The organism is Streptomyces sp. NPDC048436 (assembly GCF_043200355.1).
Taxonomy (GTDB): Bacteria; Actinomycetota; Actinomycetes; order Streptomycetales; family Streptomycetaceae; genus Streptomyces.
Genome location: NZ_JBICXP010000008.1, coordinates 85902 through 314192 on the forward strand (window position 1 = coordinate 85902; position 228291 = coordinate 314192).

213 protein-coding genes and 6 pseudogenes (2 of these 219 running past the window's edge) are annotated in these 228291 nt (G+C 68.6%); 107 read left to right on the top strand and 112 right to left on the bottom strand.

The window, feature by feature from the left end:
• The 18 genes from ACGFX9_RS26395 to ACGFX9_RS26480 form a co-directional block, all read left to right on the top strand.
• Window positions 1-141, top strand: partial view of an NAD-dependent epimerase/dehydratase family protein gene (locus ACGFX9_RS26395; protein ID WP_393476797.1) — the final stretch only. Its footprint begins 858 nt before the window's first position; only the last 141 of its 999 coding nucleotides appear in the window; its start codon lies beyond the left edge, outside the window; it ends in the stop codon at window positions 139-141.
• 27 nt (window positions 142-168) lie between these two features.
• Window positions 169-1290 (top strand): adenosylhomocysteinase, encoded by a 1122-nt coding sequence (locus ACGFX9_RS26400; protein WP_393476800.1) that lies wholly within the window; start codon window positions 169-171, stop codon window positions 1288-1290.
• A gap of 145 nt (window positions 1291-1435) precedes the next feature.
• The gene (locus tag ACGFX9_RS26405; RefSeq protein ID WP_393476803.1) at window positions 1436-1846 is read left to right on the top strand and encodes an NUDIX domain-containing protein; all 411 of its coding nucleotides are present in this window, start codon (window positions 1436-1438) and stop codon (window positions 1844-1846) included.
• A gap of 35 nt (window positions 1847-1881) precedes the next feature.
• Complete coding sequence (locus ACGFX9_RS26410; RefSeq protein WP_393476806.1) at window positions 1882-2685, top strand: 3-deoxy-manno-octulosonate cytidylyltransferase; 804 nt, start codon at window positions 1882-1884, stop codon at window positions 2683-2685.
• 682 nt (window positions 2686-3367) lie between these two features.
• The gene (locus ACGFX9_RS26415) at window positions 3368-3976 is read left to right on the top strand and encodes a hypothetical protein (RefSeq protein WP_393476808.1); all 609 of its coding nucleotides are present in this window, start codon (window positions 3368-3370) and stop codon (window positions 3974-3976) included.
• Between the two features lie 1227 nt (window positions 3977-5203).
• Window positions 5204-5578: a hypothetical protein gene (locus ACGFX9_RS26420; protein WP_393476811.1), complete on the top strand. Its 375-nt coding sequence runs from the start codon at window positions 5204-5206 to the stop codon at window positions 5576-5578.
• A gap of 413 nt (window positions 5579-5991) precedes the next feature.
• Window positions 5992-6435, top strand: a complete 444-nt coding sequence (locus tag ACGFX9_RS26425; protein WP_393476814.1) for an ATP/GTP-binding protein — start codon at window positions 5992-5994, stop codon at window positions 6433-6435.
• A gap of 31 nt (window positions 6436-6466) precedes the next feature.
• Entirely contained in the window at window positions 6467-7144 is a 678-nt protein-coding gene (locus ACGFX9_RS26430; protein ID WP_393476816.1) for an SAF domain-containing protein, read from the top strand.
• Between the two features lie 4 nt (window positions 7145-7148).
• On the top strand, window positions 7149-8072 hold the full coding sequence (locus ACGFX9_RS26435; protein WP_393476819.1) for a hypothetical protein: 924 nt from the start codon (window positions 7149-7151) through the stop codon (window positions 8070-8072).
• On the top strand, window positions 8065-9603 hold the full coding sequence (locus tag ACGFX9_RS26440; RefSeq protein WP_393476822.1) for a CpaF family protein: 1539 nt from the start codon (window positions 8065-8067) through the stop codon (window positions 9601-9603). The genes ACGFX9_RS26435 and ACGFX9_RS26440 overlap by 8 nt, the downstream gene beginning before the upstream one ends.
• Window positions 9600-10571, top strand: a complete 972-nt coding sequence (locus ACGFX9_RS26445) for a type II secretion system F family protein (RefSeq protein WP_393476825.1) — start codon at window positions 9600-9602, stop codon at window positions 10569-10571. Before ACGFX9_RS26440 ends, ACGFX9_RS26445 begins: the two co-directional genes overlap by 4 nt.
• Window positions 10568-11479, top strand: coding sequence for a hypothetical protein (locus ACGFX9_RS26450; RefSeq protein WP_393476828.1), 912 nt, complete (start codon window positions 10568-10570; stop codon window positions 11477-11479). Before ACGFX9_RS26445 ends, ACGFX9_RS26450 begins: the two co-directional genes overlap by 4 nt.
• A gap of 50 nt (window positions 11480-11529) precedes the next feature.
• Window positions 11530-11745 (top strand): hypothetical protein, encoded by a 216-nt coding sequence (locus ACGFX9_RS26455; RefSeq protein ID WP_393476830.1) that lies wholly within the window; start codon window positions 11530-11532, stop codon window positions 11743-11745.
• An 8-nt stretch (window positions 11746-11753) separates the two neighbouring features.
• Complete coding sequence (locus ACGFX9_RS26460) at window positions 11754-12155, top strand: TadE/TadG family type IV pilus assembly protein (RefSeq protein ID WP_393476833.1); 402 nt, start codon at window positions 11754-11756, stop codon at window positions 12153-12155.
• A 110-nt stretch (window positions 12156-12265) separates the two neighbouring features.
• Window positions 12266-12667, top strand: a complete 402-nt coding sequence (locus tag ACGFX9_RS26465) for a hypothetical protein (protein WP_393476835.1) — start codon at window positions 12266-12268, stop codon at window positions 12665-12667.
• A gap of 65 nt (window positions 12668-12732) precedes the next feature.
• Window positions 12733-13122, top strand: coding sequence for a hypothetical protein (locus ACGFX9_RS26470; RefSeq protein ID WP_393476838.1), 390 nt, complete (start codon window positions 12733-12735; stop codon window positions 13120-13122).
• A 34-nt stretch (window positions 13123-13156) separates the two neighbouring features.
• Window positions 13157-16588, top strand: coding sequence for a LysM peptidoglycan-binding domain-containing protein (locus ACGFX9_RS26475; RefSeq protein ID WP_393476841.1), 3432 nt, complete (start codon window positions 13157-13159; stop codon window positions 16586-16588).
• A 666-nt stretch (window positions 16589-17254) separates the two neighbouring features.
• Window positions 17255-17878 carry a hypothetical protein gene (locus ACGFX9_RS26480; protein WP_393476844.1) on the top strand — a complete coding sequence of 208 codons (624 nt, stop codon included), beginning with the start codon at window positions 17255-17257 and terminating at the stop codon, window positions 17876-17878.
• 205 nt (window positions 17879-18083) lie between these two features.
• Here ACGFX9_RS26480 and ACGFX9_RS26485 read toward each other — a convergent pair whose 3' ends face one another.
• The 4 genes and pseudogenes from ACGFX9_RS26485 to ACGFX9_RS26500 form a co-directional block, all read right to left on the bottom strand.
• Entirely contained in the window at window positions 18084-19109 is a 1026-nt protein-coding gene (locus ACGFX9_RS26485) for a hypothetical protein (protein ID WP_393476847.1), read from the bottom strand.
• Window positions 19102-19677, bottom strand: a complete 576-nt coding sequence (locus tag ACGFX9_RS26490; protein ID WP_393476850.1) for a hypothetical protein — start codon at window positions 19675-19677, stop codon at window positions 19102-19104. Before ACGFX9_RS26490 ends, ACGFX9_RS26485 begins: the two co-directional genes overlap by 8 nt.
• 1307 nt (window positions 19678-20984) lie before the next feature.
• Window positions 20985-21754: pseudogene (locus tag ACGFX9_RS26495) on the bottom strand (transposase family protein).
• A 311-nt stretch (window positions 21755-22065) separates the two neighbouring features.
• On the bottom strand, window positions 22066-22383 hold the full coding sequence (locus ACGFX9_RS26500) for a transposase (RefSeq protein ID WP_393476853.1): 318 nt from the start codon (window positions 22381-22383) through the stop codon (window positions 22066-22068).
• A 120-nt stretch (window positions 22384-22503) separates the two neighbouring features.
• On the opposite strand from ACGFX9_RS26500, the gene ACGFX9_RS26505 reads away from it, so the two are divergent.
• The 5 genes from ACGFX9_RS26505 (at window position 22504) to ACGFX9_RS26525 (ending at window position 30165) form a co-directional block, all read left to right on the top strand.
• A complete protein-coding gene (locus ACGFX9_RS26505) occupies window positions 22504-23937 on the top strand; it encodes a threonine/serine exporter family protein (protein WP_393476856.1) in 1434 nt (477 codons plus the stop codon).
• A gap of 282 nt (window positions 23938-24219) precedes the next feature.
• Window positions 24220-26532: an FdhF/YdeP family oxidoreductase gene (locus ACGFX9_RS26510; RefSeq protein ID WP_393476860.1), complete on the top strand. Its 2313-nt coding sequence runs from the start codon at window positions 24220-24222 to the stop codon at window positions 26530-26532.
• Window positions 26533-27579: 1047 nt separating this feature from the next.
• Window positions 27580-28188 (top strand): thioredoxin domain-containing protein, encoded by a 609-nt coding sequence (locus ACGFX9_RS26515; protein WP_393476863.1) that lies wholly within the window; start codon window positions 27580-27582, stop codon window positions 28186-28188.
• Between the two features lie 52 nt (window positions 28189-28240).
• Window positions 28241-28873, top strand: coding sequence for a DUF1345 domain-containing protein (locus ACGFX9_RS26520; RefSeq protein WP_393476865.1), 633 nt, complete (start codon window positions 28241-28243; stop codon window positions 28871-28873).
• 65 nt (window positions 28874-28938) lie between these two features.
• Complete coding sequence (locus ACGFX9_RS26525; RefSeq protein WP_393476867.1) at window positions 28939-30165, top strand: PucR family transcriptional regulator; 1227 nt, start codon at window positions 28939-28941, stop codon at window positions 30163-30165.
• A 99-nt stretch (window positions 30166-30264) separates the two neighbouring features.
• On the opposite strand, the gene ACGFX9_RS26530 is transcribed toward ACGFX9_RS26525, so the two are convergent.
• The 8 genes from ACGFX9_RS26530 to ACGFX9_RS26565 all read right to left on the bottom strand — a co-directional run bounded on the left by ACGFX9_RS26530 (window position 30265) and on the right by ACGFX9_RS26565 (window position 39117).
• Window positions 30265-30729: a GreA/GreB family elongation factor gene (locus ACGFX9_RS26530; protein ID WP_393476869.1), complete on the bottom strand. Its 465-nt coding sequence runs from the start codon at window positions 30727-30729 to the stop codon at window positions 30265-30267.
• 75 nt (window positions 30730-30804) lie between these two features.
• On the bottom strand, window positions 30805-31329 hold the full coding sequence (locus ACGFX9_RS26535; protein WP_393476871.1) for an FABP family protein: 525 nt from the start codon (window positions 31327-31329) through the stop codon (window positions 30805-30807).
• Window positions 31330-31371: 42 nt separating this feature from the next.
• Entirely contained in the window at window positions 31372-31674 is a 303-nt protein-coding gene (locus ACGFX9_RS26540; RefSeq protein WP_393476873.1) for a hypothetical protein, read from the bottom strand.
• A gap of 100 nt (window positions 31675-31774) precedes the next feature.
• Window positions 31775-34318, bottom strand: coding sequence for an ATP-dependent Clp protease ATP-binding subunit (locus tag ACGFX9_RS26545; protein ID WP_393476876.1), 2544 nt, complete (start codon window positions 34316-34318; stop codon window positions 31775-31777).
• Between the two features lie 321 nt (window positions 34319-34639).
• A complete protein-coding gene (locus ACGFX9_RS26550) occupies window positions 34640-35578 on the bottom strand; it encodes a Dyp-type peroxidase (protein ID WP_393476878.1) in 939 nt (312 codons plus the stop codon).
• A gap of 563 nt (window positions 35579-36141) precedes the next feature.
• Complete coding sequence (locus ACGFX9_RS26555; RefSeq protein WP_393476881.1) at window positions 36142-37011, bottom strand: 3-hydroxyacyl-CoA dehydrogenase family protein; 870 nt, start codon at window positions 37009-37011, stop codon at window positions 36142-36144.
• Window positions 37012-37217: 206 nt separating this feature from the next.
• Window positions 37218-38135: a hypothetical protein gene (locus ACGFX9_RS26560; protein ID WP_393476883.1), complete on the bottom strand. Its 918-nt coding sequence runs from the start codon at window positions 38133-38135 to the stop codon at window positions 37218-37220.
• Window positions 38136-38211: 76 nt separating this feature from the next.
• Window positions 38212-39117, bottom strand: a complete 906-nt coding sequence (locus tag ACGFX9_RS26565) for a 3-hydroxyacyl-CoA dehydrogenase NAD-binding domain-containing protein (protein ID WP_393476885.1) — start codon at window positions 39115-39117, stop codon at window positions 38212-38214.
• A 189-nt stretch (window positions 39118-39306) separates the two neighbouring features.
• On the opposite strand from ACGFX9_RS26565, the gene ACGFX9_RS26570 reads away from it, so the two are divergent.
• Window positions 39307-40230 (top strand): LysR family transcriptional regulator, encoded by a 924-nt coding sequence (locus tag ACGFX9_RS26570; protein WP_393477537.1) that lies wholly within the window; start codon window positions 39307-39309, stop codon window positions 40228-40230.
• 678 nt (window positions 40231-40908) lie between these two features.
• Here the strand turns inward: ACGFX9_RS26570 and ACGFX9_RS26575 are convergent.
• Together ACGFX9_RS26575 and ACGFX9_RS26580 are read right to left on the bottom strand one after the other, a co-directional pair.
• Entirely contained in the window at window positions 40909-42027 is a 1119-nt protein-coding gene (locus ACGFX9_RS26575; protein WP_393476888.1) for a fatty acid desaturase family protein, read from the bottom strand.
• A gap of 7 nt (window positions 42028-42034) precedes the next feature.
• Entirely contained in the window at window positions 42035-43090 is a 1056-nt protein-coding gene (locus tag ACGFX9_RS26580; RefSeq protein WP_393476891.1) for a ferredoxin reductase, read from the bottom strand.
• A gap of 87 nt (window positions 43091-43177) precedes the next feature.
• Here ACGFX9_RS26580 and ACGFX9_RS26585 point away from each other — a divergent pair, with 87 nt between their 5' ends.
• From ACGFX9_RS26585 to ACGFX9_RS26600, 4 genes are all read left to right on the top strand, one after another.
• The gene (locus ACGFX9_RS26585; protein ID WP_393476894.1) at window positions 43178-44317 is read left to right on the top strand and encodes a PucR family transcriptional regulator; all 1140 of its coding nucleotides are present in this window, start codon (window positions 43178-43180) and stop codon (window positions 44315-44317) included.
• Between the two features lie 137 nt (window positions 44318-44454).
• Window positions 44455-44703: a transposase gene (locus tag ACGFX9_RS26590; protein WP_393477542.1), complete on the top strand. Its 249-nt coding sequence runs from the start codon at window positions 44455-44457 to the stop codon at window positions 44701-44703.
• A complete protein-coding gene (locus ACGFX9_RS26595) occupies window positions 44700-44822 on the top strand; it encodes a hypothetical protein (protein WP_393476897.1) in 123 nt (40 codons plus the stop codon). The genes ACGFX9_RS26590 and ACGFX9_RS26595 overlap by 4 nt, the downstream gene beginning before the upstream one ends.
• Before the next feature lie 27 nt (window positions 44823-44849).
• On the top strand, window positions 44850-45008 hold the full coding sequence (locus ACGFX9_RS26600) for a hypothetical protein (protein WP_393477546.1): 159 nt from the start codon (window positions 44850-44852) through the stop codon (window positions 45006-45008).
• Here ACGFX9_RS26600 and ACGFX9_RS26605 read toward each other — a convergent pair.
• Window positions 44962-45348, bottom strand: coding sequence for a hypothetical protein (locus ACGFX9_RS26605; RefSeq protein ID WP_393476900.1), 387 nt, complete (start codon window positions 45346-45348; stop codon window positions 44962-44964). The two genes, ACGFX9_RS26600 and ACGFX9_RS26605, sit on opposite strands and share 47 nt — an antisense overlap.
• 253 nt (window positions 45349-45601) lie before the next feature.
• Here ACGFX9_RS26605 and ACGFX9_RS26610 point away from each other — a divergent pair, with 253 nt between their 5' ends.
• Both ACGFX9_RS26610 and ACGFX9_RS26615 read left to right on the top strand, forming a co-directional pair.
• On the top strand, window positions 45602-47533 hold the full coding sequence (locus tag ACGFX9_RS26610) for a pre-toxin TG domain-containing protein (protein WP_393476903.1): 1932 nt from the start codon (window positions 45602-45604) through the stop codon (window positions 47531-47533).
• Window positions 47534-47549: 16 nt separating this feature from the next.
• Window positions 47550-47855 (top strand): hypothetical protein, encoded by a 306-nt coding sequence (locus ACGFX9_RS26615; RefSeq protein WP_393476906.1) that lies wholly within the window; start codon window positions 47550-47552, stop codon window positions 47853-47855.
• Between the two features lie 226 nt (window positions 47856-48081).
• Here the strand turns inward: ACGFX9_RS26615 and ACGFX9_RS26620 are convergent, their stop codons facing one another.
• Complete coding sequence (locus ACGFX9_RS26620; RefSeq protein ID WP_393476909.1) at window positions 48082-48249, bottom strand: hypothetical protein; 168 nt, start codon at window positions 48247-48249, stop codon at window positions 48082-48084.
• Window positions 48250-49215: 966 nt separating this feature from the next.
• Here ACGFX9_RS26620 and ACGFX9_RS26625 point away from each other — a divergent pair.
• The 5 genes from ACGFX9_RS26625 to ACGFX9_RS26645 all read left to right on the top strand — a co-directional run bounded on the left by ACGFX9_RS26625 (window position 49216) and on the right by ACGFX9_RS26645 (window position 53676).
• Window positions 49216-50307: a lipase family protein gene (locus tag ACGFX9_RS26625; protein WP_393476912.1), complete on the top strand. Its 1092-nt coding sequence runs from the start codon at window positions 49216-49218 to the stop codon at window positions 50305-50307.
• A 22-nt stretch (window positions 50308-50329) separates the two neighbouring features.
• Window positions 50330-50893, top strand: a complete 564-nt coding sequence (locus tag ACGFX9_RS26630) for an EF-hand domain-containing protein (protein WP_393476915.1) — start codon at window positions 50330-50332, stop codon at window positions 50891-50893.
• 438 nt (window positions 50894-51331) lie between these two features.
• Complete coding sequence (locus ACGFX9_RS26635; RefSeq protein WP_393476918.1) at window positions 51332-51529, top strand: PmrA; 198 nt, start codon at window positions 51332-51334, stop codon at window positions 51527-51529.
• Between the two features lie 250 nt (window positions 51530-51779).
• Window positions 51780-52688 carry a zinc-binding dehydrogenase gene (locus ACGFX9_RS26640; protein WP_393476921.1) on the top strand — a complete coding sequence of 303 codons (909 nt, stop codon included), beginning with the start codon at window positions 51780-51782 and terminating at the stop codon, window positions 52686-52688.
• 70 nt (window positions 52689-52758) lie between these two features.
• The gene (locus tag ACGFX9_RS26645) at window positions 52759-53676 is read left to right on the top strand and encodes a cupin domain-containing protein (RefSeq protein ID WP_393476924.1); all 918 of its coding nucleotides are present in this window, start codon (window positions 52759-52761) and stop codon (window positions 53674-53676) included.
• Between the two features lie 70 nt (window positions 53677-53746).
• On the opposite strand, the gene ACGFX9_RS26650 is transcribed toward ACGFX9_RS26645, so the two are convergent.
• Entirely contained in the window at window positions 53747-53953 is a 207-nt protein-coding gene (locus ACGFX9_RS26650) for a hypothetical protein (RefSeq protein WP_393476927.1), read from the bottom strand.
• A gap of 362 nt (window positions 53954-54315) precedes the next feature.
• Here ACGFX9_RS26650 and ACGFX9_RS26655 point away from each other — a divergent pair, with 362 nt between their 5' ends.
• From ACGFX9_RS26655 to ACGFX9_RS26665, 3 genes and pseudogenes are all read left to right on the top strand, one after another.
• Complete coding sequence (locus tag ACGFX9_RS26655; RefSeq protein ID WP_393476930.1) at window positions 54316-55023, top strand: GNAT family N-acetyltransferase; 708 nt, start codon at window positions 54316-54318, stop codon at window positions 55021-55023.
• A 294-nt stretch (window positions 55024-55317) separates the two neighbouring features.
• Entirely contained in the window at window positions 55318-55596 is a 279-nt protein-coding gene (locus ACGFX9_RS26660; protein ID WP_393476933.1) for a hypothetical protein, read from the top strand.
• Window positions 55597-55734: 138 nt separating this feature from the next.
• Window positions 55735-55941, top strand: a pseudogene (locus ACGFX9_RS26665) (transposase); the annotation flags it as partial.
• 293 nt (window positions 55942-56234) lie between these two features.
• Here ACGFX9_RS26665 and ACGFX9_RS26670 read toward each other — a convergent pair.
• Together ACGFX9_RS26670 and ACGFX9_RS26675 are read right to left on the bottom strand one after the other, a co-directional pair.
• Window positions 56235-56942: a phosphotransferase gene (locus ACGFX9_RS26670; RefSeq protein ID WP_393476936.1), complete on the bottom strand. Its 708-nt coding sequence runs from the start codon at window positions 56940-56942 to the stop codon at window positions 56235-56237.
• 9 nt (window positions 56943-56951) lie between these two features.
• A complete protein-coding gene (locus ACGFX9_RS26675; RefSeq protein ID WP_393476939.1) occupies window positions 56952-58439 on the bottom strand; it encodes an NF041680 family putative transposase in 1488 nt (495 codons plus the stop codon).
• Between the two features lie 269 nt (window positions 58440-58708).
• Here ACGFX9_RS26675 and ACGFX9_RS26680 point away from each other — a divergent pair, with 269 nt between their 5' ends.
• The gene (locus ACGFX9_RS26680) at window positions 58709-59092 is read left to right on the top strand and encodes a hypothetical protein (protein WP_393476942.1); all 384 of its coding nucleotides are present in this window, start codon (window positions 58709-58711) and stop codon (window positions 59090-59092) included.
• A 739-nt stretch (window positions 59093-59831) separates the two neighbouring features.
• On the opposite strand, the gene ACGFX9_RS26685 is transcribed toward ACGFX9_RS26680, so the two are convergent.
• Together ACGFX9_RS26685 and ACGFX9_RS26690 are read right to left on the bottom strand one after the other, a co-directional pair.
• On the bottom strand, window positions 59832-60467 hold the full coding sequence (locus ACGFX9_RS26685; RefSeq protein ID WP_393476945.1) for an NADPH-dependent F420 reductase: 636 nt from the start codon (window positions 60465-60467) through the stop codon (window positions 59832-59834).
• 38 nt (window positions 60468-60505) lie between these two features.
• Window positions 60506-61240 (bottom strand): SDR family NAD(P)-dependent oxidoreductase, encoded by a 735-nt coding sequence (locus ACGFX9_RS26690; protein ID WP_393476948.1) that lies wholly within the window; start codon window positions 61238-61240, stop codon window positions 60506-60508.
• Between the two features lie 144 nt (window positions 61241-61384).
• On the opposite strand from ACGFX9_RS26690, the gene ACGFX9_RS26695 reads away from it, so the two are divergent.
• The 4 genes from ACGFX9_RS26695 to ACGFX9_RS26710 all read left to right on the top strand — a co-directional run bounded on the left by ACGFX9_RS26695 (window position 61385) and on the right by ACGFX9_RS26710 (window position 65150).
• Window positions 61385-61996 (top strand): TetR/AcrR family transcriptional regulator, encoded by a 612-nt coding sequence (locus tag ACGFX9_RS26695; RefSeq protein ID WP_393476951.1) that lies wholly within the window; start codon window positions 61385-61387, stop codon window positions 61994-61996.
• An 859-nt stretch (window positions 61997-62855) separates the two neighbouring features.
• Complete coding sequence (locus ACGFX9_RS26700) at window positions 62856-63428, top strand: SMI1/KNR4 family protein (RefSeq protein ID WP_393476954.1); 573 nt, start codon at window positions 62856-62858, stop codon at window positions 63426-63428.
• Window positions 63429-63798: 370 nt separating this feature from the next.
• Complete coding sequence (locus ACGFX9_RS26705) at window positions 63799-64179, top strand: hypothetical protein (RefSeq protein WP_393476957.1); 381 nt, start codon at window positions 63799-63801, stop codon at window positions 64177-64179.
• A 740-nt stretch (window positions 64180-64919) separates the two neighbouring features.
• A complete protein-coding gene (locus ACGFX9_RS26710; RefSeq protein ID WP_393477549.1) occupies window positions 64920-65150 on the top strand; it encodes a transposase in 231 nt (76 codons plus the stop codon).
• Window positions 65151-65430: 280 nt separating this feature from the next.
• On the opposite strand, the gene ACGFX9_RS26715 is transcribed toward ACGFX9_RS26710, so the two are convergent.
• The gene (locus ACGFX9_RS26715; RefSeq protein ID WP_393476959.1) at window positions 65431-66360 is read right to left on the bottom strand and encodes a hypothetical protein; all 930 of its coding nucleotides are present in this window, start codon (window positions 66358-66360) and stop codon (window positions 65431-65433) included.
• A gap of 10 nt (window positions 66361-66370) precedes the next feature.
• Window positions 66371-66766, bottom strand: a complete 396-nt coding sequence (locus tag ACGFX9_RS26720) for a hypothetical protein (protein ID WP_393476962.1) — start codon at window positions 66764-66766, stop codon at window positions 66371-66373.
• Between the two features lie 81 nt (window positions 66767-66847).
• Here ACGFX9_RS26720 and ACGFX9_RS26725 point away from each other — a divergent pair, with 81 nt between their 5' ends.
• The 3 genes from ACGFX9_RS26725 (at window position 66848) to ACGFX9_RS26735 (ending at window position 71277) form a co-directional block, all read left to right on the top strand.
• Window positions 66848-69103, top strand: a complete 2256-nt coding sequence (locus tag ACGFX9_RS26725) for a hypothetical protein (protein WP_393476965.1) — start codon at window positions 66848-66850, stop codon at window positions 69101-69103.
• Window positions 69104-69131: 28 nt separating this feature from the next.
• A complete protein-coding gene (locus ACGFX9_RS26730) occupies window positions 69132-70625 on the top strand; it encodes a CHAT domain-containing protein (RefSeq protein WP_393476968.1) in 1494 nt (497 codons plus the stop codon).
• 331 nt (window positions 70626-70956) lie between these two features.
• Window positions 70957-71277, top strand: a complete 321-nt coding sequence (locus tag ACGFX9_RS26735; protein WP_393476971.1) for a hypothetical protein — start codon at window positions 70957-70959, stop codon at window positions 71275-71277.
• A 125-nt stretch (window positions 71278-71402) separates the two neighbouring features.
• On the opposite strand, the gene ACGFX9_RS26740 is transcribed toward ACGFX9_RS26735, so the two are convergent.
• The 4 genes and pseudogenes from ACGFX9_RS26740 to ACGFX9_RS26755 form a co-directional block, all read right to left on the bottom strand.
• Window positions 71403-72128 carry a nucleotidyltransferase domain-containing protein gene (locus ACGFX9_RS26740; RefSeq protein WP_393476974.1) on the bottom strand — a complete coding sequence of 242 codons (726 nt, stop codon included), beginning with the start codon at window positions 72126-72128 and terminating at the stop codon, window positions 71403-71405.
• Between the two features lie 127 nt (window positions 72129-72255).
• Window positions 72256-73167 (bottom strand): annotated as a pseudogene (locus ACGFX9_RS26745) (transposase); the annotation flags it as partial.
• Entirely contained in the window at window positions 73152-73463 is a 312-nt protein-coding gene (locus ACGFX9_RS26750) for a hypothetical protein (RefSeq protein ID WP_393476977.1), read from the bottom strand. The pseudogene ACGFX9_RS26745 and the gene ACGFX9_RS26750, both read right to left, overlap by 16 nt.
• Before the next feature lie 755 nt (window positions 73464-74218).
• Window positions 74219-74584 (bottom strand): MerR family transcriptional regulator, encoded by a 366-nt coding sequence (locus tag ACGFX9_RS26755; protein ID WP_393476980.1) that lies wholly within the window; start codon window positions 74582-74584, stop codon window positions 74219-74221.
• A gap of 117 nt (window positions 74585-74701) precedes the next feature.
• Between ACGFX9_RS26755 and ACGFX9_RS26760 the strand changes: the two genes are divergently transcribed.
• A complete protein-coding gene (locus ACGFX9_RS26760; RefSeq protein WP_393476983.1) occupies window positions 74702-75616 on the top strand; it encodes an NADP-dependent oxidoreductase in 915 nt (304 codons plus the stop codon).
• Window positions 75617-76269: 653 nt separating this feature from the next.
• Complete coding sequence (locus ACGFX9_RS26765; RefSeq protein WP_393477553.1) at window positions 76270-76935, top strand: nitroreductase; 666 nt, start codon at window positions 76270-76272, stop codon at window positions 76933-76935.
• Window positions 76936-77131: 196 nt separating this feature from the next.
• On the opposite strand, the gene ACGFX9_RS26770 is transcribed toward ACGFX9_RS26765, so the two are convergent.
• Both ACGFX9_RS26770 and ACGFX9_RS26775 read right to left on the bottom strand, forming a co-directional pair.
• Complete coding sequence (locus tag ACGFX9_RS26770) at window positions 77132-77545, bottom strand: hypothetical protein (RefSeq protein WP_393476986.1); 414 nt, start codon at window positions 77543-77545, stop codon at window positions 77132-77134.
• Window positions 77546-78444: 899 nt separating this feature from the next.
• On the bottom strand, window positions 78445-79329 hold the full coding sequence (locus tag ACGFX9_RS26775; RefSeq protein ID WP_393476989.1) for a LysR family transcriptional regulator: 885 nt from the start codon (window positions 79327-79329) through the stop codon (window positions 78445-78447).
• A 278-nt stretch (window positions 79330-79607) separates the two neighbouring features.
• Between ACGFX9_RS26775 and ACGFX9_RS26780 the strand changes: the two genes are divergently transcribed.
• The 3 genes from ACGFX9_RS26780 to ACGFX9_RS26790 all read left to right on the top strand — a co-directional run bounded on the left by ACGFX9_RS26780 (window position 79608) and on the right by ACGFX9_RS26790 (window position 83053).
• The gene (locus tag ACGFX9_RS26780; RefSeq protein ID WP_393477556.1) at window positions 79608-80711 is read left to right on the top strand and encodes a M20 family metallopeptidase; all 1104 of its coding nucleotides are present in this window, start codon (window positions 79608-79610) and stop codon (window positions 80709-80711) included.
• Window positions 80708-81313: a hypothetical protein gene (locus tag ACGFX9_RS26785; protein ID WP_393476991.1), complete on the top strand. Its 606-nt coding sequence runs from the start codon at window positions 80708-80710 to the stop codon at window positions 81311-81313. Before ACGFX9_RS26780 ends, ACGFX9_RS26785 begins: the two co-directional genes overlap by 4 nt.
• 690 nt (window positions 81314-82003) lie before the next feature.
• A complete protein-coding gene (locus ACGFX9_RS26790; protein WP_393476994.1) occupies window positions 82004-83053 on the top strand; it encodes a zinc-binding dehydrogenase in 1050 nt (349 codons plus the stop codon).
• A 525-nt stretch (window positions 83054-83578) separates the two neighbouring features.
• On the opposite strand, the gene map is transcribed toward ACGFX9_RS26790, so the two are convergent.
• The 8 genes from map to ACGFX9_RS26830 form a co-directional block, all read right to left on the bottom strand.
• A complete protein-coding gene (gene map, locus ACGFX9_RS26795) occupies window positions 83579-84352 on the bottom strand; it encodes a type I methionyl aminopeptidase (RefSeq protein WP_393476997.1) in 774 nt (257 codons plus the stop codon).
• Between the two features lie 644 nt (window positions 84353-84996).
• On the bottom strand, window positions 84997-86121 hold the full coding sequence (locus tag ACGFX9_RS26800; protein ID WP_393476999.1) for a hypothetical protein: 1125 nt from the start codon (window positions 86119-86121) through the stop codon (window positions 84997-84999).
• A 203-nt stretch (window positions 86122-86324) separates the two neighbouring features.
• A complete protein-coding gene (locus ACGFX9_RS26805; protein WP_393477002.1) occupies window positions 86325-87437 on the bottom strand; it encodes a hypothetical protein in 1113 nt (370 codons plus the stop codon).
• A 339-nt stretch (window positions 87438-87776) separates the two neighbouring features.
• Window positions 87777-89168, bottom strand: a complete 1392-nt coding sequence (locus ACGFX9_RS26810; protein ID WP_393477004.1) for a glycoside hydrolase family 43 protein — start codon at window positions 89166-89168, stop codon at window positions 87777-87779.
• A gap of 1141 nt (window positions 89169-90309) precedes the next feature.
• Window positions 90310-90933: an SH3 domain-containing protein gene (locus ACGFX9_RS26815; RefSeq protein WP_393477007.1), complete on the bottom strand. Its 624-nt coding sequence runs from the start codon at window positions 90931-90933 to the stop codon at window positions 90310-90312.
• A gap of 452 nt (window positions 90934-91385) precedes the next feature.
• The gene (locus ACGFX9_RS26820; RefSeq protein WP_393477010.1) at window positions 91386-91970 is read right to left on the bottom strand and encodes a restriction endonuclease; all 585 of its coding nucleotides are present in this window, start codon (window positions 91968-91970) and stop codon (window positions 91386-91388) included.
• Window positions 91971-92077: 107 nt separating this feature from the next.
• A complete protein-coding gene (locus tag ACGFX9_RS26825; RefSeq protein WP_393477013.1) occupies window positions 92078-92368 on the bottom strand; it encodes a hypothetical protein in 291 nt (96 codons plus the stop codon).
• 237 nt (window positions 92369-92605) lie between these two features.
• Complete coding sequence (locus tag ACGFX9_RS26830) at window positions 92606-93091, bottom strand: DUF6000 family protein (RefSeq protein ID WP_393477016.1); 486 nt, start codon at window positions 93089-93091, stop codon at window positions 92606-92608.
• 438 nt (window positions 93092-93529) lie between these two features.
• On the opposite strand from ACGFX9_RS26830, the gene ACGFX9_RS26835 reads away from it, so the two are divergent.
• Complete coding sequence (locus tag ACGFX9_RS26835) at window positions 93530-93979, top strand: hypothetical protein (protein ID WP_393477019.1); 450 nt, start codon at window positions 93530-93532, stop codon at window positions 93977-93979.
• Here ACGFX9_RS26835 and ACGFX9_RS26840 read toward each other — a convergent pair.
• The gene (locus tag ACGFX9_RS26840; RefSeq protein WP_393477022.1) at window positions 93961-94452 is read right to left on the bottom strand and encodes a YrhB domain-containing protein; all 492 of its coding nucleotides are present in this window, start codon (window positions 94450-94452) and stop codon (window positions 93961-93963) included. The genes ACGFX9_RS26835 and ACGFX9_RS26840 overlap by 19 nt on opposite strands.
• 305 nt (window positions 94453-94757) lie before the next feature.
• On the bottom strand, window positions 94758-95129 hold the full coding sequence (locus ACGFX9_RS26845; RefSeq protein WP_393477024.1) for a winged helix-turn-helix transcriptional regulator: 372 nt from the start codon (window positions 95127-95129) through the stop codon (window positions 94758-94760).
• Between the two features lie 92 nt (window positions 95130-95221).
• Between ACGFX9_RS26845 and ACGFX9_RS26850 the strand changes: the two genes are divergently transcribed.
• Entirely contained in the window at window positions 95222-96061 is an 840-nt protein-coding gene (locus ACGFX9_RS26850; protein WP_393477027.1) for an SDR family oxidoreductase, read from the top strand.
• 331 nt (window positions 96062-96392) lie between these two features.
• Here ACGFX9_RS26850 and ACGFX9_RS26855 read toward each other — a convergent pair whose 3' ends face one another.
• From ACGFX9_RS26855 to ACGFX9_RS26865, 3 genes are all read right to left on the bottom strand, one after another.
• The gene (locus ACGFX9_RS26855) at window positions 96393-98504 is read right to left on the bottom strand and encodes a SpoIIE family protein phosphatase (protein ID WP_393477030.1); all 2112 of its coding nucleotides are present in this window, start codon (window positions 98502-98504) and stop codon (window positions 96393-96395) included.
• A gap of 861 nt (window positions 98505-99365) precedes the next feature.
• Entirely contained in the window at window positions 99366-99743 is a 378-nt protein-coding gene (locus ACGFX9_RS26860; protein ID WP_393477032.1) for a toxin Doc, read from the bottom strand.
• Between the two features lie 2 nt (window positions 99744-99745).
• Window positions 99746-99988 (bottom strand): hypothetical protein, encoded by a 243-nt coding sequence (locus ACGFX9_RS26865; RefSeq protein ID WP_393477559.1) that lies wholly within the window; start codon window positions 99986-99988, stop codon window positions 99746-99748.
• A gap of 85 nt (window positions 99989-100073) precedes the next feature.
• On the opposite strand from ACGFX9_RS26865, the gene ACGFX9_RS26870 reads away from it, so the two are divergent.
• Window positions 100074-100640 carry a TIGR03086 family metal-binding protein gene (locus tag ACGFX9_RS26870; RefSeq protein WP_393477035.1) on the top strand — a complete coding sequence of 189 codons (567 nt, stop codon included), beginning with the start codon at window positions 100074-100076 and terminating at the stop codon, window positions 100638-100640.
• A gap of 339 nt (window positions 100641-100979) precedes the next feature.
• On the opposite strand, the gene ACGFX9_RS26875 is transcribed toward ACGFX9_RS26870, so the two are convergent.
• The 3 genes from ACGFX9_RS26875 to ACGFX9_RS26885 all read right to left on the bottom strand — a co-directional run bounded on the left by ACGFX9_RS26875 (window position 100980) and on the right by ACGFX9_RS26885 (window position 103104).
• The gene (locus tag ACGFX9_RS26875; RefSeq protein WP_393477038.1) at window positions 100980-101138 is read right to left on the bottom strand and encodes a hypothetical protein; all 159 of its coding nucleotides are present in this window, start codon (window positions 101136-101138) and stop codon (window positions 100980-100982) included.
• A gap of 439 nt (window positions 101139-101577) precedes the next feature.
• Window positions 101578-102024: an RDD family protein gene (locus tag ACGFX9_RS26880; protein WP_393477040.1), complete on the bottom strand. Its 447-nt coding sequence runs from the start codon at window positions 102022-102024 to the stop codon at window positions 101578-101580.
• A 330-nt stretch (window positions 102025-102354) separates the two neighbouring features.
• The gene (locus ACGFX9_RS26885) at window positions 102355-103104 is read right to left on the bottom strand and encodes a hypothetical protein (RefSeq protein WP_393477043.1); all 750 of its coding nucleotides are present in this window, start codon (window positions 103102-103104) and stop codon (window positions 102355-102357) included.
• Between the two features lie 352 nt (window positions 103105-103456).
• Between ACGFX9_RS26885 and ACGFX9_RS26890 the strand changes: the two genes are divergently transcribed.
• Window positions 103457-104611: a N(5)-(carboxyethyl)ornithine synthase gene (locus tag ACGFX9_RS26890; RefSeq protein WP_393477046.1), complete on the top strand. Its 1155-nt coding sequence runs from the start codon at window positions 103457-103459 to the stop codon at window positions 104609-104611.
• Between the two features lie 103 nt (window positions 104612-104714).
• Here the strand turns inward: ACGFX9_RS26890 and ACGFX9_RS26895 are convergent, their stop codons facing one another.
• On the bottom strand, window positions 104715-105596 hold the full coding sequence (locus ACGFX9_RS26895; RefSeq protein ID WP_393477048.1) for an SDR family NAD(P)-dependent oxidoreductase: 882 nt from the start codon (window positions 105594-105596) through the stop codon (window positions 104715-104717).
• A 212-nt stretch (window positions 105597-105808) separates the two neighbouring features.
• Between ACGFX9_RS26895 and ACGFX9_RS26900 the strand changes: the two genes are divergently transcribed.
• On the top strand, window positions 105809-106675 hold the full coding sequence (locus tag ACGFX9_RS26900; protein WP_393477051.1) for a helix-turn-helix transcriptional regulator: 867 nt from the start codon (window positions 105809-105811) through the stop codon (window positions 106673-106675).
• A gap of 427 nt (window positions 106676-107102) precedes the next feature.
• Here ACGFX9_RS26900 and ACGFX9_RS26905 read toward each other — a convergent pair whose 3' ends face one another.
• A complete protein-coding gene (locus ACGFX9_RS26905; RefSeq protein ID WP_393477054.1) occupies window positions 107103-107732 on the bottom strand; it encodes a TetR/AcrR family transcriptional regulator in 630 nt (209 codons plus the stop codon).
• Between the two features lie 549 nt (window positions 107733-108281).
• Between ACGFX9_RS26905 and ACGFX9_RS26910 the strand changes: the two genes are divergently transcribed.
• Together ACGFX9_RS26910 and ACGFX9_RS26915 are read left to right on the top strand one after the other, a co-directional pair.
• Complete coding sequence (locus tag ACGFX9_RS26910; RefSeq protein WP_393477057.1) at window positions 108282-108953, top strand: hypothetical protein; 672 nt, start codon at window positions 108282-108284, stop codon at window positions 108951-108953.
• 176 nt (window positions 108954-109129) lie between these two features.
• Entirely contained in the window at window positions 109130-109273 is a 144-nt protein-coding gene (locus ACGFX9_RS26915) for a hypothetical protein (protein ID WP_393477059.1), read from the top strand.
• Here the strand turns inward: ACGFX9_RS26915 and ACGFX9_RS26920 are convergent.
• From ACGFX9_RS26920 to ACGFX9_RS26930, 3 genes are all read right to left on the bottom strand, one after another.
• Entirely contained in the window at window positions 109261-109920 is a 660-nt protein-coding gene (locus ACGFX9_RS26920; RefSeq protein WP_393477062.1) for a DUF4232 domain-containing protein, read from the bottom strand. The two genes, ACGFX9_RS26915 and ACGFX9_RS26920, sit on opposite strands and share 13 nt — an antisense overlap.
• Window positions 109921-110620: 700 nt before the next feature.
• The gene (locus tag ACGFX9_RS26925; protein ID WP_393477065.1) at window positions 110621-111505 is read right to left on the bottom strand and encodes an aldo/keto reductase; all 885 of its coding nucleotides are present in this window, start codon (window positions 111503-111505) and stop codon (window positions 110621-110623) included.
• Between the two features lie 12 nt (window positions 111506-111517).
• Window positions 111518-112459 carry an NAD-dependent epimerase/dehydratase family protein gene (locus ACGFX9_RS26930; RefSeq protein ID WP_393477067.1) on the bottom strand — a complete coding sequence of 314 codons (942 nt, stop codon included), beginning with the start codon at window positions 112457-112459 and terminating at the stop codon, window positions 111518-111520.
• A gap of 70 nt (window positions 112460-112529) precedes the next feature.
• Here ACGFX9_RS26930 and ACGFX9_RS26935 point away from each other — a divergent pair, with 70 nt between their 5' ends.
• Complete coding sequence (locus tag ACGFX9_RS26935) at window positions 112530-113438, top strand: LysR family transcriptional regulator (protein ID WP_393477070.1); 909 nt, start codon at window positions 112530-112532, stop codon at window positions 113436-113438.
• Between the two features lie 342 nt (window positions 113439-113780).
• Here ACGFX9_RS26935 and ACGFX9_RS26940 read toward each other — a convergent pair whose 3' ends face one another.
• Window positions 113781-114395 carry a class I SAM-dependent methyltransferase gene (locus ACGFX9_RS26940; RefSeq protein ID WP_393477073.1) on the bottom strand — a complete coding sequence of 205 codons (615 nt, stop codon included), beginning with the start codon at window positions 114393-114395 and terminating at the stop codon, window positions 113781-113783.
• A gap of 57 nt (window positions 114396-114452) precedes the next feature.
• Here ACGFX9_RS26940 and ACGFX9_RS26945 point away from each other — a divergent pair, with 57 nt between their 5' ends.
• The 3 genes from ACGFX9_RS26945 to ACGFX9_RS26955 all read left to right on the top strand — a co-directional run bounded on the left by ACGFX9_RS26945 (window position 114453) and on the right by ACGFX9_RS26955 (window position 116571).
• Window positions 114453-114683, top strand: coding sequence for a GyrI-like domain-containing protein (locus tag ACGFX9_RS26945; RefSeq protein WP_393477076.1), 231 nt, complete (start codon window positions 114453-114455; stop codon window positions 114681-114683).
• A 539-nt stretch (window positions 114684-115222) separates the two neighbouring features.
• A complete protein-coding gene (locus ACGFX9_RS26950; RefSeq protein WP_393477079.1) occupies window positions 115223-115879 on the top strand; it encodes a GNAT family N-acetyltransferase in 657 nt (218 codons plus the stop codon).
• Window positions 115880-116004: 125 nt separating this feature from the next.
• Complete coding sequence (locus tag ACGFX9_RS26955; RefSeq protein ID WP_393477083.1) at window positions 116005-116571, top strand: cupin domain-containing protein; 567 nt, start codon at window positions 116005-116007, stop codon at window positions 116569-116571.
• 283 nt (window positions 116572-116854) lie between these two features.
• Here ACGFX9_RS26955 and ACGFX9_RS26960 read toward each other — a convergent pair whose 3' ends face one another.
• From ACGFX9_RS26960 to ACGFX9_RS26995, 8 genes are all read right to left on the bottom strand, one after another.
• Complete coding sequence (locus ACGFX9_RS26960; RefSeq protein WP_393477086.1) at window positions 116855-117298, bottom strand: SRPBCC domain-containing protein; 444 nt, start codon at window positions 117296-117298, stop codon at window positions 116855-116857.
• 14 nt (window positions 117299-117312) lie between these two features.
• Entirely contained in the window at window positions 117313-117669 is a 357-nt protein-coding gene (locus ACGFX9_RS26965; protein ID WP_393477088.1) for an ArsR/SmtB family transcription factor, read from the bottom strand.
• Between the two features lie 2 nt (window positions 117670-117671).
• Window positions 117672-118133 (bottom strand): SRPBCC domain-containing protein, encoded by a 462-nt coding sequence (locus ACGFX9_RS26970; protein WP_393477092.1) that lies wholly within the window; start codon window positions 118131-118133, stop codon window positions 117672-117674.
• 343 nt (window positions 118134-118476) lie between these two features.
• The gene (locus tag ACGFX9_RS26975; protein WP_393477094.1) at window positions 118477-119163 is read right to left on the bottom strand and encodes a hypothetical protein; all 687 of its coding nucleotides are present in this window, start codon (window positions 119161-119163) and stop codon (window positions 118477-118479) included.
• A gap of 257 nt (window positions 119164-119420) precedes the next feature.
• Complete coding sequence (locus ACGFX9_RS26980; protein ID WP_393477097.1) at window positions 119421-119963, bottom strand: DUF1707 domain-containing protein; 543 nt, start codon at window positions 119961-119963, stop codon at window positions 119421-119423.
• A gap of 100 nt (window positions 119964-120063) precedes the next feature.
• On the bottom strand, window positions 120064-120186 hold the full coding sequence (locus ACGFX9_RS26985) for a hypothetical protein (RefSeq protein WP_393477100.1): 123 nt from the start codon (window positions 120184-120186) through the stop codon (window positions 120064-120066).
• A gap of 203 nt (window positions 120187-120389) precedes the next feature.
• Window positions 120390-121088 (bottom strand): hypothetical protein, encoded by a 699-nt coding sequence (locus ACGFX9_RS26990; RefSeq protein ID WP_393477103.1) that lies wholly within the window; start codon window positions 121086-121088, stop codon window positions 120390-120392.
• A gap of 249 nt (window positions 121089-121337) precedes the next feature.
• Entirely contained in the window at window positions 121338-122303 is a 966-nt protein-coding gene (locus tag ACGFX9_RS26995; protein ID WP_393477562.1) for a LysR family transcriptional regulator, read from the bottom strand.
• A 104-nt stretch (window positions 122304-122407) separates the two neighbouring features.
• On the opposite strand from ACGFX9_RS26995, the gene ACGFX9_RS27000 reads away from it, so the two are divergent.
• Together ACGFX9_RS27000 and ACGFX9_RS27005 are read left to right on the top strand one after the other, a co-directional pair.
• Window positions 122408-123301, top strand: coding sequence for an NAD(P)H-binding protein (locus ACGFX9_RS27000; RefSeq protein ID WP_393477106.1), 894 nt, complete (start codon window positions 122408-122410; stop codon window positions 123299-123301).
• A gap of 81 nt (window positions 123302-123382) precedes the next feature.
• Entirely contained in the window at window positions 123383-123748 is a 366-nt protein-coding gene (locus ACGFX9_RS27005; protein WP_393477109.1) for a darcynin family protein, read from the top strand.
• Between the two features lie 152 nt (window positions 123749-123900).
• Here the strand turns inward: ACGFX9_RS27005 and ACGFX9_RS27010 are convergent.
• The 17 genes and pseudogenes from ACGFX9_RS27010 to ACGFX9_RS27090 all read right to left on the bottom strand — a co-directional run.
• Window positions 123901-124104: pseudogene (locus ACGFX9_RS27010) on the bottom strand (hemin transporter); the annotation flags it as partial.
• Window positions 124105-124209: 105 nt separating this feature from the next.
• Window positions 124210-125484, bottom strand: a complete 1275-nt coding sequence (locus ACGFX9_RS27015) for an MFS transporter (protein ID WP_393477112.1) — start codon at window positions 125482-125484, stop codon at window positions 124210-124212.
• Window positions 125485-125659: 175 nt separating this feature from the next.
• Window positions 125660-126976, bottom strand: a complete 1317-nt coding sequence (locus ACGFX9_RS27020; RefSeq protein WP_393477115.1) for a lipase family protein — start codon at window positions 126974-126976, stop codon at window positions 125660-125662.
• Window positions 126977-127165: 189 nt separating this feature from the next.
• Complete coding sequence (locus tag ACGFX9_RS27025; RefSeq protein ID WP_393477118.1) at window positions 127166-128020, bottom strand: class I SAM-dependent methyltransferase; 855 nt, start codon at window positions 128018-128020, stop codon at window positions 127166-127168.
• Window positions 128017-129105, bottom strand: coding sequence for a hypothetical protein (locus ACGFX9_RS27030; protein ID WP_393477121.1), 1089 nt, complete (start codon window positions 129103-129105; stop codon window positions 128017-128019). Before ACGFX9_RS27030 ends, ACGFX9_RS27025 begins: the two co-directional genes overlap by 4 nt.
• 28 nt (window positions 129106-129133) lie before the next feature.
• Entirely contained in the window at window positions 129134-130687 is a 1554-nt protein-coding gene (locus ACGFX9_RS27035) for a fused MFS/spermidine synthase (RefSeq protein WP_393477124.1), read from the bottom strand.
• A gap of 83 nt (window positions 130688-130770) precedes the next feature.
• The gene (locus tag ACGFX9_RS27040; RefSeq protein WP_393477127.1) at window positions 130771-130974 is read right to left on the bottom strand and encodes a ferredoxin; all 204 of its coding nucleotides are present in this window, start codon (window positions 130972-130974) and stop codon (window positions 130771-130773) included.
• Window positions 130975-130999: 25 nt separating this feature from the next.
• Complete coding sequence (locus tag ACGFX9_RS27045; RefSeq protein WP_393477129.1) at window positions 131000-132067, bottom strand: methyltransferase; 1068 nt, start codon at window positions 132065-132067, stop codon at window positions 131000-131002.
• A gap of 73 nt (window positions 132068-132140) precedes the next feature.
• Window positions 132141-133163 (bottom strand): methyltransferase, encoded by a 1023-nt coding sequence (locus ACGFX9_RS27050; protein ID WP_393477565.1) that lies wholly within the window; start codon window positions 133161-133163, stop codon window positions 132141-132143.
• 89 nt (window positions 133164-133252) lie between these two features.
• Window positions 133253-133447, bottom strand: coding sequence for an MbtH family protein (locus ACGFX9_RS27055; RefSeq protein WP_393477132.1), 195 nt, complete (start codon window positions 133445-133447; stop codon window positions 133253-133255).
• Window positions 133448-133492: 45 nt separating this feature from the next.
• On the bottom strand, window positions 133493-135823 hold the full coding sequence (locus ACGFX9_RS27060; protein WP_393477135.1) for a M20/M25/M40 family metallo-hydrolase: 2331 nt from the start codon (window positions 135821-135823) through the stop codon (window positions 133493-133495).
• Window positions 135820-136944, bottom strand: coding sequence for a hypothetical protein (locus ACGFX9_RS27065; RefSeq protein WP_393477138.1), 1125 nt, complete (start codon window positions 136942-136944; stop codon window positions 135820-135822). The genes ACGFX9_RS27060 and ACGFX9_RS27065 overlap by 4 nt, the downstream gene beginning before the upstream one ends.
• Entirely contained in the window at window positions 136941-141347 is a 4407-nt protein-coding gene (locus tag ACGFX9_RS27070; protein ID WP_393477141.1) for an amino acid adenylation domain-containing protein, read from the bottom strand. Before ACGFX9_RS27070 ends, ACGFX9_RS27065 begins: the two co-directional genes overlap by 4 nt.
• Window positions 141344-144667, bottom strand: a complete 3324-nt coding sequence (locus ACGFX9_RS27075) for an amino acid adenylation domain-containing protein (RefSeq protein ID WP_393477143.1) — start codon at window positions 144665-144667, stop codon at window positions 141344-141346. The genes ACGFX9_RS27070 and ACGFX9_RS27075 overlap by 4 nt, the downstream gene beginning before the upstream one ends.
• Window positions 144664-147984 (bottom strand): amino acid adenylation domain-containing protein, encoded by a 3321-nt coding sequence (locus ACGFX9_RS27080; protein ID WP_393477146.1) that lies wholly within the window; start codon window positions 147982-147984, stop codon window positions 144664-144666. The genes ACGFX9_RS27075 and ACGFX9_RS27080 overlap by 4 nt, the downstream gene beginning before the upstream one ends.
• A 362-nt stretch (window positions 147985-148346) precedes the next feature.
• The gene (locus tag ACGFX9_RS27085) at window positions 148347-149261 is read right to left on the bottom strand and encodes an SDR family oxidoreductase (protein ID WP_393477568.1); all 915 of its coding nucleotides are present in this window, start codon (window positions 149259-149261) and stop codon (window positions 148347-148349) included.
• A 102-nt stretch (window positions 149262-149363) separates the two neighbouring features.
• The gene (locus ACGFX9_RS27090; RefSeq protein ID WP_393477149.1) at window positions 149364-149948 is read right to left on the bottom strand and encodes a TetR/AcrR family transcriptional regulator; all 585 of its coding nucleotides are present in this window, start codon (window positions 149946-149948) and stop codon (window positions 149364-149366) included.
• A gap of 386 nt (window positions 149949-150334) precedes the next feature.
• On the opposite strand from ACGFX9_RS27090, the gene ACGFX9_RS27095 reads away from it, so the two are divergent.
• From ACGFX9_RS27095 to ACGFX9_RS27140, 10 genes are all read left to right on the top strand, one after another.
• Entirely contained in the window at window positions 150335-151423 is a 1089-nt protein-coding gene (locus tag ACGFX9_RS27095) for a prephenate dehydrogenase/arogenate dehydrogenase family protein (protein WP_393477151.1), read from the top strand.
• Window positions 151424-152118: 695 nt separating this feature from the next.
• Window positions 152119-153264 carry a cytochrome P450 gene (locus ACGFX9_RS27100; RefSeq protein WP_393477154.1) on the top strand — a complete coding sequence of 382 codons (1146 nt, stop codon included), beginning with the start codon at window positions 152119-152121 and terminating at the stop codon, window positions 153262-153264.
• 153 nt (window positions 153265-153417) lie between these two features.
• Complete coding sequence (locus ACGFX9_RS27105; protein WP_393477157.1) at window positions 153418-154863, top strand: MFS transporter; 1446 nt, start codon at window positions 153418-153420, stop codon at window positions 154861-154863.
• The gene (locus ACGFX9_RS27110; protein ID WP_393477159.1) at window positions 154860-155357 is read left to right on the top strand and encodes a pyridoxamine 5'-phosphate oxidase; all 498 of its coding nucleotides are present in this window, start codon (window positions 154860-154862) and stop codon (window positions 155355-155357) included. Before ACGFX9_RS27105 ends, ACGFX9_RS27110 begins: the two co-directional genes overlap by 4 nt.
• Window positions 155354-155842, top strand: a complete 489-nt coding sequence (locus tag ACGFX9_RS27115) for a hypothetical protein (protein ID WP_393477161.1) — start codon at window positions 155354-155356, stop codon at window positions 155840-155842. Before ACGFX9_RS27110 ends, ACGFX9_RS27115 begins: the two co-directional genes overlap by 4 nt.
• Window positions 155843-156135: 293 nt before the next feature.
• Complete coding sequence (locus ACGFX9_RS27120; protein ID WP_393477164.1) at window positions 156136-156498, top strand: winged helix-turn-helix domain-containing protein; 363 nt, start codon at window positions 156136-156138, stop codon at window positions 156496-156498.
• Between the two features lie 227 nt (window positions 156499-156725).
• Window positions 156726-158141: a cytochrome P450 gene (locus ACGFX9_RS27125; protein ID WP_393477167.1), complete on the top strand. Its 1416-nt coding sequence runs from the start codon at window positions 156726-156728 to the stop codon at window positions 158139-158141.
• A 48-nt stretch (window positions 158142-158189) separates the two neighbouring features.
• Complete coding sequence (locus ACGFX9_RS27130) at window positions 158190-159704, top strand: FAD-dependent monooxygenase (protein ID WP_393477170.1); 1515 nt, start codon at window positions 158190-158192, stop codon at window positions 159702-159704.
• A gap of 51 nt (window positions 159705-159755) precedes the next feature.
• Window positions 159756-161279, top strand: a complete 1524-nt coding sequence (locus tag ACGFX9_RS27135) for an FAD-binding oxidoreductase (protein ID WP_393477173.1) — start codon at window positions 159756-159758, stop codon at window positions 161277-161279.
• A 48-nt stretch (window positions 161280-161327) separates the two neighbouring features.
• Window positions 161328-162164 carry an SAM-dependent methyltransferase gene (locus ACGFX9_RS27140; protein ID WP_393477176.1) on the top strand — a complete coding sequence of 279 codons (837 nt, stop codon included), beginning with the start codon at window positions 161328-161330 and terminating at the stop codon, window positions 162162-162164.
• A gap of 200 nt (window positions 162165-162364) precedes the next feature.
• Here the strand turns inward: ACGFX9_RS27140 and rph are convergent, their stop codons facing one another.
• Together rph and ACGFX9_RS27150 are read right to left on the bottom strand one after the other, a co-directional pair.
• The gene (gene rph, locus ACGFX9_RS27145; protein WP_393477179.1) at window positions 162365-164962 is read right to left on the bottom strand and encodes a rifamycin-inactivating phosphotransferase; all 2598 of its coding nucleotides are present in this window, start codon (window positions 164960-164962) and stop codon (window positions 162365-162367) included.
• A 234-nt stretch (window positions 164963-165196) separates the two neighbouring features.
• On the bottom strand, window positions 165197-165814 hold the full coding sequence (locus ACGFX9_RS27150) for a hypothetical protein (protein WP_393477182.1): 618 nt from the start codon (window positions 165812-165814) through the stop codon (window positions 165197-165199).
• 327 nt (window positions 165815-166141) lie between these two features.
• Here ACGFX9_RS27150 and ACGFX9_RS27155 point away from each other — a divergent pair.
• From ACGFX9_RS27155 to ACGFX9_RS27170, 4 genes and pseudogenes are all read left to right on the top strand, one after another.
• A pseudogene (locus tag ACGFX9_RS27155) lies at window positions 166142-167149 on the top strand (bile acid:sodium symporter family protein); the annotation flags it as partial.
• A gap of 435 nt (window positions 167150-167584) precedes the next feature.
• On the top strand, window positions 167585-168754 hold the full coding sequence (locus ACGFX9_RS27160; protein ID WP_393477185.1) for an alanine--tRNA ligase-related protein: 1170 nt from the start codon (window positions 167585-167587) through the stop codon (window positions 168752-168754).
• 96 nt (window positions 168755-168850) lie between these two features.
• On the top strand, window positions 168851-169660 hold the full coding sequence (locus tag ACGFX9_RS27165) for a methyltransferase domain-containing protein (protein ID WP_393477188.1): 810 nt from the start codon (window positions 168851-168853) through the stop codon (window positions 169658-169660).
• Between the two features lie 1249 nt (window positions 169661-170909).
• The gene (locus ACGFX9_RS27170; RefSeq protein ID WP_393477191.1) at window positions 170910-171377 is read left to right on the top strand and encodes a hypothetical protein; all 468 of its coding nucleotides are present in this window, start codon (window positions 170910-170912) and stop codon (window positions 171375-171377) included.
• 5 nt (window positions 171378-171382) lie between these two features.
• Here the strand turns inward: ACGFX9_RS27170 and ACGFX9_RS27175 are convergent, their stop codons facing one another.
• Window positions 171383-171946: a dihydrofolate reductase family protein gene (locus ACGFX9_RS27175; protein ID WP_393477194.1), complete on the bottom strand. Its 564-nt coding sequence runs from the start codon at window positions 171944-171946 to the stop codon at window positions 171383-171385.
• A 94-nt stretch (window positions 171947-172040) separates the two neighbouring features.
• Window positions 172041-173000: an alpha/beta hydrolase family protein gene (locus ACGFX9_RS27180; RefSeq protein ID WP_393477197.1), complete on the bottom strand. Its 960-nt coding sequence runs from the start codon at window positions 172998-173000 to the stop codon at window positions 172041-172043.
• A 134-nt stretch (window positions 173001-173134) separates the two neighbouring features.
• Here ACGFX9_RS27180 and ACGFX9_RS27185 point away from each other — a divergent pair, with 134 nt between their 5' ends.
• From ACGFX9_RS27185 to ACGFX9_RS27195, 3 genes are all read left to right on the top strand, one after another.
• Window positions 173135-173515 carry a MerR family transcriptional regulator gene (locus tag ACGFX9_RS27185; protein ID WP_393477200.1) on the top strand — a complete coding sequence of 127 codons (381 nt, stop codon included), beginning with the start codon at window positions 173135-173137 and terminating at the stop codon, window positions 173513-173515.
• Window positions 173516-173716: 201 nt separating this feature from the next.
• Window positions 173717-174388: a HEAT repeat domain-containing protein gene (locus ACGFX9_RS27190; protein ID WP_393477203.1), complete on the top strand. Its 672-nt coding sequence runs from the start codon at window positions 173717-173719 to the stop codon at window positions 174386-174388.
• Between the two features lie 3 nt (window positions 174389-174391).
• Window positions 174392-175396 carry a MerR family transcriptional regulator gene (locus tag ACGFX9_RS27195; protein ID WP_393477206.1) on the top strand — a complete coding sequence of 335 codons (1005 nt, stop codon included), beginning with the start codon at window positions 174392-174394 and terminating at the stop codon, window positions 175394-175396.
• Between the two features lie 102 nt (window positions 175397-175498).
• Here ACGFX9_RS27195 and ACGFX9_RS27200 read toward each other — a convergent pair whose 3' ends face one another.
• Window positions 175499-176026: a hypothetical protein gene (locus ACGFX9_RS27200; RefSeq protein ID WP_393477209.1), complete on the bottom strand. Its 528-nt coding sequence runs from the start codon at window positions 176024-176026 to the stop codon at window positions 175499-175501.
• A 227-nt stretch (window positions 176027-176253) separates the two neighbouring features.
• On the bottom strand, window positions 176254-177366 hold the full coding sequence (locus ACGFX9_RS27205) for an ABC transporter substrate-binding protein (protein ID WP_393477211.1): 1113 nt from the start codon (window positions 177364-177366) through the stop codon (window positions 176254-176256).
• A gap of 415 nt (window positions 177367-177781) precedes the next feature.
• Between ACGFX9_RS27205 and ACGFX9_RS27210 the strand changes: the two genes are divergently transcribed.
• A complete protein-coding gene (locus ACGFX9_RS27210; RefSeq protein ID WP_393477214.1) occupies window positions 177782-178444 on the top strand; it encodes a hypothetical protein in 663 nt (220 codons plus the stop codon).
• A 45-nt stretch (window positions 178445-178489) separates the two neighbouring features.
• Here the strand turns inward: ACGFX9_RS27210 and ACGFX9_RS27215 are convergent, their stop codons facing one another.
• Window positions 178490-179290 carry a hypothetical protein gene (locus ACGFX9_RS27215; protein ID WP_393477216.1) on the bottom strand — a complete coding sequence of 267 codons (801 nt, stop codon included), beginning with the start codon at window positions 179288-179290 and terminating at the stop codon, window positions 178490-178492.
• 486 nt (window positions 179291-179776) lie between these two features.
• Between ACGFX9_RS27215 and ACGFX9_RS27220 the strand changes: the two genes are divergently transcribed.
• Window positions 179777-181042, top strand: a complete 1266-nt coding sequence (locus ACGFX9_RS27220; RefSeq protein WP_393477218.1) for a cytochrome P450 — start codon at window positions 179777-179779, stop codon at window positions 181040-181042.
• Window positions 181043-181296: 254 nt separating this feature from the next.
• On the opposite strand, the gene ACGFX9_RS27225 is transcribed toward ACGFX9_RS27220, so the two are convergent.
• Window positions 181297-182865, bottom strand: coding sequence for a carbohydrate-binding protein (locus ACGFX9_RS27225; RefSeq protein WP_393477572.1), 1569 nt, complete (start codon window positions 182863-182865; stop codon window positions 181297-181299).
• Between the two features lie 437 nt (window positions 182866-183302).
• Between ACGFX9_RS27225 and ACGFX9_RS27230 the strand changes: the two genes are divergently transcribed.
• Window positions 183303-184361, top strand: coding sequence for a VWA domain-containing protein (locus ACGFX9_RS27230; RefSeq protein WP_393477221.1), 1059 nt, complete (start codon window positions 183303-183305; stop codon window positions 184359-184361).
• Window positions 184362-184473: 112 nt separating this feature from the next.
• On the opposite strand, the gene ACGFX9_RS27235 is transcribed toward ACGFX9_RS27230, so the two are convergent.
• The 3 genes from ACGFX9_RS27235 to ACGFX9_RS27245 form a co-directional block, all read right to left on the bottom strand.
• Window positions 184474-184647 (bottom strand): hypothetical protein, encoded by a 174-nt coding sequence (locus tag ACGFX9_RS27235; RefSeq protein WP_393477223.1) that lies wholly within the window; start codon window positions 184645-184647, stop codon window positions 184474-184476.
• A 33-nt stretch (window positions 184648-184680) separates the two neighbouring features.
• On the bottom strand, window positions 184681-184914 hold the full coding sequence (locus ACGFX9_RS27240) for a hypothetical protein (RefSeq protein ID WP_393477226.1): 234 nt from the start codon (window positions 184912-184914) through the stop codon (window positions 184681-184683).
• A 103-nt stretch (window positions 184915-185017) separates the two neighbouring features.
• Window positions 185018-185368, bottom strand: a complete 351-nt coding sequence (locus ACGFX9_RS27245) for a helix-turn-helix transcriptional regulator (protein ID WP_393477230.1) — start codon at window positions 185366-185368, stop codon at window positions 185018-185020.
• A gap of 127 nt (window positions 185369-185495) precedes the next feature.
• Here ACGFX9_RS27245 and ACGFX9_RS27250 point away from each other — a divergent pair, with 127 nt between their 5' ends.
• Entirely contained in the window at window positions 185496-185948 is a 453-nt protein-coding gene (locus ACGFX9_RS27250) for an STAS domain-containing protein (RefSeq protein ID WP_393477234.1), read from the top strand.
• Between the two features lie 41 nt (window positions 185949-185989).
• Here the strand turns inward: ACGFX9_RS27250 and ACGFX9_RS27255 are convergent, their stop codons facing one another.
• Together ACGFX9_RS27255 and ACGFX9_RS27260 are read right to left on the bottom strand one after the other, a co-directional pair.
• On the bottom strand, window positions 185990-186847 hold the full coding sequence (locus ACGFX9_RS27255) for an alpha/beta fold hydrolase (protein ID WP_393477237.1): 858 nt from the start codon (window positions 186845-186847) through the stop codon (window positions 185990-185992).
• The gene (locus tag ACGFX9_RS27260; RefSeq protein ID WP_393477242.1) at window positions 186844-187467 is read right to left on the bottom strand and encodes a TetR/AcrR family transcriptional regulator; all 624 of its coding nucleotides are present in this window, start codon (window positions 187465-187467) and stop codon (window positions 186844-186846) included. The genes ACGFX9_RS27255 and ACGFX9_RS27260 overlap by 4 nt, the downstream gene beginning before the upstream one ends.
• Window positions 187468-187617: 150 nt before the next feature.
• On the opposite strand from ACGFX9_RS27260, the gene ACGFX9_RS27265 reads away from it, so the two are divergent.
• Window positions 187618-188244 (top strand): maleylpyruvate isomerase family mycothiol-dependent enzyme, encoded by a 627-nt coding sequence (locus ACGFX9_RS27265; protein WP_393477246.1) that lies wholly within the window; start codon window positions 187618-187620, stop codon window positions 188242-188244.
• Between the two features lie 26 nt (window positions 188245-188270).
• Here ACGFX9_RS27265 and ACGFX9_RS27270 read toward each other — a convergent pair whose 3' ends face one another.
• Window positions 188271-189917, bottom strand: a complete 1647-nt coding sequence (locus ACGFX9_RS27270) for an AbgT family transporter (protein WP_393477250.1) — start codon at window positions 189915-189917, stop codon at window positions 188271-188273.
• Entirely contained in the window at window positions 189914-191206 is a 1293-nt protein-coding gene (locus ACGFX9_RS27275) for an amidohydrolase family protein (protein WP_393477254.1), read from the bottom strand. The genes ACGFX9_RS27270 and ACGFX9_RS27275 overlap by 4 nt, the downstream gene beginning before the upstream one ends.
• A 92-nt stretch (window positions 191207-191298) precedes the next feature.
• Here ACGFX9_RS27275 and ACGFX9_RS27280 point away from each other — a divergent pair, with 92 nt between their 5' ends.
• Together ACGFX9_RS27280 and fusA are read left to right on the top strand one after the other, a co-directional pair.
• The gene (locus tag ACGFX9_RS27280; RefSeq protein WP_393477258.1) at window positions 191299-192321 is read left to right on the top strand and encodes an Lrp/AsnC family transcriptional regulator; all 1023 of its coding nucleotides are present in this window, start codon (window positions 191299-191301) and stop codon (window positions 192319-192321) included.
• Window positions 192322-192760: 439 nt separating this feature from the next.
• Window positions 192761-194872: an elongation factor G gene (gene fusA, locus ACGFX9_RS27285; RefSeq protein WP_393477263.1), complete on the top strand. Its 2112-nt coding sequence runs from the start codon at window positions 192761-192763 to the stop codon at window positions 194870-194872.
• A gap of 151 nt (window positions 194873-195023) precedes the next feature.
• Here the strand turns inward: fusA and ACGFX9_RS27290 are convergent, their stop codons facing one another.
• The 3 genes from ACGFX9_RS27290 to ACGFX9_RS27300 all read right to left on the bottom strand — a co-directional run bounded on the left by ACGFX9_RS27290 (window position 195024) and on the right by ACGFX9_RS27300 (window position 197101).
• Complete coding sequence (locus tag ACGFX9_RS27290) at window positions 195024-195896, bottom strand: haloalkane dehalogenase (RefSeq protein WP_393477269.1); 873 nt, start codon at window positions 195894-195896, stop codon at window positions 195024-195026.
• 84 nt (window positions 195897-195980) lie between these two features.
• A complete protein-coding gene (locus ACGFX9_RS27295; RefSeq protein ID WP_393477274.1) occupies window positions 195981-196412 on the bottom strand; it encodes a pyridoxamine 5'-phosphate oxidase family protein in 432 nt (143 codons plus the stop codon).
• Window positions 196409-197101, bottom strand: a complete 693-nt coding sequence (locus tag ACGFX9_RS27300; RefSeq protein WP_393477277.1) for an NAD(P)-dependent oxidoreductase — start codon at window positions 197099-197101, stop codon at window positions 196409-196411. The genes ACGFX9_RS27295 and ACGFX9_RS27300 overlap by 4 nt, the downstream gene beginning before the upstream one ends.
• Window positions 197102-197177: 76 nt before the next feature.
• Here ACGFX9_RS27300 and ACGFX9_RS27305 point away from each other — a divergent pair, with 76 nt between their 5' ends.
• The 5 genes from ACGFX9_RS27305 to ACGFX9_RS27325 all read left to right on the top strand — a co-directional run bounded on the left by ACGFX9_RS27305 (window position 197178) and on the right by ACGFX9_RS27325 (window position 201326).
• On the top strand, window positions 197178-197798 hold the full coding sequence (locus ACGFX9_RS27305) for a TetR family transcriptional regulator (RefSeq protein WP_393477279.1): 621 nt from the start codon (window positions 197178-197180) through the stop codon (window positions 197796-197798).
• A gap of 139 nt (window positions 197799-197937) precedes the next feature.
• Entirely contained in the window at window positions 197938-199500 is a 1563-nt protein-coding gene (gene proP / locus ACGFX9_RS27310; RefSeq protein WP_393477283.1) for a glycine betaine/L-proline transporter ProP, read from the top strand.
• A 223-nt stretch (window positions 199501-199723) separates the two neighbouring features.
• Window positions 199724-199915, top strand: a complete 192-nt coding sequence (locus ACGFX9_RS27315; protein WP_393477285.1) for a hypothetical protein — start codon at window positions 199724-199726, stop codon at window positions 199913-199915.
• Between the two features lie 125 nt (window positions 199916-200040).
• Window positions 200041-200589 (top strand): carboxymuconolactone decarboxylase family protein, encoded by a 549-nt coding sequence (locus ACGFX9_RS27320; RefSeq protein WP_393477288.1) that lies wholly within the window; start codon window positions 200041-200043, stop codon window positions 200587-200589.
• Between the two features lie 65 nt (window positions 200590-200654).
• The gene (locus ACGFX9_RS27325) at window positions 200655-201326 is read left to right on the top strand and encodes a hypothetical protein (RefSeq protein ID WP_393477293.1); all 672 of its coding nucleotides are present in this window, start codon (window positions 200655-200657) and stop codon (window positions 201324-201326) included.
• A 22-nt stretch (window positions 201327-201348) separates the two neighbouring features.
• Here the strand turns inward: ACGFX9_RS27325 and ACGFX9_RS27330 are convergent, their stop codons facing one another.
• Complete coding sequence (locus ACGFX9_RS27330) at window positions 201349-203184, bottom strand: flavin-containing monooxygenase (RefSeq protein ID WP_393477298.1); 1836 nt, start codon at window positions 203182-203184, stop codon at window positions 201349-201351.
• 194 nt (window positions 203185-203378) lie between these two features.
• On the opposite strand from ACGFX9_RS27330, the gene ACGFX9_RS27335 reads away from it, so the two are divergent.
• Window positions 203379-204437: an SDR family NAD(P)-dependent oxidoreductase gene (locus ACGFX9_RS27335; protein WP_393477302.1), complete on the top strand. Its 1059-nt coding sequence runs from the start codon at window positions 203379-203381 to the stop codon at window positions 204435-204437.
• A 145-nt stretch (window positions 204438-204582) separates the two neighbouring features.
• A complete protein-coding gene (locus ACGFX9_RS27340) occupies window positions 204583-205620 on the top strand; it encodes an SMP-30/gluconolactonase/LRE family protein (protein ID WP_393477304.1) in 1038 nt (345 codons plus the stop codon).
• A 23-nt stretch (window positions 205621-205643) separates the two neighbouring features.
• On the opposite strand, the gene ACGFX9_RS27345 is transcribed toward ACGFX9_RS27340, so the two are convergent.
• The 4 genes and pseudogenes from ACGFX9_RS27345 to ACGFX9_RS27360 all read right to left on the bottom strand — a co-directional run bounded on the left by ACGFX9_RS27345 (window position 205644) and on the right by ACGFX9_RS27360 (window position 207911).
• Window positions 205644-206270, bottom strand: coding sequence for a TetR/AcrR family transcriptional regulator (locus ACGFX9_RS27345; RefSeq protein ID WP_393477576.1), 627 nt, complete (start codon window positions 206268-206270; stop codon window positions 205644-205646).
• A gap of 111 nt (window positions 206271-206381) precedes the next feature.
• On the bottom strand, window positions 206382-206921 hold the full coding sequence (locus tag ACGFX9_RS27350; protein ID WP_393477307.1) for a GNAT family N-acetyltransferase: 540 nt from the start codon (window positions 206919-206921) through the stop codon (window positions 206382-206384).
• A gap of 41 nt (window positions 206922-206962) precedes the next feature.
• Window positions 206963-207229 (bottom strand): annotated as a pseudogene (locus ACGFX9_RS27355) (sulfite exporter TauE/SafE family protein); the annotation flags it as partial.
• Between the two features lie 34 nt (window positions 207230-207263).
• Window positions 207264-207911: a TetR/AcrR family transcriptional regulator gene (locus tag ACGFX9_RS27360; protein ID WP_393477311.1), complete on the bottom strand. Its 648-nt coding sequence runs from the start codon at window positions 207909-207911 to the stop codon at window positions 207264-207266.
• A gap of 125 nt (window positions 207912-208036) precedes the next feature.
• Here ACGFX9_RS27360 and ACGFX9_RS27365 point away from each other — a divergent pair, with 125 nt between their 5' ends.
• Window positions 208037-209356 carry a cytochrome P450 gene (locus ACGFX9_RS27365; RefSeq protein WP_393477314.1) on the top strand — a complete coding sequence of 440 codons (1320 nt, stop codon included), beginning with the start codon at window positions 208037-208039 and terminating at the stop codon, window positions 209354-209356.
• Window positions 209357-209395: 39 nt separating this feature from the next.
• Here the strand turns inward: ACGFX9_RS27365 and ACGFX9_RS27370 are convergent, their stop codons facing one another.
• Window positions 209396-210568, bottom strand: coding sequence for an epoxide hydrolase family protein (locus ACGFX9_RS27370; RefSeq protein WP_393477317.1), 1173 nt, complete (start codon window positions 210566-210568; stop codon window positions 209396-209398).
• A 309-nt stretch (window positions 210569-210877) separates the two neighbouring features.
• Here ACGFX9_RS27370 and ACGFX9_RS27375 point away from each other — a divergent pair, with 309 nt between their 5' ends.
• On the top strand, window positions 210878-211465 hold the full coding sequence (locus tag ACGFX9_RS27375; RefSeq protein WP_393477320.1) for a CGNR zinc finger domain-containing protein: 588 nt from the start codon (window positions 210878-210880) through the stop codon (window positions 211463-211465).
• Between the two features lie 208 nt (window positions 211466-211673).
• Here the strand turns inward: ACGFX9_RS27375 and ACGFX9_RS27380 are convergent, their stop codons facing one another.
• Complete coding sequence (locus tag ACGFX9_RS27380; protein ID WP_393477323.1) at window positions 211674-212051, bottom strand: hypothetical protein; 378 nt, start codon at window positions 212049-212051, stop codon at window positions 211674-211676.
• A 46-nt stretch (window positions 212052-212097) separates the two neighbouring features.
• Between ACGFX9_RS27380 and ACGFX9_RS27385 the strand changes: the two genes are divergently transcribed.
• Window positions 212098-212955: an alpha/beta fold hydrolase gene (locus ACGFX9_RS27385; RefSeq protein ID WP_393477326.1), complete on the top strand. Its 858-nt coding sequence runs from the start codon at window positions 212098-212100 to the stop codon at window positions 212953-212955.
• A gap of 160 nt (window positions 212956-213115) precedes the next feature.
• On the opposite strand, the gene ACGFX9_RS27390 is transcribed toward ACGFX9_RS27385, so the two are convergent.
• Together ACGFX9_RS27390 and ACGFX9_RS27395 are read right to left on the bottom strand one after the other, a co-directional pair.
• Window positions 213116-214075, bottom strand: a complete 960-nt coding sequence (locus ACGFX9_RS27390; RefSeq protein WP_393477329.1) for a TIGR03557 family F420-dependent LLM class oxidoreductase — start codon at window positions 214073-214075, stop codon at window positions 213116-213118.
• Between the two features lie 26 nt (window positions 214076-214101).
• The gene (locus ACGFX9_RS27395) at window positions 214102-215286 is read right to left on the bottom strand and encodes an alcohol dehydrogenase catalytic domain-containing protein (RefSeq protein WP_393477332.1); all 1185 of its coding nucleotides are present in this window, start codon (window positions 215284-215286) and stop codon (window positions 214102-214104) included.
• A gap of 311 nt (window positions 215287-215597) precedes the next feature.
• Here ACGFX9_RS27395 and ligD (ACGFX9_RS27400) point away from each other — a divergent pair, with 311 nt between their 5' ends.
• Window positions 215598-216518 carry a non-homologous end-joining DNA ligase gene (ligD, locus tag ACGFX9_RS27400; protein WP_393477336.1) on the top strand — a complete coding sequence of 307 codons (921 nt, stop codon included), beginning with the start codon at window positions 215598-215600 and terminating at the stop codon, window positions 216516-216518.
• 94 nt (window positions 216519-216612) lie between these two features.
• On the opposite strand, the gene ligD (ACGFX9_RS27405) is transcribed toward ligD (ACGFX9_RS27400), so the two are convergent.
• The 3 genes from ligD (ACGFX9_RS27405) to ACGFX9_RS27415 form a co-directional block, all read right to left on the bottom strand.
• Complete coding sequence (gene ligD, locus ACGFX9_RS27405) at window positions 216613-217623, bottom strand: non-homologous end-joining DNA ligase (protein ID WP_393477339.1); 1011 nt, start codon at window positions 217621-217623, stop codon at window positions 216613-216615.
• Window positions 217620-218297, bottom strand: coding sequence for a DNA polymerase ligase N-terminal domain-containing protein (locus tag ACGFX9_RS27410; RefSeq protein ID WP_393477342.1), 678 nt, complete (start codon window positions 218295-218297; stop codon window positions 217620-217622). The genes ligD (ACGFX9_RS27405) and ACGFX9_RS27410 overlap by 4 nt, the downstream gene beginning before the upstream one ends.
• 124 nt (window positions 218298-218421) lie before the next feature.
• Window positions 218422-219075: a type III effector protein gene (locus ACGFX9_RS27415; protein WP_393477346.1), complete on the bottom strand. Its 654-nt coding sequence runs from the start codon at window positions 219073-219075 to the stop codon at window positions 218422-218424.
• A gap of 130 nt (window positions 219076-219205) precedes the next feature.
• Between ACGFX9_RS27415 and ACGFX9_RS27420 the strand changes: the two genes are divergently transcribed.
• Window positions 219206-219637 (top strand): Hsp20/alpha crystallin family protein, encoded by a 432-nt coding sequence (locus tag ACGFX9_RS27420; RefSeq protein ID WP_393477349.1) that lies wholly within the window; start codon window positions 219206-219208, stop codon window positions 219635-219637.
• Window positions 219638-219731: 94 nt separating this feature from the next.
• Window positions 219732-220166 (top strand): DUF2267 domain-containing protein, encoded by a 435-nt coding sequence (locus ACGFX9_RS27425; protein ID WP_393477353.1) that lies wholly within the window; start codon window positions 219732-219734, stop codon window positions 220164-220166.
• Between the two features lie 9 nt (window positions 220167-220175).
• Here the strand turns inward: ACGFX9_RS27425 and ACGFX9_RS27430 are convergent, their stop codons facing one another.
• Window positions 220176-220436: a hypothetical protein gene (locus ACGFX9_RS27430; protein ID WP_393477356.1), complete on the bottom strand. Its 261-nt coding sequence runs from the start codon at window positions 220434-220436 to the stop codon at window positions 220176-220178.
• A gap of 143 nt (window positions 220437-220579) precedes the next feature.
• On the opposite strand from ACGFX9_RS27430, the gene ACGFX9_RS27435 reads away from it, so the two are divergent.
• Both ACGFX9_RS27435 and ACGFX9_RS27440 read left to right on the top strand, forming a co-directional pair.
• A complete protein-coding gene (locus ACGFX9_RS27435) occupies window positions 220580-221035 on the top strand; it encodes an SRPBCC family protein (protein WP_393477361.1) in 456 nt (151 codons plus the stop codon).
• Window positions 221036-221133: 98 nt separating this feature from the next.
• Window positions 221134-222711: a phytoene desaturase family protein gene (locus ACGFX9_RS27440; protein WP_393477364.1), complete on the top strand. Its 1578-nt coding sequence runs from the start codon at window positions 221134-221136 to the stop codon at window positions 222709-222711.
• Window positions 222712-222733: 22 nt separating this feature from the next.
• On the opposite strand, the gene ACGFX9_RS27445 is transcribed toward ACGFX9_RS27440, so the two are convergent.
• Entirely contained in the window at window positions 222734-223483 is a 750-nt protein-coding gene (locus tag ACGFX9_RS27445) for an SDR family oxidoreductase (protein WP_393477369.1), read from the bottom strand.
• A gap of 391 nt (window positions 223484-223874) precedes the next feature.
• On the opposite strand from ACGFX9_RS27445, the gene ACGFX9_RS27450 reads away from it, so the two are divergent.
• Entirely contained in the window at window positions 223875-224102 is a 228-nt protein-coding gene (locus ACGFX9_RS27450; RefSeq protein ID WP_393477371.1) for a DUF5133 domain-containing protein, read from the top strand.
• 142 nt (window positions 224103-224244) lie between these two features.
• Here the strand turns inward: ACGFX9_RS27450 and ACGFX9_RS27455 are convergent, their stop codons facing one another.
• Both ACGFX9_RS27455 and ACGFX9_RS27460 read right to left on the bottom strand, forming a co-directional pair.
• Complete coding sequence (locus ACGFX9_RS27455; RefSeq protein ID WP_393477374.1) at window positions 224245-224658, bottom strand: SsgA family sporulation/cell division regulator; 414 nt, start codon at window positions 224656-224658, stop codon at window positions 224245-224247.
• 126 nt (window positions 224659-224784) lie between these two features.
• Window positions 224785-225387 (bottom strand): TetR/AcrR family transcriptional regulator, encoded by a 603-nt coding sequence (locus tag ACGFX9_RS27460; protein ID WP_393477377.1) that lies wholly within the window; start codon window positions 225385-225387, stop codon window positions 224785-224787.
• An 84-nt stretch (window positions 225388-225471) separates the two neighbouring features.
• Between ACGFX9_RS27460 and ACGFX9_RS27465 the strand changes: the two genes are divergently transcribed.
• Together ACGFX9_RS27465 and ACGFX9_RS27470 are read left to right on the top strand one after the other, a co-directional pair.
• Complete coding sequence (locus ACGFX9_RS27465; protein WP_393477383.1) at window positions 225472-226158, top strand: SDR family oxidoreductase; 687 nt, start codon at window positions 225472-225474, stop codon at window positions 226156-226158.
• A 324-nt stretch (window positions 226159-226482) separates the two neighbouring features.
• On the top strand, window positions 226483-226650 hold the full coding sequence (locus ACGFX9_RS27470) for a hydrophobic protein (protein WP_393477389.1): 168 nt from the start codon (window positions 226483-226485) through the stop codon (window positions 226648-226650).
• A gap of 76 nt (window positions 226651-226726) precedes the next feature.
• On the opposite strand, the gene ACGFX9_RS27475 is transcribed toward ACGFX9_RS27470, so the two are convergent.
• Window positions 226727-227053: a plasmid stabilization protein gene (locus ACGFX9_RS27475; RefSeq protein WP_393477394.1), complete on the bottom strand. Its 327-nt coding sequence runs from the start codon at window positions 227051-227053 to the stop codon at window positions 226727-226729.
• Window positions 227054-227154: 101 nt separating this feature from the next.
• Window positions 227155-228075, bottom strand: a complete 921-nt coding sequence (locus ACGFX9_RS27480) for a DMT family transporter (RefSeq protein ID WP_393477399.1) — start codon at window positions 228073-228075, stop codon at window positions 227155-227157.
• 74 nt (window positions 228076-228149) lie between these two features.
• Here ACGFX9_RS27480 and ACGFX9_RS27485 point away from each other — a divergent pair, with 74 nt between their 5' ends.
• Window positions 228150-228291: the 5' end (the start) of a LysR family transcriptional regulator gene (locus ACGFX9_RS27485; protein ID WP_393477405.1), read on the top strand. The gene runs 770 nt beyond the window's last position; 142 of the gene's 912 nt are visible here — the first part of the coding sequence; its start codon is at window positions 228150-228152; the stop codon falls past the right edge of the window.

Below are 228291 nucleotides of genomic sequence, written 5' to 3' on the forward strand. Positions count from 1 at the left end.
GACGTCATCACCACCCGGGCCGACCTCGGCCGCGCCCACGAGGCCCTCGGGTGGCAGCCTCGCGTCGGCCTCCACAGCGGGATGCGCGCCCATATGGAGGTCCTGGCCTCTCAGCACCCGTCACTCAGCCGGGCGGCATAACCGCCCGAACCCCGTCAGGAGTAGACGATGGAGAGCCCTGAACGAGCACGCCTGGACGCGTTCTTCCAGAGCATCGCGCAGCAGTTTCCCGCCGGCAGCCCGGCCACCACTTTGGTCATCACTCACCTGCTCTCCGAGCGGCCGGCGTTCCTTCACGCCATGGCCAAGGTGTCCACCGTCGGCGCCGTGCTGCCGAAGCCCCGGTCTATCCATCAGCCCACGCTGGATGAGGTCCGCAGCGCCTTTACCGTCCACGACCTGACCCGGGCGCTGTTCTCCGATGCCAGCCGGGCGCTGCACTACCTCGAGGACGCCGTCGGCGGGAAGGACGTCATCCTGCTCGACATCGGCGGCTATTTCGCGAAGAGCCTCGACACGCTCGTAGGAAAGTTCTCGGGCCGGGTTCTCGGCGTCGTAGAGGACACCGAGAACGGCCACCAGCGGTACGCCGCACTGGGAAACCTGCCGTGCCCGGTCATCTCCGTAGCGCGCTCTCCGCTCAAGGACTGCGAGGACCACCTCGTGGGCCGCTCGATCGTCTTCTCCACCGAAGCTCTCGTCCGCGGACGCGGAGACATCCTGACCAGCCGCAACGCCTGTGTCATCGGATTCGGAAAAGTCGGACGCTCCATCGCGCAGACGCTGCGCGCGCTGGACCTTCGCGTCACGGTGTACGACAAAGACCCGGTCAGGCAGGTGCAGGCGCACTCGCTGGGCTTTCGTACCTGCGGGTCCGCCGCGGACGCGGTGCGCGAGGCGGAACTCGTCCTGTGCGCGACCGGCAACCTCGCCCTCCAGCAGGGCGACTTCGCTGCCCTGCGCAACGGCGCGTATCTCGGATCGGTCACATCCTCTGAGGACGAACTCGAACTCGAAGGCCTCCACAGCCTCTATCAACGCTCCGCCATAAACCCGCAGTTGACCCGGTATGAAATCACCGGACATTACTTCTTCGTGCTCGCCGACGGCGGCGCGGTCAACTTTCTGCACGGCGCCGCCGTCGGCTCGTACATCCACCTCGTGCAGGGCGAAATCCTCGCCGCCACAGCAGCACTCAGCCACGGCCGATTCGAGCCGGGCATGCACGAAATGGCGGCATCCGACCGTCACACCATCGCCAGAACCTGGCTCGACCACTTCGAAGGGTGATTCCCGTGCCCCCTCCGCGCAGCACATCCGTGCGTCACCGAGACGTACCTCGCCCGCTACCCGCACGAGCGCGACGGACTGGCGCCGCTCTTCGCCGCACTCGCCGGAGGCGACGACCCCACCAGCCGCAAGACGTTCGCCGCCCATGCGACCTGCAGCGCCATCCTCTTCGACCGCGACAGGAGGGTCCTCCACATCCACCACAAGGTACCTGGGAAAGCTCTCGCTCCTGGGGGGCCACAACGAAACGGTGATGCCGACCTTCCCCACTGCGGCACTGCGTGAACTCCACGAGGAAACGGGCGTCCCGCCGCGGCGCCGTCGCGCGCTTCCCGAATTCACAGACGTCCGCCTCGACATCGACGTACACGGCATCGACGCCAACCCATCCAAGAGCGAGCCAGAACACCAGCACGTCGATTTCCGCTGGATCTACAGCCTCCGTTCGGACCACGCACTGACATTGCAGACCAAGAAAGTGGGCGACTACGAATGGCGCCTATTTCCCCACGCCGCCTCGCCCACAGTCCGTGCCAAACACGCCCTTCTCCCCTGACCTCCATCACCCAAGCCGCCAGCAAGGAGACTTCCGTGGCCGCCAACTCAGCCTCATCACCAAAACCACCGGGGCGCCGGCACATAGCCGTCATCCCCTGCCGGTGGGGAGCCTCACGCTTCCCGGGCAAGCCCCTGGCCCGCTTGGGCGACAAGCCGCTGCTCTGGCACGTTCACCAGCGCTGCCTGGAAGCCAAACGCCTGGACAACGTCGTAGTGGCGACGGACGACGAGCGCATCGAGGCCGCGTGCCACGAGCTGGGCATCGACTGCGTACGGACCGGCGAGCACCCCACCGGGACCGACCGCGTCGCCGAGTGCGCGGAACGGCTACACGCGGACGCATACATCAACGTCCAGGGCGACGAACCCTTCATCGAACCGTCCGCCATCGACGCCCTATCCGGGGCACTCGCCACGTTGGACAGCAAGACCTGGGCGGTCAACGCGTACGCGGAGCTGCATGACACCGCAGCCGTCCTCGACCACAACGTCGTCAAGGTCGTCGTCGGCTCCGACCGCCAAGCACTGATGTTCTCCCGTCAACCCATCCCCTACCCCCGCAGCAGCAGGCCGTCCTTCTTGCGACAGCTCGGTCTGTATGGCTTCACGCGTGCGGCCCTCGAAAGCTTCCGACGGCTTCCGCAGGGCCTTCTAGAACGGGCCGAGGGTATCGAAATGCTGCGGCTCATCGAGCACGGTCACCGAGTTCAGATGCTGCCCGTGTCCGACAACGGCATCGCCGTCGACACCCGGGAGGACCTCGCTCGCGCCGCCGCGATGCTCTCCGACCGCACAGCCTTACACTCGCAACTCGCGCCTCCCATAGCCCTCGGCTGACCTCGGCCGTATCAGCACGGCCCTGCCGCCTGACGGGCCATCATTCCCTGCGCCCGCAACCTCCGACACGGGGACGAAGCGGCGCCACCCTGTATTCACGCGGCTACCACTGCGGGGACTATCCCCATCGACTCCGGCTGGCTCCCGCCCTCGGCGTCAGTCTGTCGTCCGGGCCAACACCCATGAGGAGTTGCGCCGCGGCCCAGAGGGGACCGCCACCCGCGATCCAACGTGTTCCGTGCGGTGGCCTGCCGGCACGGCCCTCAGATGACCATCCCCGGCAACAGGCCGCCCACCTGGTGGGTGCGTCTGGCGCTGATCTACTTCAAGTGGCTCTACCTCAACAAGCCGCCAACGCAGCTCTGGACGCGTCGGCCGGTCGCTCCGCCGTCATCGGCTGCCCACACTCCACCGGCTGAGAACGGCGAGCGGGATGATGCACTCTTCGATCGTCGGCAACATCCTTGGGTACTAGCAGGCACCATAGACGGCGCAGTGCGGTGCTACGGGAGATGGGCACGGCCAGCAGCGGCAAGGCGGGCGGGCGCCGGGCCGCATAACTCCCCCACCTGGAGTATTCGGCTGGCCAGCCGCACCGTGCGGTCTGATGACGCTCCAGTACCCAACTGTTCGAGGGTGTGCTTCCGTCCGGATCGTCAGACCAGAGCGTCATCATTGGTCCATGACCGTCCCCAGCCTTGCCCAACGACTTGCCAGCCACGTTCAGTATCTCCTCGGTGGCGGTCCGTTTCCCCAGCCCGGCGGATGGACGCACATGGGTGCTGTCATCTGCGACGTCAGCTTCCAGCCCCGGTGCAACTATGAGGCGACCCTCCGGCCGCGGCTCCTTCGGCTGCAAGGGCGCTGGCCGGACGCGAGAACAGTCCGCGGGTTTCAAGGTCGACTCGCCACGGAAGATCTTGCCGTCGCCATGAAGTTCAACCACGCGCAAAAGGTCGCGACGGCCCACGCCATCACCGACCTCCTGGCCGTGAACGGAATCGATACTCCCGACGATCTCCACACATGGCTCGACCACCAGACCAATCGCGCCACTCTGCGAAGTGTGAAGGGGGTAGGGCCGAAGAGCATCGACTACATCGGCAACCTTGTGGGCCGTTCGCAGGTCGCCGTCGACGTTCATCTACGCACCTTCGCCGCCGATGCCGGTGTTCCCGATCTTCGCTACGAACAGCTGCGCGCAGTGTACGAGGAGGCCGCCGCACTTCTCGGCCACGACAGAGGTGGGCTGGAGCATGCCGTTTGGCGGTACAAGTCTGAGGCCGCGTAGCCATCACCTCTACAGCCACCGCCAAGCGGGCGCTTGGGCTACTGCTCGCACCACACGACGATTTGCCCGAAGGTGGCGGCGCCCATGATCTCCGCGCTCAACAGCTTTCAGTGGAGGCTACACGCCTCGCGCACATCAGATTTGCGCCATATTTCGCGCCCAACTCACTGCGGTAGCTACTGCCTTTCCGCACAAATCAACGCATCGGGCCCAGGCCAACCGGTGCCACAACGATCACCCCGGCCCACCGAACGAGAAGCTCCCGCACTCCGTAGGGCAGCAACTCGAGCTTCCGCTTTCTACCCCCTACGCACGCTCCCCCACTCACCACGAGAGCGAAGCCGGCCCCTGACTCCACAACGTCAGGCCTCGGCTCCCCAGCACGAAGACAACGCGCCCCTCCTGCCCTCGGTCGGCATGGAGTAGGCAGGTCCTCACGGGAACTGCAGCACCAGAATCGCACCGCGACGACCCGAAATCCTCCCACTGCTCTCCCCTGAACAGGCAAATTTTGCCTGGCCGTATGCATCGGCCCACTCCTTCCACCACCGGCAGATCACTGGGTGCGTCCAACTCATCTGTCCAACCGCCGTCCGCTCGTCGGCCTATCGACAGGTCGCCACGCTCTGCACGGGTCTCACGCACCACCACCCGAGCGTGGACACCAAGCCACTGCAGCAGGACTCACAGCGCTCCGGATTCGCTCCGCTTCGACGTTCGCATTTGCACTGCACCAAGCTTCCGCCCTCACACTGGCCGAACCCATTACAGACGCCAACTAAGCCCTGACCCTGACACGTTGTGACCGAATACCGTCAACTGCCCTACAGAACAGCAGAGAACAGCGTGACCGCCGGGCAGACGGCGTCATAGTGTGACCGCTACGCAAACCCATCACCGCAGCTCGCACCAGCCGCATGCTCCCCACGTGCGCTGATCTCAGCCATGGGAGCTAACGGCCCTCATCATGCCGTACGGGGAGACACAGTGAGACGAGCAGCAGATCAGCAGGCATATCCCGACGTTCGCACGAGGAAAAATCTCCAGACAGCGACTCTGCTCTGGGCCCTGTGCACAGCCGGTTCCCTCACCGCGTGCAGTAGCGACTCCGACGCGGATACCAGCAATTCCTCTGCGCCTCCCAGCAAGACAGCCGAGACCAAGACGAGCGCGAGCGCGAACCCTCAGGCCAAGGACAAGCGGGCGGTCCTAAAGGTGTACGAACGCATGTGGGACGAGCAGGTCAAGGCGTACGCGAAGGCCGACACCAAAGGGACCGATCTCAATAAGTACGCCACGGCGAATGCCGTGGCGCGTGCCGAGAGCGACGTCATGGGCCTGAAGGCCAAGGGCATTGTGGCCGTCGGTGAACCGACTCACGATTCCGAGGTCCAGAGCATCGAGCTTGACCGCAAGGTGCCCCGCGCCAAGCTTCGTGACTGCATGGACACCACTTACTGGACCTACGAGTACCGCAAGACCGGCAAGGCGTTGCCTCTGCCTAAAAAGCGCGTCAAGCGCTATTTCGTCACCGTCAAAGCCGAGCGCTGGGGGAAGAAGTGGATGATTCTCGACGTGTCTCCACAACGAAAGGCTTGCTGATCACGGCGAGTGCCGCCCTGGCGGCGGGGACGTTGTCAGCGCCTGCCGTCGCCAGGCCGCCAGAGACGGGCTGCTCCCCCATTTCCTCCTTCGTTTTCTGCGACGTAGACGGCAGCACCAAGGAACCGGGCTCGGGCGGGAGGCCGGGGGAGCGTGGCAAGCCAGGGAAGAAGCCCCTCCACACCGACTGCATAGTCAAGAGGATGGACCCGCAGCCTCCCGCGTCCAGTGACGTATGGGCTGGTCACAAGCCCGGCGATGGCGCCATCTACACGCGGATCTGTATTGGCGCCGTGGTAGGCGGCGCCATGGGTGGCATCGGTGCGTTGCCCCCGTTCCAGACGTTTTGGTCGGATACCACGCCCGCTCCAAAGGTCGATCCTCGTGTCCTCGCGCGGGAGGCGGTGGACAGCATGTTGCTGACCGGGCCGAAGATCGCTAGTCCGCGTGCGGCGGGTAAGTACACGGTGGGTGTACCGATGTGGATGTGGGTGGATCCCTCCACCACCACGTTCGGCCCCAATACCGCCTCGGCGACGCTTGCTGGGGTCACGGTGTCGGCGACGGCGAAGGTGTCCTCGATCCGCTGGTCGATGGGTGACGGGAAGACGGTCGCCTGTCAGGGCGCGGGGACGAAGTACAAGGCCTCCTACGGCATGGCCAAGTCTCCTGACTGCGGTCACTTCTACCGGACTTCGTCCAAGGAGCAGGCGGACGGCCGCTTCAAGGGGACCGCGACCGCGACGTGGGCGGTGGACTGGCAGGTCACCGGTGGCGGCGGTGAGGAAGGCGCGTTCACCGAGGTACGCGAGAGCGGCTTTGAGGTGTCCGTGGGCGAGATGAGAGTCCTCGACTAGGCGGGATGGCACGCACGTGTTGAAGAGCACTATGAAGAACAGGGCAACGGTGCCCGGCCCGCCGGTCGGGGACGTAATGCGCCCGGACCTGGACATCATCGACCCGGAGCCGCCGCGCCGCCGGCGCCGCTCCTTCATGGTGATCGGCGCGGTGATGGTGCTGGCCGGGGCGATCGGCTTCGCCGGTCTGTTGAACGCCTCGGGTGAGCGCTCCGACGTGCTGGCACTGACCCGCGACGTACCCGCCGGGCAGAAGATCACTGGCGAGGATCTGCGGGTTGTCGCGCTGCCGGACGATCCCGGGCTCAAGCCTGTGGCGGCCGCCAAGAAGAACGCGATCGTGGGTCGGCGGGCTTCGGCCGCCCTGTCGGAGGGATCGCTGCTCACGGCCCGTCAGCTCACTGGCAGGGGTGGGCTTCGGCCGGGCGAGGCGCTGGTGGCTGTCGAGGTGAAGCGAGGCATGGCGCCGGTTGATGCGCTGCGTCCCGGCGCCACCGTCAGCCTGGTGACCCGCCCCAAGGAGGGCGACGTCGCCGGTAAGGAGCAGTCTGAGCTCACCGAGGTCGGCGGTCGCGTGGTCAGGATCGGTGCGCCCTCCAGCAGCGGTGATGTGGTCGTGCAGACCGCTGTGCCGGATGCCAAGAGTGGCGTTGTGGCTTCGGATGCGAGTGCGGGCCGGGTGGCGATCGTGCTGAAGGCCGAGGGTTGAGCCGATGTCCGTGATGGTATTGGCCGGCGGGCACGGGTGTGGTGTCACCGTGTCCTCGCTGGGGCTAGCTCTTTCCAGCGTGCGCCCTTCCCTGTTGGTGGAGGCGGCGGCGAAGCAGGCCTCGATCCGTACCGGTTACCGTCAGGGAGCCTGGGGCGGGGACGTAGGCCTGTGGCACCTGGCCCAGGCGCACCTGCAAAACCAGCTGGCTGAAGCCTTCGAGGCGCACCTGCGCCCTCTTGATGCAGAGGGAAATCGGCTGCTGCTGCCGGGGCTGACTGATCCGACGCAGGCAGGTGCGCTGGCCGGGACGTGGGAGCCGTTGTCGTTGCTGCTGCTGGCGATGGACCAGCACGCGGGTTATGACGTGGTGGTGGATGCCGGGCAGGTGGTTGTTGCTGGCGGCGGCCTGCATCCGAGTTTGTTTCCCGCGGTGTTGGCTCATCGGGCGGATGTGGTGCTGCTGGTGGTGCGCAACTCGCTGACGTCGGTGGCTCAGACGCTTCCGGTGGCGCGTGTGCTGCAGGGTGAGCTGGAACGCGATGGTAGTGGCGCGGATGCGTTGCGGGTGCTGGTCATTCAGGAACTGCCCCTGTCCGCGGGCGGGTTGCGTACCGATGCGATTGCGCGGCGTTTCGCTGTGCCGGTGGTCGACATGCTGCCGTGGGATGCGACAGCAGGCACGTTGTTCACGCACGGCTCGCAGCGCCCGGCGAAACTGGCGAAGCTGCCATTGATCAAGCAGGCCCGCAAGACCATGCAGGCGATCGGGGTGGAGGTCCACACCCGGCGCCGTGCGCTGGACATGCCCGCGCCTCCGGTGAGTTCTCCCGTGGTGGCCCAGGTGCTGCAGCGGCTCTCCTCCAGTCGGCAGGCTCCGCCGGTGCCGCCTCAGGATCCGCGTCTGGGGGTGAGTGTGCGTGGCTGAATCGAACGGCGACGCGCCCGCCATGAACGGCACGAACGGGACACCAGCCCGGTTGCAGGATGTGCTGAGCCAGGCCCTGCGGCCCACCGCGCCAGGCACACCTGCAGCCACGTCGCACGCGCTGCGCCCTGCGGTCGCATGGCCGTCTCCTACAGCGGTGGACGTCACCGCGCAGGGAGCAATCCCGGCCTCTCCGCAGGACATCGCTGATCTGCGGGACGCCGTCAGCGACGACATCGTCGCGGCCGATGACCAGGAACCGTTGCCCAACGAGAGCGCACGCCGCGAACGGGCACGCTCACTGGTCGCCGAGCGAGTCTCACGATGGGCCGTCGACCAGGCACGCCGCCACAAGGCCCTGACACCAGCGCAAGTCGAGACACTCTCACAAGCCGTCTACGACGCCCTGTTCCACGCCGGTCCGCTCCAGAAATACCTGGACGACCCGGACGTGGAAAACGTCGTCGTCCTGGGCGAGGACGTCCAGGTCGACTATTACAACCGACCCACCGCGAACGTCCCGCCCGTCGCACAGAACGACGACGAACTGATCGCGCTGATCAACCGGCTGGCCTCCAACTCCGGCCACCGCGAGCGGCGGTTGTCTGCCTCCTCGCCGATGGTCAGCTTCCGCCTGCCCGATGGCTCACGCGCCGAAGCCACCACACTGACCCCGGTGCCTTTCCTCGGTGTGCGCCGCCACCGTGTGCTGGCCTCGAACCTGGAGCAACTGCAGGAGTGGGGAACCCTCTCCCCCGCGCAGTCCGCCTTCCTGCACGCCCTGGTCCTGGCGAAGAAGAACATCTTGTTCGCCGGGGACATGGGCACCGGCAAGACGTCCCTGCTGCGGGCACTGGCACAGAAGATCCCCCCGGAAGAGCGGGTGGTCACTCTGGAGTCCGACCGGGAACTGTTCCTGGACCAGCACCAAGGCGGCGCCCAGTTCCTGGCGATGGAGTCCCGAGAGTCCAACGGTGAGCTCGTGGACGGCCATCCGGTGGGCCAGATCAGCGTGGAGGACATGTTCCCGCACGCGCTGCGCATGCTGTCCACGCGTGTGATCGTCGGTGAGGTCCGTGACCGTGAGGCGATCGCGATGCTGCAGGCGATGAGCGCGGGCGGCGCCGGATCCATGTGCACGCTGCACGCCGCCTACCCCAACCTGGTGCTGCCCCGCCTAGTCACCCTGTGCCGGGGCATGCACCGCGACGACGTCCACGAGTTGGTGGGCACGAGCATCAACTTCGTCGTCTATTTGAAGCAGATCAACCAGACCCGGGTCGGCGGGCGCCGACACCGCTTCATCTCGCATGTCCTGGAGGTCCAGCCCGGCGAAGGCGGCCACCCCTCCATTCAGGAAATCTTCGCCCCCAACGGCTCCGATCCGCGCGGGGTGCCGCAGCTGGCGCCGTCCTGCATCACCGAGCTGGAAGGCCTGGCCGGCTTCGACCGGCGCTGGCTGACCGTGCCCCAATACGGAGCCTGGCCCAGCCCGTTGGACCTGGTCAGCAGAAGGGAGAGCGCCGCATGAGCAGCGATCAGTGGAGTCTGCTGGCCGCGCTGTGCGGCGCGGTGCTCGTGGCTGGCCTGTTGCTGGTGGTTCGTGGCGTTACCCGCGTGCCGGTTGCCGCGGACAGGCCTCCCTCGCGGTGGGTGGTGCGCTGGCAGGCCGCCCAGGCGGCGCTGCCTGATGCGTGGGCGCGGCGCTACCGGTTCATCGTCATCGCCGCCGCGCTGGCCGCGGTCGGGACCTGGCTGTACTGGGCTCGCCCCGTGCATGGATTGCTGGCGGGTGTGGCGGTGTTGGGGCTCCCGTGGATCTGGAACCCGGCGGGGACCAGTGGTCGGCAGATCGTGCGCCTGGAGGCGCTGGCGGAGTGGATGCAGCAGCTGGCTGGTGTCCACGAGTCCGGCGGCACCCTGGACAGTGCGATCACCGCCTCAGCAACCCGGGCACCCCAGGTGATCCGTCCGCAGGTGCGGCTGCTGGCCGCACGCCTGCGGGTGGGCGCCAACCCCTCCATGGCCTACCGGCAGTTCGCCGACGCGTTCGCGGACGGCGCCGTCGACAACGCCGTGATGCTCTTCCTCACCCACGCAAAGGACCACGGGCCGGGGTTGAGCCGGGCCCTGCAGTCCATGGCCAGCCTCACCGAGCAGGAAGCGATCTCGCTGCGCAGCCTGGACGCCAAGCGCAGCCAGGTGCGTACCGGTACCCGCTGGGTGTCGATCATTTCGCTGGCGATCGCCGTGTACATCCTCACCAACCCCTCTTGGGGCCAGATCTACCGCACGGCGTCCGGGCAGCTGGTGATGCTGGTGCTCGGATTGATGTTCGCCGGCGCGCTGGTCGGGATGCGCAAGCTCGCACAATCGAAGCCCGCCCCGCGTCTGCTGGCCCCGTTGCCGTCGGCCGCTGCGGCAGGTGACGGCGCCCCCCGCGCCTTGGGTGCAGCGGCCAAGCCCGCCAAGCAGAAGGCGAAAGGGGCCCTGCTGTGAACTCGCCTGAAGCACTCGCGTGTGGTGCAGTGGTGGGCGGTGGACTGTTCCTGCTGGTGCGAGAACTGCTGCCTTCCCGCCCCGACATGGACGCCGTCCTGGACCGGCTGGAGAACACCACCCCAGGTCCGGGCCGCCGCAACTCCACGCCCACGGATACGCGGCGTGGCCGCCAGCAGGGATCGGTGTGGGAGCGGGCCGGGGAGCAGATCCTGGCCTCCCATGGTCACCGGCTGAGCGTGCCGCGCTCCGACCTGGAACTGCTGAACAAATCAGTGGCCCACCACGTTGGGACGAAGGTCCTCGGTTCGCTGCTGGCCATGGTGATGGTGCAAGTCGGCGGCCTGTTCCTCAGCTTGGCGGGCTTTGGGCTGTCGTGGGCGCCGCCGCTGTTGGCATCGCTTGCCTTCGCGGCCTACATCTGGTTCGACGCCGACGCCAACGTGCGCCGCCAGGCAAAGGCGGCTCGCCTGGAGGTGCGCTACGCCATCGCCTCGTTCCTGGAGCGGGCACAGCTGGAGCGGGGCGCGAACGTGGGGCCGGAGGCGGCAGTGCAGCGCACCGCCGAGGTCGGCGACCACTGGATCCTGACCCGGATCAGCGCCGCGCTCAAGCGCGCCGAGCTGGCCGGCATCCCGCAGTGGGAGGCCCTTAAGCAGCTGGGTGAGCAGCTCGACATCCCTGAACTGGCGGCCCCGGCGGAGTCGTTCTCGCTGGCCGGAGCAGGTGCCTCGATCCAAAAGACGCTGGCGACCCAGGCCTTGCTGCTGCGCCAGCGGCTGCTGACCGACCGCGAGGCGGAGGCGAACTCGGCCTCCGAACGCCTGGTGGTGCCCGGCACGGTGCTGTTCACCGTCGTGCTGATCATGTTCGCTTATCCGGCGTTCAGCGCCCTGACCAACATCTGACATCCGCCGCACTGCGCGTTGCTGTGCGGCACAAACGACGGGAAAAGATCATGAGGTTGCTCGACCAGGCCGCCGTCCGGCTGCACACCGCGTGGCTGACCCAGGCGGAGAAGATGTCCGGCACACGCCGTGATGCCGGGATGGAGACTCTGGAAAAGCTGATCCTGGGCGCGGTCGTCCTGGGGGTGGCCGTCGCGTTCGGCACCGTCTTCAAGAGCACGTCGACCACGCTGATGGACCGGTTCAAGGCCGCCGTCGGCGCATGAGACCACGCATGCGCCGTTGGTCGCGGGCCCGCGTGGACGCTGCACGCGGCCGCCGTGGGGATCGCGGGATCGCCACCCTGGAGTTCCTGATCATCGCGCCCATCCTGCTGGTCATCTCCTGCATCGTCCTGCAGCTGGGAGTTTTCTTCCTGGCCAGCACCGCAGCCCACACCGCGGCCCGCAAGGGCGCGCAGACTGGCGCCGAATTCCAGTCGAGTCCCAGGCAAGGCGCCGAGCGCGCCCAGGCCTGGCTCAGCCAGGTCGGGGTGGTCCAGCAGTCCCAGGTCAGCACCGCGGGGTCCACCGGTGACCGGGTGCGGGTCACGGTGACCGGCCGCGTCATGAACTTCCTGCCGTGGGACCTTCGGATCGAGCGCAGCGCCGAGGACACCGTGGAGCAAAACCAATGAGCCGGCTCCCCCGTCTCCCCACGCCGATCTGCGCTGCGCTCTGGCTCCTTGGGGGCGTGGCACGCCGCGCGCGGGCCGGTGGCGACCGAGGCTCTTACACGCTGGAGGCGATGCTGTGCCTGACCGTGCTGGTGCCGATCCTGGGGATCATCGCGGCGTTCGGGCTGGCCGGACTGGGCGACAGCACCGCCGCGAACGCGGCCGCGGCCGCCGCCCGCGCAGCCAGCGCATCCGACGATCCCGACACGGCTCAAGCGCGCGGCCGCCAAGCGGCGTTGAACTCACTGGGCCAGGCGCAGCGCACCTGCGCGAACTCGGACATCGTCATCGACACCAGTGGTTTCCCCACCCAGCCCGGACAGCCAGGCACCGTCACGGTACGCGTTGACTGCACGATCCCCCTGGCCAAGCTGGCCGTTCCGGGGCTGCCTGGATCCAAGACACTCACCGCGACGCGGCACAGCGCAGTGGACCGCTACGTCGACCGCACCGGTGAGGGGAATGCTGAGTGAGCCTTCACCAGCGCGTGTCTTGCGCCCTGCGCGTGCGTGGCCAGGCAGAGAGGGAGCGAGGTTCGGTGACCCTGTACTTCCTCGGCTTCGCCATCGTCATGATCGGCCTGCTCGCGCTGCTCGTGGACGGCGGCCGCCTACTCATGGCGTCCGCGGACGTTGAGGACATCGCCGCCGAAGCAGCCCGCAGCGCCGGACAGGAGATCAACGGACCCGACGCCATCACCGGCGAGGGCACCCACGCCGACCCGCAAAAGGCCGTCACCACCGCGCAGGCCTTTCTGGCCGATGCGGGTGTGCAGGGTGCGGTGGCCGTGGCCCAGGACGGGCAGAGCATCGACATCACCGTCACGGACACCTACCACACGCTGCTGTTGGGCGGATTCGGCTACTCCAGCATGCAGGTCACCACGCACGTCGACGTCACGCTCGAACGCACTGACCCCGGAGCCTGAGATGCCCCACTCCCCCGGCCCATATGCCCTCGCTGTGCGCCTGGCGCGTGCGGCGGTCAGCCTTGCTGCCCTCGCGCTGCTTCTGGTCGGTGTGCCCTGGGTGCTGGCCAAGGCCGGCACGCTGCCCGGCGGTATGCCCAGCGGTTCGGACTTCAGCGAGACACTGACGTCCCCCGACGACGGACACGTGCTGTTCACCGTGCTGACCCTGGTGGCCTGGACATTGTGGGGATGGTTCGCCCTGGGGGTCCTCGCGGAACTCCCCCGGCTCCTGCACCGCCGCCCCATCCGGCGGCAACGCCGCACGCTGGGTGCCCCACAGCGGCTGGCCGGGTTCCTGCTGGGCGGGCTTCTTGTGCTGCCCGCAGGTACCGCAATGGCCGCCCCAGTACCCGCGCAGGCTGCCACCGCGCCCCTACAACCTTCCGCCCCCAGCCGCGACATCACCCCAGCCACCCAGACCGATGCGCGGCACAGCACCCCTGCAGCGCGGACCGCCACGGGCAGGGGGCCCGTACATGCGGTGGGAGAGACCGGCGAAACCGTATGGGACCTGGCCGTGGAGTACCTGGGCTCCGGCACCCGAGCTCAGGACATCCGCGCCCTCAACCCGCACCTGCCCGACACGACACTCCTGCCCGCCGGGACGACGGTGCAGTTGCCCGCCGATGCCCGTGCCTCGCGCGCCGGCACCTCCCCGGCACCCGAACCTCACGTGCAACTTGCCGCCAGCGACGAGCCGATCAGCGCAGCCGAGGGTGGTGAGCGGGGCAAAAAGCACACCCACGCCGTCAAGCCGGGTGAGTCGCTGTCTGGGATCGCCGAGGACGAGACCGGCGACGCGGCGCATTGGCGCCAGCTCTACGCAGCGACCAAGAACCACGACCAGCCGGCCGGTCTGCCCCGCCTACGCGACCCCGACTTGATCTACCCCGGCCAGCAGATCACCATCCCGGCGGCCAGCACACCCAAGGCACCTCACGACGGCCAGGAGGACAAGCACGACTCCTCCGGTGACAAGAAGGACGATCAACACAAGAACAACGACACAGACCAGAACAAGGGTCAGGAAAAGGACGGCAGGAAGGAAGGAGGCGACCCTGCGGACAGCGCCGGCAAGCCCACCGAGCCGGCCAAGCCCACCCCTGCACCGACCCCGGATCAGACCACAGACAAGCCGTCCGCGCCGCCATCCGACCGTGACCGCGACACGTCACCGGCCAGCCCCAACTCCTCTGCGAGCCCCGCACCTTCCACACCGGCCCCCGCACCGTCCAGCGTGACGGAAAAACCCTCGAGTGTGCTGAACACCCGCACGGCCGGAGTGTTGGTGTCGCTGGCGGCCGCGGTGACGCTCGCGCTGACCGTCCGACGCATCCTGCAACGACGCCGCGCCAGACCCGGCGAGCTGATCGCCATACCCGAGGAAGTCTCCCCGGCCGAGGCGCAGATGGCGCAGACCGCAGAACCCGCAGGCCCGCTCCGCCTGGACCAGGCGTTGCGGACGCTGGCCTGCCAAGCTGGCCGCGACGGCCATCAGCTGCCTGCCGTGCGTGGCGCCCGGATCACCGGCAACAGCGTGCAGATCCTGCCCGAGGACCTCCAAGCCACCCCCGCACCCCCCTTCACCTCGATCGAGAGCGGGTGGTGGGTGTGTGACGAAGGGGTCGAACTGCTGGAGGAGCAGGACGCGGCGCAGGTGGATGCCCCCTATCCAGGGCTGGCGACGATCGGAGCGGATGCGTCCGGGCACCTGGTGCTGCTGAACCTGCCCCACGCCGGCGTCATCCTGCTCAAAGGCCAGCAGGAGCAGGTCGAGGAGATCCTCACCTCGATGGCGCTGGAGCTGGGCATGAGCCCCTGGAGCACGGAGGCGGAAGTCGTGGTGACCGGTTTCGGAGAGGGGTTGAATCACCTCCTGCCGACCTCCCGAATCGCCTACATGCGCGAAAGCGCCCACACCGCACGCGACTTCGCCGAAAGCCTGCTGGAGGCCCATCAGGAACCGACCGGCAACCGCCCGCCATATCTCATCCTCTGCGCGCCGCAGCTCACGGCGGACAGCGCCTGGCAGATCGCCGAGACCTTCGACAAAGCCGCCGACGTGATGCAGGTGGCGCTCATCGCGCCGACGTCGCCATCTATCGACCTGCTGTTCGAACAGAGCGAAGTCATCGACGCCTCCAGCAGCCAGCCCCAGCGCATCGACATCCTGGGCACCGAGATCACCCTGCAACGCCTTCAACGCCAGGCCGTGGACGAGATCACCGCCGCGCTGGCCGTCTCCGGCCAGGACGCCCACCCCGCCAAGGGACCGTGGCAGCACGTGCCCTGCGAAACCCAGACCGCCCACGCAACACGCACCACGACAGCCACCCGGCAACCGGACCAGACCCCCGACGCCAGCCGTATCACCGACTCCGCCTCGCCCACGTCACCTCCAGTGGCGGCCGACGCGGCCAACGAGGGCGGACACGACAGCCCTATGGACGCCGCGAACCTCGGAGTCTTCCCGGCACTGCTGGCCGCCTCATCGTCCCCGGCCGCCATCAACCTGCCCACCCCTTCAGATACTCCCGACAGACCCAATGCCCCAGCCGCACACGCCAAGGAGGAGGAAGAGGAAAAGGAAACCGTCCCAGCAGAGGCCAGTACCCCGCTCCCCTGGTTGCAGATGGCCCCCAACCGCTCCATCGCACCGCACACCCCACCCCAGCATGCCGGACCGAGGGATCCTGTCATCCAGATTCTGGGTCCCGTTGCCCTCTCTGGAGTCGCCGCCTCCCGACACGGCACCCGCGAGGCCCAACTCGCTGCGCTGCTGCACCTGAAGCCCGGACGCAGCGCCGCCACACTCTGCGCGGACATGGACCCGGCCAAGCCCTGGTCGACCGACACGCTCAACGCGCGACTGGGCGGACTGCGCCGCAGCCTGGGCAACGACGAGAACGGCGACCCCTATGTACCGCGCCGCGCCATCAAATCCGACCCCTACGCCCTCTCCGATAAAGTGTGCTGCGACTGGCACCACTTCCAGCGCACCGCCGAAGCAGCCCTCCCCCACGGCCCGGCAGGACTCGGCCAGTTGGAGAAGGCCCTGGACCAGGTCCACGGCCGTCCCTTCGGAGCGCAGCCGCTGCCCTGGAGCGAGCCGCTGCAACAAGAGATGACCCTGCGCATCGTGCACGTCGCCCACACCGTCGCCACCTACCGTCTGACCGCCGGCCCCCACCACGACCTCACCCTCGCCCGCCGGGCCATCGCCACCGGACTGGAAGTCGACCAGATCGCCGAACTCCTCTACCGCACGTGGTTCAAGATCGAAGCTGCCGCGGGCAATCGTGGAGGGCTGAACGCCGCGATCTCCCGCCTGGAGACCGTCAACCGCTCGCTGGACCTGTCCCCGGAGATGGAGACGGAACAGCTCATACGCCAACTCCTTGACCAGACTGTCGGCGGCCATTGAGATTTCCCCAGATACGGCCACCACCGCCTTGCTCCCCGACAGCACCCGGCCACTGACCACGCACTCCTATCGCGGACAGCTCGACCGCTGGCTGGAACGGTGTGACGTCCGCGATGAGCACGGACGTCCGGTGCACTAACGCCCCATCAATGGCGCCACGCTCTCGGAACCAGGCTGATCAACCGAGATGTCCCGCAGGAAGTCGTGCGCGTGATCCTTGATCACTCTTCTGGCGAGATGACCGCTCACTACGCGCGGCTCCATGACCCCACTGTCCGCCGGCACTGGGAGAGGGCCCGCAAGGTCAACTCCAAGGACGAGAGCGTCACCGTCGATCCCGACGCTCCGCTCGCCGAAGCCAACTGGGCCAAGCAGCGGCTCGGCTGCGTGCCCCAGGCCCTGCCCAACGGATACTGCGGGCTGCCAGTTCAGAAGGCCTGTCGCGCATGCCAACGCTTGCCTGACATGCCCGACGTTCGTGACCACCCCCGAGTTCCTGCCGCAGCACCGCGAACAGCGCCAGCGGCTGCTGCAGGTCGTCTCCGCCGCCGAGGCCCGCGGCCAGTCACGCGTGGTCGAATTCTAGGAGGGCTGTTCACGAGTGAGCTTGGCCCGCCACGTCGGCGAACGTACGCAAACCATCGATGAGTCCGCCACAATCTCTGCGTGGATCAGGAGATAGCAGCGATAGTCACTGGCGCTTTCGGTTTGGTGGGAGTCGCCATCGGGGGTGCCGCGGCGGCCTGGGGCGCGCGAACCGGGGCAGAGCGAACTGCACGGGCCACGCACCAGCAGGTGCGCGACCAGGCCGATGCCGAGCATGCTCATTGGCTACGGCAACAACGTCTCGAAGCCTACGAAGGCTTCATGCGCGGTTACGACGGCTTCGCACGTGTGGCCTCCGAGAGCCTCCGAGCCGCTGAAGAGCGGCGGTCACGAAGTGATCAGTCCGGTCGTGAGGCCCACCTCTCCGAGAGTCTGCCCTCAGCAAGCGAGGTAGACGCGATGGGTGCCCAGGTGCGCGCGATGGAAGAGCACGCTGCGCGCATCTCGGTCGTCGGCCCCTCATCTATGGATGAGTGCGCGGCACAGCTGGCGAGAGCCGCGGGACTCGAACACCAGCGGTATGCCGGCCTGCGGGAGCGCCCCTCGAATGAGCCCCATCAACAGGACATGGCCTTGGATGAGATACAAGCACAAACAGAACACCGCAAACGATTCCTGGCCGCTGCCCGACTGACCCTTGGTGCCCCGCCGAACCTCGGGACACGGAACCAAGCGCATGGCTGACCTGCGCTGCAGCTAGACCTGTGCAGTCAATCCTGTCCTGCGCGGGCTCAGTCCTCTCCGCTGCTGGGTTGGCAGACAGATCGGTAACGATCGGCCTGCGTTGAAAGGACCGCCCTTGCCCTCATCCGCTAGGTCACGAACAACCACCGTGAAGCAACACGGTTGTCGGCAACGCGGCCCGTCGTGACGATCGTGTCATTCCGGATCACCGGGGGGGTGTTGCCCGGTATGGGTCGAGGGCGGCCGCACGTTCGTGGTAGGGGATACGGGACAGGCGCGAGACCATCGCCCACATGTCACGTTCGGCGGCGAGAGTGCGGGGAAGGTCGAGTCCGAGGGAGTCGGCAAGGGGTTTGCGACCGGTGTTGACCAAGGCGCGCACGGCCGCCGCCCACTCGTCGGTCGCGGTGACCGCCGAGCGGTACCAGACGGGGACAAGGGCGGTGAGTACGGCAATCGTACTCAGAGCGAGTAGGGTGTCCGGCCGGCCGGTGGCCAGGGCGAGCGCGGCCAGGACGCACACGACGACGTGGCCAAAGAGCAGGGCGACGAAGAAGTCGACACTGGCGCGGGCGAGATCGACCTGACGGCGGATCTGATCGGGCACGCAGCCGGTCAGCTCGTTCCACAAGAGCTGTGTGTCGAGACGGTACCGGTCCCAGCCATACTCCTCGAAACGGCGGATCGCGTTGCCGAGCCGCGTGGGTGCTATCTGGTCATCGTCAATAGGAAAACGGCCCAAGCGCTCCTGAAGCAGTGCACGTTGGACCGCGGTACGGCGGCGGTCCCGGCTGGCCAAGCGGGCGACGCGAGGCTGGGCCAGGAGCCGGGCGAGCTGCTCACTCGCCTCCGGCTGCAGGGCACCCTCTTCGCGTTGGCGGCGCTCCAGACGCAGCACCGTCAGCCGCCCGGCGAGGTAGTCCTTGACCCGGCGACTACGGCGGCAGCCCGCGTCGTAGGCGCGGGCTGGCCACAGAAGGTAGCCCTCCAGGAGACGGTAGAGCGAGTTCTGGCAGGCGTTGGCGACGAGCCCGAGGAGGAGAGCGCCGGTCAGCATGGCCAGGCCGGTGGAGACAGCAACGGCGGAGCGCAGCCGGTCGAACGCGCTGAGGCCCCGCAAGCTCGGAGCGACGGCGATGAGAAAGACGGCCAGATTAAGGGCGGTGGGCAGGATCCAGCCCACCAGGAGAGTCCAGGCTCCGCCCAGAGCCCCCTTGGCGATGTCACCCATCGGTTTCGGGCCACTCGTCGTCGTCCGAGCCGGGGCTGGGGCCGGGCGGGGTGTGGCCAGCGGGAGCTGCCCATCCCGGGCCGGCGGGCGGGCCGCCGAACGGCGGGGAGCTGGGGGCGGGGGGTGGTGTCGCCCACGACGGGTGGTCCTGCATGGCGTCGTCGAGCAATGCCGCGACAGCCCCCGCCGATGCGAGTCCGCCGAGAAGAGCTTGCTCTCCCGCGAGATCCTCGCGCAGCCTGTAGAGGCGGCTGAGTGAAGTTCCCCCGTGTCGGGCGATCTCCTCTTCGGCGTCCGCCAGTGCCACGCCGAACGCCCTCAGGCCGTCGGTGGCCAAGAGCGTTGCCAGATCCGTGCGCAGTTCCCGCATGGCAGAGAGGAGTTCGAGCGCAGTCGGGTTCTGTGTGCCTGTGCTGGCCAGTTCGACCACAGAGTTATGATCGCCGATCGCGAAGGCGCCGCCCGACACGCTTCCGATGTGAATGGACCGGTCCTCTTCCAACCCGTCCCCTTCGAAGCTGTCGCGCTCTTCGGATCCGCCGTCCGGACGCTCCCCCTCTGATGACATCAAGGCTCCCCGTGCTCAATGAACTTGTTCAGCCGCCCGTATCGCTGGTGCTGATGAAACGGATCCAAGCGTACGAGGAGTTACTTGGGCAACAGGGCAGTCAAGGGCGGCGTAATCACCAACTGCGCCGCAAGCGCGGGGACGACCTCGCCCGCGAACAGCTGGGCGGCTCCCCGGCGGCAAACGGATCCCCGTCTGGGGCGCACCCCGAAGCGCTGGTGGCCCCGATACCGGGGCCAGGCCCGCGGCCCTTTACTCGCAGTGACTGCCGAAGTCGTCCCGGCGGACAGCTCTGCTCATGATCAGCCATCGCAAGGATGCTCATCGCACGTGGATTCCGACGTTTCCGCAGGAGGCAGTACTCACGAAGTCGCGTTCCCTATAGACAGTCCTCCACGCTGGGCGGCGCGGGAGATGATGGCCGACGGCGAGCTGATGGACGGGCCGCCAGCGTGCAGTGGCGCCCGCTGGCCGGCCGACACCTGCAAGGTCAGCTTCGACCGGACGCGATGCGGTGGCAGACACCTCCGGTGGGTCTCACGCGCCTTCACGTACTCGACGTGCTGGTGACCGCAGCCCTTTGCCAGCTCGCTCAACGCCGTGGCCTCTGTCTTGTCCTCCGCCAATCCCCAACGGAGTTTGGTGCCGATCCAGTCGGCCGCGTAGGTACAGCGGGCATCCGCCAGCGGCGGCAGCCACTGGCGGGGTCCTGGTCGGCCTTGCTGCGGTTTCTCTTCGCCGTGACCGCGACGAGCGAGTGCTCGGGGCCGACATCGTTGGCGTAGTCCTCGCGGTGCGCAGCCGTCCACCCAGACGCGCCGGAGTCCCATACTTCGGCGAGCGGAACCATGTGGTCACTGTCCAAGCCCTTGGGGTCCGTAAGCGTCTTCCCGTCGTAGTACGAGAACCAACTCCCTTCTGTGACCTTGCACCTCTGCTCGATCACCGGCTCGGTGTGGGACTCGCTGATCAGTACCTCGGCGCGCGTGGTGCACCTGTCGTGGTCCTCGTCCACCCAGTGCTTGCAGGCAGTGCGGACATAGCACGCACGGGACTCCGTGGCCAGCGGCAGCTGGCCCAGGGCCTTACGAGCCATCCGTTCCTGGCTCACCCCCGCCATCACCCTCAACCAATGGTGGCGAGCCTGGACCGACAAGGACCCACCTGCCGAGCTCCAGGCCCTGATCGAAGCGGTCACCACCGGGCACAGCATTGACCTCTACCGCCGACTTTAACGAACTACCGGCAAAGCGTGTTGCACAAGGCCGTGTTCGGGCAGGGCAGGGCGCGTGATCGCGGTCTTCTGGTCATAATGCGAGGGCGAGGTTGTGCATAGGGGCGACGGCCTGGACGGCGTGGTGGAGGCCGTCGCCGTGCTGTCGGCAGTCACGAAGGATCTTGTAGTTCTTCATCCGGCCGATCACATGCTCCACCCTCGCGCGGACCTTGCGGTGGGCGGCGTTGTCGTCCTCCTCGCCCGGCAACAGGTCTCGTCGCGGGCGTTTGCGGTGCGGGACAACCATGCCGCAGTTGAGGTAGGTGCCGTCGCCCAGGACGGTCACGCCCTGGCAATGCTCGGCCAAGCCGGAGGCCCGCCAGGCGTGGGCGTCCGCGGTGGTGCCCGGCACCGGCCGACCCGTCGCGATCACTAGCCGCGTCTCGGCATCCACAATGACCTGCATGTGCGCGGAGAACCGGTAGTTGCGGCTCGAGGAGCCGACATGCCGGTCGCGGACCGGGACCAGGGTGCCGTCCACGATCCACAACCGGTCCGCCGAATCCTGCGGCCGGGAGACGGGCTCGAGCGCAAGCAGCGGCCCCAGCCTCTGGATCACCCGACACACCGTCGATGACGAGACACCACGGAGCGGTCCGAGCTGCCGCATGGTCAGATTCGTGCGGTAGTACACGGCCACGACCAGCACACGCTCGGCCAGCGGCAACGACCACGGCCGGCACCCTGCAGGGTGCCGTTCCCGCCCCGCTCTCGCACTGCCTTCAGCAGCCGACCATGCTCCATCCGCAGCCCCGTGAACGTCTCCACCCACACGCACTCAGCCCTCAACACCCCAGCCATACACCGGAGATGCCCAGTTCACGGCCTTGTGCAACACGCTTTAGCCACGCGCCCGTACTGCCACGCGGCCTCCCCGCCTGCGAAGCTGTAGAGGCGGGATCGGGGGCAGCGCCTCCTCGCTCCGGTGGATCCTCGGCGACGAGCTGGCCGACTCCCCGGGTCTGGTGCGCGCCGCCGACCTGACCACAAAAGCTGCGACGAACGCAGCCACAGAAGGCCGGGTGGAAGACCTCCCGGGCAGCGTAACGTTTGAGGAAACGGACGATTTCGCGACGGGCCTTACCCTCCTTGATGCGGCGCTCGTAGTAGTTCTAGGTGCGCGGGTCGACCCGCAGGCGGGTGAACACGATGCGGTGCAGCGCGGCGCGGGCCTGCCGGTCGCCGCCGCGGCGCCGGACCTGTCGGCGTCCCGAGGAACTCTTGACTGGACTGACCCCGCACAAAGCGGCGAACGACGCCTCCCCGTCCAGCCGCTCCAGGTTGCCCCCCACGGTGACCAGCAGAGCGACGGCGGTGTCCGGACCGATCCCCACCACCTCGAGCAGCTGCAGGGCATGACATTCCACGAGGGCCAGACGAGCGTCCATATCCCGGATCTGCTCGGAGAGCTGACCGATCCGGTTAGCCACAGGCTCAGCCACCCTGCGCTCAGTGCTGCGCGTGTGCACCCGTGACAGCCGAGCGGCGCCGACTACGGCACCGGGAGAGGCTGTGGGAGGGAAGTGACGCTTCGAGCAGGTGGAGTGCAGATGTGGCGGACGCTGTCGCGGTGGCGGGCCCGGGCGCATTCTCGGGTAGCGCGGCTGGACCGGCTGCGGGAGAACGAAGGGACCCTGCTGGACCGCCTGTACGGGACGGCGTACGAAGACGTCCGCTTCCCGCCAGCGCGTGAATTCGACGACAGGGCGTCGGCAGACGTACTGCGGTTCGTGCTGCGGCTGGGACATGAACTGTTCCTCGCCGGGGCCTCGACCCGGGACATCCAGACGGCTGTCGTCGCAGTGACGGCCGCGTGGGGCATGCAGAACCTGGAGGTCGACATCTCCGGGCGTTCCTTGCAGGTTCAGTACGCGCCGCCGAAACGCGCGCCGGTCGTGATGCTGATCGTCCTGGGGTCGGAGGACACACGCGACCTCAGCCGACTGACGGCACTGGAGCGGCTGACCGTGCGGATTGTCGGTGAGCGGCACGCACCGGCCGACGCGAAGGCGGCGCTCGACCGGCTGGTGTCGGCTCCGACGCGATGGCCGTGGTGGTTCACGCTGAGCGGCGGCGCGGTGCTCGCGGCCATGCTGTGCGTGCTGGCGTCCGGCACGGTGCGCGCGGCGCTGCTTTCGCCGCTGCTGTTCCTCCTCACCAACCGCGCCGCGTGGGTTCTGTCCCGCACGGGGCTGCCCTCGTTCTACGTCACGGCCGCGCAGACGGCTCTGCTCATGGCGGGCACCATGACACTGATCGACGTCGGGGTGCTCAGCGGCCCCGAGGGCGCGAGCACCGTCGCCGCCAATGTGATCCTGATGCTGCCGATCCTGACCGTGGTTTCCCTCACCGAGGACGCGATCGACGGCTTCCGGTCAATGGCGGCGGCCCGCGCGGTGAGCCTGCTGATGTTCTTCGCCGCACTGGCGGGAGGCATCCTCGTCGTCGCCTTCCTGCTGCGGGCCTTGGATACCGACGCCCGCAACACGACGCTCGCCACGCTGCCCGTCTGGCTCACCCTCGTCACCAGCGGTGTCGGCGCCCTGGGCAATGCCGTGTTCATGGGCGGCGGGCCTCGCTTGGTGCCCTGGGCCGTGGTGGCGGCGCTGATCGGTGCGGGTGTGAAGATGCTCGGCATGACCCAACTGGGCTGGTCAGCCCCCCTGGCTACGGGATTTGCCACCACTGCCATGGGCGCGGTGTCCGCGGCGATCGGGCCGCGCGCCGGTGTCCCCGCGCGGGCGGTGCTGATCCCGGGCATCGCGGGCAGCGTGCTGCCCGGCCCCGACCTGTACCGCAGCATGCTCCAACTGGTCCTCGGCGTCCCCGGGGCCCACCAGTACCTGGTGACGACCTTGGCGTCCGTGGCGGCCATCGGTGTCGGCGCCGTCCTTGGCTCGCTACTCGGGGCGGGCAGCGAACGCAAGTGGGGCCGACGCTCCGCTCCCGCGAGGGCGTCCGAGTCCCTCGCCCACGAGTCCTAGCAGCTGGCGGGGCTCCCCGCCCTCCCCCGCGATCAGATCCTGCTCACCCCGTTCGCAGGTCGCGGCCTTGGTCTCGACGGGGAGGACTGCCAGGACACCAATTGGACGAGAGATGGAACCGAGCCACCGCATCGCACGACCCTGCCCGATCGAGCAGCGAGTAGCGCGCGAGTGCGCGGAAAGGCACTGCGACGATCAAGTGGCATGGCGTGATCGGCAGGTCTAGCCTGAGCAAAACGCGTCGGCCATCGGTGCGCTCCCGCGTGGCGGAAGGTGAGGGTCTTGAGCCCGTCGAACGAGGATCAGGAACAGCTGGAGCCCAGCGTTGGTCCCACACCCAAAGCTGAGCCGGAGTTCCACCCCTATCACCATCCGGCGGCCGGCTGGGGTGCCGCCAAGAGCGTGACGCAATTCCTCGTGCGTGAGGGCGCATTGGTGGACGGGCCGCGGGCGATCATGCGGATGAACCACGAGAACCGCGGCTTCGACTGCCCCGGCTGCGCCTGGCCGGACGACACCAAGGGTCTGCACCTCGACATCTGCGAGAACGGCATCAAGCACGTCACCTGGGAGATGACCCGCAAGCGCGTCGGCAGGGAGTTCTTCGCCGCCCACTCGGTGACCGAACTGTACAGCTGGAGCGACTACGCCCTGGAGAACCAGGGCCGGCTGACGGAACCGATGGTCTACGACCCCCAGACGGACCACTACGTACCGATCAGCTGGAAGGACGCCTTCGAGGTGGTCGGCCGTACGCTGCGCGGCCTGGACGACCCGAACCAGGCCGCGTTCTACACCTCGGGCCGCCTCGGCAACGAAGCCACGTTCCTCTACCAGCTGATGGCCCGCGAACTGGGCACGAACAACCTGCCGGACTGCTCCAACATGTGCCACGAGGCCAGCGGCCGCGCACTCACGGCATCCCTTGGCACGGGTAAGGGGACCGTCGACCTCAAGGACTGGGAAGCCACCGACGCGCTGTTCATCATGGGGGTCAACGTGGCCTCCAATGCACCCCGCATGCTCACGGCACTCGCAGAGGCGTACGACCGTGGCACTCAGATCGTGCACATCAATCCCCTGGTCGAGGCCGCCGCCACCCGCACCATCGTCCCGCACGACTTCACGGACATGGCGCTCAACAAGGCCACCCGGACCAGCACCCTGAATCTCCAGCCGCGCATCGGCGGCGACATGGCCCTTATCCGCGGCATGGCCAAGGCCGTCCTGGAGCAGTCCAAGACAGACCCCAAGGCGCTCGACCAGGAGTTCATCGACCGTCACACCGCGGGCTTCGAGGAGTACCGGGACCGGTGCGAAGCCACGAGGTGGGAGGAGATCGAGCAACAGTCCGGGGTCAGCCGTGACGACCTCCTCAAGGCGGCGCGGGTGTACCGCGACGCCGACCGCAGCATCTTCAGCTGGTGTCTGGGTGTTACCCAGCACGAGCACGGCGTCGACACCGTCCGGGAGATCGTCAACCTCCTGTTGCTGCGCGGCAATCTGGGCCGGGAAGGCGCGGGCCCCTCCCCCGTACGCGGACACAGCAACGTCCAGGGCAACCGGACCTGCGGCATCGACCACCGCCCGCCCCCGGAGTTCCTGGACCGCCTCGCCAAGGTCTGCAAGATCGACCCGCCGCGTGAGCACGGACTGGACACCATCGGCGCCATCCAGGCGATGCAGCGCGGCGATGTGAAGGTGTTCGTCGGCATGGGCGGCAACTTCGCCCTCGCGGCGCCCGACACCCCGTACACCTACAAGGCCCTGCGCAACTGTGAACTCACCGTCCAGGTGAGCACCAAGCTGAACCGCAGCCACCTTGTCCACGGCCGCCAGGCACTCATCCTTCCCTGTCTCGGCCGCACCGAGAAGGACCATCAGCGCAAGGGGGTCCAGAGCACATCCGTCGAGGACTCGATGAGCATGGTCCACCTGTCGGTCGGCATGAAGCGCCCAGCCTCGTCGCGCCTCCTGTCCGAGCCCGCGATCATCGCCGGCATGGCACACGCCGCCCTGCCCGACAGCGCCACTCCCTGGGCCTGGTACATCGAGGACTACGACCGCATCCGCGACACCATGGCGCAGGCCCTCGACGGCTTCGAGGACTTCAACCGCCGCGTGCGCCTGCCGCTCGGCTTCCGCATCAAGCAACCGGCGCGCGAGCTGGTCTTCCTCACCCCCTCTGGAGCGGCCGAATTTTCCGCGCCCCCGCTGCCCGACGTCGTGCCCGCCCCCGGGACCCTGGCGCTCGGCACGATGCGCTCCCACGACCAGTGGAACACCACGATCTACTCCGACAATGACCGCTACCGAGGCATCAAGAACCTGCGCACGCTCGTCTTCATGAACCAGGCCGACATGCGCGAGCGCGGCATCGGCGAGTTCGACCCGGTCGACATCACCAGCACCGCGAAGGACGGCAGCCGGCGCCACCTCAACGGCTTCCTGGCCATCCCGTACGACATCCCCCGGGGCTGCACGGCCGGCTACATGCCCGAGATGAACGTCTTGTGCGCACTGATCGACTACAGCACCCAGAGTGACCAGCCGATCATGAAACACGTCAACGTCACCATCGAGCCTGCCGCCTGAGCGCCGCATGAGGGTGGCTTCACGGCCCTGCGGGCAGCACACGGAACGGTGGTACCCGCGCGGTGTCGTCGCCCACCACTGCGTGCACCTCCTCCCGGAGAGCGGGGTCTCAGGCGCCGCGAGCAGGCGGATGAGGAGCCGAGGGCCTCCGGGACGTGCGGCAATCGCGGAAGTGTCGAAGGGCGGCAGGTCCGTGAACGCCGTCAACGGTTCGGCCAGGGCATGGCCAAGCGCCACTGTCAGGGGGCGGGTGAGGGCAGGCAGAGGTTGTCCGGCGCAGCCCCGGGCGAGGGTCCGAGCCCGCTCCCACGCCATGGCGTGACCGGCTCCGTTCCTTCCGGCCAAGGCCCCGTCCCGGGACGCCTCTCGCGTACAGACGCCGCCGAGCAGGCGTCGGCCGGACGCTTCGGGCCGCCGGTCCCGACTCCCAGGTGCATCTGGTGGGGGCTGTGGTGGAGATGCGCGACTCAGACGCGGGCGAGCTGTGGCCCCAGAGACCGACCCGACCGGACTCGCAGCCACCGAGCAGCACGCCTACCTGCTCCATGGGGAGCTACACCACCGGGACGCGGGGCCGCCCGCGGGGGCCCGATCGAATGACGACGACCTTCGCGTTCGCACAACAGTTGGCACACCATGGCCGCAGGGGCGTTCGGCTGCGGTCGCAGTGTGAACGAGCCCTCGAGGAGGTATCCGGCCAGCTCGTAGACGACACGCGCCGCGACGGCCTCGGCTTCTCGACCGGCTCCGGAGTGCAGGACGGCATCGCCCAGCCGTGCAGCTCTTTCACCAGCAGCACCCGCCCGTCGTACACGACGACCGCCTGCACCGCGTCCTCTTCAGCGTGCTCCACCATCATGGCTACAGCCATCCCCCTGCTCCCTTGGCGCGCCCCCCGGCCGACCGATTTCCTCGAACCGGCCCTGCCCATCTACCCGCCGCCGAGCGGCGGCGCGCCGCTCCATCTCCCCCTTTCCGCGCCGCGAGCACCACGGGCCGATCATGGTCCCGGCCGTACTATTCATCCGCCTATGCCAGGCTCGTTGTATGACTCCGGCAAACACCACTGGCGCCGACGGTGCCACTGTCTACTACGGAGAACTGGACAGCCCTCATTCGCTGGACGTGTTCCTCGAACTGCGCGACCAAGCGAGCGGGCACACGGCGGAGAGTCTGCTCGGCACGATGCGCCAGGCCGCCGACGAGGGCCGGTTCCTCGTCAAGTTCCACTTCGCGGCGCTGATGGACGACGTTGTCGGCGGCAATGGTTCGCTACGTGGGCTGAGCGCACTTGCCGCGGCGAGTGACGTGGGACAGCCTAAATTCATCGAGTACTTGGCGGCTCTGTTCGCCGCACAGCCCTCCCCTCCCGGGATCGACAGCTTTTCTGATTCCTCGTTCCTGCTGGCGGAGGCGAGCCACGTCGAAGGGCTGCGATCCCCGGAATTCGACCGCAAGATCACGGCAGACACGTATCTGTCCTGGGCTGGTGACGCAGTCGGCTCTTTCGCTTCCTTCAACTTGGCGGGAACGCCGGTCGTCTGGTACGACGGCGCAGCGATTCCCGTCGTGAAAATGGAGGGCGGATTCGAAAGAGGCCCAGCCTTCACACCCCAGGAATTCCTGGCGCAACTCTCCCGAATGACCGAGGGTTGATGCAGATACTTCACTGCGCCGATCACTGAGAACGCAGCTATCGTGGTGATGCATGAGCACCTGGTTACCCCGCAATGCCGTGCCCCGGCTGACGATCGCCGTGGCCCTGGGAGCCGTGGCCGGTGTGTCTGTGGGCTTGGGGACCGATGCCGTGTTGGGAGCTCTGGCCGGGATCGCCACGGCGGAATTGCTCTTCGTCGTAGCGGGATGGGTCGTGCTGTGGCCGATGGACGCCGCCACCACGAACCGAGACGCCCGGCGTGAGGATTTCCGCCCCGTCACCGATGAACTCGTCGTGGTGGCGGTCGCGTTGTGCGGGCTGGTGGCCATCGTCCTTCTGCTACTGGTCGGTGCGTCCGGCTTCGGACACGTGGGTGCTGCCATCGCGCTCGGTGGCGTCTTCTTGGCCTGGGCTGCCCTGCACTTGATGTACGCCACCCGCTATGCCTACGTCTATTACTCGGCCTCCGGTGGGATCGACTTCAACTCGGATGCCCCACCCGCGTACCGGGACTTCTTTTACTTCAGTTACAACCTCGGCATGACTTACCAAGTGTCCGACACCAATGTCTCCAGCTCGGTGATCCGTTCGATAGCACTGCGCCACTGCCTGCTGTCCTATGTTTTCGGCACAGGGATTCTCGCGACTGCCATCAATTTCGTCGTGGGCCTTGTCGCAGGTTGAGGTTCAACAAGGCATTGTCGCTCCCCAGCGACCGGTAGCATCTCCGGGGTCGGACGGGAGCAGTCATGGTTGATCGAATCGCTGGCGATGGACGCGATAGGGCTCAGATCGCCGCGCTCACCGAACTCGCGACGTGGGCCGAGCGGCAGCTACCCACGTTGATTGATGACGTGTGCGCGGCCGCGCGCGACCGTATCGACCTGTACCACGAGGGCAACGTCGTTTCGCACGACGATCTGCATCACTCCATCGCGCTCAACCTGCAGTTCATTGTCAACGGTCTCAAAGACCCGGATCACACGCCCGATCTTGCGGCGCCCTCCGAGACGGGACGACGCCGTGCACAGCAGCGGGCTCCGCTGCCCGAGGTGCTGCACTGCTATCGCATTGGGTGCGCAATGCTCTGGGACCTGCTGCTCGACCGTGCCCGTAGCAATGCCCGACCGGGGGCCGTGGACGCGCTGATCGACGCGTCGAGCACGTTGTGGCGGCTCTCCGACGAGCACGCGCTCGCGCTCACAGAGGCGTATCGCGCCGCTACAGCGGAGATGCTGACCGCTCAGCAACGACGGCGGTCCGCCTTGGTCGAGGCGCTGTTCACGGGACAGTTGGTGCTCGGGGCTGGTGCATGGGAAGTCGGGAAACTGCTCGGCCTGCCACTCGACGCGCAGCTGATGGTGGTGGCCGCGGAAACCGCCGGCCTCGCTGAGGAGAGCTTGCCCGGCGTGGAGCACCGCCTCGCGGAGATCGGTGTCGTCTCGGCCTGGCAACTCACCCCCACCCTCCAGACTGGCGTGATCGCCCTGCGCGACGAGCAACGAGACGCCATCCTGGCCGCGCTGAACGCCACGGCCGCCGCCCGCACGGGCGTGAGCCCCATGCACTCCTCCCTCGCCGAGACGCCGCGTGCCCTGCACCTCGCCCGTTGCGCGCTCGCCGAGATTGCGCCCGGCAAGGCAGAGGTCAGCGTGTTCAGCCCCAGCCCGCTCGCCGCATTGATCGCCTACGATCCTGACGAAGGACGGCGTCTGGCCAAGGATGTGCTCGGCCCGGTGCTCGACCTGCCGCCGGAGGACCGCGACGCGCTCCTGCACACTCTGCATGCCTTCGTCGACCACGCCGGATCCGCCGACCGTGCCGGACGCGCCCTGCACTGCCACCCCAACACGGTGCGGTACCGCTTGAACCGACTCCGCGACCTCACAGGCCGCTCGCTCAGCGACCCGCGGGCCCTGGCCGAACTGGTCACGGCGGCGGACGCGGTCCGCCTCAAGCCCAGCGACTGGTCCTGACCCGCGAGCAGCTGTCCGACGGTGAACTCACGCAGCGCCCGCCCAACGCGTTGTCGGCGACGGGCTGGACTGGGGGGCCGTGCGCACCCTGGAGCTGGATCAGCCCTTGCCGAGAGACACGACGGTCGCGCGAGCCTGGCCGTCGGGCGTTTGGTAGGCCACCGAGTCCCCGACACCACGGCCGAGAAGCGCACGACCGAGTGGGCTGTCTTCCGTCACCTCGGTCCGGTCCAGCGGTTCGGCGACCTCACCGATCTGCATCGTCTGGGAGGTGCCGTCGGAGAAGCGCACGGTGACCGTGCTGCCCACGCCCACGACATCGCCGGAGGGCGGGCCCGCCTCGTCTGCCTGACGGAGCCGCAGCATGATCTCGCTGATACGGGCGTCCAGGTGCCCGAGGTCATTGGAACGCTCCAACTCGTCGGCCTGGTCGGCGCGGTCGCCCTCGTAGTCGACGTCGCGCAAGGTTGACGCGACCTTGGCGCGTTCTTCGCGTAGTCCGTCCAGCTCTTGCTCCAGAGCGCGACGGGCGGTGTCACTGATTGGCTCCGGCTGACCGGTCATGGGGGCTCCCGCTGTGTCGAGTCCGGTGTCTCTATGGGCACCATTGGCTGGGTGAGCGAGTCACCTGTATCTGACTCACGGAGCCGCCGACTCCTGAGCAGCAACGACCCGCTTCAGCTGCGCTGACATGTAGGGCCTCAACTCCACCTCGGGGGTCTGCTTTTCTCCGACCCACATCAGGTCTCCGCCGACGAGGCCGTAGAGCCGCTTTCCGCCGGTGTACGGAGCGGACTTCACGGTACGCGCGACGGTGTCGGTGACGAGGTCGATCTGCGGCTTCTTGTCCGCGAGTTCGCCGTACCAGACCTCGGCGACTCCCTCGTTACGGACCAACACTGCTTCCACCTTGCGGTCCTCGCCGATGCGCCAGAAACCGGACTCCGTCTCCAGCGGGCGGACCAGCGAACCGTCCCCGTCAAGTACCCACGTACGCGACAGGTACTGGAGCACGTCGCGGCCGTCATGCGTGAAGTGCATCTCCTGCCCGAAGTTGCACTTCTCGGAGCCGGGGAATTCATGCACTCCTGCCCCCTCCCAGGTGCCCAGGAGGAAGGCGAGGGGGACGAGGGCGGGCTCGAGGTCGGAAGGAATCTCGATCACGGGTAACTCCTGCCGCTGGGGTATCCGAACGCGCGGCGCGCCTCAGCTCTCGTAGTCGGAGGGAGGGAACGGATCGCGTTCCTTCTTCGGGGCGGTGCCCGTCGGCATCTCGCCTCGGTCGGCCTGCCGATCGACCTCCGCATCGGCTTCCTCGTACTGCTTGGTGGGGGCCTCAGGCACATCTGCGGGCAGTCCGACTTCGCGTCGGTCTTCCTCGGTCCGTCTGTCGAGTTCTGCTTCGTCGGGCCGTCGGGGCATACCGCGGCCATGGCCGCTGCCCCGCCCCTTCTCGACCTGCTCGGTGGACTTCTCAACCTGCTTGTTGGACTTGTGGTGATGCACCATCGTTCCCTCCTTGAGGTGAGCGCCCGGGCGCCGCTGCGCCCGGGCGTCCTGACCGGCATTGCACCTGCCTCCGAGGGAAGCGGATGCAGGACTGCCCGCGTCAGGCGTCGGATGTAGTCGACGTATCGGCGGTGTCCGCGGAGTCCTCGTCCTCGCCTGCGTCGGGCCGCCCCCTGCGCACCGTGCAGTGAAGCGTGTCGGCTTGTACATCGGCGACGATCGTGTCCCCGGGGTCGGCCTCGCCACTGAGCAGGAGGGAGGCGATCCGGTTGTCGAGCTCCCCCTGGATCGTGCGCCGCAGAGGGCGGGCGCCGAACTCCGGCTGATAGCCATGGGCGATGAGCAGTTTCTTCGCGGATTCCGTGACCTCAAGGTTGAGGCCCTGCGCGCGCACCCGGTGTTCACTCTGGTCGAGCAAGTGGTCCACGATCTTCGCCAGATCGTCCTCGGTGAGGCTGTGGAAGATGATGATGTCGTCGATGCGGTTGAGGAACTCGGGCAGGAACCTGGACCGCAGGTCGCCCATCAACTCGTCCTTGAGCTCGGACGTGTCGCCCTGGTGTTCCAGGATGCGGTGCGCACCGATGTTGGACGTCATGATGACGACGCAGTGCCGGAAGTCGACCGTGCGGCCCTGACCATCTGTCAGACGCCCGTCGTCGAGGATCTGCAGCAGCGTGTTGAAGACGTCGGGGTGGGCCTTCTCCACCTCGTCGAACAGCACCACGCTGTACGGCTGGCGCCGGACCTTCTCGGTCAGCTGGCCCGCCTCCTCGTAGCCGACGTAGCCCGGAGGGGCCCCGACGAGCCGGGCGACCGTGTGCTTCTCCTGGAACTCGCTCATGTCGAAGCGGACCATGCGGTCCTCTTCGCCGAAGAGCAGCTCTGCGAGCGTCTTGGCCAGTTCCGTCTTGCCGACACCCGTCGGGCCCAGGAAGAGGAATGACCCCACGGGACGGTTCGGGTCGCCCATACCGGCGCGGTTTCGGCGTACCGCCTGCGAGACCGCGGTGACCGCCTCGTCCTGGCCGACGATCCTGTCGTGCATCTCGTCTTCGAGTTTGAGGAGCTTCTCCTTCTCGCTGGCGGTGAGCTGCGAGACGGGGATGCCGGTACGGCGGGAGACGATGTCCGCGATGTCGTTCGCCGTGACCGAGACAACGCCCTCGCGGCGCTCCTCGACACCCGCGAGCTCGCCCTGCGCCTCGGCGATCTGCCGCTTCAGCTCCGAGGCCCTGTCGAATTCCTCCGCGGATACGGCCTGGTCCAGCTCACGGCGCAGCTTGGCGATCCGGTCCTCACGGCTGACCACCTCGGTGGAGCGGCCCGCGCTGCGCAGTCGTACACGGGCTCCGGCCTGGTCCATCAGGTCGATGGCCTTGTCGGGCAGGAAACGGTCGCTGATATAGCGATCGGACAGTTCCGCCGCTGCCGCCAACGCCCCGTCGGCGAAACGGACTTGGTGGTGGGCTTCGTACGCGTCGCGCAGCCCCTCCAGGATCTGCACCGTCTCCTCGACCGTCGGCTCGGGAACCAGTACGGGCTGGAAGCGGCGCTCGAGCGCGGCGTCCTTCTCCACGTGCTTGCGGTACTCGTCGATGGTCGTCGCACCCACCACGTGGAGCTCGCCGCGCGCGAGTGCGGGCTTGAGCATGTTGCCCGCGTCCATCGATCCCTCGCCCGTCGCGCCGGCCCCGACGACCGTGTGGAGTTCGTCGATGAACAGGATGATGTCGCCGCTTGCCTTCTGGACGTCCTCGATGACCTTCTTCAGGCGCTCCTCGAACTGCCCTCGGTACTGCGCGCCTGCCACCATCCCGGACAGGTCCAGGGAGACGACCCGCTTGTCCTTCAGCGTGTCGGGGACTTCCCCGGCCACGATGCTCTGCGCCAGACCCTCGACGATCGCGGTCTTGCCCACGCCGGGCTCACCGATGAGTACGGGGTTGTTCTTGGACCTGCGCGAGAGGATCTCGATGGTCTGCTCGATCTCCTCGGCCCGTCCGACGACCGGGTCGAGCCTGCCGGCCTTCGCCTCTTCCGTCAGGTCCCGGCCGAACTCGTCCAGAGTCGTGGAGGGCTGCTTCTGCCCGGCTGGGGCACCGTCCGCACGAGCCGCCTGGTCGGTGAGGCCCGAGAGCTTCTTCCGGTCCAGGCCGTCGGCCCGCAGCAGTTTGGCCGCGCCCGTGTCGCTGTCGTCAAGGAGCGCACTGAGGATGTGCTCGGGACCGATGTAGGACACTCCCGCCGCCTGTGAATGGGCATAGGCGGTGGCAAGCGTGCGCTTGGCCGCCGGCGTGAGTCCGGGCTCGGCGGACGGCTCGCTCGATTCCTGAGGAAGGACCTTGACAATCTCGGCCGCGAGGGTGTCCGGTTCGACGCCCGCCTGCGCGAGAATCCGTCGAGCAGGATCGACCTTGGTGGTCGCCCACAGAAGATGCTCCGTGTCGAGGTCGGACGTCCCGTCCTGGGCAGCCCGCTGAGCCGCCAGGTTGAGGAGTTCCTGCGACGACTCGGTCAATAGCCGCCCGATGGGTACACGCTGCATGGCCGGCGGCGATGAGGCCGGTGACATACCAAAAAACCGATTCAACATCTCGCTGAACGGATCCGACGAACCAAAGCCGAACGACGACATCGACATGGCAACTCCTGGTGCGCGGTGTTTTCCTCCACCCAACCGCCACACCTGCTGCACCGCAAGCGGACTTCTGCGGCACGGCGCCCACCATTGATATGAGCCTCCAGCTCTGGTGTTGGTCACAAGAGGTTCTGTGTGCCCATACAAGAATGCATCCACTCAATGGTGCGGCGTATACCGCGTTGACAATGGAATGATGGAACGCCCCTTTAGCCTTCCGAGCATGCACCAGGGGATGGAGCTGCCTCCGCAGTTCCGGCAGGAGTGGCTTCAGGCCGGCGTGCACCATCTCCACCAGGCGCTGCGCATGACACAGCTGTGCGGTCACGCCCGCGGAGGCACGGCGGGCAGGTCGTCCAGGAAGTCGGCAGTCGGAACGTAGAAAAGACACCCGGTTACGGCAGTCGAGAAATCGAGGAGCCTGTCGTGCACTCCTGGGCGTCGGCCGATGAACATGTTCCGCAGCATTTGCTCGGTCACATCAGGGGTGCGCGAGTACCCGATGAAGAAGGTGCCGAACTCGCCGCGGCCGACCTGCCCGAACGGCATGTTCTCGCGCACGATCTTACGTTCGTTGCCCTTCTCGTCGGTGATGGTGTTCAGCGCGACGTGGGAGTCCTCGGGCTTGACGTCATCGGGCAACTCGACATTGTCCGACTTGCGCCGCCCGATGGCCTTGTCCTGTTCGGCCGCGGGCAGTTCGTTCCAAGCCACCAGGTCATGCAGGTACTTCTGGATCGTCACATAGCTGCCCCCTGCGAACTCGGGGTCCTCATCCCCGATGAAGGCGGCCTCGGTGGCGACCTGCCCCTCGGGGTTCTCGCTGCCGTCCACGAAGCCGAGCAGATCACGCTCGTCGAAATACTTGAAGGCATGCACCTCGTCCACCACGGAGGCGGCTCCGCGCAGTCGCTCCCCGAGCAGTCGGGACAACTCGAAGCAGAGGTCCATACGTCGGGCCCTTACATGAAAGAGCAAGTCGCCGGGGGTGGAAGGGGCGCAGTGCCGCTCGCCGTTCAACTCCACGAACGGATGCAGGCGTTGGGGCGGTGGTCCGTCGAAGAGCCGGTCCCAAGCCGCCGAACCGATGCCCACCACGCACGTGAGCTCATCGCTCGGGGCGCGGAACGCCACGGAACGCCGCAGGCCCGCGACATCCTCGAGGAGGCCGCGCACCGTGTCCTCACCACCGGGAGAGAGGGTGGCGACAAGGAAGACGGTGGCTTGGGCCGGCGGGACAATCACGGGCTGCGTCTCGACCACAGAAGTCAGTCCTCCGTGTTCTTCGCGTAGGTGGCGAGTGGGGGCTACAGGCTCGCCCTGCGACGTCGCGTGACAGCAGGCCACCTCGATCGCTGGCCCGGCTGCGACGCACCATCAATCCTGCTGCATTCCGACGCAATTCGCTCGGGATCCACTCGCGTACAACCAAGCGTTGGTGAAGCCAACAAAAGCCTATGGAGCGCCGTACAACGGTCCGGGGATCCAGCGTCGGCTTCCGCTTCCAGAGCGCCTGCGGCGGCTGGGGCCGTGTGCCCGATCCGAAGCGGGCCAGACCGCCGTCGGTACCGCGACCCACGGTTCCGGCCGGCCCTCGCCGCCCTTAGCCAGCCCTTTCTGGGCCCAATACAGGTGCTCAGGGAGAGGGTCCACTGCCATGCCGAAGCATCCCTCAGGGCCCCGCCGTCCCGGTAACCCGCCCCATTGGTGCCGTAGCCCACTCAGCGGATCGGCAGCGTCATCCAGCGTTGACGGCAATGGACGGGAGCTGTATAGGGCCGAGAGGACTGATAGCCCGGCCCCCCGGACCATCCTCGTCGCCCGCGTCAACTCGGTTGGTCGTACGTGTAGAAGCCCTGACCGGACTTCACGCCCAGGTGGCCGGCGTCCACGTACTTCTTCAGCAGCTCCCTGGGGCCCGCGGGCAGATAGGGGCGTTCCTGTGCGTAGTGGTTCTCGATGTCCAGGACGACGTCCAGGCCGACCTGATCCATCATTCGGAAGGGCCCGGTCCCCAGCCCCGTATTGATCTTCCACATCTCGTCCACGTCCTCAGGCGTGGAGACCCCCTCGGCCACGACCTCCAGCGCCTCACGCTTGATGGCGGCCCAGACGCGGTTGAAGATGAAGCCCGTGGACTCCTTGTGCGCCACGAAGGGGAAGATGCCGAAGCGCGGCAGTTCGCGCGTGAGCAGGTCGAGGATGCCGGGGTCGGTGTGTCCGTCGGACATGAGGTCGATCGCGTTCTGCTGCGGCGGCATGTAGAAGTGCATGTTCAGTACGCGCTCGGGGTGTTCGACATGGTCGATGAACTCACTGGTGGCGTACGACGAGGAGTTGCTGGCCAGGATGGTGTCCGGCTGGGCCGCCTGGTCCAGTTCCCCGAAGATCTCCTTCTTGAGGTCCAGTCGTTCCGGGATCGCCTCCACGACCAGCCAGGCGTCGAGCAGGGCCTCGGCCAGGTCATGGGTGACCGTGACCTGGCCAGGCTTTCCGCCCTCGACCCTTGCCGCGATCTCGGCCACGTGCTTCTCGACGTAGGCCAGCGCCGCCTCGTCGGCCTGTCGTGACTTGTCGTAGATCCGTACGAGTCCGCCCCGTGTGGCGAACATCAGGGCGATCCGTCGGCCGAGGGTGCCGGCGCCGATGACGGCGACCGGCCGGTTCTGGATGTCCGTGGGGAGGGTGAAGACCATCTCAGTTCTCTTTCTGGGGTAATGAGGCCAATGGGATCCGTCGAGGCGGGGCCAACTCGCCCCTCTCACCATTCGGTGGACCTCATCACCGAACGACTCGGGTGGTCCATTCAGACCAGTACGACAGGCAGGCCGGACGACCCGGTGTGACTGCTGGACATTGGTCCGGGGCCGGTGATGTGTCCGGGCTCGTGGGACTCCGGTTGTCAGGGCTTCTCGGGCAGGAGGCACAGGCCGGTCAACGGGTATGGCAGCGCGGCGATCTCGCGTGGTTCCTGTCCGGCTGCGGGGCCGTCGGGCAGGGGCACGGCCCGGATGTGACCGCCGAGGTCCGAGACGTAGGCAATGCCCTCCCGGCTGTCGAGGGCGAGGCCGATCGCCTCGGTGAAACCGTCCGCGATGATCTCGGGTGGCTGCCCTGTCGTGCCGTGCTCAGGAACGGGCGCCCGGTTGAGCGTGTTGCCATCGGGCGGTGCGCCCCGGTCGGTCCAGTAGAGCCAGTCGCCATCGAGGTGGAGGTCGATGGGCTCGGGCAGGTCCTGCCAGAGCACCTCGACGTCGGAGCGGTTCTCGGCTGTCTCGCCGACGGGGATGTCAAGGCCGGCGCGAAGGATCCGACCCTTGCCGCCCTTGGCCGGCCCCTTCTGCGTCCAGTACAGGTGTCCGCGAGCGGGGTCGACCGCCACGCCGACGCACTCGGCCATGATGCCGTCCTCGGCGGGGTTCACCACGAGATCGGTCAGACCGCTGCCGTCCACTTGGACCCGGCTGATCCGATGCCCCTCGCGGTCGCCCCAGTACAGCGTGCCGGCACCGTCACTGGTCAGCTGTTTGCCGGTCGTCATCGCTCCGGTCGGGACCACGTCGCGTCGCGAGCCGTCATCCAGGCTCACGGCGTGGACGCCGCCGTTGCGGCGAGAGAAATCCTGACCGGTCTCGCCGGGGTTCTCAGGGTCGACCAGTGGAGCCCCCATGGTGGTCCAGTAGACGACGCCTGAGTCCACGACGATGCCGTCCGGAGCGGCGCCCGCGTCGTGCAGGAGCGTATGTACCCGGCCGTCCGGGAGGCTGACCTTCAGCACCTTCCCGGATGCCACGTGCAATGCCAGTAGTTCTTTCGACACGGCGGTCGTCCTTGTCGTTGCTTGTTCTTGCTTGTTCTTGGTGTTTCGGTCTGTCAGGCCCCCGGCCAGGGGCGTGTCACTGTGGCCGGCTGTCCGCGGTGGCAGGATCTGTCCAGCCCAGCGGCTTGAGGACGGCGCGGGTGCGGCCGTCGCGCAGGTCGGCGAGGCGCTCGTAGGCCGACTCACCTGTGCCGTATGCCTGTTCGACGGCGTCCAGTACCTCACCCATCCGGGCCGGATCCGGAGCGCCAATCTCAAAGGACAACTGGGAGCCGACGTGCTCCGCCAGATGACGCATACCGCCGGGCCCGCCACCCAGGACCCCACTCTCGAACGGACCGACGGTGGCCCAGCGCAGACCGAGCGAAGCCCGGACCAGGTCGTCGAGGTCGCGGACGTCGATCACACCCTGCTGTACCAAGTAGGCGGCCTGGTCGTTGAAGACCTTCTGGAGGCGATTGCCGACGAACCCGGGGATCTCTTTCTTCAGCCGGATCGGCAGCTTGCCGAGCCCGCGGTAGACCTCGACCGCCCGGTCGGCCGTGACCTCGGAGGTCCGCGGCCCCGGCACCACCTCGACCAGCGGCATCAGCTCCGGCGGATTGAAGGGGTGGCCGATCACTATCCGGTCCGCCGCCGGGTTGCCCCGAGCGATCACCGAGGCCATCAGGGAGGACGAGGACGAAGCCAGCACCACATCGTCGCGCGTGTGTGCGGCCAGCGTGGCGAACATCTGCTCCTTGACCTCGACGCGCTCCGGTCCCGCTTCCTGTACGAAGTCCGCGCCGGTCGCCGCCTCGGCCAGATCGGCGGTGGCCGTCACCGACAGGTCCGCAAGCTCGCGCGCCACCAGCTCCCGCAGGTCGGGACGCGGGTCGCTGACCCTCACCTCCCAGCCGGCTGAGCCAAACAAACGCGCCCAAGAGACGCCGATGACACCGGCACCAACGATCGTCACGACTGCCACGAAGATCACCCCCACAGGAATGAGAAAGAAACCAGCTCGGGCGGCACGGCAGCGGCCCCATCCAGCGAATGGGACGGAGGAAGGGACGGCAACTCGGGTGAGTCGTACGACGGATTCCGGCCACCGTGCTCCGGCGGGTTTGGTCACTCCAGTGGACACCCGGCGAATCGGGTCTGTCCAATATATGATCTAGTAGTGATTGATATGGAAAGCAATATCAACCTGTCGCGACGGCTGCTGGAACAGTTTCTGGTGGTGGCGCAGGAGAAGCACTTCGGCCGGTCCGCTGAGCGGCTGGGCATGAGCCAGCCGCCGCTGAGCCAGTCGATCCAGCGTCTGGAACGGGTGGTGGGCGTGCGCCTGCTGGACCGTGGCTCGGGCGGTGTGCGGTTGACCGCGGCCGGTGAGGTGTTCGCGGCCGACGTGCGGCAGTTGCTCGATCTGCAGACCGCGATGGTCGAGCGGGCCCGGCGGGTCGCGAGCGGCCTGGAAGGGGATGTCCGGGTCGGGTATGTCAGTCTTCTCAGCCACCTCTACTTGCCCACGATGCTGCGGACGGCGGCCGAGCGCCTGCCCGGGCTGCGGGTGCACCTGCACCACGGCTCCTCGCAGGAGGTGGCCGACCGGGTGCGTACCGGGGCGCTCGACCTTGGTTTCCTGCGGGACCCCGCACGGCTTTCCGGCGATCTCGTCAGCAGGGTGATCGCCACGGAGCGGATCGGTGCCGCGGTGCCGTGTGAACACCCGCTGGCCGACGCCGGTGGCATCGCCCTCGCACAGCTGCGGGAGGAGGACTTCGTCCTGCCCGATCCGACTGCCTTGCCCGTCCTGGCCAAGCAGCTCCAGATCGTCTGTCACCAGGCGGGGTTCACCCCTCGCGGGGTAGTGGTCGCCGACGACCTCAGCGGTCTGTTCAGCTACGTCGCCGCGGAGCTGTGCGTGAGCCTGCTTCCCGAGGGCCTGCGGCACCTTGCGGTGCCGGGCGTAAGCTTCGTCCCGCTCGAAGGGGCGGCCGGTCGCCTGGACACCGTCGTGTACGCCGTCCACCGCTCCGACGCTGACCCAGCCGTGATCCGCCTACTGGAAATGATCACCAGCCTGCCGCCGGGAAACCCGCAGGACCTGTAGCAGCCGCCCGTCAGCGAGGTGGCACGGACCTATACGTCCGACTACGCAACGCGGCCGACAGCTCGCAATCCGGCTTCACGGTCGCCGCGACGCCGCCCAGGCCCCGTCACGACGACAGCCCCTATGAGCGGGGTCCTGGCTGTATCTGTTTGACCAGGTGAAAGACCTCCCGGGCAGCGTAGCGTTTGAAGGCAACGGACGGCTTCGCGCCGGGCCTTGCCCTCCTTGACGCGGCGCTCGTAGTGCGCCTGAGTACGCAGGTCGGCCCGCAAGCGGGTGAACACGATGCGGTGCAGCGCGGCATTAACCTGTCTATTGCCCCATGGCTGAGCCGACCGTAGCTTCGGAGGCCCGAGGGCTGCTCGACGGGGGCTGACCCCGCACAAAGCGGCGAAGGAGCTCTGGCCGTTCGGCCGTCGTCCGATGAATCTCGGTGGCAGTCCGGGTCGTCGAATCCGGTCCGCACACGTTCGTCTTCAGCTCAGAACCCCCTGCATTAGCTTTCTCCTGACGTCCTTTCAGGGGCCCTTGGCGGGGCCTTGACACCGGTTGCCCGGGCGTCGTCAGAGCGGTGTCAAAGCCGCCGTTCGAACGGTGGTCGTCCACCGTCCGCAACGGAGCTCACCGAACCCGGCGGTGCCGACGGAACGGCCGAAAGATCTCAACCAATACCGGGAATCAGGCCGCGACGAGCTCCTGCTCACGGTCCGGCGTCTTGACCTTGGGCTTCTTGTTCGGCAGCGAGAGCCGGAAGACCTTGTGCCACGCGGAGAACACCTGCTTGGGCAGCGGCCCGGTGACGTACTCCAGCTCGTACTTCTCGAACAACGCGCGCACCTTCACCGCGACCTCGGCGTACCGGTTGCTCGGCAGGTCCGGGAACAGGTGGTGCTCGATCTGGTGCGACAGGTTGCCGGTCATGAAGTGCATGGCCTTGCTGCCGCTGATGTTCGCCGAGCCCATCATCTGGCGCAGGTACCACTGGCCGCGCGTCTCGCCCTTGATCGACCGGCGCTCGAAGACCTGCACGCCCTCGGGGAAGTGCCCGCACATGATGACCGAGTGGGTCCAGAGGTTGCGGGCCAGGTTCGCGGTGAACGTGGCGGCGAGCGTGGGGAGGAAGGAGGGGCCCGAAAGGAGCGGGTGGATCACGTAGTCCTTGAGCACCTGCTTGCGGATCTTGCGGCCCACGGCCTTGGCCCGCGCGCGGAACTCCGGGGTCTTGCGGCGGTGCTTGTGCAGGTTCTTGCCGAGCTCCAGGTCGTACGCTGCGATGCCGTACTCGAAGAAGCAGGCGTTGATGAAGTTCCACAGCGGCTGACCGAGGTGGAACGGGTGCCACCTCTGGTCCTCGTCGACGCGCATGATGCCGTAGCCGAGGTCGTTGTCCTTGCCGATCACGTTGGTGTACGTGTGGTGCAGCTCGTTGTGCGAGTGCTTCCACTGCTCGGACGGCGAGACGTGATCCCACTCCCAGGTGGTGGAGTGGATCTTCGGGTCCCGCATCCAGTCCCACTGGCCGTGCAGGATGTTGTGGCCGATCTCCATGTTGTCCATGATCTTCGCCACGGACAGACCGGCGGTGCCGATCAGCCACGCGGGCGGGAACAGCGAGAACAGCAACACGCCCCTGCTGACCAGCTCGAGCTTGCGCTGCGCCGAGATGACCTTACGGATGTAGGCGGCGTCCTTCTCGCCGCGGCCGGCGATCACCTCGTCGCGGATCGCGTCCAGCTCGCGGCCGAGCTCCTCGATCTGCTCCGCGGTCAGGTGGGCGGTGGGGTCGATGGCGGTCAAGGTGCTCCTACCGTTCGATGTCGCAGGGGCCCGCCGCGGCGGACACACAGGTCTGGATGAGGACGCCCGGCTCGGCCTCGGTGATCTCGCCGGTGCGCAGGTCGCGGACGGCGCCCGCCTTGAGCGGCGTGACGCAGCCGAAGCAGATGCCCATGCGGCACCCGGAGGGCATGAGCACGCCGGCCTCCTCGCCGATGTCCAGCAACGGCGTGGCGCCGTCCGCATCGACGGTCTTGCCGGTGGCGCTGAACGTGACCTCGCCACCGTCACCGGCGACGACGATGCTGGGGCGGAAGCGCTCGGTGTGCAGGCGCTCCGGGACGCCGTGCGCGCTCCACTGCTCTTCGGCGGCGTCGAGCAGGCCCGCGGGCCCGCAAGCCCAGGTCTCGCGCTCGGCCCAGTCGGGCACGAGTTCGTCGAGACGGGCGATGTCGAGCATGCCGTCGGTGTCGGTGTGCACCTCGGTGAGCTGCAGCTTCTTGTCCGCGACCAGGTCGTGCAGTTCGTTGCGGAAGATCACGTCTTGCGGCTGTGGCGCGCAGTGGACCATGACGACGTCGTTGAACTCGGTGTCGCGCAGCATGCCCATCACGGGCGTGATGCCGCTGCCGGCCGTCAGGTAGAGCACCTTGGCGGGCTTGGCCTTGGGCAGTACGAAGTCACCGGTCGCCTGGTCGAGCTGGATCAGCGTGCCCGGTCTTGCCCTGCGGACCAGGTGGTTGCTGACCTTGCCGTCCGGGATCGCCTTCACGGTGATCGTGACGCGGCCGTCCCGGCGGTTTGCCGGTGAGGTGACCGAGTAGGCACGCCACAGGCGCACCCCGTCGACGTCGACCCCGATCCGCACGTACTGACCGGCCGTGTGGCCGCGCCAGCCCCGTCCCGGCCTGATCACGATGGTCGCGGCGTCACCCGTCTCGGGGTGCACGGCCTCGATGCGTCCACGCAGGTCAGCGCCCGTACGCAGCGGGCTGACCAGGTCGAGGTAGTCCGACGGCAGCAGCGGCGTCGTGACCATCTCCAGCAGTTTCCACGCCCTACTGCGGAGGGCTGTACTCGTCATGGCTCCAGCTTGATGCGCCACAGGGTGTAAAGTCCTGTCCGCAGGATGTGAATCTGGTCGGCTGAATTGTTCGCAGGGAACAAAAACGTGAGCCATGCACTCCGGAGGGCCAGCGAACTGGCCCTGGACGAGGCGACGGTCACCGCACTGCGGGCCGCGCTGAGGGGCACCGCCGACGAGGTCGTCCAGGCGATCATCGACGAGGTCCCCCCGTACGCGAACGCCCTTTCGGGCCGCATGGGCGGCACCATCCGCCGAGCCGTCCGCACCGCCCTGGGGCACTACCTGGACCTCGCGAGCGGGAACGCCACAGGCGGCGACGCCGGTGACGCAGCCTACGAGCTGGGCCGCGGCGAGGTCCGGGACGGCCGTTCGATGGACGCCCTGCTCAGCGCCTACCGCGTCGGCGCCCGCGTGGCCTGGCGGTGCCTGGCCGCGGGTGCCGTACCCGCAGGCCTGCCCGCCGCCGAGGTCGCCAAGTTCGCCGAGCTGACCTTCGCCTACATCGACGAGCTCTCCGCCGCGAGCGCCGCGGGCCACGCCGACGAACTGGCCGCACGGGGCCGGGCCCACGAGCGCCACCTGGAACACCTGGCCCGCGACCTCCTCGCCGGCGCGAGTCCGGACGTGCTGCTTGTCTCTGCTCAACGGGCCGGGTGGCAGCCTCCGGTTACGCTGACCGCGGTCCTGCTGCCCGCCGCCCAGGCCCGGCCGGCCTACCGCGCGCTCGACCCGAGCACCCTCGTCCTCGACGCTCTGCCGGATGCCTTCGGCGTGCTGCTCGTCCCCGATGCCGACCGATCACATCTCTTGCGGCAGCTGACAGACCGCACCGCTGTGGTCGGCCCGGCCCGGCCGTGGACTCGTGCGTCCGCCTCGTACGCACGAGCCGTACGCGCGCGCTCCCTCTCCTCTGATATTCGCAACACCGAGGACCACCTGCCCGAGCTGGTGCTGAGCGCCGACGTGGACGCGTTCGCAGACCTGCGTGCCCGAGCCCTCGAACCGTTGCGGTCCTTGCCTGCCGCAACCGCGCGGCGGCTGGAGGAGACGTTGCGGGCGTGGCTGCTGCATCAGGGCAGACGGGATGAGGTGGCGGCGGCGTTGTTCGTCCATCCCCAGACCGTCCGGTACCGGATGTCGCAGCTGCGGGAGCTGTTTCCGGATCTCGCATCGCCGCAACGGGTCCTTGAACTGACGCTGGCGGTCGGTCTTCGGGTCAACTGACGCGTTCTTCGACTGAAGCTTTCTCCTGGATCTTGGACACCTGGAGACTGGGACCTGAGGTTCCAGAGGGAGTAGTGCCAGGTGGGAAGTTCGAACAACCGGACCAAGCGGTATACGGATGAGTCAGGCGAGACGCGATCGCTCTCGTCGACTCGACGGGCCGGACGGTCACTGAAGTTGCCCGGGAGCTGGGGATCAGTCCGGAGTCCTTGCGCAGCTGGTATCGGCAGGCCAAGGCGGATCGTGGCGAGGGCCGTCCCGGCGAGCTGACCAGCGCCGAGCGTGAGGAGTTCAAGCGGCTGCGCAAGCAGAACGCCGAGCAGGCCCAGACGATCGAGGTGCTGCGAAAAGCCGAGGTCTTCTTCGCGAAGGAGAGCGACCGGTGAACGAGACGTACGCGTTCATCGAGGTGGAGAAGACCACCCATGGCATCGCTCTCCTGTACCCGCTGCTGAACGTGACGCGCTCCTCCTTCTACGCCTGGCAGGCAGCGGCGAAGAATTGAACCGCGCGGAAGGCGGCCGACGAGGCCCTGGCCCACGAGATCACCGTCATCCACCGCGCCTCCCGGGAGACCTGTGGAGTCCCGCGGGTCCACGCCGAACTGCGGCGCGGCACCCGGGCCGGGCGCCCGGCCCCAGTCCTCAGCCCTTGCCGAAATGCACTGAGGGGAAGGCGCCCGCTGCCCTGAGGGTCCTGGTAAAGCCGTCGGCCAGCTCGGTGAGGTGCGCGGTGGCGGCCGGGCCGAGGTGGCCGTACGGGGCGGCGTCGAGGCGGTCGGTGAGCGCCTCGGCTTCACCGCGCAGGTCCGCGCCCGACTTCGTGAGATCCCCCGCCTCGTCCAGCAGACCTCGCTCGCGCGACTGGTCCCGTGCGGCGGCCCACTGCTGCGCGGACCACCCGCGGGTCCGCATGAACGTCGTCGACGTCGGGGCCATGCCGGTGGCGTTGCGCAGGACCAGCGCCTGGGCCTTGAACGCCGGCGTGTGCGAGCGGCGAGGGCGTGGCTTCTTCTTCCCCACGCTCTCCATGATGGACATCGTTCCGGGGCTGAACCCCTGACCTCAGATGTCCGTCCAAGCGGATCAAGTCAGCCTGTGTAGCGGCCGGTCACCCAGTCTTGGTCGGTAACGCTGGGATAGGTGAGGACTTATTAATTTAAAAGCTGACATTCCATAATGTCGTACTGCTACTGTACGTGCCGGTAACTCTGGCGGGAACTCGCCAGGTTTGAAGCGGGGGTCACATCGTCATGGGCGCCGTGCCCCCATGACCAAGGAACGCATGCACCACAGAATCACCACCAGGCTGGTCACGACGGCGACCGCGCTGTCACTCTCGCTCACTTCGGTCGTCGCGGCCGGCGCTCCGGCGGTCGCCGCGGAGAAGGAGCCGTCGAGCCTCACAGAGATCGCCGAGCGGATCTCCCACTATGCGAAGTGCGACGACCTGGGTCTCCTCGAGAAGGCCAGCTGCCTCCGAGAGTTCACGCGCAAGGCCCTCATCGCCGGTGCGGGCACCGCCTTGTTCCTCTACGGGACGCAGTCGGTGATGAAGGACCACGGCGCCCGGTTTAAGACGCTCAACACGGAGTTGGATGCGCTGGGGAAGCTGAAGCTCGCTGAGCTCAAGGACCCCTCGACGACAGAGGACCCGAAGGAGCAGGAGCGAATCCTGACCCAGGCGGTCACGACCGCCAAGGCCGCGAAGCCGCATCTGACCAACCTCGCGTCGAACGTCGCCAAGGCCGACAAGATGATGGGTACGACCAGCGATTCGCTCTATGCCCTCAGCGTTCTCACCGTCGTCGTTGGTGACTACGGCTTTCCGCCGTCGAGAAAAGTCAAGCCCGTCAAGGACTCCACTGACTGGGGCAAGGAACTCAGAGAGCTCAACGCGGCGTTCGACCAGATGAACAAGGGCTTCGCCCAGATGGACCGCGGCCTCAAGACGATGAACACGGGCGTCGACGAGGTCAACAAGGGCCTGGCGAAGACCAACAAGGGGATCGCCAAGGCCAACAAGGGCATGAAGGAGATGAACACCGGCATCGCCAAGGCCAACAAAGGCATGAAGGCCGCGAACAAACACGTGCCGGGGATCAAGAAGGGTGCCGAGAGGCTCAGTGAACTCCCCGACATCGATTTCGACTTCTCCCACGTCGGCGACTCCTGGGGATCAGGCTCCTCCGGCCTGGACGAGGCCACGCAGCAGCGCCGGATGTCCCTCTTCCTTGACCTGGTGCCGGGCATCGGTGACGGCAAGGGCATCGTAGAGGCGCTGACTGGCAAAGATCTGGCCACCGGTGAGAAGCTCAGCGGCCTGGAGCGGGCGTCCGGTTCGCTCGCCGTCCTGCGCTGGCTCAAGGTCGGCGGCAAGGTTGGTGCCAAGGCCCTGACCGCGGACGACGTACGCAAGGCCCGTAAGGGCGGGAGCGTCGGCGCCGCCTGCGCGGGCAACAGCTTCCTGCCCGGCACTCCGGTCCTCATGGCCGACGGTTCCGCCGTCCCGATCGAGCAGGTACACGAGGGCGACCAGGTCCTGGCCACTGACCCGGGCACCGGACACACCGAGGGACAGCCCGTCACCGACCTCATCGTCGGCAGCGGCAAGAAGAACCTCGTCAAGGTCGGCGTGGACGTCGACGGCGACAGGGGGCACCGCACCGCGTCGGTCACCGCGACCGACCAGCACCCCTTCTGGACCGGCAGCCTCGACCAGTGGACCAACGCGGCGGATCTTGAGCCCGGGATGGCGCTGCGGACCGACTTGGGCGCACCCGCCCGAGTCGACGCGGTCACCTCGTGGAGCGCACCGACCCAGGAGGTCCGCAACCTCACCGTGGCCGGCACGCACACGTACTACGTGCTGGCGGGCGACACTCCGGTCCTGGTGCACAACGCCGCCCCGTGCCGGCTCATCACGTCAGCCATCGGCAAGGACTCTCTCCTGGCGAAGGCGGCGCACCAGGCCGGCAGGAACCAGGCGGTCCAGCGTGACCTGGACGGTCTCTTCGAGCAGCTGTCCCGTGGAAACATGAACCCGGGACTCGGCAGCAAGGCTCTGGCGGGAACCGACATCACGTACGCCCGCGGCCGGAACGGCGGGCGTCTCTTCTTCCGGAACCTGGACGGCGGCATCGAGATCGTCGGCAAGGCCGACAAGGGCAACGAACCCAAGGTGATTGCGAGGCTGAAACAGCTCTATGGAAAGTGACCCGCAGTACGTCGTCGTGGACGACCGATTCTCGGCTCTCTTCATGTTGGGGGCCGACGACCGCGTCGAGGATGTCGAGAACGTCGACGTCGAGCTCCGACTGCCCGACGGAACGAGGTGGAGTGCCACCTTCATGACGCTCCGAGAGATCGCCGAGGTCATGGAGCGCTGGAAGCAGACGGGCGAATGTGGGAGCGGTGCCTTCTTCCAGTGCCCCGACCTCATCATCGTCCCGACCGGCGGGGTCGACGCGATGATGGCGTCCCTTCGCGGAATCATGGATTGCGGCGGCCCGGAGGGAATCCTGCCCGAACTGGACTGATCGACAGACCGCTGAAGGTCCCGTCAGGAAAGCCGACGGGTCCTCTGGCGCAGGCGACTGGGGAGTTTGGCCGCGGAAGACGCCGATCTGGTAGCCGCCGGTCCCGAGCTGAGACCGAGTCGTTCTCCGGCACGGACTGCCCGTTCGGCGAATCTGGGGCACGTCGCATCTGAAGCTCACATTACTTCAGAACTGCTTCACCGCTTCTGACCAGGGACGTGCCCGATTAAACAGGTATGTCCCCGGCGAGGCAGAGGTCGAGGAGGTCCGCGTCAAGGTGCGGCCACCGGTAGCGGTCCTCGTGTAGCCGGGCCGGGCTTCCGGCCGCCCGCAGCAGCGGAGCGAACCGGCCTATCAGTTCGATGAGTTCGGTCGGCATGGGCTGGCTGGTCACCCCGCCGCACCATGCGACATGTGCATGCGCTGGCCCGCGAGTAGGGCATGGCCGTTCTCGTCACTACCCAAGTGATTACCGACCACCAGCACGAGCCTGTGACCACCGCGCACCTGTCCGTGGGGATCGCCGAGTGCGCAGACCGAATGATGGTCTCGGATCGGCATGGCGTCTACTGGACGAATTCTGGGACAGCGGCCGCAGCCTTGAGCTGCCTTCCCAGCCCTGGGCGGAGACTCGGTCCGGCGTCGGCAATAGGCGCGTGTGTCCGCTCCGCACCACGACGTGGCCGCCGATGCGAACCTGAGCTGAGAACTAGCACTCCAGGCATAGAGAATCTTCGCCCGGACCGGAACCAGCAGCTGCTCGGCGGAAAGTCGGCCGTTCAAAAAGCGGGGGCCTCCGCCGCCCCCAGCGATCGTCTTCGAAGACAAGGCCGGATTCTCGAGAGGCTCTGCCAAGATATCCGTGAGACGTGACGTTCAGTCACTTCAGTGGCATGGTCGGTTGGTGTGTGACAACTTTGCTAAGTGTTCTGTTTCCGCACCTGGGAACGGTGTTGGTGGGGCGGGTATTTATGGCGGAGCACCTGGTGCGGATTGAGGCTCGCGCCTGCAACATTGAACGCCCTTGCCCGGACTGCGGTCTTCCTTCCGGCCGTGTGCATAGTTGGTATCAGCGAAGTCTGGGGGATGCCCCGGTTGTATGACCGCACCGGCTGGGGCGGACGAGGCAGTGCCGTACGGATCCGGCGAGCTCGCCCGACTACCCGCGAACCCTTCTCGCTCTGCCGGAGAGCGGGCCTGGCGTGTGCCCGCTACCGCAGAGCCCGCTTCCGGCCAACTTCTCTGCTGCCCACACGGTTTCCCCATGTCAGGTCCCATGCTTGGTGACGGATCGACCGGACGCGCGGTCCGGCGCCGGGCAGTTTCGCCGAAGAGCCGGAAACAGAAACGGGTGGTGTGCGTGGGGAGTTCACTCAGGTCCGCGGCGGGCGATGTCATCAGCGCGCAACCGGCGACGTTCACGATGGACCCGCTGCTGCGCACGCCGATGCCGGGTGTGGCGGCAACCAGGGTGGTGTACCGCTCGACCAATGCACGCGGTGAGGCGAACACGGTGTCGGGCACGGTCCTGGTGCCAGCCACGCCCTGGCTCGCGGGCAAGCGGCCGGTGATCGGCTACGCGGTCGGCACGCACGGCTTGGGGGACGCGTTCGCTCCCTCGCAGGAGATGGCCACCGGGACCGAGACCGAAGCCGCCATGATCACCGGATTGCTCGCGCGGGGCTGGGCGGTCGCCGTCACCGACTACGAGGGGCTCGGCACCCCGGGCCAGCACACCTACATGGTCGGCCCGGCCATGGGGCACGCCGTCCTGGACATGCTGCGGGCCGCGACCCGACAGCCCGGCACCGGTCTGGCCGCCGACGCCCCGATGGCGGTGTTGGGCTACTCCCAGGGTGGCGCCGCCGCGAGCTGGGCCGCGCAGCTCCACCCCTCCTACGCACCCGAACTGCGTCTGGTGGGCGTGGCCGCCGGTGGCGTACCGGCCGATGTGGAGGCCGTAGCCCGCCACCTGGACGGTGGGCCCTTCTTCGGCCTGGCCGTCGCCGCGCTGATCGGCCTGGAGGCGGCGTACCCGGAACTGAACCTGGGCAGCCACCTCAACGACACCGGCCGCCGCCTGCTGGAAGAGAACAAGGACGACTCGATCCTCGGCCTGATCACAGCGTTCGCGCTCAAGAGCCTGGCCGCTATCACCACCACCAGCCCCCTCGAACAGGCCGACTGGCGAGACCGGTTCGCCCGCAGCCGCCTGGGCACCACTGCCCCGAGCGTCCCCGTGCTGCTCTACCACGGCGAACTCGACGAGATCATCCCGTACGGACTCGGCACCGCCCTGCGCGACCGCTACTGCACACATGGCGCGACGGTGCAGTGGCAGAGCTACCCCGTCACCGACCACATCACCGGCGTGCTCCTGGGAGCCGCCCCGGCCACCGACTGGCTCGCCGCCCGCTTCGCCGGCCATCCGCCGCTCAGCACCTGCCCGTAACCGTGCGACCAGGGAGGGAATCATGGAGATCTCGGCGTTCCTCGACCGAAAGCTCACCCGCCGCTTCCAGACGTACGACAGCGACGGTGACGGCTACATCGAGCAGCAGGACTTCACATCGGCGGTGGCGCGGATGGCCGAGGCGTTCGGCCACGGCCCGGACTCACCCGCCCGCCGCCGTCTGCACGACCTCAGCCAGCAACTCTGGTTCCACCTTGCCAAGGTCGCCGACACCGACGGCGACGGCCGGATCAGCGAAGCCGAATACAAGAGCGCCTTCGCCGCCGGGCTGCTGGAAACCCCCGACTCGTTCGACGAGGGCTACCTGCCCTTCCTCGACGCCATCATGGACATCGCGGACACCGACGGCGACGGCAAGCTCACCGCGGACGAACAGGTCCGCTGGACCGGCACCCTGATGAACCTGCCCGAAACCGACGCCCGTGCGGTCTTCCACCGCCTCGACCAGGACGGCGACGGCCTGATCACGCGGCACGACCTCCTCGACGCCATCCGCGCCTACTACTTCGACGACGACCCGCACTCCGCAGGCAGCTGGCTCCTCGGACCCCTGCCGCCCCGTTGAGCGACCACCATGTGTGGCTGACCGCCGCACGCGTTCGCCTCACCGACCAGGTCCGCTGTTATAACGAAGCCGAAGCTGCTGGGTTCGATGTCAATCGCCTCGGTTGGACGACAGCGGACACTGCCAATTTGACACTCCCGTTGGCTACAGCTCGGGCCTCTGTGGCGAGCCGGGCCCCGCTAATCTCTGACTCTGGGAGTGCCCGTTCCATCCGGAGAACCTCGACTTCCCTGAGGAATTGGCGTGTTGAAGCCAATCGCGAAGGGTGTGTTCCGCGGGTGAGTTGGCGGGGGCTTTGAGTGCCGCAGGATGCGGTGCGGGGAGGGTGTACGGCGGTCTCTGCTTGAGGGATGGGAGGACCTGCCGACGCGAGAGGGCTGGGTCGGGGTACGGCCGGGGACCCGATCTTCTTGTCGCCGCGGCTCATGCTGTCTTGTCGTGGCAACCGAGCGCCTTCGCGATGACGGGGCCGGGGTCTGGTGGCCGAACACGCGGCTGCCCGTGCGGAGCGGCACATCCACCCCAATGCTCCTGGCTCGCTCCCGCCACGCCTCCGTCCCCTCCCTGGAGCGGTACGCCCGCCCCGGCGTCGACGCGGTCGCCCAGCGCGACGCCGCCGCCAGACGGAAGCGCTGACGCCTCAAGATCATCACTTTGCCGGGCATGTCTGTGCCTGTCACAGCGTCATCCACCGGATGGGTGCAGGGCTCGACGCGCCGCGAGTCGCACTGACACAGATCGTCAACTGATTGATTCTCACGGGTCTGTTCGCTGTCCCGGTCCTGCGAAAGGGTTCCAAGAAGGCGGCAGTGCGGCATGTGCGCACTCGATCTGTTGCCGCGCCGAGTGTTCAGGCACATCCACGAGAGAAGGAAACACACCCCCTATGCGCGCCCTTGTGGTCGATCACAGTGAGGCCGGACCCATACGGTTCGCCGATGTCGAGGAGCCCGTACCGTCCACCGGCGAGGCGTTGGTGGAGATACGACACATCGGTCTCAACTTCGGAGAGCTGAATTACGTGCACCAGTGGCCGGCCGGCGCTGTGCACGGTCACGACGCGGCCGGCGTCGTGGTGCGCGCCGCATCCGACGGCTCGGGTCCACCCGAAGGTACGCGCGTCGCAGTGGGAATGGCTCCCCACGCGTGGGCGGAGCGGGTGGCAGTCAGCCCCGCCTCGCTCGGCACCGTCCCCGAGGGCGTGGACCTGGCTGACGCCGCCGCGCTGGGGATCGCCGGAGTCACCGCATTCCGGGTGCTGCGCAAGCGTTCCCTGCTGGCGCGCAACGTTCTGGTCACCGGCGCCAGCGGGGGCGTGGGGCACTTCGCCGTCCAACTGGCGGCGCTGGCGGGCGCCCGGGTGACGGCACTCGTCGGTTCGCCGGAGCGGGCCGCCGGACTCCGTGAACTCGGCGCCGACAAGGTCCTGACCGACCTGGCCGAGACCGGGGACCGGTTCGACCTCGTCCTGGACACGGTCGGCGGGCCGCTGCTGGCCCAGGCGTGGAGTTCCCTCGCCGAGGGCGGCACCCTCCACCTGGTCGGTTACTCCTCGGGGCAGGAAACCACCTTCCCGTCAGGGGCCTTGTTCGGCTTCGGCGAACCCCGCAGCATCGCCACCTACGGCGACATGACGCCGACCAGCGGGGAGCTGACGGACCTGCTGGGCCTCATGGCCGCCGGGAGACTCTCGGCACCGGTCGGACTGCGAGGCGACTGGCAGGACGTGGGCGACGCCGTCCAGGCGCTGTTCGCGCGGAAGGTGCACGGAAAGGCCGTGCTTGACGTGGCCTGAAGCCGAGGACGAGGACACATGCGCCTCGCCCGCCGGTGGGCGGTGCGCGACGGTGGACGAGAATGGACCCATGGATGTGCTGGCGGAGGTCTTGCGTGTTTCGGGTGCGCGTGGGGCGCTCGGGGTCAGGCTGAAGGCCGGAGGAACCTGGGGCCTGTGGCTGGACTCCTCCCCAGGCGCGGCACTGCACGTGGTGTCCCGCGGCACCATGTGGCTCCACGCCCCAGGCGAGAAACCTCTTCCGGTGCAGGCCGGAGACGCCGTCCTGGTGCCGCCGGGCACCGCACACGGGATAGCAGGCGGCGCCGGCGTGACGATGGGTTCCTGCGACCGTGAGGCGGCGGCCCGGGCTTTTGTCGACGGCCGGGCCCTGCGACTGGGCTCGGCGCCAGTGCAGACGGAAGTGATCGTCCTGCACTACGAGCAGGACCCGGAGGTGCGCACACCGGTCCTTACCTCCCTCGCTCGGCCGATGCACGTCACAGCCCGGGAGAACGCGCAGCTCAGAAGGACCGTCGAACTTCTCGCCGCGGAGCTCGCACAGCCGCAGATCGGCACCACCGCCGCCATCAACAGCATCGTCGACCTTCTGCTCGTCCAGTTCGTACGCGCCTGGCTGGCCCGCCACCCGCAGGAGCAGTCCGGCTCATGGCTGGGATCGATGCGTGATCCGGTCGTGCGCGACGCCCTGGCACGTGTCCACGCCCAACCGGAACACCCCTGGACCACGGAGACCCTGGCCGCCGCGACGAGCGTCTCCCGGGCAACGCTGTCCAGGCGTTTCCGATCCGCCCTCGGACAGTCGCCGGGCGCGTACGTGACGCAGTGGCGCATCGACCTGGCGTCCGTCCGGCTCCGCGATACCGATGAGCCGGTCGAGTCGATCTCCGGCGCGGTCGGCTACGCCTCTCCGCACGCTTTCAGCCGTGCCTTCAGACGGGCCCGAGGCACGGCCCCGGGCGAGTACCGTTCTCAACTTCGTAAGTGATCCGGCCTCGGGGCTGATGGGCTCGCATGTTGAGGTGTCGCGGATTTCCTCGTTGAGGCCGTGCCTGGGGTCACCGTGTGCGGTCGCCGGAGGCGTGTCGGCTCCAGGTTCCTCCGGCTTCAGTGACCAGGGAGGCTGTCTTGTCGTGGTAACCGAGCGCCTTCGCGATAACGGGGGCCGGGGCCTGGAGGACGAGTTGGCGGATCGCGGAGGTCTTGCCGCGCTGTGGCGGGACGCCGAGCTCCCGCAGGTGGGCTTGGATACTGCCTGGATTCATCGGCTTTCCGGGAAATGGAGGAACGGGCCGTTCGTCCAAGTGTCCACGCGTGCTGGGCCGAAGAAGGTCTCCATAGTGCGTCCTCAACCTCAACATGCTGACTTGGCAGGGAAGGGCATCGCTACGCGCAACGAGTGGCTGTGGAGGTCTGAGCGGGCGCTGGTTCAATTCTTGTGGAGCCGGTCGCCATCGCGTCGCTGGGCAGCGGCAACTCAGATTGCAGCGAAGGTCAGGCACCTCTGCCAGAACCGCGCCCGGGTGCCCCTGCCCAGCACCACAGAGGGTGGACCAGAACGCCAACTCGACTGCGTAGCCCTCCGCCCCACCCCACACAAAGGTGAGGCCATGCAGAATCATGAAGCATGCGCCTGGATACCTGGCACCTGACCGAAGACATCGACGACTTCCTCGCCCGCGCCGGAGACTTCATCCGCTCGCGCCCTGTCCTGCACAACACACCGCTCACCGTGATGGAGAAATGGCGGACCCGCCCGGGCGCGTTCGACCCTGGAACCGCCCTCTTCGGCCAACTGGAGTTGGATGGCAAGGCCCAGGCGATCTTCTACCGCCTGCCGAATCGCCGGCTGACCCTCACCCCGCTGTCTTCCGAGCGGGCCGACGCTCTCGCCGCCCATCTGACCGGCCTCGGCCACACCCTCTCCGGCGTAACCGCGGACCACGACACCGCCACCGCGTTCGCAGAGGCATGGCAGCGGCACACCGGCGCCACGGCCACGCTCCGCACCCGGATGCACCTGTACCGCCTCGGCACCCTCACCCCACCGAAGCCGCAATCGGACAGTCAGAGCCGCCTTGTGGGCGAGCAGGACCACGAGCACCTCATGCGCTGGTGCCGTGAACTCGCCACTGACCTCGGGGAAACCATCACCATCAACGCCGGCTCTTGGGCCAGCACCCGCTTCGCCGAGAAGCACTACACCTTCTGGGAGACCCCGGGCGGCACCCCCGTCTCCATCGCGGGCATGAATCCGATGATCGCTGGCATGGTCCGCGTGGACCCGTCTACACCCCGGCTCACCTTCGTGGCCGCGGCTACGCAGCCGCAGTGACCGCCGAGGTGAGCCGGGCCGCGCAAGCAGCAGGCGCCACGGAAGTCGTGCTGTTCACCGACACGAGCAACCCCACCAGCAATGCTCTCTCTCTACCAGCGCCTTGGGTTCCGCCGGGTTACCGACTGGGCCCGTACGACTTCGCCACCTAATCTGGCCGCAGTAGAAAAACACCTACCTGGCAATCGACGGTCGACCTGCTGAGCTTGTCCTACTGCTTTGGCGCGAGTGTCCTGGTGCTCGATATCGGTTTGCTGCCATGCTCGGCTGGCCGCAACACTTCCGCTCATGTCTATGACTGCACGCGACCTGATGCTTGAACACTTCCGCTGGATCGCTGGTCACGCGAATGTGTGGGCGATCTTCCGGGACGCCAAGGCTCTGGCCGTGGTGGTGGCCCTCGTTGCACCGTTGCGGGACGAGCGGGTCACGGCCGTTGTGGGGATCGAGTCGCGGGGATTCCTGCTGGGTGGTGCCGCGGCCGTTGAACTCGGGGTGGGTTTCGTTCCTGTCTGTCCGGAAGGGCGAGGGGATCTTCCCCGGCGACAAACCCGTGCAGGAGTCCTCCCCTGATTACAGAAACCTTCGGCACACCTTGCGGCTCCAGCGTTCGTCGTTGGGGCCGGGAGACCGTGTCGTTCTGGTTGACGACTGGATCGAGACCGGAAGCCAGGCTGCGGCCGCTCGAAACATGGTCGAGGAGTGCGGTGCTTGACCGACGCGCTGCTGTGCGCGGACGGCCCGGTGAGGGCACCGGTGGATCTGACGCTGACGACCGAGCACCGTCGCGGGCATGGCGCGATCTACGACGCGTTGAACTCTGGGAGCGTGGACGTGCCAAGGTTGCGGGACGTGCCAGCCGGGCTGCGGCAGCCCGAGGCCGCTGACGGGCGCCTAGTCCTGGGCGTCGACGTTGCATTCGGCGGCATTGGCTCAGGTGAGCCGTGGACCAAGCTGGTCGCGACCGGCTTGGGAACGATCAAGGATTTCCAGCCTGCCGCCCGGCTTCGCTAACCACAAGGTGAAGGTGCTGACCAGCACTCTCAGATTGGTCGAGCCGAGGGCCACTCGTGCCACATCAGTCGCAGCGGCTTCCGTTCGGGGAACGGTCACGATGGCCGTTCCCTGAACGCTTCCGCGAAGTTCCCATGTCGGACCGTCGGCTCTTGAGCTGTGCTTCTGGGTCCAGAAACAAGCTCTGAACTTGTCATTTATGGTCGGCCGGGCGTCAGTTCGAGTATCAGGCCCATGGCGTCATCGAGAAGATGCGTCTCGCTCTCGCTCATGGACGGGTCGGCTGCCCGTCTCTTCCTGGCTTCCGTGAGGCATCTGGCGTCGGTGTTCCCCGGAACGACCGTGGGGCCAAGGTGTGTGAGCAATGAGGCGAGCACTGCGCGGGCCAGTGGAGCCAGGGCCGTGGTGTCGACGGCGACCTGCGCCAGGATCAGGGACGACATTCCCCAGTCCAGCGCGGGTGGTCCTTCCTCGGTGTTGCGCCAGTCGATCACCATGGGCCCTCCCGGGGTGAGCATCACGTTGTCCGGGTGCAGGTCGAGGTGGAGGATGCGGTGGCCGGGATCGGCGGAGGAGCGTGCGTGGACGGAGTGCAAGCGGTGCAGCAGGTCGGCGAGCGCCGATCCTGCTTCCGCAGCCGTGATCGTGCCCTGCAGTAGTGCCTGCAGCATGGACGGGCCGTGCAGCCGCTGCATCACCAGGTCGGTTCGCGGCGCCGGGCCGGGTCCGGCGCCCGCCGGGTCCCGGACCCTGGGCACCGGATATCCGCGCTCCGCGAGGTAGGCCATGACGGCTGCTTCGGTGGTGGCGTCGCCGCCGTCCCGGTATCGGCGAAGGACCCAGTGGTCATCGATGGCGAACACGTCCGCGCTGCGGCCGGAGCCGAGTAGCTCACCCGTCTGCATGCCCGGACCCTATCCGTCGGCGGGTCCGCCTTCTTCTCCCGCGCGTCGTGGCTTGGTGCCTGTTTTGTGGTGGGTGGGGCGGGTGTATGCCTCGCCGGTGGCGAGGACGCGTCCCACGTCGTGACGCGTTGCCTTACGGCGGTTCTTCGAGCCGGGCGGGCGTCCGGGGCCGGGCCGGGAGGGTTTGGGTGCACGGGCTGGGGATGGGGTCTTTGCGTGCAGGTTCCGGAACCCTCTGCGGACGCGGGCTGGGGTGAGCCTGTTCGGCACGGCCGGTTTCTCCCAGGGGCGGCGCAGGTCGGTGACCAGGGGCCGGGCGAGGCGGAGTTGGGTGTGGGCGGCGATGACCAGCCAGGTCCAGCGGTCGGCGGCCTGCGGTTCGCGCAGCCTCGGTGCGGTCCAGCCGAGGGTCTGTTTGAACAGGCGGAAAGTGTGCTCCAGATCGAAGCGGCGGAGGAAGGACTGCCAGCAGCGGTCGACATCCGTTGCGGTGGCGCCGGTTTTTGACCACCACAGCCAGACCGGCTTGTTTTCCCCGCCGCTGGGGAGGTGCTCGACGCGGAGGCGGATGACGGTGCCCTCGATGATGGGCAGTTGTCCGTCGTGGTCCAGCCAGGCCGCCCGCTTGGTCAGTCTGGGGTGCAGCCGGTCCCAGGCCCGTGCGGTCGCTTTGCCATAGAGGCGGGTGTCGGTGACGGTCACGGCCTGCTCGGTGCCCCAGGTGTCCGGCTTGCCGAAGACGAACTCAGCCCCGTGCTTGGGCGGACGGCCGCCTTTAGGGTCGTAGACACGCGGCGGGGTCGGCCGGCGCAGGACACGGTCCGAGCGCATCCGCCCGAGGATCTCGACCGGCAGTCCGCCCAGCAGATGGGCGATGCGCGGCGCGTCGTATCCGGCGTCCAGCACGATCAGGATGTCCGGATCGCCGTTGGTCCACTGCCCGGCGGCCATGAGTCTCTGCACGAGTTCGCGGATCTGCGTAGTGGTGACGGCGGCGACGTCGGCACCGGGTTGAAGGCGCAGGGCGTCCAGCGGGGCGGTCCAGGAGGTCCGGCCGGTTTCCAGGGCGGCGATGACGGAGTACGGCCAGCCGGGAATCATCTGGTGCTTGCCCTCGCCCCGGCCGTAGGTGTGACAGAACGAGCGGTCCGGGGCGGTGGCCGCGTCCGGCCGTAGCCACGGGGAGACGTCGGCAGCAAGGACCAGGCGTCCGTCCGCTGCCTTCGGCAGCGGCAGTCCGGCGAGCGTCCGCCGCAGCCGGGCCACCTCCAGGCGGCCGTTGTTCAAGCCGCCGTACAAGGAGCCGTGGCCACGGCGATGCTCGGGTGCCAGCGACAGGCCCACCAGCGTCTTGACCGGTCCGTCCGTGCACAGCAGTGCGTCGGTCAGCTCGAAGAGCGCGTCCCCACGTCCGCTCAGACAGTCATAGAAGTCGCCACGGAAGCGTGACAGCAATGCGAACGCCTCCCGCTGGTCCGGCTGTTGCAGCACACTCATCTCCACGGCCTCTGGCTGGTCACGTGTACTCCTTGGTCGGAGCACATGATCAGCCCGAGGCCGCCCGCACGTCCTACGAATGCCCAGGTGAGCGCTTCAGTTCGAATCGCATTTCGGACCGAGACGTTAAACGACAAGCTGACGACCTGCTCAGCCAGGTCCCCACCTACGTGCCCGGCGACATCGCACGGCAGGTGGAACTTGCGGAGGCGGATCACGCCCTGGGTTGGGTAACGCGGCTGCCCCTGGATCAGCGTATTTGTGCCCCCGTGTTCAGCGGCAGCGCGGACGTGGAGGGCGCGGATGCCGACTTCATTGCCGACGGCCGGCTCATCGACTGCAAGGCAACGGTGCGTCCCGAGCGGTTCGGTGAGAGGAGGGACGTGCACCAGCTGGCCGCCTATCTCCTCCTCGACTACGAGGACTCGTACGCGCTCCACCAGGTGGGCTTCTACCTCGCCCGGCAAGGCCAGCTGCTCACGTGGACTACGGAGGAGTTCCTCAGCCTGCTCGGAGCTCGGTGGTCACTGCCCACACTGCGGGCAGCGTTGCGTCAGGCCCTGACCAACCCCACCGCCCCGGAAGCCGATCCGGGCCCACCCGACCTGCACGGGACGCAGGAAGGCCTCTTCGACGAGGACGACGGGGCCTGACACTCACCCGCGTTTCCTGGGGCCAAAGCTCCCTGGCAGTGCCGTGCTGCTGAAACCGGCCATCGTGCCGACCGCTAGGGTCCGGCCCGGTCATCCTCACGATCGCCGGTCCGACCCGGCCGGAACGAAGCCCCAGGAGTGGCGTGAGCAGGCTGCCGTACACGCAGAGGCCGCCGAACCGTATGGATTACTTCTGAGATGTTTGAAGGCGTACGACGAGGCCTGCGGACTATCCGGCCTTGCGCAGCGGAGCGGTGGCGTTGATGACACTCGCCGAGCAGGGTATGGACGACTTGCAGTTGTGCGCTCGTGCGCTCGGTGACAGCCAGCGGGGCGACCGCGCTGCGGTGCAGGCGTGCTGCCTTGTGGTGGAAATGGCCGAGTTCGCGGGCCAGGGCCAGCACAGACAGTTGCGGATTGGTGGAAATGTAGTAGCGGCCAGCGCGTACAGGAAGCACTCGCTGGCGATGGGGCACATCTCGTCACGCTCCCAGAGCTTGGCCGCCTGGAACTGGTGCGGACTCATACGCTCCAGCGCGTCAGTGTGGGGAAGGCCGTTCTCGCCCGTGCCCTTGACCATGCCCCACAGTTCCATACCCACATCGGCCGGTGAGCGGCGCGGGAAGTCCACGGCAGGCCACTTCCCCCGTCGCCCAGCAGACGGGCAAGGGCGTCGTCCATGTCGCCGTGATGCGGCGGTGGGCACGTCTGCGGCGGGCGCTCTCCTTTCGGTGATCCGTCAACCGTTTGCCCAGACGGGAAGTTCGGTGATGCTGAGAGCGAAGTTCAAGTTCCCCACCCCGTGGTTGGCGAGGCCCACCGTGACCACGCCCGCTCCTTCCAGCCAGTGCGCCGTTTTCAGGCCGCCGACGTCCAGCGGGCGCATCCCGAGGCTTTCGACGAACGCCTTCACGCTTGCCTTTGCCTGCTCGTTGTCGCCTGCGAGGAAGACGTCGGGCCGACCCTTTTCCAGGACATGACGGAAGACGGTGTTGAACGCCTTCACCACGGTGGCGTCGGCCGGGGCCGCTTTGGCGACTTTCTGCGCGATCGAGGTCTCCTCGCGGTGGGCCAGCCCGTCGAACGTGCTGTTGAAGGGATTGCTGATGTCGACGATGACCTTGCCCGCGAGAGCGTCTCCGTACTGGGCGACGACCGGCACGACACCGTCGTGCAACAGGGCCACGATGACGATGTCCCCGGCCGGGGCGGTGCTCCATTCTCCCGTCGTGGCGCCGCCGCCGAGAGCCTGGGCCAGGTCGGCGGCCTTGGACTGATCGCGGCCCATGACCTCGACAGTGTTGCCGCCCGCTATCGCCCGCGCGCCGATGGCGCGGGCCATGTTCCCGGTGCCGATGATGCTGATGCTGCTCATGAGATGTCCTGTCCTGTGCTGGTTGTGGGTTGTTCGGTTCAGAGGGCGGTGGTGCCGCCGTCGGCGACGAGTTCCATGCCGTTGACGTAGCTGGAGTCGTCGGAGGCGAGGAAGAGGGCGGCAGTGGCGATTTCATCGGGGCGGCCCATCTGGCCGCGGGGGATGAGGGACTCGAACTGGCGCTTGGTGGCCTCGTCGAAGAGCTCTGCCTGCTTGGCGGTGGCGACCTGGCCGGGGGTCAGGACGTTGACGCGGATGCGGCGGTCCTTGAGCTCGTTGAGCCAGACGCGGGCCCATGCCTGCTGGACTGCCTTGCTGCCTGCGTAGACGCTCCAGCCGGGGAAGGCGCCGAGGGAGGCGTTGGAGCCGGTCATGAGGATGGAGCCGCCGTCGTTGAAGAGCGGGAGGGCCTTCTGGACGGTGAACAGGGTGCCGCGGGCATTGAGCCCGAACCAGGTGTCGAACTGGGCCTCGGTGATCTCGCCGAGCGGAGCGGGCTCGCCCCCGCCCGCGCTGGCCCACAGCACGTCGAGGCTGCCCTTCTCCCGCTTGACGGTGTCGTATAGGCGGTCCAGGTCGTCCAGGTCCGCGGCGTCGCCCTGGACGCCGGTGACGTTACGGCCGATCTGCTTCACGGCCTCGTCCAGGGCGTCCTGGCGGCGGCCGGTGATGAAGACGTGCGCTCCCTCGTCGACGAACAGCTTCGCGCCGGCCAGCGCCATGCCAGTGGTGCCGCCGGTGATGACCGCTACCTTGCCGTCGAGCTTTCCCATAGTCATTCCCTTGGGTCGGTGGTGCCGTGTGTACCTGGGGCGACGATGTTAAGTACACCGCCCTGTGTGGTTAACGTACGGGGCGGGCGGCCGGGGCGCAAGCTATGTACACCGGTCGTTACCTGGCTGCGGTACGCTGGGCCCATGACGGAGTTGGAGAAGGGCCCCACGGGTAGCCGCCGCGGACGGGGCGCCCGCGAGCGCATCCTCGGCGCGTCCCAGCAGCTGTTCCGCGAGCGGGGCATCAACGGCACCGGCATGGACCAGCTCTGCGCGGCGGCCCAGGTGTCCAAGCGCACCGCCTACCAGCACTTCACCGGCAAGGACGAACTCGTCGCCGAGTACCTGCGCCGGTTCGACCCCGCCGTTCTGCCCGGCGTGTTCGACCGCACCGACCTCACGCCCCGCGAACGGCTCCTCGCCGCCTTCGACATCCCCGCCACCACTCCCCTGTGCCCCTACATCGCCGCCGCCGTCGAACTCCACGACCCCCAGCACCCCGCGTCCCAGTACGCACGCGACTACAAGAAAGCCGTCGCCGCGCGGCTCGCCGACACCGCCCGCGAAGCCGGCGCCGCCGACCCCGAACAGCTCGGCGAGCAGCTCGCGCTGCTCATCGACGGCGCCGCGGCCCGCACCCGGGTCCTCAACGCCGACACCTTCCCCACCGCCGCCGCCATCGCCGCCGTCCTCATCGACAACGCCATCCCCGCCACAGCCGGCGATGACCGGCCACGGGAGGAAGTGCCGAGTTGACGTGGCACTCCGCGGCCGGGCTGGACGCGCTGCCGGTCGCGTGGCTGCACCCGCTGGGCTGGTACGCCCCGCCTGGTCGGAACCGGAGATTCCCTGGCAAGTCCTTCTATTCAAATCTCCTGAGAACGTGTCCTCCAGCCCAACTGATGGGGTGCCAGGCGCCTGCAGCGATGGTGAAGCGTCCTCAGATGCCAGAGACGCCTAGCAGCACGAGCAGTGCCAGGCTGCGCAGCGGGGAGGCTAGGTCCGGGCATGCCAAGTCGCTTGACTCCATCCCTTGCTGCCGTATCGATCGCAGTCATGGCGTTTGCCGGATGCGGCACTTCGACGCAAGGAGGGTCTCCCAACCCCTATACAAGCGTGATCCCGGCGCCCACGAACGACGGTCGCGGCGCAGATGCCAGCTCGTCCCTGGGCTCAGCCTTCAACGTCGGTGGGCAGGATGGTGTAGCGAAGGGCGCGCGCTGCAAAGAGGAAGCGGGGTGGGGGCGGGATCGCGAGGATGAGCAGTTCCGGTGCCACAAGGGCCACTGGGTGCACATCATCTGGGAGCCGCCCCACGTCGGGAGTACGTGCCCTAAAGGCGGAGGCAGGTACTTCTTCCAGCGGAACGTGCCGACGCATGAATGCAGCAATGGCCACTGGGAGAAGATGACCGGATCACCGACACCTACGGATCGGTGATCCTCCTGAAGACCGCTGGTGCTCGCGGTGACCAACAAGAGCGGTCGGCGCGGGATCAATCGAGGCTCAAGAACGGCTTCCGTGGCCCACCATTGAACTCCCGGTGGACGTCTTAGCTGGCAGGGGGGCTGAAGGAGTGGGTGATTTACCCATCATCCGGGGCGAGGGAGGACATGTGACCGTCGAGGAGTCCTGGGAGAAAATTGAACGCTGGATAGCCCGGTACGCCCCGGAGGAGGACTCATTGCCGGGCCCCTGTGCACACGCAGACCTGGAGCGCCTGTATGAGTGCCTTGGGGTGCGGTTGCCTGAGGATGTCGAACGCTCGTTGCTGCGACATGACGGGTCTGGCCTCACCGTGATCCTGCCACCTGGGTTCACGCTTCTGGGCGTCGACGACATCCTCGCCAAGCGTGAGACCTGGTTGAGGTACGCGGCACCTGATGACTCGAACCTGAGGAAGGGAGACAAGCCCTTCCTTGTTCCCTTTGCGGCATTGAGCGTTACACAGCTCCTGGTCGACACCAGGACTGGCAGGCTCGGTTGGTGGGACATCGAGGAGTGTTTCCTCTGGGAGGAGGAGCCACTGTGGCATTCGCTTACGAGCGCCCTGGACTTCGTCGGGAATCTGCTGGCCTCGCCGCCTCCCTGGATTGCGGTCCTGCCGGGTGACGAGGAGTGGGAAGTGACGGACAGAGATCCGGACTTCCCTGGAACGCTTGTATGGACCGAGGACCCTGTGGACTGACGTCTGACGGGCCTGGAAGCCGCCGCTGCTCCTAGCGCCGCACCGGTCGTCCGGTCTGTCAGGCGAGGCCGTCGTCGTAGCGGTCATATCCGTGTTGTCGTTCCAGGGGAACCAGACGATGTTGTCGGAAGCTGGGGCGTGTTTTGAACCGCTCTGGGATCGGTGGAGGCTCCACCGATCCCGGAGCGGTTCACTACGCCACCTCAACCGCAGGTCAACAGTGCCTGACTGGCGGTACGGTCGACGCCAAGTCGCCGCAGATCGCGAGCGTTTGACGGTGGAGGCACTGGCTTGATCTCGGCTCGGCCCCGATGAAAGAGTGTTCTTGTAGGTTGCATTCCGTACGTTTTCGCAGACAGGAACGTTTGTCATGAGCACTCTCGGGTTCGCCGGAAAGTCATCCGTCGCCCTCGCACTGGCCTGCGCGGCCACGTTGTTGATGCCGGCCACTCCAGCCGCCGCCTCGGACTGGGACCGGAACTGCTACAGCATCTCGGCCCCCTACAAGGGCATCAGTGAGATCATCGGCAAGGCTGGCAAGACCCGCAGCGGCTGCACGGACGCCACGATATCCCTGCAGCGTCACCGCTGGTACGGCTGGGAGGAGGTGGACTGGGCCCCGCTCGAGAGCGGCACCAAGATGGCGTGGTGGACCTGCACAGGTTCTGGCACCTACACCTACAAGACGGTCGTGGGCGTCGACTCCAACCTCGCCTCCTACGAGAGCGCCGAACGTCGCTTGACCTGCTGAGGGCGAGGCCCGGCGGATTCGGCGAGATGCCCGCAGAGGTGCGAGGTGGCTGAGGATGCGGTGGGCCGCAGACTTTCAGATCCCCAACAGCGACGCCACCTGCCGCAACGTGAATCGCGCGCCAGTGCGGCACCACCAGCAACACCTCGTGGAGGTCACCGGCGGCCACCCGCTGTCCGGCCGGGCCCGGTGCAGGCAGCAAGAACATTGCCCTCCACCTCTACACCGCCGCTCTCTTGACCGACGTCCTGGCCGTCCTGTCGGGCGCGCCGGACATCATCGACACCAAAGAGTGCGCGCACATCCTGCACCGCACCGGAACCGGGGCCACGTACGACGAAGGCAGAACGCTGCGCCGCCGGGATAGGGGAAGGCCACCTGCCCGGTCCGGGCCAGCACTGCGGCGGCCAGCACAGCGGTCCTAGGTTCAACAGCTTCGGCTTGCTCATAGGTTGGCTCGGCCGCCGGTCGCGGCGGCGGCCATGACCATGGTGGCCGCCTCGATCCGGTCCCCGGCCACCGCGAACGCTGCCCACGATCCAGTCGCCGCCACAGGTCTTCTCGTCCGGTGCTCGCACCCGCAGGCTAACTGGTTCTAACAAAAGCGGTTGATCATGTGACTGTTGGCGTGTCGGCTCGTTGGCCTGGTTGTGGCGAAACGTCAGTCGCGGCCGTGGATCGTGTCGGATGAACTGTGTTCGCTCATCGAGCCGTTGCTGCCTGAACCTGGACCGAAGCTGGTGGAAGGCAGACCTCGAGTGCCCGACCGGCCGGCACTGTGCGGGATCTTGTTAGTGCTGCACACCAGTATCCAATGGGAGTACCTGCCCCAGGAGTTGGGCTTCGGCTCGGGCATGACCTGCTGGCGGCGCCTGGCCGCCTGGAACGACGTCGGCGTCTGGGACCAGCTCCACGTCGTCCTGTTGGAGAAGCTGCGCTCGAAGAACCAGCTCGACTGGTCCCGGGCGTGATCGACTCCTCCCACATCCGGGCCACTCGACGCGGCCCAAAAGCGGGCCCAGCCCGGTCGACCGCGCACGGCCGGGCAGTAAACACCACCTCATCGTCGACGGCCAGGGCATCCCACTCGCGGTCACGCTGACAGCGGCAATCGCAAGAGATCGGCTTCCGATTCACGTATCGGCCGCGAAGGACCGGAGTTTCACTACGGCTTTCCCGAACAGCGAGGCGTACGTGAATGGCCTGCGAGGTCCGGAGGTGTTCGCCCCCTGCTTCAGTTGGCGGAGGACGTCAATCCGCCTTCCTGAACAGTTCCGACATCCGGTCCCCCGTCTCATGGCCGAGCAGTCCCGTCGAGTCTGCCCCGATCAGACCGACCCGCCCGGCCAGTTCCCGGCCGTGGACGTCCACGGCGGCCTCGATGAGTCCGGCGAGCGCCTCCAGGGCGCCGCGGGCACGGGAGCGGGCCACCGCTGCGCAGCCGACGGCGACCAGCCCGGCCGGCCACCACCAGCAGGCGAGCAGGGCGTAGCCCACGGCCCAGGCGGCGAGGCGGGCGGCGGCGCTGAAGGAGTCGTGCGCCGACTGGATGTGGCGTACGGCGGGTTCGGGCAGGATCAGCCACAGGCGGGGCCAGAGTGCGGCGAGGTCCACGCCGTAGGCGGCCGCTACGCGGTCTGCCGTCGCCTGCATGCAGTCGCCGTACCAGGTGGGGCGGGTGGGTGCGCGCAGTGCCACGCGGTTGCGGGCGTCGGTGAGGGCCTGGATCTGCGCAAGGGTCCGGGCCGGGGTCGGCACCGCGTCACCGTCACCGTCATCGGCATCGGTGCGCGTGATGGGGTAGGCCGCATCGAGCTCTTGCTCCCGGCGCCGCCACTTGCGGCTGCGCCGGTCGACGAGGGCGTGCGACAGCGGGTCGCGGGCGAAGCGCAGCCAGTACTGCTCGATCACACCGCCGAGGAACTGCGCGGCGAGTGAGGCCGCGGTCGCGGTGAGCAGGGCGAGGGCGATGAGTAGTGCGGCAGTCCCGGTGCGCTCGAGGGCGGGGCGGGCGGCGAGGTCGTTCAGGGTGGTGCGCAGCCCGTCGAGGTCGTTCCAGTGGCGGTGGCCCAGGGTGGTGCCGATGGCCGTAGCGGCGAGGAAGAGGGCGCCGGGCAGGACCAGCAGGTTCAGCCAGCGTTCGGTGAGTTTGCCGCCCAGGGTGGCGAGGAGAGGGTTCATATGGGCGGGGTCACCGTGCGGGGCCCAGTCGGCCCTTGCGCATGCGGGCGTCGTTGACGGCGCAGTACGGGGCAGGGAGCAGGTCGCGGGCCCGTGCGACGCGGGTGCACTGGGCCGGCCCCGGGCATAGGGCCACCTTGATGTGGGGCGTGATGCCAGGGGCTGCCCCGCCCCGGGACTCGTTGACAAGGCCGCGTGCGTCCCCGCTCTGGCGCAGCAGCGTGTCCAAGGCATGGAAGCCGGCGGCGAGCTCGTCGGAGTCCGCGCCTGACCGCAGCAAGTCCCGTGCCTGCTCGGCAGTCTCCCGGATGCCGGGCTGCCGCAGGTCCTCCGGTGAGCCGAGCAGCGCGCACAGCGCCGCTGCCGCCCTGCGGTCGGGTCGTGGGGAGTCGGGAGATGCGGTCATGGTCCAAGTGTGCCGTAAATCAGGCAGAGTTACGGGGGACTTGACGTGCCGTCGGAAGTGACGGCTGGGGGGAGCGAAGCCGTGGGGTACGACCGGGAGTGGTTCCTTCAGGCGGTTCGCGTGCGCCTCGACCGGGCCTTTACGGCCGAGGGACGTGTGGACGCGGACGTAGTGTCCGGTCCCCTCGCGGATGCCGAACTGCGGGGATTGCTGCGCACCTGCGACACGAGCACCGACATGGAGGCCCGGCACGCGGCCGGCTGGTTCTGCGCAGCCCGTGCGATGGCCGACCCGGGGTATGGCGGCACTGTCCACGGGTGCATGTCCGGGACGCTGCTCTACCCGGTGTGGGTCGCCGACCCAGGCCTTGTACCGCCGGAGTTGGCGATGGGCTATGGGGCCAACGATCCCGCCACTCACCCCGACCCGGCGGACGCGGACGGTCCCCACGAGTGGGCGGCCCAGGTCGCCGCATTCAAGATCACCGTGGAGGGGCGGCAGCACAACCCGCCGCCGGACGCCTCCGAGGCCGTGCGCCGACTTCACGAGATGGCCGTGGCCCTTGCCGCCATGCCGCTCTCGCGCGAGGCCCGTCTCGCCAGCGTGATCGGGCTCGGCAGCCTCGCCGTCCTCGCGACACCGGAGTACGACCCCTGGTTCCCCGGCCGACTCAGAGGCGTGGCCGACATCGTGACCCTCACGGGGGCGACCTGGCCGTTCGGGGACCTGGCGGACGCGGATCCGGTCCGGTTCGTCCACGGTGCCCTCAAGCGGATCCCGGCCGACTCCCCCGAACGACCTCGCGTTCTCAGCGGTCTGGGCCGTCGGCTCCTGGACCGCTACCTGGACTCGCACGATGTAGAGGACCTGCACGACGCGGTGGGCATCGCGCGGGACGTACTGGCCCAACTGCCGCCCGGCGACCCGTATCTGCCCCACTCCTTCAGCGCCCTGGGGGCAGCTCTGGTGCTGTTGCGGCAGGTGGAGGGGGCGACGCCCGAGGAGTGCGACGAGGCGGTAGACGTGTGCCGCCGGGCCGGCGCCGGCCATCCGAAGGGACCCGCGGCGGCGGGCCACGACCTGGGCATGGCACTCGTCCTCAGGGCGCACCTCACCGGCCGCACGGCGGATCTGGACGAGGCGATCACCGTGTTCACCAAGGCCTTGCGGGCGGCAGGGAATCCGGGTGAGACCGCCGCCGTACGCAACGCACTGGGCAACGCTCTGCGCGCCCGCTCCGTCGCGACCGGCTCCCGGGCCGATCTGGACGCGGCGCTCGATCTCACCGACCGTCCCCAGGCCGCCGCCTCCACGGAGGTGGCGGCGGGCCCGCAACTGCCGCTCATCGCTCCCGCGATGGCCCTGTACAACCGCTACCTCCTGGACCCGAAGGCGAACGGGGCGGACCTGGAGGAGGCACTGCGCCAACTGCGGCACGCCGAGGCGCTCATGCCACCGGGCCACCCCGACCGTCCCGCGGCGCTCGACGACCTGGGCCTGGTGCTGATCGCCCGCTATCAACGATCGGGAGAGCCGGAGGAGTTGAACGAGGCCGTGTCGGCTCACCGGGAGTCGGTGGCACTCACCCGGCAGGGGCACGGGTCGCTCGGACTACGGCTGCTCAACCTCGGTGCCGCGTTGAGTCTGCGGCATCTGCTGACCGAGGACGGCGACGACCTGCGGGAGGCCCGGGAGTGCCGGCGAGGGGCCTTCGACCTGCCCGGCATGGGCCCGGCGCACCGGGCGGCGCTTTTGAGCTCGACCGGGCTCAGCCTCATGACGGGCTTCGAGCGTGTCCCCGACCCCGTGGCCCGGCTCGATGAGGCGGTAGGGCTCCTGAGGGAGGCGCTCGCCCTCACCCCGGAGGGCGACCCGAAGCTGCCCCGCCGCCGCCACAACCTCGCTGTCGCCCTGATGCTCCGCGTCTCGAAGACGGGACGGATCGGCGAGGCCCGCGAGGCTCGCGAGCTGGCCGACGCGGTGATCGCCGCGCTGCCCCCGGGCTCCCCCGACCTGCCCGGTGCCCTCACGGTTGCCGCGGGCGCACGGCTGATAAGCCCCCTTGCCCTGCTGTCGTCGGCCGCCCGGGACGAGGCGGTCGCGCTGTACCGCCGGGCGGTCGAGGCCACTCCGCCCGGGCACCCCGCCCGCACGCAGCGCCTGTCGAACCTGGGGGGGCGCCCTGCGCGCTCCGGGGCCCCGCCGACGTCGCCGTCCGGCCGATCTGGCGGAAGCAGCCGAACGGTTCCGGCAAGCGGCCCTGGAGCAGCAGTGCGCGCCCGTCCTGCGCCTGGACGCGGCCCGGTCCTGGGGCGAGGTCCGAGCGGAGCTGGGTGACTGGGGCGGCGCCCTGGACGGCTATGTCATGGCGGTCGACCTGCTGCACTCGGTCGCGCCCCGCCATCTCGTCCGCGACGACCAGGAGTTCCTGCTCAGCCGTACCGTCGGTCTTGGCGCCGCCGCCGCTGCCTGCGCGGTGCGCTGCGGCCGACCCGGGCTCGCGGTCGGACTGCTCGAACAGGCCAGGGGCGTGCTTCTCTCCCACGCCTTCGACGCCGACAGCGATCTGACGCGGCTGCGGGAGAGTGCCCCTGGCCTCGCCGACCGCTTCGAGGAGCTCCGGCAGGCCCTCGACACGGCGACCGACGAGGGGTTACTGGCCGAGGAATCGTCCGGCCCCGCCGGCGCCCGCGCCGATGTACGCCAGCGACTGGCCGCCGACTGGCGGGACCTCACTGCCCGGATCCGCGCCGAACACCCCGAACTGGGCCTGCTGCGTCCGGTGCGGGAGTGGGATGAGGACGAACTGCGCGCCACGGCCGCGGCGGGCCCCGTGGTCCTGGTCAACGTCTCCCCGTACGGAAGCGACGCCCTGATCGTCACCGAGCACGACATCGACGCCGTTCCGCTTCCGGGCCTCGACCCGCGGACGACGGCAACACGCCGGCAGACCTTCCAGGACGCGCTGATCCGCATCGAGACACCCGGCACCTCGCGCAAGCAGTCGCAGCGCGCGCAGCAGGACGTATGGGAAACCCTCGCCTGGCTGTGGCAGACGGTCACCGGACCGGTCCTCGACCATCTCCCTGCGGCAACCCGCGTGTGGTGGTCGCCCGGCGGCCTCCTGGGCACGCTGCCGCTGCACGCGGCGGCGCCCGCAGACCCCGCTCCGGGTGCCCTGGACCGGGTGGTCTCCTCGTACACCCCGACCCTGCGCGCCCTGCACCACGCCCGCCGGCGCGCCGCCCGCCCGACGGGCACCGGAACCCTCATCGTCAGCGCCGCCCGGGCCACAGGACAGGCCCCGCTGCCCGGCGCACGCCGCGAGGCCGACCACCTGGCCCGCCTGCTCCCCGGGGCCACGCTCCTTGCGGACGCCTCCGCGACACACTCCGCGGTCGTCTCGGCCCTGCCCCGCCACGCCTACGCCCACTTCGCCTGCCACGCCCTGGGCGACCTGGAACGCCCCTCCGGCAGCCGGCTCATCCTGCACGACCACACCGAACGCCCGCTGACCGTCCGCGACCTGGCCCGGCTGCGGCTGCCGTCGGTCCGGCTCGCCTACCTGTCCGCCTGCGACACCCTGCGCACCAGCCCCGAGCTTGCCGACGAGGCCGTCCACATCGTCAGCGCCTTCCAGATGGCCGGCTTCCCCCATGTCGTCGGCGCCTTGTGGCACGTCGACGACGTGATCGGGGCGGAAGTCGCGCTCAGCGTGTACGACACCCTGATCAGCGGCGACGGCACACTCGACGTCGCCCGCACGGCCGAGGCCCTGCACCGCGCCGTCCGCAGCCTGCGCGACACCTACCCGCGAACGCCCAGCCTGTGGGCGAGCCAGGTACACGCGGGGCCCTGATGACTCGCCATGGGGAGATCCAGCTGCCCTGCCGGCAGGGGCATCCTGATGCTCATGAACTTCGACACCCGCGAGCCGTTCAGGAGGCCCTCGCTTTATGCCTGCACCACCCAAGGCCTCCCGCACGGCAATTGCGTGCGATGACCAGGCCTGTTCCGCGGATTACCCGTGCACACGCCCCGATCTGGTTCGACGAAAAAGACGATCTGACGGCCAGGACCAAGGATCCCAACCTCTCGCCACCCGGCCGAGAGACCGTCTTGATCCGCCTCGCCGACGTCCAGCACATCACACGAGCACTTCCGCACGAAGGAGTCACTGCCTGACGCCGGTGTCCGCCAAGACCGTCGTCAAGCTCCGCGAGGCTCAGGTCAGCCACGCGGCCGTCCACCGGGCCGAAACCATTCTGGCCGAGTGGGACGCCAAGGTCGCCCGCCCGGTGCTCCGCGCCCCCGGTGGAGTCCAGCGGGACGAGGCCATCGCCGACCTGCGCGAGCAACTGAGCAAGGCCAAGGCCCGGGTGACCGAGGTTCAGGGCAGACTCGACGCGCTGCCCACGGTCGCCGCGAACCTCTACGCGGAGAACCTAGCGCTGAAGACGAAGCTCGGCAGCCGCAAGCGACTGGCCGTCATCCCGTCGCAGGACGGCTGACGAGGCATACGCTGGTTCGAACAGAAGGCTGAGCACGCACATCCGTACGCAATGATGCATGGCTAGCCAAGCGAGCGTGCAACATCCCTGGTCAGGAGAGAACCCTCCCTGCCGTTGGCAACGGCTCACCCGCGCCAGCGGTGTGCGTATCCCTCCATCAGCGGTCCTCCGAACAAGTCGAGTGCCTGCTTGACCGCAGTGGCCAACGGCCGCGGGTCGGCGTGCTCGGCCACGACACGATGCCCGTCCAACAGGGCTTTACCCAGCGAGGGATCCGCGCTCAGCAACCGGCGGGGGAGCCATTTCCCCATACCCGCCCAGGCGCTGTGATGTGCGGTGACCAGGTCAGCGGCTTTACGAAGCACCTGGTCAGCGAGGGAAAGCTGTTCGTACCGGTTGTCCGATGGGGTGTCGATCAGGTCGTCCAGGAAGCAGGTAAGAACATAGCGACCGTGTTCCCACTCGGTTGCGGTGAGCGCAGGAGGTCCGGAAGCGAGCACGTCTTTGGCCAGCTGGCGTGCACGGGCCACATGCCCGTGCGGATCAGCCAGGGGCAGACCTTGGCCATAGACGAAGAGGACGGTTCCGCGCCGCCGGGCCCGGTCCCAGGCAAAGAACTCCGGTACGTCCGCGAGGGTGTTCAGGAACAACTCGACGATGCGGCCATCATGACGGATCACCTCCCGACGGCTCGTGTCTGAGTCGGGAAGAAGAACGGCCACGTCCAGATCGCTGGTCGCAGTGGCGCGACCTTGCGCAGCGGAGCCCCCGAGCACAGCGCCCAGGGCATGCGGAAAGCGCTCGGTGACCACACGGAGAGCTTGGGCTACGACAGCTTCTTGATCATCCATGGGTCCTGATCGTGCCAGCTCTCAGAAACAGATCTACAGGCACCGTCTGTTCAACGACGCAGCATCCACCGGCACTCGGCCCCTGCGACGACCCCGGACGTTCTCGAACACTCACTCAGCTTGTTCTTTATGGTCTGGCCTGATCACGTTCGGCGACGGTCTCGGGTCGCCTGACCGTTTTGCCAACGTCGTAGCGGGTGGCGGGGTGCCGGTTCTTCGAGCCGAGGGGTCTGCCGGGACCCGGCCGGTTGGGTTTCGGCGCACGGGCCGGACAGGGCAAGTTCGGGCGGAGGTTCCTGAACCCCCGACGGACCCGGGCGGGGGTGAGCCGACCGGGCTCGGCCGGCTTCTCCCAAGGGCGGCGGAGGTCCGCGGCCAACGGCCGGGCGAGACGGAGTTGGGTGTGGGCGGCGATGATCAGCCAGGTCCAGCGGTCCGCCGCCTGGGGCGTGCGGAGTTTCGGGCGGGTCCAGCCGAGGGTCTGCTTGATCATTCTGAAGGTGTGCTCCAGGTCGAATCTGCGCAAGAACGCCTGCCAGCGCAGGTCGACGTCTCCACCCGACAGGCCGGTGGCCGACGACCACAGCCAGACGGGGAGTGGATCGTGGCCGCCGGGTAGGCGGTCGACCTCCAGACGGATCAACGTGCCCTCGATGACGGGGAGTTCGCCGGTGTGGTCGATCCACGCGGAACGGGTGGTCAGTCGAGGATGGATGCGGTCCCAGGCCATCGCGCGGGCGGTGCCGTAGCGGTCGGTGACCTGCGTGGTCGCGGCATCGGGCTCGCCCCAGGTGTCCGGCTTGGCGAAGCGGAACTCCTTGCCGTGCTTCGGCGGGCGTCCGCCCTGCGGTGGTGAGATCCACGGCACCGGGACCGGCTTGCGCATGACGCGGTCCGTGCGCATTCGCCCCAGGACCTCTACCGGCAGTCCTTCCAGCAGGTAGGCCATGCGGGGAGCGTCGTAGCCGGCATCGAAGACGACCAGGATGTCGCGGTCCCCCGCGTGCCATCGACCCATGTCAATCAGGTCTTCGACCATTCCTGCTCGTCCAGCCGAAGGAATGGCGAACGCCGGAGAAGGAGGAGATTAACCTGAGTCACTCTGCTTGTTCCAGTGTCAGCGGAGGGGTCCTGGCGTGTGATGGACGTGCGTTGGGCCTCCTCAAGGGCGGACAATTCCTCCCACACCTCCTTGAGAGCCTCCACCCGCTGGGCGCGGAAGTTCGTCCGTGCTTCGCGGGCCTGGGCTCGCTGCCATTGCCACAGCCCGGTCGCCGTGGCCAAGCCGGTTCCGATGAAGGTGAGGACGCCCACAACGATCGTGTCCGAGACCATGGCGTGAGGCTACTGAAGACGTGAGCCGGGTGGGTCCAGGGAAGAACTTCCGCTGCCCCAGATGGCGGCCGCCGCTGACATCTGGGGATCGAAAGAACCGCGGCTCAGTCCATAAAGAACAAGCTCAGCTTGGTCCTTTACCTTCGTCTCTGGGTGCTCACTCGTGTTTTGGGGTGAGTACGGCAGGACGCTGGCTTCGTCGTTGAGAGCCGGCTCTGGTCCGCTTCGTGTGGAGTCAGCAGAAGCTGCGGTGTCCGGGCGACAGACGGCTCAGTACTTCGCAGGTCAGACGCTTTCGTCAGAAGCAGGCAACAGCGCGTCAGGCCGACGCCACACGAAGTCGACCAGTGCCTGATAGCCGACAGCACATGCAGGTGCGTTGCCCTGTCTCACCCAGTCGAGTCGATTTCTCAACGAACGGAGTCGTTCGGGCTTCTGTTGCAGCGAATCTAGTCGCGCGGCCGAGTGCGCTTCGGGCGCTGGATCGGCTCAGGCAACCAGTCATCGATGACCGCAATGTTAGGGCGACGGAATGGGGAGCACTGCTGAATGCCTTGACCGGCGGAGGCATCGCAACCGCATCTGCCAGCCTCTTGGACCATCGCCGATGGAAGCGAGAGAGCGGTGATCAGCCCGATCCCAAGGCTGCCTTCCGTCCCGCCCTCCCGCAACTCGCGGGCAGGTCGGCCCAGGTTCTCAAGTGTGTTGTCTCCTCTGTCCGATGTCTGTCCGATGCTGGGATTCCAAAGGCAACTTCAGTTCACGTGAGTACAGCCAGGGCCGGGCTTCTGTGCCGTGGCGATCACCTCGTCGAGCCGATCGCGCCCGCTCGTGAGGCCTGTGATCTGATGGTCGATACGGTCACGCTCCGCAGCCAGCCGCTCCAGCAGTGCCGAGGTCACTTCACCCGAGTCCACGCACAGCAGCACCTCGCGGACGGTTCTGCTCGGCAGGCCCGCAGCGTAGAGCTGCTGGATCAGCCCGACCCGGGCGACCGCGCTGTCGGGATACTGCCGCTGCCCGCCGGAGCTGCGGTCGGCGTCGAGTAGATCCTTCTCCTCGTAATAGCGCAGTGCCCTGACGCTTACCCCCGCCTTCGCGGCGACCTCACCGATCCGCACCAGGCCTCCTCTGTTCGAGCTGTCGGTCAGATTTGCACCTGACGTCAACGTCAGGTTTTAGCGTAGCGGACGTCGGTGTTCGCCGAGCATTTCGCAGCGTTCCGTGAAGGAGACATCATGCGTGCAGCCCGCTTCCATGAGTACGGCGATGTGGAGACCCTCGTGGTCGAGCAGGTGCCAGAACCGCATCCCGGAGTCGGCGAGGTTCGCATCCGTGTCGCGGCCGCCAGCGTCAACCCTGTCGACTGGAAGCTGCGGTCCGGTGCGGCGCGCGAGGTGCTGCCCTTGGACCTGCCTGCGATCCCCGGCCGTGACGCAGCCGGCGTCGTGGACGAGATCGGTGAGGGGGTGCAAGGGGTGGCGATCGGCGATCGCGTCTTCGGCCTGGGCGGCGTGACCGGCGCGACCGCGGAGTTCACCGTGCTCTCGGCATGGGCCCCCGCGCCCAGCACGTGGAGTGACGAGGAGTCCGCCGGCGCCGGCTTGGCGACGGTGACCGCGATGGGCGGGCTGAAGGTGCTCGGCCCGCTGCGGGGACGCACCCTCCTCATCGAGGGCGCCGCGGGAGGGGTGGGCAGCGCGGCCGTCGAGATCGCGGTCGCCCAAGGCGCCACCGTCATCGGGACGGCCAGCGAGCGCAACCACGAATTCCTCGCCGCTCTCGGTGCCGTCCCCACTACCTATGGCGCCGGGCTCGCCGGGCGCGTGGCCGTCCTCGCTCCCGGCGGTGTCGACATCGCGCTCGACACCGCCGCCTCCGGGTCCCTGGCCGACATCGTGACGATCGTTGGCGACGCCACGCGCGTGTCGACGATCGCCGACCACGCCAACGCGCCGCGTCTGGGAGTGCGTCTGGTCAACGCGGAGAACGACTCCGCGTTCTTGGCCGCCGCAGCTGAGCTGGGCCGGCAAGGAAACTACACACCACGCATCGAACGCGTCTTCGCCCTCGACCAGATCGCCGACGCGCACGCGCACGCACAGCGCGGCCGCACACGAGGAAAGATCGTCATCTCCATCCAAAGCAACTGATCACCGCTGACGCGCACATCCATCCCGGGGCGTCACCCCGCCCAGGGACTGTCTTCGACCAGGACCGGATCCTGGGACCCGGTCCTGGTCTCGAACCTGTAGGACTGCCGAGGTGAGTTGTGCGCAACTGGCTGACGAGCAGTGGGAGTTCATCGAGCCACTGCAGCAGGACGACCCTCACCCTGGCGCCCGTCCACCGGGCTCGGGGGCGCACCGGTGCCAGAAGACCAGCCGTGAGGGCGCCCCAGAAGCAGCCGTAGAGGAACCACGCGCGCTGCGCCAGGCTGCGGGGCGGTGTTTATGCCCTCATCCCAGTACACCGGCCCGCGTGCGGTGATCCGTTCGCGTACTCCACCCTCCTGAGCACACTTGCTCAATGTGTCCCCCGCGAGCGCCACCCACGAGTACCTGGCGTCCGGCACCAGTCCCGCGTTGGGGGATACGCAGAAGCCGCTGTATCCCGACTGGATTGGATGAGACAGGGACTGGCTTCTGTGAGCACGGACATGATTTTCGACAGCGCTTCGTGATCCGTCGGCGGAGGAATGTCGGCCAGTTTGGGCAGCACCAAAGCGCCGCCCGGTCTGCTCCCCTGGTGCGACGATCCTCCTCGTGTCTTCGCTGCCCGCCATGGAGTGAGAGGACGAGAAGACGTGGATGTGTATGAAGCCGTGAACAGCCGTAGGGCTGTGCGGGCGTTCAGCGATGAGCCGGTACCCAAAGAAGTACTCGACCGGGTGCTGACCGCAGCGACGCGGGCTCCGTCGAGCGGGAACCTCCAGCCGTGGCATGTGTATGTCGTGACCGGAGACCCCCTGGCCGAACTGAAGAGACGAGCGACCGGCAGGGCATTGGCGGGAGACCCGGGTGATGAGCGGGAGTATCCGATGTACCCGGCCGAACTGACCTCGCGGTATCTGGACCGTTTTTCCGCGGCGGCCGCCCAGCGGTACAAAGCGCTGGGGATCGAGCGCGACGACCCCGACAGGCCCACGAAGATCGCCGCCTTGAACTCGGAGGCGTTCGGGGCGCCGGTTGTACTGTTCTGCTACCTCGACCAGACGATGGGGCCCGGACAGTGGGGAGACGCCGGGATGTATCTGCAGACGGTCATGCTGTTGCTGAGGGCAGAAGGGCTGCACAGCTGCCCCCAGGTGATGTGGACGATGTATCGCAAGACCGTCAGCCAGATAGTCCGAGCCGATGACAAGCTCGCGCTGTTCTGCGGTGTCGCGGTGGGATTCGAGAAGGAAGGCGTGCCACGGCTGCGTACCGGGCGGGCGGACATGACAGAAACAGTGAGCTTCATCGGAGCGTGACCCGCTGGCCGGTGATCCTCACAACAGACGGGTCGTCAGCCCATGTCGCTCCGCTGATTGCGGGCTCGGGTTTGGGCGCGACGGAAGGCTCACCTCGCAATGATCGACCTCATGGCCCGCAGACTCACCGGCGAAGCCACCCTGAATTGGCGCAGAACCTGACCGGGGACCAAGCGCGAATCAACGGACCAAACGCTCAGCCAGAGACAGCAGGCTCCGGCAGGTGACCGAGGTGCTCGATGACACGCTCACGCAGAAGGAGGTACTCCTCCCAGCGCCAGGGAAGCGGTCCCGGCGGGCGTTGGACGACACGAGCCGCGATGACAGTCTGACCACCCTGGAACTGCTCGTGCGTCAGATCGAGTTCAACGCCACTGGGCAGCCGATTCCACCAATGAAAGCCGTGCTGCTCCCCATTGAGGTGGACCTCACCGACCATGAGGTCGCCGCCGAAGACGTCGTTGACGATCAAGGCCGTGATGTCGCAGTGGCCCCAGGCAGGATTGCCGGACTGCCAGCTGGCGCGAGCGAGGTCGTCCGGGGAACAGGTGTCAGCGGCCCAACTGGCGCGTATGGCTTTGTCGAGGTCGAGCAGGTTCCAAGGGATCATGTCGGCAGCCTCGCAGTCGCCACTGACAATGCGATCCCGCGAGCACCACAGGTGGGAGATCTACGTCATGCGTGGTGCCGTCGATCGCAACACGCTCGACGGCATGCGCCGCAAACAGCGCAACGCGGAATGTACCCCGACAAGGACAGCGCCAGCGACGAGAAGCTGCAACTCCTCGCCGCGCTCTCACACACCGAACCCACCGACACGGCACACAACAGGCCAGCAGACACCCCCCGCCCGAAGACACCCTGACGAACACCGGCTGTCTGGCGGCACAGCCAGAACGGCCGCGCCAAGATTCCACAACGTTCCCCACGACGTTCCACTACAACAACTTCTGGGAACTGACTGTCCCGACGCCCCTCAAGAAGGGCAAGAACCGGCTCACCTTCACAGCGGAAGAACTGCCCGACTTCAACGGCGACACCTACAACCAGTGCGACCTGGGAAGACGCTGATCGGTGTGTGGCCGCGCCGCTGTACTTCTACCGTGGCGGGGTGGAGGTGGGCGTCATGGCGTCTTTGGAGGATCCGCACCCAAAGGCAACTTGCGGAGGATGACCGCCTCGATCCCACTCACACCGAGGACGAACAATCCGTCCTCACCGAACGTCACACCGCGATCGGCCAACTCCTCGCCGGACTCGCCGACATCCCGACCCGCTGGGCCGACACCCCGTCAGATCCAGGCACCCGGCACGGCCCGGCTCCTGCCGATCGCCGACGTACGGCACGGCAAAGCCGGCTCCCCCCTACCACCCGTGCTCGCGCGCACATTCCAGGACCACTGCGAGGGCGCACGACAACGCCCGTCACCCCGACGTCGTGGCCGCTCAAGATCGTGAACGTGCCGAAGTCCACGGCGAACGCCCACAAGTGTTGGCATGGAGCGGGATTCAGTCCCCGGCGTCATGCAGCAGATCCCGCAGTCTCAGTGCCGCCGGGAGTGGGTCGGCAGGCAGTGCAATATGGACGGTCCGGCGCAGGGCGGGGTCGGTGAGGCGGCACAGGACGAGTTCCCCGGGTATCGCCCAGGCAGCCAACGAGGGGACCAACGCCACCCCGAGTCCGGCGGCCACGTAGCCGAATTTCGCGGCCCACTCCGCGATCCGGATGATCTTCCGGGGCTCGAAGCCCGCCCGGGCGCAGGCGTCGGCGAGCATTGTGGGTCGGTCTCCGTACGCGCTCTGCACCCAAGCCTCGTCGCGCAGTTCACGCAGGTCGACCATCCCGGACGCGGCCAGGTGGTGCCCGCGCGGAAGCGCGACGAACAGCTCGTCCTCGCACAGCACGGTCGTCGTGACCCCGTCGGCCGACGGCAGGCCGGACGGATAGTCGCTGACGACGGCGAGGTCCAGTGCCCCGTCTGCCAGCCGCTCCATCAGCGCGCCGGTCGGCCCCTCCACCGCGACGACTTCGACATCAGGGCTGACCTGCTTGAGCGCCCGCAGGGCGGCGGGCACCAGCGAGATGTTGGCGGTGGCGAACGCCCCCACGTGAAGCAGCCCGCCACGGCCCGCGTGCAGCACGGCCAGCTCCCGCTCCGCCCGCGACAACCTGTCGCGGACCTCCACAGCGTGCCGGTACAGAGCACGTCCGGCGGGATTCAGTCGTACTCCCCGCGGGAGGCGTTCGAACAGCGCCCCGCCCGACTGCTGTTCCAGGGTGGCGATCCGCCGGGAAACTGCGGACTGCGTGTAATTGAGCCGGACGGCCGCCTTGGTGAACGATCCGGTCTCGGCCACGGTCACGAGCAGCCGCAGCGCGTCGATCTCGAACACGTTCCTCCTGTCGCCGCAGCGTCCCCGTGGTCGTCGACATCCTGACACAACACATTCCTTGAACGCATAGCTGCCATGCAATCCAGTCGCTGGTGGAATGCCGTGCCCAGCCCTAACGTCGTTCACACGGCGGCGCTCCTGAGGGGGACGGGGCGTCGCCGCTGCCACAGCCCATGAGATCCAGCCCATGACGTCCAAGGGGGAAGTGTGTCGGTACGAAGGAGAGTTGAGAAGCGGTGGAACCGGTGACCGAGAGGGCGGTCCTCGCCCTGCCGACGATGCTCGCCGATCTGGAGGAGCTCGTCGTGTGCGAGTCCTTCTCCGCCGATCACGCGGCGGTGGCACGCAGCGCCGAGGTGGTAGGCGCCATCGGCGCGAGGCTCCTGGGAGCCGAGCCGGAGACGATCGTGATCGACGGTGTGACCCATCTGCGGTGGATTTTCGGCACCCCGCGGGTGCTGCTGCTGGGACACCACGACACGGTGTGGCCCATCGGATCGCTCCGGTCCCGGCCCTGGTCGGTGGCCGACGGGATCGCCCGGGGCCCCGGGGTCCTTGACATGAAGGCGGGCCTGGTTCAGATGTTCCACGCGCTGGCTTCCATACCCTGCACGCAAGGAGTGTGCGTGCTGGTCAACGGCGACGAGGAGGTCGGCTCCCCCACCTCACGGCACCTCATCAAGGAAACCGCGCAGGAGTGTGCCGCCACCTTCGTGCTGGAGGCGGCTGCGGACGAACAGGGCACTCTCAAGACCGCCCGCAAGGGCATCTCGCGGTACGAGGTGGTGGTGCACGGCAAAGCCGCACACGCGGGTCAGGAACCGCACAAGGGTGTCAACGCCACCATCGAGGCCGCTCACCAGGTGCTGGCCGTCGCTGGTATCGGGGCCGCGATGAGCGCCGTCGGCGCCGCCCACCCCGTCCTGGGCACCGCGACGGTCACGCCCACCCTGCTGTCGGCCGGCAGCGCGCGCAACACGGTGCCCGCGCTGGCGCGGGTGTCGGTGGACGTACGCGTTCCGACCCCGGCGGCGCAGGACTGGATCGACGAACTCATACAGGAACTCACCCCCCGGACGCCCGGCGCCCGGCTGGAAATCCTGGGCGGCTCGCGGCGGCCGCCGATGGAACCGGAGTCCTCCGCCGACCTGTTCGCCCTTGCCGCGCGCATCGCCGCGGAACTGGGCCAGGAGCCGTTGCGGGGGATCGCGGTCGGCGGCGCCTCGGACGGGAATCACACCGCCGCAGCCGGCTGCCCGACGCTGGACGGCCTGGGCGCAGTTGGCGGCGGCGCCCACGCGGACAGCGAGTACGTCGAGCTCTCGCAACTGATCCCGCGTACCCGACTGCTCGCCGAACTGATCACCAGGAGCGTGCGATGAAGCAGACGACATGTCGCATCAGGTGTGTCAACGCTCTGGTGCTCGCCGGGGTCATCGCCACGACACTCGCCGCCTGTTCCGCCGATCCGGGCGCCACGCCGACCACCGAGCCGACAACGGCGGAGAGCACCTCGCCGATCGACCGCTTCCTGACACCGACGGAGAGCGTTCCGCCGACCGCCTATCCGTCCGCCACCAACTCGGAGCAGGTCGCCAACAACGTTGTCTCCTGGTACGAGTCCGGAGGTGAGGAGCAGATCACCGGCGTACGCGACAGATCCAAGGAGATCTATTCCCATCACGCCGAGGACAACTGGTCCATCGACTTCAGTCTGTTCTTCGACCGTAGCAAGGAGGCCCAGGAGTACCCGCCCATCCCCGACCGCAAGACCCAGGCCGCCTGGTCGACCGCCCTCAAGCACGTCAGATCCGGCGCAAGCGACATTTACATGTCGAATCAACTCGGCATCGTCAGGGGGTCCAAGGAGGTCAAGCGGGAGGCCCACGGTTGGAAGGAGCTTGCCCAAGGCGTCAAGGGCCTCAAGGCGATCGAAGCACGGCTGCACCGCGAATTCGGCCTCGATCCGCTGACAAGCCCCTGAAAGGTCCTGCCGTGAGCGGCCGTCCTGCTCGACCGGACAGCCACTGGTCGGCTGACGGCGTCCATCCCGCCGCCTCGATCCGCGCCACGTCCGCCGGGCTGTCCTCGTTGAACAGGACGTCGCCCGCCGCCTCGACGCGCAGCCCGTCGACGTACGCTCGCAGCCCATGTTCAGCCTCAGACTTACCCGAACCCGGCGGATCTACGGGGTCACCGCACTATTCATGAGGTAATCGGCTGGCGAGTTGCGGATCTCGTCGGCGCTTTTCGTCCAGGTGCGGGGCCGCGGGCTCTCGTTCCAGGTATCGATCCACGCCCTGATGTCGTCCTCCGTTGCCGCAGGTCAGGTGCACGTCGAGGCCGACGGACACGGACTCGTCGATCCGGGTCAGGCACTTCTTGAATTCGATCGCCGGTGGCGGCCGTGGAGTTGGGCTATGACTGTGCGTCGGCGATATTGAAGGCGTCGAACAGGCTGGTGATGCCGTAGCGGTAGTAGTCATGCGCCGGCGTCGACGGCGGCCCGGACATGCGAGCGCCAGCGCTGGCCGCGTTCTGTGAGACAGGCCGCCACGATGCGGTGGGCCGGCTTGCGTTATGGGCCGCGATTCCCGCACGACGGATCTCTTCACTGATCGGTGTACGGTGGGAGATGTATACAGATCAGTATACCTGCAAGGAGGTTCAAGCCATGGGTGTGTCCGATTCCATGCGAGCAGTGCGCATCACCAGGCACGGAGGGCCGGAGGTTCTTGAGCTGACGGAGGTCGCCGTCCCCGCCCTCCAGGCAGGGGAGGTGCTGGTCCAGGTCGGCGCGGTTGCGCTGAACAACACCGACCTGTGGACCCGGGAGGGCGCCTACGGCCGTCCGGACGACCCGCAGGCGCTGTCGGGCTGGCGAGGCCCGCTCGACTTCCCGCGTATCCAGGGCGCCGACGTGGCCGGCAGCGTCGTGGCCGTCGGGACTGGAGTGGAGGGGAGCCTCGTCGGGCGCCGAGTGGTCGTCGATCCCGCGATCTACGACACCGAAGGGCCGGACGCCAACCCGGTGGGTCTGATGGGCAGCGAGCGCGACGGCGGATACGCCCAGTACGTGACAGCGCCGGTGAAGCGTGTGCACGACGTGACGGAATCCCCGCTCACCGACGACCAGCTCGCGGCGTTGCCGACCGCCTACGGCACGGCGCTGGGCATGATCGAGCGAGGCCGACTGCAGAAGGGAGAAACCGCCCTGGTCTCAGGAGCATCCGGCGGCGTGGGCCTCGCCCTGGTGCAGATCGCCCGCGCGCGCGGCGCAAAGGTGATCGCCATCAGTAGCGGACCCAAAATCGATGCGGTGCGCGAAGCCGGCGCGCACGAAGTCATCGACCGCGCAGGAGACATCACCGGGCAGATCCGCGCCGCCGCCCCGGAGGGAGTCGACGTCGCACTCGATGTCGTTGCCGGCGAGCTGGTGAGTGAGGGGCTGCCGCTGCTGCGCGAAGGGGGCCGGTGGGTCATCGCCGGCGCACTCAGTGGCTACGGCGTGACCTTTGATGTGCGCCGTCTCTACCTGCACAACGCCCAGGTCATCGGTTCCGCGATGCACACGCCCACGCACTTCGATCTCCTCATGGACCTGGCTCGGCGGGGCGAGGTTCAGCCCGTCGTCGCCGCGACCTTCCCCTTGGACCAGGCCGCTCAGGCGCAGGAAGAACTCTCCCGTAGGGCGCACGTGGGAAAGATCGTCATGCATCCCTGAGTTCCATCCGACGGATCACGGGCGGAGGGTCTGGGCGCTGGTGCCCTCGTGCAAGGTCTCTGACCGAACGTCTGCGACGGAAGGAAAGCCCTTCTTGGTCAGGGCGGCGTGCCTGGCGTCCCGGGCGCCTCGACCGCGCGGCGGTACGCGTCGCTGGTGTTCGGGTCGACGTCGTATCGGGCGGTCGTGACGGGCTCCCTTCCTGCTGAGTAATTGTCATTCCAGATCAGCAGGATGCAGGCATTAGCACCGCGGCCTGCACCATCAGCAGGGCGACCGCGCCGAGTGACCCAGCCAGCTCGCCGTCCGCACGAACAGCGCCCCCGTCTCCCTCCCCCTGCAAACCGCACAAGCGCAGAGTTACGTTCTGCCGCCGTCAAGGCAAGCGGTCATGAACCCTCCCTGCGCGCAGCCGCGAAGTGCTTCCCATGTTCTCGCGAGAGCCCGGAAAGGGGCGGCGCCCTGCGGAATGCACCGAGCGGAAGCCGCCCCGCGGTCTGCGCCCTACGCGGCTGGGAGTTCAGCCTACGGCCACTCACCCGTGAGGATTTCGGCTCCGTCTTCGGTGATGGCGATCGTGTGCTCACTGTGTGCTGTCCGGCAGCCTGTCGCGCTGCGGAGCGTCCACCCGTCGGGGTCGGTGACGAGTTCAGCGGTGTCCGCCATGACCCACGGTTCCAGTGCCAGCAGCAGCCCAGGGCGCAGTTTGTATCCACGGCCAGGCCGTCCGGTGTTCGAGACGTGCGGGTCCTGGTGCATCGTTGATCCGATGCCATGACCGCCGAACTCGGTGTTGATCGGGTAACCCGCGCCGCTGAGGACCGTGCCGATGGCATGCGAGATGTCGCCGATGCGAGCCCCGGGCCCGGCAGCGGCGATCCCTGCGGCCAGCGCGCGTTCGGTTGCACTGATCATCGCGACGCTCTCCGGGGGCTTTGCGTCACCCACGATGAAGCTGATGGCAGCGTCTGCAGCGACTCCACCTTTGGAGACGGCGAGGTCGAGCGTCAGCAGGTCGCCGTCGGCCAGCGTGTAGTCATAGGGCCGACCGTGGAGCACGGCATCGTTGACCGCCGTGCAGATGTAGTGGCCGAACGGGCCGCGTCCGAAGGACGGTTCGTAGTCGACGTAACAGGACAGCGCTCCCGCCTCGGCGATCATGGTCTTGGTCCACCGGTCGATGTCCAGAAGGTTCACGCCGATCCCGCTACGGCTCTTCAGCGTCTGCAGAATGTCAGCGACCAGGGCGCCCGTGTCTTTCGCTCGGGCCAGGAGGGCGGGGTTCAAGATCTCGATCATGCGGCGCCCTCCCCGGCTGCGAGTGCGCGAGCCACGACCCGGCTGACCTGTTTCATCGTCTCTCGTGCTGCGACGGTCTTCATCTCCACCATGTGCCGTGGCTCCCTGCGGTACGAATCTTCCCAATACTTATACCGGTATTAGTATCACGGGCATGATGGGAGTTCCTTCGGCCCCCTGAAGAGTGGCAACGCGGAGTGCGCTTCGAGGCCCTGCTCCGGTGGTAGCGCTGCTGGCCTACTTACTGGACCTGTCGCCGGAGCGCTGCCTTCGGCACAGTCGGCGTGGTGGCACGAGGCCGGCGACAGAGGCGGTATGCCCGGCTGCAATCCCGCGTGATCATGGGCAGCGGTGGCGTTCAGTGGTCAGTCGGGGAACCACGGACGTGGTGTCACGTGGTGTCGGGTCAGGCGGGTGGCGTAGGCGCCTCGCCCAGCGCCCTGGCACCTTCACACCAAGCGGATGGCCGGCTGACGGCAGCCGCAGGTGGCTTGAGGTGCGAGGCGACAGGTGAGGTGGCGCGGCCAGGGTTCCGTCGTCTGCGGTTGCCGGAACGCGGGACGCCCTCACGCTGCGGGACGGCGGGGTGCCCTCAGCTCGCGGGACGGCGGGGCGCCCCGCGCAGCGCGAGGTACGGGGCACACTCATGTCGCGGGGATATCGGGCGTCTTCACGTTCACCTCGCCGCAGCCGACGCGCTTCGCCTCCGCCTTGACGTACGACGGCAGAACGGCAAGGGAGAGCGACTCTTCGTCGTGCGACCCGCCGTCCCTCCCCCACTCATGCGCCACGAACGCGACCCGGCCTGACTGGCAGTGGGCCGTGTAGACGCTCAGGCCGCCCGCGTAGGCGCCCTGCCCGTCACCGCCGAGACGCGCGGCCCGGTTTCCTAGGACCCGCGAGACGACACCGGCCAGCTCCGGGTCCGCCACGGTCATCAGCCGGAGCCTGTTCGGACCGAAGGGCTGCCTCACGTCGCACGCCCGGACCCCGCCCGCCGAGGGCGCGCCCGGCTTCGCGCCCGGCGTGGTGCGTACGACCTTCGCTTCAGGCCCACGAGCCCACCCGGGCAGCCGGACGCCCTGAATCCCGCAGAGCCGGTCGGCGTCGACGTCCGGCAACTCGTTTCCCTCCGGGGCGCGGGGGAGCTTCGGCGGGTCGTCGTACCGGCCCTCGCAGCCGTACCGTTCAATGACCCCGTTGGCCAGCCGCACGACCGCGCGGGACATCGCGTCGAGGCCCCGCCGTGCGTCGACCTCGTTCTGACCATCAGGGTCAGACTCGCCCGAGGCGAGGGTGACCACCCTCAACGGCGGTTTCTCGCCCGGCTCGTACGACCGTTCCTCACAACTCGCGGGGAGCGTCACCCAAGCACGGGCGGAGGACGCCATGCCGGTGACCCCGTCGCCGAGCGGCGTCATGCGGGAGGAGAGGTACTCCTCCGTCCAGCTCCACGCCTGCGCGCCCCGCAACTCACCCAGCGTCCGCACCGACGCCGTAACCTCCGACTCCAGTTCGTCGGCCCCGAACCCCTGCATGCTGCACTCCGTGTGCATGTGGTCCTCCGTGGCCCGGCGCAGCGGAAGCTCACTGCTGCGGACGTCCGTGTCCGAGAACAGCGCGTGCGCGACATCGGGCGAGAGCGAACCCCAGCACATGTCCCGCGCCACGAAAGGCAGTTCGTTGAAGCGCCACGCCACGACGCCCGACCCCAGCAGCGCCCCGACGAGCACGCCGACAAGCGCGATACCACCCCGGCTACGGGACAACCGGCGCATCCGGCCCGTGGGCTTCGGCGCGGAAGGATGTGGGGCAGAAGACTGTGGGGCAGAAGGCGGAGGTGCGGGGGCCTGCGGTACGGGCCCCCCCACCTCGGGGGTCTCCTGCCCGGGCTTTTCCACCTCGGGGGTCTCCCGCCCGGGGGCCTTCGGTTCGTCCGGCATCTCGTCCTTCCTCTCGGGGTCTGTCCCGGTCATCCGCGCGGCCCCACGGCCGGGCAACCAAGCCGTTCGGCAACGGAGTTGGCGGACCGAGCGAACACACGGCGGCTGTCCGGTTCCGCGCCCTGCTCCAGTTCCTCGTCCAGGTGCAGGGAGAAGACGGTGGGCCGACCCCGGCACTCCGCGATGACCAGCCCGTTCCCGCCCGCGACCCGGCCCTTGCCCCGCCACCCCGCCCCCGGGGACCTATCGCCCGCCATGCCCGCGAAGAGCGCGGTCAGCCTGGGGTGAGACGTCATCACGAACTGGCCCCGCGCGATGACGTCCTGGTTCTTGTCGGAGAGTTCAAGGGAACAAATCTGGAGACGCTCCCAGACGGTGCTCGCGTAGCCCCCGAGCGTGCCGCGCCGCGGCTCGATCCGCATCCCGGGAACACGGCACGACGGCCGGCCTCCCCGGTAGGTCTCCTCCTGCTGCGCCGTCCGCACGGGGGCAGTGATCCGTGATGACTCTCCCTGGGCGCAGCCCGCCTTCTCCCGCGCGGCGTTCGCCAGGGACAGCAGCAGATCGGCGACTTCCCGTTCGGAGTCGAGTTCCGGCACCGAGCCCTCCGACCGCACGGTGACAACCATGGGCACGTCCCCGCTGTCACACTCCTCGGGCAGCACGAGCGTGCCCCGGTCCCTGCCCACGACACCGGGCATCCCCTCGGGCAACGGCGCGGCGTTCCCGTACAGCGCCTCGGCCAGCCACGCCCGACGCGGCTGGCCCGTCGAGCGGGGCGGCGGACCGACACGGGCGACCAGCCTGTGGCCACCGGCCGTCTCCTGCGCCCCGGGGGCGTCGCCGCGCACGGTGGGGTCGACGTGCCTCATCTCCTCGGTCCCGGGCACACCGAACGCCATGACACATGAGGCCTGTTCACCACGTTGCGGCGTACCGGACTCCTCGGCCGTCCGCGCGAAGTCGTCCCCGAGCACCTGCGGGCCGCTGCCCTCCTGCCAGGCTCCCCAGCAGTAACTGCGCTGGCGGAAGGGCCCGGCGTCCATTGCCCACGCCACCAGAGTCGCGCCCCCCAGCACGACGAGAGCCAGGGCCAGGACGGTCACCGTACGGCGCCACGTCTTCCGAGCGGTCCTCTCCACCTTCTTGCCCCTTCCCGCTCGCCGCTCATCGACAGTCCGAGGAGGCTACCTGCCGGGTACGTGCGTTCGGGGAGTGGGGCAGCAGGGCGGAGATGGAGCGATGGTGGTGATGGCGTCGGCGACGCTCCGTCCGCTGTCGCACAGCAAGGTGCGGTCACGGAAGGGCTCGTGCTCGCCGCGCTACGGCAGGTCGAGCGGGTACTGGCCCCGTGGAGGGCCTTGAGGGCCTGGGTGATCCGCCGGGGCTTGTGCGCGCGGGCCGGCGGCTTACAGGATGCTCACGCTGATGCGTTTCGGTCCATCTCGGGTCAAGACGTACGACGTGAGTACCTGCCGCCATCAGTAGCCGACGTGGAAGGTCGCGTCCTGCTTGTCGGTGGTCGTGGAGATTGGATCGATACGCAGGGCGTAGTTGGAATGCCGTATGTATCGGATCGGGTTGTTGTACGAGCGGAACGACGCCCAGCTCGCGTCCGCGAGGCCCGCCGTGCGGTAGAAGGTCGCGTCGTCGGCGAACGTCGACGTGCCGTCGTTCACCTCGAGTTGGAGCTGGTAGTTGTAGTGCCGCAGATAGCGGGTGGGGTAGTTGACCGACCTGAGGGAGACCCCGGAGCTGTCGGCGAGACCCGGCACAAGGGTCCACAGGGAGTCCTTGTAGGGCTCGATCGGGTACTCGTCGATACGGCCCGCGAGGTCGGAGTGGCGGACGTAACGAGCCGGGAAGTTGAAGGACTTGAGCCGGTTCCAGGCCGGCGCGCCCCACTTCGCGAGCAGGTTGTTGTACTCGGCCGTGGTGATCGTCGCGATGCCGCAGTGCTTGGAGTTGACCGGCTGGGTGTAGGTCTTCTGGTCGAGGGCCATCCAGGTTCCCGAGGCCAGGCTGCTGGACTGCCAGGCGTAGAAGACACCGTTGGGCGTGTAGGTGTCGCCCCACAGGCGCCAAAGGCCGCTGGAGGACGGAGACTTGACCAGCGTCGGGGCTTCGGTGCCGCCGTGTGCCACGCCGGTGCTGAACTCGGTGAAGCTGCCCGGGTTCAGGGAGGTGGATCTGGCGCCGACCAGGGTCTGGTTCTTTTTGAAGTAGAGGTAGTTGTAGCCGTTCACGCCCACGGCCATGTCGCCGTCGATGACGTCGTAACCGGGGTCGAAGAAGACCTGCGGGGCGGAGGCGGTGACGAAGTCACTGGTGTAGTTGACCATGATCACGTTGTGGCCGCTGCTGTTGACCGAGGAGTAGATGACCGCGTACTGGCCCCGGCCTGCGTCCCAGAACGCCTCGGGCGCCCAGCTGTGGGTGGTCATGTCGTGCAGCTTGAGGCGCCGGTAGCCGGTGAAGGTGCGCAGGTCGGCAGAGTCCCAGACATGGATGTACTGGCTGTTGTAGCTCCAGTCGGTGCCCTTGAGGTCGGTGGCGATGGCGACGAACGTGCCGTCCTGCTTGCGCATGAGGAACGGGTCGCGCAGACCCAACGCGCCGGCTGTGGGTGTGACCACGGGGTTGTTCTGGTTGAGCGGCGTCCAGTTCAGCCCGTCGGGGCTGACGGCCAGGTGCAGGCCGTAGTCGGTGCCGTCGCCGAGGTTGGTCGACTCGGTGAAGTAGCACATCACGTACGCCGAGTCGGCGGCATGCGCGGTGCCCGTGCTCAGGGTCAGTGCGCCGGTCACGGCCAGGGGGGTGGCGGCGGCCAGGCCGAGGAAGTGGCGACGAGAGGAACCGGGGCGGGAGGTCATGAGTGCTCCAGGGGGTGGGGGGCGGGGGACCCTCAGGGCGACGAACGGGGGGCACAGACGCGGCGATTGGTCGATATATCGAACACAGTTCGGTGAATCGATCAGAAAGTAGGCGTGAGGCGGCGGGAGGTCAATGGTTCTGTCGTTTCTCAAGGGATTCTCTGCGGCTGAATCAGCTGGAGGCGTCCACGCGCGGTGACGCGGTCGGCGATCCGAGAACGGCCCGGAGGCCGCTCGGCGACTCCTACTCAAGGGTTCAACGGAGCTTTTGCATACGCTGGTTGGCGCTCACGGGCGTCTTGACACCCGTCAGGTTCCAACCGGCATAGCATCAGGTGGGCGAGTCCGCTTCGCTCTGCCGTTGCTGCGCCCGGTCAGCGGAATCAGAGTCTCCAGGTAGGCCCCCTGACCCAGGAACCCAGCAGATCTCGGCGCAGGGCCGCAATGTCCTGCCGCAGCGCGAGCCCCTGCGCGGCCTTCGTGAACGTACGGCAGGCGGGGCAGCGCGGCCTCGCTTCGGCGGATCCTCGGCGACGAGCTGGCCCACTCCCCTGGCCTGGTGCGCGCCGCCGACCTGACCACCAGAGCCGCGATGAACGCCCCCACAGAAGGCCGGGTGATGTAGGCCGGTATGCGCACCCTTCCAGTGCCGAGCGACCCGGTCGCCCGGCCGCAGTGATGAAGAGCGGCTGACGAGACGATGAGTCCGGCGCCCTGTACGGCGAAACCTCGACGCAGCGTGCGCACCCGCGATGCCCGACCCGACCATCGACTTCCTGGCCGCGTCCCGATCGCATCCGCCACCTGGCAGCCCCAAGGCCACCAGGCGAACCTCGAGCCGCGCGGCACAACGCGACGGCATCGTTCCTGAACTCCGCCGGATACGGAGACTTACGTCCCCCGAAGCACCCTCCCTCGGACCCGCAAGATCCGTTGTCAGAGTGTCCACACCTCAGGGGTCACCCCAATCGTTCCTGGGGACCTCCGACTCGTCGTGCGGGGCCGCCCCAGAGCTTCTGGGGCAGCGGCACCCAGGGCGAGGGCGAGGGCTGCCAGCAATCCCGCCGCTTCGGGCCGGACGTATGACGCCCGGCCCTTGCGGTGTGCCACCCCTCGCGTGTTGGGCCTCGGCCCCGCTACGTCACTTGCAGGGGGGCACCGCGCCGTTGGCCTTCACGTAGCGGGCGGCGACCCACCCCTTGGGGATCTTGACCTGGTACCAGGTGCGGTTGCCACCGACTGGCTGACCGGCCTTCCTGCAGATCAGGTCGATGGTCTGTCCCTTGCGGAAGGCCCCGGTGACCGCCGACTTCGAGGTCGGCTGCTTCCGCACGTTGATCCCGAGCTTTGAGCTGACCTTGCCCTTGACCACCTTGGGCGGCGCGAGAACAGTGAGCTTGGCCTTGCCCACCCACTTGCCGCAGCCAACTCCGCCTACCGTGACCTGGTGAGCGCCAGGGGCAGCCTTCGCCCTCACGCCTGCCCGGCCCGTGTACACCGGCGGGTTCCCCTTCTTCGCCAGGGCCACTGTCCTGGCGAAGGCATCGGACCTCGCCTGCACCGAACGGCACGTCTTCGGGGCGCCTACGACCTTCACCGTGACCACACCCCCCTGCTTGGCCGTAGACGGGGTAATCATCGCCCTCGGGGCCGCGCCCGTACCAGCCGCCGGCACCGTGCGAGCATCCGCCTGCGCGAAGCCGGTCATCGCCACGGAGGCGAGAGCCACCGCCGCACAACCGCTCACGGCACTGCGAAACATCATGTCGATCTCCTTTGCGACCACAGCAGGCCTCCTTAAGGGAGCCCAACGCGCTGTACTCGGAGGAACAATAGGCGCAATAATGGGCATAGTTGGCTATCTACGCCATGACACGCATTCTCTAGCTAAATGCGGTGACAGTCATCAACGGCATATCCGTTGGAAAACGGGCGGGGCCGCCCGTGGGCTGCCGGGCAGCAGATCACGCGGGACGGCCTGCAGACGGCCGGTGATTCAGGTCCGCTCAGAGCCCGGGGCAGTTGTGGCCGCTCGGTCACAAGACAAAGGATCATGGACTGTCCTGCGCGGCGGCCCCTTCCCCTGAGCGCCTCCGCAAGGTCGAACGCATTCCCGCGAAGGTCAGCGTTCGGGCCGATGACGTGACCGACGCGGAGACCGGACGACGCAGGCACTGGTCTCAGGACTTTGCCCCCGCTCCGACCCGCGAACGTCCCTCAACTCAGAGGCGTAGAACGACGCGGGGGCGGAACTGTGGGCAACAGATCCCACAACGGCCGTGAGCCCGCTGCCCAGGCCGCCAGCACCTTCCGGTCGACCAGGTGCATCCGCAGTTGCTGAGCCAGCGGAGCACACCGCACAGAGAAGCGCCCGTTGGTCACCACCAGGACCACGTCCGCCCCATAGAGCTGGCGGGCCGTCCCGTTGACGCGCTGCAGGTCGGGCGTGCCCACCGGCGAGCCCTGCGCTCCGTTCCTTCGATGCTTGCACTGGATGACCCACTTGCGGCCCAACGGGTCGGTCGCGAGCACGTCCGCACCGTTGTCGCCGGCGCCGCCGATCTGTCGCGCGTCTGCGCAGCCATCGCGGCGCATCAAGTCACGCACCGCGTACTCGAAGTCACGGTGGTGCAGCCCATCGATCTGTGCAAGGGCGAAGCGCAGCCCCCGCCGCTGGACGTCCGCCCACATGGCCCGCTGCCGCCGCTGATGCACGATGCCCGCCCCCGCCACCGCAGCCGCCACGGCGAGCACCACCAGCACCCACCAGTGCGCAATCAACCAGTTGACGAGCGCCAACACTGCGGCCGCTCCTACAAGCAGTGCCACGAGCCGGGCCTGCTGCCGTTGCTGACGCCTGGTCGGGCCTCGCCGGCCACGCCGGCCACGCCGGGCGGGCGCCCGCCGCGTCACTGCTCACCGGCGCGGGGCGTGAAGCGGATCGGGTACGAGACCGACTGGTTTGGCTCCGGCTTCTGCTTCTGCTTCTGCTTCCCACTGCTGCCTGGGAACTTGATCGGATACTGCACCGACTGATCGGGCCTTGGCGAGCGGCCCGTACCCCCGTCGCCGCCTAAGTCCACGGCACCGTCGCCCATTCCCGCGACCGCGAGCGCGAACACGGCGAATATCGCCATCTCCTTCCGCGCCCCCGCCGCCCAGCGGTAGTGCGCCCGCACCCGCGTTCCGTCGCCTTTCACGTACGAATCGATATACGGCACCGTCGCCCCCTCAGTCGACCGCCTCTGCGTGAGCTGTCCATGCTTGCAGCAACCACTGACATCGAGTCAGGTATGGATCACGCCAAGTGATCCTCGACCAGGGGAACCGAGCACGGGTCACGCCGTGATGCCTCCCGCGGGCCACCAGACGAAGAGGCTACGCGGCCGGGCGAGCGCAAGCCTGGCAGCCCCACAACGGCCGCGCCTGGACTGCGGCTACCGCCCGACGGAGAACCCCACAGCCTGCCCGACGCGGTCGAAACGGTCTGGCCGAAGACGGTCTGCACCACACCGAGGAGGGCGAAGATAGCGATCAAGATAGGCGACCAGCAGCTCAGAGTCGCGCGGCGTTCCGGAACTTGCCAGGGCCACGCAATAGGCCGGACCAGCGCAGCAGACCTCGCTGGCCAGCAGGAGCCCCCCGAGGCGTTCACGGAACTCGGTCCGGCGGGAGACAGCCACGAGCCATGTGGCAGTCCTCCGCTCCCGCCACCCACCCTCAAGAAGGGTGGCAATCTCATTCACGGTGATAACTCCCGCGTCCTCGCTGAGCCGTCGCAAGAATCGGTCATACTCAGGGCTCTGCATGCGCAGCACGCTGCCGCTGAGCTTCATGTAGCGCCGCTCGGGCGTGACATAGCGGCGAACCAGGGCCAGCAGTTCTGGATCGTCGTGGGCGTGGCATATCACAGGGCCGATCATGCCTCTCGGGTGCGCAACGAGGCCACCCTCTTTTGACGTTGCGCCGCCCGGCCAGGGAGAGCGGCACGGCGCCTGCGGGGCCTTCAGGCCGCGCGGCTGCTCGCCTTGTGCTGGCGGCCGACGTTCCGGCCTCGATCCTCACTGCTCTCACCGAAACCCGTCGACAACACGGCGGACTGAATGAACTCTGCCAAGCGCGACTGAACCGGCTACGTCAGCCGCCGGCGAAGCGACAGCTACGAAGTCGGTTTCTCTCGTGGGTGATCCCCGGCATCATGGCCGCCGGTGGATTCATGTGCGAGAGGACGAGTGCGGCGGGTGTCTGGAGACGGGCAGACTGATCTGACGGAGCTGTGGCAGCAGCGTTGGCCCAATTGCCCTCCGGTTGGGTACAAGCTCCGTGCCCCGTATCGGGATGTTTGGGTACGTTTTCATAGCTTGCCGGAGTCGAAGCGGTACGCGAAGGACGAGAGCGAGTACGCCGTCGTCCTGGGGCGTTACAACACCGTCCTCGATGAGTTGTTCGCTGGTGCGGACGTGTATGTGATCACTCCGCTCTGGATGACCGAAGCCGAGGTTCCGTCATGGCAACCCGTCACGGGGTACTGGCAGAGCCTGCTGGTGGAGGACGATCCTGACCCTGAGTTCCGCACTTACTGCCACCTTTTCGCCGAGCGCCGACCCTGGCGGCGTGGCTGCATCGACGAGTTGCTCCGCGACATAGCCGACGACAAAGTGGCGGGAGTCCTCATCACCGACACCCGGATGCAGCGCATCCACCACCCCTACGACGGTGGCGCCGACGTCTTCCTCGCCACCCCGGAGGAACGGGACCGGTTGCGCGATCGGCATGCCGACTGGCTTTCCTATCATCCCTCGGGGCTCTGACCGGCTCGGCTCTCCGCCCCGCTCAGAATCGTCTTTACCGCAAGTACCGGGTTGGGAGGCTCCACGAGTTCTTTGGCGGCGACGAGCATGAGATGCGCGGGTGCATCACTGTCCAGCAACGCGCTCACGTATTCGATGGCCTCCGCGGGTGAGAGCACGAGCAGCCGCTGGCGCAGTGTCCGCACAGCGTGCATGCGTCCGCGCGTAGCTGCGACTTCGCACAGCACATCGTGTAGATCGTTCACTGCGGTGCGCACCGGCAGCCCACGTATCCGCGCTCGATAGTCGGCCTCCCACCCTCCGGTTACCGCGGAGACGACGCCGATCTGGTGCAGTCCGCCGTCGACACGGTCGATCAGGTACGGCCCGTTGCCCACCAGCATGAACTCCGGGTTCCCAGTGCGCACGAACTCCTCGGAGGTCCAAGAGACGATCCACACCAGCTCGCGCTCCTCGACGTCGACCACAGCCATCCGCATCGCGTCCACACCCGCAGCCCGCCACTGCTGATAGTCGCGCTCCAGCTGTTCTCGACAGCCCGAACGGCGCCCTCTCGCTCGATCACGCGTGCAGCATCTCGTACGGACCCTCTCTCGACCAGCCAATGCGCACGGCCCAGGGACACGTACGAGTGGTCTGACGAACCTTCATCCTCAGGAATACGACAGCCACGGAGCACGAGCTCTGCGCCAGTACGCTGCGGTCAGCGAGCAGGAGCGTGACCTCTGGCCGAACAGGTCAGAGGCTGGTTATGTCTTCATGACCTACCACTACCGCACTATCCCGCGCTGCCCGGCGGCAGCCGACTCGTGATCAGGTCGAACAAGTCCGTCAGCGGCTCTGCGACATCCTGACCGAACTCAGTCAGCCCATAGGTGACTTGGGGCGGTGTCGTCGGCTCGACCTCCCGCCAGACCAGGCCGTCCTGGACCAGTGCGCGCAGGCTCTGAGCAAGCATCTTCTCGCTGATGCCCTGGATGCTGTCGCGCAGCTCGTAGAACCGAAGGTCGTTGCTCCTCAAGGAGATCAGCACCCAGATACCCCACCTGCTGGTCACATGGTCGACCACGCCGCGCGCGGGGCAGTCGGTGTGAAACACCTCATACCCACCGCCTGTCCCGCCCTGCGTGAGCTGCGCGCCTTCCCTCATGTCCGGAGCTTACCTCTGGGTATGTCCTTACGAGAAGTAAGCCTTGCTCCTAGCGTCAACTACCGCAGTGCTCAACGGAGTAGGAGCTGAACATGATCGTGGTGACCGGAGCTACCGGGAACGTGGGCCGACCCTTGACGCAGGCCCTGGTCGAGGCGGGCGAGCAGGTGACGGCGGTGTCGCGGCAGGCGGTAGCGGTGCCGGACGGAGTCCGGCATGTGCGGGCCGACTTGGCCGACCCGGCGGGCCTCGTGCCCGCGTTGGAAGGGGCGAAGGCGCTGTTCCTTCTGCTGTCGGGCGACCTGCACGCCCCCGAAGCCAAGCCGGCCGATCTCATCGGCCTGGCCGCGGCCAGCGGGGTCGGCCGGGTCGTCCTGTTGTCGTCGCAAGGCGTGGCGACCAGGCCGCTCGGCCCGACACGGGTCGCGATGCGCGCGGTGGAGGACGCGCTGCGCGAGTCCGGCCTGGAATGGGCCATCCTGCGACCGGGCGGCTTCGCCTCCAACGCCTTGGCCTGGGCAGCATCCGTCCGCACGCAAAAGACGGTCGCCGCACCTTTCGGCGATGTCGGGGTTCCGGTCGTCGACCCGGCGGATATCGCCGAGGTCGCGGCGGCCTGCCTGATCGACGGCCGACACGCCGGCCAGGTCTTCGAGCTGACCGGGCCGGAGGTGATCACGCCGCGCCAGCAGGCGGAGGCTCTCGCTTCCGCGCTCGGCTCGTCGTTGCGGTTCCACGAACTCACCCGCCAGGAGGCCAAGGCCGCGATGACCCAGTTCGTGCCGGCGGAGCTCGCTGACGACACCCTGGACATCATCGCCGCGCCCAACCCCGCCGAACTGCAAATCAGTCCGGACGTGGAACGAGTCCTCGGACGAGCACCGCGCCCCTTCAACGACTGGATCGCCCGCAACCTCGCCGCTTTCCGCTGAGACACAACGCGGCTGCAGCGCCCGTGCGGCCTTCGGTCGCCACCCCGGTCGAGGCGCCGGAGCAGGTGGCGCCACATCTGCTGCTCGCACGCTCGTCCTACCACTCGACGCAGCTGGCGCGCGGAAGCCCAGCTGCGTACAACCATCGAGCTCGACCCCGTAGAGCCGTACGAGGTACGAGGGGAGGCTGATGGACGAGTTCCAGCGCTCCTGGCTGTTTGCACAGCTCGGCCCGGATCAGTGTCCGGGCCGAGCTGGAGCGCCGGGACATGGCACTGGCGGTGACGTGGCTGATGCCGGGGTCCGGTGCCGGTACCGGTACCGGTAAGGCTCACGTGGCCTGTACTGCGTCGCCCTGTCCGCTGCTCGGTGTGGCGTGGGCGATGAGGAGAGCGACGTCATCGTGGCCGTCGGGATGACGCAGTGCCTCCAAGAGCCGGTCGCAGGTGTCCTCCAAGGGGCCACCGGCGGTCTCGTCGAGTTGAGTAAGCAGGGTCTGGAGGCGGTCGTCGATGTCTTGGTCACGGGTTTCGACCAGGCCGTCGGTGTACAGGACGAGCCGGTCGCCGGGGGCAAGATCAAAGGTCGTGGTGTGGAAAGCGACGCCTCCGACGCCGAGGGGCGCGCCGGGGGGCAGATGGAGGAGCTCTGCCGGTTGGCCGGCGCGTACGAGGGCAGGGGGCATGTGCCCGGCGTTGGCGATGCGGCACTGCCTGCGGTGCGGGTCGTAGACGGCGTACAGGCACGTGGCGATGTAGTGCTCCAGGGTGCAGGTGAGCTTGTCCAGCTGCTGGAGCACTTCTTCCGGGGCGAGGTCGAGCTGGGCGAACGCGCAGGTCGCGGCGCGTAGCCGGCCCATGGTGGTGGCGGCTGCGATGCCGTTGCCCATCACGTCGCCGACGACCAGTGCGGTCCGGTCGTGCGCGAGGGGCAGTACGTCGAACCAGTCGCCGCCCACTTCGATGCTGGCTCCTGCGGGCTGGTAGCGGGAGGCGACGTACAAGCCGGTCAGGGGCGGCGGGTGGTCGGGCAGCAGGCTGCGTTGGAGGGTGATGGCGGTGTCGCGGGCGATTTGGTACCAGCAGGCGTTGTCGATGCTGACGGCGGCGCGAGCGGCGAGTTCCCCGGCCAGGATGGAATCGTCCTCGTTGAAGGCGGCGGTGTCGCCGGTGCGCTTGAGGTCGAGGACGCCGAGGACTTCCCCGCGGGCGATCAGCGGGACCGCGAGGTAGGAGTGGACGCCGGCACGGGCCAGGAGCCTGGAGGCGGTGGGGTTTCGGGCGATGCGGGCGAGGTCGCCGGGGCCCACGTGCGGGACCAGGACGGGGCGTCCGGTGCGTACGCACCTTGTGACCAGACGGTCGGGTTCGTAGGCGGCGATGTCGCCGGGCGGGTCGGCGGCCTGGACGGCTTCGCTGGGGCAGGCGGCTGCGAGGGCCAGAGCGCGGAAGACAGCTGGGGTGTCACTGTCTCCCACGGCTGAGCTTGCGCCTTCCAGGACGGAGTCGAGGATGTCGACGGTGGCGATGTCGGCGAGGGCGGGAACGGTGAAGTCAGCGAGTTCGTGGGCGGTCTTTTTCAGGTCGAGGGTGGTGCCGACGCGTTTGGAGGCGTCGGCGATCAAGGCCAGGCGGCGCCGGGCTTGGTCGGCTTCGATGGAAGCACGGTGGCGTTCGGTGATGTCGATGACCGAAACGGCGATGCCCAGGATGCGTCCGCTGGGGTCTTCCAGCCGGTAGTAGGACACCGACCAGGCGTGATCGCGGTCCGGTGCGGCCTCGGTACGGCCGATCGCAGACTGATCAACGACGGGATCTCCCGTACTGAGGACCTGGCGCATCGTGGCCTCGATGGCCTCCGCGTCCAGGCTTGGCAGCACATCGCGCGAGGTGCGACCAAGGTGCTCTTCGGCGGGAACGCCATTGATGCGCTCCAGAGCCGGGTTGACGGCGACGTAGCGCAGCTCGGTGTCCAGGACGGCCAGGCCGATCGGGGACTGGGAGACCAGGCGGGTGGAGAGGGCAAGGTCCCGCTCCACGGTGCTCAAGGTGGCCTGGTCGGTGGCGATACCAAGGGCGTAGAAATCTCCCTGGTCGTCTTCCAGGCGCATGTTGCGGAACTCCACCAGGCGGGTGCTGCCGTCCTTGTGCCGGGTGGGGAACACGCCGGCCCAGCCGTCGCCGCTGTCCATGACCTTGGCGAACAGCTCGATCACCACGTTGAGGTGCTGTTCGTGGACAAGGAGGTGGGCGGCAAACCGGCCCAGGGCTTCCCTGGCGGTATAGCCGAACAGCTGCTCGGCCTGCGGGCTCCACAGCACGATCCGCCCCTCCGCGTCCAGCACCACGGCTGCGACCCGGAGCACGTCCAAGAGCGCCCCTGGAGGTGCGGGGCCGGGTTCAAGGGGCCGCGGCTCGGCTCCGAAAGCGCCGGTTGAACCCATCCGCCCCTCCTTTCACTGCAGTGCCCGGGTCTGGTGCCGCGAAGGCTGGGGCGCTGCTCTCTTCCATTCCATGGTCCTCCGGATCGGCCAGGTCAACATAGTCTCGGATTGCGCGGCCGGGATCGAAACGTGGCTGCGCCGACGGCGTGGCCCGCTCCCGCCGGGCAGCCCGGTTCACAGTGCTCTCCAGACTCTGAGGCGACGTGGAAGCCTTCGTCCCCAGTGCCGTCCCGGGACATGGCTTCCCGTAAAGCCGCCATCTCGATGTGGAGCGCGTCGCCGGCGTCGCAGTTGTTTCAGCTGCCCATGCCGGTGGCTACGCTGCCATCGGCCGTCTCTCGGACTACTGGCAGCGCTCCCCTGCCGCCACCGGGTTCGGCGGGCGCTGCTGGTCGGAGCTGTGGGAGTCTTCGGGCGCCGCCTACCTGCTACGCGAACATCAAGGGCGAGGTGGCGCAATCCCTGGCAGGAGCCCCTGTCTGGGTGCGCGCCAAGGAGAGGCCATCCGAGCGTGCCGCCCACGCCGGGCGCGACAGCTCCGGGGATTCGGTGAGGGAGAGCGAGGCGTCGGATCTGCGGTTGATCAAGCGCGCCGTGTAGCTGCTTGTGAGCGAGCGTTTCGGTTGGCCCTTCAGCGCTGTGTTGGAGGCGCCTCGGCCGCGTCCGGGTGGTCAGGGCCGGGGCGGTGCGGCGACTCGGCGGGTGCCGTTCGGGGCTGGATCCTGACGGAGACCGCTTCTGTGAGCGTCGGCCCCGTAGAGGCCGACACAGCCAAACGGGAACGCTCAACCTGCGGCAGGCCGCCTCGTCAGGCCGTGGCTACGAAATACGCGCCCGCCGGGTGTCACTTCCAGCCAGCCGTCAGATCTGCCAGTCACGCAGGCGATCCGCAGCGCCGAACACATCTACCTTCCCTGACAGAACGTCCCGGGCAAGGTCGACGAGGGCGCCGTAGGGAGGATCGATCCCGGTACCGCTGATGTGCATGTAGGCGACCGCGACCGAGCAGGCAAAGCGTGCATTCGCCGCAGGCAAGGGCTTCAGAAGCGCCAGGGTGTGCAGGAGTGCTGCGGCGCGCCAGGCCGGGTCGCTGGTGACGCCGAGGCGGGGCGGGTCCACTCGGTGGCGGGCCACGGCAGCCACCAGCGCCGAGAAGTCGTTGACCGTGGGCTGGTCGGGGAAGGCTTCCTCATGCCGCTGCAGGAGCCAAGGGACGTCCACCGTGATGAGTGGGGCCATTGTCAGGCGGCCTGGCCCGTGCTGCGGGGGGCGACCTCGTCGTCAGGGAAAGCTGTGGCGAACTCCTCCCGGGTCGCGACGAAGTACCGGCGGAACACTTCGGCGCCCTCCTCCAGCGCGCGGTGGCGAGCGATGTCGGCGGCGGCGGCCTCGCGGACCACGGCCTTGAGCGAGGTGCCGCGTTCCTTGGCGATCGCCCGCAGGTCTTCGAGCTCGCGATGGCCCCGCCCTGCTCGCCAACCAATGCCCAGTGAAGAGGCAGACCGATGAGTTTCTGTTCCACCTGGGGTCTACCTCGTGACCGCATCGCGCGACCAAGGAGAAGAACCCGTGATCAACCTGAAGCCGGCCTGCCGCCAGATGATCGACCTACTGGCCGGCGTGGGCAATGAGCAACTCTCCGGTCCTACTCCATGCACCGAATACACCCTCCGCGACCTTGTAACCCACGTTGACGTGGCCGCTCAGGGTTTCATCGGCATCGCCGGCAAGAACGTCAGCCAGAGTACTGACACAGCGGGTGCGGCTGAGTCGACTGCCGGGGGCCTCAGCGACGACTGGCGGGGAAGTGTCGCCAAGAATGTGCAGGCGCTCGGCGACGCCTGGGACGATCCGGCGGCCTGGCAGGGCAGGACCGACGCCGCAGGCCTCGACCTGCCGAACGCAACGTGGGGGAAGATCGCCCTCACCGAGATGGTGATGCACGGCTGGGACATCGCCAGGGCCACCGGCCAGCCCTTCGGCCTCCCCGACGACACGCTGCAAGCCTGCTTCGACCACGTCACCGAGTTTGTCCCGAACGCTCCCATCGAGGGCCTGTGGGGCCCGGCCGTCGAGGTCCCCGCCGATGCTTCGCTCCTCGACCGGACAGTGGCCATCACCGGCCGGTACCCGTAGCGTTGGTCCCACGTCAGCAGCCCAGGGCGCGCTGAGATCGCGCAATCTCCGAGTGCGACCAAGGACCCCGAACCGTGGCGGCGCCCAGCCCAACGGCCCGCCGCGCATTCCGTCACCTCAAGAGCTCCGATTCGACGGCAGCCCATCTCAGGTGACGGTGTACCAGGGGCCCGGGAAGACCCAGCCGTCAGTGCCTTCGCCGATGTCATCACAATGACGAAGATGACGGAGTCGTCCTCGAACTCGCCCTCCCCCTCGCCCAACTCTCCGTCGTTCCACTGCGACTGCGACTAGATGGAGGCCCAGTGGCCGTTGCGGCCGTCGATGTGCAGCGGCGCGCTAGCCGCCGACGCCGCGATCGCGTTCATCGGTGCCGGCCTTGACGACGCCGCGGATCTCAAACTGGCGATCCTTGAAGGCCTGCGGGACGGGGTCTGCCGGGATGGTCGCGGCTGTCTCGTAGGCCGTGTGAATGATGTCGCGGTAGCTGCGGCGCACGGTGTACTCGTCGTCGGCCAGTCACTTCATGAGGGTGACATGAGCAATGGGCGTGCCATGTCTTGGCCTTGTAGGAGCGGCACCGGGGACTGTTCGTCGGCACCCCGCCGGATTCTTCTTCCGCTTCCCAGCCATCAGCCCCGTCCCTCCACCCCATCGCGCACGGCGACCGGCCGGTCGCCGGCCTGCGGCCGCAGGAGGCGCCGGGCCCCGAACCCGATGATCTCCTCCTCCACTGACATCCCACCAAGTACAGCCAGTGCCTCGCGTTGGCTGCTGGTCCGGCAGTCACTCTCGCCCACATCGATCTCGGCCTGCTACACCCAGTCGCGCACCGCGGTCTCGGTCAGGATGTCCACCAAAGCGGATCAAGCCCACCGCCGGCCTAGCCCCGCCCAGCGACCCGGATCAGGGGATCAGACACCGCCAGGCACAGCACTTACAGGCCGCCAGCGGCAAGCTGCCGTGAGGGGCCGGATTCGGCAGTGACGACGACCACGCCGGTGATCTTGTCGGCGAACGTCTGCTTCTTGGTGTCCCAGCCGGCCCACCACCAGCCCAGCCCGGAAACCGGCCAGTTGAGGAACTGGCAGAGCCGACGGCTGAGGGCCAGGCCCACGCCGGGCACAAGGCCGTCACCGCCTTGTACGGCTCGGATACCGAGGGCCTTCTTGCCCACCGTCTGCCCGGTGCGACCCTCGCGGATCAGCTGTACGACAATCGCGACGAGCATGGCGATGATGCCCACCCAGCTCAGGATTGCCGCGGGGATCTCGCCCCTGTCGCCGGAACTCTTCTCGTCGATTGCGTAACCGATACCTATCAGCAGCCACATCGGCCCGAAATTGATCAGGCTGTCCAAGAGGAACGCGTCTGCCCGCTGCATCCATCCGGCGTATGGAGGGTGCTGCATCCATCCGGCGTATGGGGAGTCCAGGCAGGCGTACGGGGAGTCCGGGCGTGGGAACGGCGGATACTGGGCCCCGGCCACCTGCTGCGGTGACGGGTAGCTGGGCAGCCCTGGTGACGTCGGGGGGCCCTGCGGTCCGGGGTGGCTCACTTCGGGCACTCCTCATTATTTCCCGTGACGGGAAGTCTGCCGTAGATCACACAGAGTACGAAGACGTGCTTCCGGTATTCCAACTGCCCCCGGGGACAGCGCCCGCGGCGTGACAACGACGGCCTGGGCAACACTCACCACGGCGGTTCCGCAGGTTCAACGACACCATCCCCGCGGACCGCGCGAAGGGCGGATTGTTGGACGTTGCACTCTGCGGGCTGATCTGAAACAGGGCGGGGGCCCGTCTCCAGGACGATCGGTGCTCGCCCAGAAGAGCTCCTCGTTTTCCACACTGCCACCGGTCGGCTTCGCGGTCAGTTCGCTGTACAGGCCGTTACCGCGCTCGCGCAGGGCATAGAGGCCGAACGAGGCTTCCAGACGATAGCTGTCATCGGTGTCCTCGTCCTCCAACAGGCACACTGCAAATGGTGCGAGATGGTCTGCGGGGGGTCTCCGTGACCGTGTCGATCTTCTTGTTACGCGCCCAGGGAAGCCCGGCACAGGTGCCATTGGCTTCTTGCGGGGTTGAGGAGTCCGGCGCCGGACGGAGCCGTCCGGGATGCCTGCGGCGGTGACGACGATGCCCAGACTCTTGATCCAGCAGAACTCGTACCCCTGCTTGGGCGTGCCCTGTCCAACGTCGTAAGGGAGTCTCGTGGCCGGGTCGGACGGAAGGCCTGTGAGGGCCACGGTCTCCTCATACGGCAGCACACCGGCGCAGTACGACTTGAGCTTGTCTTCGTAGCCTTCGTAGCGCCAGCGTTTCCCGGTGTCGCTCAGGCGATACCAGCCGTAGCCGCGAACAGCGCCAGCACCACCGCCGGCACGACAAGCTATGCCCAGCGACGTATTCCCCGCATCCTCTACCCCGTAGTCGATCAGTCGCCGCACCCCTGCTTCGCGCACGCTTCCTTTTGGCGAGCAGGCACAGGATGCGGCCCCACGCGACGCGGGCGCGAAACCAGGCGGTGCGAGGCAGGCCGCAGGCGAACCCGTCACCGACCAGGCCCGCGCTCGTTCTGGCCCGAACGCCCTGACGCCCTGACGCCCTGACGCCCTGACGCCCGCCACTCTCGCCGCCCAGCGGCCCGCATGCCTAGCCAGGCCCCGGTGCCCGAAGCCCGGACCGGCGTTCCCCGGCTTGTCAGCTGAAGGCGCCTGAGGTGGGTGTTCATCAGGGCGCCGACCCAAAGGAACACTGCCATCCAAGCCCTCTGGCTCCGGGGTGTGTTAGACAGGTAGTAATCAGAGGGGTATTTTGCAGCAGCTCAAGCTCGGAATCATGTCGCAGACGCGCAAAGAGAACGAACACCGTCTGCCGATCCACCCAGCGCACTTCGAACGCATCGACGCCGACCTTCGGCCCAGCATCTATCTGCAGACCGGTTACGCGGAGCACTTCGGTGTGCCGGACCGTCAGCTTGCACCGTGGGTCGCCGGTTTCCGCTCACGCGAGGAGCTGATCGCGGAGTGTGACGTCATCCTGCAGGCCAAACCTATGCACGAGGACCTGGCGGAGTTGCGGGAGGGGCAGGTGCTGTGGGGGTGGCCGCACTGCGTGCAGGACGAGAAGGTCACGCAGGCCGCCATCGACCGCAGGCTCACGGTGATCGCCTTCGAGGCGATGAACCACTGGACCCGGGAGGGTTCCTTCAGCCTGCACGTTTTCCACAAGAACAACGAACTGGCCGGCTACTCCTCGGTGTTGCATGCCATGCAGCTGACCGGCGCGACCGGTGACTACGGGCGCCGACGGCGTGCGGTGGTGATCGGCTTCGGCGCCACCGCCCGCGGCGCGGTAACCGCGCTCAGCGCGCTGGGCGTTCACGACGTCGACGTGCTGACTGCCCGCGGCATCGCCGCCGTCAGCTCACCGATCCACTCCGCACGGATCGTGCACTTCGACCACGACACGGCCGACGACACCCTCGACCCACGGCGCAGCGTCGCGCTCACCGAGGACGGTCCGGAACCGCTGGCCGACTTCCTCGCCGGGCACGACATCATCGTCAACTGTGTGCTCCAGGACACCGCGGCGCCGCTGATGTTCCTGCTGGAGGAGGACCTGCCCAAGCTCGCACCCGGCACCCTCATCATCGACGTCTCCTGCGACCAGGGCATGGGCTTCGCCTGGGCTCGGCCTACCACCTTCACCGAGCCGATGTTCACCGTCGGCGACCACGTCCACTACTACGCCGTGGACCACAGCCCCTCCTACCTGTGGGATGCCGCCACCTGGGAGAACAGCGAGGCACTGATCCCCTTCCTGCGACCGGTCCTCGAAGGCCCGGCCGGCTGGGACGGTGACCGCACGATTCACCGAGCGATCGAGATCCGCGGCGGCACCATCCAAAACCCCGCAGTCCTGGCCTTCCAGCACCGCGCCGAACAGTACCCACACGCTCTGCTCTGAACCGGCGCCGCTGGTCGACGGCACACCCACACCGGGTACGCCGTCGACCAGACGCCCGGGCAAGGGCAAGGGCAAGAGCAAGGGCGGAGCTTGGAGCGCGTCGTCAAGCCGTGGTGGGCAGCTGCGATCCGGTGCCGGTCAGCTGGGCGGTGCGGGCCCACAGCTCCGTGGCCGTCCTGGTCTCAAGGCCGGCGGTGGCAGGCTTGCGGATCTTGGGGTAGCCCTTGACGCTGCCGAGCCCGTTCGGGCCCACGTAGGAGTTTCCTGGGATGTCCTGCGTCGCGGCGAAAAGCGACGGCAGGGCACCGTGCTCGGCATCGTTGAGCAAGAACCTCAGAGAGCCGAACATCATCCTGCCGGAGAGGGTGTGACTGACCAGGTTCGTGGAGGCGATGCCGGGGTGCGCGACGATCGACTTGACCGTACTGCCGGACGCGGTGAGGCGCCGCTGCAGTTCGGTGGAGAACAGGACGACGTTCAGCTTCGAGTCGTAGTAGGCGTTCAGGCCCTTGTAGGGCCGGTTCCGTCCGGTCAGGTCCTCCACCTGCGGCTTGCCCAGCCGGTGCAGCTGCGAGGACACGGAGACGACCCGGTCCCTGATGTGGGGCAGGAGCAGGTTGGTCAATGCGAACGGCCCGATGTAGTTGGTCGCCATCTGCGAATCGAACCCGTCGGCCGTGCGTGTCAGCGGTACGTTCATGATTCCCGCGTTGTTGATCAGGACGTCGATCGGGCCCGTCCACTCGTCCGCGAATCGCCGAACGGAGGCGAGGTCGGACACGTCCAGCTCGCGGACCTCGGTGCGTCCCGGGATCTTGGTGGCTGCCTCCTGGCCCTTGCTCACCGTCCGGACGGCGAGGACGACGTTCGCCCCCACTCGGGCCAGTTCTCGCGCGGTGATCAGGCCGATACCGCCCGACGCACCTGTGATCACCACGGTGCGTCCCGACATGTCGGGCAGATCAGCTGCGGTCCATTTCGTCATGGTGTTTCCCCTCGTTCCGGCGCAGGCCAGTCGAGTGGGCCGCGCTCGCCTTCTGCGGCCTTTGGGCCGTCGGCACCCAGTCGACCTGGCTCGGCGGCACGGAACAAGGGCTCCCTTATCCACTGACCGGCAGGCCGTGGATAGCCTCGGATACCAGCGCGATACTGGTGAGGGAGACAGCAGTACCTCAGCGTTGCGGGAAAAGAGAGAGCATGGACCGCTTGGAACTCGCGGAATTCCTCCGGAGCCGCCGGGAGGCCCTGCAACCCGAAGACGTCGGGCTGCCGCGGGGCCCCCGACGACGTACCCGTGGACTGCGCCGGGAAGAAGTCGCCGAACTATCCGGCATGTCCACCGACTACTACGCTCGCCTCGAACGGGGGAAGGGCCCCCGGCCCTCGGAGCAGATGGCCGCGGCGATCTCACGCGGACTGCGCCTGTCCCTGGCGGAACGCGATCACCTCTTCCTGCTCACGGGCCTTGGCATACCCGGACGCGTCCTTCGCAGTGAGCACATAAGTCCAGGGCTCATGCGCATCCTCGACCGGCTTCAGGACACCCCCGCACAGATCATGGGCAGTGTCGGCGAGACCCTCGTCCAGACCCCGCCCGCCGTGGCGCTCTTCGGCCAGCAGACCCACTACACCGGCCTGGCCCGGAGCAATGTCTACAGGTGGTTCACCGACCCCTCATCGAGGCTGATCTACCCCGCAGCCGACCACGCGGCCAACGGGCGCGTCTTCACTGCCCAACTACGTCGCGTCGCGGCCCAGCAGGGCCCGCACGCGCAAGCCGCCGCCCTCGCTCGCCGGCTCCTCGACGAGAGCGAGGAGTTCGCGGCCATCTGGAACGATCACCAAATCGGTCTCACCTTCACCGACGAGAAACGCCTGGTCCATCCCGAGGTCGGAGAACTCACCCTCCACTGCCAGATACTCCTCGACCCCGACCAGGCACACGCCCTCCTCACCTTCACGGCTACGCCCGGCACGGACAGCTATGACAAGTTGCAATTGCTGTCAGTTATCGGAAACCAGCGACTGTCCAGCAGGCCGGCGGGTCGGAGCGAGACGAGTTGACTTGCGAAACCGCCGAACGGGGCTGCAGAGCCCCTCGTTGAACGCTGCTGCTGAGATGTGAGAGCGGAAGCGCGGCGATCAATGCCGCCGACGACGAGTCGCGGCCCCATTCACCGCAGCGTCAATCCAAGCCGAGTCGTCATGTGCCGAGCAGTACGCCGGAACCCATGTCGGGACCCGAGAGTCCCTCGTCCGGACGTGGGTTGAGCCTCGGTGAGTTCTTACAGGCGCGGGACCGCGCGGTTGGGTCGCGGGCGCCAGTGTGGGTTGAACACCAGCAACACCGGCGGGTGCGGCACATCGGCAGACCGACCCTCCGACACGCTCCAGCGGGTGCGCCACATCGGCCGCTCCACGCCGTCGCTGTCCTTCACCCTCCGCCGAACGAAAGAACCGGGCGTACTTCTCCAACTTGTCCGCGATCTCCTCAGCCAACTCCTGGCAGTTGTCCATCTCGATGAACAACAGCGGCACCCCATCCTGCGGGGCGGGTGGCCTCCCAGGCCGCTTCGATCATCTCGAAGATCTCGCCAACCGCGGCGTCCGGATCGGCCGCCTCGCGGCCCAGCGCGTAGGCGTCGATCACGAAGCGCGCGATCGCCCGACAGGCCGTCGGGGTCGCTGCCAGGCCGGGGTCCGCGGCCATGGCTGCGGCCAGGGAGTCCGCGTGGCGCAGCCGCATCGAGTCCTCGTACTCCCGCAGGGCACGCGACTCGACGATCATGCTGTAGATCGGAGCGGCACCGTCCGCCGTGCAGTGCCGCACCATGGCCCGGATCTCGTGGCGCAGTGCCGGCATGAGCGGTTCCGCCGGCGCCCGGTCGGTGACCGCGCGCGTGAGGCGCTGCTCGAAGTTCTCATCCTGCTCGAACACCAGGGCCTCTTTCGAGGCGAAGTGGGAGAAGAGCGTGGTCACGGCGACGTCGGCCTCGGCGGCCACGTCACGGATGCCCACCGCGTCGTACCCGCGCTCCAGAAACAGCCGGAGGGCTGTGTCGGCGATCTTCTGGCGGGTCGCGGCCTTCTTGCGTTCACGGCGTCCGGTCGGCACGGTCATGCGCTGACACTATCAAATACAAAGGTGCAACTGTTTTTAAATACTAACCGTTAGCCTTACGGTCGACCGTATGAAGGGAGTGAGCTTCGCCGAGTCCGGCGGTCCAGACGTCCTGCACCTCATAGACGCAGAGGGCTCAGTCACACTGTTTGTGACTGAGCGCTGTAAGTGGCCCTTGAGCACGCCAGTTGGACCCTGCGGCGGACCAGCGTCTGGATCCTCACCTGGCTGAAACCGTGGAGGCGCACGTCCCAGCGACCTTCCCTCCGACAGCGCAATGCACTATGCCTGCCTCATTCACCTAAGGAGGCAACCCTGGTGACCACGGCGCGGAACCATCACGGGTCGGGCGAACCAACGCAGATGACCCGCTTCGACGACATCTACAGCCAACCGGACCCACGGCCATACTTCGCCACTCTGGGGTCGCTGGGTTATCAGACACCCCATCACGCCCAAAGTGTCTTCCGCCGCCTCCTGCCTTCCGCCGGCTTTCCCGAAGACCTCAGGGGCCCGGCCGGTCAGGATGCCGGGACACAGGCCACGGTCTTGGACATCTGCTGCTCGTACGGCATCAACGCGGCCTTGCTCAACCATCATGTGACTCTGGAGGAGCTGTACGACCGATACACCTCGCCGCAGGTCGCCGGCATGACGACCGCCGAACTGATCGACGTGGACCGCAGGTACTACGCGGCGCGCCGCCGCCCGGACGCCGTGCCCGTCATCGGCCTCGACATCGCCGCGCCAGCCGTCGCCTACGGCCGCGCGGTCGGCCTGCTCAGCGCGGGGTTCGCCGAGAACATGGAAGCCGCCCCGCCCAGCCCGGCCCTGTACCGGGCCACCCGCTGCACCCGCCTGATCACCGTGACCGGCGGGGCGAGCTTCCTGTCCGAACGCACCTTCCAGCCGCTGCTGGAAGGCAGGCGGGAGCCGCCATGGGTGGCCGCCTTCGTGCTGCGCACCAGCTCCTACGAGGACATCGCCGACTGTCTGGCCCGGTTCGGCCTGACCACGCAGAAGGACACGTCCCGCACGTACCCGCAGAGGCGTTTCACCGACATCGACGAACAGCAGTACGCCATCGCCGCCGTGACCGCGGCGGGCGACGATCCCCGCGGCAAGGAGACCGACGGCCGCTTCCACACGACCCTGTACCTCACACGACCCGCCGCGCACGCAACCGCTCATCCGCTGCACGCTCTGCTGCACCATCCGTGATCCCGCCGACGTAAGACTCCACCACTCACTCCGGGGCGGCGACCAGCTCCATCGCCGCGTCGCGCACGTCGGGGCGGGGCGGGGCGGGGCGGGGCGGGGCGGGGCGGCCGTAGCTTGCTGTTGGCTCGCCGCAGCAGGGCTTGGCCGCAGTCGGAGGAATTCGTTCGCTGTCCGAAGTGATCGCTTCCAACCTGCGTCACGTGATGACGGCTGAAGACGTGTTGTCGCGGGGCGAGGTGGGCGGGTTCGCCAGCAGCGTGCTGGATGCCGTCGACCTCAACACGCGCGGGTCAGCAACGCCTGCCGGTCAGCCGCCCTGACCGGCGCTGCCGATCGGGCCGACCTTCACCGGGGAGCCGGCGCCGTCGGTGACGGGCAACGTCCCGGCGCCCGGCCACTTGAGGGAGTACGACTTCGTCTCGCCCGGCGGGGTCACCACAAGACCCGTGACACTGACACCGGAACCGCCCGACTCGTTCATCGGGTAGGTGATGCCGAAGGACACCGACTTCCCGTTCTTGAGGATCGTCCGGCCGGCCGGCTGACCACTGCGCTCTGCGGACAGGGCGCCCTCACTGGTCTTCAGGTCGACACCCGCGAACCCGGACAGCGCGCAGTCCCGGCCGCCGCCGTTGTGCAGCGTCACCGCGACGGATCCCTCGGGGTCGCCGTCGATGGTGGTGTCCGTCGCCGTGATCTCCAGATTGTCGGTGCGGCACTTGTCGACGCTGCCGCTCTCGTTCGAGCCGCTCCCGGCGGCCGTGCCCTGCCCGCCCGAGCTCTTGGCGGCGGAGTCCTTCTCACCGCCCTGATCCGAGCTGCCCGACTCCGAACCGCCGCCTTCGGAAGACGCGGTGGCCGCGGACGACGGGTCGCTCTGTGCCGAGCTGTCATCGCCGTTGCAGGCCGTGAGCGAGAGACCCGCGGCAATGGCCATGGCGGTGAAGGTGAGCTTGTGAACGCGCATCGTTTCTTCCTCGGTATCGGTTGGGGGCGCCGGCCGCTCGGTCGGAGTCGGTACGAGCCGGCGCTTCTGATCACCAAGACCCGCCCGCCCGGCTAGCCGTTCCGCCCAACTCCCCCCTAATACATTCCTGTTACACGTAAAGCACGCACCACGTGCACCACGCGCACCACGCGCATCGCCCCTGGGCACACCCCACCCGCGCTCGCCCCACCCCCGGCCGCCGTCCGGCGCGGGAAACGGGCCCGAAACGGTGTGCCGCACCGCGCCGGGTCACACCGCCGCCCACCGGGACGGCAGTTCCCGCCGCCGTTCCGCACCTGTTACAGCCGCCGTCCGCTGGGACAGACCCGTAACCCAGCCGGCCTTGACCACAACCGGTGGCGTCCCCAGTCGACCGCGGGATGTGCGAGGCGTGCGGCAGCAACCGGCCAGGGGGCATGTGCGTCGGCCCTGCTGTGTGGCTTTACCGAGCAGTACGACGCCGACGGCCTTCTGCGCCAGAAGCCGCGAGTGCCCGACGCGCTCCGTCGAGATCGGAAGTACAGCTTCGCTTGGAGAAGCCGAGGATTTCGTCCAGCGGTCGCATCCGGAAACGGAGCCAGGAGGAGGCGGCCACACGGCGTCCTGGCGCTCGCCGTGTTCACCTGTGATGGCTGAGCGTCGACTTCGCCCGTCGACCGGTCGACGAGTGGCGCCGGACTCAACTGGGCAGTGCGTCTTCCAACTCCGTTTGCTCCGCCAAGCTCAGCTCAAGCTCGGCCGCCTTGGCAGAGTCCTGGATCGACGCCGGGCGGCTGGCTCCCGGCACCGGGATCACCGCCGGGGAGCGGGTCAGCAGCCAGGCCAGGGCAATTTGCTGCGGGCTGACACCGTGCCTGGCCGCGATGCGGTGGAAGGCGGTGCTCACAGCGGTCGGGCGGGAGGCGCCGTCGAGGGAGCTTCGGGAAATGCCGCCCAGTGGGCTCCAGGGCAGGAAGGCCAGCCCCAGCTGGGTGCTCAGCCGCAGCTCGGGTTCGCTGTCGCGGACCGCGGGTGAGTACTGGTTCTGTACGGAGACCAAGCCGTCGCCGAGGACCGCGTGGGCCTCACGGATCTGGGCGGTGGTGACGTTAGAGATCCCAGCGGACCGGATCGTGCCGGCGTCGAGCAGCTCGCGCAGCGCGCCCACGGAATCCGCCCAGGGCACGGCCGGGTCCGGCTTGTGCAGCTGGTACAGGCCGATGGCCTCGACGCCCAGACGCTTCAGGGAACCTTCGGCGGCACGCTTGAGGTGGGCGGGGGCGCCGGTGACGGTCCAGCTGCCGTCGCCTGGACGGCCGCGGCCACCCTTGGTCGCGACGAGCAGGTGGGAGATGTCGCCGCCGTAGCGGGCCAGGGCGCGAGCGATGAGGAGTTCGTTGTGGCCGGTTTCGTCGGCGTGCCAGTGGTAGCTGTCGGCGGTGTCGATGAGCGTGACTCCGGCGTCCAGGGCGGCGTGGATGGTGGCGATCGCCTGCTGTTCGTCCGGGCGGTGCTCAATGGACAGCGGCATGGCGCCCAAGCCGATGGCGCTCACGGAGGTATGGCCGATGGGGCGGGATCGCATGGTGTCCGGTCCTCAGCTGGTGGGGGCGGTGGATGTGTTGAGGGCTTCGGCGACGGCGCCGGGGAGCCAGTCGGTGGTGTGAGAGAAGGAGAAACCCAGCTTTTTCGCGCGGGCGTTGCTCATGGCGTAGTGGCGGTCGAAGGAGAACGGTGAGGCCGGCTCGCCCGCGGCGACGCTGCGGTAGAGGGGCTCCCTGCCGGCCTGTGCGGCGACCACAGCACTCAGGGCGCGGGCATCGAGTGGGCCGTCGGAGCTGGCGTTGACCGGGCCGGTGAAGTCGGTGGCCGTGGCCGCCCATTCCAACAGCTCCGCCAGTTCTTGGTAGTGGATGAAGACTGAGGGCAGCGCCTCGGCGTGCACGATGATCTGCCTGCCCTGGGTGATGCGTTCGATGTAGTGCGCCAGCCGGCCGGTGAACTCCTGGGAGCCGCCACCGAGTACGTGGGCACTGCGCACGGCGGCGAAGCCGAACCCGTGATGCTGCGCGAAGACGGCCTCCGCCTGGCGCTTGCCCTCGGCGTAATGCGCCTGCAGATACGCGGCGTCGTGCCAGGGAAGGTCCGTCCGCACCAGCCACGTGGCCGGATCCACCGTCTCCTCGGGCACCGGTGTCCCGGGCGGGAGGGCAGGCAGTGCGGCGGTCGCCGGATCGTAGACCTCGATCGTGGAGGTCATGACGTAGCGCCGGGTACGGCCGCTGAAGACACGGGCGGCGATGGCGGCTTGCACCGGGGTGTAGCAGACCTGGTCCACGACCACATCGAAGTTGCGGGAGCCCAGCGCGGCGATCAGGGCAGCCTCGTCATCGCGGTCGACGACGAGGTGCTCGACTCCTGCCGGCGGCGGGATGGAGCCGCGGTTGATCACAGTGACCCGGTGGCCTCTCGCCTGCAGGCGCTGCACCAGGAGCTTGCCGAAGTAGCGGCTTCCGCCGATCACGCAAATAGTTGCCATGCCCCCATCCTGGAGACCTAAAGTCATCAGCAGAAGTGCCCACTTACTGGATACGTATTAAGGAATACTGTTGATCGATGTGCAGCGGCTCCGGGTCCTGCGGGCTGTGGCCGAACACGGCAGCTTCAACCAGGCAGCGACAGCTCTTCACCTCACCCCCTCGGCCGTCTCCCAGCACGTCGCCGCTCTCGAACGCAGCCTCGGTGCGCAGGTCGTCGCGCGCAGCACCCGCGGCGTGACCCTCACGCCGGCCGGCCGGATCATGGTCGGGGCTGCCGAGTCGGTAGCCGCGGAGCTCGTACACGCCAAGCAGCGAGTCGACCAACTCGGCAGCGGGCGCTCCCAGATCACCATCGCCACCTTCACCAGCGGGGGCAGGCTCCTGCTGCCAGGGGCGCTCGCCCGCCTCACCACCACTCATCCCGACACCGTGGTCCACGTCAGGGAAGCCGAGCCCGAAGACAGCCTGCCGCTGGTTCGCCAGGGCGCCGTGGACCTCGCACTCGCCTACCACTTCGATGGCCCGCTGCCCGGTCAGCGTGGCTCAAGCTCCAGCCTGGCCTGGACGGCACTCATGGAAGACCCCCTGCATGTCGTCCTGCCCAACGCCCACCCCCTGGCCGACCGCGAGTCACTCGACATCGGTGAACTGGCCGCCGAACCCTGGGTACTCGGCTGCCTCAAGACCGAGACGTACCTGCGGCGCTACGCCGAACGTGCCGGCTTCGAGCCGGAGGTGCGCGGCACGACAACCGACTACTTCTTCGCCCGCTCACTCGTCGCCGCGGGCATGGGAATTTCGCTGATCCCCTCCATCGCGCAGACCCCGCAGATAGCAGGACTACGCACCATCCCCATCGCGCCGCCAACTCCGACCCGGCACATCGGAGTTGCCACCATCCTCCGCCGCAACCACCCCCAGGTCATGACCCTGATCCAGGCACTCCAGGGACAAGCAGCAGCGCTGGACGCAACCTGAGGCACACAGCACGATCCGGCCTCATTCATTTGTACGTAGCTGAGGAAGTCCGCGGCTCTGGCACCGCCTGTCGCTCAGGGCTGAGAACGCCTCGGGCAGGACACTTCGCTCAGCTAGTTGGACGGCGGTGCGCTACACGTCGGACCGCGGAAGCCCGACGCCGACTCGGTGCGCGCAGGTGTGACTCGCGATCGGCGCGGTCGGCGCGGTGCAGGTCAGCGAGACTGAGGCGAGGTGTCCGTCATCCGCCTGTGGCCTGTGCCCAGGAGCAGGGCAACGTCCCACTCCGGGCAAGGCCCCGCCGACATCAGCGGCGGCCCCCCTGCGGGACCCCGGAGATCGTCAGCCGCGATGCACCCGATGGACACTGACGGCATAGCCGCCGCCCTCGTAGGGGTGGGCGTCCCACGTCGCAAAGCGGTCGACGAGGGTGAGATGGGCCGCGGCGCAGTAGGCGTCGTACTCCGGCAGGCTGATGGCGGGCGGTACCGGCAGATGCGCTTCGTCCAAGCCGAATCCGGCGACCATGAGGCCGCCTGGGCGCAGGGTTGCGGCCAAGTTGCCGACCACCGCGGCCTCTGTACCCGCAGCAAGGAGCGGGAAAATGTTGCCGGCGGCGACCACAAGGTCGAAGCCCGCCCCCACATGAAGCTCGGCCGGTTCGAACGTGGCCAGGTCGGCCTGGATCCAGGGCAGTTCTGGCGCCTGCCTGCGTGCCACGGCCAGCATGGAAGCATCGAGATCGACCCCGACACAGTCATAGCCGAGCTCAGCCAACCGGATCATGACCCGGCCGGTACCACACCCGGCATCCAGCACCCGCGCCCCGGCGGGCACCAGCGTGGCACAAAACCCGGCCTCCCCGTGCGTGTCCTTGCCGCTGCCCGCCAGGGCAGCGAACCGGGCGGCATAGTCTTCTCCGGACGTCCCGCCGGTCAGCTCTTCCCAACGGCTCATGACAGACAGGGTAGACGCCTGAGGCAGCTGAGCAGCGCGAGTGCTCAGCTACCTGAAATGCCTGCGAGCGGGACCTTGCACGAGGGCACCAGCGCCCAGGTCCTCCACGTCGGCCCCTACGACGACGAGACACCGATCCTGACCAAGTTGCACCACGAGTACCTGCCCACGAACAACCTGCGTGAGGCGGGGCTGCACCACGAGATCTACCTCAGCGACCCACGCAGGACCGACCCCGCCAAGCTCAAGACGGTTCTACGGCAACCCGTAGAAGCGCAATCCGGTTGAGTGACGTCGCGTGTCAGCGGAGGCCTATGCCCGCGAGTGAAGTTGAGGCCGACGCGTCGTGCGTGAGGGGACGGCAGCCGCGCGAGGCATTTTTCCTGCGGCTGGCGGCGGTCTGGCTGGCGGCGTCTGGTCGGCTTCTCCGGGATGGCTCCCCTGATCCGGCGTCGGCGCGGTTGGCGGGGGGGCGTACGCCTGGTCGCCGGCGATCGCGTCCGGGCGCGGACGAGGCCGGCCCGCCGAACCACGGAACTTGACCCGCTCGTCAGCCCGCCGCGCGAGCGCCCCATCTCGGCCGCGCGAAGCCGGGCCTTGCGGCGGCGGCGCACGCGGCGGCGTTTCTCGCGAGTCACGTCGCCCGTCCCCTCGTCGGGGTCGGGCGCCGCCGCTGTCTGAAGTCGGGGCAGTTCCCGCGGCTACCGGTGGGCGGCGATCGCTCGTGGTCCTTGGCCGAGCGACCTGCTCTTATGGTCAAATCCCACCCCTGTCACGTAAGGTTCATTCTTCGCTATCACCTATTACAGTTCAGGGGACGGGCGGCCATGCCGGACACCAGAATCAGTGAGCTCGTGCGAATGTGGATCAACGGCTGGGTCATCTCCCGCGGCAGCTCGGACCCGATCGACGAACCGTGGGGATGGACGATCGACGTCGGGCAGCCCAAGCACGTCGCCCGGCACGTACTGCCGGAACCCTCCGAGAGCGATGTGCGCAAGATCGTCGCCGCGACGAACGCGCCCGGGACATGGCTGAAGCTGTTCGCCGAGGACCAGGCAGTGCTGCCCTGGGTCGGACCGGACTGGCGACGCGACAGCCCCGGCTTCCTGATGACCTGCCACCTAGCACCGGAGCGCCCACAGGTGCCGGCGGGTTACACGCTCACCAGCTGGACCCGAGGCGGCGTCAGCCGAGTACTGGTCCGCACGCGCGATGGGCACTTCGCCGCCCGTGGACAGATCGCCCAGGCAGGCGCCCACGTCGTCGTCGACCAGGTCGAGACCGCCGCCGAGCACCAGCGCAAGGGACTCGGCGGCCTGGTGATGCGCACACTGCAAAGCGCCGCGTACGAGACCGGTGCAACCACTGGCCTCCTGGTCGGCACGCCCGAAGGCCGGGCGCTCTACTCCTCACTGGGCTGGACCATGCACTCCCCCATGACCAGCCTCTGGTACGAGCCACCAACCCACCACATGATCTGAACTCAGAACGGGCCCTAGGTCGTTGGACCTCATCCGGGGGCCTGCGACGATCCTTCGCAGGCCCGATGCGGCACCCCGGCTGCGGCGCGCACTCTTGCGGTGAACCCGCCGACAAGGAGCGCCTGATGTCGTACCTCGAGAACATGCAGTACCCGGAGCCCCGCTACCACGGTGCCAAGGGCGAGGTGAACGCGGCCTTCCGCCCAGCCGATACCCCGCCGGAGGTCTCCTCGCCCGGCGGTTCCACCAGCTACCTCGCCACGCAGGAGTCAACGGGGGGCGAGTTCGGTCTGTACAAAGGGGTGTTGGGCCCGCGGTCCGCCGGTGCGAAGACACACTTTCACCGGGCGATGTCGGAGTCCTTCTACATCCTCTCCGGTGAACTGGAGCTCTTCAACGGGGAGAAGTGGGTCACAGGTCGTGAGGGAGACTTCCTGTACGTGCCGGTCGGCGGTCTGCACGCCTTCAAGAACGTGACCGACCACCCCGTCTCCATGCTCATGCTCTTCTCCCCGGGCTCCCCGCGCGAGGAGTACTTCGAGCGGGTCGCGGAGATGTCGCAGCGCGACCCCGAGGAGCTCAAGGAATTCCGTATCCGGCACGACAGTTACTTCGTGGAGGACTTCGACTTCGAGACAGGTCGGGCGGACGAAGAGAAGACAAGAGAGCAAGCGGAGCCCCCAGTCCACTGACACATGCTCAACGTGACACCCATCCGTTTGCCGCACAGCTGCCGTTCTCAGGCGGGCGTCCGATGTCCGTCGGGTTCTGCGGGCCGGAGTCCTGGCCCCGTACGTGAGGCCGGGGTGCCTGTTCGCGCAGTGGTCCCGACGGCGGTGGCAGAAGGCATTCGGCGGTGACAGCACCGTCGACGCCGTCGATGTCCTCCTCCCTCCCTGCTCATCGGCGGGGCGGCGCGCTGACCGGCCTGCTGGGCGGCGCCGTCGTGGGCCCTCGGCTCTCGTCGTCGCCGGGTCAGTGCCAGTCGCTGATCTTCACGTCGCGTGGCTCGGGGGCGCCTTCCCCCGTCTCGAGGAACTGCTTGAGGCTCATCAGGAAGGTGCCCCACTTGGTGCTGCAGTGGTGCATGAACTCGACCGGCTCACGCCAGCCCTGGTGCTTGAACAGCACGATCGTGTAATCACCGTCCTGACGGAGGTCCCACTGCACGCTGGTGCCGATCCACTCCTGGGGTCCGTCCACGACGTCCCAGCGGACGAGCCAGCCCGGATCGAGTTCGGCGACCTTCATGTCGAACCCGCCCGGCCCGAACCGGAACTCGATCACGCCGCCGAGGTCGGCCTCACCCGACGTCTTCTCGGTCCACCAGCCGGACAAGCCGTCCAAAGTGGTCAGCACGTCGTACACCTCCTGCGGTGAGGACTGCTCGACGCCGATGCGGTGAAGGATGTCTGCCATCTCCGTGCCCCTCTCTACTGCTCCTGCTCGGTCTCGTTGTGCGTGTCCTTGCCGCGCTGGATCGTCTCGGCGATGCGCTTGATGCGCTGGAGACGGGAGTCCCAGGCAGCACCGACGTCGGCGAGCTGGGCGACGGCGCGGGCGAGCTGGACCTGATCGACGCGGAACTGCTTCTCGCGGCCGGCGGTGGTGGCGTGCACCAGGCCGACCTGGTCAAGCACGAGGAGATGCTTCGCGACCGCCTGACGGGTCACCGGCAGGTGCGCGCTCAGGCTGGTCGCCGTCCCGCTGCCTTCGCTCAGCAGCAGGTCGAGCATCCGGCGCCGGGTCGGGTCGCCGACCGCTGACCAGAGGTCGTCGTCCACCATCACGCTTACGCACCCGCTCCGACCTTCGCGGCGTACACCGGCAGCCGCGGCAGGTAGAAGTCCCAGCCGGTGACGTGCTCGGCGTACTTGGCTGAGACCTTCGCCTCGTCCCAGCCGCGCTCGCGGAAGCCGCTCTCGATCATCCGCAGGCGCGTCCCTGCCCCGGCGGGCAAGAGCTCGAAGACGACCAGGTTCGAGTTGCCCGAGGCGGCTGACTCCCCCTCCTCGTGAGTCCACCGGAAGGAGAAAAGCCGCGGCGGCACGGCGTCGACGACCGCGAACTGCACCCAGGTGCCGTCCTGCGAGACGTCCCCGAAGCCGATCCGCCCCACTCCCCCGGGCACGGCCGGGAACTCCGCCTCGTCCAGCCACCACTCGCGCAGATGCTCGGGGCTGCTCACCACGTCGAAGACGACCTCGGGTGAGGCGTCGATGTGGATCTCCCGCTCGATCGTTCCGAATTCCATGACCTCCACCTTCCGCAACGTTTGGTTGCACATCAGCCTAGCCGCATCCTTCAGGCATGCGCAACCAATAGTTGCGCGATGGTGTGGCCCAGTTCGGCGACTGATCGTTGGCACAAGCCCCGGCCCGGCGGCGAGAACGGACGATGGCCATTCACTGCGGCGATGCGCGCGGAGACCCGAGAGCCGTCCGAGCGCTCCGTCTGCAGCGACTACCGCAACGAGCCTCTGGCTCGCGCGAGTGACATTCCACTGTGGACCCAACGGCTCAAAGCCCCTGCAGAGACAGGAACGGGCATCTGTCGGGATATCCATGTCGAAGTCCAAGAGCTGGACGACAGATCGATCAGCCGTTGATGGTACGCAGAAAATGATCGGCGTCTTCCGGCTCGGCCAGTCGGCCGACCTCCAGCCAAGAACCGTCCTGGAAGCAGATCCGCAAGGTGGCAAACCCGCGCGGCTGGTCTGCCTCGCCTTCGAGGCGAGCGTGGTCCAGCCCGAACTCCGCAACCGTCCTGAAGTCGTCCGCCCGGGTGGGCGACAGCCGTCGGCGCGGGGATGCGGCCACGCAGACCCGGTCGCGCGTGAGCATGACCAGGCGCCGGGGACTTGGCGAGTCGCCGTACCACCGCAGCAGCAACCGGCCTGCGGTCAGATCCCAGTCACCGTCGAACACACCGTTGGTCGGATCGGGTTCCGGCTCGCTCCCCTCAGCGTGACCACGGGTGGAACGCGACCCCCTCTGGCGCCGCGGACGGCTCGCCCGCCACCCCGGCTCCCGCCTCAACAGAAGCTGATCGATCTTCTTGCCGAGCTGGTCGATCAGGATCACCGGTACGACGATGAAGCAGAACACCACCGCCCCGACGTAGAACAGCCAGTGATGCCGCGATTTCAGCCGCCCGCCGCCCGCAGAGCGGTGAACGCCCTTGGGCGGGGTGGGGATCGGCTTGTGGAGCTCGCACCAGACGAGGGCTATGGGGTCCTCGCCCAGGAGCTTGCGGACACGTCGCCGGACCTTACGCTTCGCCATACCAAAGATCATAGGCGGACCGGGTCGCACTGATCGGCACGGTCATCGGTAGCGCGGAGACGGTCTGACGTCGCTTAGGCCAGTAACCACGAGCTGCCAAGTGCCGTCACGTTCTGCCCATTTCCGATCATCGGGGCCCACCCCTTACGCGATCTATACGGTGCTGGGCCCCACTCCTGACGGGGGCTTGATACGCGAATGATGCACGGGCCGGAAATCGCAGCACCCCCGTTCGCCGCCCCCGCCCCGACGAGGCCTCAACGCCACGCGTGGCGGATCCTCAACCGTCCGTACCCCATGGCTCCGGATATGCGGATCGTCGGCCCGTCGGGGCGGGAGACCCTCCGGGGCTTGTAGCGCGTGTCCTTCCACCCGGTGTGCAGATCCTCGATGTCGACGATCGCATCGCGAGGCACCGTGATCCGGGCCCTGCCTGTGCCGAGTTGCAACTCGATGTCTACCACCGGATGTTCGATGACCGCCTGGGACAGGTCCAGGTGCACCCTTCCGAATGCGGACTCGACCTTGAGGCTCCGAGGTACTCGCCATGCGCCGCGCCGCTGGATCCGTCCGCCGGCGGCGGCGATGGTGGACGTGGTGTCCGGCTTCTCCGCCGGGAGCGAGGCCAGCGCTGGTGCGAGATCACTGTGCGTCTTGGCGGTGAGCACCTGGTGGAGGTGTTCGTCCATCTCCTCGTGCGAGATGTGCCCTTGGGCGTACGCCTCCTGTAGGCGCCGCACGGCGGTTTCCCGGTCGTCTTCGCTGACCGGTGGCGGCGGGTCTTGCGGCAAGGCGGTCACCTTTTCACCTTAGTGCTGGGCTGGCGATACGAAAGCGGGGAGATCCGCGGCGGGCGGGCCCGGGAGTCTGCCGCCTGTACTTCTCTGCCTGTGTCCTGCCTCAGAACCTGACCGGCAGTGCCATCGGATAGGTGCCGTCGCCCGCGAAGCCCATCCTCTCGACGGCGTCGCGCTCGACGGCGAGGGCCAGGCTCTCGCGCCGTAGCAGCTGGTCGAGGATCACCTCGGTCTGCAGGTTGGCGAGGGCGGCGCCGATGCACCGGTGGACGCCGTGGCCGTAGGCGATGTGCCCGGCGCCACGCGCCGTCTCGCGGCCAGGTCGAGCCGGGCAGGTTCGGCGAAGGTGTCCGGGTCACGGTTGGCGGCGAGCAGACCGCTGGTGACGCCCTCGCCGCGGCGCACCGGAACCCCGCCGAGTTCCACGTCCTAGGTGGCGTACAGAGTGGCACCGACCCGGACCGCGGAGACATACCGCAGCAACTCCTGGACGGCGCGCGGCAACAAGTCGGGGTCGGCACGCAACCGGACTACCTCCTGAGGGTGTTCGAGGAGGGCGAGCACGGCGTCGGTGAGGAAGAACGCGGGCGGCGCGATCCCGGTATTGATCAACAGAAAGACCAGCGCGATCATTTCCTGGCGGTTCAGCTGCTGGTCCGCAGCCGCTTCGGCGCTGGAGCGCAGGAGATCGGAGGCGAGGTCCTCGCCGGGTACGGCGGCGCGGCGATCGAGCAGGCCGTCGATACACGCGGTGAGGTGGTCGATGCCGGGCAAGAATCGGTCCGGCTCCCCCGACTCGTAGTCCTGGATCCAGCCGCTCACTTGCACCCGGTGTTCCGCCTCGACCCCGATGATGTCGCAGATCACCTGGGTCATCACCGGATACGCGAATCCACGCAGCAGATCGAACTCCTCACCCTTGGCGGCGAGTTCATCGCACAGCTCCGAGGCGATGCGCTCGATCCGGGGCCGCAACGCGGCGATCCGTCGCGGTGCGAAGGCCCGCATCACATGGGTGCGCAACCGGGTGTGCTCGGGGCCGTCGACCAGCACCAGGATCTCCAGATACTGCCGGTACTCCGGCGGGAGCCCCGCCTCGTCGGGGTCCAGGAGCTCGGCTACCACCACACCGCCGCGTGCGACCGCCGTGCGCCCTCTTATGCGACGGCGAAAGAGCGTGAACGCGCCGAAGTCCGCCGGGTGGGCCAGTTCCGGCTTTTCGGTTTCGGTCTCGTTCTCGTCCCCGGTGTCACTCGCCGGGTAGGCCGTGGGGGCCCAACGCCCGCCTGTTCATGCCCCTCCCACATGAACGTGACAGTGACGGGCTCGCCCGCCGCCTCGGCCAACCCGAGCATCCTTTCCATCTCATCGAAGACGTCAGGCGGTCGTCTCTCCAGATGCGCCAAGTACCCGGCGCACGGCGTCGCGGAGCCAGTGGTGGCCACCGTCGGCGTCCTGGCGGGGGTGCCAGGCCATGCCGATGGTCAGTGGTGGCAGAGGCAGGGGGATGTCGAGGAGGTGCAGGCCGAGGGCGGTGGCGTCGGCGGTGAGGGGTGAGGGAGCCGCGCCGGAGAGTGCCGCGGGGACCAGGCAGACGACGTCGCTGCGGGCGGCGAGGGCCATCGCGGCCAGATGGCTGGGGAGGACGACAGCGACCCGCCGGCGAAGGTCGCGCTCGGCAAGGGCGGTGTCGAGAGGGCCGGTGAAACGACCTCGGCGGCTGACCACGACATGGTCGGCGGCAGCCAGCCGGGCCGGGGTCAGGGGTTCCTCGGTCAGGGGGTGACCGGACCGGACGGCCGCCGCCATCCGCAGGGTGAGCAGCTTCTCGACCTTCGTTTCGGGATCGACGTGGTCGATGGAGCCGATCTCCAGGTCGATCCGGCCGTCGCGGAGTGCCGGTCCAGCCTCCAACTCCTCTGCCCGAAACCGCAATGAGATCCCTGGCGCCTCTTCCCGGGTCAGTCGCAGCAGGCCGGAGGCCAGCGCCGCCCCGACCAGGTCGGCGGCCTGGAGAGTGAACGTGCTGCGCAGCGTGGCGGGGTCGACAACGGTGCCGGGGGTGAGCAGTACTCCCAGGCTGCGCACCACCGCAGCGGCCTCGTCGCGCAGGGCCTGGGCGCGCGGAGTGGGGACCATGGTCTGCCCTGCCCGGACCAGGAGGGGGTCTTGGAGGATGCGGCGCAGGCGTCCGAGGGTGCGGCTCATGGCTGCCGGGGAGGTGTGCAGGCGGGCGGCGGCGCGCGTGACGCTCTGCTCCGTCAGCAGGGCGTCGAGGGCGACGGCGAGGTTGGCGTCGATGGCCGGATCAGAGGAGCTGTTCACGCTATTCACCAGGGTAATTCCATTTCAGGCAATGATTGCGTGCTGAAGTTCCCATTGTGGCATTGCCGTGGTTCTCAGCAGGATGAAGGGCGTACCGATCCGGCACGACCTGCGAGGTTTTCATGATCGTCATCACTGCTCCCACTGGGAACATCGGCCGCCACCTGCTGCCCCTACTCCTGGACGCCGCCCCCACCCACGGCGAGGAACTGCGGGTGATCGCACGCGACCCCGCCCGGCTCCCTGACGCGGTGCGCGAACGCGTCGAGGTAGTCATCGGCTCGCACGGCGACACCGAGGTCGTCGACCGGGCCTTCGAGGGCGCGGACGCCGTCTTCTGGCTCGTTCCCCCGGACTCCTCTCTGGCCCCGACCGACGCCTACTGCGGCTTCACCCGCCCCGCCGCGAAGGCGCTCGCAGCCCACGGCGTCGGACACGTCGTCGGCGTCTCCGCGCTCGGCCGCGGCACCGCGGTCGCCGACCGCGCCGGACTCGTCACCGCCTCCCTCGCCATGGACGACCTCATCGCGAAGACCGGCGTCGCCTACCGGGCCCTTGCCAACCCCTCCTTCTTCGACAACCTCCTGGAGGAGACCGACTCGATCCGCGAGAAGGGAGTCTTCACCGACTCCGTCGACGCCGACCGCAAGGCTCCCCTCGTCGCCGTCGCCGATATCGCCGCCGTCGCCGCCCGCCTGCTGCTGGACCGCTCCTGGACCGGCATTGGCGACGTTCCGGTTCTCGGGCCCGAGGACCTGTCCCCCAACGACCTGGCCCGCATCATGACCGAGCAACTGGGCCGCCCCGTCCGCTACGAGCGCCAGCCGCTGGAGGACCTGCTCACCACTCTCGTCGGCTACGGCCTCGACGAGGCGTTCGTCCAAGGCATCGCCGACATGAAGCAGGCCAAGGACAACGGCCTGGACGCCGGTGTCACCCGTACCGCGGACACCGCCACTCCCACCACCTTCGAGCAGTGGTGCGCCCAAACCCTCAAGCCCGCCGTCCTGTCCTGACCCTCACGCCCTTCGGAGCATCACCAAGATCCGTGGTGCCCACCACATCGAGACCACCCGCCACTTGGGAAGGACCCCGTCATGCCCACCGAAGCAGCCGAAGCAATGGTGACCGCTTTCATACTCGTCAAGACCACACCTGAATGGCTTGCCATGACCGTCCAGGAACGGGTGGACGCCTTCACCACCCAGGTCGTCCCCGCGATCGAGGCCAAGACCACCGGCGTACGGTCACGCTTCTACGACACCGAGTTCTACTCGGCACGCGTCACCGACATCTGGGTCTGGGAAGCAGACGATCACCACGCTTACCAGCTCCTCATCGACGCGCTGCGAGAGACTCCCTTCTGGGACCGCTACTTCGAGGTCGTCGACCTGCTCGTCGGCACCGAGAACGGCTACGCCCGCGCCTACGGCCTCGACCCCGTAGCCACCATCACCACCTGATACACCGCCCGCTCCGCGACGCGCCGCCGTGTGCGGACGGCCCGGTCCGGGCCCCGGCCGAGTTGTCCGCCACTCTTCTGCCCCGCCCTGCGGCGCCACCCCTTCCGTTGTGCCGACACGGACCGGAGGCAGGGCTTCGGCGTGCACGACGCCCCGTCAGGGTCGGAACCGGGGGGACCTGCGACCTGCTTGACCGCGATGGAGCGGGTCGTGGCGGAGGGCGCGCCGGTGAGGCTGTACTGGCGTATCCGGCGTGCTCCGTCGGCCAGTTCGCCCCGGACAGAGACATACTGTCCGGCCTTGAACGCGGGCGCCGAGCCGCTGTCGGCGGGGCGCAGCAGGTAGGACGCGACGTCGACTGAAGGAAGCGTTGTCGTCCAAACTACGTTCGCAGGACCGCACTTGGGACGAGCCCGTGCGGCATCGCCTCAGTCAGACCCCGCGGCGGTTCACAGACGCGGTTAAGCATGTGCTTCGTCGGGCTCCGCGCCGGCATCCCCCCTTGGCGCTCCCTGCCCGGATCGGGTCCGCATGCCCCAGCGCTCAAGCGGTGGGCCTGCAGCGCCCACTGCCGCGAAGAACACGCCAAGGAGCAGCCAGCCAGTAGTACCGAGTCCCAGCACGAGGGTGGTGAGGACGGCCGGGGCCAGCGCCTGGCCTGCGCTGAAGCCAAGGCCGAGAAGCCCTTGGTACTGCCCCTGGGCGTGGTCCGGCGCAAGGCCGAATCCCAGAGCGAATCCGGCCGAGGACTCCCATACTTCCCCGAGACTATGGATGCAGATCGCCGCGACAACGAGGCCGGCGGCCACCCACATCGGAGCGTGCGCGGTCAGGGCCATCAGCGGACAGCTGACCAAGAAGAGGAGCCCAGCCGTGCGAAACGCCCGGCCGCCGTCGCGAGGGGTTTCGATGCGGGAACCGATTCTGGTCTGCAGGAGAACACAGACGGCGGCGTTCATCGCGGCTACCGCTGCCACGGTCCAGCGTGGTGCGTCCGTGTGTTGCGAGATCCAGATCGGCAGCAGCAAGGACACCACTGGATATTGCAGTCCCATGGCCCCGAAGAGGGCTGTGAACGTGACGAAAGGACGGTCGGTGAGCGCAATCCAGCGGCGCTGCCGCGACGGGGGCGGCAACGATCTGTAGTGGGGAAGCAGAAACAGGAGGAGGGCACAGAGTGCAAAGCTGGCCGCGTTGCCAACAATCAGCACTACGTAAGCGGTGCGGGTATTGGCTGCTACCGCGAGTCCGGCGCCGACAGTGCCCAGGATGACACCCAAATTGACATACGTACGCAGCTTTGCCCGGAAGAGTGCGGGTTGAGCCGTTCCGGCCCGGACAACGAGGGCTCCCCACGCCGCTCCCGCGGCGGAGGCGGCAAGCTGGTCGATGGTGGCGACGACCGCGAGAGCGGCCCAGCTCTCCACGAAGACGAGGGCAGACATTGCCGCTGTCTGAACGGCGAGAGCCAGCATCATGATCGTACGAGGGCCTCGTCGGTCGGCGAGATGGCCTCCCGGGATCCCCGCGAGCAGACCGATCAATCCTGCGACGGTGAGGGCGAGACCCACCTGCGCTGCCGGGAGACGCACGACCAAGGTGAAGTACAGCGCTGATGCCGAGTTGAAGAGGCCATTGCCGACTCGGTTCACGAAGCTGGCCAGGATCAGCACTCGTTCCGACTTGTTGTCTCCCGCTATGCGAGCCAGTCGTCCGGCTGATCTCCCCTTGATCATGGGGCGCAGGTTAGCAGCGGTCATACGAGGCTATGCGGGCGCTGGATTCGGCAGCCTTCCCACCTGTCTGTCACCGAGGCAGCATTCGATTTCATCCGATGACGCGTATCCGCTCCCCGCCGGTTCCTCCGCCACCGTCCGTGGACGGCGGCGGAGGGGGCGGGCCGCCGTTGGTTCAGGTGCCGCAGTTTCCGGATGTGGGCTCGCCGGCGAAGCGTCGGCCCAGCCACTCAAGTGCTGGGCCGTTGCCCTGGATCGCCGTCCCCACATGGGACTGCCCGGCGAAGGACCTCCACTCCACGGCGTTCCCCTTCGCGCACCAGTCAGCTCGCAGCTTCTGCCCGACCGCGTAGGGGATCGTCTCGTCCGCGTCCCCGTGGTAGAGGAACGTCGGCGCTGAGGGCCGCTTGGTGCCGATCAGCTGCTTGGCGATGGCTTTCTGCCAGTTCGGCCGGTCCAGCGGGTTGGAGGTCGTGACGTCCTCGATCGACTTGCCGCGCCCAGCCTCCAGGACCGTACCGACGCACTCGCTTCGTACCACTTTGGCGAGCTTGCGGCCCTCCTTGTTGAGGTACTTGTCGAGCCCCAGGGCCGGATAGGCGGCGTTCTGGCCGACGGCGGACATGAGCAGATAGCCGGCGCTGTCCCCTCCCTCCAGCGAGTCGGCGACCTTGGTGAGATCGGCGGGAACGCCGCCGCTCGCCGTTCCCTTGACCCTCAGCTCGGGAGCGTAGGTCGCGGCCATCTCGGCGGCCTTCGCGCTGGCGCCGCCGCCCTGCGAGTAGCCCATGATGCCTACGGGCGCGTCCGCGGAGACGCCGTACTTCGCTGCCTGGGGGTGCCGCTGGGCCGCGCGCGCCGCGTCGAGGACGGCGCTGCCCTGCGCCTTGGCGACCATGTAGGTGTGGTCGCCCGGGGTACCCAGGCCTTCGTAGTCGGTGACGACGACGGCGTAGCCCCGTACCAGCGCGGCGTTGACGAGGGGCGCCTCGGCGGTCGTGCCGCCCGGGAATCCGGCGGACGGCGCGCACTTGTCACCGAGGCCGACCGTGCCGACGGCGTAGGTGATCAGCGGGCGCGGGGCGACCCTGCCGTCGTCGGGAACGATCACGGTGCCGGAGACCGCGTTGGGCCGCCCGTCGGCGGACGTCGACCGGTAGGTGATCTTCCAGGCCTTGGTGGGGGTCGGAACGCCCGGCGTGTACTGGAACGAGGACGGCTGTGAGCTGAGGATCTTGCCGGGGCCGGTCTTCTTCCCCGGCGTCTTTCCCGGGTGCTTTCTGTTCTGACCTGGGTGCTTGTCACTCCGGTGCTTGGAGGCGCCGCGGGCCTGCCCGTCGGTCTGCGCCGCGGAGTGGGCCGAGGGGATCGCGCCTGGGCCACCGGTCGGCGCGTGCGCGCTCTGCGCGGCGGCGGACCCGGGGAGCCCGAGCACCGCCACCGCGAGGACGGCACCCGCGGCCACCGGTCGTCTGCGTAAGGCTGACATCATGCAGCTCTCCCAACTCTCCTGTGGGCAAGGGGGGTTGGGCAGCACCGTACTGACCCGTCAGTAATACGGCCATAGATGTGCGGGATCGCGACGAGGTCGGCCCAGCCGGGAGTCCCGGCTCGCCGGTGGGCCGGATGTCAGTCGTACCAGTCGCCTGGCCCCGCCCGGCGCAGGATGAGAAGCCCTCTGTCACCCCGCTGCTCGCGCGAAGCCGTTGGCCGGAATCGACGGAACCGACGGAACCGACGCGGTGACCGCGAAGGCAACGCTGTAGGTGAGGGTGTCTGGGCGGTCCAGGTGTTCCATGAACAGGGAGAAGAACTCCTCGGCCAACCTGCGACTGCCCAGGGCGGCGGCTGCCGTGGGCATCGCGACGTCGAATTTCAGCGCCCACTGGCTACGCTGCCGGGCGTCGATGCTCCCCGCGATCAAGTGGTAGGGCTCGACCGCGACGTCGATGTCGCGCAGTCCGCATCGGACAGCCGCTGTGTACAGCTTGCGTCCGACCTGCCAGTCGAAGCCGCGCTTGGCGGTGCCCGCGAGCACTTGGGAGAGCAGATCCTGCAATCGGTCGTCGATGGGGTGGTTCCAGTTCAGCTGCCCGTCGAGTTCGTACAGCACGATCTTGCCGCCCGGCCGCGTGACGCGGCGCAGTTCATGGATCGCGGCCTCCGGGTCCGGCACGAACTGCAACATGAGTCGGCAGTAGGAGAGGTCGAAGGCGTCGTCAAGAAACGGCAGATGGCAGACGTCAGCCTCAAGGGCAGTTCCTTTGTCGCCCAGATGGCGCCGTGCTTCGGCGACCCGGTGGCTGCCGATGTCGATGCCGGTCACGGTGACGCCGGTACCGCCGGTGCCGCCGGTGCCACCGGTGCCACCGCTCTCGGCGACCGAGCGGGCGATCACGCCTGGTCCGCAGCCGGCATCGAGGACGTTCATCCGCGGCCGCAGATGTCCCTCGATCCAGGCGCGGACCCATCCGTCAGGGTCGACCTTCTCGCGCAGACGGCGCCCTTCACGCACGTCCTCCATGAGGTAACTCATGTTCGAACACCCCCTCGCCGCTGCTGCTCGCGGTCGCTGTAGGAGTCGCAAACAGACTGGCAGGCGTGCCGTAGACCCGCCCGCGTGGTGATTATCTCGGCGTACTTACGGGTGTGGTGCAGGCCGAGGCCGTTCAGGATGTGGGTGGTATTCGGGTCTGACATGACCGGGATGGGGACGTCCGGGAAGTCCTGGTAGACCTCGCGTACGCGGTGCAGGAGCGTAGCCGCCGCCTTGCGCAGCACGGCCGGATCCCCTGTGTGGTCCAGGAGCAGGTCGCACTTGTTCTCCAACAGCGAGGGATTGATCCCGAACGCACCACGCTGGCAGAGGGCGATGCCCACGAGCCGGCCGCGGGCGTAGGCGGCGAGCGGCACTTGATAGCGGAGCAGACCGCAGCGGCCCCAGACCCGGTTGAGCTCCTCCCACCAGGCGTCAGGCCCGGTGAGTTGTCCCGCCGCGGCGAACAGCGGCCCGCGCGTCGTGGCGACGAGGCTCAGTTGGTCATCGGTCAGCGTGCCGCTCAGAGGCACGATGTCGATGTCGATGTCGATCTCGGCGGAGACCGCTTCACCGCCAGGCTGGTACGGGCAGTAGTCCAGGGTCACGACGGTGGAGTTGTCGTGGTCCTCGGCCACCCGCCGCGCGAAGTCGGCCGCGACGGGGTGTTCGGGTCTGAACCAGCTCGAGCGGAACTGGCCCCCGGCGTCCCACAGGCGGCGGTACCCGGCGACGACCGCCGCGCGCGTGACATAGGGGTTCTTGCCGTTGGACACCAACGACGTCATGGCGTACGTGTGCTCCGCGGCCCGCCACAGCGTGATCGCCGCCCACGCTCCACGGTCGTCGGAGCAGGCGACCACGGTGAACAGATCGTCTCGGCTGCGCAGCGCCCGGTCCCAATTGGACTGGACGAGGTCCAGGTTGCTCCCGAGCATGTCCCTCTTCTGTTTGTAGAGGAACCCTGCCTCCTCGTACATCTTGAGCAGCTCGGTCCCGTCGAGTTCGTTCACGGCGATCCGGTAGCCGGTCAGCAGGTCGGCGAATTCCGGGAGCGAGCCCTGAGAGCAGTCGTGGCGCATCATGAGGTCAGACCTCCGGTTGTCGGTCCCCTCACCAGTAGCGCAGTGGCACCGTGATGAGCTGGTCCACGGGGGCGTGGTCGTCGGTCAGTACCTGCGCGCCCTTGGCGTAGCGGGCGGTGCGGTGCTCGTCGGCCACTTTCAACTGCCCGGTGGTGTCGCGGGCGGACACCCTGCGCTGCAACGCCTTCGTGTCGATCGGGTGGTCGCTGGCCACGGCGACGACGTTGCCGCCATCCTTCCCGTCCAAGATCGCGTCGTAGGAGATGAGAACGACGTTCTTGAACACCGAACGCAGTGTCGCCGCCTCGGATCGCGCGAAGTCGGCGGGCGGGAAATCAATCATGTTCAGGGCGTAGATGCCGCCGGGCTTGAGCACGCGCTGGACGTGCCGCGCGGTCTCGGCAGTGGTCAGGTGCCAGGGCGGGCTGTGCGAGCCGAAGGCGTCACCGACCACGAGGTCCCGGCTCTCGGCGGGCTGGCGTTGCAGACCTTGGCGGCCGTCGCCGGTGACGACGTCCAGCCGGTCGCTCTCCTTGAACTCAAGGCGGTCTTTGGCCAGTTGGATGAGGCCGTTGTCGATCTCGTAGACCAGCTGATCCCCCGCTGGGCGGGTGCGTTCCAGGTAGGTGGGCACGGTCATCCCGCCGCCGCCGATGTGGAAGCCGTCCAGGCGCCCGCCAGGGTTGACCAGGTCGCTGGCCGCGACGATGGCCTGGACGTAGCCCATGGTCAAGTGGGTGGGGTCCTTGACGTCGACGTGGCTGATCTCCGCGTTGCTCGACTTCAGCACCCGTACCGACGGCTCGCCCTTGAGGGCTTCGATCTTCGCGCAGGCGTAGGTGGTCTCCACGTCGCAGGCCTGGGGAGCGGCGACGGTCAGGCCGGTGGCGATGACACCGAAGACCGTGAAGGCCGCTGTCGCGGGCGTCGCCGACCTGCCCCGCAGCAGCAGGTGACAGACGAGGCCGCCCACCACCAGCAGGATGCCGAGCGCCAGCAGGATGACGCTGGTGCGCAACGAGGCCACCAGCACGAATCCGGTGACGAAGGTGGCGAGGATCCCGCCGAGGGTGCCGATGCTGGAGAGCCGGCCCACGATGCTGCCGGTGCGGTACAGGTCGTGCAGTTGCAGCTTCACGACCAAGGGGGTGACGGTGGAAAGGAGCGCGGCCGGAATGATGATGGCCAGCCCGGCGAGCGTGATCACCGCTACCGGGCTCGTGCCGTTCACCACCCCGCCCACCGCGCGCACCACGGGCAGCACCAGCAGCGTGGTGACGCCGCCGAGCATCAGCATCCAGCCGATCACCGCGCGGGGCGGCACCCGGTCGGCGACCCGGCCGCCGATCCAGGTGCCCAGCGCGATGGACGCCAGGGCCGTACCGATCACGGCCGAGTTCACCTGCAGATTGATTCCGATGTACGGGGCCACCAGCCGGACCGCGATGTTCTCCAGGATCAATACCGCGCCCGAAGCGGCGAACACCAGCAGTGCCGCCGCCAGCGGCGGCATCGCCGTGGCCGGGGCCTCCTGGCGTTGGGGGGTGGTCTGTGTCTGTTCCTCTTGCCTCACATGGGACATTGCGCCTCCCGGTCAGTGCTCTGATGCGTCAACTTCCAAGGGGGCCGCCGCGGTCGGCCGGTGTCCGGCAGCTCGGCGGGCCGTCAGCCGGTCCGGTCGGTGAGCAGGGCAAGTGCTTGCGTGGGACACCGCTGCACGACCTCCTCGACGTCCTGCCGGAGCTCGGGGGGCACCTCTTCTGCCCCGAGCAGCACCAGAGCGTCGTCGTCCTGATCGAAAACGCCGGGCAGTCGCTCCGCGCACAGGCCGCTGCCCACGCACCGCGTCCGGTCGGCTGTAATACGCATGGCTCCTCGCACTTCTCCCACCCCGTCAGTCACCCCGGCACGCGGTGATCACGGCCATACCGCTGGGCAGGACCCGCACTTCCGTCTCCACCAGGCCCGCGTCGGCCAGCAGCGTGGCAAAGGCGGCGCGGGTACGTTCGCGGCCGCCCGAGGCGCCGAAGAGGGACAGCATGTACAGATCCATCACCGCCGGCAGTTGATGGCCTCCCGCACCGCCATCGGCCGACCGGCAGCCATCGGTGACCAGGTCGATCACCATGATCCGGCCGTGCTCCGGCAGCGCCGCACGGCATGTGCGCAAGATCCGCAAGGCATTGCCGTCGTCCCAGTCGTGGAGGATGTGGCTGAGCAGGTAGAGGTCCTTGCCGGCCGGGACACTGTCGAAGAAGTCCCCCACCACAGCGGCACACCGGTGCGTCAGCTCCTCCTCGGCGATGCGTTTTTCCGCCAGCGAAACCGTGCCGGCCAGGTCCACCAGGGTGCCCACGCTGCCCGGAGCGCGCTCCAGCACCGCGCACAGCAGAGCCCCGTCACCGCCGCCGACGTCCACGATGTGCCGGTAGCCGTCGAAGGAGATCGAGGAGAATATCTCGTCCGTCTCCAGACTGAGCCCCGCCGCCTGCGATCTGTCGAAGATCTCCCGCAGCTCGGGCTGCTGCTCCAGGTAGGCGAACAGATCGCTGCCATAGACCTGTTGGAAGGCCGACTGCCCGGTGCGTGCCGTGTACTCCAGCTGCGTCCAGGTGGTACCGATCTCGCCGGCCAGCAACTGGGCCGTCGGCCGTGCGGAGCCGACGGCGTCCGGCCGCAGAGTGGCGCCCAAAGGGGTCAGGGCGAACACCCCGGGCGCCTCCTCGGCAAGTACTCCGAAGGGCACCAACGCCCGCAACAGCCGTTCCAGGGCCAGCGGATGGGCTCCCGTGTGATCGGCCAGTGCCTGAACGCTGCGGCTTCGCCCGGACAACTGCTCGGGGATCTGCAGGCGGACCAGGACGCTGACGGACCTGGAGACCAGCTGGCTGTACAGCAACATCCGCATCTGGGTGGCGTGGTCGCGCGGTGCGTCGTCGAACATGCCCTCATCTCCTGCCATCGGCTTGTCCCTCCGGGGCGGCGCCCCCGCTCCGGGGCCGCCGCCCCGGCCATACCGGCACGGGTGCGGTGGACTACTTCGACGCGACGATGACGCCGTGCGGGGTCCACCCGGGGAAGGGAATGCGCTTGGCGGAGTGGAAACCGGCCGCCTCAAGGCACTTCTCGTGCTGCTCCCAGGAGTAGATCATTCCGCCTTCGGCGGGCAGCGAAGCGAAGTAGACACTGTCCAGGGCCGCGACCACCGGACCGTCGCCTTCGTCGTTGGACATGGAGTTGAAGACGACCAACTTGCCGTCCTCGGGCAGGGCTTCGTAGGCCCGCCGCATCAGCGCGGTGTTCTCCTCCAGCGTCCAGATGACAAGCTGATGGGCGAACATCACCACGTCGCAGCCGGTCGGCAACGGATCGCGGAACATGTCACCGGTCACCACCGACACCTGGTCCCCGACCCCCGCCTGGGCGATCTTCCCCTCGGCGATGGTGCGGGAGGCCGGGATCTCGAACACCGTGATCTCCAGATGCGGATTGGCCTTGGCCAGCGCGATGGCGTTGACCGCGTCGCCACCACCGCAGTCCAGCAGGTGTTTCGCACCGGACAGGTCCAGCTCCTCCACCAGGTGCTTGTTGGCCAGCTCCGACCAGGAGCGCATGTAGCGGTAGAAGACCTGCTCCATGTGCGGGTTTTCCGAGAGCCGGTGATACAGATCGCGGCCGGAACCGCGCACCCGGCGCAGACCCACGTTGCGGTTCTCCCGCAAGGAGTCGGTGAAGTCCAGCTGGCCCTCGTAGACGATGTGCTGCTCGAAAGCGACCGTGTCCTTGAAGCGCTGCCAGTCGCCCTCGGCCATCAGTTGCTGCACCACCGGCGCCAGCCGGTAGCGGCCGTTCGCCTCCTTCCGCTCGATGATGCCGAGTGAGGTGCATCCCAGCAGCAGGATGTCGGCGGCGCGGTCGGCGAGGTCCAGGGCTTCGCCGATCTCCTCCCTGCTCGCCTCCCTGCGTACGTCGAGCAGTTCGGGCAGGCCGAGTTCGCAGGCGGCGTTGAGGTACTGGAACGCGGCGTGCCCGAAGAGGATGTAGGACAGGCCGTCCATGTCCAGCGAGGTGGCGCCACTGTTCTCACGCAGTCGTGTGTTCAATGTTCGACTCCTTTGGATTCAGGCGCGAGGGGATCGCGCCGCGGTCAGGTGTGGAACGCGACCGGATCGGTCCATATCTCGTCGATGTGGGTGAGGCATTCGGCGCGGCTGCCGGCGAAGCCGGTGCCCTGCCAGCCGGCGGGTGTCTCCCGCCCCGCCGGCCAGATCGAGTACTGGCCGGCGTCGTTGATGACGACGACACAGGCCACGGTGTCGTCGTCACCGAGAAAGGCCGCCATGGGTGTTACCTCCTCGTCGGCGGGTGTGGTTCACAGCAGGTGGATTCACAGCTGCGTCTGTGTGCTGACGAAGGTGGCGTTGCCCCAGGACTCCACGTCCAGGGCCGCGGCCACGATGCGTCCGGCAGGCTCCGGCCCGTGCGCCAGCAAGCGCTCGCGAGCCTCCTGCGGCAGCCCGTCGTCGCGGTCGAGCAGGCGCACCGAGACGGGCTTGTGGGGCAACTCCAGCTCAAGCAGGAACCCTTCCGCGCTTCCCGCGTGGAGCCACAGCTCCCACGGCTCGCCCTTGTCACCGATGCCGGCCTGTTCGCGGGTGACGGCCCGGCCATCGACCGCCCATCGGCGTACGTCGCCGTCAGCGATGGCCAGTGACAACTGCCGGGCTCCGCGGGGCGAGCGGACACGCGCCGTGATGCGTCGTCCCTCCGCGGTGTCCTGCTCGTCAAGGACCGTCAGCTCGGGCGCCGCCAGGTCATCCGTGAGCGCGGGAGCAGGCGCGAAGTGGAAGTCGCGGGTCCAGCCTGGGAAGTACGTCTCGAGCCGCCCGGTGCGACAGGCGTTGCCCAACGCTCGGCGCGTCCATGGGTTGGGGGCGGGGTCCGTCGTGAGCCACCACACCTCGCCAGTGTCGGCGTCGGCCAGCCAACTCAGGCTCTCGGGCACCGGCTTGGTGCCGTCGCCGCGGCCCCGGCCCAGGGCCACCGCCGCGGTGACGGCGCCGGCCGCGGCCAGGGCCAGGGCCAGTCCGCGGCGCGCCCGCGTCGGGAGCACCGTCAGCGTCGGCGCCGCCAGTTCTCCGGTGAGCTGCAGTGCCAGCACCGCGCCGGCGGCCATCCTCGGCGTCAGCGCCTGGTACAGCAGCCGGGACAACGGAGGAAGCAGCAGCAGGGCGGGCACCGCGCTGGTGGCGGCCGCGGCTGCCCGAACCGGCGCCGAGCCCCGCCCGCACACCGTGCCCGCCGCACTCGCGAGCAGCGGCCAGGCGGCGAGGTAACTGCCGCCGGGCAGCGTGGCGGTCAGGGCCGTTCCCGCGGCCGCCAGGATGGTCCGCGCGCCGCTGCCGCGCTGCCCGGCCGCGTCCTTGCCCACCAGGGCGGTGGACGCCACCCCGCAAGCCAGCGCCCCGTACAGGAGATCGGCGTCGTAGAAGTCGCCGCCGCGGCGCGACTCGGGACTGATCCGCCGGGCCGCGGTCATCAGCAGGGTGGAGGCCACCGCCCCGGCCGCGAGCCGAACCGCTGTCCCCGCGGCGGCCGGCACCGCTCCCCCGGCTCCGAACAGGGCTTCACGAAGGCTGTCGCTCCCTCGACGAGTACTCCACAGCCACAAGGCACCGGCCGCCGCGGCGCACAGCCGGGTGCTCCTCACGCCGTAGCTCACCAGAGTGCCGTGACCGAGGGTGAAGTAGGTGGCATCCGACCCGTGCAGGGTCCGCAGAGGCGTACGGCCCAGGCGCTCGGCGAGAGCGAGCGCGAGCGTGCCATGGTGAGAGAAGGTGCCGTCATCTACGTGATCGAGGTCGTCGGCGGGACCGTGGTAGTGGATGAAGTCGCCGATGTTGGCGAAGTTCATGCCGGGGACGCCGGCTTCCTTGGCCACGGAGAAGTCGGTGGCGTTCGGCAGCCGCCTGTAGACCTCGTAGAAGAGGGAGCTGGCGAAGGCAGGCACGCCGCAGTCGGCGAGGTGCTCGATGAGCGGACCGTTCCCCTCCCCCGTCTCGAACATCAACACGGGGCCCTTGGTGCCCCGGGCCTCGAAGTTCAGCACCGCCTCGACGGAACCGGCCCACGGATGCTCGGCGAAGAAGGCCCGGGCGCCGAGCAGCCCGCACTCCTCGCCGTCGGTGAGCACCACCATCACGTCGTTGGCCGGCGCCGGGCCCTGGGCCAGCGCACGAACGGCCTCCAGCAGGGCGGCGACCGGCACCCCGGCGTCGCTGGCGCCAGGGCCCTGGGCAACGGAGTCGTAGTGACTGAACAGGGCCACCGCACTGCCGGGGCAGGTCCCCCGCAGCCGGGCGACGACGTTGCGGACCCGGCCGGCCCCCAGATAGCGCGGCCCGTACGGCGTGGGCGTGCTCACCCCCACGCCCACGGCCTCCTGCTCTTCCACCTCCAGGCCGAACTCGGTCAACCGGCCGACCAGGTAGCTGCGGACGGCATCGGCCTGGGCGGAACCGCTCGGCCGTGGCGCCTGTGCGATCTGCCTCAGGTCCCGCGCGGCGCGGGCAACGGAGAACTCCCCGGGGCCCACGCCGCCACGTCGCGGAGGCGGGGGACGCAGACCGCGAGTGGCCCAGAAGGCGACCGCCGTCGCGGCCACCGCGGGCGCAGCGGCTGCCCCTTGGCGTGCGGCTCGCGTCAGGATGTGCCTCACCGCTCCTCCTCTCGCCCGCCGCCGGAACCCTCGCCGGAGTCGAATGCGTCGGCAGGATCGGATGCTTCGGCGGAATCGGATACGTCGGCGGGATCGGGCAACAAGTCGGCCCGGATCCGGTGGAATTGCTCGATCACGCCCACCGCGGGCCGACCGGACCGGGTAGTGGCCAGCAGGCTGGGAGACTGGCTGCCGACGAAATGCCCGCACACCCCCTTGTGAGCGTCATAGGTGGTGTCGAGCGCCGAGCGGAACGCCTCAAGGAGTCCCGGCTGCTCCGCCCCCAACCACGCCCAGGCCGAGCCTGCGGCGCCCAGAGCCCTCACCAAAGCCTCGTGATCACGCCAGCGCAGCCCGCTCATCTGCGGCGGCGCCACCGGAGGCATCAACGTAGGCCTGATCTCGCCCTGGTACTGGGTCTCGGTGGCATCCCCGGCGAAGCGCAGGGCCGCCCGGCTCGCGCGCATCATGCGCGTCGCGACGGCCGCCGCGACCGCCGCCGCCTCCCGGTCCCCGTCCCGCTCGGCCGCTGCCAGGCCCGAGACGGCCAGACAGCAGCCCTGCGCGAAGACCATGAAGATGTGGTGGCCGCGCACCCACCGGCGCAGCCCGTCCATAGGAGAGCTGCGCCGTACGGGTCGCGGCGCGGGCGCGGGCAGACGGCCGGGCACCTGACGGGGGGAAGCGATCCACCGGGCCGACACGTCGAACCCGTCCACCAGGTCCTGCCAATCGCCGCTATCCAGGCCCGTGCCCTGGTCGTCGACGAGTTCCAGGGCTCCCTCGCACGCGGCCAGCAGGGCCGCGAGCAGCAGCGACAGTGGCTCCCCGCGGCGCCGCTCGATACCGAACGCCAGATCGTTGTCCCGGTTGGGGCGCGTTTCCTGCGCGTCCTCGCCGATCGGGGTGCCGCTCACGGGGCCCAAGTCGCCGCGGGCCGCGGCCACCGCCGCACGCAGCGCCCCCAGGCCGGTGCGTGCCGCCGGGTCGGAGATCCGGGCGGCGAGCGCAACGGCCGTCCCGGGCACAGCCGCTTCGATGGCGGGGATGGAGTCGGGCAGGTCTTCGGGGCGCCCCAAGATGAAGGGGACGGTGGCCACGTCAGGCAGATAGTCGGTCATCGGCCCTCCCCCTCGCTCGTGGCTGCCGGTCCGTCCTCGGGCCGGGGCAGGAACCCGGTGCGGACCAGGTAGTCCATGACGCCGAAGGCGTCGGCCCGGCCGGCGGGAGGGCACTGGATGCCGCTGCCCTCCAGCAGCCGCAGGGTGTTGGCGCACTCACGGTCCGGCTCCAACTCGTCGATGAACTTGGGGTCCAGTGCACGGTGCGGATCGGCCTCGGCGTCCCGGATGAGCGGAAGGATCGGAGAGAGCGGATGCCCGGGTCCGGTCTCCAGGGCGCGCCTTCTGCCTTCTTCGAAGGGCACGATGTCGAAGCGGTAGCCGTACTCGCGCAACCAGTCGCAGAACGTCCGCAGCGTGACCGGGTCCGGGTTGAACAGGTGGTGGAAGCCGCCCAGCGCACGGGAGTCGAGCGAGATGTGCACGATCGCGGAGGCGACGTAGTCGACCGGGACGGTGTCGAAGATGCGCGGGTAGTCCGGGAGGACGGCCATGGGCAGATAGCCGCGGAAGGCGACCAGCAGGTAGTCGGTGGACTGCGTCGCCCCGGTGCGGGTGTGCCCCAGAATCAGTCCCGGCCGGAATACGGTCACCGGGATGCCGCGGCGGCGGGCGACGTCGACGACTTTCTCGGCGACCCACTTGCTGCCGGTGTACCCGGCGGGGACGTGCACGGCCGACCGCAGCGGGGTGTCGTCCTCCAGGAAGGGCCGGGGGGTGTGGGTGGCCAGCAGGGTGTCGATCGTCGACACGTGGTGGACGGCCTTCAGGCGGGTGGTGCAGGCCAGCGTCAGCACCTGTTGGGTGCCACCGACGTTGGGGGCCTTCAACGCCGAGTAGGGGTAGACGAAGTTGACCAGGGCGCCATTGTGGTAGATGACGTCCACCGTGGCGGCCAGGTCCCTCCAGGTGGCCCCGTCCAGCCCCAGGCGCTCCTGGGCCAGGTCGCCGACCACGCAACGCACCCGGTGCAGTTGGTCCGCGGCGTCGATCTCGTAGTCCGCGAACCCCTGCCGCAGGCGCTGTCCGGCGTGCGCCTCGTCGTCGGCGCGGCACAGGCAGACGATCTCCGCGTCGGTACGGCGCAGGAGTTCTTCCAGCAGATGCAGCCCCAGGTAGCCGGTGGCGCCGGTCAGCAGAATCCGCCGCGGGTGGTGCCAGTCGGCGTGCGGCAGACCGTCGGGGCGCACCGATTCGTCCAGGTGCCCGTCCCCTTCCAGGGTGGCGGCGTGCTGTCGGCCCAGGACGGCGGCCAGGCCGCCGCGTCCGTACTCCTCGATGGTCTCCGTCACGCCGGCCACGGTCGGGACGCGGAAGAATTCGTGCAGCGGCACTGCGATGGCATGCCGCCTCTCCAGCAGCGTCGCCAGTCGCGCGAGCATCAAGGAGGTGCCGCCCGAGGCGAAGAAGTCGGCGTGTACGTCGATGGCGTCGACGCCGAGCACGCGGCAGAAGTCCTCGGCCACGGCGACTTCCAGGGGGGTGCGGGCGGCGGTATGCACCGGCGTGGTGGGGCGCTGCGCGTCCCGGAACTCCTCGGCCAGCGCCCGGCGGTCGATCTTGCCGGTGGCGGTTCGGGGCAGGTCCTTGACGACGCGGACGGTGTCGGGGACGAGGTAGGCGGGCAGCCATTGGCCGAGCGTGGCGCGCAGTTGCGCGATGGTCGTTGCCGTGGGGGCGTCGTCGGACCCGGGGCTGCGGATGATCGCCGCGGCCAGGCCCGCGTCCGGGGTGCCCGGCCTGACGGGGACCACGGCGGCGGCGGTGACCTGCGGGCACTGGGCTAGGGCCGCTTCGATCTCGCGCGGCTCGACCCGGTGACCGCGGATCTTCACCTGCTCGTCGACGCGGCCGAGGAACGTGATCTCTCCGTCCGGCAGCCGCCGGCCCAGGTCCCCGGTGCGATACAGCCGGCCCCCCGGCTCTCCGTAGGGATCGGGCAGGAAACGCTCCGCGGTCAGGACGGACCGGCCCTGGTAGCCGAGTGCGACGCCCGCTCCGCCGATCATGATTTCGCCGGGCACCATGTCGGGCAGCGGCCGCAGGTCGGCGTCGAGGATGTGCACGTCCACGTTGTCGATGGGGCGGCCTATGGGCACGACGTCGCCCGTCGTGCTCCCGGTCAGGTGGGCGGTGGCGTCGATGGTGGTCTCGGTGGGGCCGTAGAGGTTGGCGACCTCGGCCGACCAGACCTCCCGCGCGCGCCGGACCAGCGACGGCTCCAGCGGCTCGGCGCCGCTGAGCAGCAGCCGCACCTTGGTCGCTTCGCCGACCGCCGGGTGCTCGAGGAGCAGGGTCAGCAAGGAGGGGACGCCGCCGATGACGCTCACACCCTCGTCCCGCACCAGGCGCAGCAGGGCTGCGGGGTCGTCGAGCTCGTCCTCACCGGCCAGGACGATGGTGGCGCCGACACTCAGCGGCCAGAACACCGCCCACACCGAGGGGTCGAAGCTCAACGGGTGATTGTGCAGGACGCGGTCATCGGCTCCCACGTCCCAGATCCGGCGGCGCCAGCAGATGTTGTTGACCACATTGCGGTGCGGGACGACGACGCCTTTGGGGCGGCCGGTGCTGCCGGAGGTGTAGATGACGTACGCCACGTCGTGCGGGGTCACGGGGACGGCCACGGGCTCCCGGTCCGAGCCGTCGATCTCCTCCACCGGCAGGCAGGCCACCCCGGCCGGCAGCGGCACCGCGTCGGCCGTCCGCGCCAGCGCGAGGACAGCGCCTGAGTCGGTGACCTGGTGGTGCACCCGCTCGGCCGGATGATGCGGGTCCACCGGCACGAAGGCGGCTCCGCAGCGCAGCACCGCCAGCTCGGCGGCCACCGCGTCGACCTCCCGGCCCAGGCACACCGCGACGCGATCGCCGCGGGTGACGCCCCGCTGCTGCAGGGCGGCGGCGATGGTGCCGGCCCGCCGCCACAGGTCCCGGTAGCTCAGCTGCCGCTCCCCCCGGCGGATGGCGGCTCGTCCGGCGGTCCGAGGGTCCTCTGCGTGGGCGGCCACGAGATCCACCAAGGTGTCCGGCGGCAGCGGGTACTGATCCCCACGGCCGCACGAGACGCCGGCGTCGGGGCCGGTCAGCAGCGGCAGTTCGAAGACCGGGGCGGTCGCGCGCCCCTCCCCCAGCAACATGGGCTGCAGCACCGCGAGGAGGCTGTTGCCCACACTCCAGATGTCCTCCGGCGTGTACAGAGCGGCGTCGTAGTCGAACTGCAGGCTCACCACGGCGGGTTGTACCCACACCGTCAGGTCGATGTCGTGCTCCCCGCTGGTGACCTCGGTCGGCTCGGCTGCGAGCACGCCGTGTTCGACCGCGAGCGGGGTGCGCGCGTCGACCACCCGCAGGGCCGTTTGCACGTACGGCGTTCTGCTCAGATCACGTGCGGGCGGGCTGAGTTCCAACAGGCGGGCGAAGGGCAGCGCACCACGCGACGCCTCCAGCGCGCGCCCGGTGCGCTCCAGGAGCTCCGCCATGTCGCCGCCCTCCGGCAGCTCGGCACGTACCGCACGGATGTCGTCCAACGGGCCGAGGAGCCCCGGCGCCCGGCCACGTGCTTCCAGGTGCACGCCGCACTGGGCCGCATCCGCCGCCTGATAGCGCATCAGCACCGCCAGCCAAGCCGCCACAGTGCGGCGCGCGAACTGCTCGGTGTCCACGCGGTTTACTGCGGGCGCATACGACAACTCCAGGATTTCCGCCGCCCGTTGGTGCCCCTTGACCTCCGCACGCGGACGCGGGCTGGGGACCTCACGGGCGGCCGGGCCGGACAGCAGACGGCCCATCTGCGCCGCGGCCGCCGCGTGTTCGCCGGCCGACCAGTGCTCCCGACGTTCCGTGAGAGCCTGCGACAGCGCGGTCGGGGCCGGCTGCCCGGCACCGGCCAGACAGGCGGCGATGGTGTCGAGCGATGTCGCGTCGGCGATGAGGCGATGGGCGACGAGGAAGACCTCCCACTCCTCCGCTCGCAGCCGCAGCAGGCTCACCCGCAGCAACGGCCCGCGCCGGAGGTCGAAGGGCTCGTCGGCGCTTCGGGCGCTGAGCTGGAGCGCCTGTGCGTCCGGATCGGGGCTCTTCGTCAGATCCACCGAGCGCAGCGACAGATCAGCGAGGGGCAGGACGAGCCGGACCGGCCGGGCGGCGACCTCCAGGAACACGCTGCGCAACGCCTCTTGAGCGGCGGCCAGGCCGGCGAGCCGCCGCTGTACGGCGGTGACGTCCACCGGCCCGCTCAGCCGGTAGCGGGCCACCACCGTGCTCGGGCAGCCCGGCGCCATCCGGTTCAGCAGCCACCAGCGGCGCTGTTCGGCGGACAGGGAGTCCGCCAGGTCGGCCTGGCTTTCGGCCATCACCCGGGCGAGGTCACGGGAGAAGTCGGTGCTGCGGTCTCCACTGGTCACTGGTCACTCACCTCGGCCTGTCCGGAAGTCGGCAGTCGGGACGGTGCGGTCGGAATACGGGTGACGCGGTCGAAGTCCCAGTCGCTCTCCTCACCTCGCGCAGACGGCGCAGAGGGGGCAGCGGGGACGGCGGGCCGCACGGTGTGTCCGGTCAGAGCCGCCACCGAGCGCGCGATGCCCGCGACCGTGGGATCCAGGAAGATCTCAGCCGTCGGGACGGTGACGCCGAACGCGGCTTTGATCCGCTGAATCATCTGGCTGACCAGGAGGGAATGACCGCCGAGGAAGAAGAAGTCGTCGGTGGCCCCGATGTCGCCGACGTCCAGGAGCTGCTCCCACAGCGTCGCGACCCACTCTTCCGTCCGGTTACGGGGGGCGATCCGCTCCGACACCGTCTCCAGCCGTGTCCCCTTGTGGGCCAGCGCCCGGCGGTCGGTCTTGCCGTGCGGGGTCAAGGCGATGGCGCCCACGGCGTAAAAGCGTGCGGGCACGGCCGCGCTCGGCAGCCGCGCGGCGGCGTGGCGGCGTACGTCAGCGGCCCATTGCGCACTCGCATCGATGCCTGTCCGGGGCACCAGCCAGGCGCCGAGCAACGCGTCGCCGCCCTGCCCGAGCAGCGCGGCAGCGGCGTCACTGACACCGGGGGCGGTACGCAGGACGTGCTCGACCTCGGCAAGTTCGATCCGGTGGCCCCGGACCTTGACCTGATCGTCGATGCGGCCGAGGAACTCCAGGCAGCCGTCGGCCCGTCGGCGCACCTTGTCGCCCGTGCGATACAGCCGGGCGCCCGCTCCGGAAGGGTCGGGCAGGAAGCGGGACGCCGTCAGAGCGCCACGGTGCGCGTAGCCGGCCGCGACACCAGGGCCCGCGATGAGCAGTTCGCCGCTGGTGCCCTCGGGCACCGGCTCCATGTCCCCGTCGACGATGACCACGGTGGTACCGGGCAGCGGGTGGCCCAGATGGACGGGGGCGCCGCCGCGGACCCGGCCGGCACAGGACCACACCGTGGTCTCGGTGGGGCCGTACAGGTTCCAGCAGGCGGCGGCACCTTCGGCCAGGATGTCCGCCAGGTCCGGCGGGAGCGCCTCGCCCCCGCACAGCACCGTGAAGTCCGGCCGGGGCCGCCATCCCGCGTCCGCCAGCAGCCGCCAGGTCGCCGGCGTCGCCTGGGCCACCGTGACCTGCGGCGCGTCCAGCCGACGGCGCAACTCCGTTCCGTTGCGCAGCAGCGACTGGGGGGCGACCACCACGGTGCCGCCGACGCTCAGCGGAGCTAGCAGTTCCAGCAGGGAGATGTCGAAGGCGTGTGTGGTCAGCGCGAGCAGCGTGTCGTCGTCGGCAAGACCTGTCACGTCGGTGACCGCTGCGAGGAAATAGGCGAGGTTGGCGTGGGTGACGGCAATGGCCTTCGGCTCGCCGGTCGAGCCGGAGGTGAACATCAAGTACGCGACGGCTTCGGGCCGGTGGGGCACCCGATCACCCTCCGCTCCGTCCGCCCCCTTCGCCGCGGGCTGGAACAGGCTGTCGACCGGCACCAGCACGGCGGCGTCGGCATCGTGCTCGACCGGCGGCTGCTGCGGCCCCTCTCCGCCCTCCGGTGCGGTCACGACAACGGCCGGGGCGGCCTGCCGGATGATCAGCCGTCGCCGCTCGGCGGGCAGCGCCGGGTCCAGCGGCACGTACACGGCGCCGGTGCGCCAGGCGGCGAGCATGCTGACGACCGTTCCGATACCGCGGGGGGTGTGCACCGCCACGCTCCGGCCAGGCCCGGCGCCCGCTGCCCGCAGCCGGGCCGCCGCGGCACAGACGCAGGCGTCGAGTTGCCGGTAGGTCAACGCGGCGGTCTCGTCCCGCAGTGCGGGCGCGTCGGGCCGGATCCGTATCTGTTCCGCGATGCGGTCGGCCACAGTGGACGCATCACCGGGGTGCGCGGCGGGCCGGGGCCACGGCGTGGCCGCCTGCGACAAGGCGGTGGAGACGTCGCAGTCGGGGCGGTCGGCCAGGCACGCGAGGACCAGGTGCAGGTAGCGCCCCAGCCGTTCGACGGTGGCGGTGTCGAAGAGCGCGGTGGCGTACTCCAGGAACCCGCTGACGGTGCCATGGGGTTCTTCGAAGAGGAACAGGGACAGATCGAGCCGGGCGGTGCCGGTGTCCAGGTCGGCCCACTCCGCTTGCAGGCCCGGCAGTTGGTAGCGGCGGGCCGCGTCGGGCTGGAAGCCGAACATCACCGAGAACAGCGGATTACGGTCCAGCAGCCGAGGGGGGTTGAGCGCCTCCACCAGATCACCGAAGGGCAGGTCGGAGTGTTGCATCAGCCACCCGATGTCCTCGTGCACCTCGCGGGTGAGCTGCCGCAAGCTGCGCGCGGCACCGAACCGGGTGCGCAGCACGCACGTATTGGCCAAGTAGCCGACTGTGGCGTCCAGTTCAGGGCGGCAGCGGTTGGCCACCGGAATGCCCACCGCGATGTCGTCGCTGCCGGTGGCGTGGTGCAACACGGTGAGGTAGGCCGTCAAGAGCAGCGAGGAGAGGCTGACGCCGTGGTCGGTGGCCACCCGGCGCAGCCGCTCGGTGTCCTCGCGTCCGAGCGTGACGGGCAACCGGGCGCCCTCGAAGCTCTGGGTCGCCGGACGGCGCCGGTCTATCGGCAGGTCGATGCCGTCCGGGAGCCCGGCCAGGCGCTCACACCAGGCGTCCAGCAGCTCCTGGTGCCGGGCTCGCCAGGCGTCGTCCGGGTCCTCTCCCCCCGCGTTCCAGACGACGAAGTCGGCGAACTGCAGCGGCACTTCACCTTCGGTAGGCGCCTCTCCGGTACGCCTCTGCCGATAGGTTTCGAGTACCTCCTTCAGCAGCAGCTGCAGCGACAGGCCGTCGCACACAGCGTGGTGCACGCACAGACCCAGCACCGCGTGCTCCGCGCTCAGCCGCACCACGGTGGCGCGCAGCAGCGGGGCCCGGCCCAGGTCCCATCCCCGCCGTGCCAAGTGCCGCAGCAACTGGGCGAGTTCGAGCTCGCGGTCCTCGGCGCTGTGGCCGCTCAGGTCCACCTCCTGCAAGACGAGGGAGACACCTTCCTGGACGACCTGGTGCAGTGCGTCCTCGTCTTGGCGCAGGGCGGTGCGCACCGCCTCGTGCCGGGTCGCGAGCTGGTTGAGCGCGTACTGCAGGTCGTCGTGGTGCAGTTCGCCGTGCAAATCGACGCGGACGGCGAGCGCGTAGGCGGGCACGGACTCCGGGCTCACCTGGTGCAGGAACCACAGCCGCCGCTGTCCCGGGCTGCTGGGGAAGGTGAGATCGCCCTGGATCGGGATGGTGGTCATCGGGCCTCCTGCCAGGTCTGCGGCTGGTGCACGTGGCGGCTGCGATCCAGGCGGCGTACGGGCCGGTCGACATGGCCGGGCGCGCAGCCGGGTGCCGCGGCCACCACGGCTTCCTGGTCGGCGATGGTGCGGGCGTTCCACAGCTGGGCCACCTGGACGTCGACGCCGAACTCAGCGGCGACGAGCCGGGCCAGCCGGGCCAGCAGCAACGAGTGGCCGCCCACCGCGAAGAAGTCGTCCCGGGCGCCGACGGCGGGCAGGCCGAGCAGCTCGCGCCAGAGCCCGCCAAGCCGTTCCTGTACCGCTCCGCTGAGGGGGGCGTCCTCGCCGTGCCCGATCCGCACGGCGGGCAGCAGCGCCAGGCGCTGCCGGTCGGGTTTGCCGTTGCGGTTCTTCGGGACCTGCGCGAGCACCGCGTACTCGGAGGGCACCATGTACCCCGGCACCCGGGTGGCGAGCCGCTCGCGTACCTCACGCAGCCAGACGGTGGGGTCCTCCGGTACCGGCTCGGCGGGGACCAGAGCGGCCAGGAGCTGGCGCTCCGCGCCTCTGTCGACGGCGTGTACGACGGCTTCGTGCAGGGGTGCCGTCTCGCGCAGGCCTGCTTCGACTTCGCCGAGTTCGATGCGGAAGCCGCGGATCTTCACCTGGTGATCGACCCGGCCGGCGAAGTCCAGCAGCCCGTCCGGACGCCAGCGCACCAGGTCGCCGGATCGGTAGAGGCGCTCGCCGGGGCGGTCGGGATCGGGGATGAAACGGGCCGCGGTGAGCGCCGCTTCGCCGACGTAGCCCAGCGCCACGCAGGGGCCGCCGATGAGCAGTTCGCCGGTGGCGCCCAGGGGCACCTCCCGCAGCTGTTCGTCCACCACCTTCAGCGTCGTGCCGCCGAACGGGCGGCCCAACGGCACCGGGTCGCCCGTGGCCGGGCCGACTTCGGACCAGGTCATGTAGGTGGTGGTCTCGGTCGGCCCGTACATGGCCACGATCCGGGCCTGCGGGCACTGAGCGGCGATGTCCCTGACCAGGGTTCCGCCGATGGTGTCCCCGCCCATGGTGATCAGCCTGAGTCCCGGCGGCAGCGCCCGCTCCTTGACACAGGTGGCCACGGCGGAGGGAACGCTGCTCAGGAAGGTGCCGGGCGGTGGCTGCGCCCGGTCGATCAGCTCCAGGGCGTTGTCCAGCAGCCGCACCCGCCCGCCGGCGGACAGCGGCAGGAAGATCTCCCACACCGACAGGTCGAAGTGGACGCCGCTGACCGCGAGGGACTCGCGCAGCTCGTCCCCGGTGAAGTTCCGCCGGCCGAACCGCATCAGATTGACGGCGGACCGGTGCGAGATCGCCACCCCTTTGGGGCGCCCGGTCGAGCCGGATGTGAACATCAAGTACGCCGGGGAGTCGGGGGCGACATCGACTTCGGCCGGCATCGCCGCGGCGGGCCGTGCCGGCACATCGGCCGCGGGCAACGTCCGGCAGGGCAGCGCCCGGCCGAGATCCTCACTCGCCTCGTCGGTGATCACCGTGGCGCAGCCGGCCTGGGTCACCACGCGGTCCAGGCGGGAGAAGGGCGTACAAGGATCCAGACCGACGTACGCGCAGCCGGCCCGCAGGACGCCCAGCAGCGCCGGGACGAGATCCCGTCCCCGGGACAGCAGGATGCCCACGGTGCCGCCCGTGACCGCTCCGCCGCTCCGCACCGCCGCGGCGAAGGCCGCGGAGCTCTCGGCGAGTTCGCGGTAGGTCAACTCGCTGTCGCCTGAGATCACCGCGACACGGTCCGGGTGCCGTGCCGCCGCGTCCAACACCTCACCGTGCAAGGTGCTTTCGCTGATCCCCGGCTCCGCCGCCGAGCTGCTCCAGCACGCCAGCAGCTCGCGGTCCGCCGATGAGACGCCGTCCAGGGCGTCGACGGGTGTCTCGGGATGGGTGATGAGGGCGTCGGCGGCGTTCGGCAGCAGCTGCGCCATCCGTTCGGCGAGCCATGCCGGATGGTGTGCCGGGTCGACGTCCACGAATCCGGACAACTTCCGGCCGTCGTCGGCGAGGGCCGTGGCCAGCAGCCACGGCCCGACGCTGACCGGCGGGACGACGGTGCGCAGCAGATTGCCTGGCGGGATCGTCGCCTGCGACAAGAGGGCTGCGCCCAGGCCCTTGAGACCCGCGGGATCCTGGAACATCGCCAGGGTGGCTTCCGGCACCGGCATGCCGGCGGGGCTCGCGCCGTCGGCCGACGCCACCAGATCCGGATAGCTCAGGCACTGGTTGGCCAGCGCGCCGCGCAGCATCCGGTGCACCCGCAGGACGTAGTCCCGGGCGGTTCCGGAGCGGGTGTCGACCGGCAAGACACCCGTGGACAGGACGTACCCGACCGCGCGTGCGTTGGTGCCGTCGCGCCCGTGCGTGGATACCGCCAGGGGTGTCCTGGCACTGCCGCCGAGGCGGGCCAGAGCAAGGGCCTGCGCGGCGAACAGGACGGAATAGCTCGAGACACCGCAGTCCTTGGCGAACTCGCGCAGCGCACTCGTCCGTGGTTCCCCGAAGTCGACGGGGACCCGGCACGTCGCCCGGGACATCCCCGAGGGGACGGGGTCGGGTGGCGTGGTCGTACGCGGTAGGTCCAGGGGGTCGTGCCCGTCCTGCCACAGGCCGGTCCAGAACCGCCGCGCCCGCTCAAGGCGGGCGGCCGGCACCGGCGCGTGGGTCAGGGGCACCGCCGGGGGCAACACCGGGTCGTGCGCTTCGGGATTGTGTCGGTAGAGCTCGCAGAGCTCGATCAGCAGCACGCCCACCGCCCACAGGTCGGCGACGGTGTGATGGGCGCGGACGACCAGCCTCAGCGGCGCGGTGTCATCGTCGGGTGCTACGAGCACCGTGGCCCGGAACAGGGCACCTTCGGACAGGTCCGGGTACTGCCGGCAGCGTTCTTCCAGCAGCGCCTTGATCGCGGTGGCATCGGCTGCCGGGGGCAGCGCCTCTTGGTCGCAGTAGCGCTCCGGCTCCTCATCGACTCGCTCGGCCGCGTCGACCACGCGCAGCCACCGGTCCTCACCGCGTACGAAACGGGTGCGCAATGCCTCGTGCCGCCGGACGAGTTCACGCAGGGCGGCGAGCAGCGGCGCCGGGGCACATCCCCCTTCGAGCTCGAAGGCCATGGCCAGTGTCAGGCCGGGGCGCTGGGGGTCGAGTTCCTGGGCCAGGCACAGGACCTGCTCATGAGGCAGTGCCGGGCGGGTTGCCTGCGCTGCGAGCAGTCGCGGGTCCGGTGCGGCAGGCGCCGCGGCGAAGGCGCCGTGGTGTCCGCCTTTGGTGTCCCGATCCATGCGCACTGCGTTCCTCCACTCGGGAATGGCGTGCCGAGCATCGATACCCCAGCGATGTTAGGAAGGTTCGGGGCGGGGGCCGGAAACTCTGTCAACGAGTGGAAGGAAGGCCGGATCATTGGGGGTTGGGGACCCTGAGCCATCCGGCAGAAGAGGCAAATCTGTCAGTTCAGGCAAGCCGCGCCCACGGCCCCGTCGGGGACCGTGGGCGACAGCGGCTGCATGGGCCTTCTGCGGCCGGGACATCGGGAAAGCCCCGAGCGCATTCGGTTGTTACGCACGCGCCTTTGTTACGCGCACGCCTTTGTTACGCACGCACCTTTGCTACGTACGCACCTTGGAAATCCCTGCTCAAAGGCGCGTCAGCGGTAACCCGCCGGGTCCACCTGTGCCGGGTCAAGTCCGCCGAAGACCACATCCTTCAGCCAGCGGGGCCAGTCGGGGCGGGAGCCGTCCAGATCGTCGGCCTGATAAGCGTCGGCCAGTGCGTGGGAGGTGGTGATACGGCCGTTCCAGCGTGCGCGGTTGTCGTCGGCCGCGAGCGCGGCGATACCCCGCCCCAGCAGGTGTGGTGTCTCCGACAGCACGAAGTTCGGATCCGTGGTGATGCCGGCGCGCCAGTTCTTCTCGGTGACCTTGAAATGGTCGAGCATCGCCTCGGAGCGCAGGAAACCAGGCGTGGCCGCAAGGGCGGTGCCCCCGTACTTCGGCAGCTGCTCGGACAGTCCAAGCGCCAAGCGCCGTACGCCGGCCTTTACTTGGTCGTAGACGAGCGAGCCGGAATTGCCGTCGGTCTCGCCGTCCGTCACCTCGACCACCAATCCGCCGGGCTTGTCCGTCAGCAGCGGGAGCAGGGTGTGCAGGGCCCGCAGATGCGTCTCCAGGCCGTTGCGCCAAGCGCCTACCGACCGTTCCACGTCCTGTTCCCAAAAGGGGGTGTCCCAGTCGATGAAAGGGTCGCCGCCCCACACGTCGTCGATGAGTACGTCCAACTGTCCCCCGGTTTCGGCAACGATCCGGTCGCGCAGTGCGTTGACGTCCTCCTGATTCAGGAAATCGCAGCGGACCGCGATCCCGGTCCCGCCGGCTTTGGAGACCAATTCCGCGGTCTCCTCGATCGTCTCGGGCCGGTTCATCTCGCTGCGCCGGCTGCGGGTGGATCGCCCGGCCGCGAATACGGTGGCACCCAACGCGCCCAACTCGATCGCGATCGCCCGGCCACAACCGCGGGTGGCCCCGCTGACCACGGCGACCTTGTCCTGGAGTGCGGATGTCATCATCACTCTCTCCTTACGGTGATCATGTGTGCGCTCGTCAGGTTCACCCCGGACGCAGGGGCGAGGAGGGTTTCGAACAAGCCCCGGCTCGGCGGTGCCGGATCACGGAGTGCGCTCCGCCCCGCGCCACGCGAGCAGCACCGCGTCGAGATCCTGGCGCACCCGCTCGGCCAGTTCGCCCTCCGCGCTCAGGGCCCACTCCTGCAGGAGGCCGTTGACCAGGGCCGCCAGGATCCATGCCCCCTGATGGGCCGGAGGCGCGTACCGCAGGGCGGCGGACTCCAGCAGCGGCGTCAGCACCGAACGTACGGCCCGGCGCTGGGCCGCGAACCCCTCGCGGAGTGTCGGGTCGGCCAGTTCCTTGCCCAGTTGCGCCAGGTGCTGTGCCGCCGTGTCCGGGTCGTCGGCACCGACTGTGGCGATCACCAGCGATTCCCGGATGGCGACCAGGGGATCGCTGTGCGCTTCGCTGATGCTCCGCATCTGGGCCTCGAGGGCTGCCGTGCCCTGCGCCATCATCGCCACCAGCAGACCGTGCTTGGAACCGAACCGTCCGGCCACCGTGCCCACGGAGACACCTGCCTCCGCGGCCACCTGGGCGAGGGTGAAGCTCGGGCCGTACTGGCCGATGGCCTGCTCACAGGCGGCCAGTACCGCGTCGTCGGAGATCTTCTTGGGGCGCCCCATCTCATTATTGAACCACAGTTCGCAAACTCCCCCGCGAGCTCCGCGCACGGCGCCCCGGGGGTACCCGCTGCCCACATAGGGGATCCCGCTCACGTATTACGCGAGTGACAGCGCAGTCCTGCCAGGAATCTTTCAAACGCATTCCGGCAGGAGCGCCGAGCAGGCATATTCCGGTGGGGACATCAGGTCATGAACCGCTCCGAGCGGCGGCGCACCAGGCCGGGAGATTCCATGGGAGGCACGTTGAAAATCTTGACGGAGCGCAGCGCCCACGGTCCCCGGCACCTGCGGCAGATGCCGGTCGGACTCCACCCCTTCTTCGGGCTGAGGCCACCTTGGCATGCGGCCCGCAGCGAGACCGGTTCCCCGAAGGACGGCTGAGACGAATGCGTTCGGCGCTGATCGTCGGCACCGGTTGCGTGGGCACGTCGGCGGCCTTGGCCCTGCGCGCGGCCGGCGTGGCCGTCCATCTCGCCGAGGCCGACCAGGACTCGCTGCGGCTCGCCGCGTCGCTGGGTGCGGGCACGCCCGAACCTCCCGCGGAACAGGTCGACCTCGCCCTCCTTGCGGTGCCCGCGGACGAGGTCGCTCCGACACTGAGCCAGTTGCAGAAGCAGGGTGCCGCCCAGGCGTACACCGACGTGGCCGGCGTCAAACTCCGGCCCCAGCAGGAAGCGTTGCGGCGCTCCTGCGACATGAGCAGCTATGTGGGCGGCCATCCGCTGGTGGACCGCGTACGCGCCGGGCCGCTGGCCGCCCGCCTGGACCTCTTTCGAAACCGGCGCTGGGCGCTCACCCCCACCGAGGCGACCGACAGCCGGGCCCTGAATCAGGCGCTGGAGCTCGTCGCGCTGAGCGGGGCGACCCCGGTGGTGGTGGATGCGGCGGAGCACGACGAGATCGCCGCCCGGACCACTCAACTCCCCTACTTGGTCGTGGCGTTGCTGGCCGGCCAGCCTGCTCCACCCCACCCACTGACCGAGGACACGAACGGCGCCGATCAGACGCAGACGGCGCCGGTGGAGCCGTGGAGTGCACTGCTGGCAGGCAACGCGGAGGCGGTGCTGCGTCACCTGCGGCGGCTGGACGGCGACATCCACCGGGCGATGGAGGCTCTGGAACAGGTGGTGACCGCCACAGCGGACAGTCAGGGCAAAGCTGCGGCCCATGGCCGGCTGCGCGCCATGCTCGGCCGGACCGCCCCTCACCACACCCGGTCCGCCCGCTACGCCACCGACACCGTCCGGGTCAGCGTGCACGATCGCCCCGGCGAACTCGCCCGGCTGCTGGCCGATGTCACGGCGAAAGGCATGAACATCGTGGACTTCGCCATGGACCGGACGTCCGGTCAGCTGCTCGGCACCGCCGAGATCAGCGTGGCGCGCGACAGAGCGGCACAGCTGGCTTCCGATCTGAGCGCCCGAGGCTGGCTGGTGGATCTCGCCGGCCCGGCTCCATCCCGCCCGACGTCCTGAAGAGGGCGCGGACGTCCCGCCGTCGGCGCCGCACTGAACTCCGGCGTCGGCGGTGACGCAACGCTCCACACCCCGGATAAAAGGAGAGCGAGGAGTGTCACCGTGTTCTGGCTCTATTGGTGCGTGCTCGCACGAAGCACTTCGGCAAGTGGTCCATCGGTGCGGCCGGGATACCCGCCGCCACCACCGAAACGGCGGGCGGCGGCGCCCGCGGGCCGACGCAGCCGTGCGGCTGCTCGGCGACCGGCCTGAAACGACGTCGCGACGCGGGTCGTAGCGCGCAGACGCCATCGCCCGCGGACGTCCGGCCTTCCCGAACATGCCGCCGCCCAGGCGCCGTTGGCGTAATCACCAGTGGGTCCGCGCAGGCAGTTCTGTCGGACCGGCAACAGAAACGAGCATGCAACCCAAGCCACAGGCCGCCCGGATTGTCGCCTTGTGAGGTTCTTGTCAACCCGAATCGCGACAGAGTTGATACTGGGACCAACGAGCTCCTAGGTACACGGCGCACGCATCGGCACGATGGGGAATCGGCTAATCCCCCCTGATTTGCGGCCCCCGGGGGAAGTAAGCGGCGGCGGATTCACGGTTCTGTGTTCGACCCCGCTGAGACGACGGGAGCTTCCCAAGTGACACAACCGCGCGAACCGCATGCACCACACGCACCGACGTACCCCTTTCACACCTGTCCTGCATTGGAGATCCAGCCGGAGTACGCCCGACTGCGGCACGAGGACCCCATCAGCCGCGTCACCCTGCCCTACGGAGGGCACGCCTGGCTGATCACACGCTACGAGGACGTCCGCTTCGTGCTGTCCGACAGCCGCTTCAGCCGCACGGCATCCGTACGGCCAGGAGCGCCACGCTTCTTCGAGCAACCGGTGGCCGACGGCCTGGGTTACATGGACCCGCCTCAACACACCGCCTTACGTCGCCTGCTCAACCGGGCGTTCACCGCCCGTCGCGTACAGCGCTTTCGTCCACGGGTGCAGCAGATCGCCGAGTCACTGCTGGACGGTCCCGCGGGTAGCACACCGCCGATCGATCTGGTCACTGCCTACGCCCAGCCCCTGGCAGGGCAGGTGGTGTGCGAGTTCGTCGGAGTGCCGTACGAGGACAGCGACCAGTTCGCGCCATTTTTCAATGCCGTGGTGTCGACCACGGCGTTCGCCCCCGATGAGATCCAAGTCGCCGTCAACAGCGTGCAGCGCTACTTCACCGACCTGGTCGCCGCCGAGCGCCGCAAACCGTCGGACACCTTCTTCGGCGAGCTGGTCCGCCAGAGCGAGTACGAAGTCCCCCTCGAAGACGAACAGTTGGTCAACCTCGGGTTCGGCGCCATCGTCGCCGGATACGAGACCACATCATCGCAACTGTCCAACTTCACCTTCCTGCTGCTGACCCGACCCGATCGGCTGAAGTCACTGCAGGCGAACCCTGAAGAGATTCCTGACGCCGTCGAGGAACTGCTGCGCTACGTCCCCTTGCTTTCCTACGGCGGGAACCCGGTGGTGGCCACCGAGGACGTCACCGTCGCGGGGCACCTGGTGCGAGCCGGCGAGACCGTCGTCCCGTCCAACAACGCCGCCAACCGGGACGAGCAGGTCTTCGCCGATCCGGAGAACATCGACCTGAGACGCCGCCCCAACCCGCACCTGGCCTTCCACCACGGTCCGCACTTCTGCCTGGGGTCCCAACTTGCCCGCGCGGAACTGCAGATCGGACTGCACCTGCTCATCACGCGGCGGCCGCACCTCAGCCTGGACGTGGCACCGGAAGACGTCGCCTGGAAGCAGGGGTCCGTGCTGCGCGCCCCGGCCGCCCTGCCCGTGCGCTGGTAGGACGCTCCGGACGCGTTGAGTGCGCAGCCACGGGCCGGCGGCATGCGGCAGCCCGTGCCGCCGCGCACCTCCGAAGTGGCTTGAAAGCAATCTCGCGGGCGGCCCTCGGGGGACCCCTAAACTGAGTGGCGGTTCAGAAACGAGAGGACACTCATGGCCGCGAAAGCTACGTGGACCCGCCGTCAGCGTGCGCTGCTGTGGCTGTTGTGCTCGGCACAGTTCGTACTGATCGTCGATGTCGTCGTCGTGAACATCGCCGTACCGTCGATCCGCTCCGAACTCGACGTACCGGTGGGCTTTCTGCAGCTCACCAGCGTCGCCTACACAGTGGCCTTCGGCAGCCTCATGATCGTCGCCGGGCGGGCCGGTGATCTCTTCGGCAGGCGCAAGCTCCTGATCGCGGGCCTTGTTGTCTTCACCGCCATGTCCCTGCTCTGCGGTCTCGCCCAGGAGGGGTGGCAACTGTTCGCCGCCCGCGCGGGCCAAGGAGTCGGGGCCGCCATGATCTCCCCCAGCGCCATGGCGCTGCTCGTCGGCGCCTTCCGGGAAGGCGAGCTGCGCAACCGCGCCCTTGGCATCTGGACCGCCGTCGCCTCGGCGGGAGCGATCGCAGGACAGCTCATCGGCGGGGTGGTGACCGAGTACATCGGGTGGCGCGGCATCTTCCTGATCAACGTCCCGATCGGCGCCCTCGTCGTCCTCGCCGCCCTGCGGCTGCTGCCCGGCAGCAAGCGACGCACGTCGGACGAGCCGACCGAACGCCTCGACGTGCCGGGGGCGATCCTGCTCGCCGCCACCCTGGGCGGCGCAAGCGTCCTGCTCGCGGACATCTCCGGCGGCAAGAGCTGGCTGACGACGACCGGGCTGCTCGTCCTGGGGCTGCTGGCTCTCGGCCTGGTGATGGCCGAACGGCGCGCCCCCGACCCGGTGTTGCCGGGCCGGTTGCTGGCGCGCCGCAATGTGGCCGTCGCCAACCTGGTCCTGATGCTCAACGCCAGCGCCACCACATCGGCCCTGTACTTCACCACGTTGACCATGCAAACGGAGATGGGTTACGGGCCACTGCAGACCGGACTCGGCTTCGCGCCGATCACCCTCATCGTGCTGCTGATCTCGCCCAAGGTCGGTGCCCTCGTCGAACGGGTCGGCGCCCGCCGGTTCTTGCTGGTCGGCTCTCTGGTCGCCGCCGCCGGACTGCTCCTCATGGTCTTCACCGCCTCCGGCACCGGCAACTACTGGAGCGGCATTCTTCCTGGCCTGGCACTGGTCGCGGCCGGCAACGGCTTGTCCTACGCGCCGACGGTTTCCCTGGCCACCGCCGTCCCCGAAGCCGAGCACGGCCGCGCCTCCGGCCTCATCAACACCGCGCAGGAACTCGGTTCGGCGGCCGGCCTCGCGGTCCTGGCGTCGATCGCGGCACTCGGCGCGCTCGGCAGCCTGGGCAACTACTCACTCGGCTATCTCGCCGCCGCCGGTGCGGCCCTGGTTGCCGGAGTGCTCACCTTCGCCACACCCGAACCGACACCATCCACACCCCTTGAAGAGGAATCCGCTACGCCGTTGGCAGCCCGCGAGGGCGACAGGACGGAGAAGACGTGACCGAGGATCTGCCCCACGAAGTGTGCGAGGTGTTCGCCCGCACCCTCACCTGCGAGATGACGACGCTGTCCCGCGAGGAGCAACGCCCCATCACCGCACCGATGTTGCACCTGTGGCGTCCCGACCAGCGGGATTTCATCCTCAGCAGCGGCATCATCATCCCCAGCAAGCTCTACCGCATCCAGCGTGACCCCCGCGTCGCGCTGTCGTTCACGGAGTTCGTCGGGACCGGACTGAGTGACCCGCCCGCCGTGCTCGTACAGGGCACCGCCACGGTGGACGACCAGGTCTACGGCGCCGAAGGCATGGAGGACTTCTGGAAAGAGCTCTTCCGGAAGAAGCCCGCCTCCCAAGACCTGGTCTTCGACCCGGACGAACGTCGCGTCGACACCCGGGTACGAACGTACTGGCGAGCCAGGATCACTGTCCGGCCCCGGAGCATCTGGACCCTGCGGGGGAAACCGGGAGAACAAGAAAGGGAGCGTGTCCTGTGACCGCCCACGGCAACGAAGAAGAACGGATCGAAGGCCTGCTCGCCCATTTCGGTGCGCAGGCCGCGACCCCGTTGCTCAGCTTCCTCGACGAGGGAGGCGACCCCGTCAGCCTCCGGTGCCTCGCCCAATGGACGCGGGAGGCCTTCCTCATCACGTCCGTCCTTCCCGCGCCGGGCTCCCTCTCCAGGGCCGTCAGCGCCTCCTTGCTGTGGCACCAGCACGACGAGCAACTGGCAGACCAGCGTTCCATGATGCTGCCCGGCATCCTGGAGCCGACCACCCAAGCCGCGGGCACCGTCTTCCGATTGACCGGACGGCCGGTACTCATGGGACTCGAACCGGTGGACGTGGACGCGCTGTTCCGCAGCTTCGACCGGGCATCGGACGCCTATCTCGCACGGCGCTCCCAAGAGCCTCCGCACGTCGACTGGGAAGCGTTCGAAAAACTCATCGCCGAGGTCAGGGAGGAGACGCGACGACGCTGAACTGAGCCCCTTGAACTGAGCCCCTTTCGCCGCCGGCAAGTGCCCGTGTCTCTCCCGGGGAATTGAGGATGTCCCCGGCGCCGGGCCGTTGCCCCGCACCCGGCCTGGGCTGACGGATCCATGAGATTGATAGGGCGAGTCCATTGAGGCGAACTCAAGTCCAAGTCAAACTTCTGCGATGGCCAGCGGAGTCCGCTAAGAGAAGACGATGCATCGAGGAAGGAAAACTTCGCCTGCTCGTCATAGAGGGCGGAGCGCCCGCACCTCTGTGTTCCGACGTACGAGAGGACTGGGTGCGCGCACCCATCAGCAAAGCCGATCTGCAAGCACGCGTAGCGGCGCTCCGTGCCAAGTCCCAGCCATTCACCGTGCCGCGCGTGGATCCCAGCGGCGCACTGAAATACCGCGATCGGGTGGTCACCATCTCCCCCGTGGAGACCTCGCTGCTTGAGTGCATGACCAATGCGTTCCAGTCGCTCGTCCACCGCGAAGAACTCCTGGAATGCCTTGAGGAGCGCGAAGCATGCAGCACGCGAAACGCCCTCGACCTGCACATCATGCGCATCCGCCGACGCATCCGCCCGGTGGGCCTTGTCCTGCAGACCGCCTGGGGACGGGGCTACATACTCGAATCCGACGCAGACCCTTCAATCTGACCGTTCCGCAGTGCATTTCGTCGTCCGGGCCGAGCGGGCACTGCCCGCCGGCCCGGTCAGCATCATGACCACCCGCGGTAGGTCTCCAGTTCTTTCCGGCTTCTTTCCTTGCCGCACCGGTCTCTTACGGCCGCTTGTACGCTGCCGACCACGGTCGCGATAACCCCCCACCCCACCGCGGCTACCGGCTTACGAGACCCCTTTCATGGACCACGCCTGGAGACTCCATGAACAACGCTACGGCCGTCTCAGCACCCGTACAGCTCCCCGGCCCCATGCAGATACCCCTGGTGGGCTGGCGGACCAGGGGGCTGCGGATGCTGGGCGATCCAGCCGAATACTTCATGCGCCAGTACGCCCGCTACGGTCAGGCCAGCGCTTGGGATCCGCGACACCCGCGGCACGTTTTCGCGTTCGGCCCCGAATACCTCAAGAAGATCTTCGCGGAGCCGGACGTCTTCATCGCCGACTCCTTCCGCGAGGTACGGATTCCGGAGCAGAGTTCCTTTTACCGGCTCACCAACGGCCTGTTGCGACGCAACGGGGATCCGCACCGCAAACATCGCCGGCTCATGCAGCCCTCCTTCACCTCCCGCCGCGTCCTGGTGCACCGGGAGACCATCGCCGATGTGACCGACCGATGCCTGTCCGGCTGGCGCGCCGGGGACGTCATACCGATGCACGACGCCCTCGCGCGCATCATCATGCTCACCGCTATGCGCACCGTGTTCGACATCGATGCCCCCGCCAGGATCGACCGGCTGCAGGGACTCATCAGCCGACTGCTGCGCGTGGCCGCCTCACCCCTGACCCTGCTGGCGCCCTACGACCTGCCGGCCAGTCCGTTCAGAACGGCCCTGCGCACCTGCGAGGAGATCGAAGCACTGCTGCTGGAGATGGTCCGGGAACGGCGTGCGGGCGAAGCAGCAGGCAAGGATGTGCTGACGAGTCTGGTCCACGCCGTGGACGACGACGGCAGCCGACTGACCGAGGCCGAACTCGTCGGCGAGGCCTATACCGCCTTCTGCCACGACAGCAGCACGGCCACCTTGATGTGGACCCTCCTGCTGCTCGACCAGCATCCGCACCTGATGAACGACGTGGTCGACGAAGTCAGCGCCGTCTGCGGCGACGGGCCGCCCGACGACGAGCAACTGAACCGGCTGCCGCTGCTGGACGCCGTCCTCAAGGAGACGCTGCGTCTGCTGCCGCCCGCCCCGATGCTCATCCGCTACACCTCACGGCCCACCCCCTTCGACAGGTATCAACTGCCGTCCGGCGCCATGGTCTTCTTCAGCTCCTACGTCACCCACCGGCTCGAGGAGACCTACCACGATCCGCTGGCCTTCGACCCGTCCCGCTGGGAGCGGGAGAGCCCGTCGATCTACGAGTACCTGCCGTTCGGGGCCGGCGCCCACAACTGCGTGGGCCGGCACTTCGCGATGCTGGAGATGAAGACCGTACTGGCGCTGCTGTTGCGGAAATTCCGGCCCACGCTGGTGCCGGATACCCAGGTGAACCGGTCGATGCGCGTCTCGCTGGTGCCCAGCCACGGCCTGCCCATGCGTCTGCTCCCCCGCGGAACGAGGGCGGCCCCGACCCCGTTGCGCGGCAACATCCGCGACAGCGTCCGGCTGCCCTAGCCGCCCGCGCGCCTGGCCCCCTTCGGCAGAGCACCCTCAGGAGCCCCCGTGTCCACCGACCCGCCCACCGTCATCATCTCCGGAGCCGGTCCCACCGGCCTCGCCCTCGCCGGCGAACTCAGCGGCTTGGGCATCCGGTGTCACGTCGTAGAGAAGCGGCGCCGGCCCTCCCCGTACTCCCGGGCCTTCGGCCTGATGCCCCGCACCATGGAACTGCTGGACATGCGCCGGCAGATGGAGCCCTACCTCGATGCGGGGCTGCCCTGTACGCGTCCGCCGCTGGGGGACCTGCGCGGGCACCTGGACTATCGCCGCCTCGACACCCCGTTCCCCTACATCCTCATCATCCCGCAGCTACGCACCGAGGAGCTGCTGGAAAAGGCGGCGCTGGAGGAAGGCGCGCAGATCGAACGCGGAGCCGAAGTCACGGCCGTGCACCAGGAACCGGATGCCGTACGAGTCGAGATCACCGGCGCCAACGGCACCCGCCGGACGCAGACCGCGGATTTCCTCGTCGGCTGCGACGGAGTCCGCAGCACCGTACGCCGCAGCGTCGGCATTTCCTTTCCCGGCCGTGACTACCACCAGTCCCTGATGATCGTCGACGCCCCACTGGGCAATCCCCCCGAAACGGAGGTCTACGCACGCATCACCCGGCGGGGCATGGTTGCCGCTTACCCCTTCGGCGACGGCACCTTCCGCCTCATCATCCTCGACCGGGAGAAGATGGCCATCCCGGTGGAGCAGTCACTGACGCTCGAGGACGCCTCGGACAGCATCCGCTCCATTCTCGGCATCGACCTGGCCCCCTATGACCCACTGTGGCTGTCCCGCTTTCGCAGCGCGCAGCGGCACGCCACCCAATACCGCCGCGGGCGGGTGCTGTTGGCCGGGGACGCCGCCCATACGCACATACCCTCCGGCGGGCAGGGGCTGCAGGTCGGCATCCAGGACGCCATGAACCTCGGCTGGAAACTGGCGGCCGAACTGCACGGGTGGGCACCCGAAGGACTGCTGGACTCCTACGAGCAGGAGCGGCTGCCGATCGCGGAGGCCACCCTGCGCAAGACGGACATGAACTTCCGTTTCGAGACCTCGGATTCCCCACCGGCCCGGCTTGCACGGTGGCTCATCATGAAGGGCGGCCGCTTCGGGCCGCTGCAGACGCCGGTGCTCAAGGAATTCGCCAATTTCACGCTGCGTTATCCTCCGCCGCGCGAGGCCCGGCACAACGCCTTGGTGGGCACCCGGGTCCCGGATGCCACCCTGCACGGCCGCGAAGGCCACGGCGGCCGGCTGTTCGAACTGTTCCGGCAGCGGCGGTTCGTCCTGCTCGACCAGTCGCCCGACGGCCGTGGCGCGGCCCTCGCGGCCGACGGCTGGGGCGGGCGGGTCCGCGCCACCCGCAGCCTCGCCCAAGGCCGAGTCCGGCTGCCCGAAATTCTCCTCGCCCGCCCGGACGGCTACGTGGCGTGGGCCGGGGACGCCGACGGCATCGACGCCCTGCGCGGCGCCCTGACCCACTGGTGCGGCGATGCCGACGCCGGCGCGACCAAGCGCTGACCTCCCTCACCCCGAGAACCGACCAACCCCGCGACCCGAAGGGATCCTTCCGTGTTGGACCGACGTACCTTGCTGCGCCTGGGAACCGGTGCGGCGGCGGCCGGCGCCGTCAGCACCGGGGCACATCAGGCCTTCAGCCGGACGGGCGACCGCATTCCCTGGGGAAGACTTCGCGGCGCGCTGCGCGGCGAGTGCGTTCTGCCGGCCGACCGCGATTACGAGCAGGCCAAGGCCATGGTGCTCGGCCAGTTCAACTCCGTCCGTCCACAGTGCGTCGCGTACTGCGAGACGGCCCAGGACGTGGGGCGGTGTCTGCGTTTCGCGGCCGAACACGACCTGCCGGTCGCCCCGCGCAGCGGCGGCCACAACTACGCAGGCTGGTCCACCACACCGGGCCTGCTCATCGATGTCTCCCGGATGAACCGGGTCCGCCCCGGTGACGGATCGGTCCACCTGGGGCCGGGCGCGCAGGCCGTGGACATCGTGCACCAACTGGCACCGCACGGCCTGCAGACCATCTCCGGACTGTGCCCGAGCGTGTGTCCTGGCGGCTACATCCTCGGCGGCGGCATCGGCTGGGCGACCCGCAAATACGGCCTGGCCTCGGACATGCTGCGGTCCGCCGAAGTGGTGCTGGCCGACGGCAGCGTGGTGCGGGCGTCGGAGAAGTCAGAGGCCGACCTGTTCTGGGCGCTGCGAGGCGGCGGTGGCGGAAACTTCGGAATCGTCACCGACTTCCAGGTCCGACCGGTCTCCATCCCCTCACTGGTGAACTTCAACCTGACCTGGGACTGGGACCACGCCGTCGATGTCACCCACTCCTATCTGGAGTGGCTGCAGCACGCCCCCGACTCCTGGGGCTCGACCCTGGCGATCTTCTTGGCGAAGTCGACACCTACGGCCGTGCCCCAACTCCTCATCCACGGCGCCTTCTTGGGCAGCATGACCGACTTCGAGCGGGCTCGCGACGAACTGATCGACGCCATCGGGCACCGGCCGGCCACCGAAGACGCCGACAACCTCCCCTACGACCAGGCATCGATGCAGTTCTACGAGTGCGAGGACTACTCCGTCGAAGAGTGCCACCTGGCAGGCAGCAACCCCGAAGCCAAGGTCCCCCGTTACCACTTCGCCGTTGACCGCGGACGGCTCGCCGACCGGCCGCTGTCGCGTACCGCGGTGCGGGAACTGATCGAGGCTTTCGACGCCGACCGTGTCAAGGAGCAGTTCCGCTACCTGACCTTCTTCGCCCTGGGCGGCCAGGCCAACCGGGTGGGCCGCTCGGAGACCGCGTACGTGCACCGGACGTCGCAGTACTACATCGGCTACACAGTAGGCCTGAACCAGGACACCCCTGACGCGGAGAGCCGCGCGGCCGCACAATCCTGGGCCGACAACGGGTTCGCGGTATGCGACCGGTACGGCATTCCCGAGGACTACATCAACTTTCCCGACCCGCACCTCGCGGACTGGCGAACGGCGTACTACGGAGAGAACTACGCACGGCTCGCCGCCGTGAAACAGGCCTACGACCCCGACAGGTTCTTCAGGTTCGGCCAGAGCATCGGAAGCTGACGGCCGCCCCCGACCACGCATGCACCCACTGAGAGAGGTTGACGCGCGATGACGACAGAGAACGCGCCCAGCAGCAGCAAGGTCGCCGATGTGTACGACGAGATCACCACCGTCATGGCCAAGTTGTGGAACGGCAACCTCCACTACGGCTACTGGAGCGGGCCCGACGACGACAGCAGTTTCGAGGAGGCCGTCGACCGGATGACCGAGCAGGTCATCCGGCGGCTCGACCCGCGGCCCGGTCAGCACGTACTCGACGTGGGCTGCGGCATCGGATCACCCGCGCTCCAACTGGCCCGCGACCACCAGGTGACGATCAAGGGAATCTCCATCAGCTCCCGCCAAGTGGCACTCGCCAACGAACGCGCTCGGGAAGCGATCGGCCTGGCCGGCTCGGTCTCCTTCGAGACGGTCGACGCCATGAGCCTTCCCTACCCGGACGGCACGTTCGACCGCGTGATGTCGCTGGAGTCGATGATGCACATGCCGGACAAGCTGCGGGCGCTCAAGGAGATCACCCGCGTGCTGCGTCCCGGCGGCCGGCTGGCACTCGCCGACATCGCACAGCCGTCCCTGCCCGACGACGGAGGCGACGGCCAGCCCAAGGCGGAGACGTCGGACGAGACCTATTCCATGGTGAAGATCGACGAGTACGGCGCGCTGCTGCGGGAGGCCGGCCTCGAACCCCTGGAGGTCACCGACGTCAGCGACCAGACCCGCCGCTCGAGCCGCCACTTCGTGGCCGGTGCGGAAGACTGCCGCGAGGAATATGTGCGGGCGATCGGTGAGGAAGAGTTCGAGCGGAGGCTGGAGGAGGGGCGGCGGCTCGAGTGGACACCTGAGATCGGATACGTGCTGATCGCCGCCCGCCGCCCCGAAGGGTGAGGAGCACCGCCCCCCCCTGCGACCGTGCCGCCCCCCCCCCTACGCCCGCCGTCCGCCGTCCACCGACAGCGCGATCCCGGTGACGTCGCCGCTTCCCGCGCGTGGCAGCGAGGGAGGCACTTCCCGGGCGAAGGGGTGGTCATCAACTGCTAGGTGTCGGTCAGTCGGAGGCCGTGGAGGGGTCTTTTGGGTGTGGTCGCTCACGGCAGGATCTCGACGTACCCGTCGGTCCCGTGCACGCGGATCCGCTGCCCGTCCCGGATCAGCCGGGTGGCCTGCTCCACGCCCACGACGGCCGGCAAGCCGTACTCCCGGGCGATCACCGCGCCATGGGTCATCAGGCCGCCCACCTCCGTCACCAGGCCCGCGATTCCGACGAACAGCGGCGACCAACTGGGGTCCGTGAAGGTCGTGACCAGGATGTCGCCCGCTTCGAGATCGGCCTCCGCCATGTCAAGGATGACGCGGGCCCGGCCCTCGACGGTCCCGGCGGAAACCGGCAGGCCGACCAAGGCGCCGGTCGGCACATCGTCGCGCCGGTACGCCCCGGTGAGGGCCTCGCCCTCCGATGTGAGTACACGCGGCGGCGTCAGCGCGTGGTACGACCGGAACGCGTCCTTGCGCTGCTGGATGAGCTGGTCATCCACCTGGTTCGAGCAGACGACGTCGTGCAGTTCCTGGAACGTGAGGTAGAAGATGTCCTCCTTCTCAGGAAGCACCCCTGCCCGCACGAGGCGCTCGGCTTCCTCCAGCAGAGCCTGCTTGTAGACGAAGTAGCGGCTGACAATGCCGTACTTCGGGTACTCCCGGTACCCGATGAAGGTCCTGACCTGGTCGATCATCCGCTTGGCCTCGTCGGCTTTCCGGTCCCCGTCCGGCAGGGCCCGCAAGCGTGACAGCACGTCCTGTTCCTTCTTCTGCGCCTTCTGCCGCCCTTGTTCGAAGCGCCGCTCGGCGGCGCCCGGCTCGAAGTTCCTGACGTTGTCGAGGATCACGGGCAGGAGTGTGGTGGGGCGCTCACGCCAACGTGGCCTCGTGATGTCGATCTCGCCGACGCAGCGCATGCCGTACCGGTCGAGGTACGTCTCGATGGCGTCGCGCGCTTCGGTCCCGCCCGTGAGCTTCGCCAGCTCGTCAAGGAAGCCCTCGTCCTCAACGCCCTGTAGGAACGCCACCACCTCTGGATACGGGCGGATCACGTCCGCGACGTCGAGCAGCGCCAGTCCCATCTCCGACGTGACGTTGTCGGGGGCCGACAGCGTGAGCGTGTCAGCCGCGTTCTTCTCGCCCAGCCACTCCTGCAGCTTGTCGTTGAGCCACCACGTGGCCTCCATCCCCGCCATGATCGCCTGCATGTTCAGCGGATCGCTGAGGACCCGCTTGTGCTCCTCGAAGGCCTCCAGCAGGAAGCCGAACAGCGCCGGTCCGGACTTTGTGCGGATGTCGCGCTCCAGGGCGGCGATGGACGTCTGGCTGCGCTTGATCAGCTCGGCGACGATAGCCGGATCGGTCACGAGCGGGTCGGGCGCACCGCTGGCCGGCAGCCCTCCGGGACCCGCGTCCGGGAGCGAAGGGACGAAATCGTCGCGGTCGAGGACGGTCTCCAGAGCATCCCTGACCAGCGGATCGCCTCTTCCGATGATGTCCAGGAGGCCGACGCGGCTCGCGGGCGATGCCAGGCGCCGGGTGACGTCGACGAACAGCCTCCCGCCGGCCTCGTGCATCGGTGCCATGGCCGTCAGTTGCCACGTGGAGAAGCCCAGGGGCTTCATGGGGTCGGTCATCATCTGCTGATGACCGACGGAGACGTAGACGTGGTTCTCCTGGTCGCCGGACTCGGGGATGGGGAACAGCGTCGTGATCGGCCGGCTCTGGACGATCTGGAAACCATCGTCGACCAGGCACCATTCGATGTCCTGCGGGCGACCGAAGTGCGCCTCGATCCGCCGCCCGAGCCGCACGAGCCGCACGGCCTGCGCATCCGTCAGTGCCGGCTCCTTCTGCCGCTGCGAGTCGACCGCCACTTCCCGCGTACCGCCCGCCGGCAGGGCGTGAACGGCACGCTGTTTTGCGGCGATCGCTTTGGCGACGACTTCACCATGTCGCACCTTGAAGACATCCGGGTTCACCAGTCCGGAGACCAAGGCCTCCCCGAGGCCGAAGCCCGCGTCCACGGTGGCGACCTTCCGGTTGCCCGTGACGGGGTCGGCCGTGAACAGGATGCCGGCCGCCTGCGGGAAGACCATCTGCTGTACGACGACGGCCATGTGGACCGTACGGTGGCCGATGCCGTTGTGCTGGCGATAGGTCACGGCTCGCTCGGTGAACAGCGAGGCCCAGCACCGGCTGACGTACTGGAGGATCGCCGTCGGCCCCACGACGTTCAGGTACGAGTCCTGCTGGCCGGCGAAGGAAGCCGTCGGCAGGTCCTCCGCCGTCGCGCTGGACCGGACGGCGTAGGCGGCTTCCTCACCGAACTCGGCGAGCGCGCGGGTGATCGCCGCCGCGAGATCGCCCGGGATGGCGATCCCTTCGATGGTCCGACGAATCTGCGCGCTGAGCGTGCGGATCGCCTCCCGGTCGTCCGGGTTCAAGCGCGACAGCTGATCGAGGCGATCGTCGATCGACGGCGCTTCCGCCATGATCCGCCGGAAGGCGTCCGTCGTCACGCAAAAGCCGCCCGGCACTCGGATGCCATCGATCCGCGACAGGCCGCCCAGATGCGCGGCCTTGCCGCCAACGACCGCGACCTGCGTCTCGTCGGCCTCTCGGAGGTCCAACACGTACTGGTCACTCACTGCGATACCTCCGAGGCAGCCTTACTACCTTGCATTGCGGTGGCCGATCGAATCACCGGCGCCTCCAACTCTGTCATCGGCCGATGATTCTGCGCCGCGACCCGGGTCTTGTGGCAAGCCCCCCAACGCGCTATAAGTTGGGAGTGGCAAGGAGAGAGTCCTCCTTGCCTTTTTTCGGCCGACGCTCTCCGAGCGACCCGAGGGGTGGGCCCATGCGGGGCCCCGGCAGGTGCCTCAGGATGTGGGCCGGTCCAACCGCCGCTCGAGCCGAACCTCCGTCACGCTCACGCCATCCGGAGCGCCGAACGCCTCAACCATCACGCCGTTGTTGATGTCGGTGACCTCCACAGCCAAGTGCTCGGCCCCCATGCGCAGGTCGATCCTTGCCACTGGCTCGCCCGAGAAGTCGGGCATGCGGTGGATCCGTGCCGCCGGATACTTCAGGCTCACCAGCTTGTCCCGCATCTCCTCGTACGTCGCCGTATTCATCCCCGAGAACGCCCTGCTGATACGCAGTTGGTGCCTCTGGGCGGCGCACGTCTCTGCCGCGGTCAGCGGCACCGGGTCTACCAGGACGGGCAAGGTGGAGTCGGGGGTCGGCTCCGCTGCCGCGGCGTCGGCCACGGAGGCCGATGCCACGGTATCGATGCCGCTGGAGGCCTTCGGGGCACAACTCTGCGAGATGAGGTTCACCATCTCGAAGAACCGTGCCTCCGCGTCGTCGCTCGCCGCGACGGTGCTGACCGCGGAGGTCTGATCGGCGGTGACATTCTGCGCGCCGAAGCCGGCCAGAACGACGACGCCGCCGAGCGCGGCCGCCAGCAAGGGCTTCGTGAAGAGAATTGATCGCATGTCTGTACCATGCAGGCCGCCGGCCACCGCCCGCATGAGTACCGGTGCTCAGTCCACCAGAGGATCAACTCATCAGGTCAACTTCCGTTAGCTGCACGCCAGATGGGGATCCACCGCCCTCCGGGAGACGAACAGCGTGGCCGCGCCGGACACCCAACCGGTGCGCCCGAATGCCCAGGCCTGCACAGAAGAGGCTCCAAGGCGCCGACGCCTCGCCAGGTTGCGCACGTCGTCGTGTCGGATGCGGCCATAGCTCGTTGAGCATCCGCGGCAACCATGGGCGAGCTGTTCTGTGTGGTCGTGGACTTTTGAAGCAGCCTCCCGGAGGCTGCTTCCGTGGACTCGCCGCTGACCACCTATCTGCTTCCTGCCGTCCTTGCCCTGATCATGTTCGGTCTCGGACTCGGCCTGTCCGTGACCGACTTCCGCAGGATCGCGGCGTATCCGCGGCCTGTGGCCGTCGCGCTCGTCTGTCAGCTGGTGCTGCTGCCCGCCGCCTGTCTGGGCCTGGTGCTGGTCTTCGATCTGACTCCCGCGCTGTCCGTGGGGATGATGCTGCTCGCGGCCTCCCCCGGTGGCACGATGGCCAATATCTTCAGCCATCTCTTCGGTGGCGACGTCGCCCTCAACGTCACGCTGACCGCCATCAATTCGGTCATCGCCGTCGTCACGCTGCCGATCGTCGTGAATCTCTCCCTCGACCATTTCATGACCGGCACGGACGAGGCGCTGGGGCTGCGTTTCGACAAGACGCTGCAGGTCTTCCTCGTCGTGCTGGTTCCGGTCGCGGCGGGGATGCTGGTCCGGCACCGTCGTCCGGACTTCGCGGAGCGCTCCACCCGGGTGGTCAAGGTGACGGCGGTGGCCGTACTCATCGGCATCATCATCGTCGCGGTCGCCGCCGAGCGGGACAACGTGCTCGGCTATCTCGCCGACGTCGGTCTCGTCGTCTTCCTCTTCGGCGCGATCTCTCTCATCATCGGCTACGGGGCGACCCGGCTGGTCCGCGGCGACCACCGGCAATCCGTCGCCACCTGCTTCGAGATCGGCATGCACAACACCACGCTTGCGATGGCCATCGCCCTCAGTCCTTCGCTGCTGGACAGCACCCGGATGGCCATCCCCTCGGCGGTGTACGCGGTGCTGATGTTCGTCATGGCCCTGACCGCGGGCTTGCTGCTGCGCCGCATCGCCCCGGCCGAGAGTGCCGCTGCGAGCGCGGGAGCGCCTCCTGCCTCCACCTCCGCAAGCCGGGCGCCGGGGAAGCGGCTGGGTCCGCGGTGGTTTCCGTGGTCCGCGCGCAGGCGGCCCGCACCCGGTCGGGAGAGGCTCTGACCCGGAGCGGTCCGGTTCGGCGGGACCACTCCAGGACGAGACCGTCGGCGAAGGCGGAACCTTGGCGGAGGCGACGGTGGCAGCGATGAACAACAGTGACTCCGAGGCGGAGGGACGCGTCGTGCAGTACTGCGGAGATACCGGCTTCGAGACGCTGACCCGCTAGTGACCTGAGAGGCGGAAAATCATGTGCCCCAGGAACACCGGGCGCGTTACCGTCGGCACTATGGACGTCACAGGCCGAACCACCACCGCGACCGCGCGAGCGACCAGCTCTCCGGTTGCCGCCGCCTGACGTACTTCTTTCTTCCACCGGCGACCGGAGAACGGTCTGCCGGTGGTTCCATGGCGTTACCGCCCCGGTTCCGATGAGCCTGTGGACCGTTGTCCGGTGCCTCCCCGCTGCCACGCTGCCACGCGAAGGAGCCACCCCTCATGAACACCGATCACATCGTCCGCACATTCGTCGAGTACTTCGAGGAACGCGGCCACCGCCGGATCACCGGCTCGACTCTGCTGCCGCCGCCCGGGAACCCCGTGCTGTTCACCACCTCGGGCATGCATCCGCTCACCCCGTACCTGGAGGGACACCCGCACCCCCTCGGGAGGCGGCTGGTCAACGTACAGCGCTGTCTGCGCACCACGGACCTCGAGGAGGTCGGCGACAACACCCATCTGACTGTCTTCGAGATGCTCGGCACCTGGTCGCTCGGTGACTACGAGGGTCCCTTGAGCCTCGACTGGGGTTACAGGCTGCTCACCGAAGGACTCGGCATCAATCCGGGACTCCTCCACGCCACCGTCTTCGGTGGCGACGACCGGACCGGTTTGGATACGGCTTCCCTGGAGCTGTGGCAGGAGCGCGGGGTACCGGTGGAGCTCACCGTCGAGGACAACTGGTGGTCCAGCGGACCGACCGGCCCATGCGGTCCCGACTCGGAGATCTTCCTGTGGACCGGTAGCACTCCGCCGGAGTCGACCCCGACAGGTGACGACCGCTGGGTGGAGGTCTGGAACCACGTGATGATGCGCTATCGACGCCTCACCGACGGTTCACTCGTGCCGCTCCCCCAGCGCAACGTCGACACCGGACTCGGCCTGGAACGGCTGGCCTTGCTGTTGCAGGGCCACACCTCGGTGTTCGAGTGCGACGTCTTCGAACCCTGGCGCCGTCTCCTTCCTGCCCTGTGGCAACTGGACGAACTGTCGCTGCGGTTGACCTATGACCACCTGCGCTCGGCCATCGTGGTGATCGGCGACGGGGTACGCCCGGCCAACACCGGCCGAGGTTACGTGCTGCGCCGACTGCTGCGACGCGTACTCACCATTCTCCAGCGGGACGATCCACGGCGCAGTCTCGGAGACCTGCCGGACGAGTTGGTCGAGCACACCCTGGACCACTTCCGTCAGGAAGGGGATCCGGACGTCGTGCGCCAGGTGCTGCTCGAGGAGGAACGCCGTTTCGGTCGGCTCCTGCAGCGTGGCCGACAGATACTGGCCCGCCCCCGATTGCAAGGTCCGCTGGGCGATGACGATCTCCACTACCTCCACGACACCCACGGTCTGCCGCGCGATCTCGTCCTGAACCTGCGGTCGGAGGGCTGACTCCGGATGGATTGCCGGGAAGCGTCGAAGCGGGCTGCTTGATCGACCCGGGCGACCAGCCTCTCCGCATCAGCCGGTCGATGAGACGATCGGCCTATGGGTCAGGACGAGGGATATCTTCTGGACAACCGGCAGGTCGAGGCGGGCGCACGTTTCGACGCGCTCTCGGCCCTCTTCGACGCCTCTACGTTCCGGCACTTCGAGTCCGTCGGGATCGACAAGGGATGGCGGTGCTGGGAGGTGGGGGCCGGTGGGCCGACCGTCTGCGCGTGGCTCGCCGAGCGCGTTGGGCCACGCGGGCGCGTGCTCGCCACCGACATCGACGTGTCCTGGACGGAGACGGCCGCCGCCGAGGGCGTCGAGGTGCTCCGCCACGACGTCGCCCTCGACAAACCCCCTGCTGGCCCCTTCGACCTGATCCACGCCCGTCTCGTACTCGTCCACGTCGCCGACCGCGATGCCGCGCTGCGCTCCATGGTCCAGGCGCTGCGGCCCGGCGGCCGGCTGCTGATCGAGGACGCCGATCCCGCGCTGCAGCCGCTGATCTGCCCCGATGAGTACGGTCCCGAGCAGGAACTGGCCAACCGCCTGCGCCACGGCTTCCGTGAGTTGCTGCGACAGCGCGGCGCCGACCTCTCTTACGGACGTAAGCTGCCGCGGCTGCTGCGCGAAGCCGGCCTGGCCGATGTCGGGGCCGACGCCTACTTCCCGATCGCCTCGCCTGCCTGTGACGTCCTTGAGGCGGCCACCGTCCACCAGGTCCGCGACAAGCTCACGGCCGCCGGCCTCGCCACAGACGAGGAGATCGAGCGACACCTCGCCAACATCGCGGCGGGACGCCTCGATCTCGCCACCTCCCCGATGATCTCGGCCTGGGGCCGCCGGGCGCCTGAAGGCAGCCTCTGACGAAGGCCAGACACATCCGCATTCAGCGGGCGCGAATACGATTCGGCATCGCGTGGGACAGGTCACCGCCTGGCGAACCACGTCATCGTGACGTCGTTCGCGAACGACTTGCGGTCGGTCACTGTAAAGAGGGTGGGGTTGAAGCCTCCGTCGACGACCGCGATTCCGGATCCCGCCAGAGAGCCAAATGTCCTGGCCTTCTTCGTTCTTGAGGTTGCGGATCAGCGCGAGCGTCTCCGGGTATCTCGCGTTGACCCACGCGGCGTAGTCGGCGGCCTGCCGGTCGTCGCCCACGGGGTAGAAATTGAATTCACCTTCGGACTGCGCTCGGCGGGCGGCGCGTCGCACCTCTCCTGTTCCCTGCGGAACGCATGGAGGGGCCCGGGTGCCATACCGGCACCCGGGCCCCGAAGGAACTGCTACACCATCTGCCGACCCTCATCCTGCGTCGGCCTTCTGTTTCCGCCCACCCGACCGAACTGCTGCCGGGGGAACGGGGATCGCGGTTGCTTGACCGGAGACCACCTCACTATCGATGTCCTGCGGTACCCGGGCCCAAGACTTCCGCCCGGGCGATCCTGATGGCGCCTGGCTCCTCCGTTCTTTCCCTCTGAACCAATCACTTACCGAAGGGGAACTGCGTACCGCTGTTACTGCGTACTACTGGTGTTGCGTACTACTGATACCGCGTACTGCTGGTGGCCATCCATAGCGCCACTCTTCGACAGCCAGCCCCGTCGCCCTTCCTGGGAACTGCTCTGGCTCAGAACCCCACTGCCGAACCTCCCGGCACGCGCGCCCGCAGCCGACGCCTTTACCGAGGTACCGCTCACTGACTTCACTGCTGGTCCTGCGAACTGCACTTGCGTACTGCCACTGCATCAACTGCGGTCCTGCACGTGGTGGCCCCTGATCACTGCGGGCCACCCGGTCCGGTCGTCAGCCCCGTCGCCGTCCTGCAACCGCTCTGGCTTCGAAACTCCACCACCGCACCGTCCTGCAACTGCACTTGCGGGTACTGCTGCCCGGCAGTTCATCTCTGCCGGGCCCTGCTCGATCTCGACTACGAGAGAAACCATAACCACACCACCACCCAATGTCTACTCCGGCCGACATAGATTTTCGCGTGTCTCACGGTGGGGTAATCGCCCTCGAACAGAACAGGGGCCGGGCAGGAAGCACCCCCGGCAACCCGACTCGGCCCTACCACAGGCGTCCTGGCGCGCGGGCAAGCACTTCGCGTACCTCTGTGCCCTGCTCGACGGGAGGCGTTCCCGCCGCCCGGCACGCCCTGGACACGGCGACCGAGGACGAGGGTCCTGAGGCCCTGCTCAACGTGCGGGTCCTGGCGCTCACCGTTCTGGTCGAGGCGGTACGGCAGCAGGGCGCCGAGGCGGACGAACTCCTCGGTGAACTGGAAGACGCCGTACGCCAGTTGGTACGCCTCTTCGGCGAGCGCCATCCAAAGTCCCTGTCAGCCGTGGTCGCCCTGGCTGCTGGGCGGCGACTCACCTCCAGGGCGTGGGCACGGGCCGGTGGACGGGCGGGCAGGAAGGGCCGTGACCGGTGCCGTCCTGGTGCTGCGTCGGCGTGGCCCGAGCACTTCACGCCGTCAGGCCTCTCGGCCCGAGCCGGATGGGCGACATCGCCCGCGCCGCCCGCGTCCTCAACGGCCGGTGGAAATAGCCCCGTTGAGAAAGGAGGTCTCGGTGGGTGAGTCGGCTAGCGCGCCACGCGGTAGCGGAGGTGGACGACCCCCGAGCTGAAGTTGCGGGTCTCGACGAGTTCGAGATTCACCCTGCGCTCGTGCTGGGGAAAGAACGGGATGCCACCGCCAACCAGCACCGGGTAGACCCTGGCGCGGTATTCATCAATCAGACCCAACGCGGCCACATCGGCGGCGAGAGTCGCGCCGCCGATCGCGATGTTGCCCTCCCCCGGCTCGGCCCGCAACCGCTCGATCTCCTCCGCCAGGCCGCCGGAGGCCAGGCGGGCATTGCCCCGCACCGCCGACAGCGTGGTGGAGAACACCACCTTGGGGAGCGGATTCCAGATCGCGGCGAACTCGAGCGTTGACTTGTCGAGCGCTGGATCCTGGTCGGCGTTCTCCCAGTACAGCATCGTCTCGTACAGCCTTCGTCCCATCAGGTGGACGCCGACCTCGCGCACCTCGTCGGTGGCGAAGCGAAAGACCTCCTCGTCGGGCCCCGCCCAGTCGAAGCCGCCGTCCGGCCCGACGATGTAGCCGTCCAGTGAGACGCCCATCGAATAGGTCACGTTGCGCATCGGAAGTCCTCCTCGGTGACGGGTTCGACAGTACGACCGCCGGGCGCCGCGGAACTCATCGCCACTCGCGGGAGCCCCTGGGCCCGGGAAAACCTCACTTGGATTCCAGACGCCCCAGCGGGTGAGGGTTCTCGGCAAGGGCCTTTTGTGCGGCCGTCCAGCCGGAGCTGTCGATGCCGAGTGCATGGCGCAGGTAGGCCAGGGTGACCTGCTGGACCAGGGCGACGCGCGCAGGGTTCTCGTCGGTGGTCTCCGCGACCTCGTAGCCGGAGATGCCGCCGAGGAAGTGCTCTGCCCCGTACAGGGTGAGCAGACTCTTGCCACCGGGGCTCAGAACGTACGGGTCGGCCGTCCAGTCCGCTCCCCGGACGGTCAGTGGGAGGTTGTCCTCGTCCCCCGCGACCACGAGGGCCTGGGTGCTCATGCGCGTGAAGTCCGGGCTCCGCAGCCACGGAAGGTTCTCGGCCGCGAAGGGGGTCAGGTCGTCGCCGCCCTTGCCGGCCGTGGCGAGCAGGACGCCCGCCTTGACGCGCGGGTCGGACAGGTCCTCCGCCTTCCCGGTCTGCGGGTCAAGGACGCGCAGGCCCAGCAGAATGCCCGCCGTCTGGCCGCCGAAGGAGTGTCCGGCGGCGGCGATACGGCTGTGGTCCACGCGCCCGCCGAGGCCGGGGACGGCCGCTTCCAGCACGTCGAGGCTGTCCAGGACGCGCTTCATGTCCTCGACGCGAAACCGCCACATGTGCGGTCTGCGCGGGTCATCCGCGGCGAGGCCCTGGGTCTTGGAGTCGAGATGGGTTGGCTGGACGACCACGAAGCCGTGGGCGGCCCAGTGGTCGGCCAGGGGGCCGTAGCCGTCCAGTGACGATCCGAAGCCGTGCGAGAGGAGGACGATCGGCAGCTCGTGCCCGGTCACCGGCGCGGACACGCGAACGCGGAGTTCCGCACCGCGCTCCGGAGCGGGCAACACGACCGGCTTGACCGAGACGACGGGGGCGGGGATGGGGGTGAGGGCGGGACCAGTGATGCCGGTCGTCGCCGTCTCTGAGGTGGTCATGGGTGATGTCTTCTTTCTGGTGGTGCTTGCTGAGTGCTGGAGACTGGCCTGGGGAGACGCTGTGCGGATCACGTTAAAACCTGACGTTGACGTCAGAGGCAAGTCGTGTGGCAGGGTGCAGCAGGAGGCACATCATGCGAATCGGCGAACTCGCCACCAGGACCGGCGTCAGCGTGCGGGCGCTGAGGTACTACGAAGAGCAGAACTTGCTCAGCTCGGAACGCAGCTCCAGCGGCCAGCGCCACTTTCCGGACAGCGCAGTCGACCGCGTTCAGCTCATCCAGCAGCTGTACGCCGCCGGCCTGTCGAGCAAATCGATCGTCGACCTCTTGCCGTGCGTCGTCGACGGCAACGCCACACCCGCGCTGATCGAGCGGCTTTCCGCGGAGCGGGACCGCATCGACCGCCAGATCGCCGAACTCGTGAGCACGCGGGACAGGCTCGACTCCGTCGTCACCGGCGCCGCCACCAACCTCCACACCGGCCGCTCCTGCCGGACAGCGACCACCACCTGACACTGCGGCGGGCGTGCGTCGCCCAGAGCACGCAGACCAGGCTGGAGTCAGCCGAGCGGGACACTCCCCCGACAGCCGAGGCCAACGGCCACATCAGTGAGCCGAGACGCGTGGACGGTGCGGGGAGGCCGGCGGGCGGGGCCGAAGTTTGACCTTGACACGGTGGCAAGGCCTTAGCTGCCTGCCGAGGAGGTGGTCTCGATGACGGTCACGGGACAAGACACAGACGCGATACAAGCACTCCAGGGGTTGGAGGACAGCCGTGCGTCCACGCGACTGCGGGCCGCTCTGGCGGTCGGCACGACGCCTGACCCGCGCTTCGTCGCCAAGCTCATCGAGCGGTGCGCGGTCGAGCCCGAGTTCTTCGTCCGCGACATGCTGACCTGGGCGCTCACCCGCCACCCGGTGTCCATGACACTTCCCGCGCTGCTCCGCGAAACCCGATCGGAGCGTGCGCAGGCACGGAGCCAGGCGCTGCACACGCTGTCCAAGATCGGGGACCGGCAAGCGTGGCCGGCGGTCACAAGGGAGCTGTTGTCCGACGCCGACGAGGAGGTGGCGCGGAGCGCCTGGCGGGCCTCTGTCCTGCTCGTACCGGAAGGCGAGGAGTCGGCGTTGGCCGCGGTGTTGGCGACGCAGTTCGGGCGCGGTGGGCGGGAGACTCAACTGAGTCTCAGCCGGGCGCTGGTAGAGCTAGGGGAAGTGATCGTGCCGGCTCTGCTTGCTGCGACAACAGCTCCTGACCCGCGTATGCGGGCTCATGCGCTCGCCACGCAACGGCTGCTGCGCGACCCGGACGTCGGATTCGAGTCCGCGATCGAGGAGGCGAAGCGCGTCGTGGCCCTCGGCGGGTCAGGCCAGGAGGGACGATAGAACGTGTTGATCGGTGAGGTGGCGCGACGGTCCGGGGTCAGTGCCCGCATGCTCCGGCACTACGAGTCGCTCGGTCTGGTGCGTCCTTCGGGACGTACCGGCTCCGGCTACCGGGAGTACTCCGGTCAGGACATCCAGCGGATCTTCCATATCGAGAGCCTGCGGTCGCTGGGTCTTTCGCTGCGTGAGATCGGACGCGCGCTCGACGAGCCCGGCTTCACGCCCTCGGCGCTCGTCGAGGACCTCATCCGTCAAACGCGCGAACGCATCGCGGCGGAGACCGAGTTGCTTACGCGGCTGCGCCGGATCGATGCCGCGGACCCCGCCGGGTGGGAGGACGTCCTCCAAGTTGTCGCGCTCCTCCAGGCGCTGGGGTCGAAGAGTGCCGACGCGCGCCAGCGCGCGGCCCTTTCCTCGGCCGACGAGGTTCCGGTGCCGGTGGAGGCCCTGGTCGAGGCGGCGCTGAGCGAGACGGAGCCGAACGTCGCCGGGGCCCTTCGATGGGCGCTGGCGCGATCGGGCGACCGCGGCACGGCACTGCTGGCGGAGGGCCTCGGCTCACCGGTGGCCGCCGTACGGGAACGGGCCGTGCGGTCCCTTGCCGAAATGCCGGAGGGTGAGGCTGACGCGCGACTGCGGGATGCCCTCGCGAGCTCCGACGTCGTGGTTCGGGGGCATGCGGCTTTGGCGCTCGGGACACGTGGAGTGGCCGATGCGGTCCCGACGCTCGTCGACATGATCGTGGAGGGAAGGAACGACACCGATGCGGCCGATGCGCTGAGCGTGCTGGCGAGCGACACCGCGACGGCGGATCAGATCACGACCAGGCTCGTCGGCCGCCTCGCCGACGAGGCCACGGAAGCGCCGGCACGCGGACGCCTGACCCAGGCGCTTGCTGACATCCCGGGGACCAGGGCGACGCGGGCCCTCGTGGAGCTGTCGCATGACGTGGACCGTGCCGTTGCGCTGACTGCGGCGTATCTTCTTCGGCTGCGCGACGAGAGGTGAGGCCTGGGGGCGCGCCGCGGAGGAAGGCAACCCGCAGGCGGTGAGGGGGACTTGAGCCTGCCTGAGGGGGGCGGCCGTACGCGATGCCGCACAGCCGCACCGTCAGGCGGCGTGGCAGAGCTCCGAAGGGTCAGCCGGAGCCGAGGCACGGCCCACGGTCGCGTGCAGGGGGCGGGCGGAGCGGGCAGCGGGCGTGGCCTGGGAGCGGCTCCGCGCGAAGACGACGAGGCGCAGCACAGCGAACCGCGCGACGCCGGTAAGTGCGGAAGCGGACAGATAGACGGCCTGCTCGAGCATCGCGCCGGGCGACGCCACCAGCTGCTGCAGGACCAGCATCGCCACACAGGTCACTGTGTACGCGATGGCCGCGGACCCAGCCGACTGCGCATGCTGCCGCCAGGTGGCACGCCCGCCTGCCCCGAAGGTGAAGCGGGCGTGCAACTCGGTGGCCAGGAACGTGGAGATCACCGTGATCAAGGCGTTGGCCAGGACCCAGGGAACCCGGGAAGCAACGACCGCCACGGCGACGCTGGAAGCCAGCCCGACCCCGCCGCCACAGAGCACGAAGCGAGCAAAAGCGGAGAAGGCGCCGGGGACTGCCGCCTCCTGTTGACCCTGCACTGACTCCATGTCCCGCCCCCTCCTGCCGGCCCACCCCGCGAAAGCGCGCACCCCCCGGCCTGCGAAGCCGAAGGGGACGCCCCACCAATGACGCCATTATGGCACAGCCATGGCGCCATCCGTGGTGCCATTACCGCCATCAGTGACGCCACGGCTAGGCAGGAGCCGTGAAAGTGCAGGTCAATGCCCCAGGCCCGGCCTAACATCCGTGAGGCCAGGGCGTGGCGTAGGCCCTCTCAGTCGGCGTGGAGGACCCGGAAGCGGTCCGGTTCCGCCGGGTCCCGGTCCACGACTTGGGTCGGCGCCCAGGCCCATTGCCACACGCTGATGCCAGGCGTACGAGAGAACTGGATCTGCCCGCGGGTGCCTTCGACCGCGACGTGCGGCCAGGCCTCGGCGACGCGCGCCCGATCCGAGCCGTGAGAACGCAGGATGTCGGCGAGGACCCGGACGGTGTCGTAGCCCTCGAACGCGACGAAGGACGGTGCTTCGGCCAGCCGCTCGCGCAGGGCCGTCTCGACTCGTACGCCTAGTGGGCTGAGGCGTTCGGGCAGATAGCGCAGGAACGGAATCGCGACACTGTCCTCGCCCAGCAACGCCGACCACTCGGCGAACTCCGGCTGCCCGGCCGGGGCACCGATCAGGATGTCGGCAAGACGCGGGTCGTGGCGGACCGACTTGACGATCGACACTGCCGGCTCCGGGAAGCCGACCAGGAGAAGGAGGGCGGTCACGCGGTTGTCCACGAGTTCGTCGCACACGGCCGTCGGGTCGAGTCCACGGGCATCGAGTTCGATCACCGCGCCGCCGCGTGGAGAGAGATGGTCCCGAAGGATGCGCGTTCCTGACGCCCAGTAGACACTCGGCTCGGTTGCCACGGCGATTCGGCTGTGGCCCGCGGCGAGGAGGAAGTCCGCGTAGATCCGCCAGCCGTGCGACTGCGCCGGGGCAAGACGCGCGACCCATTGCGTGGGCTCATCAGTGAGGGCGTCGAGAACCCCTGACGAGCAGAGGAACGGCAGGCCGAGGGCGTCGGCCCTGGCGGCAGCGGCGCGAGCGACGACGCTGTGGTACTCCCCGGCCACGGCGGCCACGCCCAGGCGGGCCAATTCGTCTACGGCCGCAGTGGCCTTCTGCGGATCAGCGGCGGTGTCTTGGACCACCAGCTCCAGTGGCCTTCCGCCTATCCCGCCGGCGCCATTGACTTCACCGACCGCCAGCTCGAGCCCCGCGAGCAAGTGCCGGCCCGCCTCGACCCAGCCGGGCCGGGCCAGCGGAACGAGAGCACCGATCCGGACGGCTGCTGCGTCAGAGCGTTCCCCTCCGCGTGGCGATGGTGGCGTACTCATGGGGTGGCGTCTCCCTGCGTTGACGGTTCGTCTGCCGTAAGCCCAAGATCCAGTGTTGTAGCCCGGCGGCCCGTCGTCGCATGTGTTTTTGAACGCGGAGCGATCGGGGTCTCGCGGGGGCAGCGAGCTTCTCTGGCGTGACTGCGGCGGGAAGACGGGGCGGGGAGACGGGGCCTACCGACCGGGTGGCGTGTCGTAGCGTATCCGCATGTCCACGCCGCCTCAGTCCGGGGGATTCGGTCCCCTCCCGCCCGTTCATGGGCACCAGCCCCCGCCCACGCAATCGCCGTACGCACAGCCAGGATTTCCTCCTCAAGGCCAACACCCCTACGGCCAACACCCCTACGGCCAACACCCCTACGGGCAACAGCCCTATCCGGTACACCCCCAGCCCGCCCCTTGGGGCGCACCGCCCATGCCCCCGCCGCCCGCTGGGCGCAGCACCGCCAAGGTGCTCGGCATTGCGGCGGGTGTTGTCGGTGCGCTCGTGGTGGTGGTCGCCGGGGTTGTCGTGTTCTCCAACGGTGCGGCCGGCGGGTTCCCGGAGGCGAAGTACCGCATGACAGTGCCGCCCGAACTGGTCGACGGGACGTACAAACTGACCCAGGACCTCTCCGACTCCGCCGGCCGGGAGATTGTCGAGGAGAACCGGAGCAGGGCCAACGTCCGTGACCCGAAAGCCGTCGTGGGTCAGTACGCGGGCCAGGGCGAGCAGGAGGGCAGCGCCTTGGTGGTCTCCGGCATGTACGGGCGGTTCAGGAATCCCGCCACGGCACGCGAGCACATGATGGACGGCGCCGCCGACGCGCAGGGCGCCGGGGTAGCCGTACCCGCACGCGACATCACGCTCCCGGACACGGACATCACCGTCAGATGCCAGGTCCTCACCACGGAGAACGGTGCCGGCGGCGTGCGGAGCAACGTACCGATGTGCGCCTGGGGCGACGACAATACCGGCGCGTCCGTGGGCGTGGTGACCGACGAGAACGCGACACAGGAACCTGAGGCGGTCGACCTTGACGCCGTCGCACGGACGACCCTGAAGGTCCGCGAGGAGATGCGCGAGCCCATCGCCTGACCCACCGACCTCCTCTCGCTTCCGGAGTGTCGCCCTGCGGCCGCGTCAGATGGCGCGGCGGTTGCCGTCGGCGTCGCAGGGCAGCTCGGCGGCCGTGTGGTGAGCGAGGAAGTCGCGGTTGGCCTGGCGTTCGGCTTCGGTGATCGCGGTGGGCCGGACGTCGATGATGCCGCCGAAAGGCCGGTCGACGTCACGGATGATGCAGAGCGTGGAGGTGAGCAGCGCGGTGATCACGGTGAGGGTGATCAGCTGGCCGCGGTTGTTCTTGCGGGGGATGCAGATGCCGAGGGCCACCACGGTGATGACGAGGGTGGCGAGCAGGAACCAGAGGATGGCGCTGGGGATGCTGGCGGTCGCCTGGGTGAGGCGTTCCTCGCGTTCGTCGGAGCGTTTGTTGTCGGCGGCGACCAGCATGCCGAAGACCGGCTTGCCCTCCAGCGTGCGGAAGGTGTGCCGGAAGTCCGTGGACCACACGCTGGGCGCCGATGATCCGCTGCCGTCGGCCATGGCGGGCCATTCCTGGGTACGTACGGAGCGTGCGTAGCAGGCGGCGCCGGCCTGGATCTGTGCCCGCTGGGGCGCGGGTGCGTACTCGGCGCTCTCCACGAGCTGGTCCAGCGCGCGGGCCTCGCCGCGGGATGCGACCTCGGCCTTGCCGTAGGAGCCGTTGGCGGTGACCAGGACGAAGGCGAGCAGCAGCACGGTCAGGGTGAGCAGGGGCCCGACCAGGTCCTTGACGGCCATGCCTGTGTCGTCGTCCTCGCTGAGCAGCCGGGGCCGAAGGTAACGGTTGGCCGCGAGCCCTGTCAGCAGGGCGAGAACGGCGACAACGATGACGAGGACCACGGGGGTGTACCTCCGAAGGCGGGCGGGGGCATCCGGTGCGGACGCGCCGCGATCTTGTCCCGGCCGTCGTCGTCGAGAGCAGCGGAAACATGCGCTCCCCTCCGCACGGGGGACAAGCGTTGCGCCAGTGAGCGGCAGTCGCTGCGCCGCGGTGGGCGTCAGCGGCCGCTTGGCGGGCCCGGGTAGCGGGGTTGCGGCCTGCCCCAACGCGAGGCGCTCGACGAGGAGCTCTTCAATGACCCGCCGCTGGCCAACTACTGTGTCATCACCCGTACCGGCCAACCGACTTGAAGAGCGACCCCAGTGCCGCCAATGTGCTGCCCGCCCGCCGGCCCGTCGCCGTCAGCACGGCCGCCTGTCACCACTCCCCCAGCGTCTCCGAGGAACGCGCCGGTACCTGCCTCCCTGCCTGGACGACCGAGCGCCGCTCTGCCCGCCGCCTTTCGCGCCCCAGCGCGCATTCCCCTTCTCCGAGGAGCCCCCCGCATGGACCAGTCGCAGATCCTTGTCCTGAACGCCACCGGCAACGACCGGCACGCCGAAGATGCCGAGCTGCGCTCGCGCGGGCCGGCCGCCCGCGTCGACGTCCTGGGCGTCGAGGCGTGGGCGGTGACCGACCCGGCACTGCTCAAGCAGCTCCTCACCGACCCGCGGGTCTCCAAAGACCCGCGGCAGCACTGGCCGAAGTTCCCCGATGAGATCGTCGGCAGCTGGCCGCTCGCGCTGTGGGTGGCCGTCGACAACATGTTCACCGCCTTTGGAGGAGATCACCGGCGCCTGCGGCGTCTGGTCAGCCCGGCCTTCACCGCGCGCCGCATCGCGGCCCTGCAGCCGCGCATCGAGCAGATAACCCACACGCTGCTCGACGAGCTCGCCGCCACCCCCGCCGGCGAGGCCGCCGACCTGCGCGAGCAGTTCGCCTACCCGCTGCCGATCCGGGTCATCAGCGACCTCATGGGGCTTCCCGACCACTCCCAGCCGGGCTTTCGCCGTACCGTCGACGGCGTCTTCGACACCACACTCAGCCCGGACGAGGCCGCCGCCAACACCATGGCGCTGTACGCGATCCTGGCCGATCTGGTCGCCGCCAAGCGCGCTGACCCCGGAGAGGACATGACCTCCGTACTCATCGCCGCCCGCGACGAGGACGAGGGCGGTGACGGCTCCGCCCTGAGCGAGCAGGAACTCCTCGACACCCTTCTCCTCGTGATCAGCGCGGGCTACGAGACCACCGTCAACCTGCTCGACCAGGCCATCGCCGCGCTCCTCACCCATCCCGGACAACTCGCCCTGGTCCGCGCGGAGAAGAGCACCTGGACGGACGTCGTCGAAGAGACGCTGCGCTACGAAGCGCCCGTCGCACACCTGCCGATGCGGTACGCGGTCCAGGACATCCCGCTGGCACAGGGGCTGATGATCCGTCAGGGCGAGGCGATCCTCGCCTCCTACGCGGCCGCCGGCCGTCACCCCGACCTCCACGGCCCGAGCGCCGGTTCCTTCGACGTGACCCGCGCCACGAAGAACCATCTCGCCTTCGGGCACGGCGTCCACGTCTGCCTCGGCGCCGCCCTGGCCCGGATGGAGGCCGAGACCGCCCTGCGAGGGCTGTTCACCCGCTTCCCCGACCTCGCCCTTGCTGTTCCCCCGTCCCAGCTGCGCCCCACGCCGTCGTTCATCTCCAACGGGCACCGGGAACTGCCGGTCGTCCTCCGTCCCGCCCCCGACGACGAGCCTGCGGGTGCCGCGAACTGAACGCGGCACACACCGAGTTCCGGGCACAAGGAACGTCGCCACACCGGAGCGCCTGGCGTCTCGCGCCCGCGCTCGCGGTCTGACGTCCTCACGGAGCCCGCTCCTTGGTGTCCGCACGCGGCCCGGAAGAGCTCTGAGACAGCAGCGCCCCGGCACGGCCCCGCCATCGGGATCCGGGGCGCTGCTGTTCGGCTCTCAGGCTTCAGGCTTCAGGCCTCAGGCCTCGCCGTAGGGCACCCGACGTCAGGTGTCGGCTACGGAGTCACCACATTGCCGCCGAAGGTCACGACCAGGCGGCCATCAGCCGCATAGGACCACTTCAGGGCGCCGGCGTACGAGGGGCAGCGGGATCCGTTCGTACCGGACCAGAACTGGTTCGAGCCGTCGGCGTCACCGACGGTCTTGTCGTTCGAACCGCTGCCACTGCGGCACGACGTGTTGTTCCGGAACACCGATGTCCCGGCGTCCCACGAGTAGTTGCGCTGGGCGTTGTCGATGCTGATGTTGTCGGACACCGTCATCGTTCCGGGGTTGCTGTTGTAGGTGAAGCCGTGCTTGCCGTTGTCGTACGCGATGCTGCGCCGGACGATGTGGTTGACCTTGATGTCCTCACCGCCGAGCTTGTAGCCGTTGCGGTCGCCGTTCCCGGCCTGGGATCCGTCGCTGAGGGTGCCGTTCTCGAGAGCCAGGGAGTCCTCGACGGTCACCGGGCCGATGGGGCCCGTGTCGGTCTTGGTGTAGAGGTCCCAGCCGTCGTCGATGTTGTTGTGGGACACGGCGTAGCGGAAGACGTTTCCGGCCCCGACGGTGAGCTTCGCGGCGAACCCGTCGGCGTCCTCACCGTCGGAGTCGGCGTTGTCGTGGGACTCCGCGCTCAGGACGAGGTTGTTGGACGGCCACTGGTCCTTGGGGGTGGTGGAGGCCGTCCGCGAAAGCTGCAGCCCCGTGTCCCGGTTGAAGCGGGTCACCGTGCGTTCGAATACGTTGTTGCTGCCCCCCACGAAGATCCCGTTGTCACCGGCACGCTCGACGACGATCCCCTTGATGTGCCAGTACGACGCGTTCACGGCGAGCCCGCGGTTCGCCGGGTCCTCGCTCATGGCCGAGAAGTTCAGCACCGGAGTCTCCCCCGGATAGGCGAGCAGTTTCTTGCGGGCGCTCGAAGTGCCGTCGTTACCCGCCGGGATGGTGATCGTCTGGGAGAAGCCGTAGCTCCCGCCGCGCATGTAGATCGTCCCGTTGGCGGGGACGCGGGCGATCGCCGAGGTGAGCGTCGTCGGGTCCGCCTGGGTTCCGGTCCCGCTGTCCTTGCCGTTCGGCGCCACGTACAGGGCGGAGCTCGCCGGAGGCGCGTCGCCCACCTCGACGTCGAGGTAGTCGATGTTGGGCAGTCCGCCCGTACTGGTGGGGCTGAGCCGGATGATGTTGCTGCCTGACTTCACTGGCACCGTTAAGGTCTTCGTCGCCCACGTTCCCCACGTGCCGGTGCCTTCGAACGATGTCGACGTGGCGGGCGAGCCGTTCACGGTGACGTCCGCGGAGCGTGCGGCGGCGCCTCCGTTCGCGAAGCGGACCTTCAGGGTCGCCGTGCCCGAGGCGGCGGCGTTCACGGTGAACTGCGCGTAGGCGCCGAGCGCGTTGTCGCCGTTGCAGAATCCGCTGCCCGAGTAACCCGCCCAGTCGGAGTCGACGCTGCCGGTGCAGACCGCCGGGGACTGCTCAGCCTCGTATCGAGTGGACGCGGCGTGCGCCGTGTTGCCGGACAGCGCGACGAGCGTGCCGGCCAGCAGGCCGGCGGACGCGATAACGGGTCTCAGCTGCATCATGTGCCTCCAGGTTGGTTGGTTCGACCCCCTTTCCTGTCGCGTGTCCGGGTGCGACCATGCGGAGGGTTCGACTACATGAACGTGCCTAGGAGCGTGGCATCGCATTCGTGCAGGAGAAAGCGCTTTCCTCGGAAGTTAGAGGGCGGCCATGAGCACGTCAATAGGTGCGTATGTGTTCTCCATTCATCTACATGAACCCCCGCGCGACGGTGCCGAGGAATCGCGACAGGTGCTCGTCCAGCACGGTCTCGGCCCACACCGGCCGCAGCGACAACGCGCCACGCGCCCGCCCACCCGGGCCGCCCCCTCGCCCCGCTGGACGCCGAACACGGCGCCAGGCGAGGGCGGGTGATCGTGTGTCAAACGCCGTTGTCAGTGCCTCCGCATAGAGTGAAAACGTCACTCGGAGAGCCCCTCGGAGAAGGAGCACAAACGTGTCCGCCAACAGGATCCAGCACAAGGTGAATCACGTCGCGCTGGTAGTGGACTGTTCAGGTTCCATGCATCAGCACCAGAGCCAACTCATCCGCGTCGTGGACGAGTTCGTCGCAGGATTGAAGGCCGAGTCGGACAGCCTCGGCCATGAGACCCGAATCAGCCTCTACTCCTTCGACCACAGGGTGGAAAATCTGGTGTGGGACATGGACGTGAAGCATCTGCCGTCCATGCGTGGCCTGTATCGGGTCAACAATGGCGCTACGGCCCTTATAGAGGCTTCTCTCAAGTCCCTGGACGACCTGGGCCACATCTGGGAGGAATACGGCGAGCACAGCTTCCTCCAGATCGTGGTGACGGACGGCGAGGAGAACGCCTCCGGCGGCGACAGGCGGCACGACGGCGACATGACCATCCTCGGCCCCTGGCTCGACAAGATCGCGGCGAAGATGGGCGGCCTTCCGGGCCACTGGACTTCCGCGATCCTCGTTCCGAACTCCCTGGCCAAGCGCACCGCCCAGAACTACGGCTTCCCGGCCGGAAACATAGCCATCTGGGACGCGGACTCCCAGGAGGGTGTCGAGGAAGCCATCGGCACCGTGCGCGCCGCCGCCACCAGCTTCCTCCGGGGCCGCGAGCAGGGTGTGCGCGGCACGAAGAATCTGTTCGCCGTCGGCCAGGACATATCGGTCGCCGAGGTGCGGGCGAATCTCGAACCCATTCCGGCCGACAAGTACCGGCTCCTGAAGGTCGACAAGGAGGTCGAGATTCGCCCCTTCGTCGATTCACATCCGGGTGTGGCGTATGAACGTGGCGCGTGCTACTACCAGTTGGGGGCCAGGGCTCAGGTCCAGCCGAACAAGGAAGTCATCGTCGTCGAAAAGGACACCGACCGCGCCTATACGGGTGACGCGGCGCGCAGTCTCCTGTTCGGTACGGGAATTCAGGGGACCGTCTCCGTAAAGGCGGGTAATAACCCCAAGTTGGAGGTCTACGTACAGAGTCGTTCGGTGAACAGGAAGCTCAAGCCGAAGACACGTCTGCTCATCATGCTCTGAAATCAAAAAAGAGAAGAGCCGACAGTCCAGAGCCAGTCGCGAATCGCCGGCCGACCGGCCACGGGCTTCACGACGTTTCGGCAACCGGCGGGCGCCGTGCCGGACGCGACCGCTAGCTTCCATCCCCGGCGAGTTCAGCGTTCGCCCTGGCGGTGACATGGGCGAGCGCGCGGGCGGCCATCTCGCGCTCGGCCACCGGCAGCCCGCCGTAGAGCCGCTCGGTCAGTCCGGCCACGGCATCCGTGAACCCTCGCTGGACCCTGGCGCCCTTGTCGGTGAGGGACATATGGGCGGCGTCGAGCAGCCCGGCATCGGCGAGTTAATCGAGCAGGATGTGCGCCTGCGCTCCGTCGATCTTGAGCGTCGCGGCCATGCGGTCGACGGCACCGACACGGTCGAGTCCGTCGGCGACCGCCTTGAGCGCCACGGACTGATGGAAGGTCATGTCCGAGGCAGCGAGAAGCCGGTCCCTGACGGCGGCGATCGCGTGGTACGTGATGCCGATCGCCTGACGGCCAACCGACATGACGCACTTGGCGACGTGATGCCCCATCGGGCCTCGTACGCCGTTCCCTCACGTGGACACACACCGGCTTGCGCCCCTGGATCCGCTCCGGCCCCGCCCCACGGGCAGCAGCTCCAGTGGTCGCCCGGCTTCAGGCGCTTGCGTGGTGCCGATCGTCGACGTCCGCGTACGTGGCACGGTCGGCTTCGTCCCGGACGAGCAGGGAGAGAAGCGAGGCCACAGCCAGCCCGGACTCCGCCGGGTGGCGCAAAACCTTGCTGGGGTCGATCCGGTACGTGTTGCCGCGCCCCTCCCGCGTATGGGAGAGGTAACCATCCTGCTCAAGGTCGGCGATGATCTTCTGAACGGCGCGCTCGGTCAGCCGGCAGCGAGCGGCGATGTCGCGGATGCGGGCATTGCGATCGTCGGCGATGGCCGCCAACACCCGTGCGTGGTTGGTGAGAAACGTCCACCCGCTGTGGGGCTCGGGCACTTCATCCATGTCCCAACTCTAGCGAGCAGGTGTACGTGCTTTCAAAAACACGTACACGCTTTCACGTATTGGTTGACGTACTTGCACTGTGAGGGGCAGCCTGGGATCGGCGCTAGCAATACGAGAGGGAGAGGTCATGCCGGAGCCTGCAGACTCAGAGCAGCCCCTCGCAAGGGAGGGCGCCCAGCACGCAGCGGCCGCTCACCCGCCGCTCCCCCGGCTGCCGCTACTGGCCACAGTCGACACCGTGCGGGACGGCGCCCGCGTCGGCGTGATCGTGCGCGGAGAGCTCGATCTGGACGCCGACCAACGGCTCCGGCCCGAACTGCTCGACGCCTTGAGCTGCTCGACCGACGGCATCGACCTGTATCTGAGCGAGGTGACCTTCTGCGACTGCTCAGGGATCAACCTCCTGCTCGACCTGCGCCGGCTGGCGCTGCGGCACGGCAAGACCGTGACGGTGCTCTCCAGCAGCCCCGCGGTCGAGCGGATGTTTGCCCTGACTGCCATCCATGACCTGTTCGAGCCGTTCGAACTTCCTGACCTCGATCTGGCGAACAAGGCGCGTGCCGCGGCCCGTCACCACTGAGTACGTCTCAGACGCCGGGCCCCGCTTCGCCGCTCACTCGATCACTCGATGCCTTGCAGGAACGGGACGAGCGCGTCGACGAACGGCTCGTTCCGGTCACCGACCACCATGTGCCCCGCGTCGACCACATCGACGTACCGCGCGTTGGGGACCTGTTCGCAGAACTCCTTGGCCACGTCCTCGCGTACGACGTCACTGAGCCCGCCGCGGACGAGCAGGATCGGCACGTCGGACTGGTGGGCGGCGGCCAGGAGACGCTCCGCCATCCCGGGCGGGTCCGTCCGGCCCTCGAAGCTGTCCAGTAGCCGGGGGTCCCAGTGCCAGACCCAGCGATCGCCACGGCGTCGCAGGTTGTTCCGCAGCCTCTCGGGGTCGTACGGCCGCGTGCGATGCGGCAGGTGGGCGGAGACCGCCGCGGCCGCCTCCTCCACGCCGGCGAATCCGTCCGGCCTGCCGCGCATGAACTCGACGATCCGGCGCACCCCGCGGGGATCCGGTCGATGGGCGATGTCGACGAGCACCAGGGTGCGAATCGCCGCCCTGGGTGTCTCTCCGGCGGCGAGCAGCGAACTCAGACCGCCGAGCGAGGCCCCGACGAGCAGCGGCCGGCCGCCGAGTTCGGCGACGAGTGCCCGGACGTCATCGGCGAACAGATCGAGGTCGTAGTCACCATTGGCCGACCAATCGCTGGCGCCGTGCCCGCGCAGGTCCGGAGCGATGACCCGCCATCCAAGGGCGGCCAGCCGAGGGCCGGTCCGGTCCCACGCGTGTCGTGTCTGGCCGCCGCCGTGCAGCAGGACAAGAGGGGGCGCGGACGCTTCGCCCCACACATCCGCCGCTAGCCGGATCCCGCCACGGCCCACGAAGCTTCGGGGCCGTGACAGCGCGTCGGCCGTCATACCGTGCCCCGGGTCCGCAGCGGCGCCAGGAGTTGGTCGCGGTGGGGATCCGCGGCGGCCGCCGCGAGTGCGACGTCCAGTGCGAACAGGGCGCGCGCGAGGAACCGTTCGTCGTCGATCAGACCGGCGACCCACTGGTGCAGCGCGCCCACGCACGAGGTGCCGACGACGACGGCCAACGCGTCCGTATTGATGTCGGTACGCAGGATGCCCTGCGTCTGCGCCTCGGCCATCGCCTGGCGGAGTTGGGTGAGCGGGCTACGGGCGAGTACGAGGCCGCTCTCCTCCCACTCACGCACCATGCGACGCGATACGACCGGGTCGCTCGCGAACAGGCCTACGGTCGAGCGGACAACCTCCCGTGGGTCGCCGGTCCCCAGCGGCACCAGGAGGCGCTCGAGCTCGTCCATGAAGCCGTCGGCGAGCGCCTCCCAGATCTTCCCGCGGGGCCCGATCAGGTTGTACACAGTGGCCGGGGAGACCTCCGCTCGCTCGGCGATCCGCTCGGCGGTGATCACTGACTCCGGGCTCTCCCGCAGGAGTTCGCGCGTCGCGTCGAGAATCCGGATCCGCCGCCGGGCCTTGTGCTGCTCTCGAAGACCTCCTTCGACCGTCTGCATCGCACCCACCCTTTCGCACATACCTAGAGAGTGCTCTAAATTTATAGGTGTCTCTAGGTTCCGGCAAGGCTTGCGGTGGCGCAGACCGATGACTTCCCGCCGTACCGCGAGTCTTTCCTGGCAGACACTGGAGCGAGCAAAGGAACAGCCGTGAACGATGACGTCTGGCCGCTGGTCCATGCGGAGCGCGCCGCGCTGATCGAGGACCTCACACACCTCGATGACAAGCAGTGGGTCCACCCCTCGCTCTGCGAAGGGTGGACCGTGCACGACGTGGTCGCCCATCTGGTCGACACGGCTCTCACGACGCGCCTGAGCTTCGTGGGCAGCCTGGTACGGGCACGTTTCGACTTCCACCGGCAGAACGCACGCGGCGTGGAACGCGAGCGCCGCGCCTCACCGCAGGAAACACTGGAGCGACTCCGCCGGGTCGCCTCGCGTACGTCGGCTCCTCCGGCGCCCCTCGACACCCGGCTCGTGGAGGAGGTCGTCCACGGCGAGGACATCCGTCGGCCCTTGGGGATCAGCCACTCCTACCTGCCAGAGGCCGTTGTCAGATCGCTCCGCCTACAGGCTCGTACGTCAGCGTCCTTCGGCGGAGCCAAGGAGCGCGTGGCCGGCGTTCAACTGGCCCCAATCGACGCCGACTTGCTGATCGGCGCCGGTCCACAGGTGCGCGGAACCACGCTTTCCCTGCTGCTTGCCGCCTCCGGGCGACGGCAAGCGCTGCAGGACCTGGAGGGGCCGGGGGCCACCAAGCTGAAGGTGGCGGGCTGAACCGGCTGCCCGCATACGACGGCGGGTCAGCGCTGGATGTCCGCGCCGGGGCCGAGGGGCAGGCCGAGGCCGTAGAAGAGGCCGAGTACCGCGAGCCAGGCGATCAGGAACGGGACCACGAACACCGAAAGCCGGGACAGGACCGTGCCGAGCTGCGCCCCGGGCTCGTAGCGGCGCAGGATCGTCAGCATCAGGAAGACGTACGGATTGAGCGGCGTGATCATTTGCGTCGCGGAGTCACCGATCCGGAATGCCGCCTGGGTGACGGCCGGTTCCATGCCGATCAGCATGAACGCCGGGACGAAGACCGGCGCGACCAGGGACCACAGGGCCGAGCCGGAGGTGACGAACAGGTTCAGGACGCAGACCAGGAGGACGAACAGGACCAGTCCCGTGAAGCCGGTCAGTCCTGCGGATTCGAGGAGGTTCGCGCCCTTCACCGCGAGCAGCGTGCCGACGTTGGACCAGTCGAAGACGCCGATGACCTGCGAGATCACCAGGATCAGCACGATGTAGCCGGACATGCCGGTGATCGACTCGGCCATCATGCGCGGAACGTCATCGGCGCGCTTGAGCGTGCCGACGGTGCGGCCGTAGACGACACCGGCGAGGACGAACGCGACGAACAGGAGCGGCACTATGCCGTTGAGCACCGGCGACGGGACGAGTGCGCCGCCCTCGCCGCGCAACGGGGAACCCGGCAGCAGCCAGCAGGTGACGACGACGGCCGCGTAGAGGAGGACGGCAAGGCCCGAGCGCAGCAGGCCCTTGCGCTGCCTGGCGGTGACGGTGACTGTGACGGAGGGGCGTGCGTCGTCAGCGTCGTACGCAGACGACGCACCCGCGCCCACCTCGCCCTCCTGATCGGCTCCGGCCTCGTCGTCGGCATTCGGATCCGGCTGGGGCAGCCGCGGTTCGAGGACCCGGGCGATCAGGAAGCCGCCGATCAGGGCGAGCACGCAGCTGGCCGCGGCCGTGAAGAAATAGTTGATGAGGATGTGCGTGGGGGCGCTCTCGCCACCCGGCACGACCGCGGCGGCCTGCTGGGTGATGCCGGTGTAGAGCGCGTCGAGCGCACCGATCGAGAAGCCCGCCGCATAGCCGGCGCAGACACAGGCGAAGCCGCCCATGAGGCCCGCGATCGGATTGCGGCCCGCGTTCTTGAAGGCGAGTGCGGCCAACGGCGGGATCACCAGGATCGCCACGTCACTCATCAAGTGCGCCTGACACGCCACGAAAGCGACCAGGTACGGCAACAGCCGCTTGGGGGCCCGCGCGATGGAGGCGCGGACGGCCGTCTCCAGCAGGCCCGTCTTCTCGGCCACGCCGACCGCGGCCATCATCAGCAGGACCGTGCCGAGCGAGGGGAAGCCGGTGAAGTTCGGGATGAAGTTCTCGAGCAGCCAGCGCACGCCCTCGCCGCTGAACAGGCCCTTGACCGCGAGCGTCTTGTCCTCGCCCGGCACGGTGACGGTGGTGCCGGTGGCGGCGAGGACCGTCGAGACCGTGCCGACGATCAGGAACAGGCCGACGAAGAGCAGCACCGGGTGCGGCAGCTTGTTGCCCGCGCGCTCGATGCCGTTCAGGACCTTGTCGAGCACGGACCGCTTCGGTGTCCCACCCTTCGGAGGCCCGCCCTTCGGCGTCTTCGCGGAGGTGGCCGAGGTGCTCATCCGGTGGCCCCTTCCGATGGCGCGCCGCTCGCCGCGGGGGCGGCTTGCGCGAGTCCGAGCATGTCCTTGCGTACGGCGCCGCGCTGGGCGACGAGCACGATGCGGGCCGGGTCGGACAGCACCGAGATGTCCGCGAGCGGGTCACCGTCGCACAGCACCAGGTCGCCGTACTTGCCGGTCTCGAGCGTGCCGATCCGCGCGGAGAGACCGAGGAGTTCGGCGGCGCTGCGGGTGCCCGCCTCGATGGCGCGCGCCGGGGTCATGCCGAGCGACACGAGGTGCGAGAGCTCACGCAGGTTGCGGCCGTGCGGCACCATCGCCGCGTCGGTACCCATCGCGATGCGTACGCCGTCGGAGATGGCCGCTGCGATGTTCTCCCGGGTGATGCCGGACCAGCGGACCTTCTTCTCGTAATGGAAGGGTTCCATGGTCGAGCGGTCGATGCCGTCGAACACCGTCGACAGGGTCGGGACCACGAACGTGCCGTGCTCACCTGCCAGTTCGCGCGCCTGCGCGGTGAGGCCGTAGCCGTGCTCGACGCTGCTCACACCGCCGCGGATCGCGTTGACGATGCCCGCGGTGCCCTGCGCGTGGGCCGCCACGGGGCGGCCGCCGTGCCGGGTCACCTCGTCGACGACCGTGCGGATCTCCTCGACGGTCAGGCCCTCGTCGTCGGGCTGGTCGTAGGGGCTGCTCATGCCGCCCGTCGCGCAGACCTTGATCACGTCGGCGCCGGAGCGGAGCAGGCGGCGCACCGCGACGCGTACCTCGTCCGGCGTGTCCGCGATCTCGCCCATCCCCGAACTGGGGTCGAAGCCGCACTCCGAACGGAAGTCGGCGTGGCCGCCGGTGTGGCTGAGGATGCGGACCGCCGTGTGCACCCGGGGTCCCGTGATGAGCCCCGCGGCGACCGCGTCCCGGTAGCCGGCCGGGAGACCGCCCAGGTCGCGGGCGGTGGTGATGCCCGCGTCCAGGGTGATGCGCAGCCGCTCGGCGGTGCGGAACGTCTCCACGGTCTGGTCGGACTCGTGCCGCCGGACCATCTGCCGGGCCGATTCGACGGCGAGGTGGACATGGGTGTCGATGAACCCGGGCAGGACCGTACGGCCGGCCGCGTCGACGGTCCGGGCCCTGGCGGGCGCTTTCGGTGCGGTGGCGGACGGTCCGGCGTGGACGATCGTGCCGTCCTCGTCGATGTCGATGACGGCGTCCGCGACGGGGGCCGCGCCGGTGCCGTCGACAAGGCGGGCCCGGGTGATGCGCAAGGAGGAGAACTGTGCGTGGCTCATGGCCGATGATCCTCGGCATCAGGGATCACGGCTGTGTAAAATCGCCGGAATCCTTCACCAGGATGCTCTCTACGCAGGATTCGGCACACCTCATGGACACGCAGCCGGCGCACACCCTGGACGAGCTGGACCTGGCGATCGTGCACGCCCTCCAGATCCAGCCCCGGGTGCCCTGGGTCCGCATCGGCGAGGTCCTGGAGGTCGACGCGGTCACGGTGGCCCGCCGCTGGGACCGTATGGTGCGCGCGGGCATGGCCTGGGTCGACGGCTATCTGTCGCCTGGCCACGACAACGAGGGCGTCTACGCCCAGGTCGAGATCGACATGGACGGGAGGCTGCGCGAGGACACCATCGGGCAGCTCGCCCGTGATCCCCATGTGCTGAGCCTCAAGCAGACCTCCGGCGGGCGTGATCTGCTCGCGATCGTCGCCGCCGTGGACCTCGACGGCCTCGCCCAGCTCTCCGGCGACCGCGTTTCGCTGTTGCCCGGAGTACGCGCCGTACGCAGCCACGTCATCACCGCGGCGCCCTTCGAGGGGGCGTCGTGGCGGCTTCGCAGCCTCACCCGGCGGCAGCGGAGCGCGCTCGCAGTGGAGCGGCCGGCGGTGCCCGACGAACCGCTGCGGCCTCTCGACCGCCGGATCGCCCTCGCGCTCGGCACCGACGGCCGGATGCCTCTGACGGAGTTGGCCGGGACCGTCGGCGCCTCCGCCGCGACCGTCCGGCGCCGACTGCGTGTCCTGACCGGCACCGGGCGGCTCTCGCTGCGCTGCGCGCTGGCCAGGCCGCTGACCGGCTTCCCGGTCTCGGTCGTCTACTTCGGTTCGGTGCCGGCCCAGCATCTCGACGAGACGGTGAACGCGCTGCGTACCCTGCCCGGCCTGCGCATGTGCAGCATCACGGCGGGCTCGCACAATCTGGTGCTCGACATCTGGCTCCCTTCCCTGTCCGAGGTCCACACCACCGAGGCACTCCTCAACAGCCGCCTCGCGCACCTGGATCTGCGGATCACGGAGCGCGCCCTGGTGCTGCGCACGGTCAAGCATGTGGGGCGGATCCTTGACCGCAGAGGGCGCAGCGTGGGTTCGGCGCCTCTCAACTACTGGGACGCGTAGGGGCGTTGGGCGCCGCCTGGCGTTTCGGTTCGGCCCCCGTCAGGGGCTGGGACGTACCGCCCGGAAATTCCCGCGCCCACCTCCACCCGATTCACTACACTCGCCGAAGTTCCGCCCCGCAGGGGCAACGACCGTCTCAGCGGCGGCCCGGGGACAAACACCGTGACGACGAAGGGAGTACGGCCGTGCGACACCGCAGCACTGTCGTCGTCCCTCCGTCACGGTACGAGGTGATCCTGGTGTCTTCCTGCCCCGGGCACCGGCTGCGCGGCCGGCCCCGGACTTCCTGACGCCCAACCGACCGTTTCCCGCCTGGAGTTGATCCGGGCGCGTCCGTCCACCGCTGCGGCCTACCGCACCCGGACCGGACCATGGCGGTCGGCTCCTGTCGTCGGGCATCGCGCCGACCCGTTCCGCATCACCCGGAAAGGCCGAGGCCGTGCGTACGCACCTGCACCGTCATCCCACCACCACACTGACCGCCGTCCGCAACCTGGGCATCCTCGCCCATGTCGACGCCGGCAAGACCACCGTCACCGAACGGATCCTGTACCTCACCGGCTCCACCCACAAACGGGGCGAGGTCCACGACGGCACGACCGTCACCGACTTCGACGCCCAGGAACGCGACCGCGGCATCACCATTTTCGCCGCGGCGGTCAGCTGCACCTGGGCCGGGCACCGGATCAACCTGATCGACACCCCGGGCCACGTCGACTTCTCCGACGAGGTCGAACGTTCCCTGCGGGTGCTCGACGGGGCGATCGCCGTGTTCGACGCGGTCGCCGGGGTCGAGCCGCAGAGCGAGTCTGTGTGGCGGCAGGCCGACCGGCACGGCGTACCGCGGATCGCCTTCGTCAACAAGCTGGACCGGGCGGGCGCCGACCTCGACGCGGCGGTCGCGTCGATCCGCGACCGGCTGCGCGTCGTTCCGCTGGTCGTCCAGCTGCCGGTCGGTCAGGAGGACGGTTTCACGGGAGTGGTGGACTTGCTCCGCATGCGGGCGCTGACCTGGACCGGCGACGGTGAGGTCGCCGATGAGGGTCCGGTGCCTGCGGCACTTCACGAGGAGGCGCGGCGGCGGCGTCGGCTGCTCGAGGAGACCGTGGCGGAGCTGCATTCGGCCGCCTTCGAGGAGTTCTGCGCGCGTGCGGCGTTGTCGACGGGGACCTTGTCCGCGGCGCTGCGCGACCTGACCCGTACGGGCGAGGGCGTCGTGGTGCTGTGCGGTGCGGCCTACCGCAACCGCGGCATCGAACCGCTGCTGGAGGCCGTGGTGGCGTATCTGCCCTCGCCGCTGGACGTACCCGCGGTGCGCGGCACGCTGGACGGCGCGGAACAGGAGCGGCCTGCCGACCCGCAAGCGCCGTTCGCGGCGCTGGCGTTCAAGGTCACTTCGACCGCCACGGGACGCCTGACCTATCTGCGGTTGTACTCCGGCACGCTCAGGAAGGGGGACATGGTGTGGGACGCGGGCGCGCGGCGTACCGAACGCGTCGGGCGGATCCTGCGGGTGCAGGCCGACCGGCAGACCGACATGGACCTGGCCCTGGCCGGGGACATCGTCGCGGTGATCGGCCCGAAGTCCGCGCGCGCCGGGGCCACCCTGTGCGCGCCCTCGGCTCCCCTGGTGCTGGAACCGCCCACGGTGGCGGTCCCGGTGGTCTCGGTGGCGGTCGAGGCGCGCAGGAACACCGACACCGGCCGCTTGGTTTCGGCGCTGACCCGGCTGGTCGAGGAGGACCCGTCGCTGTCGGTCAGGACCGACGCCGAGACCGGCCAGACCTTGGTGTCCGGCCTGGGCGAACTGCATCTGGAGGTGGCCATGGAGAAGATCCGCCTCGCCACCGGTGTCGCGGTCGACGTCGGCCCTCCGCAGGTCGCGTACCGGGAGACGGTCCTGCGGGGCGTGACCGGGTTCGTGTACCGGCACGTCAAACAGGACGGTGGCGCGGGCCAGTTCGCCCATGTCGTCATCGATGTGGAGACGGTCGGAGCGGATGAGGCGCAGGCCGGCCGTGACGAGAGGGGTGGCATGGTGGACGGTGCGGTGGACTTCGTCTTTGCTTCGTCCGTCGTGGGTGGCCGGGTGCCTCGGGAGTACGTCCGGGCGGTCGAGGCCGGCTGCCGGGACGCCCTGTCCGAGGGCCCGCTCGCCGGTCATCCGGTGACCGGCCTGCGGGTCACGCTCACCGATGGGGCGACGCATCCCAAGGACTCGTCGGAGATGGCGTTCCGTGCCGCCGGCCGGTTCGCGCTGCGCGATGCCCTGCGCGCCTGCACGATGGCGCTGCTCGAACCGGTGGCCGAGGTCACGGCCAGCGTGCCGGACGACGCCGTGGGCGGGGTGCTCGGCGATCTGGCCGCCCGCCGTGGCCGGGTGTCCGGCTCGACCGCACGGGCCGGTACCGCGGTGATCACCGCGACGGTGCCGCTGGCCGAACTGTTCGGCTACGCGACCCGGTTGCGCAGCAGGACACGGGGCCGGGGCTCCTTCACGACCCGGCCCACCGGTTACGCGGCGGCGCCATCGGCCGCCGCGCCCCGGTAGCGTCCGCCGCCGTCTCCCTCTCCCGCCCGCCTGCCGGGGGAGGGAGACGGCGGGCCTCCTCCACGGCCCGGTGCTCGGTACCTACTGCCCGGCCTACGACGCCTTCCTCGGCCTGCGCGGGGGCTTTCCGCGCCCCCGTGGTCGCGGGCAGTTACTGACGCGCAAGCCCGTGCCGTTCGGCCCAGGCGTTGATCGCCGCGGCCAGCTCTTCGGGGCGGTCCTCCGGGGAGTGATGGCCGGCGGGGCCGTGGCGGGAGATCTCCAGGCCCGCTATGTGCTCCTCGCACCAGGCCACGGTTGCCTGGTCGGTCATCGCTCCCGGGCCTGGTTCGAAGGCGGCGAGCAGTTTGGGGACTTCGGGGCTCGCGGCCAGCCATGCGTCGTAGTGCTCGATACGGGACACGACATCGGCGGGTTCGCCGTCCAGCGGCATCATGCGCGTCCATGCCAGGACCGGGCGGCGGCTGTACGGGGTCGGGAAGGGGCGGCGGTAGACCGCGAGGTCGGCCGGGTCGAGCGGGGTGGCGAGCGTGTCCGGGAGTCCCTCGATGAACAGCGACTTCTCCAGGATCATCTCCTCCCCCACTCCGGGGGTGCGCAGGAAAGCGAACAACTCCCGCCCCGCCGCAGGGAATTCGTCTCCGACCAGCGGTTTGACGATGGTCTCGGTGAAGGCGAGGCCGCGCACACGGCCCGGCAGGCGGGCCGCGCGGTCGAAGGCGAGCGCGCCGCCCCAGTCGTGGCCGACGAGAACGGCCTCGGCAAGGCCGAGGGCGTCGAACCAGGCGTCGAGGTAGCGGGCATGGTCGTCGAAGGAGTAGGCGATGTCGGGCTTGCCGGAGTCGCCCATGCCGATGAGATCCGGCGCCAGAAGGCGGCGGCCGGGCGCGGCTATCCGCGGCAGGACGTTGCGCCACAGGTGGGAGGAGGTGGGATTGCCGTGCAGGAAGACGAACGGCAGCCCGTCGGGGTCACCGGACTCGCGGTAGTGAAGGGTCGAGTCAAGGACGGAGAGAGTGGGCATCGCGGGGTCACTTCGCTTTCGGGGTAGGGCGGCGGGGGCTGCGGTGCAGGGCGAGGATCTGGGGCCGCGACTCAGGGCCGGGTGTCAGACGTTGAGGCTCAAGGCGCGTTCGACGGTGATCTCCATGACAATCAGATCCGGCGGGGCGGGCGGAGCCACTCGGTAGCGGGCGGTGTAACGGCGGACCGCCTCGGCCACGCGCGTGGGTTCGTCCGTGGTGACCGCCCGGCCTTCGAGAGTGACCCAGCGGAAACCGTCCACCTGGCAGAGGGCGGCACGGGCCGCCGTCCTACCCGCCGTCACGTTCAGGGCCTTGCGGGCTCCCGCCCGAGTCGTCACCCGGGCCAGACCGGTCGCCGCGTCGAAGGTGAAGCGGACGGGGGTGACGTGCAGCGTGCTGTCAGGGCGGAGGGTGGACAACGTGGCCGTGTGGGGGCCTTCGAGGAACGCCCGTGCACTTGCCGGGAGTTCGCCGGCCGCCCGGCTGACCCGGCTATCCCGGCTGACCCCGCTCACTTCTTCTTCACGCCCTCGTTCCAGATCAGCTTGGCGATGTTCGGCCTCACTGCCGTGGTGATGACGCCCATCGCCGTACGGACGTACAACTGCTCCTCCAACTCACGCAGCATGCTCGCCGCGAGGTCGGCCCGGGCGGTGAAGACGCCGTCCACGCTGGTCTCGGCCGTGCGGTAGTCCGTGACGGCGGGGTGCTCGAACAGGCCCGACGGCCTGACAAGGGTCCAGTCGAGGTCCGTCTCCCGGATCACGGCCTCCATACGGCGCATGTCCTCGTGCAGGGTGCGGCCCATGCGCCGGTTCACCAGCGGGTCGAGCACGTGGTTGAAGAAGTGCGCGCCGGTGGGGCGCCAGTTCGGGTCGGCGATGCTGGAGCTGACGGTGAGCAGCCGCTTGACGCCGTGGTCTGCCATGGCCTTGGTAATGGCCCTTGCGCTCGCCGAGTACGTGGTGATGGTGTCCTTGCTGAAGCGCGTGCCCAGTGCGGAGAGGACGGCGTCCGTCCCGGCGATCGCGGCGTCGACAGCCGCCGGGTCGGTGGCGTCGGCGACGGCCACGTCAAGGCCTGGCCGCGCGGTCAGGGAGCCGGGGCGACGTGTCACGGCGACCACCTGGTGGCCGGCGGCGAGAGCCTGGTCGGTGAGGTGGCCGCCGGTAGGGCCGTTGGCGCCGAAGATCGCTATACGCATGGTGTCGGGTCATCCCTTCGAGTGGTTGGCGGAACGCCCTTGACTGTGCCGATCACCGAACGCAGGCTCAACGCTGATGAATAACGCCGCCCCTGCCCCAGCCCGCACCCGTGGCCGTCCTCGCGGCAACCCGCCGACCCGCGAGTCGATCGTGACGGCCGCCCACGCGTTGTTCCTGGAGCGCGGCTACCGGCGTACCACTCTGCGCGCGGTGGCCGGGGCCGCCGGGGTCGACGCGGCGCTGATCGCGTACCACTTCGGCTCGAAGAAGGGGCTGTTCGCGGAGGTGATGCAGTTCCAGTGCGCCAACGCGCTCACGGTCGACCGCGTTCTCGGGGGCGACCCGGCCACTCTCCCCGAGCGCCTGATCGACGCGGTGACGGACCTGTGGGAGGACACCGACTTCCTCCAGCTCACCGCCCAGGGTGACGAGGCCGCCGAAGTGATCCGCGAGTACCTGGAACGCGAGCTCCTTGCCCGGCTTGTTGAATTTCTCGGCGGCCGGAGCGCGACCGCCCGTGCCACCGCCGTGGTGACGATCCTCGGCGGCCTGATCTACACCCGCTACCTCAACCCACTCCCCACCCCCGCCGCCCTCACCCCGGCCGAGACCCGCCGCGTCCTCTCCCCCGCGCTGCGCGCCGCCCTCACCCAGGTGGCAGGCAGACAAATTGCCGGTCGCTCCTCATCAGCCTAATTTTGCGGCGACACAGCTTTCTCTCGGCAGGCAAGAGGAGAAAAGCTTCATGGTGAGAGGCCTTCCGCGCGGAAAGCCCCGACGGCCTCGTCGGCCGGAGACGGAATCGACGCGCACTTCACGTACGGCGACCGACCGTATGGCGCGGACGCTGCTGCGTCGTCGGAAGAAAGCGCTCAGCGCCGGCGACGTAATGGTCTCGGATCGCCCGAAGGTGCGGCGCGCGGTGACCGCCGCCGCGCTGGGCAACACCATGGAATGGTTCGACTTCGGCGTCTACGCCTATTTGGCGGGCACGATCGGAAAAGTCTTCTTCCCTTCCAGTTCACCCGGGGCCCAGGTCGTCGCCACCTTCGCCACGTTCGCCGCGGCCTTCCTCGTACGGCCCTTGGGCGGTCTCGTGTTCGGGCCGCTGGGTGACCGCATCGGCCGGCAGAAGGTGCTTGCCGCGACCATGATCATGATGGCTGCGAGCACGTTCGCGGTCGGCCTGCTGCCCACGTACGCCTCGATCGGTTTCGCCGCCCCGCTGCTGCTGCTCGTATGCCGACTGGTCCAGGGTTTCTCCACGGGCGGCGAGTACGCCGGTGCCACCACCTACATCGCCGAGTACGCCCCTGATCAGCGGCGCGGCTTCCTTGGCAGCTGGCTCGACTTCGGCACGTTCGTCGGCTATTCCCTGGGTTCGGGCCTGGTTACGGTGCTCACGCTGACCCTTGGGGCGGACGGCCTGGAAAGCTGGGGCTGGCGCATCCCCTTCTTCATCGCGGGGCCGCTGGGGCTCATCGGCCTGTACATGCGGCTGAAGCTGGAGGAGACGCCCGCCTTCCAGCAGGAAGCGGCAACGGCCGCGGCCGAGCGGGAGTCGGCCCCCGAGCGCGGCGAGGACGATCCCGTCGAGCAGGCCCGCCAGTCCGGCAAGGGGCGCCTCAGGGAGATCTTCTCCCGCCACTGGCAGGCCGTACTGATCTGCATGGGCCTGGTGCTGCTCTACAACGTCACGAACTACATGGTGACGTCGTATCTGCCGACGTTCATGACGGTGACCTTGGGCGAGAGCGATACCACCGCCCAGTTGCTGGTACTCGGCACCATGCTGCTGGTCGCGCTCGCCATCACCACGGTGGGCCGCAGTTCCGACCGGTGGGGCAGACGCCCGATGTTCATGAGCGGCAGCATCGCCCTGATCGCGCTCGCCATTCCGGCGTTCCTGCTGATCCGGGAGGGCGGCATCCTCCTGCCCGCGTTCGGCTGCGCCATCCTCGGTCTGCTCCTGGTCTGCTTCGCCGGCACGGCAGCGGCGACACTTCCGGCCCTGTTCCCCACGCGGTTGCGGTACGGCGCTCTGTCGATCGCCTACAACGTCTCCGTCTCCCTCTTCGGCGGCACGACCCCGCTGCTCGCCTCGTTCCTGGTCGACAAGACCGGCAACACTCTCGTGCCCGCTTTCTATTTGATGGCGGCCGGAGTGATCGGCCTGGTGTCGACGTTCTTCCTGCACGAGACAGCCGGCCGGCCGCTGCGTGGCTCGGGCCCCATGGTCGAGACGCACGACGAGGCCCGCGAGATGGTGGCGCGCAGCCGCACAGAGGCGGGACGCCACGCACGCGACCTGTGGCTGCGGTTGTGGCATCCGCGCGGCGGCGGGCGCGGGCGCGGCCACCGGGACGATTCCACGGGACCCGATGGGCGCGGGGAATGATGCAGCCCTGAACAGCCCTGATCTGTAGGGCGGCTCCGCCCGGCTCGTGGGCTGAACCAGGGGAGCCTCGCCGGGCCGGCCCCCATGGGATGCGTCGCCGACCTGCCGTGAGGCGACGGGTCCCCAGCTCAGCAGGGTTTACCCGCCCGCGCACGGAGATCACCTGGCGGGCTCCGCAGCGTGAACTCTCAACTATGTGGCCCGACGGGTGAGCGGTCCGAGGATGATGCGGAGGAAGAACAGGCTGGCGATTCCGATCGTTTTCGGCGCCGTCGCTCTGCGCCAGAGCGGGTTCAAGGGCGGAGGGGGGATGGCGAAGGCGGGCCTCATCCTGGGCATCGTCGACGTGATCCTGTTTATCGTGGTGATCGCTGTCGCCGCCTCCGGCGGATTCAGCTGGTACATCGGCGGTTGACCGGGATCCGTGGACGGATCAGCCCGGCTCACCACTCGGCGCGGCGGGTCATTCGCGCCCCGCGTGTACGCGGGAGGGGCGAGTATGGAGAATCAGGGTCCATCGCCCCGCCGAACGGAGCCGCCATGGAGTACCCGGATCTCACCGCGCTGCCCACGGAACTGCAGGAGGCCGTCACCGCTCACGGCTCGCTCAACGTCTTCCGGATGTTGATGCACTCACCGGTCCTGGCACCGAGCGTGCTGGCGCTGGGCGACAGGATCCTGCGCCAGAACTCGTTGCCGGACACCCTGCGCGAACTCGCCATCGTCCGGGTCGGTCATGTCTACGGTGCGGCGTACGAGGTCCATCACCACGAGAACATCGCCCGTCTTGTCGGACTCAGCGACGAAGCGCTCGCCGCCGCCGCGACGGGTTCCGTCCGCGGCCTGCCCGCGCCCGAAGCCGCCGTTCTTGCCGCCACGGACCGGCTCCTCACCCAGCACACGCTCGACAACGCCGCCCGTGAAGAGGCGCTGGACGTCCTGACGGTCAACCAGCTCACCGACCTCGTCGTCACTGTCGGCTTCTACCAACTCGTCTGCAACTTCCTCAACACCTTCGAAGTGACGACCGAAGGCGAGACCCCGCCCTACCGCGAGGACCTCACCGCCCGGAACAGCGAGGACGGATAAAGCTCCCGGTCGGACCCGGCCGCTTGCGAGCTACTCTTTCCGTCTGACTCAGCTCTGGGGGATTCATGCGCGTTCGTTCTGTCGCGGCCACGGCCGCCCTGCTTCTCGTGGCTCTTACCGCGTGCGGCGGCAGCGATGGCAGTGATAGCGGCGCCAAGGCCGATACGAAGTCGTCGGGCGGTTCGGATCCGTCCGACGACGCGAAAGCCCCTTCTTCGAAGAAGGCCGACTGTATGGACGAGGACATCAGTCAGGCCGACTGGATGAAGTACTGCTCCGAGGAGGGCGGCGGGACGGGCGGCGACGGAACCGACGGCGGGACGACCGGTCTGCGGTTCGGCAAGTCCTATACGTGGCCGGACGGCCTGAAGGTTTCCGTCGTCGAGGCGAAGGTGTTCTCGGACTACGACGCCGAACTCATGGAGTCCGCCGAGCCCGGCAACACCGACTTCCGCGTGAAGTTGAAGGTGACGAACACCGGCAAGACCGCTGCCGCCCTCGACGACCTGTCCCTCATCGTCGAAGGCGCCACCAACGGCGGTGAGGCCACGTCGACTTCGTTCGAGAACGGTGGCGAGCCGCTTGCGGGGCGCCTGGCTCCGGGGATATCGGCGACGAAGACCGACGACAGCGTGCTGGAGACGAAGTACGGGAAGAAGATCGTCGTCACGGTCCAGCGCAACAGCGACGACTTGAACGTGGACTTCCCGGAGTTCGCCGGATCCATCACCGAGTGAGGGCCGGGGGATCACATGACCGTCAGGCCAAGGCGCTGCTCTTGGCCTCGGTCTTGGTCGCCGTATTCTGAAGGATCTCGGCGATGTTCTCCTCGCGCCAGCGGCGCAGCAGTTCGTGGAAGGCGACGGCACCGTGCGGGTAGGCGGTGGGACCGTTCGGGCGCCCGCGGCCCTCGCGGTTGTAGTAGCCGGGTGTGCACTCGGCGTGGAACCACTCATGGTCGGGGGCGCCCTGCCTGCAGACATCGATCCAGGCGTCCTCGGCCTCGGGAGTGGGCTCCACGACGGCTCCCTTCTCCTCCGCCGCGGCGACAAGGGCGGCGGCGTGTACCGCCTGCTCGTCCAGGATGTGCGTGAAGTTCACGCTGCTGGCGTTCTGCAGCGAGCCCATCTGGATCAGGTTCGGGAACCCGTTGCTGGTGAAGCCGTGCAGGGAGCGCGGGCCCTGCCGCACCCGCGCGTGCAGGAGCTGAACGCCGCCGCGTCCGGTCACGGGCAGTTTCCCTGAGGTGATGCCGGAGACGCCCACGGAGAACCCGGTGGCGAACACCAGGCAGTCGACCTCGTACTCGACTCCGCCGACGACGACGCCGCGCTCGGTCATGCGCTCGATGCCATGAGTGTCGGCGGTGTCCACGAGGGTGACGTTGTCCCGGTTGAACGCGGGCAGGTACTTGTCGGAGAACGTGGGGCGCTTGCACGCGTACCGGTACCAGGGCTGGAGGGCCGCCACCGTGGCGGGGTCGGTGACCTCGGCGGCCACGCGTTCGCGGACCTGGTTCATCGTGGCGTGGTCGGCGGCCTCGTAGGCGGCCTCGAAATCCGGCTCGCCGTCGCGGCGGAAGCTGGGCAGGAGCTTCTCGAGCAGGCCGGCCGACTCCGTCCAGCGGTCGGCGACCAAGTCCTGTTCCGCCCCTTCCCCGGAGGCGATCCGCAGGAAGTTATCCCTGCGCTCGGCGGCCCATCCCGGCCGGTCCGCGCCGACCTCCTGCGGGGTCATGCGCCGCTGGCCGCGCACGTCCACGGAGGAGGGGGTGCGCTGGAAGACGTACAAGTGCCCGGCGTCCTCGGCCAGCATCGGGATGACCTGCACACCGGTGGCGCCGGTGCCGACGACGCCGACCCTCTTGCCTGCCAGGCCCGTCATGCCGCCCTCGGGGCCGCCGCCCGTATATCCGTAGTCCCAGCGGGAGGTGTGGAAGGTGTGTCCCCGGTAGCCCTCGATGCCGGGAATGCCGGGCAGCTTGGGCTCCGTGAGCGTGCCGGTGGCGGTGATGACGTACGTGGCGTGGAAAGTGTCGCCGCGGTCGTTGGCGACCGCCCACTGCTGGGCGGCCTCGTCCCAGGTCAAGGAGGTGACGGCAGTGGAAAAGAGGGCATCGTCGTACAGGTCGAACTGCTCGGCGACGCGCACCGCGTGACGGCGGATCTCCTCGCCCGGGGCGTACTTCCACTCGGGCACGTGGCCCGTCTCGTCCAGCAGCGGCAGGTACACGTGTGACTCGATGTCGCAGTGGATGCCCGGGTAGCGGTTCCAGTACCAAGTTCCCCCGAAATCGCCGCCCTTGTCGATGATGCGCACCCGTGCCACGCCCTGTCGGCGCAGGCGTGCACCTGCCAGGATCCCGCCGAACCCGCCACCGACGACCGCGACGTCCACCACGTCGTGCAGCGGCTCACGCTGCGCCACCTCGTCGACGTACGGATCGGTGGCGAAGTAGCCGAACTCCGCGGCCGTGGCCCGGTATTGGTCAGGGCCTTCGGGGCGCACGCGGCGCTCCCGCTCGGCCCGGTAGCGCTCGCGCAGGGCGGCGGCCTCCTGCGGGGTGGGCGGGGTGTCGCACTGCGGCAGGGCCATGTGGCGGCTTCCTCTCGTGGGGGGAGGTGCGCTGGTCGCCGCCGTGGGGGCGGGGGCAGCGCCCTCGCGGGGCGTCCCGCGAGGCCACAGGTACCGTAACCCATGAACCGGACAACACTGTCCGGTTGTACGGTGCGGGCCGGGCCCTGGCCCAGGTGCCCCCCGCCCCAGTTCCACGGCACGAAAGGCCCCCGATGTCGAACCTCACCCCCACCTCCCCGCTGCGCGACTGGCTGGCGGATCCCGCCGCCGGGCAGGTCCTGCGCGGCCTGTTGGCTTCCCAGGGGCAGAGCGAGCAGGCCCTCGCCCCCGCCCTCGGCCTGCCGCTCGAACAGCTCGTGAAGATGTCCGGCGGGAAGTTCCCACCGGAGCTCGTGGACGCGCTGGTCACCGCCGCCGAAACCGGCCTGGTCCCCGAGGGCCTGCCCACCGCTCCCCCGGCAGGCCCCGCATCAACTGCCCAGCCCGACTTGGGCGTTGAGATCGCCACGCCCGAGCCGTGGACCGAACACACCACGCCGGGTCGCTTCGGCGGCCAGACCGTGGTCGTCACCGGCGCCGCATCGGGCATCGGCAAGGCCGTCGCCTCGCGCGTCGTACGCGAGGGCGGTCGCGTGATCGCCGTCGACGTCTCCGCCGACGGCCTCGCGGCGCTGGCCGCCGACCTGGGCGAGTCGGTCGTACCCGTCACCGCCGACATCACCGAGCCCGCGTCCGCCGACGCCGTCCTGGCCGCCGCGGGTGGCGTGGACGCCTTGGCGAACGTCGCGGGCGTGATGGACAACGACGCCGCCGTACACGAGGTCGACGACACGATCTGGGAGCGCGTCATGCGCATCAACGTCGACGGCCCCATGCGCCTGATGCGCGCCGTCGTGCCCGGCATGCTCGCCGCGGGCGGCGGCCGGATCGTCAACATCGTCTCCGAGGCCGCCCTGCGCGGCTCGGCGGCCGGCGCCGCCTACACGACCTCCAAGCACGCGTTGGTGGGCCTGACAAAATCCTCGGCCTACCAGTACGCGGGCACCGGCGTGCAGGTCAACGCCGTCGCCCCGGGCGCCGTGGCCACCGGGATCCAGATACCCGCCGCCGCCCCGTACGGCTCGGCCCGCACCGCGAAGATGCGCGTGGCGATTCCCGGTCTGGCCATGGCCGAGGAGCTTGCCGCCTCGATCACGTTCCTGCTCAGCAAGGACGCGGTGAACATCAACGGCGCGATCCTGCCCTCCGACGGCGGCTGGTCGGCCGCCTGACAGCTGCTCGCCTCATCCCTCCCGCCGAACGCCCCGACGGGAGGGGCCCGTTGTCGCGCGCCCGGCGCCCATGGCCGGGAGACCGTCTCGTGAACGCCACGACGTCCGGTCCGCCACCGGACGACAGGAAGGAGCCCACCACTCCATGACCACGTACCGCCGTTCCCGCGCCCTGGCGGGCCTTGCCGCCGTCGCCCTCCTGGCACTGACCGGATGCGGCACCCAGACGACCACCTCCGCCACCCCGGCTTCGGACGCCGCGCTGCCCGGCGAGGGCAGAAGCATCCGCGCCACTCAGGTCGCGCACGTGACCGACGTACACGAGGCGACCGGCATGACTCTGCTGGAAGGCCCGCTTCTGTACGAGGACGGCGACTTGTACGTCGTGGACGTCACCGCACCTCCTGGCGAGCCCAAGCTCATCTCGGTCGATGTGACCACCGGCAAGCACAAGGGCGTCTTCACCGACAAGACGGGCGCCTACACCTCCGCCCAGTTCAGCCCGTACGACGGTCGCCTGTACATGACTGACTTCGCCACCGGTTCCGTCGTCAGCGTGGCGCGGGACGGCTCGGACCCGCGGACGTTCTTCTCCGGTGAGGTCGACGGCTCCAAGATGACCCCCGACGACATCGCCTTCGACGACGAGGGCAATTTGTACGTCAGTGACGCGCACGGCACCGAGCCGGACGAGACCGACGGCCGCATTGTGCGCATCGACCGCGGCGGCAAGAAGACCACCGTCCTGTCCGACGGGCTCGCCCAGCCCAACGGAGTCATGTTCGACCCCGGTCTGCGCGGCCTGTGGATCAGCGAGCTCGCCAAGGACACCATCTCCTACCTGTTGCTCGACGCCGACAAGACCGCTGTGACCTCCCGGCACGAGGCCATCCATGTCGACGGCGGCCTGGCCCAGACGGACTCGATCGCCGTGGACGCCGACGGCAACCTCTACCAGGCGCTGCACGGTCGGCCCGCCATGGCGGTCTACAGCAAGTACGGGAAACGGCTGGCCACGGTCGAGGTCCCGGCCAAGGACGCCGAGGGCCTGCGGTCGGCTACCAACGTCGCCATAACGCCGGGTGGCACCAAGGCCTACATGACCGTCAGCGGCCCCGGCGGCGGATACGTCTACAAGTTCACCGCGCCGGCCAAGGGCATCCGCCAGTCCAACGGCGGCTGACTCACACGCCGTTCACGCATCACTCATACGTCGACGACCGCCTCGCAAGGCCGCAACGGGCCCACCTCGACACCGAGCAGTTGCCAGGCCGCCAGGGCTACGCGCTCTCGTTCCGCCGGGGTGGGGCCGAAGACGGACCCGGAGACCATCGATACGGCGAGCATGATGTCGTCGGCGGACAGGCGGTGCCCTGCGGGCAGGCACCGCGACAGGACACCGCGGACGCGCCCGGACAGTGCGCGGGCCTGCTCGCCGTCGCCCCGCACACGCAACAGGTCGACGAACGCCGTCGAGCGGGTCAGGTGCCAGGTGACCACGCCGAGGACGCTCTGGAGGTTCGCGCCGGGCTCGGCGGAGGCCTGTTCGATCTGCTGGACGTTCTCGTCCAGGACGGCGGAGGCAAGTGCGAAGCGGTCGGCGAAGTGCCGGTAGAGACTGCCCTGCCCCACCCCCGCGCGGCGCGCGACGGCGGACAGCGGGGCGTTCAGCCCTTGCTCTGCGAAGACTTCTCGGGCGGCGGCGATGAGAGCGGCCCGGTTGCGGGCCGCGACCCGCCGCCCCTGGTTGACCGGGCGGCCCCCACCAACAGCGCCACCACGGCCCGCCTCCTGCGCGGCCGGCTGCGGATCCTGGGGCTCGGTCGGGTTCATCACCTGGGAAGCGTAGTACGAGCACGGAGCACACCGGCCCGGCAGCTCACCGCGCGCCACCATGCTTTCCGCAGTTCAGGCGGCCGAGCCGGGTGAGGTTTGCCGTGATGATCACCGCGCAGCGCGGAGATCCTGACGTTGCATGGAGTACATCACCTGGGGAGCGTCCCACTCCACGAAGCTGCTGATCAGGTGCATGCCTATGTCTTCAAGCAGTCGGCATGAGGGACTGTTGGCCTCCTGGGTGACCGCGATGACTGATGGATCCCGCGAGGGGACGTAGTCGAAGGCCCAGCTGACTACGGCCGTCACGGCCTCTCGGGCATACCCCTGCCCCCAGTGTTCCGGCAGGAACGAGTAGGACACCTCCCGGCGGCCGTCGAACCGGGACTCCGGATCGATCGACGCGGAGCCGAGCACTGTGCCCTGTTGCCGCGTGGCCACGGTGTACAGATTGGGTCGGCCGACGAAATGCCGCTGATAGGTGGGGAGTTGTTGCTCAGCGACCGGGCCGCCGAGGAATCGCCGGACGCCAGGATCGGTCCACAGCCGGGTGTACTCGGATACGTCGCCGGGTTCGGCGGGGCGCAGGATCAGCCTGTGTGTGCTGATCGTGTGGGGCGAGGATTCCGAGACGTGCAGCGAAGGCATGGGGCGATCATCGCACCAGGCGAGCCGACCGGGCGGAGCCCCACCACTCCGTAGAACTGCGCGTTCGGGACGAACTCCCGTGCCGTCCAGCCCGCGTTGACGGCGTACGAGGAGATGGGCGGGCCGCCCACTCCGGCTGAGGAGTTCATGAATCCGCCCAACGCCCCTGCGGCGACGACGCCTCGGCTGCCTCGGCCGCCTTTCAGCGACGGAATGATGACTCCAGCGGCGCAGTTGGCAAGGACCACACCATCCGCCGGGCCCAGGAGAAGCGCCAGCGCCGGGACGGCGACCAGCGCGAACCCCATCAACATTTGGGGGCGCACGAGCCGTCCAGCTCGGTTACTCCTCTTCCACGGAGGCGACCGGAAGCCGGTGGAGTGCTCCCAGGGCTCGGCCCAACTGCTCGCCGCTCAGCGGACTGCCGGGCAGGGGTTCGCTGTCCACGTTGCGCAGTCCGTCCAACAGGAGCGCCAGCAGCCGACGCCAGGATCCGGGAGCCGCCGCCTCCGTCGCGGGCAAGGCGCAGCCCAGGGCCGCGAGCGCGAGGAGAAGGTCCTCCACGGTCACATCGTCCCGGACAGTGCCGTCGGCGCGGCAGCGGCCCAAGAGCAGCCGGTAGGTGTCGGCGTTGTGGACGTGCAGCGCGTCGAGGCTGGGGACGCCGGTGATCGGGGTCGTCATGAGCTCGACGGCGCCGCGGTCGGCGGCCATGCCCGCGAAGACATCGGCGGCGTAACCGGTGAGGCCTGCCCACGCGTCCGATGCGCGGCGCGCCTCCTCCCCGGCCTGCATCGCGGCGGCGAGGGCGTCATGAAACACGGCCTCGATGAGCGCCGCGCGGTCGGGAAAGCGCCGGTAGAGCGTGGCGTTGCCCACGCCCGCGCGCCGGGCGATGACGTCGAGAGGAGCCTCGACGCCCTGCTCGGCGTAGACCTCCCGGGCCGCGGCAAGGACGAGTTCGCGATTACGTAGCGCGTCTTGTCTCACCGGGCCACCGTAGCGCAACCGTGGAGGTGTCCCCACTTTCTGCTACGGTGCGAAGGACCAGGAAGTGGGGAGTCATCCCCACTTCCTTCAACTCCCTTTGCCCGCTTCGATTCCTGGAGTAAGTCATGCACGCAGAGGATTCAGCTTCCCCCGCCCCCACGGGCGTTGGCGGCACAGAATCGCTGCCGCCCCTCGTTCCGGACCTCGCGCAGTTCACCGCGGACCCCCACCTCCGGTACGCGCAGCTGCGCGCGACGCACCCCGTCCAGCGGGTCATGCTGCCTCACGGCGTGCCCGCGTGGATCGTCACCGGCGGGAAGGAAGTCCGCTCCGCCCTCACTGATCCGCGGCTGCGCAACGACGTCAGGCACTCCGCCACGTGGGAGGACGACGGCGGGTTCGCCATCGGTCGCAACATGCTCCAGGTCGATCCGCCGGATCACACCCGGCTCCGCCGTCTCGTCGCCGGCACGTTCACCCACCGCAGGGTCAAAGCGCTGGGGCCGAGAGTGGAGCAGATCACCGAGGAGCTGCTCGACGCGCTCGCTCCCCTGCCCGGCGCGGACCTCGTCGGGTCATTCGCCTTCCCGCTGCCCGTGACCGTGATCTGTGAACTGCTGGGGGTACCGACGGCGGACCGAGAAGCCTTCCAGGCCTGGTCGGCGCTGATCGTCACCGCCACCGACCCGGAGGCCGCCACTGTCGCCGGTCAGGAAATGACCAGCTATCTCACCGGGCTGATCAAGGACAAGATCCTCGCGTCCACTCGTACGCCGGATTCGGGCGGACCCGGCGAATCGCAGGCGTCCCCACACCCGTCCCCGTCCGCCTCCGCCTCCGCCGGTGACGGCCATGACCTGCTGACCGCCCTCGCCCTGGCCGGAGACGGGGACGATGCCGCGCTGACCCCGGAGGAACTCCTGGGCATGGCCTTCCTGTTGCTCGTGGCAGGACATGAGACGACCGCCAATCTCATCTCCAGTGCCGTGTTCCTCCTGCTGCGCCACCCGGACCAGCTCGCGGCCCTGCGCGCCGACCCGTCACTGATCGACGGCGTCGTCGAGGAGACCCTGCGCTACGAACCACCGGCCCTGGCCGTCGCCTACCGCTACGCGGCCGAGCCACTGACCCTGGGCGGCGTCGACATACCCCAGGGGGACGCGCTCATTCTCTCCGTCGCCGCCGCCAACCGGGACCCGGCCTGCTTCACCGACCCCGACCGCTTCGACATCACCCGTGACCCCGCCGCCACGGCCTCGCACCTGGCTTTCGGCTACGGCATCCATCACTGCCTGGGCGCTCCGCTGGCCCGGATGGAGGGCGCGATCGCCTTGCGCGCCCTGCTCCAACGCTTCCCGGATCTGCGGCTCGACGGTGAGAACGGCACTCCGGCCTGGCGCCCCAGCCTGCTCCGCGGGCTCGCCACGCTTCCGGTGCGCTGGTGACCTCACCGAGCGCCGCCGGTCATGATGGCCCAGCCGCGTTCACCGATTAGCGGCCAGCACTGCCGCCAGGCCTTCTTGCAGATCCTTGACGAAATACTCGGGAACCTCCAGCGACGGGAAATGTCCCCCGATTTCGGGGGACCTCCATCGGACGATCTGTCGGTACCGCTCCTGTGCCCAGGCGCGCGGACTCTTCTCGATGTCGCGGGGATACATACTGATCGCTGACGGGACATCGACCCGAAGTTCGGGGTCGAGCGACAGGTGGCTTTCGTAGTAGATGCGGGCCGACGATGCGCCGGTCCGCGTCAGCCAGTACAGGGTGACGTCGTCAAGAACGCGGTCTCTGGAAATCGCCTCGAACGGGCTGTCCTCGGTATCTGTCCACTCGGCGAACTTGTCAAGGATCCAGGCGAGAAGCCCGACTGGTGAGTCGACGAGCGAGTAGCCGATGGTCTGCGGCCGGGTCGCCTGTTGCTTCGCGTACGCCGCACGATGGCTCCAGAAATCGTGGGTTTCCTCGGTCCATTTGCGCTCGGCCGCCGTCAGCCCGTCCGTTGTCAAACCGGGCGGTGCCTGCGCGACCGTTGTGTGGATGCCGAGAACGTGCGCCGGGAACCTGCCGCCGAGGACCGTCGTGATCACGCCTCCCCAGTCGCCGCCGTGGGCTACGAACTTGCTATAGCCGAGCCTTCCCATGAGTTCCACCCATGCGGCCGCGATCTTTTCGATTCCCCACCCGGTGGTAGCCGGCTTGTCGCTGTAGCCAAAGCCCGGCAACGACGGGACCACGACGTGGAACGCCGGAGCGTCCGCGTCTTTCGGATCTGCCAGCTCGTCTACTACGTCGATGAACTCAGCGATGCTGCCCGGCCAGCCGTGCGTCAGGATCAGAGGAGTGGCATCTGCGCGCGCGGATCGGCGGTGCAGGAAGTGGATTCCCAGACCATCGATGGTCGTGCGGAACTGGCCGATCCGGTCAAGGCGCTCTTCGAACGCCCGCCAGTTGTACCCGGTGCGCCAGTAGTTCACGACATCGACGAGGTCGGCGAGAGGAACGCCCTGCTCCCATCGGCGAGGGTCGGGCGCAGCGCGATAGACCGTCTCAGCTTCCGGTAGCCGCGCCGCGGCTAGTCGCGCGCGCAGATCGCCGAGGTCAGCGTCAGTTGCGTGGGCTTCAAATGCTTGCACGTCGCTGGTCGGACGGGACATGAAACCTCCTGGCCATCACGGAACCGGCCACGACCTTCGGTGAACCGGCTAAGGCGGTTCTAGCATGTCTCCATGCCGACGTTCAACCAGCTGACGCTGGTCTTTCATGAAGGTCGCCGGGTCGCGGCGTTCGCGGCGATACCTGTGACCAGGCTCTTTGGGTGCACGGGCGGGCACGGCGGCGGCGATCCGGGTGAGCATCAACCAGGTGGGGTCGACCGCGAACTCCCGCGACGGGAACCGGCCCAGCCCCCGAGACTTTGGCGTGCGGGCGGCCCTCGAATGGGCGACCTGGGCTAAGCTGGTTCCATGCGTAATGAGTTCCCTGAATTTCGCCTCGGCAACGTGCTGGCGACCAGCTTCACGGGGACTCTGACGGAGCGTCATGGCGACGCCGTGGAGCGCATTCCCACGCCGCAGCGACTCGTCGACTGGCTGGCAGTGAGCGGTCTGGCCGTCGACTCTTGCACCACCGCCCAGCTCGAACTCGCTCGGGAACTGAGGGAATCAATTCACGCCGCCGCGACAGCGACCGCGGTCCATGACGCTCTTCCTGCGGCTGCCATCGAAATCATCAATGACTGCAGCATTCAGGGTCGGGCCGCGGCCATCCTGACGCCCGAGAGACATCGTCAATGGCGACTTGGCTCGTCTTCCTGCGTAGAAGATGCCCTGAGCGTGATCGCCGCCGACGCGATCAGCGTCATCGCAGGCGAACGTGACGGCAAATTGGCCTTGTGCGCATCGCCAACCTGCCAAGCCGCCTTCTTCGACACCAGCCAGAGCCGCACCCGCAAATGGTGCGACATGAACACGTGCGGGAATCGTCAGAAGAAGGCGCGCTTCAATGCCAACCAGCGCAAGAACGGGACGGCCGCGCGGACGGGTGTCAACTGACCTGATCGTGCATCAGTCAGATCGAAGGGACCAGAAGCGCCCTGCGGGCCCCTGGCCGGGCTTCAGTAGACGGCCCAAGTGGGGCCGGGCGCCACGACGTTGGCGCGTTCCCCGCGCCGTGCGAGTACCGCTCGGGATCGTACGTCCGGCTTGAGGTAGTTGGTAGAGACGCGCCCGTGCTGGTGGCAGCAGCACTACTCGGCATCACCTAACGACTTTGCCGGGGTCCCTGGGTCTCCATCGCACTACTCGAGGTAGTAAATGTGGTCTCCCCTGGGATACGGGCGGCGGCTGCGGCGACGGTTGCCAGGTCTTCGCTCGAGAAGCCGGCGCGGCTCAGCACCGCCAGGGATTTGTTCGTTGCCAGCGTGCACAACGCCAGCTCCGCCGCCTCCTGCTCATCGGCCCCCGCCGCCAGCAACGCCTGCTCCAGCATCGCCCGCAAACCGTCGATCATGGCGCGGACCATTGCCTGGCCCTGCGCGTCGAGGGCCGGGAACTGCGTTGCCGACACCGTGAGCAGGCAGCCATCCGGGACCTTCGGGTCGGCGATGCGGTTCAGGGTGACTTGCAGGTAGGCGGCCACAACGGCGCTTGGGCCCCTGTGCGGGCCGGACGGTGCCAGCCGGCTCGTGGAGCTGAACGGGCTTCGGCTGCATGCGGTCACCGGCGGGGACGGCCCGCCGGTGCTGCTGGTCGGCGGGTGGCCGCAGACCTGGTACGCCTGGCGGGAGGTGATGCCCGCGCTCGCCCGCGAGCACACCGTCGTCGCCGTCGACTCGCGCGGGGCCGGGCTCTCCGACAAGCCCGACGACGGTTACGACGCCGGCACGCTGGCCGCCGATCTGGTCGCGCTGATGGCCGCGCTCGGGCACGACCGGTTCGACGTGGTCGGCCACGACATCGGCACGTGGACGGGATACGCCCTCGCCGCTGATCACCCCGAGCGGGTGGGCCGGCTCGCCGTCGTCGAAGCCGTGATCCCCGGTCTCGTGCCGTCCCCGCCGGTGTTCAGCCCGGCCGCGGTCAACCAGAAGCTCTGGCAGTTCGGCTTCAACCGGCTCACCGAGCTCAACGAGGAACTGGTCCGAGGGAGGGAGCGGCTCTTCTTCGGCTGGCAGTTCGCCACCAAGGCCGCCACCCCGGCCGCGATCCCCGCGTACGCCGTCGACGTCTATGTCGACGCGATCGCCGCGGATCCTCGCGCGCTGCGGGCGAGCTTCGCGTACTACCGGGCGCTGGACGAGACGATCGCGCAGAACGAGCAGCGCAGCAAGACCCGGCTGACGCTGCCGGTGCTCGCCGTCGGCGGCGCGCTGTGGAGCGGCGCGAATGCCGCCCAGACGATGCGGCTGGCAGCAGGCGACGTCACCGGGGTGGTCCTCGACAACTGCGGCCACTATCCGGCTGAGGAGCAACCGGAGCGGTTTACCGAAATCCTGGAGGACTTCCTCGGTGGTGAACCGACAGCAGGCGTGCCGCACAGCTGACACACAACCGAAACCGTCCACGCCATCACCGACCCGCACCGACCTGCGCGTCCACAAGGCCGGACCGGCGCAACTGGCCGCCTGGGCCCGACATCACGCGTACCGGGGTTCAAGGACGTTCATCGTCAGGACACGCAGGGCGGTCATGGTCGGTCGCCCCTCAGGCCGCGCGCAGCCGTGGCAGCACCTCGCCGCGGTAGAAGTCGAAGAAGCCCTGCTGCTCCGGGCCGATCTGACCGACGTACACCTCGTCGAATCCGGCCTCGGTGTAGGCGGAGACGGCGGCCACGTGCTCGTCCAGGTCGTCGCCGCAGACCACGTTCTCGGCGATGGTCTCCTCGGTGACGAGAGTCGTCGCCTGTTCGAAGTGGGCCGGGTCGGGCAGTACTTGACCGAGCTCTCCCGGGAGGAACTCGCTGGGCCACTTCCGGTGCACCCTCTTGACGGCCTGGGCCCGGTCTGTGCCCCAGCAGACCTTGAGGCCGCCGAGGACGGGCTTCTGACCGCCTCCGGCGCGGCGGAACTGACCGATCAGCTCCTCGTCCGGCGTCATCGTGACGAACCCGTCCCCGATACGCCCCGCCAGGGCCGCGGCCTTGGGGCCGAACCCGGAGACGTAGATCGGCACCGGCTGGTCCGGGGTCGTGTAGAGGCGGGCGTTCTCCACGGTGTAGTGGCGGCCCCGGTGGCTGACTTCGTCGCCGGTCAGCAGGTCGCGGATGACCTGGACCGCTTCTTCGAGCATCTCAAGGCGTACGTCCGCGGCCGGCCACGCGTCGCCGAGGATGTGCTCGTTGAGGGCCTCTCCGCTGCCCACGCCGAACCGGAAGCGGTTGCCGGTGATTACGCCCGCGGTGGCGGCGGCCTGGGCGTTCACCGCCGGGTGCATACGGACCGTGGGGCAGGTCACGAACGTGGTGACGGGCAGTGAGGTCACCTGGGCCAGAGCGCCGATCATCGTCCAGACGAAGGGGCTGTTGCCCTGTTCCGCGGTCCAGGGGTGGAAGTGGTCGGAGATGGCCAGGCATTCGAAACCTGCCTGTTCCGCCGCCCTGGCCTGGTCGAGCAGCTCCGCGGGCGTGAACTCCTCGCACGCCAGAAAGTATCCGTAGCGCGTCATCGTGTGCTCCTCCTTCGGGCTGCGGCTCACGGCTTCAGAAGGGTCTTGACCATGCCGTCTTCCTTGGCCTGGAAGGTCGCGTACGCCTCAGGTGCGTCCTTCAGGGGCAGGTGGTGGGTGGCGAAGCCGTCGACGTCCAGGGGGTCGTCGTCGGTGAGATGGGGGCGGATGTCGTCGATCCAGCGCCATACGTTGGCCTGGCCCATCCGCACCTGCAGTTGCTTGTCGAACATCTTCAGGAGCGGCATGGGGCTCGCGGCGCCGCCGTAGACGCCGCTGATGGAGAGCGTGCCACCGCGGCGTACCAGGTCGATCCCCGCGAGCAAGGCGCTCATGCGGTCGACGCCCGCCTTCTCCATCATCGGGCGGGCCAGCTTGTCGGGCAGCAGACCGGTGGCCCACTGGGCCGCCTGTGCGATCGGCGCGCCGTGCGCTTCGAGGCCCACCGCGTCGATGACGGCGTCCGTGCCGCGGCCCTGGGTGAGGTCGCGGACGGCGTCGCCCAGGTCCTTTTCGTGTTCGCGCAGGTCCAGGACTCTCACGCCATGGCGCCGGGCCCGTTCGAGTCGGGCGTCGACGAGGTCGACGCCGATCACGAGCTCCGCGCCGCGCAGTCGCGCGATGCGGGTGGCCATGTCGCCGATGGGTCCCAGGCCGAGGACGGTGACGCTGCCACCGGCGGGGATGTCGGCGTACTCGACCGCCTGCCAAGCGGTGGGGAGCACGTCGGAGAGATAGACGAACCGGTCGTCGGGCGGCCCGTCTGGCACCTTGATGGGCAGCGTGTTACCGAAGGGGACACGCAGCAACTCGGCCTGACCGCCGGGCACTTGACCGTACAGCTTGGTGTAGCCGAACAGGGCGGCGCCACTGCCCATGGACTTGACCTGGGTCGTCTCGCACTGCGACTGCAGGCCTTGCCCGCACATCCAGCAGGTGCCGCAGGAGACGTTGAAGGGGATCACCACGCGGTCCCCGACACTCACGCCGGTGACGTCGGGCCCGGTCTCGGCGACCACGCCCATCGTTTCGTGGCCGAGGATGTCGCCCGGATCCAGATAGGGCCCGAAGACTTCGTAGAGGTGGAGATCCGAACCGCAGATCCCCGTCGAGGTCACCTTGACGATGATGTCGTCGGGCTTCTCGATGCGGGGGTCGGGGACCTCCTCGATACGTACGTCCCGCTTGCCCTGCCATGTCAGTGCGCGCATGCTGCCGAGCCTCCTGAGGTCGGTGTCGTGTCGGGCGTGGGGCGGCGGCTCGGCGGCCGGCGGATCGCCTGCGTCCTCTTCCCACAGGCCCTCGGCCCTCGGCCCTCTACCAGGCTGGTCACACTTCGACCGTCCCGCCACATGAAGCCGCGGTCGGTGATCACCCCGGGTACCCGGGGCCGCCCGCGTAATGCATGACGCGGCGCGGCACATGCGGCGGTGGATCAGGTGGCTCACCATGGGTGGAGCGGTGGGCCCCGTTTGGGTGCCGGGGCCAGGGGGGACCCGGCAGACCGAAGAAGGGAGCCACGATGACCAGTACGAACACGATGAAGGTCGGCGACCACACCGTGGAGACCCACCGGCCCGACAAGGTGCTCTTCCCGGGCAAGGGAGCCGACAAGGAGTACACGAAGGGAGACCTGGTCGCGTACTACCGCTCTGTCGCACCCTTCATGCTGCCGTATCTGCGGGGGCGTCCGTTGATGCTGGAAAGGCACCCGGACGGGATCGACGGCCCCCGGTTCATGCAGAAGAACACTCCGGACCACTACCCGGACTGGATCAGGCGTGTAGAGGTGAGCAAGGAGGACGGCACGGTCACGCACACCGTCTGCGAGGACGCCGCCACGCTCGTCTACCTCGCCGATCAGGCGTGCCTCACCCTGCACCGCTGGCTCTCGCGGGAGGACCGCGTCGACCGGCCGGACACGCTGGTCTTCGACCTCGACCCGGCGAAGGACGATTTCCCCGCCGTACGCGAAGCCGCCCACTTGCTGCGCGAACTGCTCGACCGGTTGAAGCTGCCGTCCGCCTTGATGACCACCGGCTCGCGTGGCCTGCACGTCGTGGTCCCCCTCAAGGGGGAGGACGATTTCGATGACGTACGCGGCTTCGCCAGGGATGTCGCCGACACGCTCGCAGCGGACCACCCCGACCGACTCACCACCGCCGCCCGCAAGGCAGAGCGGGGCGAGAGGCTCTACCTCGACATCCAGCGCAACGCGTACGCGCAGACCGCTGTCGCTCCCTTCGCGGTCCGTGCCTTGCCCGGGGCCCCTGTCGCGACGCCCATGAGCTGGGACCAGCTCGACGAACCCGGCATCGACGCCCGCCACTGGACGATCGCGGACGCGGTCGACCAGGCGCGCACCCGCCCCTGGTCAGGCCTGAACAGCCGCACACACGCCCTGGGGCCCGCCCGGCGCCGTCTGGAGGAGCTGCGGGGCTGACCTTCTTGTCACGGCTCTTCCTTCTCACGGCTCTCGGACGCCGTCCTACGTCCAACGGTGCCTCAGGGCGTTCGGCTGCCCCGCAAACCACCGGTCACGGCTTCCCGCGCTCCCTGACGATGTCGGCCGGATCCTTGTCGTCCCGCAGTCCCTGGTAGCGGGGATGGCGCAGCATGCCGTCGCGTGTCCACTCCGTGAAGGCGATCTGCGTCACGAGCCGCGGGTGCGCCCAGTGCGCTGTCCGCTCCGCGACCCGGCCGTCGAACGGCGAACGCGGCACCTGGAATTCGTCGAGTTTCTCGCGCAGGGCGAGCAGAGTGCGCCGGTCGAATCCGGTGCCGACCTTGCCCGCGTACCGCAGCTTCCCGTCCTCGTAGTAGCCGATGAGCAGCGCGCCGATACCCACTCGGCTGCCCGCGGGCTCGGTGAAGCCGCCGACCACGAACTCCTGGCCCTGGGAGCATTTCAGCTTCAGCCAGTCGTCCGAGCGGCGCGTCCGGTAGCTGCTGTCGGCCCGCTTGGCGATGAGCCCTTCCCAGCCGCGTCGGCACGCGTCGGCGAGCAGTTCGGGGCCGCCTTCGTTGCGGTGGACGCAGAACCGCAACGGGGCCATGAACGTGATCGAGCGTCGCAGCAGGGACTTGCGGGTGCGCAGGGGCAGTCGCCGTACATCCACCTCGTCCAGGCGCAGGAGATCGAAGACGTAGTACGTCACGGCGACTTTGCTCGCCTCGACGTCGGCACGCCGGGTGAGTCCCATGCGCTGCTGGAGTCGCGCGAAGTCCGTGCGGCCGTGCGAGTAGGCGACGATCTCCCCGTCGATGGTGAAGTCCGCGCAGTCCTGCGCGGCGAGGGCGTCGACGATCTCCGGGTACGTGGCGTTAAGGCGCCGCCCTGAGCGGGAGCGGAGCGTCACCTCGCCGTTCTCGCGCACCGCGAGGACGCGGATGCCGTCCAGTTTCCGCTCGAAGACCCAGCCCTGGGGGAAGTCACGCCGGTCGCTGAGCGTGGCCAGCATGGGCGAGGCGGCGAGTTCGACTCCCGGCGCCGCCTTCCTCGTACGGTCGTGCAGATCGGGCGGCAGCGTGTCCAGCAGGCCGGTCACTTCTGCTCACCGCCGTTGGGCTCCCATCTCGGCGCGTCCGGCGCCTCGGCGACCTGGTGGAGCGTACGGCCGCTCAGGGCCGAGCGGGCCCGCCGTGGGTCGGGGGTGCCTCGGCCCGAGCCGCCTCCGGATCCGGTCCGCACGAGCAGCCACGTCGGCTTCCTTGCGGATCCGCCGCTCGCCTCCTCGCGGCCGTGGAAGCGGGTGAGCGCGAACCGGCCGCGCAACTTCTCGCCGCGCAGATCGAACGTGGCGTGGCCCTTCTCCAGGGCTTCGCCGAACGGCACCGGCCGGTTGCGCTTGTCGTGGCTGGTCGGCCGGTAGGTGCCCTGATCCCAGACGATGACGGTCCCGCCGCCGTACTCGCCCTCGGGGATCACGCCTTCGAAGTCCCGGTACGCCATCGGGTGGTCCTCGGTGGGGATGGCGAGCCGCTTGTCGTGGGGGTCGGTGGAGGGGCCCTTGGGGACCGACCAGGACTTGAGTACGCCGTCGACCTCAAGGCGGAAGTCGAAGTGCATCGTGCTCGCGTCATGGATCTGCACCACGAACGCCGGGTCGTCGTCCGCCGTCCGCGCGGCTTCGTCGCGCGCCGCCCGCTCGCCGCTCGGCTCGCTCGTCCTGTCGAAGTGCCGCTTGCCGCGGTAGGTCCGCAGTCCGTCCTTCTCGCTCACGGCGGGCGCCTCCTGTCGGGTCGCTGGTCCGTTCGAGCGCCGCGTACCCGTGATCGTCGCCGGCACGCGCCGCTCGGCTCATCATGACCCTCGCGCCCGTCTCAGGCATCGGCAGACGCGGCGGTCAGCGGGGCCTGTCCGCGTCGAGGTGGCCGGTGAGGGCGTCGAGCTCGGCGCCGAGACCGGGGTGGGCCGTCGCCACGTAGGGCAGGGCCGCGTTCAGTGGATCGATCAGGGCGGTGGGGTCGTCGTCGCCCAGAGCGGCGTCGAGTTGGCCGACCGGGACCCGGGCTTGCGGCGGAAGACCGGTGAGGGCCGCGACCTGGCCGGCCAGACGACGCAGGGCGGCGGCGTTGTCCCGGGCCCAGGCGGTGCGGGAGCGGTCGGCGGCACGGCGTCGGCGGGTGGCTTGTACACGCTGCTCGCCGGTGCTTCCGGTCGGCCCGGGGCGCTGGCGCAGGTAGCGGCGTTCGGCGGCCTGGCGGCTGGCGACTCCCAGGGGGTGGGCGAGGTCGGCCCAGCTGGCTCCCGCGTGGCGGGCCGTCTCGATCAGCCCGGCTTCCCACCCGGCGAGCTGCTCCCGGACCTCGCGCAGCAGCAGCAGCGAGGCCAGGGCCTGTTCGGGGTCGGCACGGCCGGAGCTCCGCGCGTCCGCTCCCCCCTCCTGGGCGCTCTGCATGGCGTCGCTGATGGCTTCCAGGGCGGCGGCCGCGGCCAGGAAGGACGCCGGATTTCGGGCTTCGTCGCGGGACGGGTTCGGCGGGCGGATCGCTGTCACGGGTGCCTCCTTCGTCATCGTCATCGCTTGGACGACATGCAACTTGTCATCCATTGGACGACATGCTACAACCGAAGGCAGGTGAAGCGCATTGGCAGGTACTGCCCGGACCTTCTGGAGGTGTTTCGCGATGTTGATGCGCACCGATCCCTTCCGCGAGCTCGACCGTCTCGCCCAGCAGTTGATCGGCCCCGGGACAGCGTCCCGGCCGTCCGCGATGGCCATGGACGCCTACCGCGACGGCGACGAGTACGTGGTGGCCTTCGACCTGCCCGGCGTGACCGCTGAGGCGATCGACATCGACGTAGAACGGAACATGCTGACTGTCAAGGCCGAGCGCCGGCCCGTCGCCAAGTCCGAGCACGTCCAGATGGAACTGTCCGAGCGGCCCCTCGGCGTGTTCTCCCGCCAGATCGTCCTGGCCGACACGCTGGACACCGAGCGCATCGAGGCGGACTACGACGCGGGTGTGCTGACCCTGCGCATCCCGATCGCCGAGCGTGCCAAGCCCCGCAAGATCTCCATCGGGAACGAAGCGTCCCGCAGGGAGATCAGCGGCTGAGCCGCTGCCGCCGATGAACCCCGCCGGCGCTTCCCACGCGCCGGCGCCCACCCCGCGACGAAACCTCCGCGACGAGAAAGGCGCGCACCCAGCGATGTTCGAACGAACGGAACTCTCCCGGCCCCGCCCTGTCATGACCTTCCAGCAGATGCTGGAGAAGGTCCGCTACGAAGGCGCGTACCCCACACGGGAGCGGGCCGAGGAAGCCGTCCATCTGGTCCTCGGTGGCCTTGGCAGGCAGCTGACCGGGGACGAGCGCGTCGAACTGGCCGCCCGCCTGCCCGTAGAGGCCGCTCTCGTCCTCACCGCCCAGATCCCCGACACCGAGCCCCTCACCGGCTGGGGCTTCGTCAAGGACCTCGCGAGCCGCGCCGGAGCCGGCCCCGCCACGACACGCTGGGACACCGGCGCGGTACTGGCCGCCGTCGCCGCTCTGGCGGGCCCCGATCTGCTGACCCGCATCCTGGGCCGGCTCCCTTCGGGCTACGCGCTCCTGTTCGGCCGGGCCGAACTCATCCAGGCCGCGTAGGCGCGGGGTTCAGGGGCGGCGGCGTACCGCGGTGACGGCGCCCGCCACGGCGCCCACCACCAGGACGATGCCGCCCCGCAGCCACACCTCACGTTCGATCTGCGTCGCGAGCAGAACGCACGAGGCCGCTCCGAGCAGCGGTACGACCGTCGGAGTCCTGAAGTGGTCCCGTGTCGTGTCGTCGCGACGCAGCACCAGAGCCGAGGTGTTGACCAGGAAGAAGAAGTAGAGCAGCGGGGTGGTCAGTGCCTTCTTGAGCGGCGTCGCCATGCTGGATGCCTCGGGGTGATATCGGGAGATTTCACGCGCAACATGTACCCGGTTCGGCGTCCGACAGGCGGCGAACCTTTCGAACGCCTGCGAGGGTGAACATCCGACGAAGGTCGCCGCATCCGACAAGGGCTGGAGAGCCGATGGCCGTACGACACCGATTGATCAAGCGCTCCGTAGCTGACGTCTGGGCGGTACTCGCGGACAGTTCGCGTTACGGCGACTGGGTGGTCGGCACGTCACATTCAGAGCCCAGGGAGGGCCGTTGGCCCGAGGTCGGTTCCAGCATCACGTACACGGTGCGGGTCGGGTGGGGGGCGCTGTCGGGATGCACGACCGTCCGGCGGTGTGAAGAGCCCGGCATTCTGGAACTTGAGGCCGACAGCGGTCGGCTCGGTGCCGCGCGGATCGCCATCGAGGTACGGCCGTGGGGTGAGTACGCCCTGGTCATCGTCGACGAGCATCCCTTGACCGGGCCCGGCGGAGCGCTCCACAACGTGGCCGTGGACGCGCTGATCCAACTGCGGCACCGCCCCATGCTCGCCCGCCTTGCGGACGTCGTGGAGAAATCCCCGAAGCACGCGTACGAATCGGCCTGAGAGCCGGGCGGGCAGGCCGGCCCAGGGGCCTGGTCGTCCCGGCCGTCCCGGCCGTCCCGGTCGTTCCGATCGGCTTGAGCGAACGTCAGGAGTCAGTGATGCCGGACGCGGTGGTCATCGGCGCGGGGCCCAACGGTCTCGTCGCGGCGAATCTGCTCGCCGACGCGGGATGGAGCGTGGAGGTTCTCGAGGAGCAGCCGGAGCCGGGGGGTGCGGTCCGCAGCGATCGTGGTGTCCATCCCGATTACGTGAACGACCTCTTCAGCGCCTTCTACCCCCTGGCCGCGGCCTCCCCCGTCCTCGCGGATCTGCAGCTCCAACAGGAGGGCCTCAGCTGGAGCCACGCTCCCCGTGTCCTGGCGCACCCGCTGCCGGACGGCCGGTGCGCGGTCCTGGCACGCGGGGCGGCGGACACCGCGGAGGGCCTTGACGCGTTCGCGCCGGGCGACGGGGCCGCCTGGCTCAACCTCTGCGCCACCTGGAACCGAGTGGGCCCCGACATCCTCGGGGCCCTCTTCACCCCGTTCCCGCCCGTGCGCTCCGCGGTCCGCCTCGCCGCCAAGCTCCGGGGCGCAGGCGGTCTGCGGATGGCCCGGACCCTGGCGCTGCCGGTCCGGCGCCTTGGCGAGGAGGAGTTCCGCGGCGAGGGCGGCCGGCTGCTGCTCGCGGGCAACGCTCTGCACGCGGACCTCGGCCCGGAAGCGACCGGCAGCGGAGGCTTCGGCTGGCTGATGTCCATGCTCGGCCAGACGTACGGCTTCCCCGTTCCGGTCGGCGGGGCGGGCGCGCTCACGGCGTCCCTGGTACGGCGGCTGGAGCGGTACGGCGGCGTGGTGCGGTGCTGTGAGCGCGTGAGCGAGGTCGTCGTACGGGCCGGGCGCGCGGTCGGTGTGCGCACCGCCGGAGGTGAGAGCGTGCCGGCGTCCCGCGCGGTTCTCGCCGATGTGTCGGCGCCGGCGCTGTACGGCGACTTGGTCGACGCACGGCACCTGCCCGGCCGGCTCCTCGGGGATCTGCGCCGGTTCCAGTGGGACTTCGCGACCTACAAGGTCGACTGGGCGCTGAGCGGCCCGGTCCCCTGGACGGCGCCGGAGGCGGCCACCGCGGGGACGGTCCACCTGGCCGACGGCGTGGACGGCCTCACCCGGTTCGCGGCGCAGATCGCGATGGGGCAGGTGCCCGAGCGTCCCTTTCTTCTCTTCGGGCAGATGACCACCGCCGACGCCTCGCGCTCACCGGCAGGCACCGAATCGGCCTGGGCCTACACACATGTCCCGCAGCGGATCAAGGGCGACGCCGGTGACGACGGCCTGACCGGGTCCTGGGACCGGCGGGAACAGGAGGCGATGGCGGACCGGATGGAGAACGAAGTGGAACGCTGGGCGCCGGGCTTCCGCTCCCGCATCAGGTCCCGGCGCCTCCTCGCCCCGCCCACCCTCCAGGCCATGGACGCCAACCTGCACGGGGGCGCGATCAACGGCGGCACCACAGCCGCCCACCAGCAGTTGGTGTTCCGCCCCACGCCGGGCACGGGCCGGCCCGGGACACCGGTCAAGGGCCTCTACCTCGCGTCGGCCGCCGCTCATCCCGGCGGCGGCGTCCACGGAGCCCCCGGCGCCAACGCCGCCCGGGCCGCGCTGCGGGGCCGGATCGACCGCCGCTTCCGGCGCGGCTGAGGCGGTCGCGTGGGCGACGCTCCTAGGAGCCGGAGCCTTCCGCCGCACGCCCGCCGGGTCCCAGAAGGCCCGTCGACGAGAACTCCGAGCGCATCAACTCATGGCGCGCGAACCTGCTGATGAGCGGCGGCAGACCGGCCCGCACCGCCTGCAGGCCCCGGAGCCAGCCCGGTACGTACACACTGGCCGCCCGCCGCTCGACGGTGTCCACCAGACGCCCGGCCACGTGGTCCGGAGGGTAGATCTTCCGGGCCGGCGGGGGCATGTGCGCACGCAGTTCGCGCAGTACGGGGTGCCGGTCGGCGTCACGGATCATGGCCGTGTCGGTCCAGTTCAGATAGGCGATGCCCACCCCGACGCCCCGCGGGGCGAGCTCCGCGCGCAAGGACTGGCCGAAGGACTCCACGCCCGCTTTGGAGGCGCAGTAGGCGCTCATCAGCGGCGCGGCGCCGATGGAGGCAAGTGAGGCGATCTGGAGGTAGTAGCCGCGGGTGTCGAGCAGTTGGGGCAGAAAGACCCGGGCGGTGTTGGCGCTGCCCACGACGTTGACCTCGATGACCCGCCGCCAGCTGGCCGGATCGGAGTCGAGGAAGGGACCGCCCTCGGCGACTCCCGCATTGGCGACGACCACCGAGGCGGGACCCTGACGGTCGCGTACCTCGTCGGCCACGCGCGCCATCGCCTCGGCGTCTGCGACGGCCTCCCCCACACCGCGCGCGGCGCCGGTCACGACAGCCGTGCGACCGCGCAGGACGCGCTTCCGGTCGGTCACGAGAACTCCTCCGGGTGGGACGGCACCGACGGGTGCCGCACCCGCCAGGACGCACACGGTCATGGTGGCAGGCCGCGCCAGGGGCCGCATACCAGGCGGCGGGGCGCCTCTACACCGGTGTATGCGGCACACGTCACATCGCCGAATGGCGTCCCGCGCGCTCTCGTGGGCACACTGACTTTTAGGTCAGGAAGCGGCCGCGCCCACAAGCCCTGCTTCCACCTGCTTCCACGGAGCGAATGTTGTTCTTCCTCCGCCGTCGTCCGAACGAACCCCGCCCCGGCGGGGATCTCGTCGACCCACTCTCCGCCTGCTGTCGCGCGTGCAGACGCGCACGAAGGCGGCCAAGTACCCCTGCATCATTGCACGTTGAGAGCAAAGGAGACCTGCCGTGCTGATGGCCCACCCGACGGTACTGCGCAACCTGGTGGAGCAGTACGAGGCGCTGCGCGCGCTGCACACGCGGAACCGGGCCCCTGAGGTCCGCCAACAGATCGAGGACATCGCCTACACCCTCTGCGTCTACACCGGCACGCGTGAGGTGCGGTCCGCGCTCGAGACCGCCCGGCGACAGCTGGCCATGGCCGAGGGCAAACCGGACACCCCGCAGCCGGTGTGACACCGGCGGAGCCCGGCTCCGCCCGCCCGGTCACCATGAGCCGTACGGGGCCATGGCGACCGGGCCGTTGGTGCCGCGACCGACCGCCTGGACTATGCCGGTGGCACGAAGCCTGCGGGCACGGCCCAGCGGAGGACCGTGTTCAGGGCGCCGCGAGGAGAGCGGAGATCAGGCCGTCCAGATCCAGGGCCGCGTCCTCTTCACCGGCGGGCAGCAGGGCGTACGCCTCGCGGACGAACGCCTCGACGGGCGCCCGCTCGAATTCCCCCCGGACGCGTCCGCCCGGGGAGCTGAGGGTCACCATCACCCTGTGCCGCCCCGCAGGCCTGATCACGACATCACCTTCGCCCACCGGCGCCTGGAGCCCCGACGCCAGCAGATCCCTGGAGAGCACCCAGGTGGTCGGGGTCTGTTCGGCCTCGGGCGGCGGAAACGTGAGGGTGACGGCCAAGGGGTCCTTGGTCGTGTACGTGAGGGTCAACTCCGCTTCGAGTACGAGGTCGAGAGTGTCGACGCGCAGGTGGGACGTGACGGGGCGGATGAGGCTGGAGTCCATGGAAGACGGGGTTCCCGGTAGTCGCCGATGCATGCCGAGCGATAGCAGACCGAGTGACATACGCGCCGGAGGCTGACGCCACTTCGGCCCTACGCCGGTCACCCCGGGCGGACTTCAGGCGCGGGATCAGCCGGCCGCACCGCTCTCCAGTCCGTCGACCGCACGACTCTCCGGTCCGCCGGCCCCCGTCAACGCCTCGCGCGCGGCGTCCAGGATCTCGTCCGAGAGCGGGGAACCCTTCGTGGCTCGGGCCAGGACGAGGGCGCCGACCATCGTGCACAACCGGGTGATGCCGTCCGGGCCTTCGGTGGCGAGCCAGTCGGCGAAGTCGGTCACTCCTTCGGTGTAGACGCGGCGACCGCCGCCCTGCCCTCGCGCCATGTCGGCGGCCAGGGCGGCGGTCGGGCAGCCCCCCGCCATGTTGTCGCGGTGCTCCGCGGAGAGATAGACGTCGATCAGCTCCTGCCGCGCGGCCTCGCGCTGCCCCTCGTGCTGTTCGAGTCCGGCGTCGCGCGACTGGGTGAGCCCTTGGAACGCGTGGGCGGTGGCTTCGCCGATGAGCGCCTCCTTGGAGGCGAACTGCTTGTAGAAACCGCCGTGGGTCAGCCCTGCCGCCTTCATCAGGTCGGCGACGCTGACGTGCGTGCCCTGCTCCCGGAAGAGCCGGGAGGCGGTCTCCACCACCCTCCGGCGATTCTCCTGCGCTTGTGCCTGCGATACGCGGCCCATCAGCCACCTCCCATTGGATGCCGATTGGCATCTATTCTAGTGCAGTGGTTAGATTGTTGCCGTAATCTAATTATCGGAGCTGACATGGAACTCAAGAACGCGGTAGCGGTGGTCACCGGAGCCAACCGGGGACTGGGGCGTCATCTCGCCGCCCAACTCGTGGAGCACGGAGCGAAGGTGTACGCCGCCGCCCGCCGCCCGGACACCGTCGATGTGCCGGGCGCCATACCGCTCCGGCTCGACGTGACCGACGCGGCGTCCATCCGGGCCGCGGCCCAGGCGGCGCCCGACGTGACGCTGCTGGTGAACAACGCCGGCATCTCCACCGCCGCCCAGCTGATCGCCGGCGACCTGGACTCGGTCCGCCGCGAGATGGAGACGAACTTCTTCGGCCCGCTCGCCACGACCCGGGCGTTCGCCCCGGTCATCGAGGCCAACGGCGGCGGCGCCGTACTCAACGTCCTGTCCGTGCTGTCCTGGCTGCATCCGGCCGGACTCGGCTCCTACGCGGCGTCCAAGGCCGCCGCATGGGCGCAGACCGACGCTGTCCGCGAGGAACTGGCTCCGCGCGGTATCGCCGTCTCCGCCCTGCACGTCGGATACATGGACACCGATATGGCCTCCGGCGTACCCGCCGACCAGAAGGCCGACCCCGTCGATGTCGCGGCACAGGCCCTGGCCGGCATCGAGAAGGGGCAGCCCGAGATCCTCGCCGACGAGGTCAGCCGCTACATCAAGCAGAACCTGGCCGCAGCGCCGGACGCGGCATGACGCGGGCCATCGATCGCCGCCCCTCCCCCACGTGCTTCGCCATCCTTCGATCCATCAGCAGCAGCACCAAGGGGATCTGATGCGTTACACCTCGTTCGGACACAGGACGAGGCACGCCGCATCTTCGACCGCTTCGCCGTCCGGATCCGCGCGCGAAAGGGAGACCAGGGAAAGGGAAATTATTCATCGGTCATTTTACGCCGGATGAGGTAATGTAAAAGGGCCGGAAATAGCGAGGGCAGGACGTGATGTCCTCAGGCGCGGACTGATCGCCCCGCCGTTTCTCTGCGATGACCGGCACCGGAACAGCGGAGGTCGATCGTCATGGTTCCCCTGATTCTCGTTCTTCTTCTCGTGCTGATCCTTTTCGGCGCCGGTTTCGCCCTGAAGGTCCTCTGGTGGATCGCCGCCATCGTGCTCGTCGTCTGGCTGGTGGGCTTCATCGCCAGGTCGGGGTCGGGTGGAGGCAGGAGTCGCTGGTACCGCTGGTAGGCGGACCGGCTTCAAGGCGACGCCCACGGCAGCGAACACCGCCGTGGGCGCGTCGTTTCTCGGGGCGATTCGTTTCTCAGCGTCCGAGCGCCTTCTTAAGCTGCTGCTTGTTCATCGACGAACGGCCGTCGACGTTCTTCTTCTTGGCCTCTTCATAAAGCTGGTCCTTGGTCGGGCCCTGCGCGCCGCTGTGCGAACGCTCTCCGCCGCGCTGTGACGAGGACTTGGGGTCCTTCGTCGACGTCTTGCTCGCGCTCTTGGACTCGCCGGAACGGGCCCGCTCCTTGTTGACCGTGCGCGCGGCCATCTCCTTGGCCCTGCCCTTGGAGGCTCCGCGATCCTCGGCGCTCTCCTTGATGTGTTCGTACTGGCGCTCGCGTTTGTTGCTGGATCCAGCCGGCATGATGACCTCGCTTTCCTCGTGGCTCCGGCCACGGCGCGTACTCGCGGTGGCCGCTTTTCACGTGTTTCCCAGTTTCACACCGGCATTCGCGGCGCGCCCGGTCAAGCCTGCTGCCCTGTCCGGTCGCCTCCAACGGCTTCTCGCGGGACGGAAGGTGGCGCTGTATCCGTCAGGCATTCGCGGCGCTCCCCTTTGCGCCGGACCACCGCCCCAGCGCTCGCCGCACCCACGCATGCCAGAGCCGCCCACTGCACGAGGTCCAGGTGTTCACCCAGGATGATCACTCCCGCAAGGCCTGCGCTCGCCGGCTCCAGGCTGGTCAGAACGCCCACGGTCCTGGTCGGCAGCCGCCGCAGCGCCGCCAGTTCCAGGGAGTACGGGAGCACCGCCGAGACCACCGCCACCACGACTCCGATCAGCAGCACGCGGGGCTCAAGGAGCTCCGCCCCCTGGTTTGCCACGCCCAGCGGCAGCGTCAGCAGGGCGGCCCACGTCACCGCAAGGGCCAGCGGGCCGCCACCGCTGTTGGCCGCCCCCGCTCTCTTGCTCAGCAGCAGGTAGGCAGCCATGGAAGCGCCCGCGGCCAGCGCCAGCAACACCCCGACGAGCGGAAATCGTGCGCCTTGGGGAGCGTGGAAGAGCCATACCCCGCCGCCGGCCAGGACCGCGCAGCCCGCGTCGCGGAGCCGGCGTGAGGTGAGCAGGGCGAGGCTGATCGGGCCGAGGAGCTGGAGCGCGCTGGCCAAGCCGAGGGGCAGCAGGACCAGCGCGGGATAGATCAGGTTCATACCGGCGATGGCCGTGCCGAAGCCGAGTATGAGCACCGCGTCCGCCCGGCTGCGGGGCAGCGAAGGCCCATACAGGAGCAGCAGGACCACGGAGGCCAGTGCGAGGCGCAGCGCCACGGCGCCCGAGGCGCCCACCGTGCCGGCGAGCTGCTTGCCGATGGCCTGCCCGAACTGGATGCTCAGTACGCTGCCGAGCATCAGGGCGGGAGCGGGAAGCCGGGGAAGCGTCGTCATGGCTCCAGGCTCGGCGGCGCCCACCATCCACGTCCAGCAAACGTTTTTGCACAGAACCATTTAGGCTCGGCTACATGATTGACTCCCGGCTGCATGTCCTGCGGACGCTCGCCGAGCACGGCACGGTGACCGCGACCGCCGCCGCCCTGCACTTGACCCCCTCGGCCGTCTCCCAGCAGTTGCGCCTCCTGGCACGGGATCTGGAGGTGGAGCTGC

Coding starts and splice junctions, on each gene's coding strand:
- ACGFX9_RS26400 (WP_393476800.1), top strand. CDS start 169: ATGGAGAGCCCTGAACGAGCACGCCTGGACGCGTTCTTCCAGAGCATC.
- ACGFX9_RS26405 (WP_393476803.1), top strand. CDS start 1,436: ATGCGACCTGCAGCGCCATCCTCTTCGACCGCGACAGGAGGGTCCTCC.
- ACGFX9_RS26415 (WP_393476808.1), top strand. CDS start 3,368: ATGACCGTCCCCAGCCTTGCCCAACGACTTGCCAGCCACGTTCAGTAT.
- ACGFX9_RS26420 (WP_393476811.1), top strand. CDS start 5,204: ATGTGGGACGAGCAGGTCAAGGCGTACGCGAAGGCCGACACCAAAGGG.
- ACGFX9_RS26425 (WP_393476814.1), top strand. CDS start 5,992: ATGTTGCTGACCGGGCCGAAGATCGCTAGTCCGCGTGCGGCGGGTAAG.
- ACGFX9_RS26430 (WP_393476816.1), top strand. CDS start 6,467: ATGAAGAACAGGGCAACGGTGCCCGGCCCGCCGGTCGGGGACGTAATG.
- ACGFX9_RS26435 (WP_393476819.1), top strand. CDS start 7,149: ATGTCCGTGATGGTATTGGCCGGCGGGCACGGGTGTGGTGTCACCGTG.
- ACGFX9_RS26445 (WP_393476825.1), top strand. CDS start 9,600: ATGAGCAGCGATCAGTGGAGTCTGCTGGCCGCGCTGTGCGGCGCGGTG.
- ACGFX9_RS26455 (WP_393476830.1), top strand. CDS start 11,530: ATGAGGTTGCTCGACCAGGCCGCCGTCCGGCTGCACACCGCGTGGCTG.
- ACGFX9_RS26460 (WP_393476833.1), top strand. CDS start 11,754: ATGCGCCGTTGGTCGCGGGCCCGCGTGGACGCTGCACGCGGCCGCCGT.
- ACGFX9_RS26465 (WP_393476835.1), top strand. CDS start 12,266: ATGCTGTGCCTGACCGTGCTGGTGCCGATCCTGGGGATCATCGCGGCG.
- ACGFX9_RS26485 (WP_393476847.1), bottom strand. CDS start 19,109: ATGGGTGACATCGCCAAGGGGGCTCTGGGCGGAGCCTGGACTCTCCTG.
- ACGFX9_RS26490 (WP_393476850.1), bottom strand. CDS start 19,677: ATGTCATCAGAGGGGGAGCGTCCGGACGGCGGATCCGAAGAGCGCGAC.
- ACGFX9_RS26505 (WP_393476856.1), top strand. CDS start 22,504: ATGTGGCGGACGCTGTCGCGGTGGCGGGCCCGGGCGCATTCTCGGGTA.
- ACGFX9_RS26515 (WP_393476863.1), top strand. CDS start 27,580: ATGACTCCGGCAAACACCACTGGCGCCGACGGTGCCACTGTCTACTAC.
- ACGFX9_RS26520 (WP_393476865.1), top strand. CDS start 28,241: ATGAGCACCTGGTTACCCCGCAATGCCGTGCCCCGGCTGACGATCGCC.
- ACGFX9_RS26525 (WP_393476867.1), top strand. CDS start 28,939: ATGGTTGATCGAATCGCTGGCGATGGACGCGATAGGGCTCAGATCGCC.
- ACGFX9_RS26530 (WP_393476869.1), bottom strand. CDS start 30,729: ATGACCGGTCAGCCGGAGCCAATCAGTGACACCGCCCGTCGCGCTCTG.
- ACGFX9_RS26540 (WP_393476873.1), bottom strand. CDS start 31,674: ATGGTGCATCACCACAAGTCCAACAAGCAGGTTGAGAAGTCCACCGAG.
- ACGFX9_RS26545 (WP_393476876.1), bottom strand. CDS start 34,318: ATGTCGATGTCGTCGTTCGGCTTTGGTTCGTCGGATCCGTTCAGCGAG.
- ACGFX9_RS26555 (WP_393476881.1), bottom strand. CDS start 37,011: ATGGTCTTCACCCTCCCCACGGACATCCAGAACCGGCCGGTCGCCGTC.
- ACGFX9_RS26570 (WP_393477537.1), top strand. CDS start 39,307: ATGGAAAGCAATATCAACCTGTCGCGACGGCTGCTGGAACAGTTTCTG.
- ACGFX9_RS26580 (WP_393476891.1), bottom strand. CDS start 43,090: ATGACGAGTACAGCCCTCCGCAGTAGGGCGTGGAAACTGCTGGAGATG.
- ACGFX9_RS26605 (WP_393476900.1), bottom strand. CDS start 45,348: ATGGAGAGCGTGGGGAAGAAGAAGCCACGCCCTCGCCGCTCGCACACG.
- ACGFX9_RS26610 (WP_393476903.1), top strand. CDS start 45,602: ATGCACCACAGAATCACCACCAGGCTGGTCACGACGGCGACCGCGCTG.
- ACGFX9_RS26630 (WP_393476915.1), top strand. CDS start 50,330: ATGGAGATCTCGGCGTTCCTCGACCGAAAGCTCACCCGCCGCTTCCAG.
- ACGFX9_RS26640 (WP_393476921.1), top strand. CDS start 51,780: ATGCGCGCCCTTGTGGTCGATCACAGTGAGGCCGGACCCATACGGTTC.
- ACGFX9_RS26645 (WP_393476924.1), top strand. CDS start 52,759: ATGGATGTGCTGGCGGAGGTCTTGCGTGTTTCGGGTGCGCGTGGGGCG.
- ACGFX9_RS26650 (WP_393476927.1), bottom strand. CDS start 53,953: ATGAATCCAGGCAGTATCCAAGCCCACCTGCGGGAGCTCGGCGTCCCG.
- ACGFX9_RS26655 (WP_393476930.1), top strand. CDS start 54,316: ATGCGCCTGGATACCTGGCACCTGACCGAAGACATCGACGACTTCCTC.
- ACGFX9_RS26660 (WP_393476933.1), top strand. CDS start 55,318: ATGACTGCACGCGACCTGATGCTTGAACACTTCCGCTGGATCGCTGGT.
- ACGFX9_RS26670 (WP_393476936.1), bottom strand. CDS start 56,942: ATGCAGACGGGTGAGCTACTCGGCTCCGGCCGCAGCGCGGACGTGTTC.
- ACGFX9_RS26675 (WP_393476939.1), bottom strand. CDS start 58,439: ATGAGTGTGCTGCAACAGCCGGACCAGCGGGAGGCGTTCGCATTGCTG.
- ACGFX9_RS26685 (WP_393476945.1), bottom strand. CDS start 60,467: ATGAGCAGCATCAGCATCATCGGCACCGGGAACATGGCCCGCGCCATC.
- ACGFX9_RS26690 (WP_393476948.1), bottom strand. CDS start 61,240: ATGGGAAAGCTCGACGGCAAGGTAGCGGTCATCACCGGCGGCACCACT.
- ACGFX9_RS26695 (WP_393476951.1), top strand. CDS start 61,385: ATGACGGAGTTGGAGAAGGGCCCCACGGGTAGCCGCCGCGGACGGGGC.
- ACGFX9_RS26705 (WP_393476957.1), top strand. CDS start 63,799: ATGAGCACTCTCGGGTTCGCCGGAAAGTCATCCGTCGCCCTCGCACTG.
- ACGFX9_RS26715 (WP_393476959.1), bottom strand. CDS start 66,360: ATGAACCCTCTCCTCGCCACCCTGGGCGGCAAACTCACCGAACGCTGG.
- ACGFX9_RS26720 (WP_393476962.1), bottom strand. CDS start 66,766: ATGACCGCATCTCCCGACTCCCCACGACCCGACCGCAGGGCGGCAGCG.
- ACGFX9_RS26730 (WP_393476968.1), top strand. CDS start 69,132: ATGGCGGTCGACCTGCTGCACTCGGTCGCGCCCCGCCATCTCGTCCGC.
- ACGFX9_RS26740 (WP_393476974.1), bottom strand. CDS start 72,128: ATGGATGATCAAGAAGCTGTCGTAGCCCAAGCTCTCCGTGTGGTCACC.
- ACGFX9_RS26750 (WP_393476977.1), bottom strand. CDS start 73,463: ATGGTCTCGGACACGATCGTTGTGGGCGTCCTCACCTTCATCGGAACC.
- ACGFX9_RS26760 (WP_393476983.1), top strand. CDS start 74,702: ATGCGTGCAGCCCGCTTCCATGAGTACGGCGATGTGGAGACCCTCGTG.
- ACGFX9_RS26770 (WP_393476986.1), bottom strand. CDS start 77,545: ATGATCCCTTGGAACCTGCTCGACCTCGACAAAGCCATACGCGCCAGT.
- ACGFX9_RS26780 (WP_393477556.1), top strand. CDS start 79,608: ATGCTCGCCGATCTGGAGGAGCTCGTCGTGTGCGAGTCCTTCTCCGCC.
- ACGFX9_RS26785 (WP_393476991.1), top strand. CDS start 80,708: ATGAAGCAGACGACATGTCGCATCAGGTGTGTCAACGCTCTGGTGCTC.
- ACGFX9_RS26790 (WP_393476994.1), top strand. CDS start 82,004: ATGGGTGTGTCCGATTCCATGCGAGCAGTGCGCATCACCAGGCACGGA.
- map (WP_393476997.1), bottom strand. CDS start 84,352: ATGATCGAGATCTTGAACCCCGCCCTCCTGGCCCGAGCGAAAGACACG.
- ACGFX9_RS26810 (WP_393477004.1), bottom strand. CDS start 89,168: ATGACCTCCCGCCCCGGTTCCTCTCGTCGCCACTTCCTCGGCCTGGCC.
- ACGFX9_RS26815 (WP_393477007.1), bottom strand. CDS start 90,933: ATGATGTTTCGCAGTGCCGTGAGCGGTTGTGCGGCGGTGGCTCTCGCC.
- ACGFX9_RS26830 (WP_393477016.1), bottom strand. CDS start 93,091: ATGATCGGCCCTGTGATATGCCACGCCCACGACGATCCAGAACTGCTG.
- ACGFX9_RS26840 (WP_393477022.1), bottom strand. CDS start 94,452: ATGGCTGTGGTCGACGTCGAGGAGCGCGAGCTGGTGTGGATCGTCTCT.
- ACGFX9_RS26845 (WP_393477024.1), bottom strand. CDS start 95,129: ATGAGGGAAGGCGCGCAGCTCACGCAGGGCGGGACAGGCGGTGGGTAT.
- ACGFX9_RS26850 (WP_393477027.1), top strand. CDS start 95,222: ATGATCGTGGTGACCGGAGCTACCGGGAACGTGGGCCGACCCTTGACG.
- ACGFX9_RS26855 (WP_393477030.1), bottom strand. CDS start 98,504: ATGGGTTCAACCGGCGCTTTCGGAGCCGAGCCGCGGCCCCTTGAACCC.
- ACGFX9_RS26860 (WP_393477032.1), bottom strand. CDS start 99,743: ATGGCCCCACTCATCACGGTGGACGTCCCTTGGCTCCTGCAGCGGCAT.
- ACGFX9_RS26880 (WP_393477040.1), bottom strand. CDS start 102,024: ATGCAGCGGGCAGACGCGTTCCTCTTGGACAGCCTGATCAATTTCGGG.
- ACGFX9_RS26895 (WP_393477048.1), bottom strand. CDS start 105,596: ATGACGAAATGGACCGCAGCTGATCTGCCCGACATGTCGGGACGCACC.
- ACGFX9_RS26900 (WP_393477051.1), top strand. CDS start 105,809: ATGGACCGCTTGGAACTCGCGGAATTCCTCCGGAGCCGCCGGGAGGCC.
- ACGFX9_RS26905 (WP_393477054.1), bottom strand. CDS start 107,732: ATGACCGTGCCGACCGGACGCCGTGAACGCAAGAAGGCCGCGACCCGC.
- ACGFX9_RS26920 (WP_393477062.1), bottom strand. CDS start 109,920: ATGCGCGTTCACAAGCTCACCTTCACCGCCATGGCCATTGCCGCGGGT.
- ACGFX9_RS26925 (WP_393477065.1), bottom strand. CDS start 111,505: ATGCGATCCCGCCCCATCGGCCATACCTCCGTGAGCGCCATCGGCTTG.
- ACGFX9_RS26930 (WP_393477067.1), bottom strand. CDS start 112,459: ATGGCAACTATTTGCGTGATCGGCGGAAGCCGCTACTTCGGCAAGCTC.
- ACGFX9_RS26940 (WP_393477073.1), bottom strand. CDS start 114,395: ATGAGCCGTTGGGAAGAGCTGACCGGCGGGACGTCCGGAGAAGACTAT.
- ACGFX9_RS26945 (WP_393477076.1), top strand. CDS start 114,453: ATGCCTGCGAGCGGGACCTTGCACGAGGGCACCAGCGCCCAGGTCCTC.
- ACGFX9_RS26950 (WP_393477079.1), top strand. CDS start 115,223: ATGCCGGACACCAGAATCAGTGAGCTCGTGCGAATGTGGATCAACGGC.
- ACGFX9_RS26955 (WP_393477083.1), top strand. CDS start 116,005: ATGTCGTACCTCGAGAACATGCAGTACCCGGAGCCCCGCTACCACGGT.
- ACGFX9_RS26960 (WP_393477086.1), bottom strand. CDS start 117,298: ATGGCAGACATCCTTCACCGCATCGGCGTCGAGCAGTCCTCACCGCAG.
- ACGFX9_RS26970 (WP_393477092.1), bottom strand. CDS start 118,133: ATGGAATTCGGAACGATCGAGCGGGAGATCCACATCGACGCCTCACCC.
- ACGFX9_RS26975 (WP_393477094.1), bottom strand. CDS start 119,163: ATGGCGAAGCGTAAGGTCCGGCGACGTGTCCGCAAGCTCCTGGGCGAG.
- ACGFX9_RS27000 (WP_393477106.1), top strand. CDS start 122,408: ATGATCGTCATCACTGCTCCCACTGGGAACATCGGCCGCCACCTGCTG.
- ACGFX9_RS27005 (WP_393477109.1), top strand. CDS start 123,383: ATGCCCACCGAAGCAGCCGAAGCAATGGTGACCGCTTTCATACTCGTC.
- ACGFX9_RS27015 (WP_393477112.1), bottom strand. CDS start 125,484: ATGATCAAGGGGAGATCAGCCGGACGACTGGCTCGCATAGCGGGAGAC.
- ACGFX9_RS27020 (WP_393477115.1), bottom strand. CDS start 126,976: ATGATGTCAGCCTTACGCAGACGACCGGTGGCCGCGGGTGCCGTCCTC.
- ACGFX9_RS27025 (WP_393477118.1), bottom strand. CDS start 128,020: ATGAGTTACCTCATGGAGGACGTGCGTGAAGGGCGCCGTCTGCGCGAG.
- ACGFX9_RS27030 (WP_393477121.1), bottom strand. CDS start 129,105: ATGATGCGCCACGACTGCTCTCAGGGCTCGCTCCCGGAATTCGCCGAC.
- ACGFX9_RS27035 (WP_393477124.1), bottom strand. CDS start 130,687: ATGTCCCATGTGAGGCAAGAGGAACAGACACAGACCACCCCCCAACGC.
- ACGFX9_RS27040 (WP_393477127.1), bottom strand. CDS start 130,974: ATGCGTATTACAGCCGACCGGACGCGGTGCGTGGGCAGCGGCCTGTGC.
- ACGFX9_RS27045 (WP_393477129.1), bottom strand. CDS start 132,067: ATGGCAGGAGATGAGGGCATGTTCGACGACGCACCGCGCGACCACGCC.
- ACGFX9_RS27050 (WP_393477565.1), bottom strand. CDS start 133,163: ATGGACGGCCTGTCCTACATCCTCTTCGGGCACGCCGCGTTCCAGTAC.
- ACGFX9_RS27055 (WP_393477132.1), bottom strand. CDS start 133,447: ATGGCGGCCTTTCTCGGTGACGACGACACCGTGGCCTGTGTCGTCGTC.
- ACGFX9_RS27065 (WP_393477138.1), bottom strand. CDS start 136,944: ATGACCGACTATCTGCCTGACGTGGCCACCGTCCCCTTCATCTTGGGG.
- ACGFX9_RS27075 (WP_393477143.1), bottom strand. CDS start 144,667: ATGACCACCATCCCGATCCAGGGCGATCTCACCTTCCCCAGCAGCCCG.
- ACGFX9_RS27080 (WP_393477146.1), bottom strand. CDS start 147,984: ATGGATCGGGACACCAAAGGCGGACACCACGGCGCCTTCGCCGCGGCG.
- ACGFX9_RS27085 (WP_393477568.1), bottom strand. CDS start 149,261: ATGACATCCGCACTCCAGGACAAGGTCGCCGTGGTCAGCGGGGCCACC.
- ACGFX9_RS27090 (WP_393477149.1), bottom strand. CDS start 149,948: ATGGGGCGCCCCAAGAAGATCTCCGACGACGCGGTACTGGCCGCCTGT.
- ACGFX9_RS27095 (WP_393477151.1), top strand. CDS start 150,335: ATGCGTTCGGCGCTGATCGTCGGCACCGGTTGCGTGGGCACGTCGGCG.
- ACGFX9_RS27105 (WP_393477157.1), top strand. CDS start 153,418: ATGGCCGCGAAAGCTACGTGGACCCGCCGTCAGCGTGCGCTGCTGTGG.
- ACGFX9_RS27125 (WP_393477167.1), top strand. CDS start 156,726: ATGAACAACGCTACGGCCGTCTCAGCACCCGTACAGCTCCCCGGCCCC.
- ACGFX9_RS27140 (WP_393477176.1), top strand. CDS start 161,328: ATGACGACAGAGAACGCGCCCAGCAGCAGCAAGGTCGCCGATGTGTAC.
- ACGFX9_RS27150 (WP_393477182.1), bottom strand. CDS start 165,814: ATGCGATCAATTCTCTTCACGAAGCCCTTGCTGGCGGCCGCGCTCGGC.
- ACGFX9_RS27160 (WP_393477185.1), top strand. CDS start 167,585: ATGAACACCGATCACATCGTCCGCACATTCGTCGAGTACTTCGAGGAA.
- ACGFX9_RS27165 (WP_393477188.1), top strand. CDS start 168,851: ATGGGTCAGGACGAGGGATATCTTCTGGACAACCGGCAGGTCGAGGCG.
- ACGFX9_RS27175 (WP_393477194.1), bottom strand. CDS start 171,946: ATGCGCAACGTGACCTATTCGATGGGCGTCTCACTGGACGGCTACATC.
- ACGFX9_RS27180 (WP_393477197.1), bottom strand. CDS start 173,000: ATGACCACCTCAGAGACGGCGACGACCGGCATCACTGGTCCCGCCCTC.
- ACGFX9_RS27185 (WP_393477200.1), top strand. CDS start 173,135: ATGCGAATCGGCGAACTCGCCACCAGGACCGGCGTCAGCGTGCGGGCG.
- ACGFX9_RS27190 (WP_393477203.1), top strand. CDS start 173,717: ATGACGGTCACGGGACAAGACACAGACGCGATACAAGCACTCCAGGGG.
- ACGFX9_RS27200 (WP_393477209.1), bottom strand. CDS start 176,026: ATGGAGTCAGTGCAGGGTCAACAGGAGGCGGCAGTCCCCGGCGCCTTC.
- ACGFX9_RS27205 (WP_393477211.1), bottom strand. CDS start 177,366: ATGAGTACGCCACCATCGCCACGCGGAGGGGAACGCTCTGACGCAGCA.
- ACGFX9_RS27210 (WP_393477214.1), top strand. CDS start 177,782: ATGCCCCCGCCGCCCGCTGGGCGCAGCACCGCCAAGGTGCTCGGCATT.
- ACGFX9_RS27220 (WP_393477218.1), top strand. CDS start 179,777: ATGGACCAGTCGCAGATCCTTGTCCTGAACGCCACCGGCAACGACCGG.
- ACGFX9_RS27225 (WP_393477572.1), bottom strand. CDS start 182,865: ATGCAGCTGAGACCCGTTATCGCGTCCGCCGGCCTGCTGGCCGGCACG.
- ACGFX9_RS27235 (WP_393477223.1), bottom strand. CDS start 184,647: ATGTCCCTCACCGACAAGGGCGCCAGGGTCCAGCGAGGGTTCACGGAT.
- ACGFX9_RS27240 (WP_393477226.1), bottom strand. CDS start 184,914: ATGGGGCATCACGTCGCCAAGTGCGTCATGTCGGTTGGCCGTCAGGCG.
- ACGFX9_RS27245 (WP_393477230.1), bottom strand. CDS start 185,368: ATGGATGAAGTGCCCGAGCCCCACAGCGGGTGGACGTTTCTCACCAAC.
- ACGFX9_RS27250 (WP_393477234.1), top strand. CDS start 185,496: ATGCCGGAGCCTGCAGACTCAGAGCAGCCCCTCGCAAGGGAGGGCGCC.
- ACGFX9_RS27255 (WP_393477237.1), bottom strand. CDS start 186,847: ATGACGGCCGACGCGCTGTCACGGCCCCGAAGCTTCGTGGGCCGTGGC.
- ACGFX9_RS27260 (WP_393477242.1), bottom strand. CDS start 187,467: ATGCAGACGGTCGAAGGAGGTCTTCGAGAGCAGCACAAGGCCCGGCGG.
- ACGFX9_RS27270 (WP_393477250.1), bottom strand. CDS start 189,917: ATGAGCACCTCGGCCACCTCCGCGAAGACGCCGAAGGGCGGGCCTCCG.
- ACGFX9_RS27275 (WP_393477254.1), bottom strand. CDS start 191,206: ATGAGCCACGCACAGTTCTCCTCCTTGCGCATCACCCGGGCCCGCCTT.
- ACGFX9_RS27280 (WP_393477258.1), top strand. CDS start 191,299: ATGGACACGCAGCCGGCGCACACCCTGGACGAGCTGGACCTGGCGATC.
- ACGFX9_RS27290 (WP_393477269.1), bottom strand. CDS start 195,896: ATGCCCACTCTCTCCGTCCTTGACTCGACCCTTCACTACCGCGAGTCC.
- ACGFX9_RS27300 (WP_393477277.1), bottom strand. CDS start 197,101: ATGCGTATAGCGATCTTCGGCGCCAACGGCCCTACCGGCGGCCACCTC.
- ACGFX9_RS27305 (WP_393477279.1), top strand. CDS start 197,178: ATGAATAACGCCGCCCCTGCCCCAGCCCGCACCCGTGGCCGTCCTCGC.
- proP (WP_393477283.1), top strand. CDS start 197,938: ATGGCGCGGACGCTGCTGCGTCGTCGGAAGAAAGCGCTCAGCGCCGGC.
- ACGFX9_RS27315 (WP_393477285.1), top strand. CDS start 199,724: ATGATGCGGAGGAAGAACAGGCTGGCGATTCCGATCGTTTTCGGCGCC.
- ACGFX9_RS27320 (WP_393477288.1), top strand. CDS start 200,041: ATGGAGTACCCGGATCTCACCGCGCTGCCCACGGAACTGCAGGAGGCC.
- ACGFX9_RS27325 (WP_393477293.1), top strand. CDS start 200,655: ATGCGCGTTCGTTCTGTCGCGGCCACGGCCGCCCTGCTTCTCGTGGCT.
- ACGFX9_RS27330 (WP_393477298.1), bottom strand. CDS start 203,184: ATGGCCCTGCCGCAGTGCGACACCCCGCCCACCCCGCAGGAGGCCGCC.
- ACGFX9_RS27335 (WP_393477302.1), top strand. CDS start 203,379: ATGTCGAACCTCACCCCCACCTCCCCGCTGCGCGACTGGCTGGCGGAT.
- ACGFX9_RS27340 (WP_393477304.1), top strand. CDS start 204,583: ATGACCACGTACCGCCGTTCCCGCGCCCTGGCGGGCCTTGCCGCCGTC.
- ACGFX9_RS27345 (WP_393477576.1), bottom strand. CDS start 206,270: ATGAACCCGACCGAGCCCCAGGATCCGCAGCCGGCCGCGCAGGAGGCG.
- ACGFX9_RS27350 (WP_393477307.1), bottom strand. CDS start 206,921: ATGCCTTCGCTGCACGTCTCGGAATCCTCGCCCCACACGATCAGCACA.
- ACGFX9_RS27365 (WP_393477314.1), top strand. CDS start 208,037: ATGCACGCAGAGGATTCAGCTTCCCCCGCCCCCACGGGCGTTGGCGGC.
- ACGFX9_RS27370 (WP_393477317.1), bottom strand. CDS start 210,568: ATGTCCCGTCCGACCAGCGACGTGCAAGCATTTGAAGCCCACGCAACT.
- ACGFX9_RS27375 (WP_393477320.1), top strand. CDS start 210,878: ATGCGTAATGAGTTCCCTGAATTTCGCCTCGGCAACGTGCTGGCGACC.
- ACGFX9_RS27390 (WP_393477329.1), bottom strand. CDS start 214,075: ATGACGCGCTACGGATACTTTCTGGCGTGCGAGGAGTTCACGCCCGCG.
- ACGFX9_RS27395 (WP_393477332.1), bottom strand. CDS start 215,286: ATGCGCGCACTGACATGGCAGGGCAAGCGGGACGTACGTATCGAGGAG.
- ligD (WP_393477336.1), top strand. CDS start 215,598: ATGACCAGTACGAACACGATGAAGGTCGGCGACCACACCGTGGAGACC.
- ACGFX9_RS27420 (WP_393477349.1), top strand. CDS start 219,206: ATGTTGATGCGCACCGATCCCTTCCGCGAGCTCGACCGTCTCGCCCAG.
- ACGFX9_RS27425 (WP_393477353.1), top strand. CDS start 219,732: ATGTTCGAACGAACGGAACTCTCCCGGCCCCGCCCTGTCATGACCTTC.
- ACGFX9_RS27430 (WP_393477356.1), bottom strand. CDS start 220,436: ATGGCGACGCCGCTCAAGAAGGCACTGACCACCCCGCTGCTCTACTTC.
- ACGFX9_RS27435 (WP_393477361.1), top strand. CDS start 220,580: ATGGCCGTACGACACCGATTGATCAAGCGCTCCGTAGCTGACGTCTGG.
- ACGFX9_RS27440 (WP_393477364.1), top strand. CDS start 221,134: ATGCCGGACGCGGTGGTCATCGGCGCGGGGCCCAACGGTCTCGTCGCG.
- ACGFX9_RS27455 (WP_393477374.1), bottom strand. CDS start 224,658: ATGGACTCCAGCCTCATCCGCCCCGTCACGTCCCACCTGCGCGTCGAC.
- ACGFX9_RS27460 (WP_393477377.1), bottom strand. CDS start 225,387: ATGGGCCGCGTATCGCAGGCACAAGCGCAGGAGAATCGCCGGAGGGTG.
- ACGFX9_RS27465 (WP_393477383.1), top strand. CDS start 225,472: ATGGAACTCAAGAACGCGGTAGCGGTGGTCACCGGAGCCAACCGGGGA.
- ACGFX9_RS27470 (WP_393477389.1), top strand. CDS start 226,483: ATGGTTCCCCTGATTCTCGTTCTTCTTCTCGTGCTGATCCTTTTCGGC.
- ACGFX9_RS27475 (WP_393477394.1), bottom strand. CDS start 227,053: ATGCCGGCTGGATCCAGCAACAAACGCGAGCGCCAGTACGAACACATC.
- ACGFX9_RS27480 (WP_393477399.1), bottom strand. CDS start 228,075: ATGACGACGCTTCCCCGGCTTCCCGCTCCCGCCCTGATGCTCGGCAGC.